Genomic DNA, 225233 nt, shown 5'->3' with positions numbered 1-225233 from the left:
CCAGCCCGGTTGATCGGGGCAAGCCGGGCTCGAAGATCCACGCGATGAGCGAGCGTGGTGGCCTGCCGTTGGCGGTGGTCGTCTCCGCGGCCAACCGCAACGACCACCTGACGTTCGAGGCGGTGGTCGATGCGGTCGCGCCGGTCGCCGGGCCGGTCGGACGGCCGCGGCGCCGGCCCCGCAAGCTGCACGCGGACAAGGGCTACGACTACCCGGCGTGCTGGAAGGTGCTGCGTACGCGGGGCATCGTTGCCCGGATCGCCCGTCGGGGTATCGAGTCGGCCAAGCGGCTGGGACGTTATCGGTACGTCATCGAGCGGACCTTGGAGTGGGTTTCCCGGTTCCGTCGGCTGGCACGTCGCTACGAGCGTAAGGCTGCCCACTTCCTGGGCTTCACCCAGCTGGCCTGCGCAATGATCTGCTACCGCCGGGCGATCAAGCTGGATCTTCTAGCCCACAACAACCCCAAATGAGATGTGGTCTAAGCCGCTCGGCGGGCGGCGCGCTCGGCGGCGAGGCTCGCCCGGCAGGCCGCGGTCAGCCGGGTGGTGGCGGCGCTGCCGCCGTGCCCGCAGCGTGGGCAGGTCATCGCCACGGCCAGGGACAGCTCGTCGACCGCGACGGCCAGCTCCGTGCGGCAGCCGCGGCACCAGCGGTGCCGGGTGACCGGGCTGACGTGCGCCGGCGAGGCAACGCACTGGTGGATCCACCGGCCGTGCACGTGGCAGGTCAGCCGGTCGTCGGGCGCCAGCAGGCCCATGTTCTCGGCGTCGTCCTCGGTGGCGAGCAGGACCGGCAAGCTCCGGACCCGGTGGGGGGTGCTGGTCGTGGCGGTCATCGTGCTCTCCTTCCCGTTGCCCCTGCGTCGAACCGGTGGCCCCGGATTCGACATCCACCCCGCGGATGGCCGGATCCCGGCGGTTCCTGGCAATCCAGCCACTCCCCGGGGCCCGGGAAGATCGCTAGCGTCGGGCGCGTGTCGAAAATCCTGCTCTCGATCCACGTCCTGGCGGCGATCCTCGCCGTGGGCCCGGTCGCCGTCGCGGCCAGCATGTTCCCCGCCGCGGTCCGCCGGGGCGACGTCAAGGCGGCCACCCTGCTGCACCGGATCTGCCGCGTGTACGCCTACGCGGCCATCGCGGTTCCGGTGTTCGGCTTCGGCGTCGCCGGCACGATGCACGTCATGGGCGACCCGTGGCTGCTCGTGTCGATCGGCCTGACGGCGGCCGCGGCCGCGGTGCTCGCGCTGCTGATCCTGCCGCGCCAGCGGCGGCTGCTGGCCGAGGAGTCCACATCGGACACCCTCGGCCGGCTGGCCATGCTGACCGGGGTGTTCAACCTGCTGTGGGCGGTGGTGACGGTCCTGATGATCGTCCGGCCGGGGTCGTCGACCGGTGCCTAAACGGCGACCGCGAGCGGCACGCGCACCGCCACGAAGTCCGGCCGGCGCCGCAGGGCGAAGCCCAGGGAGAGGTAGAGGCGGATGGCGGAGGTGTTGCTTGCGGCCGCGTGCATCATCGGGATCTCGCCGCGCTCGCGGATGCCCGCCGCCACCGCGAGCACCAGCCGCGTCGCGAGGCCCTGGCCACGGTACGCCGGGTCCGTGCAGACCGCGCTGATCTCCGTGTAGCCCGGCGGGTGCAGCCGCTCGCCCGCCATCGCGACGAGCGCGCCGCCGCGCCGGATGCCGAGGTAGGTGCCGAGCTCGACGGTCCGCTTCCGGAACGGCCCCGGCCGCGTCCGCTCGACGAGGTCGAGCATCTCCGGCACGTCCGCGGGGCCGAGCCGCACGGCTTCCGGCTCGGGCGCGGCCGCGACCCCCTCGTCGACCAGCTGCACGCCGGAGATTTCGTCGAGCACCTCCCAGCCGGACGGCGGCCGTGCGGCGGTCGCGGCGAGCACGACGGTCGCCCCCGGCCCGGCGAGCTCGGCGACGTCGAGCCAGTCCTGCTCACCGGGGTCGTCGGGCAGGGCCAGGAAGGGTGCGACGTCCTCCGGGTAGCGCAGGACGCGCCCCTGCCGTTCCGCGAAACGGGCGTGCGGGCCGGCCAGCGACGCCCAGGTCGGGTTGTCCAGCGGAGAAGCCATGGCTCCAGCATGCGGACACCGGCCGCGTGGCCGCCGCCACTCCCACATCCTGGGTAGGGTGCGCTCGTGGGTTCTCAAGTCCCGGTGTGGATTCCGATCGTCGTCGCCCTCCTCGGCCTCGCCGGGGTGATCCTGACCCAGGTCCTTTCGGGACGGCGGGAGGCCAGGCGGATGGCCGAAGAGACCGCGCGCGAGGAGCGCCGGTGGCAGCGCGAACGCGAAGCCCGGACCCACGAGACCCGCGCCGAGGCCTACGCCCAGCTGATGGGTGCCCTCGAAGCGTTCGACGGGGTGCTGTTCCAGGCCCGCGCGATCCGCGAGTCGGACGGCAAGCTTGACGAACACCAGCTCGCCGAGCTGCGGGAGGTGCGCAGCGAGGCCCAGCACGCGCTCGGGCCCGTCGTGCTGCACGCGCCGGAGGCGGTCCGGCAGCTGGTCAGCGGCGCCACGCTGCCCCGGATGCGGCTCGCCGCGATGCTGCTGGACCCGAAGGACGACGACCGCACCAAGCTGCGGCCCGCCTGGGACGCCGGCCAGCGCGGCTACCGCCTCATGCGCGCCCGGATGCGGGCCGACCTCGGGTTCGACGCGGAGCCGGTGGACGAGCTGCCCGACGCTCAGCCGACCGTGGTCAGTTCCTCGTCCGAGAGCACCTCGGACCCGGCCGACACGACCAGCCGGCCGCCGTCGACCTGATAGCGGTACTCGCCGTTCACCGCGACGAAGCCGTCGCCTACGGCCTGGGCCGGCAGCATGATGTGGGTTTCGCCGGAAGCCGCCTGCCCACGGGCCTGGCCGTCGTAGAAGATCCGGCCGTCGGGAATCCGGCAGATGGTGACGAGCGACTTCGCGGTCTGCGCCACGAGCAGCGCCGTCCCCGTGCCGCCGGGCAGGTAGCGCGCCGCGTCCGCCGGGCACGGCTTGTCCGTCGAGGTGGTCGTGGGCGGCGTGACGGGCGGGGTGACGCCGTTCGCGGTGGTGACCACGGTCTTGGTGGTCGGCAGCGCGGGCGTGGTGTACTCCGGGAACGGCCCCGGCGAGGACGGCGAAGGCCGCGGCTGCCCGGCGAACAGCAGGACCCCGCCCACCGCGACACCGGCCACCACCATCAGGGTCAGCAGCACCCACAGCGCCCGCGCGCGAGCCCGGCCCGGCGCCACGCCCGCGCAGGTGCCGCAGCGCCGGGCAGCGGGGTCGTTGACCGCGCCGCACTGTGCACACGTCCAGGGAAAACCCGCCATCGGGCCTCCTTCAGCCCGGCGCCACGCCACGCCGGTGCCCCCATCGTCACCGACGGGGGCATCGGCTGCAACGGCTCGCGGCTAGCCCTGCACGACGTTGACCATCCAGGGAATGCCGAACTTGTCGACGCAGGCACCGAATTCGTCGCCCCACATCTGCTTTTCGAACGGAACCGTCACGGTTCCGCCGTCGCTCAGCTTGTCCCAGTAGCCGCGCAGGTCGTCGGCGTCGTCTCCGCTGAGGCTCACCGAAATGTTCGTGCCCGGGTTGTGCTCCATCCCGGGCGGGGTGTCCGACGCCATCAGCGTGAAGCCGTTTTCGGCCTCCAGCTGCGCGTGCATGACCTTGTCCGCATCCGCTCCTTCGGGTGAACCGAATTCCCCGAACGTGTTCAGGGTGAGCGTGCCGCCGAAGACACCCTTGTAGAACTCCATGGCCTGCCGCGCGTCGTCGCGGAAGCTCAGGTACGGGTTGAGACGAGAAGCCACGGCCATCTCCTTCGATCGGACGAGAGCAGCATCCTCGCAGAATGCCCGGACCGCGCCAATCAGCGGATTTTCAGAGCTGCGCTCAGAGCACGAACCGCCGTTGCACGGCGGGTTCCAGCGGCAGCGCTCCGTGCAACGCCGCCCGGGCGCGCAGCTCCAGTGCCCGGTCCAGTGGCCGGGCCCCCGGCGCCGCGGCGTGGAACGTGCCGCGGTCGAACAGGTACACCAGGGCCAGCTTCCCCTCGCGGCGCCCGGCCGGCTCGGCGAACTCGACGGTCGCGAACCGCAGGGAGCCGCCGTACCCCGCCCTGGCCAGCCGGTCCGCGACGTCCACCAGGTCGCCGGTCAGCACGCGCAGGTCGCGGTTGCGCCGCCAGCACCGGACCGTCGAACGGCCCTGGAGGTCCTGCGTCACCAGCGGGTGCACCGGCAGCCGCGCCGACGTCGCGGCGATCAGCTCCGCCTCGGTACGGGCCAGCGCGTCCCCGTCCACCTTGAAGTCGACCGTGCCGCCGCCGGTGGGCGTCAAGCCGAGTGCGGCGCGCATCCGCGGGGCGGCCGCGGCGAGGGTGTAGAGGGACTGCAGGTGCGGGCGGGAGGTCCAGCACCGGACGAGCTTGCTGTCCAGCAGGGTCACGACGAACGTTCCTATCCTCATTTCGGAGGCCGCCGGACCGGGCGCACTGGCAGTGTCCACTGTGGACGTCAGGCGCGGGGACGCGGGGCCGGAAGGGACAGCATGCGCCCGCGCTGCCCATTCCGGATCGCCATTCCCGCCCCGGCGCGGCGAACGGCACGGGCCCGCCGCCGAACGGTCACTCCGGGTAGGTTCCGCCGATCAGCGGTATCCCTCTCGCCTCACGCGGCGGCGATCACGACCTTGCCGAAGTTCTCCCGGCCCTCGAAGCGCCGGAACGCCGCGCCGGCGTCCTCGAAGGAGTGAACGCGGTCGACGACCGGCTCGATCGGCCACACGTCGAGCCACCGGAGCAGGTCCTCGGGGTCCTCGCGGCTGCCGACCCGGATCTTCCGCACCGTCGCGCCGCTGCGGAACAGGGTCCATGAAGTCGATCGGCGGCCCGCTCCGGCCGACGAACCCGACGACCGCGATCTCGGCGTGGTGCGTCCCGGCCGCGACCAGCGACTGCGCGAACGTGCCGGGCCGCCGACTTCGACGATCCGCGCTCGACGTCGTCGCGACCACCCGCCCCCCGCGCGCCTTCGCCAGTTGCAGGGCGAACAGGGAGACTCCGCCGGTGCCGAGGGTCAGCACGACATCGCCCGGGCGCACACCGTCGAGCGAGGTCCACGCCGTGACGGCGGCACACGCCAACGTCGCGTCCTGCTCGAAGCTGATTCCACCTTTGCTCGCAAACCAGACATTTAGCGTTGCTAATAGATCTGGGGCAGAGCTAGCTTCGGAGGCATGACCGAACTCGCCGACCGGCTGCTGGCCACCGTCCAGGGAATCCGCCGGGTGGTGCGCCGCCGGGCGCGCGCCGACGTACCGGGTACCCCGCTGCCCGGCGCCCAGGTCGAGCTCCTGCGCGTCGTGGCCGACCACCCCGGCATCGGCGTCGCCGCGGCCGCACGCGAACTGCACCTGGCGAACAACTCGGTCAGCACGCTGGTGAACCAGCTCGCCGACACGGGCCTGCTGCGCCGCGAGGCCGACCCCGCCGACCGGCGCGCGGCCCGGCTGGAGATCACGGCCGCGGCCGCCGAGCGGATGGCGGCCTGGCGCCGCGCCCGCACCGGGCTCGTCGCCGACGCCCTCGCGGAACTGTCCGAACAGGACATCACGGCGATCGGGCAGGCACTGCCGGCGCTGGAAAAGCTCATGGGCATCCTGAAGGAGCAACCATGACCGAACCCGCGGCGGTGCGCTGCACCGGCCTGAGCCACTCGTTCGGCGCGACCCGCGCGGTGGACGGCGTCGACCTCGAAATCCACCCGGGCGAGGTGTTCGGCCTGCTCGGCCCGAACGGCGCCGGCAAGACGACCACCCTCCGGATGATCACCACGCTGCTGCCGGCCACCCGGGATCGCATCACCGTCTTCGGCGTCGACGTCGCACGTCACCGGATGGCCGTGCGGCGGCTGATCGGGTACGTCCCGCAGCAGCTGTCCGCCGACAGTGCGCTGACCGGCCGCGAGAACGTCGCGCTGTTCGCACGGCTCTTCGACGTGCCGCGCGCCGGACGGGCCGAACAGGTGCGGCTGGCCCTGGACCTGGTCGGGCTGGCCGGCGACGCCGACCGCACGGCCAAGACGTACTCCGGAGGCATGATCCGCCGGCTCGAGCTCGCCCAGGCCCTGGTCAGCTCGCCACGGCTGCTCATCCTCGACGAGCCGACGATCGGGCTCGACCCGGTCGCGCGGTCGTCGGTGTGGGACCGCATCGGCTCGATCCGCGAGGCGACCGGTATGACCGTGCTCGTCACCACGCACTACATGGACGAAGCCGAGCAGTACTGCGACCGCGTCGCCCTGATGCACGCCGGCCGGATCCGCGCACTGGGCACCCCGGCCGAGCTGGAGACCGGCCTCGGCCCTGAGTCCACTTTGGACGACGTGTTCCGCGCGGTGACCGGGAACCACCTCGAGAACGAAGAAGGAGGGATCCGCGGTGTCCGTGCCACTCGCCGCACCGCCCGCCGCCTCGGCTGACCCGGGCCCGCTGCGCCGGCTGCGCGTGCTCGGCGCCCGCGTCGGCGCGATGTGCCTGGTGGAACTGCAGAAGCTGCGCCGCGACCAGACCGAGCTGCTCACCCGGGCGATCCAGCCGGCGCTGTGGCTGCTGATCTTCGGCGAGACGTTCACCCGGCTGCACGCGATCCCGACCGGTTCGACGCCGTACCTCGACTTCCTGGCGCCGGGCATCCTGGCCCAGTCGGCGTTGTTCATCGCGATCTTCTACGGCATCCAGATCATCTGGGAGCGCGACGCCGGCGTGCTCGCGAAGCTCCTGGTAACCCCGACCCCGCGCGCGGCACTCGTCGCCGGGAAGGCGTTCGCCGCCGGGATCCGCGCGCTCGTCCAGGCCCTGATGGTGCTGGTACTGGCCGCGGTCCTCGGCGTCGGGCTGACCGCGAACCCGCTGAAGCTACTCGCGATGGCCGTCGTCCTCGTGCTCGGTTCGGCGTTCTTCTGCTGCCTGTCGATCGTGATCGCCGGGATCGTGCTGTCGCGGGAACGGCTGATGGGCATCGGGCAGGCGATCACGATGCCGCTGTTCTTCGGCTCGAACGCGCTGTACCCGGTGGACCTGATGCCGTCGTGGCTGAAGGTGCTCAGCCACGTCAACCCGCTGAGCTACCAGGTCGACGCCCTGCGCGGGCTGCTCATCGGGACACCGGCCCACCTCGGGACCGACTTCGCCGTACTGGCCGTGGCGACGGCGGTGGCCGTTTCGGCCGCCTCGGCCCTGCTCGGCAGGTTGGCCCGGTGAGGCACATGTCTCACCGAACGGAAGCTTTATCGCCCGATGCCTAATCTCGAATTCGTGAAACGTCGCCGGGGCGTGGTCCCTTTTGCCGGTTTGTGTCTGCTCGCCGGAATTCTGGTGGCCGGGACGATGGCGCCTGCCGCCATCGGCGCCGGCCTGCTGTCGAATCAGGTCAGTGATTCGGTGGACGCCATTTCCGCCCAGCTCGCCGCCGCCGATCCGCCGCTGACCACCACGGTCACCGACCGAGACGGCACCCCGATCGCGACGCTGTACGCCCAGTACCGCCTGCCTGTCACCGCGACCGGGATCCCGACGACGATGAAGGCCGCGATCATCGCGATCGAGGACCGCCGCTTCTACACCGAAGGTGGCGTCGACGTGCAGGGAATGCTCCGCGCGGCGGTCAACGACAGCGCCGGCGGGGCGCTGCAGGGCGCGTCGACGATCACGCAGCAGTACGTCAAGAACTACCTCATCAACGTCGTCGACCGGACCGACCCGGCGGCCCAGCAGGCCGACCGCGAAGACTCGCTCGCCCGCAAGCTGCGGGAGGCGAAAATGGCCGTCCAGCTCAATGCGACCACGAGCAAGGACGACATTCTGGCAAATTACCTCAATGTGGTCGAATTCAGCGGAACGGTGTACGGTGTCGGCGCGGCGGCCAAGGCCTATTTCGGGACGAGTGCGGACAAACTGACCGTTCCGCAGGCGGCACTGCTCGCCGGAATGGTGAACAACCCGAGCGTCTACAACCCGTACACCCACCCGGACAAGGCACTGCAGCGCCGCAATCTCGTCATCGACGCCATGGTCACCAACGGCTCCATCCCGGCCTCGTACGCGGCGACGGCGAAGGCGGCTCCGCTCGGGCTCCTGCCGAACGGCCCGGTCACGCCGTCCGGCACGTGCCTGGGCGCGGCGCCGGACGCGGGGTTCTTCTGCGCCTACGCGGAAAGCTACCTGGTGCACGCCGGGTTCACCGCCGACCGGCTGGCCACCGGCGGGTACACGATCAAGACCACCCTCGACCCGCGCGTCTCCCAGGTGACCAAGGACGCCGTCGACGCCAACGTGCCGACCACCCAGGACGGCGTGGCCAACACCTTCGCCGTCGTCCAGCCGGGCCAGGACGGGCACCAGGTGCTCGCCATGGTCGCGAACCGCAACTACGGCACCGATCCGGCCCGGGGTGAGACGTCAACCGACATCGTCGCCGACGCGAGCAACGAGTTCGGCGCGGGTTCGTCGTTCAAGATCTTCACCTCGGCCGCGGCGCTCGTGACCGGCAAGGCGGGCCTCGACACCCCGCTGCCCAACCCGGACAGCCAGTGCTTCCCGGTGCCCGACGCGCACGCGTCCTGCTACACCGTCCACAACGACGGCCACTACGCGGACCCGATCACCCTCGCCGACGGGCTGGCGACGTCGCCGAACGTCGCCTTCGTCGGGCTGGAGAGCCAGGTCGGGATGCCCGCCGTGCTCGACATGGCCTACAAGCTCGGGCTGCGCAGCACCCTGGCGACCAACGACGCCGGCCGCACGCCGGACCCGAAGTCGGGCAACCCGCAGTACAGCGAGCCGCAGTCGCAGTACTTCCGGAACCTGCTGTCGTTCACCCTGGGCAACAGCCCGGTCAGCCCGCTGGAGATGGCCAACGTCTCGGCGACGCTGATGAGCGGCGGCGTCTGGTGCCCGCCGAGCCCGATCCTCTCGGTGACCGACCGGAACGGCAACGCCGTGCCGGTCGCCCAGCAGGCGTGCGAGCGGGTCGTCCCCACGGGCGTGGCGGACACCCTGGAAGCGGGGCTGAGCAAGGACACCACGAGCGGCACGTCCGCCGAAGCGGCCCGCGCGGCCGGCTGGACCCGGCCCGACATCGGCAAGACGGGCACGACGCAGCTGAGCGAATCCGTCGCCTTCGTCGGCGGTGTCGACGGCTACGCGGTGTCGTCCATGGTCTTCGCCGACGGGCCGCACCCGCGGGAGATCTGCCCGGGCACCCCGGTGCACCTCGGCGACTGCGGTCACGGCGCGTTCGGCGGGACGGTCGCCGCGCCGCCGTACTTCCACGCCATGAGCCGGCTGCTGGCCGGGGTCCCCGACCAGCCGATCCCCGCCGCCGATCCGGCCTACCTGACGGCGCGGTCGTGACCTACCGCGGTTCGAGGAAGACGAGCGGGATCTCCCGCTCGGTCTTCGTCTGGTACTGCGCGTAGTTCTTGAAGTCGGCGGTGATCTTCGGCCACAGCCGCGCCCGCTCTTCGGCGTCGGCGACCCGGGCACGCATCGGGCGCTTCGGGTCGCCCTTCAGCGAGACCTCGACGTCCGGGTTGTCGCGCAGGTTGAGGAACCACGCGGGGTGCGTGTCGTCGCCGCCCCGCGACGCCACGACGACCACGGTGTCGCCCTCCTGGTGGGGCGAGGTCAGCAGCACCGACCGGGGTTGGCCGCTCTTGCGGCCGACGGTGGTGAGTTCCAAGACGGGCATGGCCACCTGCCAGCCCACCCGCCCACCGGTGAGTTTGATCAGGCCGCGGTGCACGGCATTCATCGTCTTCAGGACGAAGTCGCTTGGCATGATCCCAATCTAGTCCCGGGACTTTCGGTGTCGTGGTACGGGCCGAATGTCCGGTTCGCCGGGTACCCGTCCGGACGGGATCGGCAAAACCGCATCGCCAAGCGGCAACGGTGTGCGAGGCTGCGCGGCGAAGGAAGAACCGAAAGAGAGAAGACCGATGCTGATCTGGGGCTGGCGTACACGCATCTACGTGCTGGCGATGACGACGTTCTTGTGCGGCCGGTGCGGTAACCCGGCTTCGCACGCGGTGCGCAAGGCGGTCACGAAGTTCACGCTGTTCTTCATCCCGCTGTTCCCGATCAGCGTCAAGTACACGGCGCAGTGCACGTTCTGCGGGATCGAGAACCGCCTTCCGAAGGAGGACGCGGTCCGGCTGCAGGCGCAGGAGGAGCAGGGCCAAGCCCAGCAGCAGGCGGCGCCGGGGTACCCGCCGCACCCGTCGCAGGGTGTCCCGCAGCAGGGTGTTCCGCAGCAAGGGTTCCCGCAGCAGCAGGCGTTCCCGCAGCATCCGTCGCAGCCGCAGGGGTTCCCGCAGCACCCGTCGCAGCCGCACGGTTTTCCGCAGCAGGGCCCGCAGCAAGGCCAGTTCCCGCAGCAGGGCCAGTAGGCGCAGGCCGCCGGCGGCGGTCCGGGGCGCGTCCGGACCGCCGCATCGTCCGGCCCGGGCGATTACCGCACCGGGCCCTCGCCTTCGCGCCGGCCCGGCGATCGATCCGCGCCTCCTCCACTCCGGGTCTTCGCAGGAGCAAGGCTGCTCTGTTGAGTTGTCAAACATCCGCCGGCCGCCGGGTCAGGCGGCCGATCTCTGCTCGGGGGCGATGAGGGCCCGGCCCGCCGGTGTCAGGACCGCCGGGACCAGCTCGCCCGGGCGGCCGGGGCGGGCCGCGCGGACCAGGCCCTGGTGGGCCAGTGCGTGGGCCGCGAACTGGTCGCCGCACGACAGGCCGTCGATGAACAGGTCCGGTTCGCTGCTGCAGGACACCCGGGCCCGGCCCGCGCCGACTGCTCGCAGCATCGCCCGCATCCGGTGGTTGACCACGGGGTGCACGGCCGGTGAGCCGTTCTTCTCGTTCCCGTTCATGTCGGTCCCTCCCGCTCGTGGTTCGGCCTCTACCCCCTGCGTCGAATCGGTGGGCGGGATTTCGACAGCAGGTCCGGCCGGAGCGTCCCCCTCATCGTCACCGCAGGCGATCCAGCCCGGGTCGAAGCTCCGTCGACGGGCGTTCGAAGGCCGGCCGCGAACGGATGGGATCAGAAGGGCGGCTCTCCCGCCGCCACCGGTTCCCGGGTCCAGGAACTGCTCCCTTCGCCACCCGCCGCGCGGCTGACCTTGGTCACCTTGGCGGTGGCGTACCGCAGGGACGGCCCGATCTCGTCGACCTCCAGCTCGACAACAGTGCGCTTCTCGCCCTCCTTCGTGTCGTACGACCGCTGTCTCAGGCGGCCGTGGACGACCACACGGGCGCCGCGCACGAGCGATTCGGCGACGTTTTCCGCGTACTCCCGCCACAAACTGCAGCGCAGGAACAGCGCGTCGCCGTCGCGCCAGGCGCCGGACTCGCGGTCGAACGTCCGCGGCGTGCTCGCGACCGTGAAGTTCGCGACCGCGGAGCCGGCCGGGGTGAAGCGCAGTTCGGGGTCGCTCGTCAGGTTGCCGACCACGGTGACCGTCGTTTCGCCTGCCATCGGTCTCTCCTCGTTCTCCGGGGTGCGGGGTGCACCGCTCTTGCCGATGAGGAGAGCACGGGGGTCCGACAATTCCGGGACGGCGACGAGATGCCGACACCCGGGCGGGCTGGTTTCCTGCGGCCATGCCGACCGCGTTTCAGAAGGAGCTGGTCACGCTCGCCCGCCGGCTGGCGGACCTGTGCGACCTCGTCGCGATCGCCCTCGACGAGGCCACGCGCGCGGTGCTGGAAAGTGACCACACGCTGGGCGGACGTGCTCGGGAGCAAGCCGCCGCGGTAGCTGCGCTGGGGGCCGCGTGCGAGGACCAGGCGTGTGCGCTGCTGGCCCTGCACGCGCCGCGGGAGGCGGAGGTGAAGGCGGTCGTCGCCGCCGTCCACACCGCCGCGGATCTCACTCGGATGGGTGGTCTTGCGCGGGAGGTCGCCGAGGCGCGGGGACCGGTGCCGTCGGACGTGCGGCCCGCGCTGGGGCGGCTGGGCGAGCACGCGGTGGCCACCGCGCGGGCGCTGCGGGAGGTGCTGGTGGGCGGGGACGGGGCGCAGGTCGGTGCCGCGGCGGCGCTCGTGGGGGCGGCCGAGCGGGAGGTGCGCGAGTGGGCGGACGGCCGCGCGTGGCCCCGCGGGGCCGGTGCCGCGGTCGATTTCGCGCTGTTCGCCGCGGTTTACGGCCGGTTTGCCGGGACGGCGGTCCGGGTGGGGCGCCGGGCGGCCGGGTTCGTGCCGGTCGGGGCTTAGCCGCTCGGGTTGGGGCGGGACGGCTTGGCCGGGTGGGGATCGGCTACTGACCGGGTTTGCGCCGGTGGGGGGGGTTTGCGGCTTCGGCGCGGGGCGCATTGGGTTGCGCGGGCATGCGGCGGCGCGGATCAGCCGCCGGGCTTGCGCCAGCCGGAGCTCAGCGGCCGAGGCGCATTGGCTTACCCGGAATGGCGATGGTGAGACGCGAGCCGGCCACCGACCGGCCCGAGGTCGCGCCGGTCGGGACTTGGCGGCTCCGGCGCGGGGCGCTTTGGGTTGCACGGGCATGCGGCGCCGGGGCGGATCAGCCGCCGGCCTTGCGCCAGCCGGAGCTCAGCGGCCGAGGCGCATTGGCCTACCCGAAATGGCGATGGTGGAACGCGGATCGGCCGCCGACCGGCCCGAGGTCGCGCCGGTCGCGACTTGGCGGCTCCGGCGCGAGGCGCACTGGCTTGCACGGGCATGCGGCAGTGGCGCAGATCGGCGCCCGAGTTCGCGGCGCTCGACACCCGGCAGCTCGGCCGTGGAGCGCATGGGCGGCTGTGGGCGATCCGGCGACGGTGACACCGCCCACCCGTGCCGTGGCGGTCATCGCGACTACCGTGGCTGGTATGAGCAACACCGAGGCCGCCCCGGCCGAACTCGCCTGTGGTGATCGGCCCGCTGCCGCCGATCCCGTGCGGCCGGCCGTCGAGGTGCTCACTCCGCGTGAGGTGCCCCTCGGTGGCCCGCGGGCGATGCGGGTGCGGCGGACGCTTCCCCAGCGGTCGCGGTCGCTGATCGGCGCGTGGTGCTTCGCCGACCACTACGGTCCGGACGACGTCGCCGGGTCCGGTGCCATGGATGTCGCTCCGCATCCGCACACCGGGCTGCAGACCGTCAGCTGGCTGTTCGCCGGCGAGATCGAACACCGCGACAGCCTCGGCACGCACGCCATGGTCCGCCCCGGCGAGCTGAACCTGATGACCGGCGGGCACGGCATCTGCCACTCCGAAGTCTCGACCGCGGCCACGAAGACCCTCCACGGCGTCCAGCTCTGGGTGGCCCTGCCCGAACGGCACCGGCACACCGCGCGGGCGTTCGACCACTACGTCCCTTCGGTGAACCGGATCGAAGGCGCGGAAATCCGCGTGTTCCTCGGTTCACTGGCCGGCCGGACGTCGCCGATCCCGACGTTCACGCCGCTGCTGGGCGCGGAAGTCGTCCTGGGCCCGGACGCCCACATGTCCCTCGGGGTGGACCCCGGCTTCGAGCACGGCGTCCTCGTCGACACCGGCGACGTCGTCGTGGCCGGCACCCGCGTCCGGGCGGCGGAACTGGGGTACGTCGGCACCGGGGTGCGCTCCCTGACCCTGAGCAACCGCGGCACGGAACCGGCCCGGTTCCTGCTGCTGGGCGGAACGCCTTTCGACGAGGAGATCCTGATGTGGTGGAACTTCGTCGGCCGCACCCACGAGGAAATCGCCGCGTTCCGCGAAGCGTGGCAAGCCGGGTCGGACCAGTTCGGCAGCGTGACCGGCTATGCGGGCGAGCGCCTGCCCGCCCCCGCACTGCCCGCCGTCCGCATCAAACCGCGCCGCAACCCGGGCTCAGGCCAGGAAACCACCCACGGCTGACCCGAACGCGGACGCGTCGTCCAGCCACGGGTAGTGCGCGGCCTCGGGCAGCACGACGGCGTGGCCGTCGGGGAACAGCGAGGCGAAGCGGCCGGCGACGGCCGGGGTGGCGATCCAGTCCAGCTCGCCGGTCAGCACCAGCACCGGAGCGGTGACCGCGCCGAGCGCGGCACGGGTCGTCTCGGGCTCGAAGGCGCCGGCGGAGTTGTAGATCCGCGCGGCCATGCCGTTGCGCTGGGCGGCTTCGCCGGCCTGGTGCTGCCGGGCCGCGGCATCCCAGCGGCCGTAGTACAGCGGCGCGAAGGCGGCCCAGTCGGCGCTGGTCGCGGTCTTCGCGGCGATCGGCCCGTAGGCGGCGGCCGCGGCGGCGTACCAGGGCGCGCCGGCTCGCCGGGCCATGATCCGCCGCCGTTCGCCGGGCGGTACGTCGAAGCCGACGGCCCGCGGGCTCGGCGTGATCAGCGCGAGCCGGGTCAGGCGCCGCGGGTAGCGGGCCGCGTAGCAGACGGCCAGGCTCGCCCCGGCCGAATGCCCGAGCAGGTCGAACCGTTCGAGGCCGAGGTGCTTGCGCAGCGCCTCGACGTCCTCGACCTGGCGGTCGCACCGGTAGGTGGCGGGGTCGGCGGGTTCCTCGGAGCCGCCGGTGCCCCGCAGGTCCAGCACGGCGATGCGGCGCCGGGCGCTCAGGCCGCCGAGATCGCCGAGGTAGGCGCCGGCCCGCATCGGCCCGCCGGGCAGGCACACCACCGGCGGCCCGGCTCCGGAACCGGAAAGGTGGACGGCGAGGGCGGTTCCGTCCGGCGCGGAGAAGATCGGCACGCTCCGAGCGTGGCATCCGGGGACCGGCGGAACAAGCTCCGGCACACGATGCCCGCCTCACCGCTCTCGCGCGAGGTAGGCCTCCAGCGTCGCCATGCGGTGGCCGGTGCCCGGCACGCCGCCGCGCAGGTCCGGGCGCTGGCGGAACGGCTGCAGGCGCCCGTGGTGCCGTTCCGCGGCGGGCGCGGCATCGTGGGCGACGACCACCCGCTCGGCTTCACCTGCGTCTCGGGCTTCGAGCGGTGGCCCGAGACCGACGTCGTGGTCGGCATCGGGTCGCGGCTGGAGCTGTTCGCCGCGCAGGAGCTCGCCACCACAGTCCAATATGGACTCGACGTCGTCGCGGCGATGTTCGACAACGGCTACTACGGCAACGTCCACCTCGACCAGGAACGGCTGTTCGAGGGCCGCGCGCTGGGCGGGTGGCTGGGAACCCGGACTTCGCCCGGCTCGCCGAGACGTTCGGCGCGCTCGGCCTGACCGCCCGCACCCCGGACGACCTGCGTGGCGCGCTGGACAAGGCGTTCGCCGCGGGACGGCCGTCGCTGGTGCACGTGCCGTGCGAACTGGGCGTGGGCGCGTCGCCGTGGAAGTACCTGATGCCGAAGTCGGACCGCAGTTGACCGGCCGCCTGTCGCGGGCCATCCCCCGAAACCGGCCCGCCTGCGTATCGTTCGCGTGTAACAGCGGAGATCGCCGAGCCGATCACCGGACAGGCGGGAGGGGGTGGTGCCGTGCTGGTCGTGGTGCAGCACCCGGTCGTCGACGTCCGGGGGCTGCTGGCCGCTCCGGGCCACCGCATCGACTCGCCGAGGTGGCCGCACCCGTTGCGAGTCCACCCTCGCGGCTCGCGGGACGACTGCCGGACGGACTTCATCCGGGGCCTCGGGCCGGTTCGGCGGCGGATGCGCGGAAACCCGTCACCCTGGCTGAACGAGTCGTACTACGTCGACGGGCGGAAAAGGATCGTCCTGTCGCGGTTGAGCGGAACGGAACCCCGGCTTCCGTTCAAGGTCCGGCTCCGCCCCCTGTTCAGGAGGTTCTACAGCGACGGTGTCGTCGGCAGGTTCGAGATCGGGTTCTTCTGCGATCTCGACTTCCGCGGACTGAATCTGGAGACAGTCGGTGCGGGGGTCCGGGCAGCGCTCGGCGTGCAGGCACGCATCCGAGGCGGCGAGGACGCATTCCAGCCCCTGGCCCACTTCGGCCCGGCTCTCGCCGGTCACCTCCTGAGCGCTACGACCCGCCGCGGCCTCGACGGCTTCACCCCGCCACGGTGGTGGGTTTCGGTCGGGACGCCCGGTGTCTTCCTGGAGGTGCGGCAACGTCCGAAGGGTGAGACACCACCCGTTCGGCTCTGGCACACCGCACCCATCGTCGCGGACACGCCGGTGTCGTGCTGGACCATCGCCGACACGGCGGATTCCGACCGTGAACTCCTGCGGCGGCTGCGCGTCCAGGTTTCGCACCTGCACGCGGACTTGGCGGCGCTGGAAACCGTCCTGGGCTTCTGCCGGTCCGGTCGCCTGGTGCCCGGCCACGGGGTCGAGGACTTCCTCGACGACATGTGCGGCAAGCTGCTGCGGCGCACCCGGCACGGACTCACCCAGCACGAATACCTGACCGAGGTCATCGACGCGGCGCACGGCTACTACGCCGACCGCGTCTGGATGCTGCAGGTTCTGAGCGACCAGGTGTCGAGCAAGGGCCTCGCCCGCAAGCTCACCGACACGGCGGCCATGCTGTCCGAGGCGCTGGAGCGCCCCAGGGGCAACTTCTATTTCATCAATGGAGGAGATCTCGTGCAGGAGAAGAACGAAACCGTCGTCCACGGTTCGGCCGGCATCGTGGCGTCGAAGTCCACGGTCACGGTACGAGACGTGAACATGGGTTCGCAGAGTGCCGACCTCGCCGCGCTCGTGGAGAAGCTCGAAGCGGAAGTCAGCGGGTTGCGCGGCAAGGTGAGCGACGAGGTCGCCGACCAAGCCGAAGACACCATCGCGGGTGTGAGCAAGGAACTGTCGGCCAAGGAGCCGGACAAGCCCGGCATGCTGCGCCGGCTCAACGCCTTGGTCGCTCTTGCTTCGAGCGCCGGTGGCGCGGGAACGGCCGTCGCGGCGGCGGTGACCGCACTCCGGACGGCACTCGGTCTGTGAGCACCGGTAGTCCCCGGCCGATGACGGACGACCGGGGAAGCACCAGACCTGCAAACAGCGGTGTCGCTCCCTCTGCAAGCCCGTCGTAGGCACGCTTTGAGGGACTTTTACCGCTTACCTGTCACCAGTCGGTATCTTACTGCTGATCATTTCCTGGCCGGCTCCTTCGAACCGACCTGCAATGCGATGCCGGCGCCTTCATCGCCGCAATCGGGCACCCGATGTGCTGTCGATCCCGGCAGGCGCTGAAAACGGTAGCACGGATCACCGGCGGAGGCGGCGGACGCGGGTCTCGGCCGGGTCGAACGCGACCCGGCGCAGCGGGCCCGCCAGCAGCAGCACCACCGCCATCGCCGACAGCGCCGCCAGCACCAGCGCCGCCACGAACTGGGCCGCTCCCGACGTTGCCGTCGCCAGGACCGCGTAGCCGGCCAGCACCAGCGCCGGTGGGGCCAGGAAGCCGGTCAGCACCGGCACGAGCGGCACCCGGTCACCGTCGGGGCGGCGGGCGGACACCACCGCCGCCCCGGCGCAGGTGACCGCGGCGACCAGCAAGCAGCCGCCGACGGTGTCGCTCAACCGGTGCCAGCCCAGTGCCACCGCCGCCGCCGAGACCCAGGCGACCCCGAAGCCGCCCGTCACCAGGGCCGTCAGGCGGTGCCGCCGGGGCAGGACGATCGCCAGCGCCACGAGCACGGCCATCGCCGCGCTGACGTGGCCGCTCGGGAAGCTGTTGTGGCTCGCCACGCCGAGCCGGTCGCCGGTGCTCGGGCGCTCCAGGACGTACAGCTTCAGCAGCTGCGCCACCACCAGGGGCGCGGCCAGCAGCACCAGCGCCATCACGCCGAGCGCCAGCCGGCGCCGTACCAGGGAAATCGCCACGATCAGGACCGCCACCCCGCCGAGCACCACCACCAGGTCGGCCTGCCGCAGCGGGTCCGCCCAGTCCACTGTGGTCCCCGCGGACTGGGCACTGCGGACGACGCCGTTCTCGACGCCGCGGCCGGCCTCCGTGCGGACGAAGAGCAGGTAGGCCGCGACGAACGCGAGGGCGAACCCGGCCGCGCTCGCGGCGAGCACCGCCGTGCGGGAAGCCGCTCGCAGCACCGGCGCCGTGCCGGACCGGCGGCTCACCGGGGGTGCCTCGAAGAAGATCACTGCCATGTCCCCGAGTCTGGCGCGCGCATTTCGGGATCCCGTCAGCGCGATGTCATGGTTTCGCTACAAGATCCGCCCGGGTCGCCACGACGTGCGCTTTTCCGAATAATGGCGCCGTGGCCGAGGTACTGGTGGTAGAGGACGACGCGGCGGTGCGGGAAGGGCTGCAGCTGGCCCTGCGCAGGCAGGGGCACGGGGTGCGCACCGCGGAATCGGGCGAGCTCGGCATCGAGGTGCTCGTGCACCACCGGCCCGACATCGTCGTGCTCGACCTGATGCTGCCCGGCATGGACGGCTTCGAGACCTGCCGCCGGATGCGGGCGGCCGGCCCGGTCCCGATCATCATGCTCACCGCGCGCAGCGACGACTTCGACATCGTCGCCGGGCTCGAAGCGGGCGCGGACGACTACGTCGCCAAGCCGGTCGAGCCGCGGGTGCTCGACGCGCGGATCCGGGCGGTCCTGCGCCGGTCGGCCGCCGAACGGCCGGCCGGGCAGCCGGCCGCCGAGGAGCGGCACGGCGACCTCGTCATCGACCGGGCCGCGCTCGAAGTGACCAAGCGCGGCGTGCCGGTGTCGCTGACCCCGACCGAGCTGAAACTGCTGCTGGAGCTCTCGCGCACGCCCGGGCAGGTGTACAGCCGCCAGCAGATCCTCTCCGCCGTGTGGGACCACGACTACCTCGGGGACTCCCGGCTCGTCGACGCCTGCGTGCAGCGGCTGCGCGCGAAGATCGAGGACGTGCCGGCGAAACCGGAGCACGTGCAGACGGTCCGGGGGTTCGGCTACCGGTTCGGCCGGTCGTGACGGCACCGCGGATCCGGTCGTGGCTCGCCGGGCTGCGGCCCCGGCTGGTCGCCGCCTTCGCGGTCATCATGATCCTCGGCGCCACCACCGCGGCCGGCGTGAGCTACGTCTTCGCCCGCCGGGCCATCCTGGAAGGCGTCCAGGACCAGACGATGCTGAAGCTGCGCGACCAGATCGTCGCGTACCTGCCCACCGTGTCGCTGCCGCCGTCCCAGGCCACGGTCGACGCCTTCGCGACGGCCCTCAAGTCCAGCAACGCGCTCGTCGTCTACCGCGACCTGCACTCGTCGTCGAGCCTGTCGATCGACGACGTGCCGGGTGACCTGCGCCAGGCCGTGGCCGCCGGCACCAACATCCAGTTCCAGCGCGTCGACGTCCAAGGCTTCCCGCTGTTCTTCGTCGGCGTCCCGGTGCAGACCGGCAGCGGCAGGCCGAGCGGTCTCGAGGTCTACGCGATGACGCGGCTGACCGACCAGCAGGACGCGATCGACGAGCTGGCCCGCAACGCCTGGCTGTACTCCGCGCTCGCCCTGCCGTTCGCGGTCGGGGTCGCGCTGCTCGCGGCCCGGCAGGTGCTGCGGCCGGTGCGCGCGCTGAACACCGCGGCGAGCCAGCTCGGCCGCGGCCGGCTGGACGTGCGGCTGCGCGCGAAGGGCTCCGACGAGCTCGCGCAGCTGGTCACGACGTTCAACCACACCGCCGCGGAGCTGGAGCGCACGGTCGGCACCCTGCGGGCGATGGAGGCCGACGCGCGGCGGTTCGTCGCCGACGTCTCCCACGAGCTGCGCACCCCGCTGGCGGCGATGAACGCCGTCACCGACGTCCTCGACGAGGACGCCGAGCAGCTCCCGCCGGACACCGCGGTCGCGGCGCGGCTGGTGTCGGCCGAGACACGGCGGCTGACCCGGCTGGTGCAGGACCTGATCGAAATCTCCCGGTTCGACGCCGGCCGGGCGGAGCTGCGCCGGGAGCCGCTGGACGTCGCCGCGGCGATCACCGACAGCCTCGCCGCTCGGGGCTGGGAGCCCGGCCCCGAGCTGACCGCCGACCTGCCGGCCGGGCTCACCGCCCAGCTCGACCGGCGGCGGCTCGACATCGTCGTGGCGAACCTGGTCGGCAACGCGCTGCGGCACGGCGCGCCGCCGGTCGAGGTGGTGCTGCGGCAGGACCGCGGCGACGTCGTGCTGACCGTCACCGACCACGGGCCCGGGATCCCCGCCGACGTGCTGCCGCGGGTCTTCGACCGCTTCACCAAGGCCGACTCCGCGCGCGCCCGGTCCGAGGGCAGCGGCCTCGGGCTGTCCATCGCGCGGGAGAACGCGCGGCTGCACGGCGGCGACATCGTCGCGGCCAACACCGGCACCGGCGCCCGGTTCGAGCTGCGCCTGCCCCGGGAGGAGTGGTGAAGAAATTCGCCGTCTTCGCGGTGCTGCTGCTGGTGAGCGCGTGCGGGATCAAGCCGACGCCGGTGGTCCCGGCCGGCCCGGCACCGACCCTGCGGAGCCCGGCGAGCAACGGCCGCGGCACCGACCTGATCCTCTACTTCGTCCTCGGTGACCGGGTGGCCCCGGTGGCGCGGCTGTCCGACGGGGTGGTGGGCGTCGAGTCCGCGCTGACGAGGCTGCTGGACGGACCGTCCACCGACGAGCGGGCCGACGGGTACACGACCGCCCTCCCCCGTGGCTCCGGGGCGATCACCTCGACCCCCGGCTCGCCGCCGACGATCAACGTCCCGTTCCCGCTGCGGCCGCTCGCCGGCGTCGGGATCAACCAGCTGGTCTGCACCGCGATCGCGACACTGGCCACCCAAGGCGGGTACGCCACCGACGGCACCGTCGGCCTCGCCGGTCCGGACATCCGGCTGCCGTACCAGACGTGCCAGGCGTGAGCGCCGATGTCGACATGGCGGCTTGCCGCCTCAGCCGGGGTAGGGCCGCGCCGCCCGCGCCTCGGTCAGCGACCGCGCCCACCAGCCCAGCTGGTCGAGCATCGCCTTCGCCGCGACTTCCGCTCCGGCGTCGTTCGGCACGCCGTCCTCGCCGAACCGCGCCTGGGCGCCGTGGAAGCTGACCGTCTCGCGGATGGTCACCGCGTGGAGCTCCGCGAAGACCGCGCGCAGGTGCTCGACCGCACGCAGGCCGCCCGAAACCCCGCCGTAGGACACGAAAGCGACCGGCTTGGCCCGCCATTCGGGCCGGTGCCAGTCGATGGCGTTCTTGAGTGAAGCCGGGTAGCTGTGGTTGTACTCCGGGGTGACCACGACGAAGGCGTCGGCGGCTTCGAGCCGCGGAGCCACCTTCGCGACCTCGGCGACGACCGTCGCGGACGGTGTGGCACCGAACGCCGGCATGACCAGCGGGAGATCGGGCTCGGCGAGGTCGACGACGTCGACTTCGAAGCCGCCGTGCGCGTCCGCGACGCTCGCGAGCCAGTCCGCCACCACCGGCCCGAACCGTCCTTCCCGGACACTTCCCACGATCACCGCGACGCGGATCGACGTTTCCGACACACTTCCTCCTTGACACCCCGGCGTTGTTGCTCTCCGCACCAGGATGGAACTTCAAGTTCCCTTGAAGTCAAGGGTGCTGCTGTGGTTGGCTGTGGGCCATGGTGAACGCCCCAGCCCGGCCGCTGGCCGACCTGACGGTCGGCGAACTCTCCCGGCGCAGCGGAGTACCCGCCTCGGCCCTGCGCTTCTACGAGGACGAAGGTCTCATCCACAGCCGCCGCACCGCGGGCAACCAGCGGCGCTACCGCCGGGACACGCTGCGGCGGGTGACGTTCATCCGGATGTCCCAGCGGGTCGGCATGCCGCTTTCGAAGATCCGGGAAGTGCTCGGCCTGCTGTCCGACGACCGCACGCCCACCCGCACCGACTGGGCCCGGATCTCCCGCTGCTGGCAGGACGACCTGAACGCGCGGATCCGGCAGCTGGAGCAGCTGCGCGACCAGCTGGACGACTGCATCGGCTGCGGCTGCATGTCCCTGGCCAAGTGCCGGCTCGCCAACCCGGGTGACCGGCTCGGCACCGACGGCCCGGGGCCGCAGCGCCTCGCCGACCACCGCGAGGACGGCTACGAGGCCTGCTGACCTAGCCTTGCCCGAGCAGGCCGCGGACGTACATCGCCTGCCCGGCGTGCTGGATGTCGTCGTCGAGGACGCTGATCAGGCGCACGCCGAGGGACACCGGCGGGTCCCAGGCCTCGTCGACGATCCGGTCGAGGGCTTCGGCGTCGAGGCCGGTGACGAACCGGACGGTCTGCTCGTGCACGGCGTCGTAGTAGCCGGTGAGCAGCGCCGGTTCGTCGACCCGGACCGCCTCGACGTCGGCCGGGCGGTGGCCGTAGCCGGTGTCGCCCGCCGGGAACGGGAGGCCGAACCGGGACAGCCAGTCCCCGCCGGTCCACACCTGCTCCGTCCCCGCGACGTCGGCGACGTGGTCGTCCTGGACGCGGGTGAGGTGCCACACCAGCCAGGCGATCGAGTTGGCTTCGCCGCCCGGCCGGGTCCCGAGCTGCTTCGCGGTCAGTCCCTCGACCGCCGCGTGCACCGTGCCCTGGACCCGGCCGAACCCTTCGACGAGCAGATCGGCCACGTTCATCCGGCTGCCTCCCGTTTGCCGACACGTTTCCCGGCGTGCTTACCCGATCATGCCCGCCGGGAAACGCGGCCGCTAGCGCGGCAGCAGCTGGTCGAAGAACGAGCGGTAGCGGCGCAGCGCGATCCGCAGCTCCTCGGTGGCCGGTTCGCCCTGCTGCCACTGGGCTTCCAGGTCGCTCTTGTGCTCGGCGAAGGTGGTGGCCAGCGCGCTGATCACGGCGGCGACCAGTTCGTCGGCCTGCCGGACCGCCTGCTTCGGGTCGTCGACGAAGCCGGTCTGGACGTTCTGCCAGCGGTCGCGGAACCCGGTGACCTTCTCCTCGTCGATCAGCGTGGGCGCCTCGACGTCCCCGGCCGACGCGGCGGGCGTCTCCACGTCCCCGCCCGATTCGGCGGGCGACTCGATGTCCCCGCCCGATTCGGCGGGACTGGTGGTGTCGTCGGCGTCCTGCCGCCCGGCGGAGGCCAGGTCGGCGGTGCTCAGGTTCTGGTCGTCGCCGTCCGTGCCCGGTTCGCGGAAGGCGGCCCGGTCCTGGCCGGGGACGTCGGTGGTGCCCTCGTCCCGGTAGCCGGTTTCGTGGACGTCCTCACGCCCGGTCAGGTCCCGGTCGTCCTCGGCGTTGTGCCGCGTCAGGTGATCGGTCATGGTCAACGTCCTCCATTCGACTCGGTCCGCGGGCTCGCGGACGCCTGGCGCTCGGTCTCGTGCCGGTCGGCACGCTTTTCGGCGCGGTCGTGGTCGTGGTCGTGACCACTGTGGTCGTGACCGTTCCGGCGGTCGTGGCGGTCGTGCTGCTCGTCGTCGGCGCCGTCGGTCAGCAGGTCCTCGAACACGTCGCGGTAGCGCACCATCGCGTCGCGCAGGTCCTCAGTGGACGCTCCGTCGCGCTTCTGCTGCGTGGCGTGCGCGGCCCGGTAGTTCTCGAGGGTCTTCGCGTGCCGCACGGAAAGATCGGCCAGCTGCTGCTCGTAGCCCTCGGTCGGGTACCCGCGTTCGGCCATCAGCGAGTTCAGGACCTGGTCGGCCTCGGCGACCGCGACGGAGGGCTGGTCGACGAACTTTTCCTGGATCTGCGCCCATTCCCGGGCGTAGCGCTCCCGCGCCGACGCCGACAGCGGCCGGATGTCGAGCTCCTTGTGCCGGCGTTCCCGCTCGGCGAGTTCGCGCTGCGCGGCACGAGGGCTGTCCTTCTCCGCGACCGTGCGGTCGTACTCCGGACCGAACCGCTGCTGCAGTCGTTTTCGTTGCATCTCTTGCGTCACCAGCCAGATCACGGCGCCGAGCACCGCGACGGCCACGACGACGATCAAGACGATCAGCCATGTGGGCATCGCTCAAACTCCTTCAAGGAATGTCAAGCCCCCGTGCGTCCGGTGTTCCCGGATTACCTCGGCCGAAAACGGGCAGGGGGCGCCTGACCTCGGGATTCGGCCGTCCGGCGGCGGCGATACGGCCGGATGCCCGTCCCCGTCGCGGAGGCGGTGACGACGGTTACGCCGCGTAGCCCCTCCCCCGATCGGCACCGGCCCGCGGTTCCACGGCCGCGCTGTTCCTCGACGGCAAGGACGACGAGACCATCGCCCGGCATCGTCTAGCGGGTGAACCGGCTGACGATGACGTGGTCCTTCGCCGGCCCGCGCACCGCCCACTCCTGCCGCCACCGGGCGGCGCCGAGCACGTGGTACTCCCCGCGGTAGTGGTCGGCGCGGCAGGGGTGGTCCGCCGTCCAGCGGCCGTCGCGCAGGTCGAGGTCGTGGAAGAAGCCGCCGTGGTCGAAGTGGACCGCCGCGCGGCCCGGGCCCGCCGGGCGGTAGTGCAGGGTCCGCGTGACCGGCCCGGTGTGGCCGCCGAGCCGCAGCTCGCCCTCCTCGTGGTAGACGAGGACGCCGTCGACCTCGGTGAAGGTGGCGGTGCCGGTCACCTCGCCCGCGGGGTCGCCGTCCGCGGTGCGGATTTCCCGGTCCAGGTGCCAGGCGCCGCCGAAATACGCGGCGAGATCGGGAACGGGCCAGTACTGCACCCGCCGCATTCTGCCACCAGCGGCGGGGCGGGCCGGAACTGTCGGACCCCCGCTCTATAGTCGGGCGGGTGGCAGAGACCGACCTCGCACCCGTGTCCGACGCGCTGGAGACCCTCCGGCGCGTGTTCGGCTACGACAGCTTCCGCGGCGATCAGGCGGCGATCGTCGAGCACGTGATCGCCGGCGGCGACGCGCTCGTGCTGATGCCGACCGGTGGCGGGAAATCGTTGTGCTACCAGATTCCCGCGCTCGTGCGGCCCGGTGTAGGTGTGGTGGTCTCGCCGCTGATCGCGCTGATGCAGGACCAGGTCGACGCGCTGCGCAACGCCGGCGTCCGCGCCGGTTTCCTCAACTCCACCCAGGACTACGCGGCGCGGCAGGAGGTCGAGACGGCGTTCCTCAACGGCGAGCTCGACCTGCTCTACCTGGCGCCGGAACGGCTTTCGGTCGAATCCACCGTGCGGCTGCTCGACCGCGGCAAGATCTCGCTGTTCGCGATCGACGAAGCGCACTGCGTCGCCCAGTGGGGCCACGACTTCCGGCCCGACTACCTCCAGCTCTCCGCGCTGCACGAGCGGTGGCCGGACGTGCCGCGGATCGCGCTGACCGCCACCGCGACCGAGGCCACGCACAAGGAGATCGCGGCCCGGCTGAACCTCGGCGAGGCCCGGCACTTCGTCGCGAGCTTCGACCGGCCGAACATCCAGTACCGGATCGTCGGCAAGAATTCGCCGCAGCGGCAGTTGCTGGAGCTGCTACGCACCGAGCACCCAGGAGACGCGGGAATCGTCTACTGCCTGTCCCGGAACTCGGTCGAGAAGACCGCGGAGTTCCTGGTGCAGAACGGGATTCCGGCGGTGCCCTACCACGCGGGGCTCGACGCGCGCACCCGCGCGAAGCACCAGTCGCGGTTCCTGCGCGAAGACGGGCTGATCGTCGTCGCGACGATCGCGTTCGGGATGGGCATCGACAAACCGGACGTCCGGTTCGTCGCGCACCTCGACCTGCCGAAATCGGTCGAGGGCTACTACCAGGAGACCGGCCGGGCCGGACGCGACGGCCTGCCCTCGACCGCCTGGCTCGCGTACGGGCTGCAGGACGTCGTCCAGCAGCGCAAGATGATCGACACCTCCGAGGGTGACGAGGCGCACCGGCGGCGGCTGGGCGCGCACCTGAACGCGATGCTCGCGCTGTGCGAAACGGTGGAATGCCGTCGCGTGCAGATCCTCAACTACTTCGGGCAGCAGGCCGGCCCCTGCGGCAACTGCGACACGTGCCTGAACCCGCCGGAGAAGTGGGACGGCACGATCCCGGCGCAGAAGCTGCTGTCGACCGTCGTGCGGCTGCGCAACGAACGGCGCCAGAAGTTCGGCGCCGGCCAGATCATCGACATCCTGCTCGGCAAGTCCACGCCCAAGGTCACGCAGTTCCAGCACGACACGCTCAAGACGTTCGGCATCGGCACCGAGCTGCGCGAGCCGGAGTGGCGGGCCGTGGTGCGCCAGCTGCTCGCCCAGGGCCTGCTCGCCGTCGAAGGCGACTACGGCTCGCTCGTGCTCACCGAAGCCAGCGCGGAGGTGCTGGGCGGCGATCGCCAGGTGCTGCTGCGCCGCGAACCCGAGCGGGCCGCCGCCGCGAAGGTCCGCAGCTCCAAGAAGGCCGCGGTCGCCGTGGACATGCCCGCGGAGGCGGCCCCGCTGTTCGAACGCCTGCGGGCCTGGCGGGCCGGCGTCGCGAAGGAACAGGGCGTGCCCGCCTACGTCGTCTTCCACGACGCGACCCTGCGCCAGATCGCCACGCAACGACCGTCGTCACTGGCGGATCTGGGCACGGTCAGCGGCGTCGGCGAGAACAAGCTCGCCAAGTACGGCGAAGGGCTCCTGGAGGTGCTGACCGCCGGGTGACCTACCGGGCGGTGCCCTGTCCGGGGTGGCCCGGCTGCCCGGTCACCGAGTTGACCTTCCGGACCGCGCCGGCGATCTTGTGGTGGTACTTGCCCTTGGTCTTGTCGTCGACGAACTTCGCGGCCTTCCCGACGGCCTGGTTCACCTTGTCGGGGTTCTTCTTGGCGTAGGCACGAGCCGCACCGGCAGCGCCGGCCAGCATGGTCAGCTTCTTCATCAAAGGCACGGTGGCCCTCCCTCATCGGTTCCGGTCATCCTGACAACGCGGACGAACCACCCGGAGGTTCCCCGTGTGACGAAACCCAAAACCTGGGCCCGCCGAGGCCGGCCCCGAAATGACCGCGCGGATCGCCGCCGCGGCGTCCTAAGCTCGCGATCATGCGCGACCTGGCCGCCCTGCCCAAGGCCCACCTGCACGTTCACCTGGAGAGCACGATCCGCCCGGCCACGCTCCGCGAGCTGGGCGAGGCGAACGGTGTCGACGTCCCGGGCGAGCCCCCGGTGTTCGACGGCTTCCGCGCCTTCGCCGACTACAACGCGCTCATCCGGTCCTGCCTCCGGCGTCCGGAGGACTTCGAACGCATCGCGCGCGAGTACTGTGAGGACGAAGCCGCCCAAGGCACGCGCTACGCCGAAGTCACCTTCACCGCGGCTTCGCACGGGGAACGGCTGGGCGACCTCGAAATGCCGCTGGCCGCCGTCCTCAACGGACTTTCCCAGAGCAGCGGCCCGGAGTGGCGGCTGCTGCTCGACCACTCCCGGCGCCGGTCGGTCGAGCGGGCCGGACGCACCCTCGACCTCGCGCTGAAGTACGACGAAGTCTTCGCGATCGGCATGGCGGGCGAGGAAAACCACTCGCTGCGGCCGTTCGCGGCGCTCTTCGAGAAGGCCCGCGCGGCCGGCCTCCACCTGCTGCACCACACCGGCGAAGACGCCGGGCCCGACAGCATCCGCGAAGCCCTCGAAGTGGGCCGCACCGAACGGCTCGGCCACGGCATCCGCGTCCTCGACGACCCCGCACTGGTCGCCGAAGTCCGCGACCGGGGCCTGGCCCTGGAGGTGTGCCCGTCGTCGAACGTGACGCTGGGGCTGGTGCCGTCGCTGCCCGAGCACCCGCTCCCCCGGCTGCTCGACGCGGGCCTGACGGTCACGCTCAACACCGACGTCCCGTCGGTCACCGGGGCCGGCCTGGCCGGGGAGTACGCCCGCGTGCAACGGGCGTTCGGCTACGACGACACCACGATGGCGGACTTCGCCCGCGCGAGCGTCACGGCGTCCTTCGCGCCCGAAGCGACCAAGGCGAAGATCCTGCGGGACATCGACGCGTGGCTCACACCGGCAGCAGGCGGGTGACCAGCGTGCCGAGCTGGTGCACCGTGCGGCACTCGTGCATCTCGACGACCCCGGCGTACTCCAGGGCCGCCGAGTCCCCCGTGGACCACAGCGACCGCCGCTCCGGGTTGAGCCAGTAGACGTGGCGAGCGCGGGCCTTGATCTCGCGGACCGCGTCGAGGTTCGGGTCGCCGCCGTTGGTGCGGGCGTCGCCGAGGATCAGCACCGACGTCCGCGGGCCGACCGCGTCGAGCCAGTTCGCGGTGAACTGGCGCAGGGACCCGCCGTAGTCGCTGTGGCCGTCCCAGCGCACCAGCGCCGCCTCGGCCAGCATGCGGGCACCGAGGTGCCCGGGGTCGGCCGCGCCGGTGGTGATCAGGTGGGTGACCTCGTCGGTGCTGTCGACGAAGGCGAACACGCGGATCTTGCCGAACTGGTCGCGCAGCGCCTGCACCAGCAGCATGGTGAAGTTCGCGAACCCGGCCACCGAACCGGAAAGATCGCACAGCAGGACGATTTCCGGCCGTCCGAGCCGCCGGTGGCGGTAGGCGGGCCGCAGCGGCACCCCGCCGGTCGACAGCGACCGCCGCAGCGTGCGGCGCAGGTCGATCTGCCCGCGCGTGGTCCGCTTGCGACGGGCGGCCAAGCGCGTCGCCAGCTTGCGGGACAGCGGCTGGATGGTGCGGCGCAGCTCGGCGAGCTGGTTCCGGCTCGCGATGAGGAAGTCGACCCGGTCGGGTGAAGGGGCGATGGCGTGCTTGGCGACGCGCTCGCGACCGCGGACCTCGGCCGCGCGGCGGCGCGCCTCCGTGCGGATCTGCCCGCGGAAGCCTTCGACGCGGCGGCGGATCTCGTCGCGGTCGAGCCGGTCGGTGAACTCGCCGCGCGCGCCCCCACCGCGGACCGCGGCCAGCACCCGCGCGATCAGCGTCTGCGGCTGGAGCCGCTCCAGGGTCTGGTGGGCGGAGAAGCCGCCGCCCGGGCCGGACGCCGACCCGTACTGGCCCAGCATGTCGACGGCGAGCCCGGCCAGCTGGGACAACGCCTGCTGGTCGCCGTCCGCGAGCGCGGCGGCCAGTTCCTCACGCAGCTCTTCCAGCGTCGACGGCCGGTCTTCCCGGGCCCGTTCGGGCGCGCCGATCGCCGCCGGGAAGTAGAGGTCGAACGCGGCGTCGAAGACCGCGCGTTGCCCGCCGCGGCGGACCAGCGCCGCGGCCAGGCCCTCGCGGACCAGTTCACGATCGTCGAGGCCGAGCACTTCCAGGGCCGCGGCGGCGTCGACCGTCTCGGCCGGACCGGCCGGAATGCCCTGGGCCCGGAGCGCCTTGACGAACGCCGCGAGCCGCTCCGGCACGCCGCCGGTCACGACGCGTCCAGTACCTGTTCGAGCTTCAGGCCGGCGCCCGCCTTCGCGATGTCGTCCTGGTGCTTGAGCACGACGCCCAGGCTCTCCCGCACGACCCGCTCGTCCAGCGTGGCCGCCCCGAGCGCGAGCAGGGTCCGCGCCCAGTCGATGGTCTCCGCGACCGACGGCAGCTTGCGCAGGTCCATCGCGCGCAGCGCGGCGATCACCCGGACGACGGAATCGGCGAGAGCGGCGTCGATCCCGGGGACCTTGAGCCGGACGATGTCGCGTTCGAGGTCCTCGTCCGGGAAGTCGATGTGCAGGAACAGGCACCGGCGGCGCAGCGCCTCGGACAGCTCGCGCGTCGCGTTGGACGTCAGCACGGCGAACGGCGCCCGCGTGGCGGTGATGGTGCCGAGCTCCGGGACGGTGACCTGGAAGTCGCCGAGCACTTCCAGCAGGAGGCCCTCGACCTCCATGTCGGCCTTGTCGGTCTCGTCGATCAGCAGCACGGTCGGCTCGTCGGAGGAGATCGCGGTGAGCAGCGGACGGCGCAGCAGGAATTCCTCGCCGAAGATGTCGGTGCGCGCGTCCTCCCACGTCTCGTCGCGGCCGGCGGTGATCCGCAGCAGCTGCTTCGCGTGGTTCCACTCGTAGAGCGCGCGGGCCTCGTCGATGCCCTCGTAGCACTGCAGCCGCACCAGCCGCGAGCCGCTGACCTGGGCGACGGCCTTGGCGAGCTCGGTCTTGCCGACGCCGGCGGGCCCCTCGACCAGCAGCGGCTTGCCGAGCCGGTCGGCGAGGAACACGGTGGTCGCCACCGCCGTGGAGGCCAGGTAGCCCACCTCGGCGAGCTTCGCCGACACGTCGTCGACGGAGGTGAAGAATCCGGTGCCCACCACGTGCCTCCTAAGCGGTCGCTCACCGGAGCGTACCCGAAGAGCGGGCTAACATCGGGCGCGTGACCCACGTTGCCGCTTCCGGCCGATACGACTCGATGCCCTTCCGGCGCTGCGGGCGTTCCGGGCTCAAACTGCCCGCCGTCTCGCTCGGGCTGTGGCACAACTTCGGCCACGACCGGCCACTGGAGACCCAGCGCGCCATCACCCGCCGCGCCTTCGACCTGGGCATCACCCACTTCGACCTGGCCAACAACTACGGCCCGCCCTACGGCTCGGCCGAGGAGAACTTCGGACGGCTGCTGGCGGCCGACTTCCGGCCCTACCGCGACGAGCTGGTGATCTCCACCAAGGCCGGCTACGACATGTGGCCCGGCCCGTACGGCGAGTGGGGTTCCCGCAAGTACCTGCTGTCCTCCCTGGACCGGTCGCTCGGGCGGCTGGGCCTGGACTACGTCGACATCTTCTACTCACACCGCTTCGACCCCGAGACGCCGCTGGAGGAGACGGTCGGCGCGCTCGACGCCGCCGTCCGCGCCGGGAAGGCCCTCTACGTCGGGATCTCGTCCTACAGTTCCGAGCGAACCGCCGAGGCCGCGCGGCTGCTGCGCGAGCTCGGCACGCCGCTGCTGATCCACCAGCCGTCGTACTCGATGCTCAACCGCTGGATCGAGGAGGACGGCCTCCTCGACACCCTCGAAGAAGCGGGCGCCGGGTGCATCGCCTTCTCGCCGCTGGCCCAGGGCTTGCTGACGGACAAGTACCTGAAGGGCGTCCCGGCGGATTCCCGGGCGGCGCAGGGCAAGTCCCTCGACCCGGACACCCTCGACGAGAACCGGCTGGGCCGGGTCCGCGCGCTCGACGCCATCGCCGGCCGCCGCGGCCAGTCGCTGGCGCAGCTCGCGCTGGCCTGGGCCCTGCGCGACAGCCGGGTGACGTCGGTGCTGATCGGCGCGAGCAGCGTCCGGCAGCTGGAGGACAACGTCGGCGCGCTGGGCAACCTGGAGTTCTCCGCCGAGGAGCTGACCGAGATCGACGGCCACGCGACCGACGCGGACATCAACCTCTGGAAGCGCTCGTCCGACGCCTGAGCCGGGCCGCGGGGGCGCCCCCCGTTTTCCACATTACCGGTCGGCACCGACAGTTTCGGCCGGAAGCACGCCCTGGGCCTCCGCCGACAGGTCCTGCCACTCGGCCCAGGTCGCGAGCCGGTCCGCGTAGGCCTGCTGGATCATCGGGTAGAAGCCCCGTCCGAAGAGGACCCGCAGGGGCGGGTGGGCGGCGTCGACGACCTTGAGCAGGGCCTGGGCGGCGGCGACCGGGTCCCCGGCGGGCTGCTTGCCCGCGACCTCGGCGAGCCGGCCGCGGAGCGCGTCGTAGACCGGGCTGGGTTCGGCGACGTGCCCGTTGGCGAGGGGATTCGGGTTCTTGCCTTCGCGGGTGGCGAAGCCGCCCGGCTCGATGATCGTGACCTTGACGCCGAAGCCGGCGACCTCCTTGGCGAGGGTTTCGTTCAGGGCTTCGACCGCCCACCGGGACACCTGGTACGCCCCGCCGAGCGGCATCGCGATGATCCCCGCGGCCGACGACAGCTGGACGAAGTGGCCGGCGCGCTGTTCGCGCAGGATCGGCAGGGCGGCCTGGATGACCCACAGCGGGCCGAACAAGTTGGTCTCCAGCTGGGCACGCAGCTCGGGCTCGGTCAGCTCCTCGATGGCGCCGATCTGCGCGTAGCCGGCGTTGTTCACGACGACGTCCAAGCGGCCGAAGTGCTCGGCGGCCCGCTTCACGGTCTCGAAGACGGCGGCCTTGTCGGTCACGTCCATCGCCAAGGGGAGCACCGCATCGCCGTAGGTGGCGACGAGGTCGTCGAAGCTCGCGGTGGATCGCGCGGTGGCGGCCACCCGGTCGCCGCGCCCGAGGGCGGCCTCGACGAAGCAGCGGCCCAAGCCGCGCGACGAACCCGTGACGAACCAGACCTTGCTCATGCTGTTCCCCGTTCTGTGCGGTGCCGGTGGCATCCGGCTGCCCACAAGACACCGGGTCCCGGACGCCTGTGACAGCACGGGAGGTGACGCCGGTCACTCCAGGCAACCGGTCCAGGCGGCGACCGGGGTGCCCGTCCACCTCGGCCTCGGGCTGAGCCACCGGTTCATCGTCGAAGGCGAGTTCGGGTATTCGTACGACCGCCCGATCCGTCACCTGCGCGAATACCTGGAGACACTGCACCCGTTGCTGCGCGGGGAAAAGCGGACGTCCACGGCGAGACGCTCACGGCCGCGGGCGCGGTGAACGCGCCGGGTGCGCAGCGGCCCGCGGTGCTGATCGGCTCGGTGAGCCCGCAGTCGACGCGGCTGGCGGGCGAACTGGCCGACGGCGTGATCACGACGTGGGCGGGTCCGCGGGCGATCGCCGAGGTCGTGGTGCCGACGCTGGGCCGCCCGTCCCGCGTGGTCTCCGGCCAGCTGATCTGCGTGACGCCCGATGTGGACGAAGCACGAAGGCGGATCGAGGAGCTGTACGGCGCGGCGGCGAGCCGTACGAGGCACTGCGGCCGTCGGGCGCCCACACCGCACCGTCGCGTATGGACAGTCACGAAGCGTCGGCCCCCCACCGCGCCCCGGCCGCGGCGACCAGCCGGGCCCGCGCGGTCGCCGCGGTGGCGCGGACCGGGTCGTAGAGCGAGCGCATCGTGTTGGAGCCACCGGTGAGCTGGTTGAACAGCAGCTCGGTGCGGGCGAGCGGCAGGACGTCGCCGAGGTCGAGGATCTCCGCCGGCTGCGGCAGCGTCGGGATGACGGCTTCGGCGGTGGCCGGGGCGACCGCGTCGGTGGTGAGCTTCGTGGCGACGGTGAGCGTGGGCGCGGCGACGAGGTAGGTGAGGAAGCGGCGGCGGCCGACCTGCCCGGGCTCGGCGGGTTCGGTGGTCGGACGGGCCATCGGGGATCCCTTGCTGGGTGGCGGCGGGGTGCGCGCCACGCTAAGGACCCCCGGCAGGTGCGTCAACGCGGAGTAGTCGAGTTCGCCCATCTCTGTGACGAGACGACAGTGGAAGCCGCCGAATGTGTGCGCCGCCACAGCACCGAACGGCGCAGCGGGCCGGTTCAGCCGGCCCCGCGGGCCCGCCGGGCCTGGATCAGGTCCTCGCGGGCGCGGGCGACGCGGGAGCGGACCGTGCCGACCGGGCAACCGCAGACGTCGGCCGCCTCGGCGTAGGAGAGCCCGAGCACCTGGGTCAGGACGAGCACCTCGCGCCGGTCCGGCTCCAGCCCGTCGAGCAGCAGGCGCAGTTCGACGAGGTCCTCGAAGCCGGCGGCGGGATCGCGGGTGCGCTCAGCGGCGGCTTCCCAGTCGGTGTCGGCGATCCTGGGCCGCGCGCCGGCCGCCCGGATCTGGTCGACGACGACGCGGCGCGCGATGGACAGCAGCCACGTCCGCGAAGACGAACGTCCCGCGAAGCGGCGAAGGCTGCCGAAGGCGCGAAGGTAGGTCTCCTGCGTCAGGTCGTCGGCCGCGGCGACGTCGGTGAGGTGGGCGAGGAAGCGCCAGACGTCGGCCTGGGTGGCGCGGACCCACGCCTCCAGCGCGCGCCGGTCGCCGCGGCCGGCGGACAGGGCCAGTGCCGTGACGCGGTCGTCGTCCTCACGGTGGGTCATGATCCGTAAACATACAGCGGCGCGAAGCGCCTCCGTTGAGGGTGGCGGCGGGGAGGAAGGCGGAGGCAGCGACGGGGAACTTTCCGGACCCGCCGTCCGACTGCTGGACCATGAGGTGCGAGGAATGCCGCGAGGCTCTGTCGGCGCGATTGGACGGCGAGGCGGAGCCGGTTTCGCCCGACGCGCACCTGGCCTCCTGCGCGGAGTGCCGGGAGTGGTCCGCCGGCGCGGAACGGCTGCGGCGCACGATGCTGCTGCGCCCGGCCCCGCCGGTGCCGGACCTCACCGCGGCGATCCTCGAGCGCACACCGGCGCCCTCCGGTGAGCGCTGGGGGTGGCGGATCGCGCTGGCGCTGGTGGCGATCGGCCAGCTCGGCCTGGCGTTCGCACAGCTGCTCGGGACGACCCACGCCCACGACGGCGTCCACCTCGGCCACGAGAGCGGTGCGTGGAACCTGGCGGTGGGCATCGGCCTGCTGACGGCGGCGGCCCGGCCGGGCACGGCGGGCGGCCAGCTCCCGCTGCTGACGGGCTTCGTCGCCGTGCTGCTGGGCCTGTCGGCGGGCGACCTGGCGGCGGGTCAGGTGACGCTGTCCCGGCTGGCCACGCACCTGCTCGTGGTACTCGGGCTGGCATTGTTGTACGCGGTGCACCGGGGTCACCGCGGCCACGGCACCCCGCTCCCGGCGGCCACGGCCGACGACGGCGCCACAACGTCCGGGTCCACTGTGGACGACCCGGCACCGGGGCAGCCGCGTCCCCGCCCCTTCCGGCGGCAGGCCCACGGCCGCCACGCGGCTTGAGTCTCCGTCAGTACTGGCCGCCGTAGCAGACAGAATCGGCGACCTCGCAGTTCGTCCAGCCGAGGATGTAGTGGCTGACGTCATGCGCCTCCGCGATCATGTGGTTGATCCCACCCGGCCGGTCCGTGGTCAAGGAGATCGTCCCGAGGTTGTAGACCGCATCGGACGACGGGCACCGGTACGGCTCGGCCGGGTACCAGGGCGTGCTGTCCATCGGCGTCGTGCCCTGGTAGCCGAAGAACTGCACGTAAGTGCACTCCCCGCCCTTCATGAAGACCTTGACGTTGCTCAGCGTGACCGTCCTCAAGGACGACGACCAGCTGATGTTCCCGGTCGCCGAGACGGCCGTCGCGCCCGTGCCGCCGCCGTGCACCGCCGCGACGGAGAACTTCGTCGGCGCGGCCGAGGCAATCCCGGCCGTCGCCGTCAGCAAGCCGGCCGTGGCCCCCAGTGCCAGGACGATCCGGGCAATCCTTCGCATCACGCGATACTCCCTCGTGTCGTGCCGCCGGCGCGGTCGTCCGAGCCGGGCCACGATTACCACGCACGGTGCGCGCGAGCTGTTTACGTCCGCGAGTGTCTTTCACCCGTTCGGCCGCGCGAAAACCACCGCCGCATAGGGCGTTATACGCGGGTCAGGCGAACTTCGTCTTCGGGCGTTCCTGCCGGACGCCGTCGACGTGGACGTCCACCCTCTCGTCGAGGAACGCCACCAGGCCGGCGGCGCGGATGCTCTCGGGCAGCGGTGCCGGGTAGCTCCAGGCGAGGTCCTCGTGCCCGGCCACGTCGAAGTGCTCCGCGGCGCCCTTGTACGGGCAGTGCGTGACGACGTCGTTCTTCTCGAGCAGGTCCATCCGGACGTCCACGCGGGGCAGGTAGTAGCGGGTCGGCAGGCCGGTCTCGAACAGCAGGTGCGGCCGCACCGAGTCGGCGACGGTCACGCCGCCGACTTCGATCCGGACGTGCCGGGAGCTCGGCAGGACGTCGACGCGGACGCCGGGGTCGCGCGGGTGCGTGAAGATCTGTTCGTCCTCTTCGAACCAGTCGAACGCGGCGAACTCGAACCGGACGTGGCCGCGGAGCTCTTCGATCGGCGAATCCGGGTACTCCAGCGCGCCGTCCACCGCCTCGGCTCCGGCACCCTTTATCGTCGACAGAACAGCTTCTCCGCGGCTCGGCGAGTGCGCCGTCCGGCCGGAGGGGGTGAGAACGCCGCTCACGACGTCCGCGCGCGGGAGGTAGTACGTGGGGTAGTACGGAACTTCCCACACCAGGAGGGGGTGCACCGTGTCCGCGACGACCTGCCCGCCGAGGAACACCCGCACCCGCTTCGCGCCCTGTGCCACGCGGACCCGGCCGCGTCCCGGAGTGCTCATGCTCCGCTCAACCGGCCGCGCGGGGCGGGTATTCCGGCCGGATCCGGGCCGGGACGGCTAGCGTGGGCGGGCAGCACGAGGACGACAGGAGGCGGGCACGGGTGGCCGGCGTAGAAATCCCCACGGTCGGTACCCCCGCCGGGATGCGCAAGATCAACCAGCGGGCGGTGCTGGACCTGCTGCGCCGCGGCGGGCCGGCGACCCGGCCGCAGGTGGCGAAGGACACCGGGCTGTCGAAGCCGACGGTGAGCCAGGCGCTGCTCGCGCTGGAGGCCGCCGGGCTGGCGCGGCCGACCGGGCAGACGTCCACCGGAACCGGGCGTTCGGCCGTGCTGTACGAGGCCGACCCCACCGCGGGGTACGTCCTGGGCGTCGACATCGGCCGCGAGCACCTGCGGGTCGCGGTGTCGGACCTCGGCCGCACGCTCGTGGCGCGCCGCGACGAGCGCAACACGGCGCGCTCCGGCGCCGCGCTGGTGGCGGCGGTCGGGAAGATCGCGGCCGCGGCGATCGCGGAGGCCGGTCTTTCGGCGGGCGACATCGTTGTCCGCGTGGTCGGCTCCCCCGGCGTCGCCGATCCGGAGAAGCGCTGCTTCCGGCACGCGCCGAACCTGCCGGGCTGGGGCCGGGCGGGGCTGATCGACGACCTCGAAGCGGCGGTGGGCCCGGACCTGATGGTCGAGAACGACGCGAACCTCACCGCGGTCGGCGAGTGGGAGAGCGGGGCCGCGCGCGGCGCGTCGGTGTTCGGCTGCATCACGATCGGCACCGGCGTCGGCATGGGCCTGATGGTCGACGGCCGGGTGTTCCGCGGCGCGACCGGCGCGGCGGGCGAGATCGGCTACCTCCCGTACGGCCGCACGCGCGCGGCGGACGAGCCGGCCACCCCGCCGGCCCGTGGTCACCTCGAAGAGGCGACAGCAGCCCAGTCGGTCGTGCGCGGCGCCCGCGAACTCGGCCTGGGGACGGCGAAATCGGCCCGCGAGGTGTTCCGCCTGGCCCGCGAAGGCGACGAGCTGGCCCGGCAGGCACTGGCGGCGGAAGCGGATCGCCTGGCGTACACGGTGGCCTCGGTGGCGGCGGTGATCGACCCGGAGCTGATCGTCCTGGGCGGCGGCATGGGCACGGCGGCCGACCTGCTGCTGGAGCCGATCGACCGCGCCCTGCGCGCGTTCACCCCGCTGGTGCCGAAGGTGGTCCAGGGCGAACTGGGCGAGGACGCGGTGCTGACCGGCGCCATCAGCGTGGGGCTGCGGGCGGCCGAAGGCCTGGTCTTCGACCGCCGGGTGGGTGCCGCCTAAGCCGCCCGCCAGGCCTCGCCGCCGGTCGAGAGGCGCCAGGGGGTCAAGCGCAGCACCGTGATCTTCGGGTCGCGGTGGTCCTCGCCGCCGAGGATCTTCGGGTCGTACCCCAGCGGCTCGGGCGTGGCCGCGAACAGGTCCCACAGGTGCTTGCGCGTCTCCTCGTCGTCCTCGAACTCCGCGTGGCACTCCGCCACCGCGACCTCGTGCTGCGGGTCCCAGTACGAGCACGACACGTACGGCGAGGCCGTCAGGTGGGCGAGCTTCAGCGGAGTCGGCCGGGTGAAGAGACGGCCGGTCAAGCCGTCCGGTGTCCGCTCCCAGATCGGGTGGACGACCCGGGAGCGCGGGCGGCCGCGCCGGTCGACCGTCACCAGCGTGCACCAGACGATCCGGTGCGCCACGCGCACGAACGCTTCCGCCAGCTCCGCGGGCACTCTGCTGGATTCAACCACTCTGCTAGATTCCACAACCATGGTTGTGGATCCTAGCACTCTCGGCTTGCCGCTGACCGCGCTCTTCGCGGGCTGGGCGATGACCGACGAGGTCCAGCGGCGGCTCGACGGGCAGGGTTTCGGCGACCTGCGCTTCAACGACGGCGTCGTCATCCAGCACGTCCTGGCCGCGCCGCTGTCCATCACCGCGCTGGCCGAGCGGATGAGCGTGACGCAGCAGGCGGCGTCGAAGGCGGTCGCGGACCTCGAACGCAGGGGCCTGCTGCGGCGCGAAGCCGACCCGTCGGACGGACGGACGAAGCTGCTGCACCTGACCGGGCACGCGCTCGCCGCCGTCGAAGCGACGCGGGTGCTGCGGCGGGAACTCCAGGAGGAACTCGTCGCGTCGTACGGCGCCGAGCGGGTGGCGGACGCGCGCGCCCTCCTGGCGGCGGTCATCGGCCGTTACGGTGGCGAAGACGCGATCCGCGCCCGCCGCGTCCGGCCGCCGCGCTGATTACCTCCGGCGTAATCGACGACGCCGCCCGGAAGGCCGACGATCGACGGCATGAGCGAATCCGCGAAGAACCGCAAGATCGTCGTCGACTGCCTGGAAAACCTGTTCGCACGCCAGGACTTCGACGCCGCGAAGGCCGCGCTGCACCCCGATTTCGTCACCCACAGCCCCGGGCTGCCCTCCGGGCGCGAGGCGTTCGCCGACGCCGTGAAGAACTCCCCGCTCGCCGGCGCGACCGCGGTGATCCGGCACGTCGTCGCGGAGAACGACCTCGTCGCCGTGCACCTGCACGTGGCCGGGCTCGCCGTCGTCGACATCCTGCGCGTCGAGGACGGCCTGCTCGTCGAGCACTGGGACGTCAAGCAGCAGGCTTAGCGCGTGATGACGCAGGTCCCCGACGCCGTGGCCGGGAGCGTGGTGTGGACCGCGCAGCCGACCACCGAGTCCAGCATCGCGGCCGCCACAGCCGTGAACCATGCCGATCGGGTTGTACAGCGACTCGTCCGGCTCGGCGACCGCGACCACCTCACCCGCCTCGATGCGCTCCCAGCGCAGGCCGAAGTGCGCGGCGATCGGCGCCGGCGGGACGCGGCCCTCGGCGATCGCCCGCAGGTACTCCAGGCCGGACATCGTGGCGCCGAGCCGGGCGGTCTCCAGCGGGAGCGTCAAGCGCGGCGTGACCCGGACCACCGGTGGTCCGCCCGCGACCGGGGTGAAATCATCCGGGGGTGGACACCGACCGCAAGCTGATCGACCCGGAACGCGTCGCGGCGGCGGTCGACGGGCTGGGCGACCGCGCCGTCATCGACGAATGGGCCCGGCGCTTCTCCGTGCTCGCCGATCCCTCACGGCTGGCGCTGCTGGTCTGCATCCACTACGCCCGCGAGATCAGCGTCACCGATCTGGCCGCGGCCACCGGCATGACCGACACGGCGGTGTCGCAGGCGCTGCGGTTGCTGCGGGCACACGGGCTGGTCACGCCGCAACGCACCGGCCGGGTGGTGCGGTACCGGCTGGCGGACGCCATCGTGCACGAGCTCATCCACCACGTACGGCCGCACCCCCAACAGCCCGCGGAAGCCGCCGAAGACCGGTAGCGTGCGGGCATGACGGGATTGCCCGAGACCATCACCGCCTGCCTGTTCGACCTCGACGGAGTGCTGACCGGCACGGCGATCCTCCACCGCGAGGCCTGGAAGCGGACGTTCGACGAATTCCTCCGCGCCCGCGACGGCGCCGGGTTCGCGGAGTTCACCGACCTCGACTACGCAACCTTCGTGGATGGCCGCCCGCGCGCCGACGGCGTGCGGGAGTTCCTGCGGTCACGGGGGATCGTGCTGCCCGAGGGCGAGCCGGACGACCCGGTGGACGCCCCGACCGTCAACGGCGTGGGCAACCGCAAGAACGAGCTGGTCCTCAAGATCATCGACGAGCGCGGCGTCAACCCGTACCCCGGTTCGGTGCGCTACCTCGAAGCCGCCAAGGCCGCCGGGCTGCGGATCGCCGTCGTGACGTCGTCGGCCAACGGCGCGAAGGTCCTCGACGGCGCCGACCTCAGCAAATACGTCGAAGCACGCATCGACGGCATCGTGATCCGCGAACAGCACCTGCGCGGCAAGCCGGCGCCGGACTCGTTCCTGGCCGGCGCCGCGGCGCTCGGCGTCGAGCCCGCGCACGCGGCCGTCTTCGAGGACGCCCAGTCCGGCGTCGCGGCCGGGAAAGCCGGCGGCTTCGGGTACGTCGTGGGCGTGAACCGCGCCGACCAGGCCGCGGAACTGCGGGCCCACGGGGCCGACATCGTCGTCGACGACCTCGCCGACCTCCTGGAGGACCGATGACCGAACCGCACGGCTACGAGAGCGCGCCCTGGGAACTGCGGTGGCGTGGCATGGACGTCGACGCCTTGCAGCGCACCGAATCGGCGTTCGCGGTGTCCAACGGCCACATCGGGCTGCGCGGCACCCTCGAGGAGGCCGAGCCGCGCGGGCTGCCCGGCACGTACCTCAACGGGTTCTACGAGCAGCACGAACTCCCCTACGCCGAGGCCGGCTACGGCTACCCCGAAGAAGGCCAGACCGTCGTCAACGTGACCGACGGCAAGATCATCCGGCTGCTCGTCGAGGACGAACCGCTCGACATGCGCTACGGCGCGGCCACCGCGCACGACCGCGTGCTCGACTTCCGCAAGGGCACGCTGAGCCGGACCACGGAGTGGTCGTCGCCGACCGGACGGCGGGTCCGCGTGCGCACCGAGCGGCTGGTGTCGTTCACCCAGCGCGCGATCGCCGCGATCCGGTACGAGGTCGAGCCGCTCGACGAGGACCTGCAGCTGGTCGTGCAGTCCGACCTGCTGGCCAACGAGCCGATCGAGTCCGACACCAGCGACCCGCGGGTGGCCGCGGCGCTGGAATCGCCGCTGGTGGGCCAGTTCCACCGCGCGTCGGAGTACAACGCCGTGCTGGTGCACCAGACCCGCCGGTCCGGGCTGCGGATGGCCGCGGCGATGGACCACAAGATCGAGGTGGACGACGGGATCCGCGCCCGCATCCACGCCGAGGAGGACCTCGCGCGGCTGACCGTCGCCGTCGACGTGCCGAAAGGCGGGCGGCTGCGGATCACCAAGTTCCTCGCCTACGGCTGGTCGGCGCAGCGCTCGGTGCCGGCGCTGCGTTCGCAGGTCGAGGCGGCGCTGGCCGGCGCCCGCCAGACGGGTTGGAAGGGCCTGCTCACCGAGCAGCGCGAGTTCCTGGACGACTACTGGGCCACCTCGGACATCGAGATCGGCGGGGACCCCGAACTGCAGCAGGCCGTCCGCTTCGCCCTGTTCCACATCCTGCAGGCCGGGGCCCGCGGCGAGAGCCGCGCGATCGCCGGCAAGGGGCTGACCGGACCGGGCTACGACGGACACGCCTTCTGGGACACCGAGTCCTTCGTCCTCCCGGTGCTGACCTACACCATCCCCGACGCGGCGCGCGATGCCCTCCGCTGGCGTCATTCCACCATGGACAAAGCGCGGGAACGCGCCCACCAGCTGGGGTTGCGCGGCGCGGCGTTCCCGTGGCGGTCGATCAACGGCGCCGAGTGCTCGGCGTACTGGCCGGCGGGCACGGCGGCGTTCCACGTCAGCGCGGACATCGCCGACGCCGTCCTGCGCTACCTCACCGCGACCGGCGACGAGCAGTTCGAGCGCGACTACGGCACCGAGCTGCTGCTGGAAACCGCGCGGCTGTGGGCGTCGCTGGGCCACCACGACCGGCACGGCGCGTTCCGCATCGACGGCGTCACCGGGCCGGACGAGTACTCGGCGGTGGCGGACAACAACGTCTACACGAACCTGATGGCGCGGCGGAACCTGCTGGCGGCGGCGGAGTCGTGCGAGCGGCACCCGGACGTGGCGGCGCGGTTCGGCGTCGACACCGTCGAGCTGGACTCCTGGCGCGCGGCCGCGGCGACGATGTACCTGCCCTACGACGAAGAACTCGGCGTGCACCCGCAGTCGGAGGGGTTCCTCGACCACGACGAGTGGGACTACGCGGGCACCGACCCGGCGCACTACCCGTTGCTGCTGCACTACCCGTACTTCGACCTCTACCGCAAGCAGGTCGTCAAACAGGCGGACCTGGTGCTGGCGCTGCACCTGTGCGGCGATTCCTTCAGCCAGGAGGAAAAAGCCCGGAACTTCGCCTACTACGAAGCACGGACCGTGCGCGATTCTTCGCTGTCGGCGGGAACGCAGGCGGTCATCGCCGCCGAGGTGGGGCACCTGGAGCTGGCCTACGACTACCTCGCCGAAGCCGCGCTGACCGACCTGCACGACGTGCACAACAACGTGCGCAACGGCCTGCACATGGCGTCGCTGGCCGGCGCGTGGCAGGGCGCCGTCGCCGGGTTCGGCGGCCTGCGCGACCACGGCGGGACGCTCGCGTTCGCGCCGCGGCTGCCCCCGCAGCTGGAGCGGATCACCTTCCGCCTGATGTTCCGCGGCACCCGGTTCCAGGTCGAGATCGATCCCGACCAGGCCACCTACCACGTGGTTGCCGGGTCGCCCCTGGAAGTGCTGCACCACGGCGAGCGCATCACGATCACCGCGGAGCCGCAGCGGTACGCCGTGCCGAAGCTCGACGCCGGTCCGCCGCCGAAGCAGCCGGCCGGCCGCGCCCCGATGCGGCGTGACTCGGAAGCGGTGCGTCAGTACGCGGAGCCGGCGAACCCGATCACCGTGGAAGGTCGCTAGCGGCGTCACGTCCGGGTGGGGCCGGGATCTCCTCGGTCCCACCCGGGCTCACGTCCGGGTCCGGGGCGGTCGGCACGTCGTGCGTCAGCTTGCCGGGGGTCGGGAGCTTCGGGAGCTCTTCGTCTTCGTCGTCACGGCCGTGGAGGCGCTGCTGCTCGCTCATGCTTTCCGGAATACCCGGTTTTCCCGGTGACGGCCAGCAATCAGGCCGCGTGCGTCCCCGCCGCCGCGCGCGCCTTGTCCTGCAGGGTGAGCAGCAGGCCGTCGCGGGTCGACCAGGGGCAGATCGTCACCTTGCCGCCGGCCACCGTCAGCAGGGCCTCCGCGACGATCGCACCGGCCAGCGCCTGGTGAGCGCGGCTGCGGGAGATGCCCGGCAGTTCCGCGCGCTTCGACGGCGGCAGCGCGGCGAGCCGTGGGATCCACGCACGGAGGTCGTCGAGCCGCAGCTCCTTGCACTTGCCGGGACGGGCGCCGGCCAGCCGCGCGAGCTGCTGCAGCACCTTCGAGCAGCCGACGACCCGCGGATCGTCGACGTCGGCGGCGCCGAGCGTGGTGGTCACGACGTCGAGGGCGTGCGTGCGCAGCGCCTTGACCTGCTTGTTCGACACGCGCTCGGACGGCAGCCAGTCCCGCGTCATCGAGCGGGCGCCCAGCGGCAGCGAGCGGGCGAACGTGGCTTGCTCGCCGGAGCCGGCGGCCAGCTCGACCGTCCCGCCCCCGATGTCGAGCACGAGCATCGGCCCGGGTTCGGCGTCGTACCAGCGGCGGGCGGCCAGGTAGGTCAGTTCGGCCTCGCGGCGGCCGGAGAGGAACCGCAGCTCGACCCCGGTCTCGCCGGCGACGTGCCGGACGACGTCCGCCGCGTTGGCCGCATCCCGGATCGAGGACGTCGCGAGCGGGTAGACGTCGCTGACGCCGTGGCGGTACGCCGTGGTCATGCCCGCCGCGACGGCGGCCGTGACGGCGTCGATGCCCCGGTCGGAGAGGCGGCCACGGACGTCGAGCTCGCGGTCCAGGCGCAGCCGCGTCTGGTGGTTGACCACGGGTTCGCGGGGTGAGCCGTCCACCGGCACCACCACGAGCCGAGCACTGAACGAACCGACGTCCAGCACGCCCACCGCGGGCTCTTTTCCGTTTCGCACTGCTCGGCGCACCTCACTTCCGCCTGGTGAATATCCCCAGTTCGAAGGTTCGAAACCAGCAATGATGTCGGATCTCACCGGTCAGTGCGGGACATTTCCGCAATTGCCGCCCTTCAGGTGGCTGTTCCTGACGCGAAGGTCACAGTGAGATAACCCGAACGAGTGAACCGGGGTGCCACCGGACACGATTCGGTAACGCCAGCCGCCGCGGAGCGATTGTTCGGACATCGGAACCGGCGTGGAGCAGGGAAGCGAGAGACAACGGCCCGAGCGGCGAGCCGAGCTCGTGCGGCCGGCCGCCGTCGTGCTCGCGGTCGTGGCGGGGCTCGGCTGCGTGCTGCTCGGCGTCACGTCGGTGCTCGCGCCGGCCGCGGTCACCCCGGCCGCGGGTGCCGGCACCCCGGCGGCCGGAGCTCCCCCGGCGGCGGTGCTGATCCCCGACCTCGGCTTGACGCTGAACCACGTGGTCGCCCTCGGCCACATCGACGGCCGCCGCGAGCAGCCCGGCACGGCGCGGGGCCTCGGCTGGTTCGCCGACGGGCCGGCGCCGGGCGCGCGAGGGGTGGCGGTGTTGTCGGCGCACGCGAGCTTCGGCTACGCGGCCGGCGCGTTCGCCCGGCTGGCCGCCCTGAAGCCGGACGCGACGATCGTGGTCCGCGACGCGAGGGGCCAGGAGTCCCGGTTCACGGTCCGCCGGACGGTGGTGTTCCCGGCCGGCGAGCCGGACAGCACGTTGGTGGCCCCGGCGGGAACGGGCCCGGAGCTGCGCCTGATCACCAGCAACGGCACGTACGACAGCACGGGGCTGGGCAACACGCGGGTGGCGGTCTACGCGACTCCGGCCTGACACCCGGCTGCCCGGAACGTCATGAACGACTCTTTCCTGACATCGGACGCCACGAAAGAGCCGTTCATGGCACGGCCGGGGTCAGCCGATCAGCTCGCGCAGCTGTGACACCGCCGCCACGCGGGCTTCGCGGCCCGGCTGCAGGGGGTTCACCACCAGCGTCGTCGCGCCGGCCTCGGCGAAGGCCGCCACGCGCTCCTTCACGTAGCCCGCCGGGCCGACCAGGGAAATCGCGCGCAGCAGGTCGACCGGGACCGCCGCGGCCGCTTCTTCCTTCTTGCCGTCCAGGTACAGGTCCTGGATCAGCTTCGCCTCGGCCTCGTAGCCGTAGCGGCGGGCGAGGTCGTTGTAGAAGTTCTTGCCCCGCGCGCCCATTCCGCCGATGTACAGGGCCAGCACCGGCCGCAGGTGGTCGAGCAGCGGCTCGACGTCGTCGCCGATGGCCAGGGCGACCGACACGAACGTGTCCAGCTCGCCCAGCGCCGCGTCGCGCTTGGCCTTGCCCTCGGCCAGGGACGCGCCCCAGACGTCGGCGGCCTTCTCCGGGTGGAAGAAGATCGGCTGCCAGCCCTCGGCGATCTCGGCCGTCAGCGCCACGTTCTTCGGGCCGATCGAGGCCAGCAGCACCGGGATCCGCTCCCGCACGGGGTGGTTGATCAGCTTCAGCGGCTTGCCGAGCCCGGTGCCCTGCTCGGGCGGCAGCGGGATCGTGTAGTGCTTGCCCTCGTGCACCACCCGCTCGCGGCGCCACACCTGGCGGCAGACGTCGACGATCTCGCGGGTGCGGCCCAGCGGCGCGTCGTACTTCACGCCGTGGAAGCCCTCGATGACCTGCGGGCCGGACGCCCCGAGCCCGAGGATGAACCGCCCGTCGGAGACGAAGTCGAGACCGGCCGCGGTCATCGCGGTCAGCGTCGGCGTGCGGGTGTAGATCTGGAAGATGCCGGACGCCAGCTGGACGCGCTCGGTCTTCGCGGCCAGGTAGCCGAGCTGGCTGACCGCGTCGAACGAGTACGCCTCCGGCACGAAGACGACGTCGAGGCCGGCCTTCTCCAGTTCGACGACATCGGCGACGCTTTCGGCGAAGCCTCCGGAGTAGCTGATCCCGGTCCCGATCTTCATGGGCGTCCTCCCGTGGTGAGCAAGCGCTTAGTCGCAGGTCATTATGCGCGCTGTCCGGCGGTTGCCGGTGTGGGCACCGCCACTTCAGCCCGCGACCACCGTCCCCCGCACGTCGCCGAAGCCGATCCGGGTTCCGTCCGGGCCGGGCGCGGTCGCGCTGATCACCACCTCGTCGCCGTCCTCGAGGAACGTCCGGGTCACGCCGCCCGGCAGCGCCAGGGGCTCCTGGCCACCCCAGGACAGCTCGAGGAAGGAGCCTCGCTGGTCACGCTCGGGACCGGTCACCGTGCCCGAGGCGAACAGGTCGCCCGTGCGCAGGCTCGCGCCGTTGACCGTCATGTGCGCCAGCTGCTGCGGGGCCGTCCAGTACTGGGTCGCGAACGGCGGGCTCGACACCAGGTGGCCGTTGAGCCGGATTTCCAGCGCCAGGTCCAGCCCCCATTTTTCGGTGGTCCGGAGGTATTCGAACGGCTCCGGATCCTGCGGCGGGCCGTCGACGCGCGCGTGGTCCAGCGCGGCCAGCGGCACGATCCACGGCGACACCGAGGTGGCGAACGACTTGCCGAGGAACGGGCCCAGCGGCTGGTACTCCCAGGCCTGGATGTCGCGCGCCGACCAGTCGTTGACCAGGCAGACGCCGAACACGTGGCCGGCGAAGTCCGATGTGGACACCCGGGTGCCCGCAGTGGACGGAGTGCCGACGACGAACCCGACCTCCGCCTCGATGTCCAGCCGCTGTGACGGGCCGAAGGACGGGGCGTCGGCGTTGCGGGGCTTGCGCTGCCCGTGCGGCCGGACGACCGGCGTACCCGACGCGACGACGGTGCCGGCCCGGCCGTGGTAGCCGATCGGCAGGTGCTTCCAGTTGGGCGGGAGCTCGGCCGCGTCCGGGCGGAAGATCCGGCCGGCGTTGAGGGCGTGGTGCTCGCTGGAGTAGAAGTCGACGTAGTCGGCGACCTCGAACGCGAGGTGCGTGGTCACCTCGGCCAGTGGCACCAGGTGCGGCCGGAGCTGATCGGCGAAGCGCGGCTCGGTCAGCCACTCGGTGACGCTTTCGCGGACTTCCCGCCAGGTGGCGGGCCCGGCGGCGAGCAGCGGGTTGAGCACACCGCCGGTGAGCAGCGGCGCGAAGGCGGCGGCGGTCCCGGCGGCCGCGGCAGTCAGGTCGAGCACCTGATCGCCGACCAGCACGCCGACCCGCCGTTCGGGCGCCCCGCCGACGGAGAAGACGCCGTAGGGCAGGTTGTGCAGGCCGAACGGGGTGTCGTCGGCAAGCTCGAGCCAGGTCACGTTCACTCCTCGTCCCGGGCGGCCCACGCCGCCGAACAGCCGGCCACGCCGACCCCACTTCGCCACGGGCGGCTCGCGCCGCCCGCCAGGCCCACCGCCGCCATTACGCCCCGCCACGAGCGAGCCGCGCCACCGGCCGGCTGCGCTGCCACCGTCACGTCCCGCGGACCCGCCGCCGCACGACCGGCCACCACCACCGACCGCCCTCCGCAGCCCGCACCACCGCCCGGCTGCGCTGCCGCCATCACCCTTCGCCACGGACGAGCCGCGCCGCCGGCCAGCTGCGCTGCCACCGTCACGTCCCGCGGACCCGCCGCCGCACGATCGGCCACCACCACCGACCGCCCTTCGCGGCTCGCGCCGCCGGCCAGGCCCGCCGCCGCGCAGTCCGGTGCCGCCGCCGTCACTGGGGGGCCTTTGCGGATCGGGTTTGCACCCAGCCGGCCACCACGTCCGCCAGGACCGGCAGGGGGAGGGTTCCGCTGCCCAGGACCGTGTCGTGGAACTCGCGGATGTCGAACGCCTCGCCCAGCTCGCGCTCGGCCTCGGCGCGCAGGCGCTCGATCTCCAGGCGGCCCACCATGTAGCTGAGCGCCTGGCCCGGGTGGCCCGCGTACCGGTCGATCTCCGCCTCGATCTCGATCTGGGCCATCGGCGTGTTCTCGACCAGGTAATCAACCGCCTGCTGACGGCTCCAGCCCAGCGCGTGCAGGCCCGTGTCCACCACCAGCCGGGCCGCGCGCATCGAATCCTGCGTGAGCAGGCCGAGCCGGGCCGTGCTGTCCGAGTACAGCCCCATCTCGTCGGCCAGCCGCTCGGCGTACAGACCCCAGCCCTCGCAGAAGGCGTTGAACATGCCGATCCGGCGCAGCAGCGGAACGTCGGTCAGCTGCTGGGCGAGGGTCAGCTGGAAGTGGTGGCCCGGCACGGCTTCGTGGAACGCCACGGACTCGCTCAGCGTCCGCTGCCGCTGGTCCGCGTCGCGCGTGTTGGCGTAGTACGTGCCCGGCCGCGAACCGTCGAGCGACGACTCGATGTAGTAGGCGATCGAGCCGCTTTCGGCCTCCGCGTCCGGCACCGGGGCGACCTGGCACCGCTGCTCCGGCACGCGCGAGAACCATTGCGGCGCCACGGCTTCCGCCCGCGTGATCGTCGCCCGGGCGGATTCCAGGAGCTCGTCGCCGTCACGCCAGCGCAGGGCCGGGTCCGTGCGGATCCGCTCGAAGATCTCCGCGAGCTCGGTCGTGCCGAACAGCTCGGCACCCAGCTCGCGGTACTCCTCCGCCAGCCGCTCGATGATCGCCAGGCCGGTGTCGTGCAGGTCCTGTGGCGTGCGCTCGGTCGTCGTCTCGGCCCGGATCAGGGCCGCGTACCGCTCCGGCCCGCCCGGCAGGTCGCCGATCCCCGGCGACGTCTCGGGCCGGCCCACCGGGACGACCTCGTCGGCCAGGAAGTCCCGGTACCGCCGGTACGCCGGCCACACCACTTCGGCCAGCAACCGGTCGCGCTCGGCCTCCAGGCCCCGGACCGGCACCTTCAGCGGGTCGTTGTCCGGGGCGGCGAGGTACCGCTCGACGTAGCCGACGCCGATGCGGGCCAGGAACTCCGGCGGCGTCAGCCCCGCGGCGAGCGCGGCCCGCTGCCGCTCGATCAGCTGGTCCAGGTACGTGCCGACGGCGGCGAGCCTGCTCAGGTAGCCGCGCGCCTTGACGTCGTCGTCGAGGATCGTCTGCGGCAGCTCCATCAGCAGTTCGAGGGCCGGCGCGGCCAGCCCGTCGCTCACCGCGATGTCGGCCCGGCCGGAGTCGAGCACGTCGATCTGGGTGCGGGCCTGCCAGATCACGACGTCCCGGGTGACCCGTTCGGCCGGCGCCAGCCCGGCCGGGTCGATGGCCTCCGCCCGCGCGATGAGGCCGGCGAGCCCGGCGCGGAACCGCGCGGCGGCTTCGGCGGTCTGGTCGGCGAGCTTGTCGTGCGTGCCCGGCAGGCCGTACAGCGACGGGAACAACGGCTGCGCCTCGAACATCAGCTCCAGGCACTCGTCGGCGAGCTTCCCGGGGGTGTCACGGCGCTGCGACACCCACTCGGCGACCACGCCGGACAGCACCGGCAGCGGCAGGGTCCCGCTGCCCAGCACGACGTCGTGGAACTCGCGGATGTCGAACGCCGCGCCCAAGGCCTGCTCGGCCTCGGCCCGCAGCCGCTGGATCTCCAGCCGCCCCACCATGTAGCCGAGCGCCTGCCCCGGGTCTGCAGCGTACCGGTCGATCTCCGCCTCGATCTCCAGCCGGGCCATCGGGGTGTGCTCGGCGAGGTAGTCGACGGCCTGCTGCCGGCTCCACCCGAGCGCGTGCAGGCCCGTGTCGACGACCAGCCGGCCCGCCCGCATCGAGTCCTGCGTCAGCATGCCCAGCCGCGACACGTCGTCGGAGTACAGGCCCATCTCGTCGGCCAGCCGCTCGGCGTAGAGCCCCCAGCCTTCGGCGTAGGCGTTGACGTGCGCGATCCGGCGCAGCAACGGCAGGCCGGCGAGGTCCTGCGCGAGGCACAGCTGGAAGTGGTGCCCCGGCACGGCCTCGTGGAACGCGACGGCCTCACTGGTGAACCGCGGCCGCTTCTCCGCTTCGTGGGTGTTCGCGTAATAGACGCCCGGACGCGTGCCGTCGAGCGACGGCCGCAGGTAGTACGCGATCGTGCCGCTGGTGGCCTCGGCCGCCGGCACCGGCGCGACCTGGCACTTCTGGTCCGGTACGCGGGAGAACCACTGCCCGGCCACGGCTTCCGCGCGGGTGATGGCGGCCCGGGCCCCGGCCAGCAGCTCTTCGCCGTCCCGCCAGCGCAGCGCCGGATCGGTCCGGATGCGCTCGAAGATCTCGGCGAGGTCCGTGGTGCCGAACAGTTTCCCGCCCAGCTCGCGGTACTCCTCCCCCAGCCGCTCGATGATCGCCAGCCCGGTCTCGTGCAGCTCCTGCGCCGTGCGCTCGGTGGTCGTTTCGACGCGGATCAGCGCGGCGTACCGCTCCGGCCCGCCCGGCAGGGCACCGATGCCCGGCGACGTCTCGGGCCGCGCCACCGGCAGGACCTCGTCGGCCAGGAACGCGCGATAACGCCCGTACGCGGGCCGGACGACCTCGGCGAGCAGCCGGTCGCGTTCGGCCTCGAAGCCGTCGAACGCCGCCGGCGGTGTCACGCGCAGCGGATCGCTCTCCGGCGCGCCGAGGTAGCGGTCGACGTAGTCGATGCCGATGCGCACCAGGAAGTCCGGCGGCACCAGGCCTTCACGCACCGCCGCCCGCTGCCGTCCGATCAGCGCGTCGAGGTAGCCGCCGATGCCGGCGAGCCTGCTCAGGTAGCCGCGGACCTTCGGCTCGTCGTCCAGCACCGTCTGCGGCAGGTAGAGCAGCAGCTCCAGCGCCGGGGCGCCGAGCCCGTCGCTGACCGAGATGTCGGCGCGGCGGGAGTCGATCTCGTCGATCGCCGCTTTCGCCTGGGACAGCACGACTTCCCGGGTGACGCGCTCCTCGGCGGGCAGCCCGGTGGGGTCGAGCGCTTCGGCGCGCGCGGCGATCGCCGCGTACCCGGCACGGAACCGCGCCCGAGCCTCCGCGCTCGGATCGGGCAGCCGGTCGTGGTCGCCGGGCAGGCCGAACACCGACGGGTACAGCGGCTGCCGCTCGAAGTTCAGCGCGACGAGCTCGTCGGCCAGCCGTCCGGGCGTGGCCGGCCGCTCGGCCACCCAGTCCGTGACCACCTTGGCCAGCGCGGACAGCGGCAGCATGCCGTGGCCGAGCACGACCTCGTGGAACCCGCGGATGTCGAACCGCTCGCCCAGCGCCTGCTCGGCTTCGGCCCGCAGCCGCTGGATCTCCAGCCGCCCCACCATGTAGCCGAGCGCCTGCCCCGGCCAGCCGATGTACCGGTCGATCTCGGCTTCGATCTCCATGCGCGCCATCGGCGTGTTTTCGACCAGGAAATCGATCGCCTGCTGCCGGCTCCAGCCCAGCGCGTGCAGGCCCGTGTCGACGACCAGCCGGCCCGCCCGCATCGAGTCCTGCGTCAGCATGCCCAGCCGCGACACGTCGTCGGAGTACAGGCCCATCTCGTCCGCGAGGCGCTCGGCGTACAGCCCCCAGCCTTCGGCGTAGGCGTTGAACATGCCGATCCGCCGCAGCAGCGGCAGGTCGCGCAGCTCCTGGGCCAGGCTGAGCTGGAAGTGGTGCCCCGGCACGGCTTCGTGGAACGCGATCGCCTCGCTGGTGAACCGCGGCCGCTTCTCCGCATCGTGGGTGTTCGCGTAGTACGTGCCCGGGCGCGTCCCGTCGAGCGACGGCTGGAGGTAGTACGCGATGGTGCCGCTCGCCGCGTCGGCCTCCGGCACCGGCGCGACCTCGCACTTCTCCGCCGGGATGCGCGAGAACCACCGCGGCGCGACGGATTCGGCGCGGGCGATGGCGTCGCGGGCCGCGGACAGCAGCTCCTCGCCGTCCCGCCAGCGCAACGCCGGATCGGTGCGCAGGCGCTCGAAGATTTCGGCGAGGTCCGTGGTGCCGAACACCTTCGCGCCCAGCTCGCGGTACTCCTCCCCCAGCTGCCGGATCAGCGCCAGCCCGGTCTCGTGCAGCTCCTGCGCCGTGCGCTCGGTGGTCGTCTCCGCGCGGATCAGCGCGGCGTACCGCTCGGCCCCGCCCGGCACGTGGGAGATGCCCGGGGCGGTGTCGGGCCGCCCGGCCGGCTCGACCTCCGTGCGCAGGAAGTCCCGGTACCGCGCGTACGCCGGGTGGACGACCTCGGCGAGCAGCCGGTCGCGCTCGGCGTCGAAGCCCTCGACCGCCGCCGTCGTGCCCACCTTCAGCGGATCGCTGTCCGGCGCGCCGAGGTAGCGGTCGATGTACTCGATGCCGACGCGGGCCAGGTACGCCGGCGGCACCAGCCCTTCGGCCAGGCTCTCGCGCTGGCGCTCGGCCAGGTCGGCGAGGAACGGCTCGATCGCGCCGAGCCGGGCCAGGTAGCCGCGCGCCTTCTTTTCGTCGTCCAGCTTGTAGTACGGCAGGTACATCAGCAGCCCGAGGGCGGGCGAGGTGAGCCCGTCGCTGACCGCGAGATCGGCACTCCGCGCGCCGAGCCGGTCGGCCTCGACCTCGGCGGAGGCGATCACGACCTCCCGCGTGACGGCTTCTTCCGGCGTCAGGTCGTCGGTGGCCAGGGCCCGCGCCCGGGCGGCGATGGCCGTGTACGCCGCACGGAAGCGCTCCTGCGCCGCCCGCGTCTGGTCGGCGAGCCGGTCGTGGTCGCCGGGCAGGCCGAGCACCGACGGGTACAGCGGCTCCTGCTCGAACGACAGCTCGACGAGCTCGCTCGCCAGGCCGTCGACGGTGTCGCCGTGCCCGGCCACCCACTCGTCGACGACGGCGGCGAGCACCGACAGCGGCAGCGAGCCGCCGGCCAGCACCAGGTCGTGGAACGCGCGGACGTCGAACCGCGAGCCGAGCCGCTCCTCGGCGCGGGCGCGGGCCCGCTGGATCTCCAGGCGCCCCACCATGTACCCGAGCGCCTGGCCCGGCCACGCGAGGTAACGGTCCACTTCGGACTCGATCTCGGCGCGCGCCTCCGGCGTGTGCTCCAGCAGGTAGTCGACGGCCTGCTGACGGCTCCAGCCCAGCGCGTGCAAACCCGTGTCGACGACCAGCCGGCCCGCCCGCAGTGAGTCGCCGGCCAGCATGCCGAGCCGGGCGACGTCGTCGGAGTAGAGGCCCATTTCGTCGGCGAGGCGCTCGCTGTAGAGCCCCCAGCCCTCGATGTAGGCGTTGAACTTGCCGATGCGGCGCAGCAGCGGCAGCTCGGTGAGCCCCTGCGCGATGCTGAGCTGGAAGTGGTGGCCCGGCACCGCTTCGTGGAACGCGGTCGTCTCGGCCATGTGCCGGAGCCGCTCGGTGGCTTCGTGGGTGTTCGCGAAGTAGATGCCCGGTCGCGAGCCGTCGGCGGCCGGACGCAGGTAGTAGGCCGCAGGTGCGCCGGGCGCGACCTCCGACGGCACGGCTTCGACCGTGCACTGCTGCTCCGGGATCCGGCCGAACCACTTCGGGGCTTCCGCGGCCGCGCGGGCGACGGCCGTGCGTGCGGTCTCCAGCAGCTCGTCCGCACTGCGCCAGCGCAACGCCGGGTCGGAGCGCAGGCGCGCGAAGATCTCGGCGAGGTCGTCGGTGCCGAACACCTTCAGCCCCAGCTCGCGGTACTCGACGGCGAGCGCCTCGATGGTGTCGAGACCGATCCGGTGCAGCTCTTCCGGGGTGAGCCCGGTCGTCGTGTGCATCCGCGCCATGCGGACGTAGGTCCCGGCCCCGCCCGGCAGCCACGACAGGCCGGCCCGGTCCGCGGGCCGCCCGTGCGGCTTGACCTCGGTGACCAGGAATTCGCGGTACTCGGCGAAGGCCGGCCGCACGACGCCGGCCAGCAGCTCCTCCCGCCGCCGCGCGAACTCCTCGTCCGGGGCGGGCTGGCGGCGCAGCGGGTCGGCGTCCGGGTCGGCGAGGTAGCGGTCGAGGTGCGCGACCGCGGCGTCGACCAGGTGGGCCACCGGAAGCAGGCCGCCGTCGATGCCTTCGGCGTGCCGCCGCGCGGCCTGGCGGAGGTACCCGGGGATCGCGGCCAGCCTGCCGAGCTGGGCTTCCGCGGTCTCGCCCGCCGTCACCGTCGTCATCGGCAACGTCATGAGCAGGCCGGCCGCGGGCCCGGCGGACAGGTCGGTGACGGTGAACTCGGTCATCCGGCTGTCGATCGAGGCGATGCGGTTTTCCGCCGTGGTGATCAGCACCTCGCGGGTGACCCGGTCCGCCGCCGGGAGGCCCTCGACGTCCAGCGCGCGGGCACGCTCGAGGAAGGCCACGAACCGGGCCCGGAACGCCTGCTCGGCCTCGGCGGACAGGTCCGCCAGGCCGGGCTCCGCCGGGCGGACGCCCAGCACCGCCGGCGTCAGCGGATCGGCGGCGAACAGCGCTTCGACGAACTCGTCGGCGAGTTCGGTGACCGCGGTCATGGCAGGACCCCCAGCTTCGGCTGATGTGCTCACGGCCGACCCTAACGGAGATCACCGACAGAAAACGTCCGCGCCGGTCGCCCGGGGTGGACGGCCTGCCGCACCGCGGATCGGCCAGGCGGTAGCGTTTCCCGGGTGGCCGTGACCGATCCCGTGGATATCCGTCTGCTCGCCGCGCTCGCCGACCTCGGCAAGGCGGCCGTGCACGAGCTGGCGGCCAAGGTCGGCATGGATCCCCGCGAGGTCGCCTACCGGCTGGTCGCCCTCTCCGGCAGCGGGCTCCCCCTGCTCGTCGGCGTGGAAAGCGACCCCAACGGCCTCCGCGCGGCCATCGCCGGCGCGCCGCCGTCGTGGGCCGGCCGGCCGCAGCCGCAGTTCCCGCCGCCTTCGCAGCCGGTGCCGCAGCAGGTGCCCGCACCGCCCGTGCCGCAGCCGCCCGGCCCGCCGATGCCCCCGCCGGTCCAGGGCACGCCCTCGGGGCCGTACAACGTCCAGGGCGCCCCTTCCGGGCCGTACACCGTGCAAGGCGCGCCCTCGGGGCCCTACCACGTCCAGGGCACGCCGTCCGGGCCCCACCAGGTCCAGGGCACGCCGTCCGGACCCCACCACGTCCAGGGCACGCCGTCCGGGCGATACCCCGGCCCGCCGCCCCGGCCGCAGCTGCCGCGCCCGCCGTTCACGCCGCCACCGGTTCCGCTCGACCCGGCCGTGAGCACGTGGGGCGTGCCGCAGACGGCGTCGTGGGCCCGCGGCGACGAACCCGCCCGGCCGAGCGGGCCCGCCGGCGGCAGGCGGGGCAGGCTCGGCGAGGTCATGGAGACCCAGGGCCTGGAGGGCGAGCAGCTGTCGGTGCAGCTCCTGGAGGTCCAGGACCCGGCCGACTACCTGTTCAGCGCGGCCGGGTACCGCCTGGAGGAGGGCGAACGCGCGGTGGTGGTGCACACCGAGATCACCAACCGCGGCTCGATCCCGTTCGCGTCGCTGCCGGACAACTACCTCGAACTGCTCGCCCCCGACGGCCAGGCCATCGGCAAGGCGCCGGTGTCGCTGACGTCCCGGCCGCCGCACAAGATCGGCGTCAAACCGGGCGAGACGCTGGGCGGCCACACGGTGTACGTCCTGCCGGACGCCACCCGGGTGGTTTCGGTGCGCTGGAGCCCGCGGCCGGAGCCGGACGAGCGCACGCTGACCTGGTCGATCGAAGACTGAGGCTTCGGCGGAACAAGCCCCGCTAGTAGCTTTCGTCGCGCAGGGTTTCCAGTGCCTTCGCCAGGTCTTCCGGGTACTCCGACTCGAACTCGACCCAGCGGCCGTCCGCGGGGTGCGCGAAGCCCAGTGTCTTCGCGTGCAGCCACTGCCGGTTGAGCCCGAGGTGGCGGGCCAGCACCGGGTCGGCACCGTAGGTCAGGTCGCCGACGCAGGGGTGCCGCAGTGCCGAGAAGTGGACGCGGATCTGGTGCGTCCGCCCGGTTTCGAGCTTGATGTGTGCGAGCGACGCCGCCCGGAACGCCTCGACGACTTCGTAGTGCGTCACGCTCGGGCGGCCGCCCTGGACGACGGCGAACTTGTAGTCGTGGCGCGGGTGGCGGTCGATGGGGGCGTCGATCGTGCCGCGCATCGGGTCCGGGTGGCCCTGGACGATCGCGTGGTAGCCCTTGTCGACCGTGCGTTCCTTGAACGCGCGCTTCAGCACGGTGTAGGCGTGCTCGCTCTTGGCCACCACCATCACCCCGGTGGTGCCCGCGTCGAGCCGGTGGACCACGCCCTGGCGCTCGGCCGCGCCGGAGGTCGAGATGCGCAGGCCGGTCGCGGCGAGGCCGCCGACGACGGTCGGGCCGGTCCAGCCCGGGCTCGGGTGCACCGCGACGCCAACCGGCTTCGAGATCACCACGATGTCGTCGTCGTCGTGCAGGATCTGCATGCCGTCGACCGGCTGCGCGACGACCTCGACCGGGTTCGCCGGTTCGGGCAGCGTGATCTCCAGGAGGCCGCCGCCGGAAAGCCGGTCGGACTTGCCCGCGGGACGGCCGTCGAGCAGCACGTCCCCGGACTCGGCGAGCTCGGCGACGACCGTGCGGGACAGCCCGAGCAGCTTGGCGAGGCCGGCGTCGACCCGCATCCCGTCGAGCCCGTCGGGCACCGGGAGCATCCGCGACGTCACGCCTGCTCCTCCTGCTTCTTCTTGTCCTTGGTCGACGTGCCGTCGTAGTCCTTGCCCAGCAGCGACAGCAGGACGATCAGGGCGCCGCCGACGCAGATCGCGGAGTCGGCGATGTTGAAGATCGCGAAGCCCTTGCCGTTGGGGGCGAACGCCGAGATGAAGTCGACGACGTGGCCCTGCAGCCCGCCGGGCGCGCGGAAGATGCGGTCGGTCAGGTTGCCGGTGGCGCCGGCGAGCACGAGGCCGAGGCCGATCGCCCAGCCGACCGAGCGCAGCCGCCGCGACAGCCAGATGATCGCGATGACCACGGCGAGCGCGACCAGGGCGAGCACCCACGTCATGCCGGTGGCCATCGAGAACGCGGCGCCGGGGTTGCGGATCACCTGCAGGTAGATCAGCCCGCCGAGGATCCGGTGCGGCTCCTTGCCTTCCAGGTTGGCGACGACCAGGTTCTTCGTCACCAGGTCGATCGTCCAGAACACGACGGCGACCGCGAAGACCCAGCCGACCCGCCGCTTCGGCAGCAGCGGCTTCGCCGGGACCTCCGGGTTTTCGGGCGCATCGGCGGCGGGATCGGGCGCCGCCTCGGCGGGGTCGGCGGCGTCGGGTTCGGAGTGGCTGGGCTCGGTGCTCACCGGTCCATTGTCCACGGCGCCGGCCAGGCCGCGGCGGGCCCGTCCGGCCGCGGGCGCAGGAGCACGGCGAACGCGGCCGCCAGCAGCACGCCCGCCGTCGGCGAGCGCCCCCGCCGACGGCGGCTGGAACACCGCCGTGACCAGCGCGAACACCCGTACCGCCGTGCGCTCCCCTCGCCTCGGGCGACCGGCTCGGCGCGCGGCTTTTCCCTCAGCGAGGCGGTGAAGGCGGCGAGCAGGATCACCGCCGGCACCCAGCACGCCCGCCATGTCCGCCGAAAGCACCACGGCGACCAGGGCGAACGCGGCCGTCGTCAGCAGGACGAACCGGCCTCGGCTTCCGCCCGGCTCCGGCGTGACGGCAGCTGCGCCGCGGCCAAGCCGATCTCGGCGAACCCCGGCAACGCCGGCGGAAACCAGAAACGCGGCCCTCTCCCCCTCGGCCCAGGCCGGCGCTCAGCAGAACGGCGGCAGCTCCCGCGGGTCGCCCACCGGCGCCCAGCGGCCGTCCACCTTCGCGTACTCCCAGCGGGCGCCGCGGGCGGCGATCTGCCGCAGCGCCAGGACCACGCGGTCGACGTGGTCCGCCGTGCTGCCGAGGCCGAGGCTGACGCGGAGGGCCTGCTGCCCGTCGCCGCCGGTGACGCCGATCAGCCGCTTGGCCGCGATGTGGGCGCAGAAGGCGCCGTCGCGGACGCCGATGCCGTACTCGGCCGACAGCACCGCGGCGAGCCAGCCCGGGTCGAAGCCGTCGACGACGAAGCTGACCGTGCCGACCCGGTCGACCGGCGCGTCGAACAGCCGCAGCTCGGCGCAGCCCGGGATGCCTTCGAGGCCCTTGCGCAGCCGGGCGAGCAGGGCCTGCTCGTGCTCGACGACGGCGTCCCAGTGCGCGCCGAGGGTTTCGCACGCGACGCCGAGCGCGTACACGCCGACGGTGTTGGGCGAGCCGGCTTCGTGGCGCTCCGGCCCGGTGTTCCAGACGACGGCGCCTCCGGTGACGAGCTTGGTCGCGCCGCCGCCGGCGAGGTACGGGCGGGCCGCGCGCAGCCAGTCGGCGCGGCCGATCAGCGCACCCGCGCCGAAGGGCGCGTACAGCTTGTGGCCGGACAGGGCGACGTAGTCGACGTCCAGTTCCTTGATCGAGATCCGGCGGTGCGGGGCCAGCTGGGCGGCGTCGAGCGCGATCCGGGCGCCGTGTTTCCGCGCCACGGCCGCGATTTCCGCCACCGGGAGCAGCTCACCGGTCACATTGGACGCTCCGGTGACGACGACCAGCCGCGGCCCCTGCGGGGCGTCCGCGAGTGCTTCGTCCACAGCGGACACCGCGGCGAGTCGGGTGCGCGGGGTCGGCAGCCGCCGGACGTTCGGGCCCTGCCACGGCAGCAGCGCGGCGTGGTGCTCGGTGTCGAACACGATCACCGTGGTGTGCCGCGGCAGGCTGCGGGCGAGCAGGTTGAAGGAATCGGTGGTGTTGCGGGTGAAGACGACGGTGTCGGTCCGCCGCGCGTCGACGAAGCGGCGCAGGACGTCACGGGTGCGTTCGTAGAGCTTGGTGGACACCTGCGACGCGAAGCCGGCACCGCGGTGGACGCTGGCGTACCAGGGCAGGAACTCGTCGACGGCACTGCGGACGGCGTCGAGACACGGCGCGCTCGCGGCGTGGTCGAGATTGGCGTAGCCGATGTCCCCGCCGGTCACCAGCGGCACCCGCAGCGACGCCCCCGCGACGGCGGGGATGTCCTGGGCGGCAACGGTTTCGAGCTGGGTGCGGTCGATGGCGAGAGTCATCGGGTGCCTCCTCGGCGATCCGGGGGACCCCGGCGAGGGGCCCGCGCTTGCCCGTCGCACGGCGCGACCGGCCCGGTCTTCACCCGGGGCACCCCACCGCGGTAGGAGGGTTGCCGGCCAGCAAGCCGGGGCTTCGCGCTGGCACTCATGACCTGAGCCAGAAGGTAACCGAGAACGCCGCCGGTGGCCAACCCCCGCTTCACATTCTGAGACGGCGGTCACAGCCGGTGAGTACGCGCAACCGCGATGGCACGACGCACAGCGCCCCAATGTGGCCTTGGTTGCGTTGAACGCACCCAAGGTGGCCTTCGGTGCGTTCAACGCACCGAAGGCCACATTGGGGCGCTGGGGACGAGGTGTCGAGAGCGGCCGGGTTTGCGGGCTCGGCTGTGTCAGAGGCTCGCGCGGAAGCGGCCCGGCAGCCGGACCACCGCTCCGTCCGCGAGGTGCGTCGCGGTGCCCGAGTACTGCTCCGCCGCCGCCGTGAACCGCCAGCCGCCGAAGGTTTTGCCGTCGACCGGCTCGCCCGACGCCGCCGCGATCGTGGTCGAAATCCGGGCGAACGACACGCCGTCCCAGTTGCCCGCGGTCGCGTCCGGGAGCGTCCAGAGCGTGAAGTGGACGTGGGCGCCGGTGCTGCTGCCGCCGCACGGGAGCGCGTTGCCGGTCGACCCGAGCACCGTCCCGGCCTCGACGTGCTCACCGTCGGTGACCCGGATGCCCTCCAGGTGGTAGTAGCCGGTCCGCCAGCCGCCGTCGTGGTCGAGCGTCACCCAATCGCCGCCCGGGCAGTGCTGCAGGTGGGCCGTGCCGGCCAGCGGCGCGCGGACCGTGCCGTCCGCGGGGCTGAAGTCGATCGCGTTCTTCACGCCGGTGCTGCCGTCGTCGGAGTGGATGCCCGCCGAGTAGACCTGCTGGCCCGCTTCGAACGGCCACGCGAACATCGGGAAAGCCCCGGCGGACGCCGGGGCGGCGGCGAGGCCCACGGCCACCGTGACCGCGGCGGCCAAACCCGCCGCACGCACGAAGAGGTTCACGGCGCGTACTCCTCTGGCGTCAAGTTCACTCGAACGAGCGCACATTAAGCCAAAAGAGGGACTACTGGGAAGACTGTTCGTGAATTTCCGTTATCGGCCGGACTCGCCCTTCCAGCGAGCCAGGCGCCCGGCCCGGTCGACGGCGCGCAGCCGGCGCTCGACCGCGTCGCGGACCGCGCTCGTCGTGACGACCAGCAGCTGGTCGTGCTCCTGCAGCCGGCTGGTCTTCTGCGGCGTGAAGCCCGCGCCGTCGCGCACGACCAGGCTGATCGTCGCCCCGACGGGCAGCCGGAGCTCGGACAGGTACACGCCGTGCAGCTTCGATCCCGGCTGGATCCGGACCTGGAGCAGTTCCGCGCCCAGCTCGTCCAGCGGCGCGGAGTCGACCTCGACCTCGTGCGCCTCGGACTTCTTGGCCAGCCCGAGCCGGCGCGCGAGCGGGCCGAGCGTCGCCCCCTGCACCAGCGTCAGCACGACGACCAGCACGAACACCGCGTCGACCAGCCGCTGCGCGCCCGGCAGGCCCTGCGACAGCGGGATCATCGCGAGCACGATCGGCACCGCGCCGCGCAGCCCGGCCCACGACAGGAACGCCTGTTCCCGCCACGGCAGCCGGAACGGCAGCATCGACAGCACGACCGAGAGCGGCCGCGCCAGCAGCAGCACGACCGCGCCGGCGACCAGGCCCGGCACGATCGCGTCGAGCAGGCGTCCCGGCGAGGCGAACAGCCCGAGCAGCACGAACAGCCCGATCTGCGCCAGCCAGCCCAGGCCCTCGGCGAACGACAGCGTGTCCGACCGGTGCGGCAGCCGCGAATTGCCGAGCACCAGCGCGGCGACGTAGGTGGCGAGCAGCCCGGACGCGTGCAGCAGCTGCCCGGACGAGTACGCCAGGACGCACACCGCGACCGTCGCGAGCGGGTAGAGGCCGGTCGCCGGCAGCGCGGCCCGGCGCAGCGCGAAGCCGCCGAGCCAGCCGAAGGCCAGGCCGATCACCAGGCCCGCCGTCAGCTCGTAGACCACCAGCAGCGGCAACGTCCAGTCCACAGTGGTGCCTTCGGCCAGCACCACGACGGCGATGTAGGCCGGCGCGTCGTTGATGCCCGACTCGAGTTCGAGCGCGCCGGTGAGCCGTTTGCCGATCCCCGCCGTGCGCAGCACCGAAAACACCGCGGCCGCGTCCGTCGAGGCGAGCACCGCACCCCAGAGCAGCGCCAGCCGCCAGTCGAGGCCCAGCAGCCAGTGCAGGGCCGCCCCGGTGACCGCGACGCTCACCACGACGGCCACTGTGGACAGTGCAATTCCGCGGCCCAGCGCCGGTTTCACCGCCGACCACCGGGTGGTCAGCCCACCTTCGGCGAGGATCATGACGAGTGCGGCGAGGCCGAGCGACTGGGTCAGTTCGGGATTGTCGAACCGGATGCCGAAGCCGGCTTCGCCCAGCAGCACGCCGATCCCGAGGTACAGCAGCAGCGAGGGCAGGCCCAGCCGGATCGAGACGCGCACGGCCAGCACGGAGGCGAGGAGCACGGTCCCGCCGACGCCGAGCAGCACGGGAAGCTGGTCCATGCCGCCTCCTCCCGAGTGCCGTGGGGCCCTCAGAATAGTGCGGCACAGGGGTTAACTCGTTCGTGTACCGCTGCCCGGCGCCGGACACCCGGTGTGTTAAGGCGCCGCAACACCACTGAGCGCGTCGAGATCGACACCGAGGGCAGCGAACGGCTTCCCCGCCGCCGGCAGCACCTTGACCGCGCGGTGGCCGCCGGTGGCCACCCAGCCGGCGTCGACCGCCCGGTCGAGCAGCGCGGCGGGCAGGGCGCCGGCGAGGTGGTCGCGGCGCTCCGTCCAATCCAGACAGTCACGCAGCAGCGGCCGCCGCCCGGCGGCCACCGGCACGCCGAGGTCCGCCAGCACGGCGCGGCCACGCGGGGTCAGGGTCAGCCCGTCGGCGGTGCCGACCAGGCCGGTGGCGAGCATGCCGTCGCGCAGGGCGACGCCGAGCTCGCCGGCGAGGTGGTCGTAGCAGGTGCGGGCGAACCCGAGCCGTCGCGCCCGCAGCGACGACTTCAGGCCGGTCACCGGCCTTTGTTCGGCAGTTTTTCGGGGGCTCCGGCTGGCGGAGCCCCCGGCCCGGGGCGGAGCCCCGAATGTCACTGCGTGCTGGGCCAGGTGCTCGATCAGCTCGGCGACGCGCGGGTCGGCGATCCGGACGTAGCTGGCCCGCCCCTGCTTGACCCGGGCGACGAAACCGGCGCCGGCCAGCCGCGTGACGTGCTCACTGGCGGTCGAGAGCGCGATCCCGGCCGCCTTCGCCAGTTCGCCGACGGTCCAGGCCCGCCCGTCCAGCAGCACGAGGCACATGGTGGCCCGGCTCGGGTCGGCGAGCACCGCGGCCACCTCGGCCAGCGCGATCGTCTCCATACCCCCACGCTACGGCCCCGACCCATCGGCCACGGCCGAACCTTCGTGCCCCGAGGGTCGGCCCGCGCACCTGGACGGTCGGCTCACGTACCTGGAGGGTCGGCCGGCGTACCTGGGCGGTCGGCTCGCCGGCCGACCTCCTGGGTACGCGAGCCGACCGTCCGCGTCAGAGGGACTTGAGGAACTTCGCGGCCAGCTGGACGGCCGGGCCCGAGTCGTTCGAGTCCTCCAGGACCACCGCGAAGGCCACGTTGCCGAGGTAGCCGACGAACCAGCCCGTCGCGTTCGAGCCGTCGCCGAACTGGGCGGTGCCCGTCTTCCCGAAGACGTTGCCCGCCGACGCGGCCGCGCGGCCGGTGCCGCTGGTCACCACCGCGCGCATCATCTTCCGGACCTCGCCGAGCACCGCCGACGGCGGCGGCGAGTAGCCTTTGACCACCGTGGTCTCCAGGTCGTGCCACAGCCGGGGCGTGATCGCCTTGCCGGTGGCGACCGTGGCGGCCATCAGCGTGCCGCCGAGGACGCTGGCCTGGATGCGGCCCTGGCCGAACCCGTCCTCGACCTGCTCGTCCTTGCTCACCGCCGGCTCGACCTTGCCCAGCTCGGTGTTGAGGCCGGGGATCTCGTAGTCGGCGTTGAGGCCCAGCTCGTCGGCCGCCTTCTTCAGGCCGTCCGCGGGCAGGCCGAGCGCGAGCTGCCCGAACGTCGTGTTGCAGGACCGCGCGAACGCCGTCTGCAGGGTGGTCGCGCCCAGCTCGAAGTTCTCGTTCTTGACCGTCCGGGTGCCGATCGTCGCGACGCCGGGGCAGTCGACCGGCGACGCCGCGCTGAGCCCGCTCTGCTGGACCGCCGCCACCGATGTCGCGATCTTGAACGACGAGCCCGGCTCGTACAGGCCGTTGAGCGCCTTGGGCGCGTTCCCGGCGGCGGCGTTCTGCGCGACGGCGAGGATGTCACCCGACCCGGTGTCGAGGGCGACGAGCATCGCCGACCCCCGGTAGCCGTCCACCGCGGCCTGGGCGGCGTTCTGCGCGGCCAGGCTCAGGCTCGTCACGAGCGGTTTCGCCGCGGCGTCCGGCACCTTCCCGTACAGCCGCTCGACGCTCTTGCCGCCGGCATCGACGCGTTCGACGGCGAACCCCGCGCCGGCCGCGGCCGTGACCTGGCCCAGGAGCGCCGAGCGCAGCAGCGGTGCCGGGTTGCCGTCCACCACGCGCAGGCCGCCGGACCCGCTGACGACCACCGGCTTGCCGTCGCGGTCGGCGACCGCGACGGTGTCCTGCGCGGCGGTGCTGATCACCAGCCGCTGGCCCGCTTCCAGCTTCGGGTGCAGCAGTGACGGCGCCCAGTGGACCAGCCACCGCCCGCTGTTCTGCACGAGCTCGAACGGCACGTCGTAGGTCCAGACCTGGCCCGGCTTCAGCGTCCACGACAGGCTGAACGTGCCGCCCGTCTGCTTCGCCCCGGCCGGGGCCGGCTGCAGGACGGTCAGCTTCGCGGCCACCGACGCCGGGTTCAGCGTGTTCCGCGTGGCCCGCAGGGCGACCGCGGCGGCCGCGTTGTCGTCGGTCAGCCGGCCCGCTGCGTCGGGGTTGTTCTCGGAGAGGTCCTGCAGGTACTCGGTGATCGCCGAGTTCGGGTCGAGCGCGCCGGGGCTCTCCACGGTGGTCGCGCCGGTGGCGGCCTCCGGCGTCGAACTCCCGCTGTTGAGCAGGAAGAACGCGGCCACCACGATCACGACGACCAGCAGCGCGCCGCCGATCAGGATGCCGCGTCTCTTGCCAGGGCTCATTCCGGTTCCCCTCCCCCAAGGAGCCACCCGCGGGTGGCCGGTCGAGTCCGCACCCTACCGGCCACCCCGGCGATCAGGCCTTCGCGACCGCCACGGTGACCTTCGTGCCGTCGCCGACCGTGCCGGCGAAGCCGTCGCCGGCCGGGCCGTGGGTCACCGACGTCGCCAGCGTCTCCGACGCGAGGAACTCCTCGTGCGTCCGAGCCGCTTCGACGACCTCGGAAGGCGCGTCGATGGTCAGCGCGATCCGGTCGGCGACGTCGAGCCCGGCGTCCCGGCGGGCCTGCTGCACGACCCGGACCAGGTCGCGGACCAGGCCCTCGGCCGCCAGCTCCGGCGTCACCTCGGTGTCGATCAGGACCAGCCCGGAGCCGCCGGGCAGCTCCGCCGCCGCGCCGCCGCCCTTGGCGACCAGCCGGCGGTCGAATTCACCTTCACGCAGTGTGATATTGGCGGCGACCACGGCCCCGCCCTGGAACGACCAGTCCCCCGCCTTGACCGCCTTGATCACCGTCTGGACGTCCTTGCCCAGCCGCGGACCGGCGGCGCGGGCGTTCACCGCGACCTCGAACCCGCCGTGCGCGGCGACGTCGGTGGTCAGCTCGACCGCCTTGACGTTCACCTCGTCCCGCAGGATGTCGGCGAAGGCGCCCAGCGACTCGGCGTCTTCGGCCGCGACGACCAGCGACGACAGCGGCAGCCGCACGCGCAGCTTGTTCGCCTTCCGCAGCGACAGCGCCGAGGACGCCACCTGCCGCACCCGGTCCATCGCGGTGACCAGCGCCGCGTCCGCGGGCAGGTCGTTCGCGTTCGGCCAGTCGCTCAGGTGCACCGAACGGCCGCCGGTGAGGCCGCGCCAGACGACCTCGGTGGTCAGCGGCAGCAACGGCGCCGCGACCCGCGAAGTCACTTCCAGCACGGTGTGCAGCGTGTCGATCGCGTCCTGGTCGCCCGCCCAGAAGCGGTCGCGCGAGCGGCGGACGTACCAGTTCGTCAGAACCTCGAGGAAGTCCCGCACGGTCTGGCACGCGCCCGCGACGTCGTAGCTGTCCATCGCGTACTCGACGTCGGTGACCAGCTCGTGCGTCTTCGCCAGCACGTACCGGTCGAGCACGTTCGGCGAATCCGTGCGCCACTTCCCGTCCACGCCTTCGGCGTTCGCGTACAGCGCGAGGAAGTAGTACGAGTTCCACAGCGGCAGGACGGCCTGGCGGACGGCGTCGCGGATGCCCTTGTCGGTGACGACGAGGTTGCCGCCGCGCAGGATCGGGCTCGCCATCAGGTACCAGCGCATGGCGTCGGAGCCGTCGCGCTCGAAGACCTCGTTGACGTCCGGGTAGTTGCGCAGCGACTTGGACATCTTGGCGCCGTCGGAGCCCAGGACGATGCCGTGCGAGACGCAGGTGCGGAACGCGGGCCGGTCGAACAACGCCGTCGCGAGCACGTGCAGCAGGTAGAACCAGCCGCGGGTCTGCCCGATGTACTCGACGATGAAGTCGCTCGGGTAGTGGTGCTCGAACCACTCGGCGTTCTCGAACGGGTAGTGCACCTGGGCGTAGGGCATCGAACCCGAGTCGAACCAGACGTCGAGGACGTCCGGGACGCGGCGCATGGTGGACTCGCCCGTGGGGTCGTCCGGGTTCGGCCGGGTCAGCTCGTCGATGTAGGGCCGGTGCAGGTTGTCCAGCCGCACGCCGAAGTCGGCCTCCAGCTCGTCGAGCGAGCCGTAGACGTCGGTGCGCGGGTATTCGGGGTTGTCGGACTGCCACACCGGGATCGGCGTGCCCCAGTAGCGGTTGCGCGAGACCGACCAGTCGCGCGCGTTCTCCAGCCACTTGCCGAACTGGCCGTCCTTGACGTTCTCCGGGTACCAGGTGATCTGCTGGTTCAGCTCGACCATCCGGTCCTTGAACTGCGTCACCGCGACGAACCACGACGAGACCGCGCGGTAGATCAGGGGGTTCCGGCAGCGCCAGCAGTGCGGGTAGGAGTGGTCGTAGGTTTCGTGCCGCAGCAGCACGGAACCCTGCTGCGCGGCCGGACCCGTGCCGTTCTTGAGGTCACGGACGATGTTCGGGTTGGCGTCGAAAACCTGCTGGCCCTCGTAGTCCGGCACGGTCGCGTCGAACTTGCCGTGCGCGTCGACCGGCGTGACCGGGGTGATCCCGGCCGCGTCGGTGACAGCCTTGTCGTCTTCACCGTAGGCGGGGGCGATGTGCACGATGCCGGTGCCGTCGTCGGTGGTGACGTAGTCGGCGGCCAGCACCCGGTGGGCGTTCTCGGTGCCGGTGAAGTACGGGAACGGTGGTGCGTAACGGGTTCCGAGCAGCTGCGTGCCCGTGTAGTGCGCGACGACCGTGGGCTCTTCACCGAGTTCACGCGCGTACGCCGCCACTCGCGCTTCGGCGAGCAGGAACCGCTTGCCGTCGCTCTCCACGACGACGTACTGCACGTCCGGGTGCACGGCCGTGGCGAGGTTCGACGGCAGCGTCCACGGCGTCGTCGTCCAGATCAGCAGGTAGGTGCCGTCGAGATCGTTCCCGTTGCCCTCCAGGCGGAAACCGACCGTGACGGCCGGGTCCTGGCGGTTGCGGTAGACGTCGGCGTCCATGCCCAGCTCGTGGTTGGACAGCGGCGTCGCGTCGCGCCAGCAGTACGGCAGGACGCGGTAGCCCTCGTAGACGAGTCCCTTGTCCCACAGGCGTTTGAACGCCCAGAGCACCGACTCCATGTAGGTGACGTCGAGGGTCTTGTAGTCGTTGTCGAAGTCGACCCAGCGCGCCTGGCGGGTGACGTAGTCGCGCCACTCGTCGGTGTAGCGGAGGACGGACTCCTGCGAAGCCGCGTTGAACTTCGCGATGCCCATCTCTTCGATCTCGGACGTCTCGGTGATGCCGAGCTGGCGCATCGCCTCGAGTTCGGCGGGCAGGCCGTGGGTGTCCCAGCCGAAGCGGCGCTCGACCTTGCGGCCCTTCATCGTCTGGTAGCGCGGCACCAGGTCCTTGACGTACCCGGTGAGCAGGTGGCCGTAGTGCGGCAGGCCGTTGGCGAAGGGCGGGCCGTCGTAGAAGACGTACTCGTTTTCGCCCTTTTCGCCGGCGGGACGCGCGTCGATCGTCGCCTGGAAGGTCCGGTCCGTCTCCCAGTAGGCGAGGACCTGCTTCTCCAGTGCGGGGAACGACGGCTGCGACGGGACTCCTGCGCCGTCGCCGAGCTGGGCCTGCGGGTACATCCGGTGCTCCTCGGTTCGTCACTCGCGTACGGACGACCGGCTTCTGCACCGGTCACCCACACGGGGACGAGACGCCTCGGCGTTCCGCGGTACCACCCCGCTTGCCCGGCAGGTGCTCCCGGGCCGCTCATTCGACGGCTGTCACGGGCCGCACCCGTCCGGTTCTACTGAGAGCGTGACGCTCGGTTCTTCCGGAGGCTCCCCGGTGATGGCCGGATCGACGCCGTGTTGCCTACCAGGTTAACCGGCCCGCGCAACCGGGTTGTCACGAGGGGCACGTACGGTCACGCCGATCGCGACCAGCCACAACCCGCCGGCGATCAGGCCGGGCCGGCTCGGGGTTGGCCGGATCTCGGCTCCGCAGCCTGACGGCCCGCGGAAGCGTGCCCGAACCCGTACCTCGCGTGATCAGAGCCGTAACTCGCGTGATCAGGGGCGGAACTCGCGAGTTCCGGCGGCAATCACGCGAGTTCCGGCTTCGATCACGCGAGTTCCGGCGGGCATCTCGCGTGACTGGAGGGTCGGCTCGCGTGACTGGAGGGTCGGCTCGCGTGATTGGGGGGTCGACACGGTGGTCAGCGGTGGGCGGCGACCAGGGTGGCGTCGGGGCGGCAGCGGTCGCAGGGGGTGAAGCCGAGCTGGCGGGCTTCGCCGACGCCGATCGGGATCGTGTCGCGGGGGCCGAGCCAGGGGCACGTGCGGAGGTGGTAGCGGGGGTGCTCGTCGACCACCACGACCTCGTCCTCGAGGTCGGCCAGGACCGCGACGTCGGCCTCCGGGGTGTCTTCCACGCCCGGGTCGGAATCGGACGTCGTTTCGGTCTCGGCTGAAGCGTCGGCCGGTGCGGGCTCGGGCGTGTCGGCCGGGTCACCCAGGTCGCCGGAGGCCGGGATCAGGGTGGTCTGTTCTTCCGAAACGGGCTCGGCGGGCGCAGCGGGCTCGGCGGGTTCCGGCGGGGAAGAATCGGCCGGAGCCTCGGGAGCGGCCGCGGAGCGGCGACGGCGGCGCAGCCAGTCGGCGAGCAGGAGCAGCCCGGCCAGCACGGACAGCCCGATGGAAACCCACGCCCACAGCGAAGAAGCCGTGATCAGGGCGGTGACGAGCAACCCCAGAGCCGCCAGTACCAGGACCAGCACGATGTAAAGCACGCTGAATTACAGCACGAACCACCCGGGAGCGGACCACGACCCGCCCACGGGTGGTACCGGATCGACTCCGAACCGTGGTCCACCCCGCCGGCGCGTGCCGGCGGGGTGGACCCGGAACTGAAACTCAGCCGGCTTCGGCCCGCGGACCGAAGGAGTAACCCTGCCCGCCGCTCGACGAACCGGACGACTGCCCCGAGTTCGACGAAGCCGACGCGGGGGCCGCGGAACCGCGGTCGTCGAGTTCGCGCAGCTGGGACTCGAGGAACCCGCGCAGCCTCGTGCGGTACTCCCGCTCGATCGTGCGCAGCTCCTCGATCTTCTTGCCCAGCCCGCTCTTCTCGGAGTTCAGGCTGTTCATCGTCTCGGTGTACTTGCGCTGCGACTCGCGTTCCAGCGTGGTCGCCTTGTCGCGCGCCTGACGCTCCAGCGTCTCGGCACGGGTCCGCGCGTCGTTCAGCATCGTGTCGACGCGGGTGCGGGCCTCGTTGACCATCGAGTCGGACTTCGCCCGGGCGTCCGAAAGCAGCTGCTCGGACTTGGTGCGGGCCTCGGCCAGCATCCCGTCGGACTCGGTCTTCGCCTCGGCGGTCAGCCGGTCGGCCATCTCCTGGGCCAGGCCCAGGACCTTGGCCGCCTGCACGTTCGGCTCGGTGCTGTCGCCGACCATCGAGTGGGCTTGGGTCTGCTCCATGGCCGACTGCGGCGGCGGCACCGGCGCCAGGCGCCGCGACGGCTCCTCGCGCATCGGCGGCGCGCCGACGTTGGCCTTGGCGTTCTCCAGCTCGCTACGGGTCGACTCGAGCTCCGCGTCGAGCTGTTCCATCTGCTGGCGCAGCTCGTTGTTGTCCTCGATCAACCGGGCCAGCTCGGTCTCCACCAGGTCGAGGAACGCGTCCACCTCGTCCTCGTTGTAGCCCCTCTTGCCGATGGGCGGCTTGCTGAACGCGACGTTATGCACGTCAGCGGGGGTCAACGACATCAGATCACCTCACGCACTCCATGGCCTGCAGGGTCCACCCAAGTTTCCCCGATCAACTTGGAGTCGCCAGTTGCATCGCGAAGAACACAACCAACAGCAGCACCATAATCGACAAGTCCAGTCCGACGCCGCCGATCCGGACCATCGGAATGATCCGTCTGAACAATCGGACCGGCGGGTCCGTCACTGTGTAGATGGTCTCGAGCGTGACCGCAACCCCTCCGGCCGGATGCCACTCACGCGCGAAGGTCCGGACGAGTTCGACCACGATCCGCGCCGTCAGCAGCAGCCAGAAGGCGAACAGCACGTACCAGACGACCAGCCACACAGCTTCCACGTACCTACTCTAACCGGGCGCCCTCTCCGAAGGCGCAGTTGAGGGGTCCGACCCCGTCTCGGGTCGGCAAAGTCACGTCTGGTTGCGCTCAGCGGTCCGGCCGACTTCAGCCCCGCAAAAACAATCCGCCCTCGGCAATCCGCCGGCGGTCTTCCGCGGTGACGTCCACATCGGGCGGTGAGAGAAGGAACACCTTGTTGGTGACCTTGTCCATCGACCCTCTGAGCGCGAACGCCAGCCCGGCGGCGAAGTCGACGAGCCGCTTCGCGTCCGCGTTCTCCATCTCGGTGAGGTTCATGATCACCGGGATGCCTTCGCGGTAGTGCTCCCCGATCGCCCGCGCCTCCGCGTAACTGGTCGGGTGCAGCGTGGTGATGCGGCTCAACGGGTCACGCACCGGCTGGCGCACGACCGGTTCGGTGACCGGCCGGAGGCGGGCCACGGGTTCCGGCTGGCGGTCCATGGCGAGCGCGCCGTGAACGGCAGGTTCGGCACTGGCCACGGAGCGTGACCGGCCGCGGCTGGCAGGCTCGTCGTACGTGTCGTCGACCTCGCGGTACCGTGAGCGCGACGACCGAGGAGCCGGCTCCTCGTAAGAGTCGTAATCGTCGTCGTAACCGCGCCGGTAATCGTCCTCGACGTCGTAGCCGTCGTCGTCAGCGGGCACCATCCCGAAGTAGGCCTTCAGCTTCTGCAGCGCGCTCATGCCTCTCCCTAGCCCTAGCCGCTCCCGCACTGACTTTCGATCTCCACGCCGTCAGTGCCCCGCGCGAGCGGACACTAAACGTGACGACCGCGCGAGCTCCCTACGGCGAGGCTAAACCGCGTCCACCGAGCAACGCGGTTCCGACACGCACACACGTTGAGCCGTGCGTGATCGCCTCCTCGAGATCATGGCTCATCCCGGCGGAGACTTCTGCGGCATTCGGGTGATCTTTTCGGAGCGCCTCACCCGCGCGAGCCAGCCGTTCGAAGGCGGCGGCCGGGTCCGCACCCAGGGGCGCGACGGCCATCAGGCCGCGAAGCCGCAGCTCTTCCGTCCGCGCGATGCGGTCGGCGAGCGCGCCGAGTTCGGGGAGCGGACAGCCGCCCCGCTCGGGATCGTCGTCGAGGCTGGCCTGGATCAGCACGTCGAGGGGTTCGTCACGTATCTGAACGTCCCGAACCGCACGCACCGCCTTGGCGAGCGCGTCGGCGAGCCGGGCCGAATCGAGGGACTGCACTTCGTGTGCCCACCCGGCCACGGAACGTGCCTTGTTCCGCTGCAGCCGCCCGACCATGTGCCACCGCAGCCCGGTGACTTCGGCGGCTTTCGGGCCCGCCTCCTGGTCGCGGTTCTCGCCGACGTCCGTGACGCCGAGCTCGGCGAGCAAGGCGACGTCGGACGCGGGGAAGGTCTTCGTGATCGCGATCAGCTTGACCTCTTCGCGGGCGCGCCCGGCGGCGCGGCAGGCGGCGTCGATCCGCTCCTCGACCTCGCGCAGGTTCTCGGCCAGCTCGGCCTTGCGGTCGGTGGTGCTCATGCCTCGACCCAGGTGATGCCCGCGATCCGCCCGGTGGTCCCGTCGCGGCGGTAGCTGAACAGCGTCTTGTCCTCGTTCGTGCACCGCGGGTCGACGCCGATCTTGCCGACGCCGAGGTCGGCGAGCTGCCGCCAGAGCCCGGCGCGCAGGTCGATTCCGGGGGTGCCCTTGCGGGTCTTGCACGCGCTGCCGGGGACGTGTTTTTCGACGTCGGCGGCCATTTCGGCGGGCACTTCGTAGCAGTCGCCGCAGATGGCCGGGCCGAGCAGCGCCTCGATCCGGTGCGGCTCGGCGCCCACCTCTCGCATGGCCTTCACCGCCGCCGGGACGACGCCGGCCCGCGTGCCCACCCGGCCCGCGTGCACCGCCGAAACCACCCCGGCCTCGGCGTCGGCCAGCAGGACCGGGACGCAGTCGGCGACCAGCACCACGAGCGCGACGCCCGGGGTTGCCGTCACCAGGGCATCGGTCGCCTCCGCCGCGGCGGTCTCCGAGCCGTCCACGACGGTCGCCGTGCGGCCGTGGACCTGCTCCATCCAGGCCAGCTTGTTCTCGGCCAGGCCCAGCTCGGCGGCCAGGCGCTTGCGGTTGGCGTAGACGTTGCCCTCGTCGTCGCCGACGTGGTCGCCCAGGTTGAAGCTGTCGTACGGCGGTCGTGACGCGCCGCCCGCCCTGGTCGTGACCACTCGCCGAACCCGCACGAATCCTCCTGAACATCAATGAAGGCCACCACCCACGACTCTAGTTCGCGGGCGATGGCCTTCAGAGGGGGTGGCTAGCGCCGCATGAACGGCGGAACGTCGACCTCGTCGTCCGACGGGTCGTCGTGGACCGGCATCGCGCGCCCGGGCAGGCTGCCCTGGGTCGCGTTGGAGCCGAGCGGCGAGTAGCCGCGCGAACCGCCGCCGGGCTGTGGGAGCCCGCCGGACGGCTGGTTGCCGGTGGCCGACGGCAGCGGCGAGTGCGACCGCGGCGGCGCCACCGGGTAGCCGGAGCTGCCCGCCGACGGGACCGGGGTGGCCCCCGACGGCGGCGACGACGGGTTGGAGACCTGGCCGGCCGAGGCCGAGGCCGTGCTGGACGACGCCCGCGAGCCGGACCCGAACGTCGACGGGTCCAGCTTCTTGTGCGTCGGCGCGCCGGCGTCGAACCCGGCGGCGATCACCGTGACGCGGACCTCGTCGCCGAGGGAGTCGTCGATGATCGTGCCGAAGATGATGTTCGCGTCCGGGTGCGCGGACTCCTGGACCAGCGACGCGGCCTCGTTGATCTCGAACAGACCCAGATCCGAACCACCCGCGATCGAAAGCAGCGCGCCGTGCGCACCATCCATGGAGGCTTCGAGGAGCGGCGAGTTGATCGCCTTCTCCGCGGCCTGGATGGCCCTGCCTTCACCGCGTGCGCTCCCTATACCCATGAGGGCGGAGCCCGCGCCGGACATCACGCTCTTGACGTCGGCGAAGTCGAGGTTGATCAGGCCCGGGGTGGTGATCAGGTCGGTGATGCCCTGGACACCGGAGAGCAGCACCTCGTCCGCCGAGCGGAACGCGTCCATCAGCGAGACGCCGATGTCGCCGAGCTGCAGCAGCCGGTCGTTGGGGATCACGATGAGCGTGTCGCACTCGTTGCGCAGCGCCTGGATGCCGTCTTCGGCCTGCTTGCCGCGGCGCTTGCCCTCGAAGGTGAACGGGCGGGTCACGACGCCGATGGTCAGCGCGCCCAGCTTGCGGGCGATCTGTGCCACGACGGGCGCGCCGCCGGTGCCGGTGCCGCCGCCCTCACCCGCGGTCACGAACACCATGTCGGCGCCCTTGATGACCTCTTCGATCTCTTCGCGGTGGTCTTCGGCGGCTCGCTGGCCGACCTCGGGGGCGGCGCCCGCGCCGAGGCCACGGGTCAGCTCGCGGCCGATGTCCAGCTTGACGTCGGCGTCGGACATGAGCAGTGCTTGGGCGTCGGTGTTCACCGCGATGAACTCGACACCCTTGAGGCCGACCTCGATCATGCGGTTCACGGCGTTCACGCCGCCACCGCCGATGCCGACCACCTTGATCACCGCAAGGTAGTTGTGCGGGGGCGTCATCGAAGTCCGCCTTCCTGATCGTTGTGCCCGTACAGCCCGCCGCCGGGTGATCAACCCTCAACCTCAACCCCAGATCGAGAGTTATGTCAACCGCCGACGTTAGGCAGGACGGTAGGCACCAGGCAGGCTCTAATCCAGTAGGCACGCCGTGTGTCGCAAAGGTGTTTTGCCACAACACGTTCGAGCGCGCAAGAGCGACGGGCCGCGAGCACCCCTTCGGCCCGATCTGCTATGGCGGCCGGCTCAGGCGGGCACGGGCATGCTCATGAGGACCTCCGAAGGCGCTCCGGTGGCCGATCCACCGGCCGGCTCGAGGCTCACCGCGAGCTTGTCGGCGCTGCCCACACCGTCCGCCACGACCAGGCCGCCCTCCTCCGCCGCGAGCACCCCGGCCGAGCGCGGCGCGGTCGCGCCGGAGATCAGCCAGGCTTGGTAGACCTTCCCGCCCGGCTGCGACGGCAGGCCCGCGTCCATCACCATCACGCGGTTCAGCGACCGCGAGAGGACGACCGTGACGCCGCCACCGGTGGGTGCCTCGCCGTGCGCGGTCTTCGCGTCCGGGGCCGCGAGCAGCGCCGCCACCGGCGCGAACTGCGCTTTCGCCTGGTCGAGGCGGCTCTGCGCGGCCTGCAGTTCCTGCTGCTGGTTCAGCGCGATGCCGCCGAAGACCCCGCCCGCGGCGAGCCCGGCGACGGCGGCCGCGGCCGACACCAGCACCGCCCAGCGCGGGGCCCGCGCCGAGCGGCGGTGCCGTTCGGGCGCGCCGGGCCGGGTCCGCGGCGGCAGCTGGCGGGTGGCGTGCATGGCGGCCATGACGCGGTCCTTGAACTCCGGCGGCGGGTCCTCGGCCATCGCCGCGCCCAGCCGGGCCGCCGTCGCGCGCAGCTCGGCGACCTCCTGCGCGCACGAATCGCACTGCTCGAGGTGGCGGGCGAACTCCGCGCGCTCGACGTCGTTGACGGCGTCGAGCGCGAAGGCGCCGGCCAGGGTGTGCATCTCCGGCGTGCTCAAGCGGTCACCCCCAGGCAGTCCCGCAGGCGGATCAGCCCGTCCCGCAGCCGCGTCTTGATGGTGCCTTGCGGCGTCGACAGCACTTCGGCCACCTCGCGATACGTATAGCCCTGGTAGTAGGCGAGCAGCACGGACTCGCGCTGCAGTTCGGTCAGGAAGGACAGGCACCGGCGCACCTGGGAACGTTCGAGCCGCGCGGCGACGGATTCGGCGACCTCGTCGAACGGGCGCCCGCGCGCGGCTTCGAAGGTCGCCTTCTGCTCGCGCTCGGTGCTCGCCCGCGCCGAGCGGACGCGGTCGACCGCGCGGCGGTGCGCCAGCGTCATCGCCCAGTTCAGCGCCGAGCCCTTGGCCGGCGCGTACCGCGTGGCCGTGCGCCACAGCTCGACGAGGACTTCTTGGGCGACCTCTTCGGATTGGGCCGCGTCGCGCACGATCCGCCGGACGAGCCCGTAGATCGGCCCGGCGAACTGGTCGTAGAGCAGCTCGAAGGCCCGCTCGTCGCCCTTGGCGACGCGCACCATGAGCTCTTCTGCCGTCGGGCCGGCCGGGATTTCCGAGGGCACGGGCGCCATCCGGCGCGGGCGGGCCGGCTCATCCATGCTGTCCTCCGGCGTTCTGCGGGGTGCGCGGCACGACCGCGGCCTTCCGCAGCCACAGGGCGACGCCGTGGCGGCGGATCAGCACGGACACCCGCTGCGGGAGCAGCGGCCGGGCCAGGACCAGCCGGGCCAGCCACCGCGGGTTCACCGGGCGGCGAACTCCCCGCAGCGTAGCGACCAGCGGCGTGGCCGTCCCGTGCCGCAACGCCACGGTGAGGTCGAGCAGCGCCTCCGGGCGCGGCAGGCGCATCCGGTACTCGCCGTCCAGCTCCTGGAACGGCGAGACGTAGAACTCCTTGGCCGTGCGGGCGCGCCCGGCCCCGTCGGGGTGCAGCAGGTAGGCGTGCCGTCCGCCGTAGGTGTTGTGCACCTCGGCCACCACGCACGCGAGCCGCCCTTCCGGGTCGTGGCACCAGTAGACGCTGATCGGGTTGAACGCGTACCCGAGAACGCGGGCGGCGGCCAGCATCACGACCCGGCCGCCGCGCAGGTCGACCCCGCGCCCGGCGAGCCACGCGTCCAGCTTCTCCCGGATGCCGCGCGGATCCGCGGCCGCGAAGTGGTCCCGGTGGTCGAACCGCGCGAACGGCCGCAGCCACCGCGGCAGCCGCGGGAGGTCGTCCAGGTCCACCCGCCACAGGTAGACGCGGTGGGCGAAGGCGTGCGGCGGGTCGAGCCGGCGCACGTGCGCGACCGTGGCGTCGTAGAGCGCGTTCGTCACCACGTCACCCCCAGGCTTTCCGCGGCCCGGGCGCCCGAGGAACAGCCGTCCTCGTGGAAGCCCCAGCCGTGGTAGGCACCCGCATACGCGAGCACGCCGTCGTTGAGCTCGGGCAGCCGCCGTTGCGCGGCAACGGATTCCGGCGTGTAGACCGGGTGCTCGTACCGCATCCGCGCGACGACCCGCTCCGGGCCGGGGCCGTCGCCGGGGTTGAGCGTGACGACGTAGCCGGTCGGCTCGTCCAGCCGCATCAGGCGGTTCAGGTCGTAGCTGACCTGGACCGCGCCGGTGGGTGCGCCGCAGGCGGGCGCGCGGTAGTTCCACCCGGCCCTGGCGGACGGCGAGGGAAGCACGCTCGTGTCGGTGTGCAGCCAGGCCTCGTTCCCGGAGTACCGGAACGCGCCGAGCACCTCGCGCTCGGCGGCGCCCGGGTTGGCCAGCAGGGCGAGCGCCTGGTCGGCGTGCGTGGCGACGACGACCTTGCCGACGCGGTGCGGGGTGTCGGCGTCGTCGCGGATCTCGACACCACTGCCGGTCCGCAGCACCGACCGCACGGGCGTCGACAAGTGCACCGCCGTCAGCTGCTTCGCCGCCAGCTCGACGTACTCGCGGGAGCCGCCCACGACGGTCCGCCAGACCGGCGAGTCCCGCACCGAGAGCATGCCGTGGTTGTGCAGGAACTCGAACAGGTACCGCGCCGGGTACCGCAGGGTGTCGGTGCGGTCGGCCGACCACACCGTCGACACCAGCGGCAGCATGAAGTGGTCGACGAAGTAGCGGGTGTAGCCGCCGATGGCGAGGAACGCGCCAAGCGTGACGTCACCGGCGTCCTTCGCCGCCAGCAGCCGCTTCGCGTGCCGGTGGAACCGCTTCACCTCGGTCAGCATCCGCAGGTACCGGCCGCGGACGGCGTTGCCGCGCTGGGCGAACAGCCCGCCGACGCCCTTGGCGCCGGCGTACTGCAGGCCGCAGCCGTCGCAGCGGACGCTCATCGACATCTCGGTCTCGCGCGTGGCCACCCCCAGCTCGCCGAACAGCTTCCGCAGGGTCGGGTAGGTGCGCTCGTTGTGGACGATGAAGCCGGAGTCCACGCCGACCGTGCCGCCGTGGGTGCTCGGCACGTCGTGCGTGTGCGCGTGCCCGCCCAGGCGGTCGCCGGCCTCGAACAGCAGCACTTCGTACTTGCGTTGCAGCAGGTATGCCGCGGTCAGCCCGGCCACCCCGCTGCCGATGACGCCGATGCGTTGTCCCGTGATCTCCACACCGGTCCTTCGGGACCGCGGCCCGGCCGGATTGCCGGGCCGGGCGACCAATCCACCGCGGCGGGGTGAGCGAATCCCCGGGCATGCCGCACACCACCACCGCGCAGAGCCTCGCCTCGTTCGCCGCGAAACTCCTCGGCGGGCCCCTCCCCGTGGGCCTGCAGACCTGGGACGGCTCTCGCGCCGGCCCGAAAAACGCACCGACCCTCGTGCTCCGCCACCGCCGTGCCCTGCGCCGCCTCCTCTACGCGCCCGGCGAGCTGGGGCTCGCCCGTGCCTACGTCACCGGCGACCTCGACGTCGAAGGCGATCTGGCGGACGGCTTCCGCCGGATCTGGGCCCTCACTCGCGCGGGCGAGCTCAACCGGGTCGAGCTCGGGCCGCGAGAGTGGGCCGAAGCCGTCCGGCTGGCCGCCCGGCTCGGCGTCGCCGGGCTGCCGCCGAAGCCGCCCGCCGAAGAGGTCCGGCTGTCCGGGAAGCTGCACAGCCTGCTGCGGGACCGCTCCGCCATCGCCCACCACTACGACCTGGGCAACGCCTTCTACCAGCTGCTGCTGGACGGGTCGATGGCGTACTCGTGCGCGTACTTCACCTCCGGTTCGCGGAACCTCGACCAGGCCCAGCACGACAAGCTGGAGCTGATCTGCCGCAAGCTCGGGCTCCGGCCGGGCATGCGGCTGCTGGACGTCGGCTGCGGCTGGGGCTCGCTGCTCGTGCACGCGGCCAAGCACCACGGCGTCGAGGCCGTCGGCATCACGCTCTCGGCCGAGCAGCGGCAGCACGTCCGCGGCCGGCTCGCCCAGCACGACCTCGAAGACCGCGTCGAGGTGCGCCGCCAGGACTACCGGGAGCTGCCGGACGCGCCGTTCGACGCGGTCGCGTCGATCGAGATGGGCGAGCACGTCGGCGAGGCCAACTACCCGGCGTACGCGGCGACGCTGCACCGCATGGTGAAGCCGGGCGGGCGCGTGCTGCTCCAGCAGATGTCACGCGGGAACGCCGCCCCCGGCGGCGGGGCGTTCATCGAGCGGTACATCGCCCCCGACATGACCATGCGCCCGGTCGGCCGGACGATCGGCCACCTGGAGACCGCGGGCCTCGAGGTGCGGGACGTGCACGCGCTGCGCGAGCACTACGTGTGGACGGTCCGGGCCTGGGCCGCCACCCTGGAGCAGAACTGGGCCGACGTCGTCGCGCTCATCGGCGAGCCGGGTGCGCGGGTCTGGCGGCTGTACCTGGTGGGCGGAGCACTGGCGTTCGAGGAGAACCGGATGGGCGTGGACCAGATCCTGGCCGTGCGGCCGCACGCGAACGGCACCAGCGGCCTGCCGGCGACGCGGGAGTGGTGACGGTGCCGCAGCTGCTCGTCACGGCCGCCGTCACGCTCGTGGCGGTGACCGTGACCTTCGGGATCGCGCGGGCGCGCAAGCGGTACGACACGATCGACACGTTCTGGGGGCTCGGTTTCGCGCTCGTCGCGCTCGTGGCGTTCCCGCTCGGGGACGGCCCGGTGGCGCTGCGGCTCGTGGTGGCCGTGCTGACCGTCGTCTGGGGCGTGCGGCTTGCGGTGCACCTGCACCTGCGCAGCCACCGGCTGCCGGAGGACCCGCGGTACGCGCGGATGGGCCACGGCCCGGCGAAGATGTTCGTGCGCGTGTACCTCGTCCAGGCGCTGGTGCTCTGCTTCGTGTCCCTCCCGGTGCAGTTCGCGATGGATGGCACCGGATTCGGCGTGCTCGGCTGGCTCGGTGTCGTGGTGTGGCTGGCCGGGTTCGCGTTCGAGACGATCGGCGACGACCAGCTGCGCCGGTTCAAGGCCGACCCGGCCCACCGCGGCCGCGTCCTGGACACCGGGCTGTGGCGGTACACGCGGCACCCGAACTACTTCGGCGACGCGTGCGTCTGGTGGGGCCTCTACCTGCTGGCCTGTTCGACGTGGCCGGGCGCGGCGACCGTCCTCTCCCCCGTGGCGATGACCTTCACCCTGGTCCGCGGGACCGGGAAACCGTTGCTGGAGAAGGGCATGGCCCGCACCCGCCCGGCGTACGCGCACTACGTCGAGCGAACCAGCGGCTTCTTCCCGCTGCCGCCGCGGCGGGTCACTCCCCGGTGAGGCCGTCGGTCAGTTCGCGCAGCAGGTCGAGGTGGCCGACGTGGCGCGCGGTCTCCTCGACCATGTGCGTGACGACCCAGCGGACGTTGAAGGTCTCCTCCTTGTGGGTCACCTGCTCGTCGAGCCCGCGAGCGGCAATGATTTCGCGGCTGCGCACGCACTGCTTCTCGTAGTCCGCGAGGAGCTGCGCCACCGTCGTCCCCGGCGGGATCCGGAACTCGGCGTCCGGGTCCTGCTCGAGCTTCTGCTCCCAGGTGTCCTCTTCGCCGTCGACGACCACGGCGAACCAGAACCATTCGTTGAGCGTGAGGTGCGCGATCAGCCCGGCGACGGTCGTCAGCTCGCTCGGCAGGTGCACTTGGCGAGCCTGCTCGTCGGTGAGGCCGCCGGCCTTCCACGCGACGGTCGCGCGGTGGTAGTCGAGCAGGCCGGTGAGGATCTCCCGCTCATCGCCGGTGAGCGGGACCTGCGGGCGCGGTGGTCGTTCGGTCATGGAGGGGACTCTGCCAGAGGGGTCCGACAGTTCCGAATACCTTGCGCACGATGTAATCGTGGGCTAGGTTTGCGGACGTGCCGGACGAGTTCCTTCTTGACGAGCAAGCCTGCTTCGCGCTCTACGCGGCGTCGCGTGCGGTGACGGACGCGTACCGTCCCCTGCTCGGCGAGCTGGACCTCACCTACCCGCAGTACCTGGTGCTGCTGGTGCTCTGGGAGTCCGACGCCCGGCCGGTCAAGGAGATCGGCGAGGCGCTGCACCTGGACTACGGCACGCTTTCCCCGCTGCTGAAGCGGCTCGAGGCCAACGGGCTGGTGACGCGGACACGGCTCCCCGCGGACGAACGCACGGTGGTGGTCAGCCTGACCGAGCAGGGCCGGGCGGTGCGCACGCGCGCCGCCGGTGTTCCCTCGGCGATCGGCTGTGCACTGGGCCTCGGCGACGAGGAGCGGCGGGAACTGATCACCACCCTGCGGCGGCTGACGGCGTCGGCCGCCGCGTATTCGACCGAGCACTGACTCATCCGAACACTGACTCATCCGAACACTGAGGAGGCTTTATGCCCAGCCGTGACGCCACCACCCACTGGGTCGGCGGACTGAACAGCGGGAAGGGCGAGGTCACGCTGGACTCGTCCAACGCGGGCTCGTTCGCGGTCTCGTTCCCGACCCGCGCGGGCAACCCGGACGGCCAGACGAGCCCGGAGGAGCTCATCGCGGCAGCGCACTCGTCCTGCCTGGCGATGAACCTGTCGGGCGTGCTGGAGTCCCAGAAGCTCACGGCGGACTCGATCGACGTCAGCGCCGAGGTGACCCTCGGGCCCGCCGAGGGCGGCGGCTTCGAGATCAGCGGCATCGCGATCACCCTGCGCGCCTCGATCCCGGGCGTGACGGCGGAGCAGTTCGCCGAGTACGCCGAGACGGCGGAGAAGACCTGCCCGGTGTCGAAGGCCCTCGCGGGCACGACGATCACCATGGACGCGGCACTCGCCTGAGTCGTCCTGTGCGCGGCCCCTCGCCTTCGCGGCGAGGGGCCGTTCGCCGTGAAAGGGGCACAACCGGGTGGTCGCCGAGCTTCACCTTGCCCGGTGAACCGGCCCCGGAACAGCCCGGATTTGCTTGTGCGTCCCCGAAGAGTGCTCTACTTTTGGGGGTCGTCGATGCGGTTCGACGAGTGACGGGAGCACCGTCTCCGGGGGGCAGTCGAGAACGCCATGCGCAAGCGCGGTCACCACCGGCACGCCGGGGCACGGCTCGCCGCCGGCCTCCGGACGAACGTGCTGGCCCTGGTCGTCCCCCTGCGTACCGGTGCCCACGACTGCGTCGTGCGGGAGTTCGTGGCCGCCGCGATCACCGCGGCCGGTGCCCGTGACCACGCCCTGCTGCTGCTCACCGCCGAAGAAGGCCCCGCCGCGCTGCGCCGGGCGCTGTCCTCGTCCGTCGCCGACGGCGTCGTGGTGATGGACGTCGAAGCCGCCGATGCGCGCGTGCCGGCGCTGCTCGGGCTGGGCCGGCCGGCGGTGCTGATCGGCGTACCGGACCGGCCGCGCGGGCTCGGCTGCCTCGACCTCGACTTCGCCGCGGCGGGCGCGTTGTGCCTCGGCCACCTCGCGGGCCTCGGGCACGAGCACGTCGCCCTGATCGGCTCGCCGCCCGCGGCCTACCGGCGCGGCAGCAGCTCCGCGACCCGGCTCGCCCGGGGCTTCACCGCGGAAGCGACGCGCCGGTGCGTCCGCTCGACGACGCTGGCCTGGGGAGACACCCACCGGCGGACGCTGCGGGGCCTCGACGCGCTCTTCACCCGCCACCCGGACGTCACCGGCCTGGTGGTGCACAACGAAACCGCGCTGCCCGCGGTGCTGGCGGCCCTGCACCAGCGCGGGATGCGGGTGCCCGAGGACATCTCGCTCGTCGCGGTCTGCCCGGACAGCCTGGCCGCGCACAGCCTGCTCGAGCTGACCTGCGTGGCGATCCCGGCGCGGGAGATCGGCGCACTCGCCGTCGAAACGGTCATCGGGCAGCTCGACGACGGAACCGCGCCCGGAATCCGGCTCCTCGCCCCGAAGCTGGCCGCCCGCGCCAGCACCGCGCCGCCACGACTGCCGTGAAACGGCCGTACCGAGGTCAATAATTCCCTCATTCGGGACACTGTCGGTATTGTGGTGATCAATTATCGGTTGTTGGTTCACGGAATCGACGTATTGCCCGATACGGGCGGATCGGTGTTAATGTGACCGCGGCGACCGCGCGGCTATTCCTCATGCTGGCATCTCGACGTTGCCGAGCCGAAATTCCGGGGGAAACGAGCTCAGCCGGAGGGTCCTGACATGCATCGAAGACAGCTGGCACTGGCGGCCGTGGTGGTGGCGGGGTGGACGTTGCCCGTTCCGGCGGCGGCGGAACCGGCCGCAGCACCCGGCGCGCCCGGCGATTCCGGGCAATCCGTCACGCTGATCACCGGCGACCGGGTGCGGGTGCTGCCGAATTCCCGCGGTAAAAACACGGTCGTGGTCGAACCGGGCCCCGGCCGCGACCGGATCGGCTTCTTCCGCGAAACGAACACTCCCGCGACGGCCGGTGGCATCACCGTGGTGCCCTCGGACGCGCTGGCGCTGGTGGCCGCCGGCCAGCTCGATCCCCGGCTGTTCGACGTTTCCGGGCTCCTGCGGCAGCACCTCGCCGACTCCGCGGGGAGCCTGCCCCTGATCGTCACCTATTCCGGCGGCTCCCCCGCGGCCACGCCGCCCGCCGCGCCGCCCGCCACGACGGCTGTCCGCGACCTGCCGAGCGTGCGCGGCGCGGCCCTGCGCCAGGACCGGCGCCGCGGAACCGAGTTCTGGTCCTGGCTCACCGCCGGGTCCGCGCTGCGGGCCGGGGTGGGCAAGGTGTGGCTGGACGGGCTCGCCACCCCGGCCCTCGACGTCAGCGTGCCGCAGATCGGCGGCCCGGCCGCCTGGCAGGCGGGGTACACCGGCCGCGGCGTCACGGTCGGCGTGCTCGACACCGGTGTCCAGGCCGATCACCCGGACCTCGGCGGCAAGGTCGTCGAGGCCGCCGACTTCACCGGGACCCGGCCGGACGCGGGCGACGACATCGGGCACGGCACGCACGTCGCCGGCATCATCGCCGGGACCGGCGCCGCCTCCGGTGGGCGTTACCGCGGGGTCGCGCCGGACGCCCGGCTGATCAGCGGCAAGGTCTGCGTCGCCTACGGCTGCCCGGAATCCGCGGTGATCGCCGGCCTGGAGTGGATCGCGCCGAAGGTGCGCGTGGCGAACCTGAGCCTCGCCGGCGACGCGACCGACGGCACGGATCCGGTGTCCCAGGCGGTGAACGCGCTGACCGCCCGCCACGGCACCCTGTTCGTCGCCCCGGCGGGCAACGACCGCTCGCTCGACCTGCCCGAACCGGGACCGGTCGTCGCGCCCGCCGCGGCGGATGCGGCACTGGCGGTGGGCAGCGCCTCGGCCGGGGACACCACCAGCCCGTTCTCCAACCGGGGCGCGCGGCTCGGCGACCACGCGGTCAAGCCCGACCTCGCCGCGCCGGGCGAGGGCATCGTCTCGGCCAGGGCCGCGGGCACGCGCGACGGCGACACCGCGCCGGTGGACGAGCGCTACGCCCGGCTTTCCGGGACGTCGATGGCGGCACCGCACGTCGCCGGTGCGGCGGCACTGCTGCTCCAGCGGCACCCGGACTGGCTCGCCGGCCGGCTCAAGACGACGTTGACCAGCACCGCCAAGCCCACCGCCGTCGCGGCCGAGCAGGGTGCCGGCCGGGTCGACGCGGCCCGCGCGGTCACCCAGCAGGTCACCGCCACCACCGGCAGTCTCGGCTACGGCTTCGTCGCCTGGCCGCGTACTCGGGCCATCACGAAGACCGTGACCTACCACAACGACGGCGACGCGGCCGTCACCCTGGCCCTCACCACCACGGCGCCGCTGTTCGAGCCTTCGGTGCCGTCCGTGGTGGTTCCCGCGCACGGTGACGCCGACGTCGGCGTCACCCTCCAGGCGGGCGCGGCCGCGGCCGGGCCGTACGGCGGCAGGCTGACCGCGACGGCGCCCGGCATCACCGTGCAGACCGCGCTCGGTGCCTTCCTGGAAGCCGAAAGCTACGACGTGTCCGTGCGGCTGATCGGCCGGGACGGGCGGTTCACCGCGGGCGTCGCCACGCTCGTCGACACCGCGACGGGGGCCGCGTTCGGCGTCCGGCCGTTCCGCTCCGACGGCACGGCCGTGGTGCGGGTGCCCAAGGGACGCTACGACCTCAACGCGTTCGACGTGTCCGGTGATCCGGCGGGACGGACCGGGCCGGCCGCCGTGACCCTGCTGTCCCGGCCCGGCCAGCCGGTGACCGGCGACGTCGCGGTCACGCTCGACGCCCGCGCGGGCAAACCGCTGCGGGCGGTGGTCGATCGCCCGGACGCGCGGCTGCAGGGCGGCGAACTCGGCCTGGTCTCCGGGAATCCGGGCGGCACCCGCACGAACACGCTCGCCTGGATCGTCCAGCCGGGCAACGAGCTGTACGCGGCGGGCTCGGGCAGCGAGGTCACCGACCACACCTACGCGCTGTACTTCCGGGCGACCCTGGCCGCCCGGCCACCCGGGGTGGATCCGAACGGTTACGTCTACCGGCTGGCACTGCTCGAGCGCGGCCGCGTACCGGCCGAACCCGTCTTCCGGGTGCGCGACCGGGACCTCGCGGTGGTCGACGCCCGGTACCACACCCAGGGGAAACCGGCGGAGAGCCTGCGCCTCGACGACGTCACCTTCGGCTTCCCGGGTGCCGACAGCGGGACGTACCAGGTCGGGGCGCAGACGCTGCCGAGCCGGCGCACCGAGTACTACACGACCGGGGTGAGCTGGCAGCACCTCCTGGCCGTGTACCCGGACCCGCTGACCGACGCGGAGAGCAGCTATTCGTACCGGACGTACCGGCCGGGGCCGCAGCGCTCGGGCTGGAACCGCGCCCCGGTCGGGCCCGCTTTCGGCGCACCACAGGACGGCTGGGGCGTGTTCCGCGCCGGCAACCAGCTGGCGTACGCGATCCCGCTGGTGTCGGGCAGCGACCCGGAGCAGTACACCACGCCGCCGGCGGGCCTCACCGGCACGGCGACGCTCTCGCGCGACGGCGTCACACTGGCCACTTCGCCGAGCCCGGCGTTCGGGGCGTTCACCCTCCCCGACGGCGCGGGCACCTACACGCTGCGGTCCGCCGCCACCCGCAGCGTGCCGTGGTCGGTGGTGGGCACGGCGGTGGACGTGGCGTGGACGTTCCGCGAGCCCGGCCCGGCGGCGCCGGCGAAACCGTTGCCGCTGCTGGTGGTCCGGGCCGAGGGCGCGGTCGACGACCAGAGCCGGGCGCCGGCCGGGAAGCCGTTCGTGCTCGCGCTGACCGCACAGCGGCAGCCCGGGTCGGGGGAATTCCGGCTGGCGGACCTGCGCGTCGAAACGTCCCTTGACGACGGTGCGAAGTGGACGTCCGTGCCCACGGCGCGGATCGGCAACGGCGGGCTCGCCGTGGTGCACAACCCGGCGGGCGAAGGGTTCGTGTCGCTGCGGATCACCGCCCGCGACACGGAAGGCAACGCGCTCACCCAGACCGTGATCAGGGCGTACCGGACAACACCGTGACGGCGATCGCGGCGAGCGGGACGACGAAGGCGGCCCCGGTCAGGACTCTCAGTGCCTGGCCGTGGGCCCGCCATTCGCCGTCCCAGCCGCTTTCGCCGTCGTAGCGCAGGTTCGCCGTCGTCATCAGCGCGCGGCCCAGCCCGAACCCGGCCCCCGCGCACACTGCCGCGGGCAGCGAAGCCGTGAGGGCCACGGCGACGGCGGCGACGTACGGCAGGCCGCTGGGCAGGTAGGTGCGGGCACCCGTGCCCATCTCGAAGCCGAACTGCAGCGGGCCCAGGTGCCGGCCGAGGCGGAACACCGTGTCCGGCACCAGCCGGCGGTTTTCCGGCAGCCGGAACGACCACACACCCGTCTCGCGCAGCAGCACCGCGCCCAGCGCCGCGGCCACCACGGCCCAGCACGCGACCGCCGGAAGCGGTGCGCGCAGCAGGGAACCGGCCACGAGCAGGACGAGCGCGGTCAAGGCGCCGCCGCAGACCAAGCCGGTGCAGAACGCCAGTGTCGGAGTGCCTCGCCAGACCGGCGAGCTCAGCACGAAGGCCGAGTTCCGGCTTCAACTGGAGCCGCTGGTGGCGAACCCGGCGGCCGCGCACAGGACGAGCCACGCGCCGGGCAGCGACCGGCCCGGCGCGACCAGGAGCGCGATCGCCGCCGCCGCCGCGGCGAGCACGAGGCCGGCGGCGATCGTCAGCGGGTGCCACCGGCGCCGGGCGGTCCCGCCCGTCACAGGGCGGCGCGGCAGATGGTCAGGTACGTCTGGCCGGTGTACCCGCCGCCCCAGAAGGTGGAGAAGCCGTCCGAGCAGCGGTAGACCTTCAGGTCCGGGGTCGTCCACCGCCACGCGTTCTTGCCGACGAACTGGCCGCAGGTGTTGGCCACGGGCTGGTGGTCGACCTGCATGCCGCCCTCGTTCCACGTGCCGTACTTGTGCCAGCCCGCTTCGCAGTAGGTGCTTCCCCGCCAGAATCCGCCGAAGCAAGCGGCGTGGGTGTTGGCGTACGTGCCACTGGTGTCGGTGAATTCGGTGTAGCCGGCCGGATAGGCGTCCCGGCAGTCGTTGCGGTCGAAGCCCGGCATGCCGTACGGGCTGAGCTCGGCGTTCGCCCGCCGGACGCGGGACAGGCCGGACCAGTCGAGCGCGGTCGCGCCGATGGTCAACGCCCCGAGGGCCACCGCGCGCAGGAACGTCCTGCGCGTACCGCGGGCCGTCAGCTTCCGGCAGGCGCGGGTGCCCACGGCGTCCGGGCCGGGCCGGTCAACGTCGGGAATGCGCGACAGCTCCAGCGTCACCGGTGTCGCCTCCTTCCTTCGGGCCGGCCCAGCCGGCCAGTGCCGTGTCCACTTCGGCCGCACGGACCGGGAGCAGCAGCCGCCGGACGCGGCCGGTCCCGTCGAGCTGCATCAGCACCGGCGGCGCGAGGTGGGAGACCGAACGCCACGCTTCGCCGTCGCTGACCACCGGCAGGCCGCGGGCCAGTTCCGCCCACGTCGTCAGGGGTTCGTGGGTCAGCAGGGTCGCGTCCGCGCCCAGCCCGGCCAGCCGTTCGACCACCGTCAGGCACAGCGGGCAGCCCGAATCGACCGCCGCCACGATCCGCCCGCCCTCCCCGGCGAACCGCGGGCCCAGCACCAGCTCGGGCGGTGCGGCCACGAACCCGTCACCGGCCCGGGTGACCATCCCGCGCAGCAGCCGGACTTCGCGCAGGACGGCCGCCAACCCGAAGAACAGCAGGATGATCGCCGCCCAGGTGATGAGGGTGAAGGCGATCGACGGGCTCATCGGCGGTCCCAGGCGATGTCGATCCCGTCGAGCCAGTCGAGCCGCTCCCGTTCGGTCTTCGCCGCCGTGTCCGCGAGGTGGACCTCGGCCAGGCCCGCCGGGCAGCCGAGGACGAACGAGCGCGCGGAATCCTTGCCGTACCCGGACTTCCAGACCTCGCCGTGTTGCGTGCGGGCGCCCGCGTGCCGGGGCACCAGGGCCGCGGCCTGGCGCGGCGCGGGGATCGACAGCGAACCGTGGTCCCGCACCACGACCACGAAGTGCTCGTTCGCCGGATCCAGCAGCGTCTCCGCGCGGGGGACGACGGTCATGCCGTCGACGTGGTCTTCGATGCGCAGCGAGCCGAACAGGGCCAGCACGCGGTCGCGGCGGGGTGCCGGGCCGGCGTACACCGTCATCAGCTCGTGGTAGGCGCCCAGCAGGGTGGCCACGGACGACTGCCCGTCGCGGGCCTCGGCGACGACCACCTCCCGGCCGTGCACGACCAGGCGCTCGCGGGGTTCGGCCGGTGCGACGTAGGTGCACGCGAAGTCGTGGTAGCCGCGCGGCCCGATCTGGAACCCGGTCCCGTACGAGCCGCCGACGAACCGGACGCCGGCCACGACGTGGGAAACGGGGGCCGCGGCGGGCAGGCCCACGGTCACCCGGTCCCCGCTCGGCGCCACCAACCGCAGCCGTTGTGCCGTCATGAGACCTCCGATTCCCGAAATCGCACTCGGTGAGACTAGCCGACGAATTCGGCGGTGACCACGATCGTTTCGAAACAGTTCTTTGATTGCTCCGAACGGGGAGGGTATTTCTGTCGGCCAATACCGCGTCCGAATACAGTGGGTCCATGCCCACCTTCTGGTCCGCGGCCGTGACGGCCGTGACAGCGCTCGGGGCGATCCTCCTGGCGGTGGCCGGCGTGGCCCACGCGGCGCGGCCCCGGGAGCACCGGGCGGTGCTGCGCGTCCACCGCCTGCTGCCCCCGGCGGCTTCCGTGGCGGCGGCGATCGCCGCGACGGAGGTCCTCGTGGGCGTGGCCACCCTCGCGGCCCTGCTCACCGGCTCGGCGGCCATGGCACTGCCCGCCACCGGGCAAGCCGTCCTGTACTGCGCTTTCGCCGGTTACGCGGCGGTGCTGCGGACGCGCCGGGCCGGCGTGCCGTGCGGGTGTTTCGGCGCGGAGAAGGCGTCGTGGGCGGTGGTGTCGAGAGCGGTCGCGCTCGCCGCGGGCAGCGCCGGGTGCGTGGTCCTCGGCGCACCCGGGCCGGCCCCGGACCGGTGGTCGTGCCTCGCCGCCGGCGTGGTCCTCGCGATGGCACACCACCTGATTCCGGCGTGGCGCGGAGCCGGTGCACGAAAATCCCGCCGCGCTTTTCGATGATTTTCCGAAGGTTTCCCGGTCGGTGAACCGAGAGGTGTTAGCCGGAAAATCACCGCCGGGCAGGCCGTGAAAGAAGAATTAGGTCCGCCGGGTAGGCACCCGGTGAAGAAACGGCGCGCACGGTGTGTCAGCGTGCCCGGTGTGGCTCGGCCGGCAGGCCGGCTCGGCGGGCCCGTCAGGCACGGCTGCCGGGAGGTGTGGTCCGGCCACCCCGGGCCGTGCCGACGAGCCCCTCCCCGCGGCGCGGCTGTCCGATCCGGACAGTGGTGAGCCCTCGGCCCGGGGTGCGCGCTAGCATCCCGGCGGCGGCCGCGCCGATCGGGAGGCGATGATGGCGGACGAACGCGGCGTCGAAGCCGTCGAACAGTGGTTCCGGCGGCGGGGGTTGCCCGCCGTGGTGCGGGGGCGGCCCGCGCAGCTGCTGGTCCGCATCGCGCCGGCGGTCGTGTTCATCGCGGGCTGGCAGGTGCTGACCACGCTGCTGTCCGCAGTGGACGGTGAAACCGATGCGGACTTCGACCGGCTGATGGAGAGCGACCTCTTCGCGCTGGGCTACGGCGGCCTCCTGCTCGGCCTGGTCGTCCTCCCGGGCCTCGGCTCGTGGTTCACCGCGCGCTGGGTGCGGCGCAAGCTGGTCGAGCGCGACGGGACCCGGCCCGCGGCGGTCATGGCGGCCGGGTTCGTGGCCTGCGTACCCGTCGTCGACGCGGTCGTCGACGACGACCCGGTGGTGCTCGGCCTCCTCATCCAGCCGGCGATCCTGGCCGGGCTGTTCGCGGCCGCGTTCGCCGGGGCCGGGTCGATCGTCGGCTGGGCGCTGCGGGCCGCGTACCGCCAGACCCGGCGGCTCGGCGAGCTGACCAGCCGGGCGCTCCCGCTCCTGCTGCTGTTCACCGTCTTCGGGTTCTTCACGGCCGAGATCTGGCAGGTCGGCGCCGCCCTGCCCCGGCAGCGGATGTGGCTGGTCGTCGGGCTCTTGGCCGTGGTCGCCGTGGTCTTCCTGCTCGCGATGCTCAAGGACGAGGTCACCCGGCTGACCCGGTCGCGCACCGCCCCGATCGGCCTCGACAAGCTGCGCGAAACCCCGCTGGCGGGCTTCCTGGCGGACGACGTCGCCGTCGAGCGGCTCCCGCTCACGAAGCTGGAACGGGCGAACATGGTCCTCGTCCTGGTCCTGACCCAGGTGCTGCAGACCTTCGCGCTCGCCACCCTCGTGTTCGTCTTCTTCGTGGTCTTCGGGATCGTCGCGGTGCAGCACGCGGTGATCAAGGCGTGGGTCGGCCACGACCCGGCCGGTGGCACGCTCTTCGGCATCCACCTGCCGGTACCGCAGGAACTGCTGCAGGTCTCCCTGTTCATCGCCGCGTTCTCCGGCCTGTACTTCGCCGCGTCGACGGTGACCGACCCCAAGTACCGCAGCGCCTTCTTCGACCCGCTCGCCGATCACCTGGCGGTCAGCCTCGTGGCGAGGGACCGTTACCTCGCGCACCTCCTCGCCGAGCCCGCGCGGTAAGGATCCGGTCAGCCGGGTGCACAGGGCCGGGCCGCACTGTTCGAGCCGTCCACGACGCCGCTCGAACAACGGAGGAATACGCATGCGCAGATCAACCGGGCCCGGCACCCTCGCCGTGCGGGCCGCGAAGAAGGTGCTCGCGATGGGTGTGCTGCTCGTCGCCTTCGGGGTGGCCGCCCCGGCGGTGGCTTCCGCGGCACCCGCGAGCACCGGCGTGGCGGCCGCGGCCGCCACGCCGATGACCGGGCACTGGAACGTCGCCCCGCGGGCCACCGACGGGCAGCAGACCACGAACGCCGCGGTCTTCACCTGCAACTGGTTCTCCCGGTCGCCCTTCCAGGTCGTCGACTTCACCTGCCAGGTCACCTCGGGCGCGATCCGCGTCTACATCATCTGCGTGAACGGACAGCGGTACAACAGCTCGCCGCTGCCGGCGGTCGGCACCTACAACGTCCGCCTCACCTGCCCGGGCGTGCGGGTGAACCTCCTCGGCTGGGAGTCCCTCACCTAGGCACGAGCCGTCGGGTCCGGAGCACCGGACCCGACGGCCACGGCGTAGCTGCGCAGCAGCTCGTGGCAGCGGTAGCGGCCGGGAACGGGTTCGGCGAAGACGTTCGCGCGCGTCAGCTCGGTCAGCAGCGGCTCGATCCGGTGGACCGGGGTTCCGGCGAGGCTCGCCGCGGCGGCGGGGGTGAGATCCGGCCCGGGCACCGGGCCCAGCAGGCGGAACAGCCGGCGGGCCGGCGGGCTCAACGCGGCGTAGGACCAGGAAAGCACGGTGCCGAGATCGGTGCCGGGGTCGTCGCCGGACAGGACCGCCAGCCGGGACCGCGCATCGAGCAGTTCGCCGGCCAGGACGTCCAGCCGCAGCCGCGGCCGGGTCAGTGCCCGCGCGGCCGCGATCACCAACGCGAGCGGCAGCCCGGCGCAGGCGGTGACGATGCCGGTGACCGCCGCGGGTTCGGCCGCCACGCGCGTCCGGCCCAAGCGGGCGGCCAGCAGCTGCCGGGCTTCGGCGGGCGGAAGCGGGTCGAGGGCGAGCAGGTGCGCGCCGTTCGCGGCGACCAGGCCGGTCAGCGTGGTCCGGCTGGACACCAGGACGAGGCTGCCCGGTGCCCCCGGGAGCAACGGCCGGACCTGTGCGGCGTCGCGGGCGTTGTCGAGCACGACGAGCACCCGGCGTCCGGCGAGCAGGCTCCGGTAGAGCGCGGCCCGGGCGTCCGGGCCGGCGGGGATCCGGCCGGCGGGCACGCCGAGGCCGTCGAGCACCAGCCCGCTCGCCTCGGCGGGCTCCATCGACGGCCCGCCCGGGTCGAACCCGCGCAGGTTGAGGTACAGCTGCCCGTCCGGGAACCGGCCGCGGACGCGGTGGGCCCAGTGCGCCGTCAGCGCGGTCTTGCCCACGCCCGCGGTCCCCGACACCGCGATCACGCCCGCCGCGCCGTCCAGCAGCGCGTCGAGCCGGGCCAGCTCGGGTCGCCGTCCCGCGAATCCCGCGACGTCCGCCGGCAGCTGGGCCGGCACCACCACCGGCCCGGCCGCGGCGGGCGGCACCGGCAGCGGTTCGCCGCCGAGCAGTGCCTGCCGCAGCGAGAGCAGCTCGCGCCCCGGCGGGACGCCCAGGTCCCGGCGCACGCGCTCGCAGGCGGCCCGGCACTCCGCGAGTGCCTCGCCGGTCCGGTGGTCGGCGGCGAGGGCGCGGACCAGCGCCGTCGCGAGCGGTTCCGAATGCGGGTGGTCTTCGAGGAGGTCCCGCGCCACCGGGGCGACGGCGGCGTGCCTGCCGACGCGCACCGCCGCGCGGGCCCAGGCGACGGCCGCGTCCAGCCGTTCCAGCTGCCAGCTGTCCCGCTGCCGGGCCACCCATTCGCCGCCGAGGCCGGCCAGGGGCGTGCCGCGCCACAGGTCCAGTGCCGCGGCCAGCAGCGTCACCCGCTCCGGATCGGGGCACCCGGGCCGCCGGGCGGCGGCGGTGAGCCGGCGGAACCGGTGGAGGTCCACCCGGTCGGGATCGACGCGCAGGACGTACCCGCCCGGCTGCCACGACACCACCGGCACCGGCTCGCCGGCGCCCTCGGCGAGCACTTTGCGGATCCCGGCGACCCGGGTCCACACGGCCTGCCGCACCCCCGCCGGCGGGTGCTCGCCCCACACCCGGTCGATCAGCACCGGCACCGGCACCGGCCGGGGCGCGGCCGCGGCCAGCACCGCCAGCATCACCCGCAGCTGCCGCCGCCCCGCGGGCACCCGCCGCGGCCCGGCGACCACCTCGACCGGCCCCAGCAACCGGATCTCCATCCCCGCTCCCCCGCGCTCGCCCCCGTGGACACCGCGGCAGAGTCTGCGCCGCACCGCTTCGGCCGGGCTTTGGCACCGCATACGTACGCAGCTCAGCCCACGTACGCGGCTTGGCGCCTCCCCGAGCAGGACGGACCGCAGCTTTCACGTGAAAGTGACCCGGAGCAACCACTCCGGATGTCGCCGGACACCACCCGCGACCACCGGGCTACGGGCGGCACTTTCACGTGAAGTGCCCCGCAGGGGCCACTCCGGATGTGGCCGGGCGGGGTCTGCGGCGGCCGGTTTCGGTGCCGCAGACGGGGCGCTGGTCAGCTTGACCGCACCGGCACCCGCTCTTCGAGCTCCGCCAGCTGCTGCCGGACGCGGTCCGCGTCGGCCGTGCGGTGCTGCGCCCGGAACAGCTCCAGCGCACCCAGCCACGACCGGCGCGCCGCCCCGGGTTCGGCCAGTGCCAGGTGGTTCTGGCCGGTGAGGTCCAGGACCGTGCCCTCGTAGTAGGTGTTGCCGGCCTCGCGCAGCAGGGTGGTCGCCGCGCGGTAGTGACCGGCGGCGTGGCGGTGGCGGCCCGTGTGCTGGGCGATGAACCCGAGGATGCCCGTGGCCAGGCCTTCGTCCTCGCGGTACCCGTGCCGGCGGGCCAGTGCCAGCGCCGCCTCGGTGCAGGCGCTGGCGCCCGTGAAGTCACCGAGCCGGGCCCGGTACCAGCCCGACACCGTGAGCTCCCGGGTCTCGCCGGCCGGCATGTCCAGCGCCCGGTAGAGGCGCAGTGCCTCCGCGGCGTGCTCCAGCGCCCGCCGGTCGGCGCCGCGCAGTGACCACGACCAGCCCAGCGCGTGGTGGGTGTACGCCTGGGCGGGAAGGTCGCCGCTTTCCCGGGCCAGTGCGAGGTGGTGCCCGGCCTTGTCGTGCCGTCCCAGCTCGGCGAAGATCGCGCCGAGGAGCTGGTGGGTGCCGGCGTGCACGGCGGGGTCGTCCAGCTGGTTCGCGGCTTCCTGCCCGGCGTCCCACGCGGCGAGTGCGGCGTGGAACCGGCCCTGCCGGTACAGGAACGTCGTCTGCAGCCACGCGAGCTGCCAGCGGACGACCGCCCAGCCGTGGGCGGCGGCCAGCCGCTGGACGGCGAGCAGGTTGGGCTGTTCGGCGTCGAACCAGGCGAGCGCGGACGCCTGATCGGCCAGCTGGAGGGGGCGGCAGCCGTCGCCGGGCCCGTCGAGGCGGATCGGCGGGAGCAACGGCTGCAGCAGCCGGTCGCCGACGTGCGCGGTGTGCAGGTAGAACTCGGCCAGCCGGCGCAGTGCGGCGACGCGGACGGGCTCCGCGAGGTCGAGCCCGGCCCGCCGTGCCGCGTCGAGCCGGATCAGGTCGTGCATCCGGAAGCGCCCCGGAAGGTGGTGCTGGACCAGGGAAGCGTGCTCCAGTTCGCGCAGCAGCGTCAGCGCGCCGGTGGCCGGTTCCGCGAGCAGGCTCGCCACCGCGGGCAGGCTGATGTCCGGCCCGGCGGCGAGCCCGATCAGCCGGAAGGCGCGCGCCGCCTCGGGGGACAAGGCGTGGTAGGACCACGACAGCACGGCCTGCAGGTTGACGCCGGTGTCGGCGGTGTCCAGTGCGCTGAGCCGGCCGGCCCGGTCGCGCAGTTCGGCGGCCAGCACGGTGAGCGGGAACGCGGGGTGCTGGGCGGCGCGGGCGGCCACGATGGCGACGGCCAGCGGGAGACCCGCGCAGTAGCCGGCCAGCTCGGCGACCGCGCCGGGTTCCGCGGCGATCCGGTGCCGCCGGAAGGAGTCTTCCAGCAGCAGCCGGGCCTCGGCGCCGGTCAGGCCGTCGAGGACGAGCGACCGGGCGCCGTGGGAAACGGCCAGGCCGTCGAGCCGGTGCCGGCTGGTCACCAGCACCGCACACGTCGGGCTGCCCGGCAGCAGCGGGACGATCTGCTCGGTGGCGCGGGCGTTGTCGAGCACGATCAGCATCCGCTTGCCCGCCAGCGCACTGCGGTACCGCCCGGCCTGCGTCTCCTCGTCCGCCGGACCGGCCTCGTCCTCGACGCCGAGCGCGCCCAGCGCGTCGAGGAACCCGCGCAGTGCCGTCGACGGCGGCACCGGCTCGCCGCCCGGGTCGAACCCGCGGAGGTTCAGGTACAGCTGTCCGTCGGGGAACGCCTCGACGTGCTCGTGGGCCCAGTGCAGGGCCAGCCACGTCTTGCCGATGCCGCCGGGGCCGGAGACCACGGCCAGCGGCACCGTCCGGCTCCGGTCGGTCAGCGTGGCGGTGACCTCGGCGAGGTCGGCGGCCCGGCCGACGAACGAGCGTGGCGCGGCGGGCAGCTGACGCGGCACGGGCACGGACGTGTCGCCGGGGACGCCGAGCGCCGGGTCCGCCGCGAGGATCCGGTGGTGCAGGCGCCGCAACGACGGGCCGGGATCGGTCCCGAGCTCCTCGGCCAGGCGGTTCCGGAGCTGCTGGTAGTGCTCGAGTGCCCGGGCCGCGCGGCCGTCGCGGTAGAGCGCGAGCATCAGCTGCCCGGCCAGCCGCTCGTCCAGGGGTTCGGCACGGGCCCGCTCGGTCAGGCCGGGCAGCAGTTCGCCGTGCTTGCCCTGGCGGAGCCGGATGTCCGTCAGCTCGAGCTCGGCGGCCTGGCGCTGCTGGACGAGCGACGCCCGGCATTCGGCCAGCCACGGGGTTTCCAAGCCGGCGAAGGGTTCTCCCCGCCACAGCCGCAGTGCCTCGTCGAACAGCGCCGCCGCGCGCGCATCGTCGCCCGCCGTTCGCGCACCGGCGATCAGCCGGTGGAACCGGTGCAGGTCGATGGTGCCGGGATCGGCGGTGAGCCGGTATCCGGTGTCCTGCCAGGTGATCGCGAAGCCCGGTACCGGCGCCAGCGCGGCACGCAGCAGGGCGATGCCGTGCTGGATCGCCCCGCGCGGCCGCTCCGGGAGGCGGCGGCCGGCCCACACCCGGTCCACCAGCCGATCGACCACCACGACCTGGTTCGCTTCGATCAGCAGCAACGCCAGCACCGACTTCAGCTGCGCGTAACCGACGTCGAGCGGCTCCCCGTCGAGCCGGACCTCGACCCGGCCGAGCAGCCGGAACTCCACAGCCATCGGGCCGGCCCCCTCCACCCGTGCGGATCTCCTGTCTTAGCGGATCCGGGTGACGCGGCTCAACCGTTACCCGGGGATACGCCCCAATGGCGACGAACCCGGCTGCGCCGGCTGGATGGAGTTCCAGCGTTCCCAGACGGTGGTGGCCCCCTTGCCGATCTCGTGGCCCACGACGGGTGGTCCTTTTTGGACAGCAGGGTGCAGGCGAGGTCGTCCCGGCCGATGTTCGTCAGGGCCGGCATCAGCCACGGCGTCCCGATGAACCCGGTCTTGAGGTGGTTGTCGCTCCCGAAGATTGAAACGATTCAATCGTGAGACTTTCGCGAGAGCAGGTGACCGCGATCACGGCCGTCAACCGGCCCGAAGGCGCCGGGCCGTCCGAATTGTGCCGTCCGCCACCTTGTAGTTAGGTAAGCCTGACCTTATTGTCCTTCTGTGTCCCTCGTCCCCCGCACCGGCACCGGTGTGCACGCCCGCGAAGTCGACGTCGCCTACGGCAGCGACGTCGTCGTGCGTGCCGCGTCCGTCTCCCTGCGTTCCGGCACCGTCACCGCGCTGATCGGGCCGAACGGCAGCGGGAAGTCGACGCTGCTGCGGGCGCTGGCCCGGCTGCACCCGCCGGTCGCCGGGTCGGTCACCTTCGCCGACGGCGCCGACCTGCGCGCACTGTCCGGAAAGGACATTGCCAAGCGGATCACCCTGCTGTCGCAGCACCGGACCGCGCCGGGCGGGGTGTGCGTGCGGGAACTGGTCGAGTTCGGCAGGCACCCACACCGGTCCCGGTGGGGCGGCCGCGATCCCGAGGGACCCACCGCCGTCGAGCGGGCGATGGCGCTGACCGGGCTGTCCGCCCTCGCCGACCGGCCCGTGCAGGCCCTGTCCGGCGGACAGGCGCAGCGGGTTTGGCTCGCCGCCTGCCTGGCCCAGGACACCGCGCTGCTGCTGCTCGACGAACCCACGACCTTCCTCGACCTGCGGTACCAGATCGAGATCCTCGACGTCGTCCGCGACCTCGCCGACCAGCACGGCGTCGGCGTCGGCGTGGTGCTGCACGACCTCGACCAGGCCGCGGCGGTCGCCGACCGGGTGCTGCTGCTCGAAGGCGGCCGGGTCACCGCCGAGGGCACTCCCGCCGACGTGCTGACCGCCGAGAACCTCAGCCGCGCCTACGGCATCCGCGTGGACGTCGTGGCCGACCCGGCCGACGGGCGGATCCACACCCGCGCGGTGGGCCGCTTCAACGACACCGGAGCACGCACCGCGTCGGTCTGACCGGTACGCCGTCATCGACAGAGTCATCGGCTCTGTCATCAGAAAAGCAGGAGAAAGATGCGCATCACCCGGATGATCTTCGGCCTGACCGCGGCCGCCACGTTGTTCGTGGCCGGCTGCGGCACCACCGAGGCACCCTCGAGCAACGCCGCCGCCGCCGCCACCGCCACCGCCGCCGGCCCGATCACGGTCGTCGACTCGCGCGGCAAGGAGGTGAAGCTGCCCGGCCCGGCCAAGCGGGTCGCCGCGACCGAGTGGAACGCCGTCGAACACCTCGTGTCGCTGGGCGTCATGCCGGTCGGCGTGTCCGACATCAAGGGCTATGGCCAGTGGGTCAGCGGCGAGAAGCTCGACGGCACCCCGAAGGACATCGGCACCCGCGGCGAACCGAGCCTCGACACGCTCGGCTCGCTGGGGCTCGACCTCGTGGTCGTCACCGACAGCGTGACCGAAGGGGCGCTGGAGCAGATCGAGGCGAAGGTGCCGGTGATCGTCATCAACGGCGGCAACGCCAAGGACCCGATCGCCGGGATGTACGCCGGCCTGGACGTGATCGCGAAGGCCACCGGCACCGAAGCCAAGGCCGCGCAGCTGAAGTCCGAGTTCGAGCAGAAGCTCACCGCGGGCCGGGCCGAAGTGGAAAAGCTGGGCGCGCTGGGCCAGCAGGTCGCCTTCTCCGACGCCTACGTCACCTCCGGTTCGGTCAGCATCCGGCCCTACACCAAGGGTGCGCTGGTGTCGGCGGTGTTCGGCAAGCTCGGCCTCGAGACCGCCTGGCCGATGGACGGCGACGCGGTCTACGGCCTCGCGCAGGCCGACGTCGAGGGCCTGACGCGGCTGCCCGACGTGCGGTTCTGGTACATCGCCAACAACGCCGACGGCGACCCGTACCAGCAGCAGCTGGCCGGCAACGCGATCTGGACGAACCTCCCGTTCGTCAAGAGCGGCAAGGTGCACCGCTTCCCGGACTCCCTGTGGATGTTCGGCGGGCCGAAGTCCATGGCGCAGTTCGTCGACGCGGCCGTCGCCGCGCTGAAGAAGTAACGCGGTGGTGCCCCTGACCGGGCGCCGGGCGCCCGTGGTCGCCGTCCGGCGCCGCGGGCGGCTCGCGTTGCTCGGCAGCGGCCTCGCCGTCCTGATCCTGCTGGGTTCGGCCGTGCACCTGACGCAGGGCACCGCGAACCTGGACGCGCTGGACGTGCTGCGGCTGCTGTCCGGTGGCGGGACCGGCAACACGACCGCCGTCGTCGTCGAGTCGCGGTTGCCACGCCTGCTCGCGGCGCTCGTCGTCGGGGGCGCGCTCGGCGTGGCCGGCGCGGTGCTGCAGTCGGTGTCCCGCAACAGCTTGGCGTCGCCGGACACCCTGGCCGTCAACGCCGGTGCGCACCTGGCGGTGGTCGCCGTCGCCGCGTTCGGCGTCTCGCTCCCCCTGCTCGGCGCGACCGGCGTCGCGTTCGCGGGCGGGCTGGCCGCGGCCGTGTTCGTGCTCGCGCTGGCCGGCACCGGCGGCACCGGGATCCTGCGGCTGGTGCTGGCGGGCACGGCGATCGCGCTGGCCCTGATCTCCGTGACCCAGGTCCTGTTGCTGTTGTACGCCCAGGAAACCCGCGGCCTCTTCGCCTGGGGCGAAGGGTCGCTGGACCAGAACGGGCTCGGGGGTGTCCGCACGCTCGGCCCGGTCGCCGGCCTGGCCGTGGCCGTGCTGCTCGGCATGGCCCGGCGGCTCGACCTGGTCCACGTCGGCGACGACCACGCCAGGACCCTGGGTGTCCACATCGGACGGACACGGTTCGCCGCGGTCGGGCTGGCGGTGCTGCTGGCCGCGACGGCGGTGACCCTGGCCGGCCCCATCGGCTTCGTCGGCCTCGCCGCGCCGGCCGTGGCCCGGCTGCTCGCGTCCGTGGTGCCGGGCCTGCACCGGCACACCGCGCTGATCCCGTGCTCCGCGGCGCTGGGCGCGGTGCTCCTGCTGGGCGCCGACGTGCTGCTCCGCGCGATCGCCGGCCCGCAACGGGCGCTGGAAGTGCCGACGGGCGTCGTGACGACGATCCTCGGCGCGCTCTTCCTCGTGGTCCTCGCCCGCACGGCCCGGATCACCGCCGCGACCGCCGAACCGCCCGCGGCCGGCGCGCGGGGCGGGGTCGGCGCGACCCGGTACCGGGTGATCTTGGGCGTGCTGGCGCTCGGGGTGCTCGGCGTGGCCGCCGGCGCGCTCCTGCTCGGCGACGCGAAACTGCTGCTGGGCGACGTCGTCAACTGGGTGACCGGCCAGGCGGGCCCGATCGTCACCGGCGTGCTGGACACCCGCGTGCCCCGCGTGGTGGCCGCGCTGCTGGCGGGCGCGGCATTGGCGCTGGGCGGCGCGCTCACCCAGGCGGTCGCCCGCAACCCCCTGGCCGAGCCGGGGATGATCGGCGTCGTCGGCGGCGCGGGCCTCGGCGCGGTCGCGGTGATCACCCTCGTGTCCGGCGTCGGCTTCTGGACCCTCACCGGTTCCGCGGGCCTGGGTGCCGCACTGGCGATGGCCGTGGTCTTCGCCGTGGCCGCGCGGGGCGGTTTCACCAGCGAACGCCTGGTGCTGATCGGTTTCGGTGTGCACGCGGCGTCGCAGGCGCTGGTGACCCTGCTGATCACCCTGTCGGATCCGTGGAACGAGACGAAGGCGCTGACCTGGCTGGGCGGCTCGACCTACGGCCGGGCCTTCCCCCACCTCGTGCCGATGGCGCTGGCGTTGCTGCTGGTGGCGCCGGTGCTGGTCCGCCTGCGGCGCGAACTCGACCTGCTGTCGCTGGACGACGAAACGCCGCGCGTCCTGGGGGTGCCCGTGGCCCGGACGCGGTTGCTGCTGCTGTCGTGCGCCGTCCTGCTGACCGGCGCGGCGGTCGCGGGCATCGGGGTGCTGACGTTCGTCGGGCTGGTCGCCCCGCACGCGGCGCGCGCGATCGTCGGCAGCAGGCACTCCCGCCTGCTGCCCGCCGCGGCGTTGCTGGGCGCGCTTCTCGTCTGCGTGGCCGACACCGCCGGCCGCACCGTCATCGCCCCCGGCCAGCTCCCGGCCGGCCTGATGACCGCGATCATCGGCGCGCCCTACTTCGTGTGGCTCCTGTACCGGCACCGCTCGAAGGCCGCCCGGGGCCGCTGAGCGGCAGCCGGAAACACCGCGCGGCAGCCGGTTCACCCGCCGGTGTACCGGCTGCCCGCCCGGGGATCACCAGCCCGGACTCGTAGGCGACGACCACCGCCTGGGCGCGGCTGGACACGCCGAGCTTGCTCATGGCCCGGTTGAGCTGGGTCTTCACGGTGCCGGCGCTGACCGGACGACGCCCTCGACCGGCACGCCGAGCGCCCGGACCCGGTCCGCCGGCAGCTCGATCCGGTCCAGGCTGAACGCCGGGGAGATCGTAGACGCGGCCGTGCGAGGCGTAGTCGTACCGGGCGGCCAGCACCACACCGACGACGGCCAGCCACGACAGCACGCCGTCCAGCACCAGCGGATGAGCTTCCCCGCACCGCCGCACCCGCGTCCACGCCGCCCGCACCGGGCCACCGTATCCGCTCGGCCACGCCTCCGGTGGCACCGCGCTCCCCGCCCGGCACCGGCCGGACGTTGCGATTTCCGGGGAAACCACCCCGGACGGCCCGGCCCCGGCCGCCGGGCTCTCAGAGTTCTCTCACGACCTCCCAGGAACCGGCCAGGCGGGCGCGCCACGCTCGCCGCATGAGCATCGAAATCCGGGGCCTGACCAAGCGGTACGGGCCCGACACCGTGGTGGACGACCTGTCGTTCACCGTCGCACCGGGGCAGGTGACCGGCTTCCTCGGGCCCAACGGCGCCGGCAAGTCCACGACCATGCGGATGATCGTGGGCCTCGCCGCGCCGAGCCGGGGCTCGGTCACCATCGGCGGGCGCCGCTACCGGGACCTCCCCGTGCCGCTCACCGAAGTGGGTGCGCTGCTCGACGCCGCAGCCGTCCACAATGGACGAAAGGCCCACGACCACCTGCTGGCCCTGGCGGTGAGCAACGGCCTCCCCCGCCGCCGGGTCGACGAGGTGCTCGCCCGGACCGGGCTGGACCGCGTGGCCGGCAGGCGGGCCGGCGGGTTCTCGCTCGGGATGCGGCAGCGCCTCGGCCTCGCGGCGGCGTTGCTCGGCGACCCCCGGGTGCTGATCTTCGACGAGCCGGTGAACGGCCTCGACCCCGAAGGGATCCGCTGGATCCGGGACTTCATGCGCTCACTCGCCCGCGAGGGCCGGGCGGTGCTGGTGTCGAGTCACCTGATGAGCGAGATGGCGCAGACCGCCGACCACCTCGTCGTCATCGGCCGCGGGAAGCTCGTCGCCGACACCGCGGTGAGCGAACTCGTCCGCGGCGAGGGCACCGTGCTCGTCCGCACGGCCGATCCCGGGTTCGCGCGCCTGCTGGCCACCGCCGGGGCCACCGTGCGGGAAGGGGCCGAGACGTCGCTGGTCGTGTCCGGCATGACGGGTGCGGAGATCGGCAAGCTCGCCGCCTACCACGGCGTCGCCCTCGCCGAGCTCGCCCCGCAGCGCGTCTCGCTGGAGGACGCCTTCATGGAACTGACCAAGGACAGCCTCGACTACCAGGGAGCCGGCGCATGAGCGTGCCCTTCCGCCGGTCCGTGCACGCGGAGTGGATCAAGCTCCGCAGCCTGCGCTCGACCTGGTACACCCTGGCGTGCCTGTTCGTGGCCGGGCTGGGCATCACGGCCCTCGCCATGAACGCCGCCGGCCAGGACTACCCCGGCGAGCAGCCGTGGGACCCGACCGGCCGCAGCCTGACGTCGTACATCGTCGCGCAGCTGATCATCGGGGTGCTGGGCATCCTGGTCGTCACCGGCGAGTACGCGACCGGCCAGATCCGGACGTCCGTGCTCGCCACGCCGCGACGCCACCGGCTCCTGGCGGCCAAGGTGGTCGTGGCGGTGGCGGTCGCCGTGGTGGCGGGCCAGGTCCTGATGTTCGCGGCGTTCCTGCTCGGCCAGGCCGTCCTCGCGGCCCAGAACGTGCCCCACGCGGCCCTCGGCGACCCGGGCGTGCTCTCCGCCGTGACGGGCGGCGGCCTCTACCTCGCGGCGATCGCCCTGCTCGCGGCCGCCCTCGGCACGATCATGCGCGCCACGGCCGGTGCGCTCGCCACCCTGGTCGGGATCGTGTTCCTGGTCCCCGCGCTCGCAGGGCTCTTCCCGTCGTGGCTGCAAAGCCTGTTCTTCTACTGGCCGACGCTCGGCGCCTCCGCGGTCCTGAAGACGGTGCCGGACCCGGACTTCCCGCACCCGTGGCTGAACCTGGCCGGGATGTGCGCCGGCGTCGCGGCAGTGCTGGTCGCCGCGTTCGCGGTCTTCCGGCGGCGGGACCTGTGATGCGGGAAGCGGGCCGGGGCCACGACCCTGCCGGGCGCCGTGTTCCCGGCCTTCCGGCACCGGAACCTGCGACGCGCGACGCGGGCCAAGAGCACCGCCGGGCCGACCACCACGTTCCCGGCCTCCCACCAGCGGCACCGGGCCGCACCGAGGGCCACCTCCACCACCCCTCGCCACCCGGAACCACGATGCGCGAGGCAGCCCGCGGTCTCACGGCGGCCGCCGCTGCGGTGCTCGTCATGGTGGTCGTCGCCGGGAGTGGGCTGGCCCTGCTCGGTGCCGGCCGGATCGGGGACTTCGGTGCGCTGACGGCGGCGGCCGTCGCCATGGCCGTGGGCGGCTCGGCGGAAGCCGGGGTGGTTCCGCCGGGCGGGCTCGCCGTTGCCGTCCGCGGCGGCGTCGAGGTGGTGCCGCTCGGGATCTCCCTCGCCGGGGCGGTGGTGCTGGGCGCCTTGCTGCTGCGCCGCCGCGAAGCCGGGCTGCTCGTCCGCGGTGCCGTGGCGGTGGTCGCCCTGCCTGCCGGGCTCGCCGCGATCGCCGTGGCGGCCCGGGGAACGGTGTCGGTCCCGACGGGCGGCGTGCGGCGGGGTGCGCTCGCCCGGCTCCCCGGCCGGCTGGATGCCGGGTTCGCCGTGGCCGTGGGGCCGGCCGTGGTGGGCGCCTTGGCCGGGTCGCTGGTGGTCGTCGGGATCTGCTTGCTGGTCACGCGATTTCCGGCCGTGGCCACGGGTTTGCGGGCCGTGCGGTGGCCCGTGGCCGGGCTCGCCGTGCTGAGCGTGGCCGCGGCGTGGACGTTCGGCGGCTCCGCGGCGGCCGGGGCCGTCCTGCTCGCCCTCCCCCTGCTGGTGTGCGCGGCCGTGCTGCTGGGTCTCGGCGTGCCGTGGACGCTCAGCGCCCCAGACGTGCTCCCGCTGCCGGCGCCCGGCGGCGCGCTGCTCGGGGTGTCGGCCGTGGTGTTGCTGGGGTGCGGCATCGCCGTCGCCGCGGCGGTCCCCCGGCCCGGCGGGCCGCTGCGCCGGGCGGCGGGACTCGCCGTGCGGCTCGCGCCGGTCGCCGGCGCCGTGCTCGCCGTCGTGACGCTGCTGTCGCGGCTTTCCGTCGACGTCGCCGTCAGCGCGTTCGGCTTGTCGCTGCCCGTCTTCGACGCGCGGCTGACGGCGAACCCGCTGCTCGCGCTGGTGGCCGGGCTCGCGGGCGGCGCCGCGGCGGGGTTCGCGGGCTCCCTGCTCGCCGACGGGTTCTCCGTATTCTCGCGGACATGGAAGCGATGACGTCCCGGCTGCTGGTGGTGGACGACGAAGCCACCGTCCGCGAGCTGCTCTCCGCCGCGCTGCGGTTCGCCGGTTTCCGGGTGACCTCCGCGGCGACGGCGGGGGAAGCCGTCGCCGCGGCCGTCGCGGAGCCGCCCGATCTGGTGCTGCTGGACGTCATGCTGCCGGACATGGACGGCTTCGAGGTGGTCCGGCGGCTGCGCGAGCGGCACTCCGGCCACGGCGCGCCGGTGCCCGTCCTGTTCCTGACTGCGCGGGACCGCCAGTCCGACAAGGTCACCGGCCTCTCCCTCGGTGCCGACGACTACGTGACGAAGCCGTTCGACCTGGCGGAGCTGATCGCGCGGATCCGCGCGATCCTCCGCCGGACCGCGGGTCACCCGGCGGACGTGCTCACGGTGGGCCCGCTCGCGCTCGACGCCGAGGGCCACCAGGTGACGCGCGCGGGGCAGGTCGTCCGCTTGTCCGCCACGGAGTTCCGGTTGCTGCGCTACCTGATGGAGAACGCCGGACGCGTGGTGTCGAAGGCGCAGATCCTCGACCGGGTGTGGCGCGACGACTTCGGCGGCGACGCCGGCATCGTCGACACCTACATCTCCTACCTGCGACGCAAGATCGACACCGGGGAGCCGAAGCTGCTCCACACCGTGCACGGCGTCGGCTACGTGCTGCGGGAGCCCCGGCGGTGAGGCGGCTTTCCCTGCGGGCCCGGCTCCTGCTGCTCACCGCGGGCCTGCTGCTCGCCGGCCTGACCCTCATCGGCGCACTGGTTTCCGGGCAGCTGGAGCGGTTCCAGCTCGACCGGCTCGACGGCCAGCTGCGCTCGATGACCGAGCTCATCTCCCGGGCGGCGGGGCCGCCGCCGTCCGCGAACCCCGCCGTGCGGCTCGATCTCGTCGATCCCGCGCTCGAGCTGTTCGGCACCCCGTACGTCGTGTACCTCGACGCCGATGGCGCGGTGGCGGGCGGCCTGCACTCGTCCCGGGTGGCCGGGGCGACGCTGCCGCCGGTCGACGCGCTGCGGACGGTCCCGGCCGACGGGACGGCCGTCGACCTGGCCGCCGCCGACGGGTCGCAGCGCTGGCGAGCCGTCGCCCGGCCGGCCGTCGGCTGGGGCGGGACGGTCGTTTCGGCCGCGCCGCTCGCCGGAGCCGACGCCACCCTCGCCCAGCTGCGGACGAGCAGCCTGGCCACCGGCGCCGCGCTGCTCGTCGTGCTGACCGCGGCCGGCTGGTTCGCCCTCGGCCGGGGGCTGCGGCCGCTGCGCCGGATCGAGCACACGGCCGCGGCGATCGCCGGCGGCGACCTCACCCGGCGCGTCCCGGACCTCGCCTCGCCCGGCACGGAGCTCGGGCACCTGGCCGCGTCGCTCAACACCATGCTCGGCCAGCTGGAACGGGCCTTCGCCGACCGGGCCGCGTCCGAGGCGCGGATGCGCACGTTCGTCTCCGACGTCAGTCACGAGCTGCGCACGCCGCTGTTCGGCATCAAGGGTTCCACCGAGCTGTACCGGATGGGGGCGCTGACCGGACCGTCCGATGTGGACGACACGATGCGCCGCATCGACCGCGAAGCCACCCGGCTCACCGCGCTGACGGAGGACCTGCTGCTGCTCGCCCAGCTCGACGAGGCACCCGAAGAGCAGCTGGACCGGGCTCCGATGGACCTGCGCACCCTGGCCGGCGACGCCCGGCACGACCTGCGGGCCCTCGACCCGGCCCGCACCGTTTCCCTGACCGGGCCGGGTGGCACCGGCCCGCCGGGGCCGGCACCGGTCGACGCCGACGAGGCCCGGCTGCGGCAGGTCGTCACCAACCTCGTGGGCAACGCCGCCGCCCACACCCCGGCGGGCACCCCCGTCCGCATCGGCGTCGGCACGGTGGACGGCCGCGCCGTGCTCGAGGTGGCCGACGAGGGCCCGGGAATGACGGCCGAGCAGGCGAGCCAGGCCTTCAACCGCTTCTACCGGGCCGACCGCTCCCGGACGCGCACGCCCGGCGCCGACGCCGGCCTGGGCCTCGCCATCACCCGCTCCCTGGCGCGCGCCCACGGTGGGGACGTCGAGCTGGAGACCACGGTCGGGGAAGGCGCCTGCTTCCGGCTCACGCTGCCGTCGGCGGACGACGGTCTCCCGGCCTGACCGGACGAGGGTGGTGGCGCGGACCGCACTTCCCCTGCGGCCGCGCCACCACCGGAACACACTCTACCCCATCTTCGAACTGGTGTTCGACTCGGGTCTCTCCCGGGATCCCCGCACAAAGCGCCCGCTTACAATGGGCGGGACCGGTCTCCGGCACGGCGGCCGGGCGGTGCAAGCTGGGAGGATCACCGGATGTCGATCTCACTGTCGGCCGAACTCTGGCCGGACGTGCAGCCGGAGACCGCCCGGCGGCTGATGCTGGCCGGGGTGGAGGCCTTCGCCCAGCGCGGCTACCACGCCACCACCACGCGGGACATCGCCGGCGCCGCGGGGATGTCGCCCGCCGCGCTCTACGTGCACTTCCCCTCCAAGGCCGCGCTGCTGTTCGCCATCAGCCGGTACGGCCACGAACAGACCCTCGCACTGGTCGAGAACGTCGTCGCGAAGGAGTCCGATCCGGTCGAGCGGATCCGGCTGATCGTCGAGGACTTCGTGGCCTGGCACGCGCGGCGCCACACCGTCGCCCGGGTCGTCCAGTACGAACTGCAGGCACTGCCCGAGCAGGAGTTCGAGGTGGTCGCCGCGCTGCGGCGCCGGATCGAGCGGATCGTGCGCGAAGTCATCGCCGAAGGCGTGGACGGCGGGGTGTTCACGGTGACCGATCCGCACGTCGCCGCCCGGGCCGTGCTTTCGCTGGGGGTCGACGTCGCCCGCTGGTACAGCGAGCGCGCCCGGCAGACGCCGTCCGCGCTGGGCAAGGAGTACGGCGGGCTCGTGCTGCGCATGCTCGGCGTCGGTCTGTCCGCCGAGTAGCGGACACGCTCTGTCCGCTTTCTCCGGCACAGTGGTTTCGTGCACCACGTTCTCGGCTCGCGGGCCCTCAACCGCGCCACCCTCGCCCGGCAGCTGCTGCTCGAGCGCGCCGGGCTCCCCGTCCTCGACGCCGTCGCCCACCTCGGCGGCCTGCAGGCGCAAGAGCCGCAGGAACCGTTCACCGGGCTGTGGTCGCGGCTGCGCGCGTTCGACCCGGCCACGCTGGACACCCTGCTGACCGGACGGCGGGTCGTGCGGACCCACCTGATGCGCCGCACCGTCCACCTGCTCACCGCCGACGACGTCCTGGCGTGGCGGAGCCGGTTCGACCCCATGCTGCGGCAGCGGGTCGTCGGCACCTACCGCCGTGAGCTCCAGGACGTCGATTTCGCCGAACTCGCCGCGGCGGGCCGGGCGGTGCTGGCCGACGGCGAGCCCCGCTCGATGGGCGAGCTCGCCCGTGCGGTCGCCGACCGGTGGCCCGCCGCGGGGCCGCGGCCGCTCGGCGAGCTGCTGATCGCCGCACTGATCCCGTCGGTGCAGCTGCCACCGCGCGGGCTGTGGCGCACCAAGGCGGGTGTGCGGAACCTCCCCCTGTCCGCGTGGCTCGGCCGCGACGCCGACCCGCCCGCCCCGGACGACGGCGTCGGGCGGACCCTGGTCCGCCGCTACCTGGCCGCGTTCGGCCCGGCGGCCACGGCGGACCTGCGCGCGTGGTCGGGTCTCACCGGTCTGCCGGCCGCGGTGAAGGCGGTGCGCGAGGAGCTGGTGGCCTTCCGCGACGAGCGGGGACGCGAGCTGCTCGACCTGCCCGAAGCACCCCGCCCCGACCCGGACACCCCGGCACCGGCCCGGTTCCTGCCGGCGTTCGACAACGCGATCCTCGGCTACGACGACCGTTCCCGCATCATCGACGACGCCCACCGCGGCCTCTCGGTGGCCGGCGAGCGGGTGGTCCTGCTCGACGGCCGGGTCTCGGCGACGTGGACGGCGGCGGAGGGAACGGTCGTGGTGCACCCCCTGCGCCGGTTGACCGGGGCGGAACGCGACGAACTCGAGGCCGAAGGAACCGAGCTGGCCACGTTCTTGAGCGACGGCGAAAGCGCTTGCGTCCGGGTCGAAACGAGCTAGCCCCAGCGCCCCAAGGTGGCCTTGGTTGCGTTCAACGCACCGAAGGCCACCTTGGGTGCGTTGAACGCACCGAAGGCCACATTGGGGCGCTTCAGACCCAGCCGACGGCGCGGGTGAATCGCTCCGCCGCCTCCCGCAGCCGGTCCACCAGCCCCGGCGGTGCCTCCTCGACCACGAAGTCGTACCCCCACTGGGCCAGGTGGTACGGCACCGCGTCCAGGTTGTTCGCCCCGGTCCGCACCCGGCAGCTGTGCTCGTCGATCTCCTCGACCACCCCCGACGTCGGCGGGACGCGCCGGGCCAGCTCGGCGGCCGGGGCGGCCACCCGCAGGACCAGCCGGTGCGGGTAGGCCTCCGTCGAGAGCCGGCGGGAGACGTACTCCGCGAGGTCCGGAGCCGGGGGTTCGCGCGGGGTGAAGCGGAAGCCCGGCACCGGTGTCCCGGCGATCCGGTCCACCCGGAAGGTGCGCCAGTCCGCGCGGTCGAGGTCGTAGGCGACCAGGTACCAGCGCCGCCCCGTGTGGACCAGCCGCAGCGGCTCGACCGACCGCTGCGTCGAGGCGCCGGACCGGTCGCCGTAGCCGAAGCGCAGCCGCTCGTGGTCGCGGCAGGCCGCGGCGATGGCCGTCAGGACCGAGGCGTCCACCGTCGGGCCGGTTCCGGGCAGCGACACCGTCGCCGCCTGCAGCGCGCCGACCCGGGGCCGCAGCCGGGCGGGCAGCACCTGCTCCAGCTTCGCCAGCGCGCGCACCGACGTCTCCTCGACGCCGGTGACCGTCCCGCTCGCCGCCGTGCGCAGGCCGACCGCGACCGCGACGGCCTCGTCGTCGTCCAGCAGCAACGGCGGCAGCGCCGCGCCCGCGCCCAGCCGGTACCCGCCCGCCACCCCCGGCGTCGCGTGCACCGGGTAACCGAGGGAGCGCAGCCGCTCGACGTCGCGGCGGATCGTGCGGACGTCGACCTCCAGGCGGGCCGCGAGGTCGGCGCCCGGCCAGTCGCGGCGCGCCTGCAGCAGGGAGAGCAGCCGGAGCAGGCGTTCCGCAGTGCCGTACATGACACGCAGTGTGCCAGACATCGCGGACAGCACCTGTCCGCGATCCGCCGGAAGGTGCACTCCCGGCGCCGAACACTTGCCAGGCACCACCCCGGGCGGAAAGAGTGACGCATGCCGATCGACCCGCACACCCTGCTCGCCGTCGCCCGCGAAGAAGCCCTGCTGGGCAAGGCCGAAGGGGGCGTGCCGATCGGAGCCGCGCTGTTCGACTCCGCGGGCACGCTGCTGGGCCGCGGGCACAACCGGCGCGTGCAGGACGGCGACCCGTCGATGCACGCCGAGACCTCGGCCTTCCGCAACGCCGGTCGCCGCCCGCACTACCGCGACACGATCATGGTCACGACGCTCTCGCCGTGCTGGTACTGCTCCGGGCTCGTCCGTCAGTTCGGTATCGGACGCGTCGTCATCGGTGAAGCCGAGACGTTCCACGGCGGGCACGACTGGCTCGCCGAGCTGGGCGTGGAAATCACCCTGCTCGACGATCCCGGTTGCACCGCGCTGATGACGGAGTTCATCGCCGCGCGCCCGGACCTGTGGTTCGAGGACATCGGGGTCGAAAAGTCCGAATAGGACAGTAAACGACAAAACAATACCCAACAAGACAATACTTCGCAGGGCAGCGCCTTACAGGAGCCGGTATGCCGTCATCCGTTCCGCTCGTGGACCTTTCGCCGTGGTTCGCGGGCACGTCCGAGGGCCGGGCCGAAGTGGCGGACCGGATCGACCGCGCCCTGCGGGAGTCCGGTTTCCTGCTGGTCACCGGGCACGGCGTCCCGGACGACCTTCGCCACCGGACGCGCGAGCTGGCGCGGGAGTTCTTCGCGCTGCCCGAGGACGTCAAGCAGCGCTACGCCGTCACGGTCGGCGGCCGCGGCTGGCTGCCGCCGGGCGTCGAGGCCAACGGCTACGCCGAGGGCACCGAGACCCCGCCGGACCTCAAAGAGTCCTACTCGGCGGGCGCGGACACCCGGACCGGCGTCGCCGAGGTCGACGGGTTCTGGTTCCAGCCCAACGTCTGGCCGCACGAGGTGCCCGGCCTCGGCGAGGCGGCCACGGAGTACATGCGCCGGATGCGGGCGCTTTCGGACCACCTGCTGGAGATCTTCGCCGCGGCGCTCGGCCTCGCCCAGAGCCACTTCACCCGGCACACCGCGCACCCGACGTACACGTTCAACATCAACTGGTACCCGCCGATGACCCGCGTCGGCCCACCGGCGCCGGACCAGTTCCGGATCGGCCCGCACACCGACTTCGGCACGGTCACGGTGCTGGACCGCCAGGCCGGCGTCGGCGGCCTGCAGGTCTGCACGGCCGACGGCGAATGGACGGACGCGCCGTTCCACCCGGAAGCGTTCACGGTCAACATCGGCGACCTGATGGCCCGCTGGACCGGCGACCGCTGGCGCTCGACCCGCCACCGCGTCCTCCCACCGGCCGCGACGGCGCCGGACGAAGACCTCGTGTCGTTGATCTTCTTCTACGAGACCGATCACGACGCGCGGATCACGTCACTGGCGCCGCCGCTGGGCACGCGAACCTACCCCGAGGTGATCGCGTCGCAGTACCTGAAGGAAAAGCTGGCCGCGATCACGATGGGTTAGCCGCAAATCCGCTCGGCGATCGCGGCCGGGACGGTTTCGCACAATTGCCTTCCCACCATCAAGACGCTCAGCGGTATTGCCGGTTGCCCGGCCGATCCAACGGTGGGGTCACGACGCCGGCTCGGCGCACACCGTCCGGTTCCGGCCTGCCGCCTTGGCCCGCAGCACCGCCCGTTCCGCCGCCAGCAGCGCGTCGCCGAGGAGCCCGTCCGAGCAGCCCGCCACGCCGATCGACACCGTCACCCCGACGAACTGCGGGCCGTCGCCCGAGGCCTTCAGCGCCACCAGCGTCGAGGCGATCCGCAGCCGGATGCGCTCGGCGATCGCCATCGCGTCGAAGGGGCGGGTGCCGGGCAGCAGCACCGAGAACTCCTCGCCGCCGGAGCGGCCCACGAGGTCGGCGGCACGGACCTCGTCGCGCAGGGCGCCGGCGACCGCGCGCAGGACGGCGTCGCCGACGCGGCCGCCGTAGCGCTCGTTGAGCACGCGGAAGTGGTCGAGGTCGAGCACCAGCACGGCCGGGCCGGGAACGTGCGCCCCGAGGCGGTCCAGCCGGGCTTCGGCGGCGCCGCGCCAGGACGCGGCGGTCAGCACGCCGGTGCCCGGATCGAGGGTGACGTGGTCGCGGCGGCCGGCACCCAGCCCGCCGCGGTGCAGCACGACGGCGGCACCGGCCAGCACCGGGACCAGCAGCGGCGCGGCGACGACGGCCCAGGCGAGCGCGAGGCCGAACGCCGTCATCGCGGCGTCGAAGGCGTGCCCCGGCGCGGCTTCCCGCGGGCGGCGGGGCCCGTCGGCGCCGGTCACGAGCGCGGCGTTGACCGCGAGGAACACCAGCCCGGCGGCGGTGAGCAGGAGGACGGTCCGGGCACCGAGGACCTCGCCGAGCGGCCGGACGCCGGTCGCGGTGAGGAAGGCACCGGCGGCGAGACCGGCCAGCGCCGTCGCCGCGGCGCCGAACACCTGCCGGTGGACGGGTTTTCTGCGGACCCGGAACCACTGGTGCAGCGTGGAGAGCACGACCAGCGCGACGGCGAGGCCGGGCCGGAGCACGAGGACGCCGGCGAAGATCCACGGCGTGTCGACGCCGGGCCCGAGCAGGGTGTCCTCGCGGTGGCGTTCGACCGGCCGGGCGAGCTCCGCCGACACCAGCATCCCGGCGGTGAGCAGCGCGAACGGCACCAGCATCGCGGCGAGCGGCGGGAAGCGGAGTGCGGCGAGCACGACGGCGGCGACGGCGAGGGCGTCGACCCCGACGAGGTACCAGACCTGGCCGCGGCGCGGCAGCCGCCACAGTGCCCACCGCCGCAGGGCCCAGCGCTGCAGGACGAGGGCGAGCAGGAACCGGCCCGGGCGGCCTTCCCCGCCGGCGGCGACCGTGGAATCCCCCACCATTTCGGCAAAGTAGCCGGAATGCGGGCCCGTGTCACTCCGCCTTCAGGGGAATTTCACATCGAGGACCCCGGTGTCACCGTGGGTCATTTTCCGACCGACGGAGGGTTGACACGCCATATTGGTCTAGTCCACTGTGGTGGTGGCACACAGCACTCCTCCCGGGTTGATCCCGCCGCCTCAAACCGGAGGTGCTCCACCTGCGCATCACGGAGGACCCCCATGAAATCAGTGCGCCGTCTGCTCACCCTCGCAGCCGCGGCTTCGGCCGCCCTGGCGACAACCGCCGGGCTCGCCCCGCAGGCCATGGCCGCGGTCGACCCCGTGCTCGCGTCCCCGTACCTGTACCAGTGGGGCGGGCAGACCAGCCCGGCCGCCGCAATGTCCGCGACCGGGGTGAAAGCGTTTACGCTCGCGTTCGTCCTGTCCGACGGGACCTGCAACCCGAAGTGGGACGGCAACCGGTCGCTGACCGGCTCCGACAAGACGATGATCCAGAACATCCGCAACGCGGGCGGGGACGTGATCCCCTCCTTCGGCGGCTGGTCCGGCACGAAACTGGGCTCGAAGTGCACGTCGGCGTCCGCGCTGGCGGGCGCCTACCAGAAGGTGATCGACGCCTACGCGCTCAAGGCGATCGACCTCGACGTCGAGAACACCGACGAGTTCCAGAACGCGGTGGTCCAGGACCGCATCCTCAACGCGGTCAAGCTGACCAAGCAGAAGAACCCGGGCCTCAAGGTCGTCATCACCATCGGCACCACCACGACCGGCCCCGACACCTGGGGCAAGCGCCTGATCAACCAGGCCAAGGCGATCGGCGCGGGCGTCGACGTCTGGTCGGTCATGCCGTTCGACTTTTCCAGCGGCGGTGACATGGCCGCCATGACCAAGTCCGCGGTCGACGGGCTGAAGAACCAGCTCAAGACCACCTTCGGCTGGACCGACGACACCGCCTACCGGCACAGCGGCCTGTCCTCGATGAACGGCAAGACCGACAACGCGGGCGAGACGGTCACGGTCGCGAACTTCACCTCGATCCGCAGCTACGCGACCGGCCACCACCTGGCCCGCTTCACGTTCTGGGCCACCAACCGCGACTGCAGCGGCGGCGGCGAGTGCAGCGGCATCACCCAGGACAAGTACGCGTTCACCAAGATCGTCGCCGGCTACACCGGCTGACGCCCGGAACCCGTAGTGGGGCTGTCGGGGGCCCTCTCACCGGCATCGGGGTCGGTGAGGGGGCCTTCGCGGGTCAGCGCCGCCAGCCGCCGCAGTAGTACGGGTTGCACTGGTACGGGTTCCACCGCGGGTCCCAGGTGGACGGCGCAGGCGGCGGGCTCGGCTTCGTCGTCGACGGCAGCTTGACCGTCACCGTCGGCGTCGGCGACCGGCGCGCCTGCATCACCACCGGGGACGGCGTGGTCGTCTCGGTCGGGACGGCCAGTGCGGTCGAGGACGGAACGGCGGTGGCCGGCTGCAGCTGCGGGAACTGCGTGGAGCCCGGCACCGGGCCCGGCTGCGTCGCCAGCACGAGCACCAGCCCGCCCAGCACGACGACCACCGCCGACGCCAGCGCGATCCGCGCCGCCCCGCGGGGCCCGGTCTCGGGCTCGGTGTCCCGGCGCGCTGCCAGCTCGGCCGCCCGCGAGCCCGGTTTGCGCGGCCGCGCCCCGGTCTGCCTGAGCAGTTCGTCGACCGTCACCCGGTCACGTCGTCTGCGCGCGCTGCGCGTCATGCACGGCCTCCACCCGATTCCCCCGCCGCCGCGCTCGCCCGCGGCCGCTTGATCCCCGGGTGGATAGTAGAAACCCTTGCGGCAATTGTAAACGCGCTGATCGCCGCGGTCTCGTTACCGTTTCGAGACAACCGGATCGCGCTCCCGGCCGTAGTCGTCAACGAGCGGCGAACCGCCGCCGCAGCCCGGCCACCCGGCGGGTCACCGGGGCGAACTCCGGCAGCTTCAGCAACGCCAGCAACCCGAACGGCACGGCCATCCCGAGCAGCCCCTGCACCGGCAGCTTCACCCACGCCCCGGGGATCACCCCGAGCGACGCGGGCACGGCGTGGCCGGCGAGCACCGCGGCCACCACGCCCAGCCCGCTCACCGACAGGGTGATCAGGCCGACCCGCAGCGACCGCTTGCTGCGCAGGTGCCCGAGCCGCACCCAGAGCCAGACCTGGCCCAGGACGGCCCCGACCACGAACCCGGCGCCGTTGACGAGCATCACGCCGTAGACGACGTGCTCGCCGTCGAGCAGCCCCCGGCAGAGCAGCAGCAGCGGGATCTTCACCGCGGTCATCACCAGCATGATCAACGTGGGTGTGCGGGCGTCCTTCATCGCGTAGAACACCCGCAGCTGCAACATGACCAGCGCGAAGGGCAGCAGCCCGACGGCGGAGACGGCCAGGGTCTGGCCGAGCCGCTCGGCGTCGTCGAGGGTGCCGCGGCCCCAGGTGAACACGGCGATGCCGATCGGCGTGCCGACCACGGCCAGCACCGCGGAGATGGGCACGAAGAGCACCGTGGACATGCGGGACGCGAGCGAGAGGTCGCCGACGAGCGAGACCGTGTCGCCGTCCGCGGCCGCACGGCTCATCCGCGGCATCAGCGCGGTCAGCAGCGAAACGCCGAGGATGCCGTAGGGCAGCTGGAAGAGCAGGGACGCGTAGCTGTAGGCCGTGACGCCGCCGCTGTTGCCGCCGGTCAGCACGCGGGTGGTGACGACGAACCCGACGTGGCTGACCACGACGTAGCCGAGGATCCACGCGGCCAGCCCGCCGAACTCCTTGATCCGCGGGTCGAACCCCCAGCGCCAGCGGAACCGGAACCCGGTGTGCAGCAGCGCCGGGATGAGCACCACCGCCTGTGCGACGATGCCGAGCGTGGTGCCGAAGCCGAGCACGAGCAGCTTGGGGTCGCTCATCCGGACCGGGTCGAGGGTCAGCTCCCCCGGCACGACGGCGAACACGACGAGCGTGCCCGTGACGACGACGTTGTTCAGCACCGGCGCCCAGGCCGGCGGGCCGAAGACGTTCTGCGCGTTGAGGATGGCCGACAGCAGCGCGAACAGGCCGTAGAAGAGGATCTGCGGCAGCAGCAGGTACGCCAGCGCGGTGGTCAGCGCCGGGTTCGCCGCCGGAGACGATTTGTCGACGTAGAGCGCGGTGAACAGCGGGGCGATCGCCACCGCGACGACCGTGCCGACGACGAGCAGCACCAGCGCCATCGTGATCAGCCGCTGGGCGTAGGCGCGGCCGCCGTCGGGGTCGTCGTGCGAGCGGACCAGCAGCGGCACCACGACACTGGCCAGGACGCCGCCGAAGAGCAGTTCGAAGACGATGTTGGGCAGGGTGTTCGCGACGGTGAAGGAGTCGTTGACGACCCCGGCCCCGACCACGGCGGCGAGCAGCAGTTTCGCGACGAACCCGGTGACCCGGCTGACGGCCGAGGCGACCGCCATCCGGCCGCTGGACCGGGCCAGCGACGAGCCGGCACCCTCCCCGCGCCCGGCACTGACGGGCGAAGCGGGCGGCCGCGCGACGATCTGGCCGGCGAACTCGTCGTAGGGCCGCCGGGACACATCGGGGTCACGGGTCGGCCAGTGCGGGCCCCGCAGCTCGCTCGGGAGGAAGACCGTCGCCTCGTCGTCCGCCGGTGGTGGGTGCTCCGCCATGGGGACAAGCCTGCCAGGTCAGCGGCACAAACGGGATACCGAACACCTGTTCGACCCCGCGACGCTCCGTGACCTTCAGGCGGCGACGGTGACCTCCAGCGCGACCCGCCCGGCCTCGGTCAGCTCGGCGGTCACGCGCCCACGCCCGCCTTCGACGGCGGGCCGCAGGAAGCCACTGTGGGCGAGGGCGTGCGCGGTGATCTGATCACAACAGGCGAATCCGTCGATGAAGAGGTCGGGCTCGCAGCTGCACGACATTTGTGCACGCCCCGCGGCCACCGCCTTCAGCATCGCCTTCGCGCGGTGGGTGAGCTCGACTCCTGAACCGGACACCGGACAGCCTTCCGTTTTTTTTCGCCGCTACAACGGGTTATTCGCCCGTTGGGCCGATGGTGTTACTGACAGCCCTAGGACGTTCGGGGTGCGGGTGAGGTTCCGGGGGCGGAAATGTCTGTCGCAAGGCAGACGCGCGCGGCGTCGGCGGCTGCTCGAATCGAGGGATGAAAGCACTGCTCAAGCAGGTGACGGCGATCGCCGCACTGCTCGTGACCGGAGCCGGGACCGCGACGGCCACCGGAGCTCCGGTGTGGCGGGACTGTTACGACGGCTTGTCCTGCACCGGGATCGAGGTGCCCGCCGACTGGGACCACCCGGACGGCGGGGCCACGGTCACCGTCCCGCTGCTCCGGATCCCCGCGCGCGAACGGAAACTCGGCACGCTCCTGGTGAATCCGGGCGGTCCCGCCCAGTCGATCCCGCTCTTCGCCGTGCCGGGGTTCCGCGACCAGTTCACCGATCTGGCGGCGCGGTTCGACGTGGTGGTCTTCGACCCGCGCGGCCTCGACGTCACGTGCCCGGCACCGGCTCCCGCGCCCCTGCCGGGGCCGTTGACCGAAAGTGCGTACGACGCCTACGCGGCCGCCAACGCGAAGTTCGCGGCGGACTGCACGGCGGCCGCCGGCGCGGCCCGCGGGCACCTCGGCGCGGGCCAGGTCGCCCGCGACCTGGACGCGATCCGGACCCGGCTGGGCGAATCCCGGCTGAACTACTTCGGCAGTTCGTACGGCACGGTGTACGGGCAGGAGTACGCGGCCCGGTTCGGCGCCCGCGTCGGGCGGATGTACCTCGACAGCGTGCTCGACCACACCCGGCCCGATCCGGCGGCGTGGGCCCGCGCCGGTGCCGTGACGGCCGAGCACAACCTGTTCCGGCTGGCGAGCTGGTGCGCGGCGGACGCGGGGTGCGCCCTGCACGGCCGCGACGTGATCGCGGTGTGGGACCGGCTGCTGGCGACGCCGTCGGCCGGGCTGGTCGTCGCGTGGGCGGCGGCCCGGATCGGGAACGACCGGAGCCGGCCGGAGCTGGCGGCGGGCCTGGCCGCGGCCGAAGCGGGCGACACCTCGGCGATGACGCCCCGCCCGGCCCCGCCCGACGCCCGCCTCGCCCGGTCGGCGCTCTGCGCGGATTTCCCCGCACCGGACGGCTTCCCGGCGGCGAAGCGGGTGGAAGCCGAGCTGCGGGCGGCGGCACCCCGGCTGGGCTGGGCGGTCCACCCGTGGCGGGTGTCGGGTCACTGCGCCGGGCTGCCCCGAACCGGGCTGAACCCCCCGGCCGGGCTGCCGCCCATGCCTCGCGTGCTGGTGGCCAACGGCGAGGACGACCCGCTGACGCCCGCGGAGCACGGCCGCCGGGTCGCGGCTCAGCTGCACGGAAGGTACCTGACGGCGGCGGGGGGTCATGCGCTGTACCTGCGGGGGAACGCGTGCGTGCGCGGCCACGTGCACCGGTGGCTGTGGGACGGGGAGCGGCCACCGGCGGGAACTCGGTGCGGCAGCGCGGATTGACCCGCGGTGACGGCTGCAGGCCACCGCCCTCGGCGAAGTGCGGGCCGTGCTGCCCGGTGCCTCACTGTCCGATTTGGACACGCTGGTCGAACGGACGACCGATCCGGACCGTGGCCGGCGAAGCTCGGCGTGCGCACCCGGGTCCACCTGGTGATCCACGCCTGCGAACACGGCTTGGCGGACCGCCGTTGACTCAGGCGGCGCCCCGGCCCGGTCCACGACCGTGCCCTCAGTGCCGGGTGTCGTACACCTCGCGGGCCACGAGCACCTGCTCGATGTGCTCCTCCGCCCAGTGGGCCAGCGCCTGCAGGGGCGCGTGCAGGGTGCGGCCCAGCGCGGTCAGCTCGTACTCGACCCGCGGCGGCACCTCCGCGTAGGCGTGCCGCTCGACGAGCCCGTCGCGTTCGAGGTCGCGCAGGGTTTCGGTGAGGACCTTCCCGCTGATCCCCTCGACCGCGGCGCGCAGGTCCCCGAAGCGCAGCCGGCCGCCGCTGAGGGCGATCACCACCATGGCCGTCCACTTGTTGGCGATCCGGGCGAGCGACGTGCGGGAGGGGCAGGTTGCCGTGAGCACGCTGAGCGGCGGGTGTTCGGACACGGCCACGGCCTTCCGTCGGTCACGTCGGGTGGGTTCTCACCCTAGGCCAGCCGCAGTTCCAGCGTCCGGGCCCACTCGCGCACGATCTGGCGCCGCCTGCGGGTGTCGTCCGTGAGCAGGTTCGCCAGGCCGAGGCCCCGCGCCAGGTCGAGGGTGGCCTGGACCAGCTCCCGCACCCCGGGGCGGGACTCGTCGACGCCGAGGAGCTCCACCGTCACCCGGTGGGCCTCGCGGCCGACCCGGGCTTCCAGGGGCACCAGCACGTCCCGCAGTGCCTCGTCGGTCGCCGCCACCGACCACAGCTGCAGGGCCGCGCGGAACAGCCGTCCCGTGTACAGGTTCAGGACCATCTCCACGACGCGCTCGATGCGGGACGCCCCGCTCGGCAGGTCCGCGGCCTGGGCCCGCAGCTCGTCGATCTGGGCCTCGCCGAGCAGGTCGACCGCCGCCACCACGAGGTCTTCACGAGCCGGGAAGTGGTGCTGGGCCGCGCCGCGGGAGACGCCCGCCCGCTCGGCGATCCCGGCCACCGTCACGCCGTGCCAGCCGCGCTCGCCGAAGCTGTCGAGGGCGGCCTCGACCAGGCGCCGCCGCGTGGTGCGGCTGCGCTCCTGCTGGGGTTCGCGGACGCCGGTCAAGCCGGCTCCACCCAGAAGTCGAGCTGGAGGTCGTCCTCCGAGGCACCGGCGACGCGGTACTGCGAAAAGTCCGTGACGCCGGCCGCGCGCAGCACCTCGTCGTCGAGGAAGAAGTTCCCGGTGGCCTCGCGGCTCGGCCGGGTGAGGATCGCGTGGGCGGCGTCGGCCATGATCTCCGGCGTCCGGCTGCGGTCGGCCAGCTCCGCGCCGACGACGTTGCGGATCGCCGCGGTGTCGATCGTCGTGCGCGGCCACAGCGAGTTGACCGCGACGCCGTCCTTCTTCAGCTCGGCCGCGAGCCCGACCGTCACCAGGCTCATCGAGTACTTGGCGATGCTGTAGGCGAGGTGGCCCGCGGTGAACCACTTCTCGTCGAGGCTGATCGGCGGCGACAGCGTCAGGATGTGCGGGTTCGCCGCGGCACGCAGGTGCGGAATGGCCAGTTTGGACAGCAGGAACGTGCCGCGTGCGTTGATGTCCTGCATCAGGTCGTAGCGCTTCATGCTGACCTGCTCGGTCGGCGTCAGGTCGATCGCGCTCGCGTTGTTCACCACGATGTCGATGCCGCCGAACTGCTCGACGGTCTTCGCCACCGCCTCGGCGACACCGTCGTCGTCGCGGACGTCGCCGAGGATCGGCAGCGCGTGCCCGCCCGCCTTCTCGATCGCCTCCGCCGCCGTGTGGATCGTGCCGGGCAGCTTCGGGTGCGGCTCGGCGGTCTTCGCCAGCAGGGCGACGTTGGCGCCGTCCTTCGCGGCCCGCAGCGCGATCGCCTCACCGATGCCCCGGCTCCCCCCGGACATGATGATGGTCTTGCCGTCCAAACCAGCCATGTGAAACCTCCGTGAGGCGATGCATCTTTCCTAGGGAAAGTGACGCTTCGGGATCGGTAGTCAGTAGGATTTCGGGAGGCCCAGGGAGTGCTGGCCGACGAAGTTGAGCACCATCTCGCGGCTGACCGGGGCGATCCGGCCCAGGCGGACGGCGGTGACCAGCGTGCCGAGACCGTATTCGGTGGCCAGGCCGTTGCCGCCGTGGGTCTGCACGGCCTGGTCGGTGGCGCGGATGGCGGCCTCGGCGGCGGCGTACTTCGCCATGTTGGCCGACTCCCCCGCCCCGAAGTCGTCGCCGGAGTCGTAGAGCGACGCCGCCTTCTGCGTCATCAGCTTCGCGAGTTCGAGCTCGATCTTGATCTCGGCGAGCGGGTGCGCGAGGCCCTGGTGGGTACCGATCGGCGTGCCCCACACCTGCCGCTGGTTGGCGTAGGAGACGGCCTTGGAAAGCGCGTACCGGGCGATGCCCAGGGAGAACGACGCCCCCATGATGCGTTCGGGGTTCAGGCCGGCGAACAGCTGCGCGATCGCCGCGTCCTCCTCGCCGACCAACGCCTCGGCGGGCAGGTGGACGTCGTCGAGGAACAGCGAGAACTGGTTCTCCGGCGCGACGATGTCCATCGGGATCTTCGTGTACTCGAAGCCCGGGGTGGTCGTCGGCAGGATGAACAACGCCGGCTTGAGCTTGCCGGTCCTGGCGTCCTCCATGCGGCCGACGACGAGCACCGCGTCGGCCTCGTCGACGCCCGAGATGTAGACCTTGCGTCCACTGAGGACCCAGCCGTCGCCGTCGCGCTTCGCCGTGGTGGTGATCTTGTGCGAGTTCGACCCGGCGTCCGGCTCGGTGATCGCGAAGACCATCCGCTTGCTGCCGTCGGCGATGCCCGGCAGCCACTGCTTCTTCTGCTCCTCGGTGCCGAAGCGGGAGATCACGGTGCCGCAGATCGCCGGCGAGACGACCATCAGCAGCAACGGCGTGCCCGCGGCGGCCAGCTCTTCGAGCACCGCGGCGAGGTCAGCGATGCCCGCACCCCCGCCGCCGTACTCCTCGGGGATGTTGACGCCGAGGTAGCCCAGCCGGCCGGCCTCGTCCCACAGCTCGTGGGTCTTCTCGTCCGCGCGGGCCTTGCGGGCGTAGTACTCGTGCCCGTACTTGGCCCCGAGGTCGGCGACGGCCTTGCGAAGCGCGATCCGCTCCTCCGGCTCGGTGAAGTTCATCGCGTTCATGCTTCTTCTCCCACCACGGTGTCCGATTGCGCGTCTCCGACGACGGCGAGGATCGTGCCCACTTCGACCTGCTGCCCGACCGTCACCGGCAGCTCCGCCACCACGCCGTCGGCGGGCGCGGCGATCCGGTGTTCCATCTTCATCGCCTCGAGCCACAGCAGCGGATCACCCGCCTTGACGGGGTCCCCGGCCTGGACGGCGAGCCGGACGACGGTGCCCGGCATCGGCGCGACGAGCGAACCGGCAGCCAGCGCGGCGTCCGGGTCGGCGAACCGCGGCTGTGCCTTCAGTGCCACCGAGCCGAGCGGCGAGTCCACATAAGACACATCGGCGTGCCGCGCGACTTCGAAGGTGCGTCGCACCCCGGCGATGTCCAGGACGACCCGCTCCGGCTCGGCGGTGATCAGCTCGGCGTCGAACCCGTCGGCGTCCAGGCCGTCCCGCGTCAGGGAATAGACGACCTCGTAGTCGCGGCCGGCCACGGTGAAGGCCTTGCGCTGCCCGGCCGAGCGGACGTTGCGCCAGCCGCTGGGCAACCGGGCCTGCGTGGTCGCGGCCGCCCGGTTGCCCGCCGCGTCGGCCAGCGCCGCCGCAAGGGCGGAAAGCCGCTCGGTGGCCTCGGTGGCCAGTGGCGCGGCCAGGGTGCCGAGACCGTGGCGGTCGAAGAACGCCGTGTCGGTCTCCCCCGCCAGGAAAGCATCGTGGCGCAGGATGTTCACCAGGAGATCGCGGTTGGTGACGACACCGTGGATCTTCGCCGCGGCCAGTGCTTTCGCGAGTCGCCGGGCGGCTTCGGCGCGGGTCGGGGCCCAGGTGATCACCTTGGCGAGCATCGGGTCGTAGTGGACACCCACCACGGAACCGCTCTCGAAACCGGAGTCCAGCCGCAGGCCCGGGCCGTGGGTGAACGACCGGTCGACGCCGGGTACCTCGAAGGTGTGCAGCGTGCCGCTCTGCGGCTGCCAGTTCGCCGCCCCGTTCTGAATTACTACAGTTTCGGCGTAGAGCCGGACTTCGATCGAGTGACCCACCGCCGGCGGCGGGTCGGCGGGGAGCCGCTCGCCCTCGGCGATGCGCAGCTGCAGGGCGACCAGGTCGAGGCCGGTGACGTTCTCGGTGACCGGGTGCTCGACCTGCAGCCGGGTGTTCATCTCCAGGAAGTAGAACCGCCCGTCGGGCCCGGCGAGGAACTCGACCGTGCCCGCGCCGACGTAGCCGATCGCCTTGGCCGCCTTGCGCGCGGCGTCGAACAGCTCCGCGCGCATCGCGGCGTCGACGAACGGCGACGGCGCCTCCTCGACGACCTTCTGGTGGCGGCGCTGGATCGAGCACTCCCGCTCCCCCACCGCCCACACGGTGCCGTGGCGGTCGGCGAGCACCTGCACCTCGATGTGGCGCCCGGTCTCCAGGTACCGCTCGCAGAAGACGGTCGGGTCGCCGAACGCCGACCCGGCTTCCGCACTGGCGCCTTCCACCGCCTCGGCCAGCTCGTCGAGCGACCGGACCACGCGCATCCCGCGGCCGCCACCCCCGGCGGACGCCTTGACCAGCAACGGCAAGTCGTCGGAAGTGACCGAGGCCGGGTCCAGTCCGGACAGCACCGGGACACCCGCGGCGGCCATCAGCCGCTTGGACTCCACTTTGGAGCCCATGGTCTCGATGGCCGCCGGCGGCGGCCCGACCCACGTCAGCCCGGCGTCGAGCACCGCCCGCGCGAAGGCGGCGTTCTCGGACAGGAAGCCGTACCCGGGGTGGACGGCGTCGGCGCCGGTCTCGGCCGCCGCCTTGACCAGCAGCTCCGCCCGCAGGTACGTCTCCGACGGCGCGTTGCCGGGCAGCCGGACGGCCGCGTCGGCCTCACGGGCGTGCGGCGCGGCGGCATCGGCGTCGGAGAACACCGCGACCGTGCCGATGCCGGCGTCGCGGCAGGTGCGGAAGACGCGGCGGGCGATCTCGCCGCGGTTGGCGACCAGCAGGTTCTGGATCATCGCTCGCTCACATCCGGAAGACGCCGAAGCCCTCGGCGCCCTTCACTGGTCCATTGTGGATCGCGGACAGGCTCAGCCCCAGCACAGTGCGGGTGTCGCGCGGGTCGATGATGCCGTCGTCGTAGAGCATGCCGGAGAGGAACATCGGCATCGACTCGGCTTCGATCTGGCCTTCCACCATGGCGCGCATGGCTTTGTCGTTCTCCTCGTTGTACTCCTGGCCGCGGCTTTCGGCCGCCGCGCGGGCCACGATGGACAGCACGCCGGCCAGCTGCGCCGGCCCCATCACCGCGGACTTCGCGCTCGGCCACGCGAACAGGAACCGGGGATCGTAGGCCCGGCCGCACATCCCGTAGTGCCCGGCGCCGTAGGACGCTCCCATGAGGACGGACAGGTGCGGCACCTTCGAGTTCGACACGGCGTTGATCATCATCGCGCCGTGCTTGATGATGCCGCTCTGCTCGTACTCCTTGCCGACCATGTAGCCGGTCGTGTTGTGCAGGAACACCAACGGTGTGTGGATCTGGTTGGCCAGCTGGATGAACTGCGCGGCCTTCTGCGACTCCTCGCCGAACAGCACGCCCTGTGCGTTGGCCAGCACGCCGACCGGGTAACCGTGGATGCTCGCCCAGCCCGTCACCAGGCTCGGCCCGTACAGGGGCTTGAACTCGTCGAAGTCGGAGCCGTCGACGACGCGGGCGATGACTTCGCGGGGGTCGAAGGGCACCTTGAGGTCGGTCGGCACGATGCCGAGCAGGTCCTCGGCGTCGTACCGCGGCTCGGCGTAGTCCGGCTTCGGCGTCGGCCCCTGCTTGGTCCAGTTCAGCCGCTTGACGATGTTCCGGCCCAGCCGGATCGCGTCGGCCTCGTCGACGGCCAGGTAGTCGGCCAGGCCCGAGGTCCGGGCGTGCATCTCGGCGCCGCCGAGCGACTCGTCGTCGGACTCCTCGCCGGTCGCCATCTTGACCAGCGGTGGCCCGCCCAGGAACACCTTGGCGCGCTCCTTGACCATCACGACGTAGTCGGACATGCCCGGCAGGTACGCGCCGCCCGCGGTGGAGTTGCCGAACACGAGCGCGATCGTCGGGCAGCCCGCGGCCGAAGCCCGCGTGAGGTCGCGGAAGATCCGGCCGCCGGGGATGAAGATCTCCTTCTGCGTCGGCAGGTCCGCGCCGCCGGACTCGACGAGGTTGATCGACGGCAGCCGGTTCTGCGCGGCGATGTCCGCGGCCCGGAAGCTCTTCTTGGTCGTCCACGGGTTGCTCGCGCCGCCCTTGACCGTCGGGTCACTGGCCGAGATCAGGCACTCGACACCCTCGACGACGCCGATGCCGGTCACCAGGCTGGCGCCGACGCGGTAATCGGTACCCCAGGCGGCCAGCGGCGAAAGCTCCAGGAAGGGCGCGTCCTCGTCGAGGAGCAGCTCGATCCGTTCCCGCGCGAGGAGCTTGCCGCGCTTGCGGTGCCGTTCGACGTACTTCTCACCGCCGCCGGCGACGGCTTTGGCGTGCTCGGCGTCGATCTCGGCGAGCTTCTCCAGCATCGCCTCGCGGTTCGCGCCGAACTCGACGGTCCGCGTGTCCACAGTGGACCTCAAAGCAGTCACGAGGTGTATCCCAATCGCTTCGCGGCCAGGCCGGTGAGGATCTCGGTGGTGCCGCCGCCGATGCCGAGGATCCGGACGTCGCGGTAGTGGCGCTCCACTTCGGACTCGCGCATGTAGCCGAGCCCGCCGTGCAGCTGGACGGCCTCGCTGACCACCCATTCGGCGGCCTCGACGGCGGTGTTCTTGGCGAAACAGGCTTCGGCGACGACCTCCTCGCCCGAGACGTGCCGGATCGCGGTCTGCCGGGTGTAGGTCCGCGCCACGTCGATCCGGCGCGCCATCTCGGTCAGTTTGTGCTGGACGACCTGCCGCGAGATGAGCGGACGGCCGAACGTCTCCCGCAACCGGCACCAGTCCAGGGTCAGGTCGAGGGCGCGCTGGGCGTGCGCGTACGCCTGCACGGCCAGGGAAAGCCGTTCGGTGACGAACTGGGTGGCCACCTGCGCGAACCCACTGTTCTCGGCGCCGACGAGGTGCTCCACCGGCACCCGGACGTCCACGTAGGACAGTTCGGCGGTGTCGGAGCAGAGCCAGCCCATCTTTTCGAGCTTGCGGCTCACCGTGAATCCCGGCGTCCTGCGTTCGACGACGATCAGCGAGAGCCCGTGCGCGCCGTCGCCGCCGGTGCGCACCACCGTCGTCACGAAGTCCGCGCGGCAGCCGGAGGTGATGAACGTCTTGGCCCCGTTGACGACGTACTCGTCGCCCTCGCGGACGGCGGTGGTCCGGATCCCGGCGACGTCGGAGCCGCCGTCCGGCTCGGTCACCGCGAGGGCGCCGATCTTGGCCCCGGCCAGTGCCGGGCGCACCCAGCGCTCGAGCTGGACCGGGTCGCCCGCCTCGGCGAGGTGCGGGACGGCGATCCCGCAGGTGAACAGCGACGCGAAGAGCCCGCCGGAGCCACCCGCGTAGTGCATCTCCTCCGCGACGACCAGCGCGTCGAGGTAGTTGCCGTCGCCCCCGCCGATCTCCTCGGGGAAGGCGACCCCCAGCAGGCCGAGCGCACCGGCCTTGCGGTGCAGGTCGCGCGGCAGGTCGCCGGCGCGCTCCCAGCCGTCGAGGTGCGGCAGGACCTCCTGGTCGACGAACTTCCGCACGGTCTGGCGCAGTTCGGCCCGTTCGGGCGTCCGGAAGGGATCGGTCACAGCAGGGCCTCCGGCACGTCGAGCTCCCGCGACCGCAGCCACTCGCCGAGGGCCTTGGCCTGCGGGTCGAACCGCGCCTGCGACGCGACACCCTCGCCGAGGATGCCCTCGACGACGAAGTTCACCGCCCACAGGTTGGGCAGCAGGTACCGGGTCACCGGCAGGCCGGCGGTCTCGGGCAGCAGGCGCTTGAGCTCGGCGACGGTCAGCCGGTGCACCAGCCACCGCCAGGCCGCTTCCGACCGCACCCAGACACCGACGTTGGCGTTGCCGCCCTTGTCGCCGCTCCGGGCCCCGGCGAGCCTGCCCAGCGCCACCCGCCGCACCGGCCCGTGATCGAGCGGCTCCGGCAGCGCCGGTTCGTCCACTTCGGACAAGTCCAGCGTGGACGTCGAAGGTGCGATCTCGACCCGCATCCCGTCCGGCAGCACGGCGACGTGCGGCACCCGGCCCGCGTCCACGTGGGCCGCGGTGTAGACGCCGTACGGCGAGGCGTCCGACGGCGGCGTGGTGACGTGGAAGCCGGGGTAGCTGGCCAGCGCGAGTTCGACGGCCGCGCCGGTGAACGCCCGCCCGGCCACCTTCGGGTCGGCGTCCTTGACGGCCACGTGCAGCAGCGCGCTGGCCGTCTGCTCGGTGTCGGCGTCCCGGTGGTCGGTGCGGGCCAGCGTCCAGCGGACGTCGGCGGGCGGCCGGTCCTTCATGGACGCTTCGAGTTGTTCCCGCACCAGTGCGGCTTTGGCCTCGATGTCGAGTCCGGTGAGGACGAACGTCGTCTCGTTGCGGAACCCGCCGAGGGTGTTGAGGGCCACCTTGAGCGTCGGCGGCGGGGCTTCGCCGCGGACCCCGGAGATGCGGACCCGGTCGGGCCCGTCTTCGGTGAGCGAAAGCGTGTCGAACCGCGTGGTGACGTCCGGCCCGGCGTACCGCGCGCCGGTGATTTCGTACAGCAGCTGGGCGGTGACCGTGCCGGTGTTGACCACGCCCCCGGTGCCCGGGTGCTTGGTGATGACACTGGACCCGTCGGCCTCGAGCTCGGCGATCGGGAATCCGGGCACGCCGAGCGAGTGCTCGGTGAAGAAGGCGTAGTTGCCGCCGGTGGCCTGGGCACCGCATTCGATGACGTGGCCCGCGGCGACCGCGCCGGCCAGCGCGTCGAAGTCGTCGCGAGCCCAGCCGAAGTGCGCGGCGGCCGGGCCGACGACGACGGAGGCGTCGGTGACGCGGCCGGTGACGACGACGTCGGCGCCCGCGTTCAGGCACTCCGCGATGCCCCAGGCGCCGAGGTAGGCGTTGGCGGTCAGTGGTTTCCCGAGGCCCAGCTCGTCGGCGCGGGCCACGAGGTCGTCGCCCTCGACGTGCGCGACCTTGACGTCGAGGCCCAGTTTTTCCGCCAGCTCCCGGAGCGCGCCGGCGAGCCCGGCGGGGTTGAGCCCGCCCGCGTTCGCGACGATCTTGACGCCGTTGTCCCGCGCCAGCCCGAGGTTCTCCTCCAGCTGCCGGAGGAACGTCTTGGCGTAGCCGCGGGTGGCGTCCTTCATCCGGTCGCGGCCCAGGATGAGCATGGTGAGTTCGGCCAGGTAGTCGCCGGTCAGGACGTCCAGGGGCCCGCCGGTGAGCATCTCGCGCACCGCCGAGAAGCGGTCACCGTAGAAGCCGGAGGCGTTGCCGATGCGATAACGCTGTGTCACGGCCGGCTCCGCGGGGAAGAATCCGTCGCCGGGGCGAACTGCCCCGGCTTCCGGCCGCTCCCGGGCGGACCGGCGAAGGCCTGCGCGATGCCGAGCCACTCCTCGACGTCGGCGCCGTGGGCGACGAGATCGGTGTCGGCGGGGTGCCGCCGCTGGGTCACGACGAGACAGAAGTCCAGCGCGGTGCCGGTGAGCTTCTGCTCGGCGTCCTCGGGGCCGAACGCCCAGGTGGAGCCGTCGGGCGCGGTGAGCTCGACGCGGAACTGTTCGACCGGCGGCGCGAGCGAGTGGACCTTGTAGGCGAAGTCGCGGGTGCGGGTGCCGAACCGGGCGATGTGCCAGAGGCGGGCAGCCGGCTCGCGGGTCAGGCCGAGGGCGTCGAAGATGTCCTGGCCGTGCGCCCAGGTTTCCATCATCCGCGCGGTCGCCATCGAGGCGGCACTCATCGGCGGCCCGTACCAGGGCAGCTTCCGGCCGTCCGGCACCGCGGCCAGTGCCCCGGCCAGCAGCCGGCGGCCTTCGCGCCAGTCTTCGAGAATCTCCCGCGGCGGCCGCTGCGCCCCGGCGACGGCCCCGTCGTCGACGTAGGTCTCCCCGGTTTTGAGGAGTGCTTCGACCTCGGCCTGCCAGTCTTCCGGGTGCGCGGCCGCGATCAGGGCCTTGCGGTCGGTCCAGGCCAGGTGCGCGACCTGGTGCGCAATCGTCCACCCCGCGGCCGGCGTCGCCCGCGCCCAGTCGGCCGCGGGCAACGCCGCCACGACGTCGTCGATCGTCCGTGTCTCCGCGTCGAGATCCCCGAGGATCACGCCGAGATCCGCCATCGTCCGCCTCCTTGCGTCCTGAGGCTCAGGGTGGCACCGGGGCCCGGAAAAATCAAGCACGCCTGATTGTTTTATCTATCCAGTTGCACCCTTTCGTGTGATGAACGTGTGTTCGATGATTGGTAGTTTGGAGGTATGACCAGCAGTGCAGTGCTTTCCTCTTCTTCTGATGCGGTGGCTTTGGCCGATCGCATCGGTGAGTTGGTGGCGTGCATGCGGTCTGCCGAAGCCGAACTCGGGGCTGTGCTGGTGGAGGTTGAGCAGCGTGGGGTGATGGAGCTGTTCGGCTACCGTTCTGTCGTCCGGTTGCTGGAGCAGCTGGCCGATATCCCGAAGTCCGCCGCTGAACGGATCGTGAAACGGGCCCGTCTGGTGAGCCCGGGCCGCAATCTCGACGGGAGCCCGATTCCGGCGTTGGCCCCCGCCACCGGCGCGGCTGCCCGGGCTGGGCGGTTGAGCAACCCGATGATCGATGTGATCACCGATGTCCTCGGCCAGGTTCCGCCCGAGCACCACGCCAGCGCCGAGGCCGACCTGCTTGCCTTTGCCGCCGAGGCTGGGCATAAGCAGGTCGCTGCACTGGGGGCCCGCATCCTTGCTCACCTGGCCCCTGACGGTGAGGAACCCGCCGTCGCCGAACCGGTGATCCCGCCGCGGGAGCTGTTCCTGCGGCGCCGACGGTCCGGGATGTGGGAGTTGAACGCCCGGTTCGATGACGAGACCGGCACCCGCGCCAGCGCCCTCCTGGATGCCCTGGCCGAACGCCGCACCAGCGACGACGACCCCGACCACCGCACCCACCCCCAGCGCTACGGCGACGCCTTCTCCGACGCCATCAACCTCGCCCTCAACTCCCCAGAGCTGCCGATGCAGGCCGGGGAACGAGCCCACGTCATGGTCGCCGTATCCCTCGAAGACCTGAAGACGGGTGTTGGCACGGCGACCCTCGACGACACCGGCACCATCTCGGCCGCCGAGGCCCGCGTGCACGCCTGCGACGCCATGGTCATCCCCGCGGTGCTGGGTGAGAAGAGCGAACCTCTCAACCTCGGACGACTCCGCCGGTTGATTTCCGCCGGACTCCGCCGCGCCCTCTTCCTCCGGGACCGTGGATGCGCGTTCCCCGGCTGTCATCGGCCACCCCGGCACTGCCAGGGCCACCACATCCGCCACTGGGCCGACGGCGGTCCCACCGATCTCGGCAACCTGGTGCTGATGTGCGCCCACCACCACCGGCTCCTGCACCGCTCCGGCTGGGAAGTCCGCATCGCCGCCGACGGCCTACCCGAGTTCCTCCCACCGGTGTTCATCGACAGGCGCCGAAAACCCAGACGCAACAACCTCCACCAACCACTCCCCTTCGCAGCCTGAACACGGGAAAGGCCCGCAGCCACACGGCTACGGGCCCACACCCACGTGACCTTGCGTCTCCAGCCGGTCAGCGCCGACCCAGGACCCACTATTGACATCTTGCCAGTAGCGTCGGACTGCAATAGCTTCGTCGGCATGGCCGACTACGCCGAGATCACCTACGCCGTCGCTGACCGGGTTGCCACGGTCACGCTGAACCGGCCGGAAGCGCGCAACGGCTACACGATCCGGATGGCCGATGAGCTCGGTGCCGCCATGGACCGCGCCGATCGCGATGAGAATGTTCGCGTGGTCGTGCTGACCGGGGCCGGCAAGGACTTCTGCGTGGGGGCCGATCTCTCCCAGGGCGGCTTCGACTTCGATCCCGAGAAAGGTCCCGGCCAGGCGTGGCAGGAGCCCGCCGGCCGGTGCTCGAAGCGGATCTTCGCCATGAACAAGCCTGTGATCGCCGCCCTGCACGGGGCCGCCGTCGGGGGTGGGCTGACCATCACGCTGTCGTGCGATTACCGGCTCGCGTCGGAGGACTCGCGGTTCGGCTTCGTGTTCACCCGCCGCGGCATCTATCCCGAAGGGGCGTCGGCGTGGTTCCTCCCGCGGCTCGTCGGCATGGGCACCGCGCTCGACTGGATGATCAGCGGGCGGGTCTTCCCCGCCGCCGAAGCCCTCGAGAAAGGCCTCGTGCACCGGGTCTTCCCCACCGGGACCGTGCTGGACGAGGCCGGGAAACTCGCGAAGGAAATCGTCGAGACGACCGCGCCGGTGTCGGTCGCGGTGACGCGGCAGCTGCTCTACCGGATGGCGAGCGCCGAGTCGCCGTTCCCGGTGCACGAGCTCGACTCGAAGCTGATCGGCGGGCTCGGCGCGAACCCGGACGCCGTCGAAGGGGTCCTGTCGTTCCTGCAGAAACGGCCGCCCTCGTTCGGCATGCGCGTCGAGAAGGACCTGCCCGACTACCTGCCCTGGCTGGAGAAATGACCGCTTACCCGCCGCAGCCCTGGAACCTGGTCGCCGACGCCCACGTGTCGATCTGGCGGGTCCCCGCCCGCGACGTGCACCCGGCCGCGCTGTCCGTCGCCGGGTACACGTCCGTGTTCACCGCCTGGATCGCCTACCGCGAACCCGGGCAGCTCGCCTACCACGAGCTGCTCGCCGCCGTCCCGGTGCCCGGGAAGCGGACCACGTGCACGATCACGCAGATCTGGGTCGACTCCGAAGTCTCCCTCGCCGGCGGCCGGGAGCTGTGGGCCATCCCGAAGGACCTCGCCGCCCTGCAGTTCACCGACCGCACCTACACCGCGGCGACCGGCGACGACTGGATCGCCACCGCGGCCTTCACGCCGAGGCCGGGCCTGCCGCTCGCGCTCCCCAGCCGGTTCGACGTCCTCCAGGACCGCGACGGCACCCCGGTGCGCACCCCCGTCGGCGCGAAGATCCGGCCACGGCTCGCCGCGGCCGACTGGACGGTCAACGACGGCGGTCCGCTCGGCTACCTGGCCGGCCGCCGCCCGTTCCTGAGCCTCGCCCTGCCCGGCACGAGCTTGCGTTTCGGGGCTTGAACTGCACCTCTGGGTGATCACGCAACCCCGCCAGGGTGAACTCACGACACGCCATCTGGGGTCCCGCGCGCACCACGACCCCTACATGTAGTCTCTGGGAACCGGCAGCCCCCAGCGACGGGGAGACCGCTGCAGAGGGTCGCCGGGCAGCTTTCAAGAAACCGCAGCGCACGGCCTCGTGAGGTCGTGTGGCGATCGAACGCGCCCAAAAACTTGGAGACACGCATGTCAGTCGAAACCGGTCAGCGGCCCGCCGCGACCGCCTCACCCACCGCGATCCGGGTCATCCGGCGGGACGGCAGCGTGTCGCCGTTCGACGCCGGGAAGATCTCGGTCGCGCTGACCAAGGCGTTCCTCGCGGTCGAGGGCGGCGACGCCGCCGCGTCCTCCCGCGTGCACCACGTCGTCGCCGAGCTGACCCAGCAGGTGGAGACCACCCTGCTGCGCCACGCCGGGCCCGAGACCGCCCTGCACATCGAGCAGATCCAGGACATCGTCGAGCTCGCCCTGATGCGCGGCGAGCACCACAAGGTCGCCCGCGCCTACGTCCTCTACCGCGAGGAGCGCGCGAAGGCCCGCGAGGCCGCCAAGCCGGCCACAGCCGAGGTCTCGCTGAACGTCAAGGGCACCGACGGCGTCCTGCGCCCGCTCGACTGGGCCCGCGTTTCCCACGTCGTGGGCGAGGCCGTCGCCGGCCTCGACGACGTCACCGCCGAACCCGTGCTGGCCGAGACCAAGCGCAACCTCTACGACGGCATCAGCGCCGACGAGCTCGCGCTGGCCCAGATCATGGCCGCCCGCGTGCTGGTCGAGCAGGAGCCGAACTACTCCTACGTCTCCGCCCGCCTGCTGCTGGACAAGCTGCGCGGCGAGGCGCTGAGCTACCTCGCCGGCACCCCGCGCCTGGCCAGCCAGGACGAGATGGCGGGTGAGTACCCCGCGTACTTCCGCGCCTACCTGCGCCGCGCGATCGAGCTGGAGCTGGTCGACGCCGAGCTGCAGCGCTTCGACCTGGACAAGATCACCGCCGCGATCCGGCCCGAGCGTGACCTCGACTTCGGCTTCCTCGGCCTGCAGACGCTGTACGACCGGTACTTCCAGCACCACGACGGCACCCGCTTCGAGCTGCCGCAGGCGTTCTTCATGCGCGTCGCGATGGGTCTCGCGATCCGCGAGGACAACCGCGAAGCGCGCGCGATCGAGTTTTACGAGCTGCTGTCGAGCTTCCACTTCATGGCTTCGACGCCGACGCTGTTCAACTCGGGCACCACGCGCCCGCAGCTGTCGTCCTGCTTCCTGACCACGGTGGACGACGACCTGGACTCGATCTTCCAGGCGTACAAGAACAACGCGCTGCTGGCCAAGTACTCGGGCGGCCTCGGCAACGACTGGACCCCGGTCCGCGGCCTCGGCGCGCACATCAAGGGCACCAACGGCCAGTCGCAGGGCGTCGTGCCGTTCCTCAAGATCGCCAACGACACCGCCGTCGCGGTCAACCAGGGCGGCAAGCGCAAGGGCGCGGCCTGCGCGTACCTCGAGACGTGGCACGTGGACATCGAGGAGTTCCTCGACCTGCGCAAGAACACCGGTGACGACCGCCGCCGCACCCACGACATGAACACCGCGAACTGGGTGCCGGACGAGTTCCTCCGCCGGGTCGAGGCCGACGCGCAGTGGACGCTGTTCTCGCCGAACGAGACGCCGGACCTGCACGACCTCTACGGCAACGAGTTTTCGGCCCGCTACCGCGAGTACGAGGCGATGGCCGACCGCGGCGAGATCAAGGTGTTCCGGCGCGTCCGCGCGGTCGACCTGTGGCGCCGCATGCTGACCATGCTGTTCGAGACCGGCCACCCGTGGATCACGTTCAAGGACCCGTGCAACCTGCGCTCGCCGCAGCAGCACGTCGGCGTCGTGCATTCGTCCAACCTGTGCACCGAAATCACGCTGAACACCAACAGTGAAGAGGTCGCGGTCTGCAACCTCGGCTCGGTGAACCTGCTCAAGCACGTCACCCCCGAAGGCCTGGACACCCAGCGCCTCGAGAAGACCGTGCGCACCGCCGTCCGCATGCTGGACAACGTGATCGACATCAACTTCTACACGATCCCGGAGGCGCGCCGCTCCAACCTGCGCCACCGCCCGATCGGGCTGGGGCTGATGGGCTTCCAGGACGCGCTGTTCGAGATCGGCGTGCCGCTGTCGTCCGACGCCGCGGTGCAGTTCGCCGACGAGAGCATGGAGCACATCTCCTACTACGCGATCTCGGCGTCGACCGACCTCGCCGAGGAGCGCGGCCAGTACCAGTCGTTCGAGGGTTCGCTGTGGAGCAAGGGCATCCTGCCGATCGACTCGATGCAGCTGCTCATCGACGCCCGCCGGGGTGACAACCTCGACGTCGACGTCTCGTCCACTTTGGACTGGGCGCCGCTGCGCGAGCGGGTCAAGACCGTCGGCATGCGCAACTCCAACGTGATGGCGATCGCGCCGACCGCGACGATCTCCAACATCTGCGGCGTCGGCCAGTCGATCGAGCCGCTGTTCCAGAACCTGTTCGTCAAGTCGAACATGTCCGGCGACTTCACCGTGGTGAACCCGCACCTGGTCCGCTCGCTCAAGGCGCGCGGGCTGTGGGACGAGGTCATGGTCAGCGACCTCAAGTACTTCGACGGCAGCCTCGGCCGGATCGACCGCGTGCCGGACGACCTGAAGGCCCTGTACGCCACGGCGTTCGAGATCGAGTCGAAGTGGCTGGTGGACGCGGGTTCGCGGCGCCAGAAGTGGATCGACCAGGCGCAGTCGCTGAACCTCTACATCGCGGCGCCGAGCGGCCGCAAGCTCGACCAGCTCTACCGCTACGCGTGGCACAAGGGCCTCAAGACCACGTACTACCTGCGGGCGCAGTCCGCGACGCACGTGGAGAAGAGCACCCTGCGCGGCACCGACGGCAAGCTGAACGCCGTCTCGGCCACCCCGGCCCCGGCCACGGCGGCCACCCCGGCGCCGGCTCCCGCGCCGACACCGGTCGCGGCACCCGCGCCTGCTCCCTCGCCCAAGCCGGAACCGGACGTCGACTTCGTCGCCACCGACGGCGCCGCCTGCCGCATCGACGACCCCGACTGCGAAGCCTGCCAGTAAAGGAACCCCTGCACAGATGACCAACGTGGAGACGACGGACGCGACCGGCCTCGGGGAGATCGAGGTCGGCGCCGCCCGGATCAACGTCGACGACAAGCGCATGATCAACGCGCGCGCCGACGTCAACCAGCTGCTGCCCATGAAGTACAAGTGGGCGTGGGAGAAGTACCTGGCCGGCTGCAACAACCACTGGATGCCGACCGAGGTCGCCATGCAGGCCGACATCGCGTTGTGGAAGTCGCCGGACGGCCTCACCGAGGACGAGCGGCAGATGCTCAAGCGCAACCTCGGCTTCTTCGCGACCGCGGAGTCCTTGGTGGCCAACAACATCGTGCTCGCGGTGTACCGGCAGATCACCAACCCCGAGTGCCGCCAGTACCTGCTGCGCCAGGCGTTCGAGGAGGCCGTGCACACGCACACCTTCCAGTACATCTGCGAGAGCCTCGGCCTGGTCGAGGGCGAGCTGTTCAACATGTACCGCGAGGTCCCGTCCATTTCGGACAAGGACGCGTGGGCGCTGAAGTACACGCAGAACCTGGAGAACCCGGACTTCGAGACCGGGACGCCGGAGGCCGACCAGGCGTTCCTGCGTGACCTCGTCGCGTTCTACGTGATCTTCGAGGGCATGTGGTTCTACACCGGCTTCGCGCAGATCCTGTCGCTGGGCCGCCGGAACAAGATGGTCGGCATCGCCGAGCAGTACCAGTACATCCTGCGCGACGAGTCGATCCACCTGAACTTCGGCATCGACTGCATCAACCAGATCAAGATCGAGAACCCGCACCTGTGGACCGAAGAGTTCCAGGCCGAGGTCCGCGGGATGCTGCAGGAGGCGTGCGAGCTGGAGGTCAAGTACGCGCGCGACACCATGCCGCGCGGCATGCTCGGCCTGTCGGCGCAGCTGTGCGAGCAGTACATGCACTTCATCACCGACCGCCGCGCGCAGCAGATCGGCCTCCAGCCGATCTTCGGCGAGACCGAGAACCCGTTCCCGTGGATGTCCGAGGCGATGGACCTGAAGAAGGAGAAGAACTTCTTCGAGACCCGCGTGATCGAGTACCAGTCGGGCGGCGCGCTCGACTGGGACTGACACCTCCCAGGCACCGCCGGCCCCGCCCTGGTTCGCCAGGGCGGGGCCGTTTCACGCCGTCACCCGCGCGGCCGGCTCCGCGTCCAGCCCGCTCGATCGCGGAGAGGGAGCTCGGCCACCTGGGCACTCGGTCAGTACGCGAAGCGGCGCACGGTTTCCGGGTGGATCACCAGCCGCAGGTGGTCGGTCTTCAGCATCGCCTCGAGGTCGGCCGCGCGCACCGGGTCGCCGAGGTCCCAGTACCGGGCCGCCAGGCGCTCGGCCAGCTCGTGCGCGCCATCGGTCTCCAGCGAAACCCGGCCGGTCACCGACACCCAGCGTTCCCGCTCCCCCACCGGGGCCGCGACCACGATCGACGCACGCGGGTCGCGGCGGGCGCGGCGCACCTTGAGCACGTCCGGTTCGGTGAACAGCTGGATCAGGCCGTCGTCGGTGGCCTCGAACCACACCGGGCGGGGCTCGCCGGTGGACACGGTCAGGAAGCCGTGCAGCGGGCGGCGGAGGAACTCGAGATCGTCGGAAGTCAAGGCGTTCATGAGGTCCAGTGAACCGGACGAGGGCGGACGATCCCATGGGTCAGGAGCCGGAATCCCTGTCCATTCGTCTAACCTCGGGATCGTGGACGTCTTCGGTGACCTGTTCCGCGGCGTGCGGGCCCACGGCTCCCTCTTCGGCAGCTCGGCCCTCACCCCGCCGTTCTCCCTGCACTTCGTCGACGGCGCACCGCTGACCCTGTGCACCGTGCTCTCCGGCGGCGGCTGGATCGTGCCCGAGCGGGGCGAGCCCGAGCCGCTGCACCCCTACGACACCGTCGTCGTGCGCGGGCCGGGGACGTTCACCTTCGTCGACGAGATCGGCACCGGCGCCGAACCGGTCGCGTGCGGCGAGTACTGCGCCGCCCCCGAACTGGGCGGGACGCGGCACCGGCGCGGCTGGCGCGACGACGGCGAGGGCCCGACGACGCTGATCGCCGGCGCCTACCCGGCCGGCGGCGAGGTGAGCCGTCCGCTGCTGGAGGCCCTGCCGGTCGTGCTGCGGGTCGACGGCGGGGGAACCGGCGACGCCGTCCTCGACCACCTCGCCGCCGAGGCCACCGCCGACACGCCGGGACAGCAGGTCGTGCTCGACCGGCTGCTCGACTGGATGCTCGTCTGCACGCTGCGCGCGTGGTTCGACCGGCCCGGCGGCGAGCCCCCGGCGTGGTGGACCGCCCAGCGCGACCCGGTGGTCGGCCCCGCGCTGCGCCTGCTGCACGACGAACCCGCGGCACCGTGGACGGTCGCCGCGCTGGCCACGCGCGCCGGGGTGTCGCGCTCGACACTGGCCAAGCGGTTCGCCGAGCTGGCCGGCGAACCGCCGCTGACCTACCTCACCCGCCACCGCATGGCGCTCGCGGCGGACCTGCTGGCCGAGCGCCCCGCCGCCACCGTCTCGGAAGCCGCCCGCCACGTCGGGTACGCCGACGCCTTCGGGTTCAGTGCGGCGTTCAAACGGGTCAGGGGCGTCACCCCCAGCGAGTACCGGCGGGCGGTCACCCGGCAGGGACCACCCGAAAAGACGGCCGACGAGGTGTTGTCAGATGGTCAACAAGCGTGCATCGTGGAGGGATAGCCGATCTCGACGCAGGAGATGGTCACTTTGCCGGGCACCGTGAGCCGAGCCGCCGAAGCACTGCGCGAACGCGTGCCGCCGCTGACCACGCTTCCCCTGCCGCACAAAGTCGACGAACGGTGGCTGCGGTCGCGCTGGCCCGTCAAGGAACTCGCGCCGCCGCCCGCGGGCAGCGGCCTCAAGCCGGTGCTCGGCGACGAGGGCCCACCGCTGGTCGGGCACATGCTCGAGATGATGCGGTTCGGCCCGGCGTTCGGCCTCCGCCGCCACGAGCTCTACGGCCCGGTTTCGTGGACCGGCGGGTTCGGCCGCCGGATCGTCGCGCTGTCCGGCCCCGAAGCCACGCAGATCGCGCTCGTGAACAAGGACAAGGCGTTCTCCCAGGAAGGCTGGAAGTTCTTCATCGAGAAGTTCTTCGAGCGCGGCCTGATGCTGATGGACTTCGGCGAGCACCACCTGCACCGGCGGATCATGCAGGAGGCCTTCACGCGGCCGCGGCTCGCCGGCTACGTCGCCGAAATGGGGCCCGCACTGCGCGAAGGCGTCGCGAGCTGGGGCTCGAGCGAGCGACCGCGGCTGTACTGGGCGCTCAAGCAGCTGACCCTCGACGTCGCGACGCGCGTGTTCATGGGCATGCGCAGCGGCGCCGACGCGGCCCGGATCAACCGCGCGTTCGTCAGCTCCGTGCGGGCGGGCACCTCCTTCGTGCGCTTCCCGGTGCCGGGCGGGCGCTGGTCGGCCGGGCTGCACGGGCGCCGGGTCCTCGAACGCTACTTCGGCGAAACCCTGCCCGGCAAACGACGTTCGGGCGGCGACGACCTGTTCGCCGCGCTCTGCCAGGCCACCACCGAGGACGGCGACCGGTTCTCCGACACCGACATCGTCAACCACATGATCTTCCTGATGATGGCCGCGCACGACACGACGACCATCACCAGCAGCGCCATGGCCTACTACCTGGCGAAGCACCCGGAGTGGCAGGAACGCGCCCGCGCGGAGTCGCTGGCCCTCGGCGACGACCTGCCCGACATCGCGGCGCTGGAGCGGCTGGAAACCCTCGACCTCGTGATGAAGGAAGCGCTGCGGCTGGTGGCGCCGGTGCCGTCGCTGACCCGCCAGACCGTCAAGGACACCGAGGTGCTCGGCCACTACATCCCGGCCGGCACCCTGGTCGGCGTTTCGCCCACCGTCAACCACTTCGCGCCCGAGTGCTGGACGAACCCCTTCGCGTTCGACCCGGAGCGCTTCGCCGAGCCGCGACGCGAGGACAAGTCGCACCGGATGGCGTGGATGCCGTTCGGCGGCGGCGCGCACAAGTGCATCGGCTTGCACTTCGGCAGTCTCGAGGTGAAGTTGCTGATGCACGAACTGCTGCGGGCGTACCGCTGGTCGGTTCCGGAGAGTTACACCGCGCGCTGGGACTACGTCTCGCTGCCGGTGCCCGCGGACGGTCTCCCGGTCCACCTGACCCCGCGCTGACCCGGCACGTGTCCCCAATCGCATACACTAGGTAACGAAAAGTTACCGTTTGTAGAGATTCGTTCACTCGTTCAGCCGGTAGACACCTTGTGACGTACATGATGGCGTGGCATCGAGCGTGGGCGAAGGCTGCCTGGTGTGGCTTCATGATCCCCGACACCGTGTCCGACCTGGCCATACCTGTGCGTGAAGAGGTGGAGTGTGCCTGAACCCGGTGCCGCGTCAGGGCTACTGGACGTGGCGCGGCGGTGGGCGGCGACGTTGGCCGACACCAAAGGAGTAACGCTTCCCCCGGAGGAGCTCGAGGCACTGCTCCTGGAGGTCGCGCACGACGCGGTCGGCCAAGCCGGCTCGCAGCACGACGGCGCCCTGCTGCGGTTCTCCGCGCTGTACGCCGCGTCGCCGATGGGCATCGCACTGGCCGACCCCGGCGGCGACATCGTGGAGGCGAACCTGGCCCTCGGCCAGTTGCTCGGCTGCTCGCCGGATCGGCTGCGGGGCAGGCACATCACCGACCTCGGCTCGACCGCCCACGACGTCTCCCGGCTCGAGGCGGGCCTCGCGCAGGTGCGCGCGGGGCGCGACCGCTACCAGGAGCGGATGCTGCTCGACCACACCGAGGACGGGCAGCTCTGGACCGACGTGACGCTCGCCCGGCTGCCCGGCGACCGGCCCGGCTCGGTCTACCCGGTGCTGATGGTGTCGGACGCGAACGAGCTGCACCTGCTGCGGGAGCGGCTGCTGCACCAGAACGTGCACGACCCGCTGACCGGGCTGCCCAACGCGTCGTCGTTCACCACCAAGCTGGAAGCCGCGCTGGGTGCCGGCGCGCGCGACGACATCGCGCTGGTCTACCTCGACGTCGACGGCTTCAAGGTGATCAACGACGGCCTCGGCGCCGGGGTCGGCGACGAGGTGCTGCGCGGCGTCGCGAACAAGCTGTCGGCGGTGTTCACCGGCCACCACGACGGGTTCGTCGCGCGGCTGTCCGGTGACGGCTTCGCGGTGCTGCTGCGCGGCGAGCTGGCGGCGACCGAGGTCGTCCGGCTGGTCGAGCGGGCCCTGGAAGACCTCAACGAGCCGATCTACCTGGGCGGGCACGGCATCGGCGTCAGCGCGAGCGCGGGCATCGTCGTGCGCGCGGCCGTCGAAGGCGGCGCCGCGGAACTGCTGCGGGCGGCGGAGATCGCGCTGCACCGGGCCAAGGAGGCGGGCAAGGCGCAGTGGATGCTGTTCGACCCGGAGCTGGACGCCCGCGACCGCGGCCGCTACCAGCTGGGCGCGGTGATCGCCGGCGCGCTGGAGAACGGCGAGTTCTCGCTGATCTACCAGCCGACGGTGAAGCTCGCGCGGCCGGACGAGCTCGCCGCGGTCAACGCCGGGCTGCGGTGGAACCACCCGGAAAAGGGCGAGCTCGGGTCCGAGGAGTTCTACCCGCTGGCCCAGACCACCGGCATGACGGTGCCGCTCGGCCGCTGGCTGCTCGCCGAGTCGCTGGCCGCGACGGCCCGCTGGCGCACCCACCTGGGCGACGCGGCCCCGGACGTCTGCGTCCGCCTGCCGGCCCGGCTGGCGATCGACCCGGACCTGGTGCTGCTGGTGAAGGAGCAGCTGGACAAGCACGAGCTGCCGGCGCGGGCCCTGCGCCTGTGCACCGACCGCGATTCGATGCTGGACCCGCGGGGCGAGGTCCTCGACTCCCTGGCGGTGCTGGCCGACCTGGGCGCGCAGCTGGTGCTGACGATTTCGGGTTCGGCGGACCTGGAGCTGATCCCCCAGCACCGGCTGCCGGTGCGGCACGTGGTCCTGTCCGGGCCGGTGGTCGACGCGCTGGACACGGACGAGCCGGCGGAGCCCGACCTGCGGCACTTGACGCAGCTGATCACGCGGGCCCGTGAGCTGCACCTGCGGGTGGGCGCGGAGGGCGTCCGCACGCACGAGCAGGCGGCCCGCCTCCGCCGGCTCGGGGTGGTCGCCGCCCGCGGCCCGTTCGTGGCGGACTCGGCAACGGGTGACGAGGTCGACGAGCTGATCGCCCGCCACCCGCGGACGTAGCGCCCCAGCGCCCCAAGGTGGCCTTGGTTGCGTTCAACGCACCGAAGGCCACCTTGGGGCGCTGGCAGCCCGGCAACAGCGCGCCGGGACCAAGCCGGTGGCGGCCCTGCTCCGAACACCCGGCAGGATGGGTTCTGCCGCCGATGAGAAAGGACGTCCATGGACGCCGGAGACCTCGCCCCCGACTTCACGCTGCCCGACGACCAAGGTCAGGAGCGCACCCTCTCGGACTTCCTGGCCACCGGGCCCGTGGTCCTGTTCTTCTACCCGGCCGCGATGACCAGCGGCTGCACCGCCGAGAGCTGCCACTTCCGCGACCTGGCGGCGGAGTTCGCGGCCGTCGGCGCGCACCGGGTCGGGATCAGCCCGGACGCCATCACCAAGCAGCGCACCTTTGCGGAAGCCAACGGCTTCGACTACCCGCTCTTGTCCGATGTGGAGGGTGCGGTCGCCAGGCAGTTCGGCGTGTGGCGGAAACTCCTGCCGCTGCACACCAAGCGGGCCACCTTCGTGATCGGCGAGGACCGGAAGATCATCGCGAAGATCAAGAGCGAGCTGAACTTCACCGTCCACGCCGACGAGGCGCTCAAGGTGCTGCGGGAGCGGAACAAGGTCGCCTAGCCAGCCGCCACACGTGGTTGGTGCCCGTGCACGACGGCGCCAACGGCTTCTCCGCCGGTTCCGAACGGATCTTCGTGAACCCGAGCCGGGCGGGCACCGCTCCACTTCGGACGTTCAGCTCGTCGTGCTTGATCTCGACGTACCCGGCGCCGAGGCGGAACGCCTCCTCGGTCAGCAGCCCGACGGCCCGGGTCATCAAGCCGCGGCCGACGAACCCCCGGGCGAGCCAGTAGCCGATCTCGACGCCGCCGTCGCGCGTCATCACGCCGACGCCGCCGGCGAGCTCGGTGCCGAGCGTGAGCGCGAATTCGTACGCTTCGTCGTCCTCCCAGCGCTTCGTGGTCAGCCGCAGGAACTCCGCCGAGTCGTCGTCGGTGTACCCGCCGATGGCCCAGATCAGGAACGCACCCAGGTGGTCCAGTGACCCGCTGACGACGGCCGTCAGCACGGGCCGGTCGCCCGGGTGCCAGCGGGTCAGCGTCAGATCACCGTCGCGGTAGGCCTCGGCCGGGGTTTCCATGCAGCTCATGGTGCCCCGGCCGGGACGACGGCCGCGAATCAATTCACGATGACGCTGTCGGGCACTTCGGTGTCGTTCTTCAGCGCGTCGAACAGCTGCTTCGACTTGGCCTTGTCCCAGTTCTCGGCCGATCCGCTGGTCACCGGCACCGTCGTCGTCACCACGCCACCGGAAGAGATCCCGCGCATCGCGAGCGCGAGGCCGGCGAGGTTGTGCACGTGGTCGCCCGAGTCCATGGTCAGCGCTTCCGGCGCCGACGACAGCAGCGGGAAGAAGTCGAACGGGTTCAGCAGCGTGCCGGGGCTGGCGATCTGGCTGACCAGCGCGCCGATGAACTTGCGCTGGTTGGCGACGCGGTCGAGGTCCGAACGCGGGGTCGCCGCGCTGTGGCGCATCCGGACGAAGCCCAGCGCCGACCGGCCGTCGAGGGTCTGGCAGCCCGCCTTGATGTCGATGTTGGTGAAGGTGTCGTGCATGTCCTGGTCGATGCACATGTCGACGCCGCCGATCGCGTCGACGATGTTCGCGAACCCGCCGAAGCCGATCTCCGCGTAGTGGTCGATGTGCAGCCCGGTGGCGCCTTCGACGGTCTGCGCCAGCAGCTTCGGGCCGCCGAGCGAGAACGCCGCGTTGATCTTGTTCTTGCCGTGCCCGGGGATCGCCACCTGCGAGTCGCGCGGCAGCGACAGCAGCGTCGGCTTGGTGCTGTTGTCCGGCAGGTGCGCGACCATGATCGTGTCGGTGCGCTGCCCGCCGCCCGCCGCGGCGACGTCGCCGGTGGCGAGCCGCTCCTCGTCCTCCGCGGTCAGGCCTTCTCGGCTGTCCGAGCCGACGATCAGCCAGTTGGTGCCGGACGCGGCCACCGGGCGGCCGGAGTAGTCGGCCAGCGCGTCGACGCGCTGGATCGAGAACTCCAGGTAGACCCAGATCCCGGCGAGGAACACGACGAAGACCAGCACCAGTGCGCCCAGGACGCGGCCGAAGCTCCAGCGGCGACGCCGGCGCGGGGGCCGGGACGGCGGGTAGCCGTCCTCGGCCGGGCGGCGGGGCGGGTCCTGCCGCGGTGGCGGCGGCGGGGCGTACTCCGGCTCGCGGGTGCCCATCGGGCGGGTGCGCTCGTCGTACGGGCTGCGGCCCCGCCCGGGCAGCGGCATCATCTGCGCGCGCTGGTGGTCCCGGGAGCGGCCGCCAGGCGGCCGGGGCGGTGGCATCCGGCGCCCGCCGTCGTCGCCACGGTACGTCATCACCATCACCCAATCCCGATCCGGACAAACTGTCGCCGTCAGTACACCGCACGTTCCCGAACGGAGGACGTGCGGTACCGGGGTCGGGTTGCCGCGGGACCCTACTTGCCGGTCGCCTCGTAGCCGAACTGGTGGACCTTGAGGTACCCGGACCGGAACCCGGCCTCGGAGTAGGCCAGGTAGAACTCCCACATCCGGCGGAAGACGTCGTCGAACCCGAACCCGGCGATGTCGGCCCAGCGGTGCAGGAACCGCTCGCGCCACCACCGTAGCGTGCGCGCGTAGTCCTGGCCGAACTCGCGCATCCCGGCCAGCTTGAGCCGGGTGTTCGCCTTGACGCCCTCCTCGATCGACCGCACCGACGGGATCAGGCCGCCCGGGAAGATGTACTTGTGGACCCAGCCGTAGGCCCGTGACGCCGCCAGCATCCGGTCGTGGTCCATCGTGATGGCCTGCAGGCCGAACCGGCCGCCCGGCCGCAGCCGCTCGCCGATCACCCGGTAGAACTCCGGCCAGTAGGACGCGCCGACGGCCTCGATCATCTCGACGCTGACCACGGCGTCGTACCGGCCGCTCGACTCGCGGTAGTCGCACAGCTTCACGTCGACGCGGTCGGAGAACCCGGCCGCGTCGATGCGTTCGGTGGCCAGCGCGCGCTGCTCCTCCGAAATGGTCAGTGACGTCACGTGCGCGCCGCGGGCCGCGGCGCGGATGGCGAGTTCACCCCACCCGGTCCCGATTTCGAGGACTTCGCTGCCTTCGCGGACGCCGGCGTAGTCGAGCACGCTGCCGATCTTGCGGTGCTGCGCGGCGGTGAGGTCGTCACCGGGGGCGAACAGCGCCGAGGAGTACGTCATCGACTCGTCGAGGAAGGCGCCGAACAGGGCGTTGGACAGGTCGTAGTGTCGGTGGATGTTGGCCCGCGCGCCTTCGAGGGTGTTCTCCTCGGACGGCGGCTGCGTCCGCTCGGCGAGCCGGCGGAACTTCTGCAGCACCGGCGGGACGAGCGTGGCCATCCGCTCGGCGAACGGCGTGAGCACCTCGGCCAGGTCGGACGCGGTCCAGTCGCCGGCCATGTAGGACTCGCCGAAGCCGATCTTGGCGTCGACGCCGAGGCGGTGGAAGAACGCCTCGGGGCGCCGGATCCGCATCTCGGGGGCGTCCGGGCCGCCGGCGCCGAGCACGGTGCCGTCCGGGAACGTCACCCGGAGCTCCAGCGGGCGGACCGCGTGGCGGAACAGCGCGGCGGCGATCCGCGCGCGCAGCGCGGAATGCGGCGGGCCGGCCAGGCCCGGCCACCGGGTTTCGTCCGGAACGTCCCGGGCCGACGCCCGGTCAGCGCTCGAAGTGGTCACGGGTACTCCCTCCGGCCGGCCGGCTTCGCCGGTGATCGATCCTAGTCGCCGCACCCCCGCGGCGCGCTTCGCCGAATGCCCTGCCCGGGGCACCTTTCACACGGGTATCCGCAGCCGTTCGGGCCCGGTCGTGGCCCACGCCCCGCGGAGGGTCCCGCCGTCGTCGCCGGCGAGCAGATCCAGGGTGAAGGCCACCGTCAGCCGGGTCCAGACCCGGGCGCGGCGCAGCATCGCGTGGCCCTCGTTGCCGATCTCGAACCGGGCGACGCGAGCGGCGACGGCCGCGGCCCGTTCGGCGAAGGCGTGCGACTCCGCCGGGCTCGTCATCCGGTCGCGGGTGCCGTGCACGATGAGCACCGAACGCCCGGCGACGGCTTCGACCGGCTCGCCTCGCGGCGTCCACGGCGCCAGCGCGCAGACGCCGCGCACGGCCGGGTCGTCGGCCACGCGCAGCGCGACTCGTGCCCCCATCGAGTGGCCGACCAGCACGACCGGCAGGCCGGGGTGCTCGGCACGGATGCGCTCGAGGGCCCAGCGCGCGTCCTCGACCGGGTGTTCGGCGGGCGCGTTCCAGCCGTAGCGGCGGTTGCGCAGCAGCCGCACCTCGACGCCGTGACCATCGGAGCGCTTGCGCCCGGCCCGGTGCAGGGCGCGCGCGATCGGGACCATCCGGAGATAGGCCGGTTTCCAAGGCTGCACGCTGCCGGTGCCCCGCTCCGCGCCGCCGTGCAGCACGAGCACGACCGCCCGCGTCCGCCCGCGCGCCGGCCACACGGACACCGCCGGTTCCACTTCGCCCACCCGCGTCCTCCTCTTCCCCAGCATCCGGGTCAACCCCGGTTCCCCACCCGGCTATTCCACCGTGCGAAGTGGTCCGCACGGTAGATTCGGCGCCCGATCCCCGACGGAAGGGTGGGTGTGGTGAGCGCCACGGACATCACAGGCAGCGTCGCGCGGCAGCTGGCGGACGTCGAGCAGGCCAACGCCGAGGCCGTGCGCGCCGCGGCGGACCTGGTGCTGGGGGTGATCCGGGCCGACGCGCTGGTCTACACCGCGGGCGCCGGGCACTCGCTGGCCGCGGTCGCCGAGACGTTCTACCGGGCCGGCGGGCTGGCGTGCGTCTACCCGCTCTACCACCCGGAGCTGCTCCCGCTGCACGGCGCGGTGTCCAGCACGCGGACCGAGCGGCGCAGCGGCCTGGCCGCGGAGGTGCTGGCCGAGCGCGCGCCCGGGCCGGACGACGTGCTGGTGGTGTTTTCGACGTCCGGCGTCAACCCGTACCCCGTCGAGCTGTGCCTCGAGGCGCGCAAACGGGGCGCGGCGGTGATCGCGGTGACGTCGCGGGCGTGCGTCGCGGCGGCCCCGCGGCGGTCGTCGAGCACGCTGGCCGAGCAGGGCACGGTGGTGCTGGACTCGCTGGTCGTGCCCGGCGACGCGAGCTACCCGCCGGACGCCCCGCGCACCGCGCCGCTGTCCACTGTGGTCAACGCGTTCCTGTGGAACCTGGTGCTGGCCCAGGTGTACGACCGCGGGATCGCCGAAGGCCTCGACGTCCCGCTGTGGCGAAGCTCCAATGTGGAGGGTGGCGACGAGGCGAACGCCGCCCTGCTGGCGAAGTACGGCGAGATCGTCCCCCGGCTGCGGTAGTTCGTCGGCAGCAGTTTGTCAAAGAGTACCGGCCGGGCACGTCTTGACGTCACGTGCCCGGCCGCTTCAGCGTCGACATACCGACTGGTCGGTGTGGGCCGCTCCCGCGGCGAGCTGGGGCCGCGTTCACCGCCGTCCGCCACGGCGAAGTCGTGGCAGACCTGTGGGGCGGCTGGTCCGATCCGGACCGCGTCCGGCCGTGGCAGCCGGACACCCTGGCCAACGTCTGGTCGACGACCAAGGGCATGACCGCGCTCTGCGCGCACAAGCTGTTCGCGGCGCAGGAGCCGTTGTCCGAGCCCGGGTCCGCGGGTGGTTACCACGCGCTGGCCTACAGCTGGCTCGTCGGCGAGGTCGTCCGGCGGATCGCCGGGCAGGGCATCCGCGAGTTCTTCGCCGAGCAGATCGCCGGGCCGCTGGGCGCGGACTTCTCGATCGGCCTCGCCTCCGACGCCGACCTGGACCGCTGCGCGACCCTGGTGGACCCGGTGCTGACCGAGGAGATGGCAAACGCGCTGGCCACGGCGTTCGCCGCCGCCGGCCCGATCGCCCAGGCCGCGCTGATGAACCCCCGCCTCCAGGGCCACGACGCCAACGAACCGGCCTGGCGGCGCGCGGTCATGCCGGCGTTGAACGGCCACGGCACCGCCCGCGCGATCGCGACGATCTATGCCGCGCTGGCGACGCTGGCCTCGGCGCGGGAAAGCCAGGGCAAGGAGATCGACGCCGTCCTCAGCCTGCCGAACGAGTGGGGCCTGGGCTTCTACCTCGGCAGCGACGCCCGCGGCTTCGGCCCCAACCCGGCGGCCTTCGGCCACGACGGCCTCGGCGGCTCCACCGGCGGCGCGGACCCGGAGAACGGCATCGCCTTCGGCTACACCCTCAACCAGCTCGGCCCCCTCATCCGCGACGACCCCCGCAAAATGGCCCTCGTCCACGCCCTCTACACGTCCCTCCCCACCACGTAACCCCGTACCTGGAGGGTCGGCCCGCGTACCCAGGGAGTCGGCTTGCGTACCTGGAGGGTCGGCTCGTCAACCGACCGTCCAGGCACGCGGGTCGACCGTCCAGGCACGCGGGTCGACCGTCCAGGCACGCGGGTCGACCGTTCCGGTCAGGCCACGGCGGGTTCCTCGTCGGCGAACTGGGTGGCGTGGAGGGTGGCGTAGCGGCCGTTTGCGGCGAGGAGTTCGTCGTGGGTGCCGCGCTCGACGATTTCGCCGTGCTCGAGGACCAGGATCTGGTCGGCCGCGCGGACCGTCGAGAGGCGGTGGGCGATGACCAAGGCCGTGCGGCCCGCGAGGGCGTGCGTCAATGCCTCGCCGACGGCGGCTTCGGACTCCGAGTCCAGGTGGGCGGTCGCCTCGTCGAGGATCACGACCTTGGGCTGGGCCAGCAGGAGACGCGCGATCGTGAGCCGCTGACGCTCGCCGCCGGAAAGGCGGTAGCCGCGCTCGCCCACCGTCGTGTCGAGGCCGTCGGGCAGCGAATGCGCCAGCTCGCCCAGCCGCGCGCGCTCCAGCGCCTCCCAGATCTCGTCGTCGGTGACGCCCGGGCGCGCGTACGCCAGGTTGGCGCGGATCGTGTCGTGGAAGAGGTGGCCGTCCTGCGTCACGACGCCGACGGTTTCCCGCAGTGAAGCGAAGGTCAGGTCCCGGACGTCCACATCGGACAGCCGCACCGAGCCGGCGTCGACGTCGTAGAGCCGCGGCAGCAGCGACGCGATCGTCGACTTCCCCGCCCCGGACGACCCGACCAGCGCGATCATCTGCCCCGGCTCGGCGCGGAACGAGATGCCGTGCAGCACTTCTTCCCCGCCGCGGTGGTCGAGCGTGGCGACGTCCTCCAGTGACGCCAGCGAGTACCGGTCCGCCGCCGGGTACCCGAAGCGGACGCCCGCGAACTCGACCGAGACGCCGCCCGAGGCGGACAGCGTCCGCGCGCCGGGCTTCTCCTTGATCATCGGCTCCAGGTCGAGCACCTCGAAGACCCGCTCGAACGACACGAGCGCGGTCATGACGTCGACCCGGACGTTGGCCAGCGCGGTCAGCGGCGCGTAGAGCCGGGTCAGCAGCAGCGCCAGCGCGACGACGGTGCCCGGCGCGAGCTTGCCGGTCAGCGCGAGGTACCCGCCGAGGCCGTACACGAGTGCCTGCGCCAGCGCCGAAACCAGGGTCAGGCTGGTCATGAACCAGCGGGTCAGCATCGCCGTCCGGACGCCGATGTCCCGCACGCGCCCGGCCCGCTCCCCGAAGTCTTCGGCCTCCTGCACCGGACGGCCGAACAGCTTCACCAGCGTCGCGCCCGGCGCCGAGAAGCGCTCGGTCATCTGCGTGGTCATCCCGGCGTTGAGGTTCGCGGCTTCCCGCTGCAGCCCGGCCATCCGGCGGCCGAGCCGGCGCGCGGGGATGACGAAGATCGGCAGCAGCACCAGCGCGAGCAGGGTGACCTGCCAGGACAGCGTGAGCATGACGGCGAGCGACAGCGCCAGCTGGATGACGTTGGTGACCAGCCCGGACAGCGTCGCGGTGAACGTCCGCTGCGCGCCGATGACGTCGTTGTTGAGCCGCGAGACAAGCGCGCCGGTGCGGGTGCGGGTGAAGAACGCGATCGGCATGCGCTGCACGTGCTCGAAGACCGCGCGGCGCAGGTCGTAGATGATGCCTTCGCCGATGCGCGCCGACTGCCACCGCTCGACCAGGCCGAGCCCCGCGTCGGCGACCGCCAGCGCGGCGATCACGACGGCGAGCCAGACGACCACCGAGACGTCGTGGCCGCCGACGATCGCGTCGACCACCTTGCCCGCCAGCACGGGCGTCGACACGGCGAGGACGGCCGAGACGACGGTCAGCAGGAGGAAGGCCAGCAGGCGCCGCCAATGCGGCCGGGCGAAGCGCGCGATGCGCTTGAGCGTGCCGCGGGTGAGCGCCTTCGGCTCATCGCCGGCGCGCATCGCCGAGCTCCACAGCCCCCACATGTTGTCCACGGGAAACCCCCAGTGTCAGAAACCTCTACATTAGCCGAGGTTTTTGGCGGATATGACCTGGACAACGCCGTTGCTGTCCGTTTGCTTCCCGATGTCGTTCACTCCGCGAGAACAACCTGGTGCAGGGCGGCGCGCAGCCGCTCGGCGTCCTCGGCGGAAAGCGGTTCCAGCAGTTGCGCCTCGGCCTTCCGCGTGAGTTCCGCGCCCGCATCGCGGACCCGCTTCCCCTCGGGAGTCAGCACGACGAGGCGCTTGCGCCGGTCCCCCGGCGCGACCTCGCGCCGGACCAGGCCCTTGGCCTCCAGCTCGTCGACGAGCGCGACCATCGTCGTCCGGTCGACGCCGAGCCGGGCCGCGCCGTCCTGTTGCGACCGCGCCGGCCCGTCACCGAAGAGCGTCAGCAGCGCGAGCTGCCGCCCGGTGACGCCGAGCGGGGCGTACCGCGGTTCGGCCAGCTCCGCGAGCCGCAGCTGGGCGTGCTTGAGCAGGTAGCCGAGCCGCTGCGTGACGGCGAGAGGCGCGGTGGACATGGACAGACTGTACCCCTGGACTGATCGTCAGTCATACTGATGATTATTGCGACTGACGATCCGGAGCATTGCACGGCTTCACCGAACTGCTGTCCCGCCTGCGAGACGTCGACTGAACCGGACGGCGGCCTCCTCGGTAGCCTGGCGACGTGGGAACGGAGGTGGGCCAGGCGCCCGCATGGCGTCGCACGGCCCGGCTCTTCACGGCGCCGTCGCGCACCGAAGAGGTCGCCCCCCTGCGCTGGGACCTGGGGTTCTCCCTGGCCTGCCTGGCCTTCGCGCTGCCGACGGCGCTCCTGTCCGAGTTCTACGGCTACCGCGTCTGGGGCAACTTCGCGACGGTGGCGTACGGCCTCGCCGCGGCGCACAGCGGGTACCTGCTGCTGTCCGCACGCAAGGGGCGTACGCCGCGCGGCGCAATCGGTTCACGCTGGTGCGGCATCGCCGCGGTCGCGCTGTTGGCGATGATCCTCCCGCTGGCGCTTCTGGTGATTCGGCGACTGACCGGAGTGGACTGGCTGATCACGCCGTTCTCGTGGGCCGCGCAGCCCGAGGTCTGGGTGATCGAGCGGTCCGCGGATCTGCTGCTGCACCACGGAACCCCGTACGTCGACGTCACCGCGCTCGGCCGTCCCCCCGTGGTAAACGATTACACACCCTACGGCCCGGTCATGGCGGTCTTCGGCCTGCCGCGGGCGCTGTTCGGCGGCACCCCGTTGACCGACGCCCTCACCGACGCCCGCTGGATGTTCGCGCTGGCCGCCTGCGCGTGCGTGCTGGGCACGCTGAAGCTGCTGAAGTGGCCCCGCGTGCCGGTCGGTGCCGCGCAGCTCGCGCTCGCCTGCCCGCTCACGGCGCTCACCTGGGCCGTCGCCGGGCCGGATCTGGCCATCGTCGGCCTGCTGGTGCTGAGCTGCGCGCTCGCGGCCACCGCGCGGGTCGCCTGGTCGGGCCTGGTGCTGGCGCTGGTGGTCAGCGCGAAGCTCATCGTCGCGCCCGCGGCCGCGGTGCTGGCCGTGCTCGTGCTGGTACGCCGGGGAGCAAGGCTCGACTGGGCGGCACTCGCCCGGTTCGCGGCAGCGCTGGTGGCGACGACCGCCGCCCTGCACCTGCCGGTGTACCTGGTGGACCCGGCCGCCTTCGTCGAGCACGTCTTCCGGTTCCCGCTCGGGATGGGCGTCGTGCGGTCGCCCGCGGCCAGCCCGCTGCCGGGCCACCTGATCGCCGAGCTCGGTCCGTTCGGTCAGGTCGCGGCGTTCGTGCTCGTCGGCGCCGCGGCCGTGGCCATGGTGGTGTGGCTGGTGCGCCGGCCCCCCGCGAACGGCTCCGGCGCACTGCTGCGCACCGCCGTCGGACTCGGCGCGTTGATCCTGCTCACTCCGGCCACCCGGTACGGCTACCTGGTGTACCCGCTGGTCCTGCTCGGGGCCCACCTGGCGTTCCGCGTGGCCGAAGTGTCCACTGCGCCCCCCGCGCAGCAGTCCTCGACTACTTCTTCTTGACCCTGGTGGCCCCGCCGCGCCCCCGCAGCTGAACGCCGGACTCCGACAGCACCCGGTGGACGAACCCGTAGGAACGCCCTGTCGACTCCGCCAGCGCCCGGATGCTCGAGCCCTTCTCGTATTTCTTCTTCAGGTCAGCGGCCAGCTTGTCACGCGTGTTGCCGGTGATCCGCGCGCCTTTCTTGAGATCAGCCACGTCGATCGCCTTCCCGCCGAGAGTGTTCTGGGCCACATATCGGCCCCTGCCGGGGCAATGATCGAACACTGAGCGCCGGAATGCCAGACGACAGACGTGAAACAGCCGAAATTGCGATCACATTGGGCCATTCCAGTGCTCTACGGCGAGTGATCTTGCACCCGAATGGACGCACGCCTCACGCAAGCTGGACAAGTTCGAGGTAGTCGGCCGACCAGTGGTCCTCGGTTCCGTCGGGCAGCAGGATGACCCGCTCGGGCTCCAGCGCCTCGACCGCGCCCGGGTCGTGCGTCACCAGGACGACGGCACCGGCGAAGGTGCGCAAGGCCTCGAGCACCTGGGCCCGGCTGGCCGGGTCGAGGTTGTTCGTCGGCTCGTCGAGCAGCAAGACGTTGGCAGCACTGGAGACCAGGCCGGCCAGCGCGAGCCGGGTCTTCTCACCGCCGGAAAGCGTGCCCGCCGGCTGGTCGAGTTGTTCGCCGGTGAACAGGAACGAGCCGAGCAGGTTCCGCAACTCCTGCGCTCCGGTGTCCGGAGCGGCATGTCGGATGTTTTCCCACACCGACGCTTCATGATCAAGAGTTTCGTGTTCCTGTGCGTAATAGCCCAAACGCAATCCGTGACCCGGAACGACGGATCCGGTGTCCTGGGTTTCCATTCCGCCGAGCAGCCGGAGCAAAGTCGTCTTTCCCGCACCGTTCAGCCCGAGTACGACAACCTTCGAACCGCGGTCGATGGCGAGATCGACGCCGGTGAAGATTTCCAGTGAGCCGTACGACTTCGAGAGGTTCTCGGCGGTGAGCGGGGTACGGCCGCAGGGCGCGGGCTCGGGGAACTTGATCCGGGCGACCTTGTCGGCGTGCCGGGTGTCCTCGAGGGAGGACAGCATCTGCTCGGCCCGGCGCGCCATGTTCTTGGCCGCCACGGCCTTCGTCGCCTTCGCCCCGAGCTTCGCGGCCTGCTGCTGCAGCGCCGACGCCTTCTTCTCGGCGTTGGCGCGCTCGCGGCGGCGGCGCTTCTCGTCGGTGGCGCGCGCGTCGAGATAGCGCTGCCAGCCCATGTTGTACAGGTCGAGCTCGGCGCGGGTGGCGTCGAGGAACCACACCTTGTTGACCACGTCGGCCAGCAGCTCGACGTCGTGGCTGATCACGACCAGGCCGCCGTCGTGCTGCTTGAGGAAGCCGCGCAGCCAGTTGATGGAGTCGGCGTCGAGGTGGTTGGTCGGCTCGTCGAGCAGCAGGATCGTCTCGGACTTGCCGCCCGCGCCGGCTTCGGCCGCGGCGAACAGGATCCGCGCCAGCTCGACGCGGCGGCGCTGACCACCGGAAAGCGTTCCCAGCGTCTGGGCGAGGACCCGGTCGGCGAGGCCCAGGTTGGAGCAGATCCGCGCGGCTTCGCTCTCCGCGGCGTACCCGCCGAGGGAGGCGAAGCGCTCTTCGAGCCGGGCGTAGCGGTTGATGGCCTTGTCGCGCGCGGCGTCGTCGACGAGCTCGGCCATCGAGGCCTGCGCCTTCTCCATGTCGCGCATCAGCTTGTCCAGACCACGCGCGGAGAGCACGCGGTCCTTCGCCGTGACCGACAGATCGCCTTCGCGCGGGTCCTGCGGCAGGTAGCCGAGCTCGCCGGTGCGGCGGACGTCACCCGCGTGCGCCTCGCCTTCGCCGGCGAGGACCTTCAGCGAGGTGGTCTTGCCGGCACCGTTGCGGCCGACGAGGCCGATGCGGTCGCCGGGCTGGATGCGGAGGGTGACGCCGTTGAGCAGGATGCGCGAGCCGGCGCGCAGCTCAAGGCCCGTGGCCGTGATCAAGGGGAACTCCCGTGGACGGGGGTGAACGGAGGACAGCGTTATCGGAGGACAGCAGCAGGCGGCCCGCTCGGGCCGCGGCGTCACTCCAGCTGGATATCCACGGAGACCAGTGTACGGGCCCGCGTCGAGCGGTTTTCCCCGGACGTGGGCAGGCTCACCCGTCGTGCAGGGTGATCAGCACCGACAGCGCCCGCACGGCGGCTTCCTCGAGCACGGCGCGGCTCGGTTCGCCGACCTCCAGGACGCAGGGCTCGGCGCGGGCGAACAACGGCGCCAGCCGCCGGTCACCGCGCAGCTCGTCGAGGGCCCGCCGGTCGCCGCCGAGCACCACGGCGTCCACTTCGGACAGCCGCGGGACGAGCACCTCGAAGGCGTCCTTCGCCGCGTCCTGGAGCGCGTGGCGCGCCTGGCCCGCGCGACGCCGGGCGAAGCGCTGCTGCGACCAGCCGCCCGCGGCCGAGCGGCCCTGCACGAGGTGCCGGTCGGTGCGCGAGACCTCGATCCGGCCATCCCGCGCGATGCCGACGCTGTGGCCGCCCCGCCGCACCAGCAGGAGCGCGACCGTCCGCGGGCGGAGGGCGTGCGCGACGAGCTTTTCGACGGAAAGTGCCTCGAAGGGCCCGAACGGGACGGTCGCGGTCGCGGTGGCCCCGTCGGCGGCGGTCACCCGGAGCTCGGCTGACGTGGCTTCGGTGGCCACGGCTCCTCCGTGTCCGTCGGCGAAACGGGCGAACCAGCCGGCCAGCCGCTCCGGCGGCACCTCGATCGCGCGCCCGCCGCCCGCGACCTGCCATCCCTTCGCCATGGGGAAACGGTACGGGGCCGCCGCGTCACCGCGACGACCCCGTACTCACCAGGTAGTTACTTCTTCCTGAACCAACCGGTGAGTTACCAGTTGGAACCCACCAGGTAGTTACTTCACTCTGGACCAACCGGTGCGTTACCGGGCGGGACTCACCAGGTAGTTCACGTTATGTACTACCTGGTTCGTTACTGCGGGTGCACCGGGCCGTTGTTCGTGACCCCCCGCACGTTCGACGGCGCTCCGGCCGCCGCGGGCTGGACGAACCCGTTGATGTGCAAAGCCACCGCCCGGATCGAGCCCGCGTCGCCGCCGGCGGCGTCGACCACGGAGAACGTCCACGTGCCGTCCGCCGCCGCGCCGGTCAGGCCGCCGCTGAGGGACTGCGTCGGCCGGTAGGTGCCGGTGAACGGCGCGTTGACCGAGGTCACCGTGCTGAACGCGGCCGCCGCGTTGTCGGCGAAGACGACCTTGCACAGGTTCTTGCCCGAACCGCCGTTGCGCTGGAACACCGTGGCCTTCGCACCCGAAGGTGCGGTCAGCGTGCCGACCAGGTCGCCGACGTACGAGTGGTTCAGACCCACCGCGGTCGACGTCGCGTCGGTGCTGCACGTGGTGCCGTCCACGGAGAACGTCACCTTCGACGCGCGGCCGACCCCGGTGACCGGGATGGTCACCGACGCGCCGACCGGGCTGTCGTCCGGGATCGCCACCGGCGCGCCGGCGTAGGCGAAGTCCTGCGCGACCGGGGACGGGGTGCCGACCGGCAGCGAGAACACCGACGTCGTCGGCGAGTGCGAACCGGCGAACGTGACGCGGGCGTTCAGCACCACCGGCACGCCGAGCTGCTGGCTCGCCGGGACGGTGATGGTGAAGTCGTTGACGCCGGTCTGGCCCGGGCTGATGGTGCCGTAAGACTTGGCCCGCGGCGCCACGGTGACGCCCGGGGTCGGGCTGGTGAGCACGACGCTGGTGGACGCCGCGACGCCGTCGCCGTCGTTGGTCACCGGCAGCGTCACCTTGGCGGTGTCGCCCGGGTCGAGCGCCGAGCCGCCGTCGGCCGGGGTGACCGTCGGCTGCTTGGCCACCGCGAGGGGCTGCGGGCTGGCGCCGGTGTAGGCCAGCACCTTGTCCGCGAGGATGACGCCGGCGCCGGTGAAGTTGTCGCGGCCGGGGGTTTCGATGTCGATCGCGGTGTTGATCAGCGCTTCCCGCACCTCCGCGGGCGGCAGGCCGGGGTTGCCGGACAGCACGAGCGCGGCGATCGCGGCCGCGTGCGGCGCGGCGGCCGAGGTGCCGAAGAACGGGTTGAACCCGGTCACGCTGGTGGTGACGCCGTCGGCCGCGGTGATCTCCGGCTTGTTCCGGATCTCGCCGCCGGTCGACGACACGTTGCCCGGCGTGATCGGCGTGCCGTTGGCCTCGTAGAACATCCGGCGCGGACCGTCGGAGGTGAACCGCTCGGCCTTGGTGGCGCCGCTGAACGAGCCCGGGTACGGGCCCGCCGGGTTGGCCGGGTCGCCCGGCTCGAGTGCCCGGCCGAACGCCTTGGCCGCGGGGGCGGCCGCGACGCTGAAGGCGTCCCGCGCGGCCGAGTGGCCGACCGTGACGCCCGGGGTGGTGTAGGCCTTGAGGCCGTCGGCCGAGTCGGAGAACCGGCCGCGCAGGGCCGAAAGCGACAGGTAGCGGTTCGCGCCCGAGAACTTCACGATGGCCAGGCGCAGCCCGGTGCCGCCCGCCGTCGTCACGCGCTCGTACGGGTCCTGGGTGCCGTCCTGGACGTTCTGGCTGAAGCTGACGACCGCACCCGCGGAGTTGAGCAGGTAGAGGTCGTAGTCGTTCGCGGACGCGCCGAGCGGGTCCGACCAGTGCAGGGTCACCGGGACACCGGACGAGGATGCAGCCGAGAGCGGCTCGTAGATCTGGTTGCCCGCCGCGCCGGCGAAGTTGTGCGCGACGCCGGCGAACTTGCCGACCGGCTTGCCGGAGTCGACGAAGTCGCCTTCCCAGTGCCCGGAGGTGCCGCTGGCGACGTTGCCCTCGTTGCCCGCCGACGAGAAGTACAGGGCGCCGTCCGCGGTCACGTCGTTCACGGCCTGGGCGATGATCCAGTCCTGGAACGGGGATTCCTTGAAGTACAGGACGTCGTCGACGATGACGTCGCAGTGCGACTCGAAGCGGAGCTTGCGGATGTTGTCGGCGAAGCTGGCGTCCGAGTTGAACGCCGACGCGAAGCCGAGCGCGGCGCGGGGCGCGAGGTCGTGGATGATCTCGAGCATCGCGGTGCCCTCGTCGCCGTCGCCCTCCTGGCCGGGGATGACGTCGACGTCCGGCAGTTCGCCCTTGGCCTGCGATGCGGCCAGGGAGTTCACGCCGTCGGACAGCGCGCACGCCTTGACGCCGACGCCGGTGACGCCGAACTGCTGGCGGGCGAGGTCGGCGTTGTGCGCCCGGTCGCCTTCGCTGACCAGCGGCGCGGCCGCGGCGCGCTGGGACTTGGCGCTGACCGCCTTCTGCAGCTCACCGGCGATGCGGTCGGCCTTCTGCTGCTTGGTTTCGGTCTTGCCGCCGGTCTCGCGGTCACCGGCGGGCGTGGCCAGCTGCCGGGCGGTCATCGCCTCGTCGGCCTGCTCGACGCGCTTGACGTCGCCCCGCGCGGCGATCTCGCCGACCTTGTCCAGCGGCACTTCGGCGCGGACGCTGCCGTAGCGGTCGGACACCGCGCGGATGCCCGCCCCGGCCTTGGTGAGCCCGGCGAGGAGGTCCGGCGAGACCTTGCTCGCGCGGATGTCGACCAGGACGGTCCCGGTCGCGGAAACGGTGGTCCCGGACTGCAAACCGTTCAGCTGCTTCCCCACGCCCTTGGCGGCGACGAGCAGCTTGCTGTCCATTTTGGACTCGGCGGCGGTGCGGCCCGCCTTGACCGCCTGCAGGGCGGCGATCTGCTGTTGGGCGATTTCGCTGAACGCGTCCGGTGCGGACGCGGTGGCGGCCCCCGCGGCAGGCGGGGACACCAGGCCGAGCGCGGCGAGCAGGGCCGCGGCTCCGGCGGTGAACACAGTGGATCTCGATCTTGTGGAACGGGTACGACGCACGGGCGCCCTCCGAATCTCCAGGCGCGTGCCCCGACTCACGCTGACCGACGCCGGTGATCACCGGCTGAACCCAGTCAAGTACCGCGAGTTCTCCGTAAACATCAGCCGTTCGAGTGACAAAGGACGGATAATTTCCCGAAGGGGCCGGATGCCGTAGGCCGTTCAGCGCAGCGGTGCACCGCCCACCGGACACGCACCGGACAACCGGTCGTTCCGCCGTCGGCGGCAAGGTGACCCACGGGCTGGGATGTCCACAAGCAACACCCCGGAGCGTGCAACCGGCGGGGCCACCGGGAAAAGCCGTTACCGTGCGCTCAGAGCACGAACGAATCCGACCACGGCTGCGCGGCCCGCCCGGACAGCGCGTCCAGCAGCGTCACCGCCTGCTTGTCCGTCAGCGAAGCCACGAAGTCGACCACCGCGCGCCCGCGGGCCAGGCCGCGCACCGCGTCCGCCCCCGTCACCGGCTCCCCGGTCGCGCCCACCAGCAGTTCCGGCGCCGAGCGCGCCAGCCCGGCGTACTCGGCGCGAGCCAGCTCGACGAGGTCGTGCAGCCGGCGCGGCAGGCGGGAGACCTCGTCGCGGTCGAGCAGCCACGCGTCGAGCGCGTCGACCAGGCTCGTCACCACCCCGGCCTGGCCGCGCTGGTGCAGCGCGAGGTCGGGGCGCAGCAGCACGAACCGGCGGTGCACGAACTTGAGCACCTGGACCTCGTGCCACTGGGCGGGCCGCAGCGAGACGTGCCCGGTGCGGGTGGACGGCGACGGCAGCAGGTACACGCCGTCGACCAGGCGGGCGGTCCAGTTCGCGGAGAACGCCGCCGTCGCCTGCTCGGCCTCGATCGAGCCGTCGAACTCCCCACCCAGCAGGCCGTCGACCAGCTCCGCGCGCACCCGGGCGACGGCCGCGGCGAACGCGTCGTCGTCGACGATCCACGCGTCCTTGGCGTGCATGCGGCGGCGGAGGCGTTCCAGCGACCGGCCCGGGCGGCGCAGGTCCGCGTGCAGCGTCTCGTCGGCCAGCGACGCCAGCTCCCCCGCGTGCTCGAGCCACTCCCCCAGCTCCGCGGCGACCGGCGCGTGCTGCAGCACCCCGATGCGGTGGAAGTCCTGCAGGTCGTGGATGGCGTAGGCGATGTCGTCGGCGGTGTCCATCACGGACGCTTCGACGGTCTGCTGCCAGCCTTCGACGCGGCCCGCGAAGGCCGCGCGCGCCTGCTCGAAGTCGTCGAGTTCGGTCGCGTAGGCGGAGAACTTGGCCGCACCGGTGCCCGGCAGGTCACCCGGCTCCGCCGCCCCGCGGGGCGGCACGGGCAGCTCCGACGGGTGCGGCGCGGGGTGGTGCAGCCGCAGCCACGGGTACTTCAGGACGGCGGCGCGCACCGCCGTGGTCAGGTCCAGCCCGATCGCCGACGGCCCGCGCACGTCGGTCGTGGTGATGATCCGGAACGTCTGCGCGTTGCCCTCGAAGCCGTCGGCGAGGCCGAAGCGGTGGCGGGCGATCCGGTCGAGCGTCTGCTCCCCGAGGTGCCCGAACGGCGGGTGCCCGAGGTCGTGGGCGAGCGCGGCGGCCTCGGCGACGTCGGGGTCGCAGCCGCCCAGCTTGTCGGCCAGGCCGGCGTCGGGCCCGGTGGTGATGCGCTCGGCGATGGCCCGGGCGACCTGCGCGACCTTGAGGCTGTGGGTGAGCCGGTTGTGCAGCAGCCCGGCCCCGCCGGCGCTGACGACCTGCGTCACCCCGCCGAGCCGGGCGAAGAACGGCGACGCGGCGATCCGGTCGCGGTCGATGCGGAACGGGCTGGTCGCCAGGTCGGTGAACCCGCCGACGTTCGCCACGGGGTCGCGCCGGGCCGCCCGCGGGTCGGTGTGCTCGCTGCCCTGATCCATGCGCCCGACCTTATCCGGAGGTTCACCTGAACGGCGGGCAGGCGCGTGGGTACTCCGGAGGCATGTCCCGACGGATGAGCACGACCCTGGCGGCGCTCGCCCTCACCGCGGCCGCGTGCGGCGCCCCGCCCCGCGAGCCCGGCACGACGACGGTGGTCACGACCTCGACGTCCGCCTCCGCGCCGGCGGCTCTGATCAAGGTCCCGGACGTCTCCGGGATGAACCACCAGGACGCCCAGAACGCGATGCAGCGGGCCGGGCTCTACAACCTGCGCGAAGTCGACGGCACCGGACAGGGCCGCGCGCTGGTGGTCGACCGCAACTGGCGCCAGACGGCCCAGGACCCACCGCCCGGCACCGAGGTCCCGGCCGACGCGGTGATCACCCTGACCGCGGTCAAGTACGACGACCGTTAAGCCTCCGGCTGGGCGGTGTAGGCCGCCAGGCAGCGGTCGGCCTGCCCGCGGGCCACGGCCTCGTCCGCGCCGCCGGCGACGTGGGCCTCGTACCAGGCCTCGCCGGCCTTCGTCACGAACTCGACGCCTTCGGGCGACGCCATCCAGGCCATCGCCTCGGCCGGGTCGACGACGTAGCCCGGCTCGGCGGCCAGGTGCCGGACCAGCGCCGTCAGGGCCATGTCCCAGCCGATGCCGACCGCGCCCGGGCCGAACTGCTCCCAGTGGTCGTCGACGTGCGCGACGTGCTCCAGCTCGAACCGCGTGCCGCCGGCTTCGGGGGTCAACCGGACCTCGATCCAGCTGACGCCGCCGGGCATCTCCCAGGTCGCGGCGAAGCTCTTCGGCGGGTCGCAGCGCTCGACCGTGCCGCCCGCGTTGCCCTCCAGCTGGTACTTCCCGCCGACACGCAACTCGCCGGACACCGGCAGGAACCAGCGCGGGATGCGCTCGGCGTTCGTCACCGCGTCCCACATGTCGTCGACGTCGGTGTCGTAGACCTGGCTGATGGTCATGACGCGCGCCTCGCCCGCTTCGAGCACGCGCGTGCCGACCGTCCGGTGGACGGCGCTGATCTGGTGGCTGACGTCGATCACGAACCTTCTCCTTCTGCGCTGAGTTCTTCACTGAGTTCTTCGGTGCGGCGCCGGGCACGTTTGCCGCGGGCGATTTCGGTGGCCAGCGCGTCCAGCGGCGGCGTCCAGTACCGGCGGAACCGGTCGAGCCAGACGTCGACGTCCCGCAGCGGGGCGTGGCCGACCGCGTACAGCCGTCTCGTCCCGTCCTGGCGGACGACGGCGAAGCCGTTGTCCCGCAGCACTTTCAGATGCTGGGACACGGCCGGCTGCGAGATGCCGAACTCGGCCCGGATCACCTCGGCCACCGCCCCGGCGGCCCGCTCGCCGTCGGCCAGCAGCTCGAGGATCCGGCGGCGGACCGGGTCGCCGAGGACGTCGAACGCGTGCACCCGGCCAAGCTACAAGCAGCGACTTATATAAGTCAAGCATGAAACAGTTACCCCGATGCGGGGAATCCGGGTGCCGCCCCGATGAACATCAGCCGACATCGGTTCCGCTCCGCCGCGCGACCCGCGACGATCGGGCCGTGAAGTCGCCACGCGCGGTCCGCTTCGCCTTCCAGCCGCTGTACAGCCTCCACACCGGAGGCGTCGTGGCGCACGAAGCACTGGCCAGGCCCGGCCGCGGCACCGTCCCCGAGCTGCTCGCGCAGGCACGCCGCGACGGCAGGCTCGCCGAGGCCGACCTCGGGCTCGCGGTCGCCGCCGTCCGGCAGGACGCCGAACACCCGACGTCGCTCCCGCTGCACCTGAACCTCTCCGCCCGCACGCTGGCGGCGCCGCAGGCGATGTACGACGACCTCCTGGCGGAACTCGGCGACGCGGGCCGCCGCACCCGCGACATCGTCCTGGAGATCGGCCCGCCGTTCGCGCCGCTGCCACCCGGGCGCGCGCTCGCCGGCATGCGGGCGCTGACCGAGCTCGGCTTCCGGCTCGCGCTCGACGGGCTCGGCCGCGGTGACCTGCCGCTCGGCCTGCTCGTCGAGGCGCCGGTCGACGTGGTGAAGCTCGACCGGACCGTGCTGCGCGGGCTGCCCGACGACCCGGCTTCGGCCGCCGTGGTCGAGGCGCTGCTGCACTACACGAACCGCACCGGCACCCGGCTCGTCGCGACCGGCGTGGAGACCGGCGAGCAGCTCGACGCCGTCCGCGGCCTCGGCGTCCGGATCGCCCAGGGGCACCTCCTCGCGCCGCCGACCGCGGCCGGTCCCGCGCCGGCCCTGCTGACGCGCGGGCGGCCGGCGACCGGGGCACCGGCACCGTGCGTCGGCGACTTCCTCCGCCCGGCCACGACGCTGCCGGAAGCCGCGACCTGCGACGAGGTCCGCGCGGTGCTCGCGGCGGCGGACGCGCCGTCCGGGGTGGTCGGGGTCGACGAGCTGAACCGGCCGCGCTGGTCGGTCGACCGGACGCGGTTCCTGGTGGCGGTCACCGGCCCGTACGGGCACGCGCTGCACGCCAAGCGCCCGGCGGCCCGGCTCGCGGACACGCCGCACACGATCGAGGCCCGGGCCGGCGCGATGGAGTTCCTCGAGCTGGTCACCGACGCCGACTGGGGCCGCACCGGCGACGACGTGGTCGTGGTCGACGAGCTCGGCCGCTGCCTCGGCGTGGTGCTGGTGACCGAGGTGGTCCGCGGCGTGGCCGAGGCGAAGGTCGAGGCGGCCGCGGCGCTGAACCCGCTGACGCGGTTGCCGGGCAGCGACACGATCGCCCGCGACGTGGCCCGCCGCATCACGATCGGCGAGCCGTTCGTGGCGGCCTGGCTGGACATCGACGCGTTCAAGACGGTCAACGACACGGCGGGTTTCGCGGCGGGCGACAACCTGATCCGCGAGCTGGGCGCGGCACTGACGGAGCTGGCCGGCGGCCTGCGCCGGATGCGCGTGAGCCACGTGGGCGGCGACGACTTCCTGGTGGTGTGCGACGTCGACGAGATCGCCACGGTGGCGGGGGCGTTGCTGGACCGTGCTTGGTCGGCCGAGGGACTGCCGGTGACGGTCTCGCTGGCGACGCTGGTCTGCGCGAGCGGGGCGATCGGTTCCTACCAGGAGGTTTCGCGCTTGCTGGCGCCGCTGAAGAAGCGCGCGAAGACGGTGCCGGGATCGAGCTGGGTGCTGAGCCGCCCGGGCGCGGAACGGGTGGAAGTGTTGCGCGGCATCGCAACCCGTGGCCTGCAAGCGGCGGCCGGCTAACGCCCCAAGGTGGCCTTGGTTGCGTCCAACGCACCCAAGGTGGCCTTCGGTGCGTCCAACGCACCGAAGGCCACCTTGGGGCGCTTGAGCCGGGGGTACCGCACTCACTGCCAGTCGAGGGTCAGCTGAGCCTGGACCGCCATCGCCGCCCAGGTCACGTACTCCTCGTGCGGCCAGCCGCACACCGTCGTCAAGTGGTCGTACGCCTCGTGGGACACGATCAACCCGATCGCGTCGGCCAGCCGTCCCGAGGCCCCGCCCCCGGGCGCGAGCCCGGCCGCCTCCAGCCGGCCCGCGATCTCCGCGCGGCGGGCCACCGCCAGCTCCGCGCGGACCGCCGCCACCTCCGCGTCCGCCGCTGCCGCCGTGGTGAACGCGCGCCAGATCGGCAACGACCGGCGCACACCGGAAGCGACCCGCGAAATCACCGCCGTCAGGTCCGCGGGGCCCGCGGGACCGGCCAAGGCGTCCAGGTTCATCGAGTCCGGGTCGCCCGCGAAGCCGTCCCGGAACGCGGCCAGCAGCAGCTGCGGCTTGCGGCCCGCCTGCGTCACCGTCTCCAGGCTCACCCCCGCCTCCGCGGCGATCTGCCGCATGCTCGTGCCCGCGTAGCCGCGGGCGGCGAACAGCTTCCCCGCCGTCGCCACCACGTGGGCCCGGGTGCGCTGGGCGCGGGCCGCGCGCACCGGCGACTCGTAACGGCGCCGCGCGCCTTCGGAATCCGGTATCGTCATCGCTATTCGATAGTACAGCGTATCGGTCAATGAAGGGACGTGCCATGACCCGGGTACTCGTGGGCGTGCAGCCCGCCCGCGGCCACGTCGGGCCGGCCAAGCCGATCGTCGCCGCCCTGCTCGCCGCCGGGCACGAGGTCGCCGTCGTCACCGGCTCGCGCTACCGGGAGGCGTTCGAGGAACTGGGCGCCACCGTTCACGTCCTGCCGGGCGAGGCCGACTTCGACGAGACCGACCTCGACGGCACGATCCCCGGCCGCGCCGGGTTGCGCGGGCTGAAGCTCGCCCGGTTCGAGCTCACCCACTTCGTCCGCGCGATGCCCGTCCAGCTGAGCGTGCTCGACGAGCAGGAAGCCGACGTCGTGCTGTGCGACCCGCTGATGATGGCCGGGCTGGCCCTGGTCCGGCGCGCACGACGGCCACGCCTGCTGGTCCTCGGGTTCCTGCCGTTCATGCCACCGGTCCCGGCCGGCCCACCCGGCCACCCCCTGCGCGGCGCGCTCCTCAAGGCGCTCGCGCCGTGGGTGACCGGGCCGGCGCAGAAACTGGCGGCAGAACTGCTCGGCGGCGACCCCGGCATGCTGTTCGCGGACTGGCCCCTGCACAGCGACGGCGTCCTGCAGATGACCTGTCCCGGCTTCGAGTACCCGCGCGAAGGAGCGCCGCTGCACTTCATCGGGCCGACGACGGTGAGCACGGCGAGCGAGCACCCGCTGCCGTCGTGGTGGGCCGACCTGGACGGTGGCCGGCCGGTGGTGCACGTGACCCAGGGAACGATCGCGAACGACGACCTCGGCCGGCTCGTCGAGCCTGCCATCGACGCGCTGGCCGGCGAGGACGTCCTGGTCGTCGCGACGACGTGCGGCGGGAAGCTCCGGCCCGGCACCCTGCCGGAGAACGTCCGGGTGGCCGATTTCCTGCCCTACGACGAACTGCTCCCCCGCTGCGCCGCGATGGTCAGCAACGGCGGGTACGGCGGCGTCAACCACGCCCTCCGCTACGGCGTGCCGCTGGTCGTGGTCGGGGCCAGCGAGGACAAGCGCGAGGTCGCGGCCCGGGTCACCTGGTCGGGGGCCGGGATCGGCCGCGTCCGCGCCTCGGCCTCACCGCGGACGCTGCGGCGGGCCGTCCGCGCCGTCCTGGACGATCCGCGTTACCGCACCCGCGCGCGGGAGCTGGCCGAAGAAATGGCCGCCGGGCCGACGATGGACGAAGTGGTGAAGCTGATCACCGGCTGAGCACCGCCGTCACGAGCCGTGGGACGAGAGGTAGCTCGCGAACCGCTCGTCGACTTCTTCGGACGTCAGGCCGAAGTCCGCCAAGCTGTAGCGGTGCACCGGTTTCCGCTCGCCCGTCCGGCTCGCTTCGTGCACCGCCGTCATCGCCGCCCGTGCTTCCGGCGTGAACGTCAGTCCGAAGTGGTCGTACACAGTGGACACGGTGCCGATCGGATCCGCGACGAAGTCCTCGTACCGGACGTCGCAGAACTGCGCCGGGTCGTGGCGTGCGCGGGCCCAGCCGAACTCGTCCGCGCCCCGCGCCCACAGATCGAGCTGCCCGTGCCCGATCACCTCGCCGCGGAACTTCGAAGACCAGCCGTCCGCGGCCTTCTCGGCCAGGCTGCACATCGAGGCCATGATCGTGCGCGGCGCCCGGTGCGTCTGGATCACCAGCGCGTCCGGGTAGTTCGCCATCAGCGCGTCCAGCGCGAAGAGGTGGCTGGGGTTCTTGAGCACCCAGCGCTTGCCCGCGTCCGGCAGCCCGATCAGCTGCAGGTTGCGCTTGTGCCGGGCGTAGGCGTCCGTCCAGTCCTGCTTGGCCAGCCAGCGCGAGTAGCGCGGCACGTGCGCGAGGCATTCGAAGGACACCGACCGCATCGACTGGCGCAGCAGCTGCCAGCACTCCTCCACCTGGTCGGCGGACATGTGGTGCACCCCCATGAACTCCGGGTGCTCGACGTGGTGGCGCTCGTAGCCGGCCTGGATGCCCTGGAAGATCGGGTTGCCCGCCCACGACGAGCGCGGTGGCCGCGGCTGCGGGACCTCGGCGAGCCACACTTCCAGCCCCTGGTGCGCGGGGTCCTCGGCGAGCAGCCGGTGCAGTGCCGTCGTGCCGGTGCGGGGCAGGCCGGTGACGAAGATCGGCCGCTCGATGCGGACGTCCGCATACGCCGGGTTCTGCTTCCAGGACGCCTCGCTCAGCAGCCGCGCCACGAGGGCGCCGCGCAGGAACGCCCGGTGCACCTTGTTGCCGAACGGCGTCAGTTCCGCCTCGGCCTCGTAGGACTCCAGCAGTACGCGCAGGCCTTCGACGTACTCGTCGGCGCCGAAGTCGCCGAGCCCGGTGAGCTTCGACGCCGAGGCGTGCAGGTCCTCGACGGTGCCCACGTCTTCGCGGCCGGGGAGCATCTCGTCCTCCTCAGTGGTGGTACTCGCCGCCGTTGACGTCGAGGCATTGCCCGGTGATCGCGCGGGCCATCGGCGAGGCGAGGAACACCACGGCGTCGGCGATCTCGTCGGGCTCCGGAAGCTTGCGGAGGTCTATTGTGGACGCCGTCTCGGCGTAGACTTCCTCCGGTGTGACGCCGCGTTCCTTGGCCAGGTAACCGAAGTACCACTGGAGGTTCGGCCCCCAGATGTACCCGGGCGCCACCGTGTTGACGCGCACGCCGTCCGGCCCCAGCTCGCTGGCGAGGCTCTGGGAGAGCGACAGCAGCGCCGACTTCGCCATCTTGTAGGCACCGAACGTCCGCCGCGAGTGCCGCAGCACGGCCGAGTTGATCATCACCAGCGAGCCCTTGCTCTCCTTGAGCGCGGGCAGGAACAGCCGGGTCAGCCGGAGCACGGAGATGGCCGCGGTCTCGAAGCCCGCGCGGACGGCATCGAACTCCACCTTGGCCAGGTCGGTCAGCGGCGGGACGGCGAAGGCGTTGTGCACCACCGCGTCCACCCGGCCGAACGCCTCGACCGCCTCACGGACCAGGTTCGCGGCGGAGTCCGCGTCGTCGATGTCGGTGCGGACCGCGACCGCCCGGCGGCCGAGGTCGGTCACCTCCTTGGCGACCTCGCTGAGCCGAGACTCGGTGCGCGCGGCGAGCACGACGTCCGCGCCGGCCCGCGCGCTGCGCACGGCGATCGACCGGCCGAGCCCGGGGCCGATCCCCGAGACGACGACCACCTTGCCCTGCAACAGGTTCTCCACGCTCACCCCAGCATCCGGGCGGCGACGGCGTCCTGCCGGGCCGCGATCCGCGCCGCCCACTGCTCCGGCGTCACCCGCGCTTCCTCGTAGCAGGGCAGCCGGTCGGGCAGTTCGCCGGCCTTGACCACCTCGACGACCGGGCCGTCGTCCGGGCCGAGGTCGCGGGCGAGCCGCTGCCAGCGGATCTGGACGTACCCGCGGTCGTGCCCGGTCAGCTCCAGCCAGTTCGCCAGGCCGGGGTCGCGCTGGGCGATCACGAACCGGATCTTGCCGTCCGGATCGACGCGGGCCTGGTCGGCGGTGAGGCTCGTCTGGTGGTTGACGTAGTCGAGCGAGACGTACCAGAGGCTGCCGAGCTGGATGCCCTGGTAGGGGGCGTCCGCGCAGCGCGGCACGGTGACGATCATCGCCTCTTCCTCGCCGAGCTCGTAGTGCCCGGCCGAGGAGAACTGCGTGGTGAGCCCGCCCGGCGTCGAGCGCGGCTCGGTCATCGTGTTCACCGGCAGGTCGTAGTAGAACCACTTCGGGAAGGCCAGGAACGTCTTGAGCCTGCTCAGCAGGATCTTGCCGGTGACGCCGTAGCGCTTGGCCAGCGCGGACCGGTCCGGCACCGGCGGCGCCTGGCCGGCCGTGTCGACGCACTGGATGCGGATCTCGCCCCGCCGTTCGGTGGCCCAGTCGCTGTAGACCTCGCGGACCACGAGCATCGACGAGCCTTCGCCGAGGACGAAGTAGTTCGGCCCCGGGTTCTTGCGAGCCGGGCCGAAGCGCAGCTCGAACCGGCCGTCCGGGCCGGTCTCGATCGCCCGGTCGTCGAACGCGGCGAGGCTGTCGGGCACCTCCACCGGCGAGTAGTCGCCGTTGAGGACCTGGAAGCTCAGGTCGGCGGTGGTCCCGCGGACGCCGGTGACCAGGTACTCGCGGTCGGCCCGGATGTTCGCGTTGAAGTACAGGGTGTCCGGGTTGTCCAGGCCCATCTTCGTGTACGGCCCGGTGGACGCGGTGAAGTACGGGAAGTCGCGCTGGTAGGCCCAGGCCATCTGCAGCGACGCCCGGATGCTGCCGGCGAGGTAGTCGTAGCCCTCGAGGAGGTCCTGCTCGGTCCGCACGTGCGGGGCTTCGGCGATCAGCTTCTCGGCTTCGACGATGGCGTCGGCGAACGGCCGCGTCAACGAGAACTCGTTCTCGATCATGCCGGTACGGCCCAGCGGTTCGCGAGCAACCGGTAGCCGGGCAGGGCGTCCCAGGACATCATCGACTCGTAGGTGCGGACGTACCCGATGTGCGAAATCCGCCAGGCGCCGTCGTTGTCACGGCGGTAGGTGTCTTCGTAGAACGCGGCGCCTTCGATGATCACCTTGTGGTCGGGCACGATGACCTTGTCGGTGAACGACCACCGCCCGGTCGCGGTGTCGCCGTCGACGTCGATCTCCGGCTGAGCGGCGTGGTGCACGGTGATGATGCCGTTGCCGAGGCTCTGGGTGAGGAATTCGACGATCGCGTCGCGGCCTTCGAACTGCTTCCCGTCGCTGCCCACGGCGCGCGTCCCGTAGTCGGCCGTGGCGTCGACGGTGAAGGTGTCGGCCACCTCGTCCCACAGTTTCAGGTCCACGCCGCGCAGGTACCGGTACTTCAGCCGCTTGATCTCTTCGAGTACGACCAGGTCCATGCACACAGCGTCCATGCACACAGCGTCCCGCACGGCTTGACCAAAGACAAGAACATGTTCTACTTTTTTCCGGTGTCCGTGACCTCGTACGAGCTCTCGCACCTGGCCGCGCTCGAAGCGGAGGCCGTGCACGTCTTCCGCGAAGTCGCGGCGACCTTCGAGCGCCCGGTCCTGCTCTTCTCCGGCGGCAAGGACTCGGTGGTGATGCTGCACGCCGCCGCCAAGGCGTTCTGGCCCGCTCCCCTGCCGTTCCCGGTGCTGCACGTCGACACCGGCCACAACTTCGACGAGGTGCTGCGCTTCCGCGACGAAACCGTCGCCGCCCTCGGCCTGCGCTTGGAGGTGGCGAGCGTGCAGGACGACATCGACGCCGGCCGCGTCGTCGAGGAGACCGGCCCGCGGGCCAGCCGCAACCGGCTGCAGACGGTGACGCTGCTGCGGGCGATCCGCGAAGGCGGGTTCGACGCCGTCTTCGGCGGCGCCCGCCGCGACGAGGAAAAGGCCCGCGCGAAGGAGCGCGTGTTCAGCTTCCGCGACGAGCACGGCCAGTGGGACCCGCGGGCGCAGCGCCCGGAGCTGTGGAACCTCTACAACGGGCGGCACCGGCGCGGCGAGCACATCCGCGTGTTCCCGCTGTCGAACTGGACCGAGCTGGACATCTGGCAGTACATCCGGGACGAGCGCATCGCGCTGCCGCCGCTGTACTACGCGCACAAACGGCCCGTGGTGCAGCGGGACGGCATGCTGCTGGCGGCCACCCGGTTCCTGTCCCTTGTGGACGGCGAGACGCCGTACGAGGCGACCGTGCGCTTCCGGACCGTCGGCGACGCCACGTGCACCGGCTGCGTCGAGTCGTCGGCGGCCACCCCGTCCGAAGTGGTCACCGAGGTGGCCGCCACCCGGATCACCGAGCGCGGGGCGACCCGGGCCGACGACCGGATTTCCGAAGCGGGCATGGAAGATCGCAAGCGGGAAGGCTACTTCTGATGCAGCTGCTGCGGATCGCGACCGCCGGGAGCGTGGACGACGGGAAGTCCACGCTGATCGGCCGGCTGCTGTTCGACTCGAAGGCGATCTTCACCGACCAGCTCGCCGCCGTGGAGCGCGCCAGCCGCGACCGCGGCGAGGACTACCCGGACCTCGCGCTGCTCACCGACGGCCTGCGGGCCGAGCGCGAACAGGGCATCACCATCGACGTCGCCCACCGCTACTTCGCCACGCCCAGGCGCAAGTTCATCATCGCGGACACGCCGGGGCACCTGCAGTACACGCGGAACATGGTGACCGGCGCGTCCACCGCCGACCTGGCACTCGTTCTGGTGGACGCGCGCAAGGGCGTCCTCGAGCAGTCGCGGCGGCACGCGTTCCTCGCGTCGCTGCTCGGGATCGGGCACCTCGTGGTGTGCGTGAACAAGATGGACCTCGTCGGGTGGTCGAGCGAGCGGTTCGACGAGATCCGGGAGGACTTCCGCCGGTTCGCGATGAAACTCGACGTCGCCGACCTGACGTTCGTGCCGGTCTCGGCGCTGCACGGCGACAACGTCGTCCACCGCAGCGCGAGCATGCCGTGGTACGAAGGAACCTCGCTGCTGCACCAGCTGGAAGAGGTGCACGTCGCCTCCGACCGCAACCTCATCGACGCCCGGTTCCCGGTGCAGTACGTCATCCGCCGGTCGGACTTCCGCGGCTACGCCGGCACCATCGCGGGCGGGGTGTTCAAGCCCGGCGACGACGTCGTGGCCCTGCCTTCAGGGTTCACGTCGAAGGTGCGTGCGATCTGGGGCCCGGGCGGCAAGCCCCTCGAAGAGGCGTTCACGGGCCAGGCGGTGGCGATCGAGCTGGCCGGCGACCTCGACCTCGGCCGCGGCACCATGCTCTGCCGCCCCGGCAACCGCGCGGAGCCGTCCCGCGAGGTCGACGCCCTGGTCTGCTGGTTCTCCTCGCGGTCTTCCCTGACACCGGGCGCTTCGTTCGCGGTGCGGCACACGACCACCGAGACCCGCGGCACGGTCGACCGGCTGGAGTACCGCCTCGACGTCACCACCCTGCACCGCGACGAAACGGCCGAGTCGTTGCAGCTCAACGACATCGGCCGGATCCGCCTGCGCACCCGGGCGCCACTGCTGTTCGACCCCTACCGCCGCAACCGGGCCACCGGCGGTTTCCTGCTGGTCGACGAGCACACCGGCGACACGGTCGCGGCGGGCATGATCACCGGCGCCCCGGCGTCCCCGGTCGTCTGGCACACCGCGGCGGTGCGGCGCGAGGACCGCCCGACCCGCGGCGCGACCGTGTGGCTCACCGGGCTCTCGGCATCGGGCAAGTCGTCGGTGGCGGTCGAGCTGGAACGCCGGCTGGTCGCGGCGGGCCGCCCGGCCTACCTGCTCGACGGCGACAACCTCCGCCACGGGCTCAACGCCGGATTGGGATTCAGCCCCGAAGACCGCGCGGAGAACGTCCGGCGCGTGGCCGAGGTGGCACGCCTGTTCGCCGACGCCGGCGTGGTGGCGATCGCGTCGCTGATCAGCCCGTACGAAGCCGACCGGACCCGGGCGCGGGCGGTCCACGAAGGCCTGCCGTTCGTCGAGGTCTTCGTCGACACACCCCTGGAGGTGTGCGAGGCCCGCGACCCGAAGGGCATGTACGCGAAGGCGCGAGCCGGCGAGATCACCGGCTTCACCGGCATCGACGCACCCTACGAGCGACCGTCGTCCCCCGACCTGGTCCTGCGCCCGGCCGACGGCGACCCGGCGGCGATGGCGGCGGCGATCCAGGCCCTGCTGGAGGACCTCGGCTGAAATCCTGTTGCCGGCGCCCCTAGGCTGGGCTGCATGACGTCGGTCAGGCAGGTCCAGGTCACCTTCGACTGCGCGGACCCCGAGCGCGTCGCCCGGTTCTGGTGCGAGGTGCTGGGGTACGAGCTGCAGAGCGAGGGCTCCGCCTGCACCGATCCCACCGGGGTGGGCCCGCGGCTGTACTTCCAGCGCGTCCCCGAAGGCAAGGTCGTCAAGAACCGCGTGCACCTCGACGTCCGGGTCGGCACGGGTCTCACCGGCGCCGAGCGGCTCGCCGCGCTCGAGGCCGAGGGCGCGCGGCTGGAGAAGCTCGGCGCGAAACGCCTGTGGCTCCAGGAAGCGGACGAGGACAACGAGTCGTGCCTGACGATGCAGGACATCGAGGGCAACGAGTTCTGCCTCGACTGAGGCCACCGACCGCGACGCCCCTGGAGCCCGGCGCAAGTCAGCGCGTGGGTGTGGGCCCGTAGCCGTGTGGCTGCGGGCCTTTCCCGTGTTCAGGCTGCGAAGGGGAGTGGTTGGTGGAGGTTGTTGCGTCTGGGTTTTCGGCGTCGGTCGATGAACGCTGGTGGGAGGAATTCGGGGAGGCCGTCGGCGGCGATCCGGACTTCCCACCCCGAGTGGTGCAGCAGCCGGTGGTGGTGGGCGCACATCAGCACCAGATTGCCGAGATCGGTCGGACCACCGTCGGCCCAGTGACGGATGTGGTGGCCCTGGCAGTGCCGGGGTGGCCGATGGCAGCCGGGGAACGCACAGCCACGGTCTCGGAGGAACAGGGCGCGGCGGAGCCCAGCGGAAATCAACCGCCGGAGCCGCCCCAGGTTGAGAGGTTCACTCTTCTCACCCAAGACCGCGGGGATGACCATCGCGTCGCAGGCATGCACGCGGGCCTCGGCGGCCGACATGGTGCCGGAGTCGCCCAGGGTCGCCGTACCGACCCCAGACTTCAACTCCTCCAGAGACACCGCGACCATCACATGCGCTCGCTCCCCCGCCTGCATCGGCAACTCCGGAGAGTTGAGAGCCAGGTCGATCGCGTCGGAGAAGGCATCACCGTAACGCTGCGGCAGCGTACGAAGGTCAGGGCCCTCATCGCTGGTCCGGCGTTCGGCCAAGGCATCCAGCAGGGCGCTGGCGCGGGTGCCGGTCTCGTCATCGAACCGGGCGTTCAACTCCCAAGTGCCGGACCGTCGGCGCCGCAGGAACAGCTCCCGCGGCGGGATCACCGGGTCGGCGACGGAAGGTTCCTCACCGTCAGGGACCAGGTGGGCAAGGATGCGAGCCCCCAACGCCGCGACCTGCTTATGCCCAGCCTCGGCAGCGAAGGTGAGCAGGTCGGCCTCGGCGCTGGCGTGGTGCTCGGGCGGAACCTGGCCGAGGACATCGGTGATCACATCGATCATCGGGTTGCTCAACCGCCCCGCCCGGGCAGCAACACCGGTCGCCGGAGCCAACGCCGAAATCGGGCTCCCGTCGAGATTGCGACCCGGATTCACCAGCCGGGCCCGCTTCACGATCCGTTCAGCGGCGGACTTCGGGATATCGGCAAGCTGCTCCAGCAACCGGGCCGCAGAGCGGTAGCCGAACAGCTCCATCACCCCACGCCGCTCAACCTCCACCAACACAGCACCCAGCTCCGCCTCCGCAGACCGCATACACGCCACCAGCTCACCGATGCGATCGGCCAAAGCCACCGCATTAGAAGAGGAGGAGAGCACTGCGTTGCTGGTCATACCTCCAAACTACCAATCATCGAACACACGTTCATCACACGAACGGGTGCAAAAACCGCCCGGCTGTCCGGACAGAAGAACACCGGAAACGGCAGTCAGAGAGCCCAGCCTGCCCCGAATCAGCGCGACGGCGTCACGAAGCCCGAGTCGTACGCGCGGATCACCGCCTGGGTCCGGTCCCGCGCGCCGAGTTTCGCCAGTACGTTGCCCACGTGGGTCTTCACCGTCTGGACGCCCACGTACAGCTCTCCTGCTATCTCCACATTGGACAGTCCGGCGGCCATCAGCCGCAGCACTTCGCGCTCGCGTTCGGTCAGGCCGGCGCCGAGCAGGCCGTCGGCGGCCGGGGCGGGGGCGTGCTGGGCGGCCAGCCGGCGGATCGCCGCCGGGAACAGCAGGGAGTCGCCGGCCAGCACCGTCCGGATCGCCGCGACGATCTCCTCCGGCCGGGCGCGCTTGAGCAGGAAGCCGCTGGCTCCCGCGACGAGCGCGTCGTAGACGTAGTCGTCGTTTTCGAAGGTGGTCACCACGATCACCTTCGGCGGCTCGTCCACAGTGGACATCAGGTGCGTGGTGGCCCGGATCCCGTCGACCGCGGGCATCCGCACGTCCATCAGCACGACGTCGGGGCGCAGCCGGGCGACCAGCCCGGGCACCTCGGCGCCGTCGGCGGCCTCCCCGGCCACCGAAAGGCCGTCCTCGCTGTCGATGATCGCCCGGAGCCCGGCCCGGATCAGCGGCTCGTCGTCCACCAGCAACACGCGCACGCTCATCGCCCGCTCCCCCACGGCACCCGCACCACGACCTCCCACTGCCCGTCCACCGGCCCGGCCGACAACTCCCCGCCGAGCACCGCCACCCGCTCGGCCATCCCCCGCAGGCCACGGCCGCCGCCGGAGCGGCGCGGGCCGCTCCCCAGCGGGTTGGCGACCCGCGCGCGGAGTTCGTGCGCCGCGACGCCGACGACCACCGTCACCGGGACCCTACCGGCGTGGCGCACCGCGTTGGTCAGGCATTCCTGCAGGATCCGGTACACCTCGCGGGACACCACCGGCGGCACGGCGGCCAGGTCGCCGCCGAGGTCGGCGGTGACGTCGGTGCCGGCGAGCCGGGTCGTTTCGAGCAACGCGGGCAGCCCGGCCAGCGTCGGCTGCGGCGTCCGGCCCGCCGCCTCCTCCCGCAGCAGGCCGAGGACGTGGTCGAGGTCGTCGAGCGCGGTGCGGGCGGACTCCTCGATGGCGCCGAGCGCGCGTTCGGTGAAGTCCGGATCGGTGCGCAGCGTCCGCCGGGCGGCACCCGCCTGCAGGGTGACGACGCTCAGTGCGTGCCCGACCGAGTCGTGCAGCTCCCTGGCCAGCCGGTTGCGTTCGGCGAGCTGCTCGGTCCGCCGTTCGAGCCGGGCGATCCGGTCGGCGGCGGTCGTCCCGAGCAGCGCGGCCGCGGCCCGGCGCAGCAGCCCGCCCGCCACGCTGACGACGTGGATCAGCACCACCAGGCCGAGCAGGAAGACCACGGGCAGCCACACCGACGGCCAGCCCGTCGGCACGGTGACGGCCTCGCCTTCGTCGGTCTGGAAGAGCCGGCCGGTGAAGACGGCGCTGATCGACAGCCCGACCGCGACCGGGGCGGCGAGGCTGAAGAAGCTGACGACGAACCCGGCGCCGACGTGCAGCACGAACATCACCGCGGCGCGCCGTCGCCCGGGGCGGGTGTGGGGTTTCGCGGGCGCGTCCGGCACCGGGTCGTCGAGCAGCTCCCGGACCGCGGTGGACTCGAGGACGTGGACGGCGGGCAGGAACGCCGTCCCGCCCAGGACGGCCAGGGTGAACAGCCCGCCGATGACGGTGGCCCGTTCCGGCGTGGTGACGAACGGCAGCAGCGACGGCACGGCGACCGCGGAGAACAGCAGGTACGGCACGCTGATGGCGCCGCCGAGGACGAGGTAGACCCAGCGGCGGTAGGTCGCCTTGCTCGTCAGGGGCCGGAGGATGCGCACCGGCCGATCTTCGCAGCCGCCCGCCCGGGCGCGCCTCCCTCTCGCGGTGGAACCGCGTCAGCCCTCGCCGCCGGGTGGGGTCACCACGGTGCGGCGGAAGTGGTCGAAGATGACGGAGGTCCGCACGTCGACGATCTCCCGGCGCTGGGTCAGCCGGTCGAGGAACCCGCTCAGGTGGTCGTTGTCGGCGACGGCGATGTGCAGCAGGAAGTCGTCGCTGCCGGACATGACGAAGACGGAGAGCACCTCGGGCAGGCCGGTGACGAAGGCCCGGAAGGACTCGATGACGGCCCGGTCCGGCGGCCGCAACCGGATGACGCTGGGCGCGCTGCGGTTCGTGCTGGCGGCGGTCATCCTGGGGGTGGCGGTGCACGCGGGGCCGGATCGCCGCCGCCTGCCCTCGCGCCGGGAGCGGCTGTTCACCGGCTTGGCGGGCCTGCTGGGGATCACGGCGTACTTCGCGCTGGAGAACGTGGGCGTCGACCTGGCGTCGGCTTCGGACGCGACGTTGATCGTGGCCGCGTACCCGATTTTGACGCCGGCCCTGTCCGGGCGCGCCGAGTTCTCCCCCGGCTCGGCTGACCGGGATGCTGGTGGCGGTGGCGGGTGTCTGGCTGGTGGTCCGGGGCGGCGGCTCGCACTCGCTGTGGGGCGACCTGTTCTTGATCGCGGGCGGAGTCGCCTGGGCGGCGTACAACGTCGCCGGAGCGGGCGGGTTCGTGCTGCTGTCGCTGTCCGAGGTGGACCGCTGGAGTGTGCCCAGCGCGGCGAACCTGCTGCGGATCGCGTTCCTGGCGGGGCTTTGTTCCGTGGCGGGTTTCTGCTGGACAACCACGGGCTTCGGCGGCTGGCGGCGAGTGTCGCGGTGAACCTGCTGAACGTCGTGCCGGTGGCGGGCCTGGTCTGGGCCGTCGTGCTGGCCGGCGAGCGGCTCACGGTCGTGCAGGTCCTCGGCGGGGCGGTCGTCATCGCCGGGGTCACCCTCGGCCTGCACCGGGGGAAGCAGGGCCGGCACGGCCGGAAGCCGTTCCCCCACGGGAGGGAGGCCGATCCCACCGCCGCGTGAGCCGCCGGTGGTGGCCGCCGTGGTCAGCTCGGCACCGGCGAAAGGGAACCGATGGACATCTTGCTGGGCCTGCTCACCCTCCCCCTCTACGTGCTCCTGCTGTGGCCGCTCGTCGCCGCGGCGCGACGGGTGCTCGGCGTCCGGATCGGCGCCGTGCGCGCCCTGTGCGCCGCCGCGTTCGGGTGGCTCGTCGCCGGCGGCATCGCGCAGGCGTTCCCCGTTTCGCTGCTGCGCAACGGCGGTGCGGCCCTCGGCTTGCTGATCCCGCTGGCGGGCAGTGCGTTCCTCGCGACGCTGCTCTTCCTGTTCGTCGCGGAGCTGGCGCTGCCGAACGGCGTCGGGCTCGGCCGGCTGCGGGGACGGCTCTCCCGCACCCGCCGGTACGCGCAGATCAGCCGGATCGCGGTCAAGCACGGCCTCGGCCGCTACCTGACCGGCCGCCGCGAACCCGGCCTCGCGCCGGGGCGGCACGCCAAGCTCGCGCGGTCCCTGCGCCGCGCGCTGGAGGAGGGTGGCGTGACGTTCGTGAAGCTCGGCCAGCTGCTCTCCACTCGCGCGGACCTGCTGCCCCCGGTGTTCGCCGACGAGCTCGGCCGGCTGCAGGACCAGGTCGCGCCCGCCCGCGCCGACGCCGTGTGGGCCCTGCTGGCCGACGAGCTCGGCGGCTCCCCCGACGACGTCTTCGCCGAGTTCGACCCCGAACCGCTGGCCGCCGCGTCGGTCGCGCAGGTCTACCGCGCGAAGCTGCGCAGCGGCGAAGACGTCGTGGTCAAGGTCCAGCGGCCGGGCGTGCGGGAGCAGGCCGAACGCGACATCGCCGTCGTCCGGCGGGTGGCCGCGGCGCTGGAGGACCGCGCGGGCTGGGCGCGGTCGCTCGGCGTCGCCGACCTGGCCGAGGGGTTCGCCGCCGCGCTGGCCGAGGAACTCGACTTCACCATCGAAGCCCGCAACATCGCCGCCGTCGCCGCCACCGGGACACCCGACGTCGGCTTGCCGAAGGTCCACAAGGGACTCTCGACCGGCCGCGTGCTGGTCATGTCCCGTATGGACGGCAGGCCGCTCGCCACGGCGAAGGACTCGCTGCCGGCGCCCGAGCGCACGCGGCTGGCGCGGTCGCTCCTGCGCTGCCTGCTCGACCAGGTGCTGATCGGCGGCGTCTTCCACGCCGACCCCCACCCCGGCAACCTCATGCTGCTGGGTGACGGCCGCTTGGGCCTGCTCGACTTCGGCTCGGTCGGCCGCCTCGACACCGGGCTGCGCGGCGGCCTGCAGAACCTGCTGCTCGCCCTGGACCGCGGCGACCCGGCGGCCCTGCGCGACGGGCTCCTCGAGATCGTCGACCGCACCGGCGAGATCGACGAACAGCGCCTCGAACGCGCCCTCGGCGCCCTGGTCGCCCGGCACTTCGGCCCCGGCCGCACCCCGGACCTCGACCTGTTCACCGGCCTGTTCCGCGTGGTCGCGGACTTCCGGCTCAGCGTGCCGCCGCCGGTGGCCGCGGTGTTCCGCGCACTGGCCACGGCCGAGGGCACCCTGGCCGCGCTGGATCCGGGCTTCGACGTCGTCGCCGAGGCCCGCGCGTTCGCCGTCGAGCAGGCCGGCGCCGGTTTGCGGCCGGGCTCGCTGGGCCGCACGGCGGCCGGCGAACTGGCGGCGCTGCTGCCGGTGCTGCGCCGCATCCCCCGCCGCATCGACCGGATCGGCGCGGCGCTGGAGGAGGGCAGGCTGTCGGTGAACGTCCGGCTGTTCTCCGACGAACGCGACCGCGACGTCGTCACCGGCCTGGTCCACGAAGCCCTGCTCGCCTTCGTGGGCGCGGCGACCGGGCTGATGGCGGTGTTCCTGCTGACCGGCTCGGGCGGGCCGCGCGTCGCCGCGGACCTGACGCTGCACCAGGTGTTCGGCTACAACCTGCTGGTGATCAGCGCCCTGGTGGGCCTGCGGCTGCTTTTCGTCGTCTTCCGGAGTGCCGGACGAGCGTCACGATCAGCAGGCCCGCGTCGGTGAACGCGGTGACCGCGGGCAGCGGGGCCGGAGTGAGGACGGTGCCGGTGGCGACGACGAACCCACGTTGCCGCGGTGGCCCCCTCGTCGCCGCCCCGGTCGCGAGCCACGATGCGGCGGTAGCCGTCCGCGACCACGCCCCAGGCCAGCGATCCCGCCACGAACACCCCGCCGTACGCGGCGAGGATGCGGCCGAAGTGGGCGTCCGGCTGGAGGGTCGCGACGAACGTGCCGTGTAGGTCGTTATACACCGAGCGGGCCACCTCGGGAGGTGACCCGCTCGGGGCGAACCGGGAATCAGACGGTGAAGCCGAGGGCGCGCAGCTGCTCGCGGCCGTCCTCGGTGATCTTCTCCGGGCCCCACGGCGGCATCCAGACCCAGTTGATCCGGAAGTCCTGGACGAGGCCGCCGGAGGTCAGGGCCGCCGACGTCTGGTCCTCGATGACGTCGGTCAGCGGGCAGGCCGCCGAGGTGAGCGTCATGTCGATCGTCGCGGTGTTGTCCGGCTCGACGCGGATGTCGTAGACCAGTCCGAGGTCGACGACGTTGATGCCGAGTTCCGGGTCCACGACGTCGCGCATGGCCTCTTCGACGTCCTCGATCTTGGCGAGGTCGAGGTCCTGCTTCGCGGTGGTTTCCGCATCGAGGTCGGCGGCGGTCCGACCTTCCCGAGCGGCAGTGGCGGTTTCTTCGGTCATGCCTTTTCAGCTCCACTGGTCGTGCGGGCGACGGCGTCCTTGAAAGCCATCCAGCCGAGGAGGGCGCACTTGACGCGGGCCGGGTACTTGGCAACGCCCGCGAAGGCGATCCCGTCCTCCAGCACGTCCTCGTCCGGCTCGACCTTTCCCTTGCCTTGCATCAGTTCCACGAAGGCGTCCATGGTGGTGAACGCCTCCTCAAGCGTGTGGCCGACGACGAGATCCGTCAAGACCGACGTCGAGGCCTGGCTGATCGAGCAGCCCTGGCCGTCGTAGGAGACGTCGGCGACCTTCCCGTCGTCGAGCTTGACCCGCAGCGTCACCTCGTCGCCGCAGGTCGGGTTGACCTGGAACGATTCGGCGTCGAAGGGGTCGCGCAGGCCGCGCCCGTGCGGGTTCTTGTAGTGGTCCAGGATGATCTCCTGGTACATGCTCTCCAGGTTCACTGCCCCACCCCGAAGAACTTCTGCGCCTCGCGGACCCCCGCCACCAGGGCGTCCACTTCGGACAGGTCGTTGTACAGGTAGAACGAAGCGCGCACGGTCGCCTGCGCGTTGCACGCCCGGTGCAGCGGCCACGCGCAGTGGTGGCCGACGCGGACGGCGATGCCGAGGCTGTCGAGCACCTGGCCGGCGTCGTGCGGGTGCACGCCGTCGATCACGAACGACACGGTCGCGCCGCGGTCCGCCAGGTCGGTGGGCCCGATGATCCGGACGCCCGGGATCGCGCCGATGCCTTCGAGGGCCGCCGCGGCGAGTTCGTGCTCGTGCGCCGCGACGCGGTCCATGCCGATGGCGGTGAGGTAGTCGACGGCCGCACCGAGGCCGATGGCCTGCGACGTCATCGGCACGCCGGCCTCGAACCGCTGCGGCGGCGGCGCGAAGGTCGAACCCTCCATGCGCACCATCTCGATCATCGATCCGCCGGTCAGGAACGGCGGCATCGTTTCGAGCAGCTCGGAACGGCCGTAGAGGACGCCGATGCCGGACGGGCCGAGCATCTTGTGCCCGGAGAACACCGCGAAGTCGACACCCAGCGCGTGGAAGTCCACGGGGAAATGGGGCACCGACTGACACGCGTCGAGCACGGTGAGCGCGCCGACGGCCTTGGCCTTCCCGACGAGCAGCGAGACCGGGTTGACCGTGCCGAGGACGTTGGACTGGTGCGCGAACGCGACGACCTTCGTCTTCGGCGTGATCAGTTCGTCCACATCGGACAGATCGAGGCGGCCTTCCGGGGTCACCTTGAACCACTTCAGCGTCGCCCCGGTGCGCTGGCACAGCTGCTGCCACGGCACGAGGTTCGCGTGGTGCTCCATCTCGGTGACGACGATCTCGTCGCCAGGGCCGACGCGGAAGCGCCCGGCTTCCGGACCGGCCGTGGCGGCGTTGCTCATCGAGTACGCGACGAGGTTGATGCCCTCGGTCGCGTTCTTGGTGAACACCAGTTCCTCGGGCTCGGCGCCGACGAACTCCGCGATCTTCGCGCGCGCGGACTCGTAGGCGTCGGTGGCCTCTTCGGACAGCTGGTGCGCACCGCGGTGCACGGCGGCGTTCGAGGTGAACACGTAGTCGCGTTCGGCGTCGAACACCGACGTCGGGCGTTGCGAGGTCGCCCCGGAGTCCAGGTACACCAAGGGTTTCCCGTCGCGGACAGTGCGCGACAGGATGGGGAAGTCGGCCTTCAGGGCCGCCACGTCGAGTGGCACAGAGCTGGCCGAGGTGGTGGTCATCGGGCCGACTCCTCTCTTCTCGGTGTTGTGGTGCGTATCAGAGCGCGGCGGGCTCGGGCTTGCCCGCGTACTTGACGTAGCCGTGCTCCTCCAGCTCGTCGGCCAGCTCCTTGCCGCCCGACTCGACGATCTTGCCGCCGGCGAAGACGTGCACGAAGTCCGGCGTGATGTGCCGCAGGATCCGGGTGTAGTGCGTGATCAGCATGACGCCGACCTCGCTGTTGGCCTTGTACGCGTTCACGCCGTCGGAGACGACGCGCAGGGCGTCGACGTCGAGGCCGGAGTCGGTCTCGTCGAGGATGGCGAACTTCGGCTTGAGCAGCGCCAGCTGCAGGATCTCGTGGCGCTTCTTCTCACCGCCGGAGAAGCCTTCGTTGACCGAGCGCTCGGCGAACTCCTGCGAGATCTCCAGCTTGCCCATCTCCTCCTTGACCTCCTTGACCCAGTGGCGCAGCTTGGGGGCCTCGCCACGGACCGCGGTGGCCGCGGTGCGGAGGAAGTTGGACATGGACACGCCGGGCACCTCGACCGGGTACTGCATGGCCAGGAAGAGGCCGGCCCGGGCGCGCTCGTCGACGCTCATCTCGAGCACGTTCTCGCCGTCGAGCAGCACCTCGCCGGAGGTCACCTGGTACTTCGGGTGCCCGGCGATCGCGTAGGACAGGGTGGACTTGCCGGAGCCGTTGGGGCCCATGATCGCGTGCGTCTCGCCCGACTTGATCGTCAGGTTCACGCCCTTGAGGATCTCCTTGGCGCCCTCGTCGGTCGTGACCGAGGCGTGGAGGTCCTTGATTTCCAGGGTAGCCATTCTTCGTTTCCTAAATCTGCGAGGGCCTAAAGTCTGCGGTGGACGGCGTCAGGCGCCAACGGCTTCGAGCTCGGCCTCGATCGCGGCTTCGAGGCGCTCGCGCACCTCGGGGACGTCGATCTTCACCAGGATCTCGTGGAAGAACCCGCGCACGACCAGCCGGCGGGCGGCTTCTTCGGCGATCCCGCGCGACTGGAGGTAGAACAACTGCTCGTCGTCGAACCTTCCCGTCGCGCTCGCGTGGCCGGCGCCTTCGATCTCGCCGGTCTCGATCTCCAGGTTCGGCACCGAGTCCGCGCGGGCCCCGGGCGTGAGCACCAGGTTGCGGTTGAACTCGTAGGTGTCGGTGGCCTCGGCCGCGGCGCGGATCAGCACGTCGCCGATCCAGACCGTGTGCGCGCCTTCGCCCTGCAGCGCACCCTTGTACCCGACGCGCGAGCGGCAGTTCGGCACCGCGTGGTCGACGAAGAGGCGGTGCTCCTGGTGCTGGCCGCCGTCGGCGAAGTAGACGCCGAGCATCTCGACGTCGCCGCCCTTGTCGGCGAAGGTCGCCGTCGGGGAGACGCGGACCAGGTCGCCGCCCAAGGTGATCACGGTGTGCTTGAGCGCGGCGTCGCGGCCGAGCTTCAGGTGCTGCTCGGAGACGTGCACCGCGTCGTCGGCCCAGTCCTGGACGCTGACCACGGTGACCTTGGCGCCGTCACCGATGACGAACTCGACGTTGTCGGCGTAGGTGCCGGAGCCGACGTGGTCGAGCACGATGAGGGCTTCGGCGAACGCCTCGGCGCGGACCTGCAGGTGCCCGTAGGCGACCTGGCCCTCGCCCGGGCCGTGGATGCGCAGCACGGACGGCTTCGAGGCCTTGGTCTCCTTGGGCACCGTCACGATGGTGGCCTTGGTGAACGAGGAGTACGCCTGCGCGGCGATCCGGTCGCTCGGGACGCCGGCCTGGCCCAGCCGCGGGTCGTCGCGGCCGACGGTCACGATGCCCAGCTCGGGCGCGGCGTCGGCGTCGAGGGTGATCTCGCCGGTGGCGGGCGCGCTGCCGTCGTGCAGGCCGCGCAGCCGCTTCATCGGCGTGAAGCGCCAGTTCTCCTCGCGGCCGCTCGGGACCTCGAAGGCCTCGACGTCGTAGGAGGTGAAACGCTCCGCGCGGGAGGCGGCCGGGATGACCGCCCCCTCGCGCAGGGCGCCGGAAACGTTGTTCTCGGTAACCGACATGACTAGCCGACGGACCCTTCCATCTGGAGCTCGATCAGGCGGTTCAGCTCGAGCGCGTACTCCATCGGCAGCTCACGGGCGATGGGCTCGACGAACCCGCGCACGATCATCGCCATCGCCTCGGCCTCGTCGAGGCCGCGCGACATCAGGTAGAACAGCTGCTCTTCGCTGACCTTCGACACCGTGGCCTCGTGGCCCATGGACACCTCGTCGTTGCGGATGTCCACGTACGGGTACGTGTCCGACCGCGAGATGGTGTCCACCAGCAGCGCGTCGCAGACCACGCTGGAACGCGAGTGGTGCGCGCGCTTCGCGACGCGGACCAGGCCGCGGTAGGAAGTGCGGCCGCCGCCGCGCGCCACCGACTTCGACACGATGGTCGAGGAGGTGTACGGCGCGAGGTGCTCCATCTTGGCGCCCGCGTCCTGGTGCTGGCCCTCGCCCGCGAACGCGACCGACAGGACCTCGCCCTTGGCGTGCTCGCCCATGAGGAACACCGACGGGTACTTCATCGTCACCTTGGAACCGATGTTGCCGTCGATCCATTCCATGGTCGCGCCCGCTTCGCACTTGGCGCGCTTGGTGACCAGGTTGTAGACGTTGTTCGACCAGTTCTGGATGGTCGTGTAGCGGCAGCGGGCGCCCTTCTTGACGATGATCTCCACGACCGCCGAGTGCAGCGAGTCGGACTGGTAGATCGGCGCCGTGCAGCCCTCGACGTAGTGCACGTACGCACCTTCGTCGACGATGATCAGGGTGCGCTCGAACTGGCCCATGTTCTCGGTGTTGATCCGGAAGTAGGCCTGCAGCGGGATGTCCACGTGCACGCCCTTCGGCACGTAGATGAACGAGCCGCCGGACCAGACCGCCGTGTTCAGCGCGGAGAACTTGTTGTCACCGGCCGGGATGACCGAACCGAAGTACTCCTGGAACAGCTCCGGCTGCTCGCGCAGCGCGGTGTCGGTGTCCAGGAACAGGACGCCCTGCTTCTCGAGGTCCTCGCGGATCGAGTGGTAGACGACCTCGGACTCGTACTGCGCGGCGACACCGGCGACGAGGCGCTGCTTCTCCGCCTCGGGGATGCCGAGCCTGTCGTACGTGTTCTTGATGTCCTCGGGCAGGTCTTCCCAGCTCGCAGCCTGCTTCTCGCTGGAGCGGACGAAGTACTTGATGTTGTCGAAGTCGATCCCGGAGAGGTCGGCCCCCCAGTTGGGCATGGGCTTCTTCTCGAAGAGCTTGAGCGCCTTCAGTCGCGCTTCGCGCATCCACTCCGGCTCGGACTTCTTGTCGGAGATGTCGGTGACGACATCCTCGTTCAGCCCGCGACGGGCGATCGAGCCCGCCTCGTCGGAGTCGGCCCAGCCGAACGCGTACTTGCCAAGGGACTCGATGGTCTCTTCCTGGCTCAGTGGCGCGGTGGTGGGAGTGCGCTGCTCGGCAGCGGCAGTCATGCGGGTTTCCCTCCATTCGGGATCCGTGCTGTGCCCTCCGAAGGCCGCGGCTTCGCCGCCACCTTCGAAGGCTTTGTGCTTGCCGGCTCGGGATGGGCCGGCTGACCCGCCGTGACGGGTACGTGGGTCGTGCACGCGGAATCACCGCGCGCGATGGTCGCCAGCCGCTGGACGTGGGTGCCCAGCAGCTGCGCGAACGCCTCCGTCTCGGCCTCGCACAGCTGCGGGAACTCCGCGGCGACGTGGGCGACCGGACAGTGGTGCTGGCAAAGCTGCGCTCCGACATTCTGACCGGGCGCCCCTTTTTCAAAGGCACCAGCGCCGACCTGACGGGTCGACGCAGCGTAGCCTTCCCTGCTCAGGGCGGTCGCGAGGGCCTCCGCGCGGGCCGCCGGATCACCCGGTGCGGTGATCGCGGAGCGGTGCGGGCCGACCAGCTTCTCGATGCGCTGCTCGGCGAAGGCGCGGACCGCGTCTTCGCCGGCGTGCTCGGCCAGGAAGCGGATCGCGGAGACGGCCAGGTCGTCGTAGGCGTGCCCGAAGCGGGCGCGGCCGGGCTCGGTCAGCAGGAAGAGCTTCGCCGGACGGCCCCGCCCGCGCGGCCCGCGGCGCGGCGCGTCCCGCGTCTCGGCTTCGCCATCGGAGAGAAGTGCGTCGAGGTGCCGCCGGACGGCGGTGGGGCTGATGCCGAGCTGCTCGGCGACCACGACCGCGGTCATGGGACCCTGTTCCAGCAGCAGCCTGGCGACTTCCTGACGGGTCTTGCCCTCGGCGCTGACCTGCGACGGGACGTGCGGATGGGTGACTCGCGGCATGTCGCCGCCCGCCTGGTCACCCGCCTCCGTCTTTTTCACAACACAAGTGTGTCTTATTTCCCGGCGGTCGGCAAAGGCGGGGTGTCCGGCAGTGACCCGACTCACTCGGGGGCGGCCCGATACCCTGCACGCGTGGCAGTGGGTGAACAGGAGCAGCAAGTGGCACGGCTCGAAGCCGGGAGTACCCACCCGGTGACGCTCTCCCCGGTCCGCCCGGTCGAACCGCTCCCCCTCGAGGCCGGCGAGCAACGCGGGTTGAACGTCGTCCGCCGCTTCGGCACGGTCGGGTCCCTCTTCCTCGCGCTCGGCTCCCTCGGCGCCGGCGCCGCCCCGGTGATCAACCCGGTGCAGGAGATCCCGGTGCTGCGGCTGTTCACCCGGATCCCGACGGTGTCGCTGGCCATCGCCATCTCCGGCATGGGCATCCTGGTGCTGAGCTGGCTGATGCTCGGCAAGTTCGCCCTGCCGGACCGCGCACGGCTGGCGTCGCAGGGCCAGCTCGCGCGCACCATCGCGCTGTGGGTGCTGCCGCTGCTGGTCATCCCGCCGCTGTTCTCCCGCGACGTCTACAGCTACCTCGCGCAGAGCGAGATCGTGCACCGCGGGATGGATCCGTACGTCCTCGGCCCGGCGCAGGCCCTCGGCGTCGCCGACCCGTTCACCGCGGGCGTGTCGAACATGTGGCGCGAGACGCCGGCCCCGTACGGGCCGGTGGTGCTGCGCCTCGGCGGCTGGCTGGCGCCGATCGCGGGCAACAGCATCGCCGTCGGCGTGCTGCTGCAGCGCGCGCTGGCCCTGGTCGGCGTGATCCTCATCGTCTGGGCGCTGCCCCGGCTGGCCCGCCGCTTCGGCGTCCAGCCCGCGACCGCGCTGTGGCTCGGCGCCCTGAACCCGCTGCTGATCTTCCACTTCGTCGCCGGTGCCCACAACGACGCGCTCGCCGTCGGCCTGATGCTCGCCGGGCTGGAGATCGGCATCCGGCGGCTGCCGATCCGGGTGAAGGGCGACACCCCACCCCCGCTCGCGCGCGGGGAACTGCTGTACATCGGGCTCGGGGTCGCGATCATCACCCTCGGCGTCGCGGTGAAGCTGCCCGCGGTCTTCGCGTTGCCGTTCTTCGCCGTGATGGTGGCGCGGCGCTGGCACGGCAGGCTCAAGGACCTGTTCGTGGCCGGGGCACCGATGGCGCTGTGGTTCGGCGTGGTCCTGGTCGTCGTCTGCTTCGGCACCGGGCTGGGCTTCGGCTGGTTCGGGGCGACGTTCAACACCCCCGGCCTCGTCCGGTCCTGGATCTCCCCCACCGCCGAGCTGGCCAACCTCTCCGGCGTCCTCGGCATCGCGCTCGGGCTGGGCAACCACACGAACGCGCTGGTGCCGATCCTCGGCGCGCTCGGCTACCTCGTCGCCGTCGGGATCACCTTCAAGTTCCTGTGGGACAGCTTCAAGTGGCGCTACCGGCCGATCATCGGGCTCGGCGTCTCGCTGGGCGCGGCCATGGTCCTGCAGATCAACCTGCAGCCGTGGTACCTGCTGTGGGCGGTGATCCCGCTGGCCGCCGCGGCCGGGACGTCCCGGTTCCGCGTCGCCGCGACGGTGATCAGCGCGGCCATGCCGTTCCTGCTGCCGCCGACCGGCAGCACCTTCGACGGCCGCCCGTACGTGCTGCCGTTCGCCTACGGCGCGGCGGTCGTCGTCTGCGGCGGCGGGATGCTCGTCGTGCGGCGGCTCGCTCCCGTGTTGCTCTCCCGGCCGTCCCCGCGGGGGCCCGCGGGGGCCGACGCCGTATCGTGACCCGATGTGAGTGTCCCTGCCGTCGAGATCAGCGGGCTGGTCAAGAACTACGGCTCCACCCGCGCGGTCGACGGCATCGACCTGCGGATGGAGCGCGGCAGCCTGCTCGCCCTGCTCGGCCCGAACGGGGCCGGCAAGACCACCACCGTCGAGGTCTGCGAAGGCTTCCTCCGCGCTGACGCGGGCACGGTCCGCGTGCTCGGCCTCGACCCGGTGCGCGAGTCGGCGGCGCTGCGCCCCCGCGTCGGCATCATGCCCCAGGGCGGCGGCGCGTACCCGGGCGTGCGGGCCGACGAGATGCTGCGGCTGGTGGCGTCCTGCGCCGCGACCCCGCTGGACCCGGTGTGGCTGCTGGACGTGCTCGGGCTGGCCTCGGTGCGGCGGACGCCGTTCAAGCGCCTCTCCGGCGGGCAGCAGCAGCGGCTTTCGCTGGCGTGCGCCCTGGTCGGGCGGCCGGAGCTGGTGTTCCTCGACGAGCCGACGGCGGGCATGGACCCGCAGGCCCGGCGCCTGGTGTGGGACCTGCTGGGCGCGTTGCGCGCCGACGGCGTCTCGGTGCTGCTGACCACGCACCTGATGGAGGAGGCCGAGGCGCTGGCCGACACGGTGGTGATCGTGGACCACGGCAAGGTCGTCGTGTCCGGTGCACCGCAGTCGCTGACGATGGACGAGACGGGCAACGCGGGACTGCGGTTCAAGGCCCGCACGCGGCTCGACACGGCCCTGCTGACCGCGGCCCTGCCGGAGGGCTACGCGGTGCGCGAGTCGGCGCCGGGAACGTACGTGGTGGTGGGCTCGGTCGACCCGCAGGTGGTCTCGACGGTCACGGCGTGGTGCGCGCAGCAGGGTGTGCTGCCGGAGGAACTGCAGGTGGGCAAGCGGACTCTGGAAGAGGTCTTCCTGGAGCTGACCGGACGGGAGCTGCGGGCATGAGCGTCTTCGAGCCGGGGGTCTTCACCCCCGCGCCCGGCCGCGGGTCCCTGGGCCGCATGCTGCGCACGCACGCCAGGGTCGAGGCGAGCCTGACCTTGCGCCACGGCGAGCAGGTCCTGCTGACGCTGCTGATTCCGCTGGCCCTGCTCATCGGGCTGTCCTCGCTGGACATCCTGCCGGCGGCGTCGATCGGGTCGACGTCCAAAGTGGACTGGATCACGCCGCGGATCCTGGCGCTGGCGGTGATGTCGTCGGCGTTCACCGGGCAGGCGATCGCCCTCGGCTTCGACCGGCGGTACGGGGTGCTGAAGCGCCTCTCGGCCACGGCGTTGCCGCGGTGGCTGCTGGTGGCGGGCCGCCTCGCGGCGGCGCTGGTGGTGGTGGCCCTGCAGTCGGTGATCATCGGCGTGGTGGCGGCCTTCCTCGGCTGGTCGCCTTCGCCGTCCGGGCTCGCTTCGGCGGTGTTGCTGCTGGTGCTGGGGACGCTGGCGTTCGGGGCGCTGGGTGTGCTCCTGGGTGGCGCTCTGCGCGCGGAAGCCGTGCTGGCCCTGGCCAACGTCGTGTGGTTCGTGCTGCTGCTGGCGGGCGGGATCCTGCTGGCGCCGTCTTCGCTGCCGCCGGGCCTGGCTCGCGTGGTGGAGCTGCTGCCGTCGGGCGCGCTGGCGGAGGGCATGCGCGCGGCGCTGGTGGACGGCTCGTTCGCCCCGGGCCCCCTTGCGGTGCTGGCGGTCTGGGCGGTGGTCGCCGCAGCGGTGGCTTCGCGCACGACCAAGCTCACCTGATCCTCGTTCCCGGCAAAACTGACCTCACGGGTCCGCGACGCTCCTGGGAAGGTCATCCGGACCGGATCCGGACAGAGGGGGCAGTCCCGTGGTTTCGAAAACGCGCGTCGCTTTGATCATGCTTCTCCTGCTCGTCGTGGCCATCGGGGTGATCGTGCTCCTCGTTTCCCTCGATGCGGGCGCGTTCTGGATCAGGACCGCGCCCCTCGCCGTGCTGGGCTTCGGCGCCGTCTTCGCGCAGTCGATGGGCTTGTTCCAGAAGAAAACCAAGAAGACCGAGTGACCTTGGTCCTTGCGCCGGCTGAGCCGTTCTGGGTGTCCGGACCTGCCGAAAGCGCGTTTTCCGCGCGCTCTACCATCGATGCCGTGCCGTTCACCAGCCTCGTCGCCCGCCTGCCGTTTCCCTCCGCCGCCGTGCAGCGGGCCGTCGGGATCGCCGCGGTCCTCGCGCAGGCGCTGATCGGCGTCACCGGGTCCATCGTGCGCGTCACCGGATCCGGGCTCGGCTGCCCGACCTGGCCCGAATGCGTGGCCGGGAGCCTGGTGCCGAAGCACGACTCCGGGATCGACGCGCTCAACCAGTGGATCGAGTTCGGCAACCGGCTGCTCACCGGCGTCGTCATCCTGGTCGCCGCCGTCGCGGTCGTGACGGCGTGGCGGGTGCAGATCGACCACCCGGGCCGCAAGCGCCTGGTCAAGCTGGCCTGGACGATGCCCGGCGGCGTCCTGCTGCAGGCCGTCGTCGGCGGGCTGACCGTGCTCGCGAAGCTGGAGTGGTGGACCGTCGCGATCCACTTCCTCGCGACGACACCGCTCGTCTGGCTGGCCGTCCTGCTGCTGCGCGCGTTCCGCGAAGGCGACGAACCCCCGCGGCCGCTGATCCCCGCCGCCGGCCGCACGGTCCTGGTCCTGCTCGCCGTCGTGCTGTGGCTCGTGCTGGCGGCGGGCACCACGGTGACCGGCGCGGGCCCGCACAGCGGCGACATCAACACCCACCGCCTCGACGCCCCGGTCGAGGCGCTCGCCCAGGTGCACGGCGGGCTGCTGGTGCTCTACCTGCTGCTGCTCGCGGTGTTCGGCCTCCAGCTGCTGCGCGGCGGCGTCCCGAAGAGCCTTTGGCGGCGCTACACGGTGGTCTGGGTGGTGGCCGTCGCGCAGGGCGGGCTCGGCTCGCTGCAGTACGCGCTGGGCGTGCCGGAGGCGATGGTGTCGTTCCACGTCCTGGGCGCGATGGCGGTCATCATCGCGACGGCGGCCCTGTGGACCGGCAGCCGCGACCGCGGCCCGGTGACCTCGCTGACGGCGGCGCCCCGTGAGCTCACCGCCGCCTGACGGCAAACCTCCCTTCACTCCGCGTCGGCGTGGGCGTGCGGCGCGTGGGCTAATGTTCGCGCCATGACGTCGCGCACCGCGCCCAAGCCGCTCATCTCCCACCGCCGGGGCACCGGCGAGATGATCGTGCTCAAGACCTTCTTGCTGGTGCCGTTCGCGGCACTGCTCATCGCCGTCCCGTTGGTGTGGGGCTGGGGCATGAGCTGGATCGACCTGATCCTCGCGGCGGCGTTCTACACGTTCGCGACCCTCGGGGTGACGGTCGGCTTCCACCGCTACTTCACCCACGGCGCGTTCAAGGCGTCGCGGCCGCTGAAGGTGGTGCTGGCCATCGCGGGCAGCATGGCCGTGCAGGGCTCGGTGATCTTCTGGGTCGCCAGCCATCGCCGCCACCACGCCTTCGCCGACCGCGAGGGCGACCCGCACTCGCCGTGGCTGTTCGGCACCTCGCCGTCGGCCCTCCTGCGGGGTTTCTGGCACGCGCACATGGGCTGGATGTTCGGCCGCGAAGTGACCAACGCGGACCGCTTCGCCCCGGACCTGGTGGCGGACCCGGACCTGCGCTGGGTGAACCGGTACTTCTGGCTGTGGATCACCCTGAGCCTGGCCCTGCCGGCGGTGCTGGGCGGCCTGCTGACGTGGTCGTGGTGGGGCGTGGTGACGGCGTTCTTCTGGGCGGGCCTGGTCCGGATCGCGTTCCTGCACCACGTGACGTGGTCGGTGAACTCGGTGTGCCACCTGATCGGCGAGCGCCCCTTTGCTTCCCGCGACAAGGCGGCGAACTTCTGGCCGCTGGCGATCCTGTCGATGGGCGAGTCGTGGCACAACTCGCACCACGCGGACCCGACGTGCGCCCGGCACGGGGTCCTGCGGGGCCAGGTGGACGTTTCGGCGCGGGTGATCTGGGCGTTCGAGCGGTTCGGCTGGGCGACGGACGTGCGATGGCCGCGAATGGAACGGCTGGCCGCGAAGCGGGTCTGACCGCAACCCGGTCATGCACACACGGTAACCTGTGCGTGCAGACAGTGACCTGCGGACCCGAACAAGTACATAGAGGAGAGAGCGCGTGGAGCAACACCACCACGCTGGCGGAGGCGGCGGCGAAGGCGGCGGCAACACCGGCAACTGACCTGGCCCCGGCGCCAGCTCTCTCCAGGGAAGGGAATGAAGCCACGTCGACGCGGTGATGTGGCTTCATTTTTTCCGTGATCAAGGCCACCTGAAGGCGATCCCGTACTCCTCCCGCGGGTGGCACCGGGCTTCGAAGGTGTGCTGCACGAACCCGTTGCCGACGGCGAGCAGCCGTGGATCACCCGCCGGCGGCTGACGCAGTCTTTCGACTTCGAGCTGCTCCGCGTACCACCAGCAAGCTTCGGGCAGGCACTCCTCGTCGAAGGTCACCCGGATCGTCAGGCCCGCCTCCGCCACACCGTGGTGGTCGACTTTGACGTTGATCCACCTCCGTTCTTCGTCGAGGTGCCCGTCGACCGCTTCGGAAAGGAAGCTGTACGGCTGTTCCGACCGCAGTTTCCGCCCGAAGCACAGCCTGGCCGTCGGAGGCTCCCCCGGGTACTTGCCCGGCGCCACGGCAAGGCGGCAGTTCCACAAGGCCGCGACGGGGATGTCGGCGAGGTTTCCCGACCAGCCGGTCAGGGCGTGGACGTCGTACCCGTCGACACCGTCCTCGCGGGCCATGATGTCCCGCTCGGTCAGCCGGCGCATGACCGTTCTCCGGTGCATGACGGCGGTGATGGTCATCCGCTCCACGAACACCGGCTGCGCGCCTTCGGACGGCGCGCGAAACCCGTCGGGACTTCTCTTGCCTGCCGGGGTTTCCGCCGCGACCGATCGCCCGATGCCGACGTAGGGCAGCCAGCCCGCTCCTTCCAGGCATTCGAGCTTCCGCGCCACGGCGACGCCCAGCATTTCGAGCGCGCCCGCCCAGGCTCTGTTCATCGGCGTGTTCGACAGCGGTTCCCTGCTCCCGAACAGCCCGCGGACCTTGGCCAGCTGCCGAAACCGCTCTTGGAGGGTCGCCGCCCAGCTCGCACTGCCGTCCGGCACCGGCGGGAGCCGGAACGCGGCCAGCAGGACGTACTGCTCACGCGGTTCCACGACCGCCCCCAGCTTGTCGATCTCGTCGGCGATGAGCCCCCAGATCGCCCACGCCCGCAATTCCGGCGTGGCCGACGGAAGCGACGCGGTGGGATCGACGAGACAGCCGAGCGAAGTGCCGGAGCCACTCGACGACGATTCGGCCGCCCGGCGCAACGCGCCGAGCAGGTCCCCGTCCCGGCGTTTTGCCAGCAAGCCCAACGCGGCCTTCACGGGCGACTCCGCGAGAACCCCCGGCAGAGATCGAAAATCCGCGGAAAAGTCCGGCAAGAAGAAACACCTCCGCACCACCAAAGATCTGTCCTGTTCCTGACCGACGCCGGGCACACTGAAACGACGGCGTACTAGTACACCACAGGGAGGGGTAGTACGGTGGGCGGAGAAAAGGACAATTCCCAAGGTTCGAGAAGAATGATCAGGGCAGGCTTCACCGGGGTCGGTGGGCTCTATTTGATCACCGGCTCGATCGCCGTGACCTTGATCGGCGCGGTCGTCGCTCTCGTGTTGGCCGTGCTGGCGACTCGGTGACTACGCCAGCTGCTGCCGCACCGCCGAGGCGAACCGCATCGCCGCCGCCGGGTCCGCCTGGCGGAAGCCCAGCGATGGCTCCGTCAGCTCCAGCTCCAGCAGCAACGGCTTCCCGTCCGCCCCGCGCACCAGGTCCACGCGGGCGTACAGCAGCTCCGCCCGCAGGATCCCCAGCAACGCCGAAGCCGCGTCCAGGACGTCCTCCGCGAGCGCCACGGCGTCCGCGGGCGGGGAAGCCGGAGCCAGCTCCTCCGCCAGGTACAACCCCGAAGAATCCATTGTGGATCCCAGCATCGCGCCCTTCGTGAACGCGTGTGAGTAGACCCCGCCCAGGTAAACCAACGCCAGCTCACCGTCTGTATCCACAGTGGACTGGTACGGCTGGATCAGCGCCGTGTGCCCCTCCGCGTGCAACCCGGCCACGTGGGCGGACGCATCCGCACCTCCGGTGAACCGGGCCGCGCCGCGGGAACCCGCTCCCACCGACGGCTTCACCACGAAGTTCGACGACGGGAAGGAGGCCGGGGAGCCGGGCGGCACCAGCGAGGTGGGGACCACCGCCAGACCCGCGTCCAGCAGCTCCACCAGGTACGACTTGTCCGTGTTCCACCGCACCACGGCCGCCGGGTTGCACAGCGACGGCACCGACTCGCACCACGCGAGGAACTCCGCGCGCCGGGAAGCGTAGTCCCAGGTCGCGCGCAGGATCACCGCGTCCGCCGCGGAGAAGTCGAACGAAGAGTCCCAGGGCGCCCACGAGACCGAAAAGCCCAGCGAGGACAACGCGGGCACGACGGCGTCGTCGTCGCCGTCACCCGAGGGGAGTTCCGCGCAGCCGACCAGGACCGCGGTGGGGCTCACCGGCCCGCCATCTTGCGGCGGTGCTCCGGGCCGATCTTCGCCTGGTTGACCGTCTCCGCGTCCCACGTGGCCGGGGAAAGGTCCTCGACCGCCTCGATCAGCGCTTCGCCGGTGGCCACCGAGGGCACCACGACGTCGCCGAGTGCGCCGTCGGCTCCGACGAGCACGACACGGGCACCCGCCCGGCCGATGTTCTCCACCACCGCGCGGGACGGCTTGCCGTGCGCCTTCACGAACTTGCGGGCCGCGGCCAGCTGCGCGCCGGTCGGCGCGACGACAGTCTCAGATGATTCGGACACGTACAGCACGATAACCAACAACCCGGCGGAACGCGGAACAGCGTGGCCTCGGCCATAGTTGCACCGGGAGAACCGACCCGAGGAGGACCCATGCCCACCGCAGTCCAGGTGACGAAGACCGGCGGCCCGGAAGTGCTCGAACCGGCCGAAGTGGACGTCCGCGCGCCGCAGGACGGCGAGCTCCTGGTCGACGTCGCCGCGGCCGGGGTCAACTACATCGACACCTACCAGCGCCAGGGCATCTACCCGGTGGAGCTGCCGTTCGTGCCCGGCCTCGAAGGGGCAGGCACGGTCGTGGCGGCGGGCGAGGGCACCGGCTTCGCGCCCGGCGACCGCGTCGCCTGGCAGGGGTCGATCGGCAGCTACGCGGCCCGCAAGCTCGTCCCGGCGCCGGTGGCCGTGCGGGTTCCCGAAGGTGTCTCCCTGGAGACCGCCGCCGCGGTCATGCTGCAGGGCATCACCGCGCACTACCTGGTCGCCTCGACCTTCGAGGTCGAGCCGGGGCACGACGTGCTGGTGCACGCGGCCGCGGGTGGGGTCGGCCTGCTCCTGGTGCAGCTGGCGAAGGCGCGCGGCGCCCGGGTCATCGGCACGGTGTCGACCGAAGAGAAGGCGAAGCTCGCCCGCGAAGCCGGCGCCGACGAGGTGATCCGCTACGACCGCGACGACTTCGCGAAGCGCACCCGCGAGCTGACGAACGGCGAGGGTGTCGACGTCGTGTACGACGGCGTCGGCAAGGACACCGTCGACGGCAGCCTGGCCAGCCTGAAGGTACGCGGCCTGCTCGCGCTGTTCGGCGCCGCCAGCGGCCCGGTGCCGCCCCTGGACCCCCAGCGCCTCAACTCCGGCGGCTCGCTGTACCTGACCCGCCCGACGTCCGTGCACTACACGCGCACGCGCGAGGAGATCGACTGGCGTTCGAAGGAGCTGTTCGACGCCATCCTCGCGGGTGAGCTGAACGTCCGGATCGGCGGCAAGTACCCCCTCGCCGACGCCGGCCAGGCCCACGAGGACCTGCAGGGCCGCCGCACCACCGGCAAGCTCCTGCTCATCCCCTGACGCGCCGAAGGCCGCCCGGGGGCACCCCCGCGGCGGCCTTCGGGCACGTCAGGCGGCAGCGACCGACACGGCGTCGGTGACGAACACGAGCGTCTCGTTCGGCTTCATGCCGTTGCCGCCCTGGCCGTACGCCAGGTCCGGCGGGATGATCAGCAGCCGGCGGCCGCCCTGCTTGATGCCCGTCAGGCCCTGGTCCCAGCCCGGGATGACCTCGCCCGCGCCCAGGTTCAGATCGAACGTCTTGCCGCGGTCGAAGGAGCTGTCCAGCTTCTGCTTGTCCGACCACGTCACCAGCAGGTAGTTCATCTTCAGCGTCTGCCCGGCCTTGGCGGGCTCGCCGGTGCCCTCGGACAGGTCCTTCGTGATCAGCTTCTTCGGCGGGTCGCAGTCGTCCGGGATGGTGATCGCCGGCACCTCGCCGAACTTGCCCGTCGTCTTGACGTCGTCCGCCGTGCACTCGCGGCCCTTGCTCTGGGGCGCCTGCGCGGCACTCGACGACGGCACGGCCGGCCCCGCCGGAGCGGCCGTCTGGGGCTTGGCCTCCTGGCCGCACGCGGCCAGGGACAGCGTCGCCACGGCGACGACCACGATCTTCCCGATGTTCTGCATGCCGGGCACCCTAGCCAAGCACGGAGAGTGCCGGAACCTCGTCACCCGTGGCGACCACGCCGAGCCGCCGGGTCGCCCGCGTCAGTGCCACGTACAGGTCGTTGAGCCCCCGCGGCGAGCCCGCGACGACCTCGTCCGGCGCGACCAGCACCACCGAGTCGAACTCCAGGCCCTTCGACCGCTCGACCGTCAGGACGCTCAGCCGTTCGTCGTGCGAGCCGAGCAGCGCCGAAACCTCGTCGAAGCGGCTCGCGGGCACCAGGACCGCCACCGTGCCGCCGTCCACTTCGGACAGCTCGCGCGCCGCCAGCGCGGGCAGCTCCGCCGCGAGCGAGGCCGGCCGCACCGACCACGGCGCCACCCCGGTCTCCCGCACCGACGACGGCGCGGCCAGCGACGGGTCGACCTCGGCGAGCACCCGGGCCGCGACGGCCATGATCTCGGCGGGCGTGCGGTAGTTCACGGTCAGCTGCTCCAGCCGCCAGCGGTCCTCGACGTACGGCGAGAGCACCTCGCCCCACGACCGCGCCCCACCCGCCGCGCCGGTCTGGGCCACGTCCCCGACCAGGGTCATCGACCGGTTCGGCGTGCGCCGCATGAGCAGCCGCCAGTCCATCGCCGAGAGCTCCTGCGCCTCGTCGACGATCACGTGCCCGAACGTCCAGGTCCGGTCCTGCGCGGCCCGCTGGGCGGCGGTCAGCTCGCTGCGGGCCTGCTGGCGTTCGGCGAACAGCTCGGCGTCGAGGACGTCGGAGACGCGCAGCAGTTCCTCGTCGATGAGCTCTTCGTCCTGCTCGAGGATGTCGAGCACACCCTCGGCGTACGCGCGGTCCTCGCGCTCACGGCGTTTGCGCTCGACGCGTGCCTCGGTGTCGTCGACGCCGATCAGCTCGGCGAGCTCGTCGAGCAGCGGCACGTCGGCCGGCGTCCAGCGGGCGTCGCGGCCGCTCTCCAGGAGGGCCTGGTCCGCCGCGGGCAGCAGCTTGCCTGCCGCCTTCGCGAGCCGTTCGCGTTCGGCGAACAGGTCGTCGAGCACGCCTTCGGGGCTCAGCACCGGCCAGAGTTCGTGCAGCGCGGCAGCCACGTTGTCGTCGGCGGCGAGCTCGGCGCGGATGTCGGCCAGGTCCTGGCCGTCGAGGAGGTCCTCCCCCAGCCTGCGGGCGGCCTGGCGGGTCAGCGCGTCGAGGACGTCGGAGACGAACAGGCGCCGCGCCGGGTTGTGCGGCCGCCGCGACCGGCGGGCCCGGGTGCGGGCGTCGGTGCACGTCTTGCGGTCGAGCTTGAGGACGTCGTGTTCGTACTCGATCTCACACACCGGCTCGGGCACGCGCTGGCGGTCGCGGACGGCGTTGGCCAGCACCTCCGCCATCACCAGCCGGCCCTTGACCTCGGTCGTCTCGCGCGGTTCGACGCCGTCGGCGGTCAGGCCGGGGTAGAGCTGCCCGACGGTGGCGAGCAGCACGCCGGTCTCGCCGAGCGACGGCAGCACCTGGCCGATGTAGCGCAGGAACGTGCTGTTCGGGCCGACGACGAGCACGCCGCGGGTGGTGAGCTGCTGGCGGTGCGTGTAGAGCAGGTAGGCCGCGCGGTGCAGCGCGACGGCGGTCTTGCCGGTGCCGGGGCCGCCCTGCACGACCATGACGCCGCCGAGCGGAGCCCGGATGATGCGGTCCTGCTCGGCCTGGATGGTCGCGACGATGTCGCTCATCTCGCCGGTGCGCCGCTGCTCCAGCGCGGCCAGCAGCGCGGCCTCGCCGGCCAGCCCGAGGTCCTGGCCCTGGTCGGCGGCCGTGAGGTCGAGGACCTCGTCGTCGAAACCGGTGACCTTGCGGCTCAGCGACCGCAGGTGCCGACGGCGGCGCACCCCTTCCGGGGACGCGGCGGTGGCCAGGTAGAACGGCCGCGCGACCGGCGCCCGCCAGTCGACCAGCAACGGCCGGTAGTCGTCGTCTTCGTCGAACAGCCCGAGCCGGCCGACGTAGGTGGTTTCCTCGGCGCTCTCGGGGACGAAGTCGAGCCGCCCGAACGCGAGGCCCTGCTCGACCGAGCCGAGCTGGGCGAGCCGGTCGGTGTAGAGCGTGGTGGCGACGTCGCGCTCGGTGCGGGCCTGCGGGGTGCCGCCGGTCTGCCGCAGCGTCTCGTCGAGGCGGCGCTGGGCTTCGAGGCGCTCGGCGTCGAGCTTCGAGTAGAGGGTGGTGACGTACGCCTGCTCGCGGGCGAGCTCGGCGGAAAAGTCGTCCGAAGACAAGGATCCTGCTTTCGCCTCAAGGAAAAGAGCCAACGAAGTGTAACGGCGGTCGCCGCGCGATCATTCCGTCCGCAGGTCGCAGTAGGGAAAGACCTCACCACCGGGCGGCACGGCGGCCGGCAGCACCTTCTCCCCCGGCGCACACCACACGTTCGCCGGGGGCAGCTGTTCGCCACCGGTGATTCGACCGTCCGGAGCACGGAACAACACCGCGGCGCCCCGGCTGGTCAGCGCCCGGCAGTTCCCGGAGCGGTAGCGAACGCCGCCGGGAACGACATCGGCGGTCACCGGCGTGAAGCCGCCGAGGGACTCCGGCGGCAGCCAGGCGACCGGGCCGGCCACGGGCTGGTCGAGGACCACCCCGATCCGCCGTCCGGGCAGCAGCACCGGGACCTCGACGGTCCGGGAGCCGGACGTCACCGGGATCCGGTAGGCGGCGAGGGCGCTGGTGTTTTCCAGCACAGCGGCACCGGGTCCTGGCTCCGCGACGCGGATGGCGCCGCCGTCGGGGGCGGGTCCGGCGACGGCGGTGATCCGTTGGGGGATGGTGCAGCCGCCGGTGAGCAGGCTCTCGTCCAGCGCCGGGAGCTTCCCGCGGCCGAGCAGGACCAGCAGGCCCAGAGCGACGACCGCGGTGGCCGCGGTCCCGATCCGTCTCAGGGCCGGATTCAGAACGGCAGGCCGAGGGTCGGCAGGCCGATCGCCGAGTCGACGGCCAGGGCCACGAACACGATCATCAGGTACGTGTTCGACCGGTGGAACAGCGCCATCGGCTTGGTCTCCTCACCCCGCCGCACCGCCGCCTGCAGGCTGTGCGCGTAGAAGAGGAACCAGCCGCCCGCCAGGATCGCGAACGTGCCGTACAGCCAGGACGTCACCGGGAGCAGCAGCAGCGTCCACGCCACCATCACCCACGAGTAGATGACGATCTGGCGGGCGACGTGCTGGGCGGTGGCGACCACCGGCAGCATCGGCACGCCCGCGCGCTCGTAGTCGTCGCGGTACTTCATGCCCAGCGCCCAGGTGTGGGGCGGGGTCCAGAAGAAGATCACCCCGAACATCACGAACGCCGGCCACTGCACGGTGCCGGTGACGGCGGCCCAGCCGATCACCACCGGCATGCAGCCCGCCGCGCCGCCCCAGACCACGTTCTGCGACGTGCGCCGCTTCAGGCCGAGCGTGTACACGAAGATGTAGAAGAGGATCGTCGCGATCGCCAGGATCGCCGAGAGCAGGTTCACCGTGAGGTACAGCACGACGGCCGAGGCGACCCCCATCACCAGGCCGAAGACCAGCGCGCCGCGGCGGGGGACCGAGTCCTTGACCAGCGGACGGCGCTTCGTGCGGTTCATCACCTTGTCGATGTCCGCGTCGATCACGCAGTTGAGCGCGTTCGCGCTGCCCGCGGCCATCGTCCCGCCGACCAGCGTGGCCAGTACCAGCCACGGCGACGGGATCTGACGGCCGGCGAGGAACATCGCCGGGATGGTGGTCACCAGCAGGAGCTCGATCACCCGGGGCTTGGCCAGCGCGGCGTAGGCGCCGACCACCCGGCGGATGCTTCGCCGGCCACCGTGCGGTCGCTCACCGGTCGGGTGCACGGCGCTGGTGTCTTCACTGCGTCCGTGCGCAGCGTTCACCAACGACATTTCACTCCCTGCGTCAGGTTCGGGTTGGGCCCCAGCTCGGTTAGGCGCGTGGAGCCGTGGAACCCGCCGGACTGAACCCTGAACCGATGTTAGACGTGGTGAATCCCGTGGGTGATCGCGGGTCCTCGGCCAGCCTAAGCACTAGGCTGGCCGCGACGGGCCGCGATTGCCCCTGCGCATGGCCGCGAGCAGGAATATCGTCCCTTCGGGATCGATTGAGATAAGTAGCCGCGCGCACGGGTAACCGGAACCCAGCTAGACCAGCCGCAACCATCATGACCGGGAGTTGGAGCTCAGTGTCCGAAACCGCCACTACCAGCGAGAACAACCCACTCCTCCGGCGCAACACGCCCGCCGACTGGACCGACACCGACACCCGCGCCGTGGACACCGCCCGGGTGCTCGCCGCCGACGCGGTGGAGAACTGTGGCAGCGGCCACCCCGGCACCGCGATGAGCCTGGCGCCGCTGGCCTACACGCTGTTCCAGCGCGCCATGCGGCACGACCCGAACGACCAGCACTGGCCGGCCCGCGACCGGTTCGTGCTCTCCGCGGGCCACTCGAGCCTCACCCTCTACATCCAGCTCTTCCTCGCCGGCTACGGCCTCGAGCTCGAGGACCTCAAGCAGCTGCGCAAGTGGGGCTCCAAGACCCCGGGTCACCCCGAGTACCGCCACACCGACGGCGTCGAGACCACCACCGGCCCGCTCGGCCAGGGCCTGGCCAACGCCGTGGGCATGGCGATGGCCGCCCGCCGCGAGCGCGGCCTGCTCGACCCGGACGCCGCGCCCGGCGAGAGCATCTTCGACCACCACGTCTACGTGATCGCCTCCGACGGCGACATCGAAGAGGGCGTCACCTCGGAGGCCTCGTCCATCGCGGGCCGCCAGGAGCTGGGCAACCTGATCGTCTTCTACGACGACAACAAGATCTCGATCGAGGACGACACCAACATCGCGCTGTCCGAGGACACCGTCGCGCGCTACGAGGCCTACGGGTGGCACACCCAGGTCGTCGACGGCGGCGAGGACGTCGTCGCGATCGAGGAGGCCATCAAGGCCGCCAAGGCCGAGACGCAGCGCCCCTCGTTCATCGCGCTGCGGACGGTCATCGGCTACCCGGCGCCCAAGAAGATGGGCACCGGCAAGGCGCACGGCGCCGCGCTGGGCGGCGAAGAGGTCGCCGCGGTCAAGCAGATCCTCGGCTTCGACCCGGAGCAGTCGTTCCAGGTCGAGGACGACGTGCTCAAGCACACCCGCCAGGCGGCCGAACGCGGCCGGCAGGCCCACGCCGAGTGGCAGGAGAAGTACGAGGCCTGGGCCGCCGCCAACCCGGAGCGCAAGAAGCTGGGCGACCGGCTGGCCACCCGCACGCTGCCGGAGGGCTTCGCCGACAACCTGCCGCATTGGGACCCGGACCCCAAGGGCGTCGCCACCCGCAAGGCCTCCGGTGAGGTGCTGAACGCCCTCGCCGAGCCGCTGCCGGAGCTGTGGGGCGGCTCGGCCGACCTGGCCGAGAGCAACAACACGACGATGAAGGGCGCCGACTCGTTCGGTCCGGAGAAGGCCGCCACCGACATGTGGCAGGCCACCCCGTACGGCCGGACGCTGCACTTCGGCGTCCGCGAGCACGCCATGGGCTCGATCCTCAACGGGATCGCGCTGCACGGCGGCACCCGCCCGTACGGTGCGACGTTCCTCATCTTCTCCGACTACATGCGCCCGCCGGTCCGGCTGGCCGCGCTGATGAAGGCGCCGGTCACCTACGTCTGGACGCACGACTCGATCGGCCTCGGCGAGGACGGCCCGACGCACCAGCCGATCGAGCAGCTGTCCGCCCTGCGGGCGATCCCCGGCCTCAACGTCGTCCGCCCGGCGGACGCCAACGAGACCGCGTACGCCTGGAAGGCCGTGCTGGAGGACACCGACCACCCGTCCGGGCTGGCGCTGACCCGCCAGAACGTGCCGGTGCTCGAGGGCACCAGCGCCGAGGGCGTGAAGAAGGGCGGCTACGTCCTGGCCGACAGCGACGGCACGCCCGACGTGGTGCTGCTCGCCACCGGCTCCGAGGTCCAGCTCGCCGTCGAGGCGAAGAAGACCCTCGAGGCCGACGGCGTCAAGGCGCGGGTCGTGTCCATGCCGTGCGTCGAATGGTTCGACGCGCAGGACGCGGCCTACCGCGAATCCGTCATCCCGGCCGGTGTGAAGGCCCGTGTGTCCGTCGAGGCGGGCATCGCCCAGTCGTGGCACCGCTTCACCGGTGACGCCGGGGTGAACGTTTCGATCGAGCACTTCGGCGCCTCCGCCGATGCCGCCACACTGTTCCGTGAGTTCGGGTTCACCGCGGAAGCAGTCGTCGAGGCCGCGCGCCGCTCGATCGCCAACACCAAGAACTGAAGAGGAAGTGACGCAGCAATGAGCAACGACAAGCTCGCGCAGCTGTCCGCAGCCGGTGTTTCGATCTGGCTGGACGACCTTTCGCGGGAACGCCTGAACACCGGCAACCTCGCCGGCCTGATCCGCGACAAGCACGTCGTGGGCGTGACGACCAACCCGACGATCTTCGCCAACGCGATGTCGAAGGGCGAGGCCTACGACGAGCAGACCAAGGAGCTCGCCGCCCGCGGCGCCGACGTCGAGGCGACCATCCGCGAGCTGACCACGACCGACGTGCGCAACGCCGCGGACCTGTTCCGCGACCTCTACACCGCCACGAACGGCGTCGACGGCCGGGTGTCCATCGAGGTGGACCCGCGGCTGGCCAAGGACTCCGACAAGACGGTGGCCGAGGCGCAGGACCTGTGGAAGACCGTCGACCGGCCGAACGTGCTGATCAAGATCCCGGCCACCGAAGAGGGCCTGCCGGCGATCACCAAGACACTGGCCGAGGGAATCAGCGTCAACGTCACGCTGATCTTCTCCGTCGAGCGGTACAAGAAGGTCATCGAGGCCTACTTCGCGGGCCTGGAGCAGGCGAAGGCCAACGGCCACGACCTGCGCGGCATCCACTCGGTGGCGTCCTTCTTCGTATCCCGGGTGGACACCGAGATCGACAAGCGCCTGGACGCGATCGGCACCGACGAGGCCAAGGCCCTGCGCGGCAAGGCGGCCGTCGCCAACGCCCGCCTCGCCTACGCGGCCTTCGAGGAGCTGTTCGCCTCGGACCGCTGGAAGGCCCTCGCGGCCGACGGCGCCAACGCGCAGCGCCCGCTGTGGGCGTCCACCGGCGTGAAGGACCCGAACTACTCCCCCACCCTCTACGTCGACGACCTCGTGGTGAAGGACACCGTCAACACGATGCCGGAGAAGACCCTCGACGCGGTCGCCGAAAGCTCCGAGCTCAAGGGTGACCAGGTCACCGGGCGCGGCGCCGAGGCGCAGGAGGTCTTCGACAAGCTTTCCGCGGTGGGCATCGACATCACCGACGTCTTCCTCACGCTGGAGAACGAGGGCGTCGAGAAGTTCGAGAAGTCCTGGACCGAACTGCTCGAAACCGTCAAGGGCCAGCTCGAGAACGTGAAGGGCTGAAGCACGACATGACGACAGGGGAAAAGACCGGCGTCGAGATCGTGGACGCCGCACTGGCGGATCGTGCTGCGCCCCTGGTCGACCGGTTGGTCGCCGACCAGGCCGCCTCGAAGCTGGCAGCGCAGGACGCGACGCTCTGGGGGCCGGACGCCGAATCCGAGGCGTCGATCCGGCTGTCGTGGACGACGCTGCACAAGTCGTCGCGGCCGCTGATCGGCGAAATCGAAACGCTGCGGACCGAGCTGCGGTCGGAGGGCGTCGACCGGGTCGTGCTGGCCGGCATGGGCGGCTCGTCGCTGGCGCCGGAGGTGATCACCGCGACCGAAGGCGTCGCCTTGACCGTCCTCGACACCACCGACCCCGGCCAGGTCGCCGACGCACTCGCCGGCGACCTCGAGCGCACGGTCATCGTGGTGTCGTCGAAGTCGGGCGGCACCGTCGAGACCGACAGCCACCGGCGGATCTTCGCGAAAGCGTTCGCCGACGCGGGGATCGACGCAGGCCGGCGGATCGTGGTCGTCACCGACCCGGGCTCGCCGTTCCAGGAACTGTCCGAAAAGGAGGGGTACCGCAAGGTCTTCCTCGCCGACCCGCACGTCGGCGGCCGCTACTCGGCGCTGACCGCGTTCGGGCTCGTCCCGGCCGGCCTCGCCGGGGCGGACGTCGCCCGGCTGCTCGACCAGGCCGCTTCGGTGGCCGAGGACCTCGCCGCGGACTCGGCGGACAACCCGGCGGTCAAGCTGGCCGCCGCGTGGGCCGCCGCGCACGAGGCCGGCGCCGAGAAGGTCGTACTAGCAGCAACGGACTCCGGCAGCTCGAGCCCCTTGACTGGCTTTCCGGACTGGGCCGAGCAGCTGATCGCGGAGTCCACCGGCAAGCAGGGCACCGGCCTGCTGCCGGTGGCGGTCGAGAGCCCGGAGGCGGCCGGCTTCGCCGACGCCGGCTCCGACGCCACGGCCACCGCGGTCGGCAGCCCGCAGGGGGCGGCGAAGATCGCCGTCACCGGCTCGCTCGGCGCGCAGTTCCTGCTCTGGGAGTTCGCCACCGCGCTGGCCGGCCGGCTGCTCGGGATCAACCCGTTCGACCAGCCCGACGTCGAGACGGCGAAGAAGGCGGCCCGCGCGCTGCTGGACGACCCGGAGAAGCTGAAGGGCGGCGAGACGGCGTCCAATGTGGACGGACCGGTCGAGATCTTCGGCTCCGACGGGGTGGCCACGGACGGCAGCCTGACCGACGTGCTCCGGGCGTTCTTCGCCTCGGCGCCGGACGCGGGCTACGTCGCCGTGCAGGCCTACCTCGACCGGCTCGACGACGCCTCGACGGCGGTGCTGCGCGGCGAGATCGCCAAGCGCACGCAGCTGCAGACGACGTTCGGCTGGGGCCCGCGGTTCCTGCACTCCACCGGCCAGTACCACAAGGGCGGGCACCAGAACGGCGTCTTCCTGCAGCTGACCGGCGCCGTCGAGCAGGACCTCGACGTGCCGGACCGGCCGTACACGCTGGGCCAGCTGCAGCACGCGCAGGCCCTCGGCGACGGGCAGGTGCTCGCCGAGCACGGCCGCCCGGTGCTGCGCCTGCACCTGACCGACCGGGCCGCGGGCCTCGCGGCCGTCGTCCGCGCGGTACAGGAGGCCGGCGCATGACCTGGACCAATCCCCTGCGCGACCCGCGGGACAAGCGGCTCCCGCGGATCGCCGGGCCGTCCAGCCTGGTGATCTTCGGCGTCACCGGCGACCTGGCCCGCAAGAAGCTGATGCCCGCCATCTACGACCTGGCCAACCGCGGGCTGCTGCCCGCCGGCTTCTCGCTCGTCGGGTTCGCCCGCCGCGACTGGGAGCACCAGGACTTCGGCGAGCTCGTGCACGACTCGGTCAAGGAGCACGCGCGGACGCCGTTCAAGGAGTCGGTGTGGAACCGGCTCGCCGAAGGCATCCGGTTCGTCCAGGGCACCTTCGACGACGACGACGCCTTCGACCGGCTCGCGCAGACGGTCCGCGACCTCGACGCCGAACGCGGCACCGGCGGCAACACCGCGTTCTACCTGTCGATCCCGCCCGGCGCGTTCCCGGTGGTGACCAAGCAGCTGGCCCGCTCCGGGCTGGCGAACGCCGACGAGAACACCTGGCGGCGCGTCGTCATCGAGAAGCCCTTCGGGCACGACCTGAAGAGCGCCGAAGAGCTCAACGCGATCGTCAACGACGTCTTCCCCGAGGAGTCGGTGTTCCGCATCGACCACTACCTCGGCAAGGAGACGGTGCAGAACATCCTGGCGCTGCGCTTCGCGAACCAACTGTTCGAGCCGATCTGGAACGCCAACTACGTCGACCACGTGCAGATCACCATGGCCGAGGACATCGGCCTCGGCGGCCGCGCTGGGTACTACGACGGCATCGGCGCCGCCCGGGACGTCATCCAGAACCACCTGCTGCAGCTGCTGGCCTTCACCGCGATGGAGGAGCCGCTGTCGTTCGACCCGCGGGCCCTCCGCGCGGAGAAGATCAAGGTGCTCTCCGGCACCAAGCCGCTCGGGCCGCTGGACAAGACCACCGCGCGCGGCCAGTACGCGGGCGGCTGGCAGGGCGGCACGAAGGTGCCCGGCCTGCTGCAGGAAGAGGGCTTCGCGAAGGACTCGAAGACCGAGACCTACGCCGCGGTGACCCTCGAGGTGCAGAGCCGCCGCTGGGCCGGGGTGCCGTTCTACCTGCGCACCGGCAAGCGGCTCGGCCGGCGCGTCACCGAGATCGCCATCGTGTTCAAGCGGGCGCCGCACCTGCCGTTCGACTCGACCTCGACCGAGGAGCTGGGGCAGAACGCCCTGGTCATCCGGGTCCAGCCGGACGAGGGCATCACGCTGCGGTTCGGTTCGAAGGTGCCGGGGACCACGATGGAGGTCCGCGACGTCACGATGGACTTCGGGTACGGGCACGCGTTCACCGAATCCTCCCCCGAGGCCTACGAACGCCTGATCCTCGACGTCCTGCTCGGCGAGCCGTCGCTGTTCCCGGTGAACGAAGAGGTCGAGCTCTCCTGGAAGATCCTCGACCCGATCCTCGAGCACTGGGCGAAGGAAGGCGCGCCGGAGCAGTACGCGCCGGGCACCTGGGGCCCGCCGTCCGCCGACGAAATGCTGGAGCGCACCGGCCGGAAATGGAGGCGCCCGTGATCATCGACCTGCCGTCCACCACGACTTCGGCACTCAACAAGAAGCTGGTCGAGATCCGCGAACAGGGCGGTCAGGTCGCGCTCGGGCGCGTCCTGACGCTGGTGATCGTGGCCGACGACGACGCCAAGCTCGAAGAGGCCATCGAAGCGGCCAACGGCGCGAGCCGCGAACACCCCTCACGGGTGATCGTGGTGGCCAAGGGCGTCCGCACCGCGGCACCGCGCATAGACGGCCAGATCCGGGTCGGCGGCGACGCCGGCGCGAGCGAGGTCATCGTGCTGCGCCTGTACGGCCCGCTGGCCGCGCAGGGCCAGAGCGCGGTCGTGCCGCTGCTGCTGCCGGACGCACCGATCGTGTGCTGGTGGCCCGGGGCCGGTCCGAAGGACCCCGACAAGGACCCGCTCGGCGAGCTGGCCCAGCGCCGGATCACCGACTCGGCCGCGGAGAAGAACCCGGTCAAGGCGCTGACCACGCGGGCGAAGACGTACGCCGAGGGCGACACCGACCTGGCCTGGACACGCCTGACGCACTGGCGGGCCCAGCTCGTCTCGGCGCTGGACCTGCCGCCCTACGAGAAGATCACCTCCGCGACGGTGACCGGCGAGGCCGACTCGCCGTCGACCGAGCTGCTGGCCGCGTGGCTGGCCGAGTACCTGAAGGTGCCGGTCAAGCGGGTCAAGAGCTCGGGCGCGGCCGGGATCATCTCGGTTAAGCTCGACCGCCGGTCGGGCGCGGTGGAGCTGCACCGCCCGGACGGCCGCGTGGGCACGCTGACCCAGCCGGGCCAGCCGACCCGCCGGATCGCGTTGCAGCGGCGCAGCACGCAGGACTGCCTGATCGAGGAGCTGCGCCGGCTCGACCCGGACGAGGTCTACGAAGCGGCCCTGCACGGCCTCGGCAAGATCTCGTCGGGCACGAACGTCAAGCCGGGCGCGCCGCCCAAGGCCGACGTGACGTCGCCGGCCGTGGCGGCCGGTTCGGCTGCTGCCTCGGGTTCCAAGAAATGAGCAAAACGGAAGTCGTCGTCTACGCGAACCAGGACCTCTTGGCGGCCGCGGCGGCCGCTCGCCTGGTCACGCGGCTGGTGGACGTCCAGGCGGCCAAGGGATCGGCGTCCCTGGTGCTGACCGGCGGCGGCACCGGCATCGCGGTCCTTTCGGAGCTGCGTGCCCTGTCGGCCCGCGACGCGATCGACTGGTCCCGGCTGGACATCTACTGGGGCGACGAGCGGTTCGTCCCGGCGGATTCGGACGAGCGGAACGAGAAGCAGGCGCGCGAGGCGCTCCTGGACCACGTCCCCCTGGACCCGAAGCGCATCCACGCCATGGCCCCCTCGGACGGCGAGTTCGGCTCCGACGTCGACGCGGCGGCCGAGGCCTACGCATCGGTGCTGGCGTCCAACGCGGGCCCGGAGGACCACGGCGACGTGCCGTCGTTCGACATCATGCTGCTGGGCCTCGGCGGCGAGGGGCACACGGCATCGGTGTTCCCGGAGTCCCCGGCGGTGTACGAGACCGAGCGTTCGGTGGTGGCGGTGCGCAACTGCCCCAAGCCACCCCCGACCCGGGTGTCGCTGACCCTGCCGGCCATCCGCCGCGCGCGCGACGTGTGGCTGATGACCGCTGGTGAAGCGAAGGCCGACGCCGTGGCGTTGGCCTTGGCGGGAGCGGGTGAGGTGCAGCTGCCGGTGGCCGGGGCTCGCGGGCACCGGCGGACGTTGTGGCTGCTGGATCGCGCCGCGGCGGGCAAGCTGACGAAGGTGTACCAGCCGCCGACGGCTTGAGTGTCGGTTGGTGAAGGCCCTTTGCCGCGGCAGGGGGCCTTCATTCGTTCAGGCTGGCGGACAGAGCATCGGCTCACTCCGTCCGCCAGCCGCGCTGCAGGCGGGCGAAGATCTCCTCCGCCGCCCGGCGGGGGTGCTCGTGGGCGAGGATCAGCTCTCGCGAGGCCAGGGCGAACCGGGCCAGGGCCGCGCAGGCCACGTCGCCTTCGGGGGCGCCCATTTCCTTCGCGATCGCGCGGGCCAGCTTTGTCTCGTGGCGCATCCACATCCGCCTGGCGTAGTCGCGCAGGGCCGGCTCGCTCTCGATCAGCGAGAGGAACTCGTCGCTCGGGGAGCTTTCGGCGAGGCGCAGGAGGTGCTCGCGCAGCGCGTCCACCACCGTGAAGCCCGGCGGCCGCCCGTGGACCGCGCCGACCAGGGCCTCCTCGATGTCCTCGTCCTGGTCGAACACCAGGGCTTCCTTGCTGGGGAAGTACTTGAACAACGTGGTCACCGAGACGTCCGCGGCATCCGCGATCTCCTTCACCCCGACCTTCTCGTAGCCGCGGTCGAGGAACAGCTCGAGCGCGGCGTCGGCGAGGGCTTTGCGGGTCTGCGCCTTCTTGCGCTCGCGGCGCCCGGTCACTTCGGTCATGCACCAAAGTCTAACTCACTACAAAAGTTAAGTCGTTGCACTTTTTGAGTGACTCTGCTTTCTTAGTGACATGACCTTTTCTCGTATCGCGATCGCCGGCGCCGGCCTCGGCGGGCTCGCCTGCGCCCGTGTCCTGCAGCTCCACGGCCTCGACGTCACCGTCTTCGAACAGGAACCCGCCGCCGACGCGCGGCCACAGGGCGGCACCCTCGATCTGCACGGCGACACCGGCCAGGTCGCCCTCCGCACCGCCGGCCTGCACGAACAGTTCCGCGCCCTGGCCCGGCCGGAGGGCCAGCAGATGCGCGCCCTGGACCCGCACACCGCCGAAGCCGTCCTCGACGAGCTCCCCGCCGAAGGCGACGACTCCCGGCCCGAAATCGACCGCGGCCAGCTCCGCGGCATCCTGCTGGACTCCCTCTCCCCCGGCACCGTCCACTGGGGACGTCCGGTCGCCGGCGTCACCTCGACCGGCAGCGGCGCGCGGCTGACGTTCGCCGACGGCGCCGTCGGGGACTTCGACCTGGTCGTCGGCGCGGACGGCGCGTGGTCCCGCGTCCGGCGGGCCCTCACCGGCGTCCGGCCGCACTACAGCGGCGTCACGTTCGTCGAGTTCGGGCTCGACGACGCCGACCGCCGCCACCCGGCCCTCGCCGCGCGGACCGGCCAGGGGACGATGATGACGAAGGCCGGTGGAAAGGCGCTCGTCGCCCAGCGCACCAGCACCGGCCACGTCCGCTGCTACGCCACCTTCTACGCCCCCGAAGACTGGGCCGACGGCCTCGACTTCGCCGACCCGGACGCGGTGCGGGACCACCTGCTCGAGCACTACGCGGGCTGGCACCCGGACCTGCTGGCGTACCTGCGGGAGCACGACGGCGGGTTCGCGCACCGGCCGCTCCAGGTCCTGCCGGTCCCGCACGCCTGGACGACGACACCCGGGCTCACCCTGCTCGGCGACGCCGCGCACCTGATGCCGCCGCTCGGCGTCGGCGCGAACCTCGCCCTCCTCGACGGCACCGAGCTGGCGACCGCACTGGCCACCGCGCCGAGCGTCGGACAAGCAGTCCGGACGTACGAGGCCGGCATGCTGCCGCGGTCGATCGAGACGGCGAAGGCCTGCGCGTCCGGCCTGCACGACCTGCTGAGCGACGACCTCCGGTCCATGGCGGCTTGACAGCCATCGCCGGGCGACCACACGTGGGTAACGTGATTCCCACGATGTGGTCGTCTTGGCGCACGGTGGGAGACAGACCTCCCACTACCGGTAGCCCTCCTCGCCGACGTACCCCCGGACGGCCCAGCCGGTTACGGAATCCGGACGCCGGAGCACCGGCTGCGGGTGAAACTAACCGTCTCCGTACGCGACCTCGTTAGCATCCGCACATTTGTCTGCCGCTGCGCGTCCCGATCGGACCCCGAGCGCCTCTCATCACCAAGTCCACAAGACGAATGGGGTCGCCAGCGATGAGTACAGAGGGACTCTCGATTCCAGGCATCTCGATCGCCGGCTCGGGGCCATCGGCCGCCGAGCGGGTGCGCAACCGTGGCCTGAGCCTGTTCGGCTCGATGCCCCGCCCCGCTGTGGTCACGTTCGCCATCGAGGCGGCCGCGGTCATCCTGGCCGTGCTCGACGTCTGGCTGGTCATTCCGGAGAAGGCCCAGCCGTACTCGATCTACCTGTCCGGCGCGGCCTGCCTCGCGGTGGTGTTCCGCCGGCAGTTCCCGTTCCTCGCCGTGCTCGTCGCGGTCCCCGGCTTCCTGGCCGGCTGGGCCCAGCTCGCGTCGATGATCACGCTCGGCATGCTCGCCACCCGCCGTCAGCTGCACTGGCAGACCTGGGTCGGCGCGGCGCTGGTGTGGACGTGCCGGTTCGTGCAGTGGCCCCTGGAAGACTTCGCCGAGCTGAGCTGGCGCGAGCACATCCTCGACGGCATCTACGGCGTCCTGGTCGCCGGCATGCCGATCGCGATCGGCCTGCTGATCGGCGCGCGCACCGAGGTCTCGAACAAGCTCGCCGAGCTGGCCACGAGCCGCGACCGCGAGCGCCGCTTCCACGCCGACGCCGTCCGCGCCGAGGAGCGCGCGCGGCTGGCCCGCGAGATGCACGACGTCGTTTCGCACCAGATCACGCTGATCGCCATGCAGGCCGGCGCGCTCCAGGCCCAGACCACCGACGCCCGGGCGCTGGAGACGGCGCAGGTCATCCGCATGCTGTCCAAGCGGACCCTGGAAGAGCTGCGGTCCCTGGTCAGCGTGCTGCGCGCCGGCTCGGACGACGACGGCCCGCGGCCGGGCATCAACGAGCTCGACCGGCTGATCCGCACGGCCGACGTCCCGGTGCACCTGACGGTGGAGCACCTCCCGGAGGCCCTCCCCAACCAGGTGTCCGCGGCGGCCTACCGGACGGTGCAGGAGTGCTTGACGAACGTCCACAAACACGCCCCGGGCGCGACGGCGACGATCCGCATCCAGGGTGAGCACGGAGCGCTCAAGATCGAGGTCCGCAACGAGCGGGCAAGCCGCCCGACGGAGGGCTTGCCCTCGGGCGGCCACGGCCTGACGGGCTTGGCCGAGCGCGCCCGCCTCCTCGGCGGCAGCTTCGAGACATCCGGAACGGAGGACGGCGGCTTCCGCGTGCGGGCGCGGTATCCGCTGGACCGCTGACCTCCGGCCCCCGGTTTCCAGCTTAGCGGCGGGCACCGACGAATCCGGATCGCGCCAAGGCGCGAGTGGCGGATTCCGGACGGAAACGACCGGAATCCGCCACTCGCGGCGGTTCCGGCTCAAAAACCGTCGGTGCCCGCCGGTAGCGTGGAAATCGGGGGCTGCTCAGCACCGGAACACGCGAATCCTCCGCCAGTCGCGGTATGTGGCGGGCGCCCGGGACGGTCGGTTCACGTGCCTGGACGGTCGGCTCGCGTATCCAGACCGTCGGCTCGCGTGCCCGGACCGTCGGCTTGCGTGCCCGGACCGTCGGCTTGCGTGCCTAGGGAGTCGGCTGGTGTCTGGCGGTTGCTGGTGGCCCGCTCGCAGATCGCGGGGGGACAGGCGAGGACTAGTGGGCGCGCGAAAAGCCACCTCGAGGGGTCCGCTTCCCTCGGGGTGGCTTCCAGCTGAACCGGCTAGATGATTTCCCGGCGCTTGCGCAGGCGGTCGAGCGCCTCCGCCAGGATGGCCTCGCCGTCGGCGTCGCTGCGCCGCTCCTTCACGTAGGCCAGGTGTGTCTTGTACGGCTCGGTCCGTGGCGCAGCCGGTGGGTTCTTTTCGTCCTGCCCGCCCGGGAGCCCGCAGCGGGGACAGTCCCACTCGTCGGGGATTTCCGCGTCGAGCGCGAACGATGGCCGAGCCTCGTGGCCGTTGGCGCACCAGTAGCCGACCCGGCGCCGCGGCGCCGATTCACCTCGTTCCGATTCGCCCGTAGGACCGGCACCCACCCGGGTGCCCCGAATCGCGTTACCGCCAACCATGAATCCTCACACCTAGGAATCGGCGGCGCGCCCCCCAATAGGCACGCCGAATCGCTGCGCACCGCCGTCTGGACCCGGTCGCGGCCGACGACGGAACGCCGGACGCCTCACACCTTGAGCAGCAGACCCAGGCCCACGATGCTGATCAGCCACACCGCGCCCAGCCCCAGGGTGATGCGGTCGAGGTTCTTCTCGGCCACGCTCGACCCGGCCAGGCTCGACTGCATCCCGCCGCCGAACAGCGACGACAGGCCCCCGCCCCGGCCCCGGTGCAGCAGCACCGCGACCACCAGGAAAACGCTGGTGACGATCAACAGGATTTGCAGGAACAGCTTCATGTCATCCTCTGGGGCTCTAGGAGAATGCAGGGGTACGGCATGGTTGTTTCCGACCACCACCGTACCCCTGGACTCGTCCACTGCTGTGTGACGGACCGGATACACAGGTTACCCGGTCGTGGCCTCGATCAGGGCAGCGGCCCGCCTGCAGCGAGTGCGCAGAGTTTCGTGAACTCCTCGCCGTCGAGGCTCGCTCCGCCGACCAGGGCACCGTCGATGTTCTCGCAGCCCACCAGCTCGCTGATGTTGCCCGACTTCACCGATCCCCCGTAGAGCACCCGGACGGACGAAGCGACCTCGTCGCCGTACTTCTCCTGGAGGGTCGCCCGGATGGCCTTGCAGACCTCTTCGGCGTCCGACGACGACGCGACCTTGCCGGTGCCGATCGCCCAGACCGGCTCGTACGCGACCACCACGTCGTTGACCTGCTCGGCCTTGAGGCCCTTCAGGCCCTCGATCAGCTGCGTCGTGGTGTGGTGGATGTGCTCGCCGGCCTCGCGGACCTCGAGCTTCTCCCCGATGCAGAGGATCGGCGTGATGCCGTGCTTGAGCGCGGCCTTGACCTTCTTGTTGACCAGTTCGTCGGTCTCGGCGTGGTATTCGCGCCGCTCCGAGTGCCCGACCGTGACGAACTTGCAGCCCAGCTTGGCCAGCATCAGGCCCGAGATGTCACCCGTGTAGGCGCCGGAGTCGTACGGCGAGATGTCCTGCGCGCCGTAGGTGAGCGACAGCTTGTCGCCGTCGACCAGGGTCTGCACGCTGCGGATGTCGGTGAACGGCGGCAGCACCGCCACGTCGACCTTCGCGTAGTACTTCTCCGGCAGTGCGAAGGCGATCTTCTGCACCAGCGCGATCGCCTCGAGGTGGTTCTGGTTCATCTTCCAGTTGCCGGCGATGAACGGCTTGCGTGCCACTAGTTCTTCTCCTCCAGGGCGCTCACGCCCGGCAGTTCCTTGCCTTCGAGGTACTCCAGCGAGGCACCGCCGCCGGTGGAGATGTGCGAGAAGCCGTCCTCGGGCAGGCCCAGCTGCCGCACCGCGGCCGCCGAGTCACCGCCGCCGACCACGGTGAACGCGTCGCTCTTCACGAGCGCCTCGGCCACGGCACGCGTGCCGCCCGAGAACGCCTCGAACTCGAACACGCCCATCGGGCCGTTCCAGAAGACCGTGGCCGCGTCGGCCAGCTTGCTCGCGAACAGCTCGCGGCTGCGCGGGCCGATGTCGAGGCCCTGGCGGTCGGCCGGGATGGCGGTGGCGTCGACCGCTTCGTGCTCGGCGTCGGCCGAGAACTCCGTCGCGGCCAGGACGTCCACCGGCAGCACCAGTTCGACGCCGCGCTTCTCGGCCTCGGCGAGGAAGCCCTTGACCTGGTCGAGCTGGTCGGCCTGCAGCAGCGACTGGCCGACCTCGTGGCCCTGGGCCTTGAGGAAGGTGTACGCCATGCCGCCGCCGACGAGCAGCCGGTCGACCTTGGTCAGCAGGTTCGCGATGACGCCGAGCTTGTCCGACACCTTCGCGCCGCCGAGCACGACCACATACGGCCGCTGCACGTCGTCGGTCAGCTTCTTGAGCACGTCCAGCTCGGCCAGCACCAGGCCGCCCGCGTACGCCGGAAGCACCGACGCGACCTCGTAGACCGAGGCCTGCTTGCGGTGGACGACGCCGAAGCCGTCGGAGACGAACGCGCCGCCCGGGACGAGCGCGCCCAGCTCGGCGGCCAGCTCGGAGCGGTCCACGGCGTCCTTGCTGGTCTCGCGCGCGTCGAAGCGCACGTTCTCCAGAAGCACGACGCCGCCGTCGGCGAGGCCGGCCGTCAGCGCCTTCGCGGACTCGCCGACCAGGTCGCCGGCCAGCGTGACCTCGGCGCCGAGCAGCTCCGAAAGCCGCTTCGCGACGGGCGCGAGGGTGTACTTCGCGTCCGGCTCGCCCTTCGGACGGCCGAGGTGCGCGGTGACGACGACCTTCGCGCCCGCCTCGGCGAGCTTCTCGATCGTCGGCAGCGCGGCGCGGACCCGGCCGTCGTCGGTGATCCGATCCCCGTCGAGCGGGACGTTCAGGTCGCTGCGCACGAGTACGTAGCGGCCCTGAACGCCCTCGCCCAGCAGGTCGTCGAGGTTCTTGACGGTCATCGGGTCAGGACAGCTTCGAACCGACGAGCGTGACCAGGTCGGCGAGGCGGTTGGAGTAGCCCCACTCGTTGTCGTACCAGCCGACGACCTTGACCTGGTTGCCGATGACCTTGGTCAGCGGCGCGTCGTAGATGCAGGACGCCGGGTCGGTGACGATGTCGGCCGACACGATCGGGTCGTCCGAGTAGCGCAGGATGCCCGCGAGGGGACCCTCGGCGGCGGCCTTGTAGGCGGCGTTGATCTCCTCGACCGTGGCGGCCTTGGTCAGGGTGACGGTGAGGTCGGTGGCCGAGCCGGTCGGGATCGGGACACGCAGCGCGTAGCCGTCCAGCTTGCCCTGCAGCTCCGGCAGGACGAGGCCGATGGCCTTGGCGGCACCGGTCGAGGTCGGGACGACGTTCAGGGCGGCGGCGCGGGCGCGGCGCAGGTCCTTGTGCGGGGCGTCCTGCAGGTTCTGGTCCTGCGTGTAGGCGTGGACCGTGGTCATCAGGCCCTGCTCGATGCCGAAGGCGTCGTTGAGGACCTTGGCCAGCGGGCCGAGGCAGTTGGTGGTGCAGGACGCGTTCGAGATGATGACCTGCGAGCCGTCGTACTTGTCGTCGTTGACGCCGAGGACGACGGTCAGGTCCTCGCCCTTGGCGGGCGCGGAGATGATGACCTTCTTGGCGCCGCCGGCGATGTGCGCCTTGGCGGCGTCGGCGTTGGTGAAGAAGCCGGTGGACTCGAGGACGACGTCCACACCCAGCTCGCCCCAGGGCAGGTTGGCCGGGTCGCGCTCGGCGAGGGCCTTGATGGTCTTGCCGTCGACGACGATGCCCTCGTCGCTGACGCTGACCTCACCCGGGAACCGGCCCAGGATGGAGTCGTACTTCAGCAGGTGGGCCATGGTGGCGACGTCGCCGAGATCGTTGAAGGCCACGACCTCGATGTCCTGGCCGCTGGCCTGCACGGCGCGGAAGAAGTTGCGGCCGATGCGGCCGAAGCCGTTGACACCTACGCGAACGGTCACTGCTGCCACTCCTCTGAGGATCGGCCGGGACCCCGGCCGTGACTTGCGGGCTCGCGGCCACCCTAGCGTGCGGGCATACGCGTCCCTGACTGCCCTGACGAGACTTCCACCACTTGGCGAACGGGTCAAGAATCGATTAAGAAGACGGGTCGTTCCACTAGGGTTTCGAGGGCCGGTCGCGAGGGACCGCCGCGCGCGGGAAGTCCGGGTGCCGGGACCGGTTCCGGCTGGAAGCGGCGGGGACGGGAGCCCTCGGGCGCGGACCGGCCGCGGGACGGAAATCCGGGCTTGACCGATTCAGGCACCGGACGGCGCCAGCGGGGCCGCGGCGGTGGCTCGGCGGCCGGCAGGGCAGCGCGGCGTGAGGTCGATGACTCGACCGATCCAGCGCGGTGGAGACGGCGCGTTCACCCGGCCGGACCGGCGCGGACGAACCCACGGATTCCCGCCCTTCGAGCGCCGGCAAGCCCGGCGCCGCCGAACCGGCGAACCCCGGCAACGCCTCTCCGGTCGCCATCAGCCCGCCAGCTCGCGTTCCAGCGGCGTCCGGAACCGCGGTGTCACCCGCACCTCGCCGAACCACTTCGCGCACCGCTCCGCCTCCGCTTCCACCCTCGCGCGGGTCTCCGCGCCCACGTCCTCCAGCAGCCTGAACACCACTTCTCCCGAGGCGCGCTGGGCCCAGCCGCCGACCACCCGCCCGAACGCCCACACCGTCGGGCCGACGTTGCCGCTGCGGTCGAACAGGGGCGCGCGGTGAGGGCCCAGGAACCAGTCGCGGTCCTGCCAGCCCATCGGGGTCGGGTCCAGCGACGGCAGGAACGCCACCCACGGCGGCGGCTCGGGCACCGGGGCCACGTCGTCCGCCAGCACCACTCCCGCCACGCCCTCGAGGTCGACTTCCACGAGAGGAAGGGCCGCCAAAGCCTTCTTCGCCTGCCCCGCCGTCCAGCCCGTCCACCACCTCAGGTCGGACGCCGGCGCCGGGCCGTACGCGCGCAGCCACCTCCGGGCCAGCTCCACCCGGGCCTCGTCCGCATCCCACTTCGCGAGCCCGCCCGGGATCCACTCGTCCAGCGGGTGCCACACGTACTGGCTGCTGAGCCAGCTGCCGCGGGGACGGCCGCGCGCGATCCGGCCAGCCGCCGCCAGCAGGAACAGCACCCGGCTCGTCACGTTGCCGATCGCCTCGTACGGCTTGCCCGCCGCCATCAGCAGCTGCTGGCGCAGGCGGGGCTCGGCTTCGCTCAGCTGCTGCGCCGTCGCCGAACCGCGGGCGCGCAGGGCCGCCTCGACCGACGCCTCGACGTCGGCCAGCCACTTCCCCGGCTCCGGCACGTTCTCCGGGTGCCCCTGCCGCCCGAGGTGCTGTTCCAGCAGTTTCCGCTGCTTGACCTCGATGTCCGCCGAGCAGCCCGCCTGCACCAGCGCCGCCGTGTCCAGGTCCGTGACGAACACCGTGCGCCGCATGCCCAGCAAGCGCAGCAGCGAACGCTCGTCGTAGAGCGTGCGCTCGACGTCGGAAACGGCCGGGCCGGCGAGCCGGGCGGACGCGGACAGGTGGACGGTGGCCGGGTCGGTGGCGTGCAGCGCGACGACCCCGGCGACGGCGTCCGCCACCGAGGCCGCGGGCGCGGCGAGGTGGTGGCGGACGGCGAGGCGGGCCCGGCGCTGCTCGGTGCTGATGGTCGGAGACACCCGCTTTTCCTACCACCGGGCACCGACAAAAACGCCTGGTCATGTCCGGTGACCAGGCGATAGCCTCCGGCCATGGTCTCCGGTACGCACTTGGCGGCCTTCGCCGCACTGACGTTCCTCATGGTCGTGGTCCCCGGGCCGAGCGTGCTGTTCACGATCAGCCGTGCGCTCACCGTCGGGCGGCGCGACGCGCTGCTCACCGTCGTCGGCAACTCCGTGGGCGTGTACACGCAGGTCGTCGCGGTCGCGTTCGGCCTCGGTGCGCTGGTGACGACGTCCGCGGCGGTGTTCACCGCGATCAAGGTCGCCGGCGCGAGCTACCTGGTGTACCTGGGGATCCAGGCGGTGCGGCACCGCCGGAAGCTGACCGACGCGATGGCCGCGCAGGTGCGCGCCACGCCCGGACGCGTGCCGGCCGTGCTGCGCGACGGCTTCGTCGTCGGCTTCGCGAACCCGAAGTCGATCGTGTTCCTGGCGGCGCTGCTGCCCCAGTTCGTCGACCCGGCTGCCGGGTCGGTGCCGGCCCAGATGTTGGTCCTCGGACTTTGCCTGCCCGCCATCGCCTTGGCCACCGACAGCGCGTGGGCGCTGGTCGCCGGCACCGCCCGCACGTGGTTCGCCCGCTCACCGAAGCGCCTGGAAATGGTCGGCGGCACCGGCGGACTCGTGATGATCGGCCTGGGCACCTCCCTGGCCTTCACGGGCCGGGGTGACTGAGCACCAGGTCGAGCAAGCCCGGGAAGGCGGCGTCGAATTCGGGGCGCCGCAAGCGGTTCAGCCGCCGCGGACCTTCGTCGCGCTGTTCGATCAGGCCCGCCGCGCGCAGCACGGCGAAGTGGTGGCTGCGGGTCGCCTTCGCCACCGTCAGGTCGAACGTGCCGCACGCCTTCGTCCACTCCGGCACGGCGGCCAGCTCGCGCAAGATGCTGCGGCGCACCGGATCGGCGACCGCGGCCAGTGCGTCCTGCAGCGAAACCGCCGCCGGGACCGCGTGCGTGAGCCCGCGCGCCCGCGCGGTGTTCGACGATTGTCGTACAGTCATCAGGTCGACCTCCATCGAACACTCTAGGAGCCACCGTGCCCGGCACCTCGACGCCACCTTCGGCCCGGCCGCGCGCCACCGGCTCGACGAAGCGGGCAAGCCCGCCCGCGAGGGTGCGCTGGCCGCCCTCGAATCGTTCTCCTACGCCTTCAACCAGCGCGATCTCGAGTACTCCGGTGCAGGTCCACCACCGCGGCAGCATCGACGACGCCGACGCGCTCGCCGCCTACCAGCAGGCGATCCGCGGCTAGGCCAGCGCCTTGACCAGTTCCGGCCACCACTCCCGCGGCAGGCCCTCGAGCGGGACGACCACCTGGTCGGCGCCGGCGGCCCGGTACTCCCGCAGCCGCGCGACGACGCCGTCGAAGTCGCCCCAGACGGTCAGGCCGTCGACCAGCCGGTCCGACAGGTCCGCGATGTCCGCGTCGCCGAACCCCATCCGGCGGAAGTTCGCCGCGTAGCCCGGTATCCCGGCCAGGAACCGCAGCGAGCCACCTCGCACGACCTCGCGCACCTTGGCCACGTCGGTCTCCGCCACCACGCTGAGCAGCACCGCGAGCTGCCGGTCCGCACCCAGGATCTCGCGCGCCGACGCGACGTAGTCCGTCGTCACCAGGTACGGGTACGCGCCGGACGCGCGGTCGCGCGCCAGCTCCAGCATCCGCGGCCCGAGCGCCGACAGGATCCGCGCGGACGGCGGCACGGCGTCGTCGATCTCGTCGAGGTAGTCGCCGAGCGTGGCCAGCGGACGCGCGCCGTGCGCCCCGCCGAGGCCGACCACGAACCGCCCGGTGGGCAGCTCGGCGTACGCCGAAGCCACGGCGGCCGAGGGCACCCGGTCCACCGACAGGATCCCGCTCGCCACCTGGATCCGCGAAGTCCCCCGGACGACCTCGGTGATCCGCGGCAGGTTGTCGCCCCGCCCGCCGGCCAGCCACAGCGTGGCGTAGCCCAGCTCTTCGAGCTCGACCGCCACGGCCGTCTCGGTGTCCAGTGCGGTGTGAGTGGCCCCCAGCGGCCCCAGTTTCGTCATGCGCCCGGCAACCCCGGAACCGGCCGGGTTGTTCCCGTCAGGCGGTTTGTTCGTCCTCGGCGGAATCAGCGAAGTCCGCGGAATCAGCGGGCTCGGCGGCACCGAGGGCATCGGCCGCCCGCGTGAACATCCGGGTCGCCGACAGGCGCGCGACGCCGTCCGGCTCGCCGAGGTCCTCCAGGGAGTTCCGGATCGTCGAGTCCACCGACAGGTACTTCCGGCCCGCCCGCAGGTCGGCGTCGTTGCGCAGCCGCACGATCAGCGGGAACTCCGACAGCGCGCCCGCGTCGAACAGGCCCGTCGTGTAGATCAGCTGCACGCCCAGTGCCTCGGCCACCGCCCGCTGCAGTTCCAGCAGGTAGCCCGCCGACGCGCGGCCGATCGGGTTGTCCAGGAACAGCACCCCCGAGTGCCGGTTGCGGGCCTTGCCGCGGTTGTTCGCCCGCAGCGCGGCCAACGTGCAGTACAGGATGATCGCCGCGGTCAGCTGCTGGCCGCCGGAGAAGACGTCGCGGATCTCCGAGACGCGCTGGCGTTCGGTCCGCAGCACCGAGTCCGGCTTGAGCATGTCGACGCGGAACCCCTTGGGTGCCGCCGCCCGGACGCCCCGCAGCACCAGGGAGAGCCCGTCGCGCTTGACGTCCCGGCCGTCCGCCGTCTTGCCCACGGCGGCCTCGTCGACGACTTCGCCGAGCTTCTCGGTGAGCGCGTTGTCCTCCAGCTCGGTGAAGCGGATGCGCAGGAACTCCTGCCCGGACCAGTCGCCGAGGCCGTCCGGCAGCCGGGAGACGCGCTGCGCGGACCGCAACGTCCGGAGCGCGCCGTCGACCATGCCCTGGAGGCGGGTGATGATGCCGCCGCGGTGCCGGTCGATCTGCGCGAGGTCGTCGGTGAGCGACCGCAGCCGCGGCCGCAGCGCTTCGGCCCACTCGGCGGCGTGGGCCGGGAGCTGGTCGCGCTTGACCGAGATGACCTGCTGGCGCACCGGCGTGCTCAGCTTCTCGAACCGCTTCTCCGTCGCGTACTGCGCGAGCTGGTCCGCGGCCGCGCGCACCCGCCGGTCGCCGGCGTCGGCGGCGTCCTGCGCCTGGTTGAAGGTCGCGTTCAGCCGCGCGTGCTGGGCGCGTGCGGTGTCGACGTCGCCGTCGTAGGCGGCCGCTGTGTCCTTCTCGGTGCCGGTCACCAGGTGGGCCATCGACTCCGCGAGCAGCGCGAACCCGGACGCCGAAGTACGCGCCGACTCCAGCGTCGCTTCGGCCGCGGCCCGGCGTTCCTGCAGCTCTTCCCACTTGCGCGCGGCCGCCGACGCCTCCAGGCCTGCCGCGTCGATCAGCTCCAGGCCGTGCTCGATGTCGCGCGGCTTCTCCCCGGTGACGCCGTTCTGCAGCGGCAGCGCGTCCAGCTCGGCCCGCCGCGTCGAGACGAGCCCGATGGCTTCGGTGCGCTCGTCCTCCAGGCCGTCGACGACGCGGCGGGCACGCGCCAATGCGGCCGCGCGGGCGGAAGCGTCGGAGCCGTCCGGTGTTTCCAGCAGTTCGGCCGCGCGCGAGCGGACCGCCTCGTCCAGGGACTCGACGGCCGATCCCGCGGCCGCTTCGGCGGACTCGGCCTGCTCCAGCTCGGCACGCAGGTCGCTGCCGACCTCGACCTTCGCGTACGACTCGGACGCCGACAGGTAGGTCCGGCGCAGCGCGTCGACCGGCTCGGCCGGCACCGGGCCGTCCGCCGCCTCGGCCGCGCCGGGCACCTCGGCGAGTTCGGCGCGCGCGGTCGTCGCGGTGCGGCGGTGGCCGTCGGCGGTGCGCTGCTCCTCCCCCGCCTGCTCGCGCAGCCGCGCGGCCTTGCCCGCCGCGTCGGACGCCTGGAGGTCGGCGCGCTCGGCGATCTCGGTTGCCCGCTCGGCCTCTTCGGTCCACTCCGCGATCCGGGCGCTGCGGACGCCCAGCTCGCCGAGCCGCCGGGCCTTCTCCTCGGCCTCCGCGGCGGCCGCCCGCAGCTCCGGGACGCGCTCGCGCAACGACGCCGCTTTTTCGCTCAGCCGCGCGAACTCCGCGTCGGCCTGCGCCAGCGCCGTGCGCGCGGTCTCGCGCACGGTGCGGGCGGCCTGGGCCTGCTCGGCCAGGGTCGCGATCGCGCCCGGCGGATAGTCCTCGCGCCAGGTGGTGAGCTTCCACGTCAACGCGCCGTCCGCGGACAGCTTGGCGGACAACGCTTCGAGCCGCCGCTGCCGCTCGGTGTGCCGCCGGGCGACGGCTTCCCGCTCGGCGTCGGCGGCTTCCTCGTCGTACATCGCGGGGTTCGGCGGCACGAGGAACTCGACGCCCGGGGCCGGCGGGACCTCGGCCTGCAGGGCCACCGTGGTGCCGACGGCGATGGTCGCGGACGGCAGCAGCCGCCGCTTCGTGAGCACTTCGCGAGCGCGGTCCACGTGCGCGGCATCGTTGAGCAGAACGCCGGAGACCAGCTGCGGCAGGGTTTCCAGCACTTCGACGCGCCGCGATGCATCCAATTTGGACAGATAGCGCCAGCCGGACCACGCGGTGATCCCGGCCTCTTCCAAGGCGTCGAGCGCCGCCTGGACGTCTTCCGGCGGCGGCAGCAGCCCGCCGGACCCCAGCGCGGCCAGCGCCCGCTCGTCGGCGGACTCCTCCATCCGCAGCGCGGTCTGCTCCTTTTCGACGGCCGCGCTCGCCTCGCGCAGCCGTTCCAGCAGCACCGGCAGATCGCTTTCGAGCGCGACGTCGTCCGCGCCGAGCAGCTCGACCAGGCGGCCCTCCGCGGCCAGCGCGTCGGTGCGGCGGTGGGCCCGGTCGAGGTCTTCGGTGGCACGCTCCAGGCGGTCCTGCGTGGTGCCCGCGAGCTGGTGCGCCTCGTTCACGGCCCGTTGCGCCGCTTGGAGGTCCGCGCCGACGCGGTCGAGTTCCTGTTCGCGGCGGGCCAGCTCGGCGGTCGCCGACTCGGCGGCCGACCGCGCGGCCCGCGCAGCTTCGGCGACGTCGACGCCCGACGGCAGCAACCCCGCACGGACGGCCGCCTGGACCTCTTCGCGCAGCTCGGTGATCCGCGCGGTCAGCCCGCGGGCTTCGGCCCGGCGGGCAGCCGCGAGGTTCGCGGCTTCGTCGCGCTCGGTCTGCGCCTTCTCGGCCTCGGCACGCAACGCGCCCGCGTGTGCTTCGGCCTTGTCGGCCTGCCGCTGGGCGTCCTGGGCGAGGGCGTGCAACCCGCGGGCGAGCGCCGAAGCAGCGTCGTTGCGCGCCGTCAAGGCGGGCCGCGCCTTCTCCTCCCGGCTGCCGACGAGTTCGCGCAGGTCCTTCGCCTTGCGGGCGGCATTCAACGAGTTGAGGACCGTCGCCGTCTCGCGCCAGGCCTCCGCCTCGGTCTTCGCCGACGCCAGCTCGGCGTCGACGCGCTTGCGGGCCTCCTGAGCCTCGTCCAGCCGCAGCACCGCGACCAGGCGGCGCAGCTCGGTGACGGCCGCGGCGAGCCGCCGGTGATCGCCCTCGGCGAGCTTCTCCGCGGACTTGACCTCGGTGACGTGGTCTTCGAGCCCGGACAGCCGCGCGTTCTCGAGTTCGTTGCGGGCGACGACCCGCCCGGCCAGCTCGGTCATGTCGGCTTTCGCCGATTCAGCGATCTTCCGCGACTCCGCGGCGACGCCTTCTTCGGCGGCCAGCGGCCCCAGCAGCTCCAGGGCACCGGCCACGAAGTCGCGTTCGGCCAGGAGATCCCCGCGCTGCGCCAGGTTGTGCGCGTAGGTCGCGACGACCTCCGCGAGGTCCTTCGGCTCCTCCTCGGAGATGACCGCGCGCAGCAGGAAGTCGACGAAGGCGTCGTCGGTGCCGAAGGCGAACGCGTCCGCCGCTTCGCCTTCGCCGGCGTTCATCGCGCGCTGGTAGCGGAACAGCTCGGTGTCGAGGCCGAGGCCGTCGAGGCGGCCGGTCCACTCGTGGTGGCGGCGGGTCCAGGACAGCTCCAGCTCGGGCTCGGCCAGCTGGGCGGCGGTGAGCTTGTCGTGGAAGCCGGACATGGTGAGCAGCCGGCCGTCCTGGGTCATCGGCAGCGAATCCAGGCCGAGCGCGGCGGTCGGGCGGAAGCAGTACCAGGAGTCGGCGAGGTTCTCGGAGTCGGCGGACACGACGTGCCCGCGCCACTCCGACACCTTCCCGGTGATGATCCGGTGGCCGCTTTCGACGTGCAGCCACTCCAGTACCACGTGCGAGACGTCCTTGGCGGCGACGAACTTCTCCAGGACCTTGGTGCTGGTGGTGCCGACGACCTGGCGGCGGCCGGGCAGCATCACCGAGAAGATCAGCTTGATCAGCACGGACTTGCCGCCGCCGTTCTCGAGGAACAGCACGCTCGCCGGGGACGGGCGGCGCAGCTCGGCCGGGCCGGTCGCGTGGATGCCCGCGCTGAACAACGCGTCCTGCTTCGGGGCGGTGATCTTGGCGCCGACGCCGCTGAAGTCGAGCACGACGTCCTGGTAGCGGGCACCCGCCGGGCCCACCGAGTGCAGGCGGACCCGCGAAAGCTCGTACATCGATTCCCCTCGTTAAAGCGTGTCCGAAGCGGCCGCGCGCAGCGTGCCCCCGGCGGTCGCGACGGTCACGACGTCGAGCGCGAGCAAGTCGTCGAAGGCGGCGTCGGCGGCGAGTTCGCGGACCTGGATCTGGTAGCGCGGGGTGGTCCGGTAGGTGCCGCCCTGCTCGTCGCTCACCGGGACCAGGAAACCCTGGTCGGCGAGGAACCGCAGGGCGCGGCTGACCATGCCGCGGGTCGTGTCGGCGGCGAGGCGGCCGTCCTTGGTGGCGGCCGCGGCGGGACGGCGGGTGTAGGCCCGCCACGCCTGTTCCAGCTCCGGCGCGTCGGCCAGGGGGTCGTTGTTGGCCTCGGCCTGCGCGGCGCGTTCGTCCAGCATCCGCGCGGCTTCGCGGACCATCGCGTCGACCTGCTCGACGCTGACGCGGCCGATGTAGGTGTCGTTGGCCAGGTCGTCGGGACGCGGGTAGCCCAGCGCCGCGGTGGCGAGGTGGATCAGCCCGTGCAGCACCTTCTCGGTCTCGCGGCGCTCGCGGATCTTGGCCTGGCGGGCGTAGGAGTCCATCTTGATCTCGAAGACGGACTCGTCGGTGGCCGCGAGGACCGCCCCCGCCTGCTGGTTGACCTCGAGGACCATGAGCCCGAGCCCGGCGGCGACGGCGTGGGTGAGGGCCTTGAACGCGTTGTCCTCGCCGTAGCGGCGCACGAGGTCGCCGTACACGACGTCACGCGCGGGCAGCTGCTTCGGCCGCATGCCGAAGGCGACCAGCCGGGCCGCGGCCTCGGCGTCCACGCTGCTGTGGGACAGCGCCATTACGCGACTTCCTCTTCTTCGTCGGCACGCTCTACGGCGGCGGTGGACAGGAGCAGGTCGGCGCCGCCGAAGTCCGGGTCGTCGAGCAGCGTGCCGTCGTCGACGGCGAGCAGCACCGAGCGGTCGCCTTGACGGCGGGCCGCGCCGATCCCGGGACTGTAGGCGTGGACCGCGCGCAGCGCGACCAGGGCGGCGAGCCCCGGCTGACGGCTGCGACGGGCTTCTTCGAGCAGCCCCGACAGCCTCCGCGGCACTTCGGGCAGGTCGAGGAGTTCGTCGGCGCGCCGCCAGACGTCGTCGCCGAACTTGTCGCTGACCTCGGCGGGCATGAGTTCCGGCTCGGGGATCTCGCCGACGAGCTGGTCTCGCTCGGGCGCGGGCCGCAGCAGCAGCGAGACCAGCGACGACAGCGACGGCACCACCGGCGGGGCGATCCCGGCGGCGGCGTGGAAGAAGTGTTCGACGGGGGCGACGGCGTCGGCCAGCGGGAGCCCGAGCGTGGGGACGAGGAGCTGGCCGAAGAGGTCCAGGGTCGCGCGCTGGGGCGGGCCGGAGAACTGCTGGCGGTCCTGCTCGGCGCGGAACACCGCACCCGCGTCGGCCAGGCGGGACTGCAGGCGGGTGTGCCGCCGGATGCAGTCGCCGACGATGTCGACGAGCTCGGCGGCCCGGCGCTTGCGGTCGAGGTCCTCGGTCTCGTCGCGGGCGGTGGTGATGTTCTTGAGGATGGCGTTCTCGGCGCGGAACCGGGCCTCGATGTGGCTCAGCGCGCTGTCCAGCAGTTCCGGGACCTCGCGTTCCCAGTCGACCGAGCGGACGTCGCGGCGGGTCGAGTCGAGCTTCGCGCGCAGCGTCTCGCCGTACTGGACGGTCCGGTAGCGGGCCTGCTCGGCGGCCAGCTTCGCGTCGGCCAGCCGGCCACGCGCAATCAGGTTTTCCAGCTTGACCTCGGCGGCGATGTGCGCCGACTCGACGTCGGTGTCGAGCGCACCGACCAGGACGTTGATGGCCTCGTCGGTGGCGCGCAGGTAGACCTCGCCGTCCGGGGCGGCCAGCTCGACCAGCAGCTTGAAGTCGAACTGGCGCCGCTGGTAGCCGCCCGGCCCGATCGAGCCGTAGACGCGCCGGAAGCCGCGGTCGGTGGTGCCGACGTTGATCAGGTTGTCCAGGACCCACTTGGCCACCCGGACGTGTTCCTCGGGCATCCGCGACGGCGCCTGCTGGGCGATGAACGGCAGCAGCCGGTCGATGACCTCGTCGTGGCCGGCGCCGGTGTCGAAGTCCATCGCGATGGTGACCTGATCGATCGTGTGCAGCGCGATCTCGGCCATCTGGTAGATCGTCGCGTCCGCCCAGTCGAGCTTCGCCTTCCGCGCGTCCAGGTCGTGCAGCGGCGCGGTGCAGGCCAGCGCCTTGAGGCGGCGCGTCAGCCCCTCGTCGGCCAGGCCCGGTGTCCCGGTCTCGTCGTCTCGCACAGCAGGCCAGGCTAGTCGGCCACCCTCTGCGCACGCCCGGGTGACGGGCTAACGTCCCTCCCATGCATGAGATGAGCCGTGACGAGTGGTGGAAATTCGCGTCCGAAGGCACCCGGACCGGCATGCTCGGCCTGGTCAGGGCCAACGGCGCCCCGATCGTGACGCCGATCTGGTTCCTGCTGAACGAAGGCCCGGACGGCGACGAGCTGATCTTCACCACCGGCACCGAGACGCTCAAGGGCAAGGCCATCGCCCGCGACGGGCGCATCAGCCTGGCCGTCGACGACCAGAAGCCGCCGTTCTCCTACGTCCAGTTCACCGCCGAGGCGCGGCTGACCCACGACTACGACGACATGCTCGAGTGGGCGACGAAGCTGGGCGGCCGGTACATGGGTGCCGAGCAGGCCGAGGCGTACGGCAAGCGCAACGCCGTCCCCGAGGAATCCCTCGTCCGGGCGAAGATCACCAAGGTGATCGCGCGGGCCGACATCGCCGGCTGACCCCGTTTCGCTGGTAATCTGCCCCCGGGGGTGGGGGTATGCCTTCAGGGGACAGACGCGACGCCGTCAAGGCGATCGTCAGCGCGGGCCAGCGGGAACTGGTGGCCGAGCTGGAACGCCTCGACGGCGGTGGCCGCTTCGGCCGGTCCGGCCGCACGCGGCGGCTCGAGCAGGGTGACGTCTTCGAACGCGCCGTGGTCAGCGCGGCCTTCTCGGACGAGTGCTTCGCGGCCGGGCTGTCGGTCGTGCTGCACCCGCGCAACCCGTACGTCCCGGCGTTCCAGGCGCACTTCCGCTACCGCGAAACCGCGGACGCGTGGTGGTTCGGCGGCAGTGCCGACCTCCTGCCCTGCTACGGCTTCGCCTCGGACGCGACGCACTTCCACCGCGTCCTGAAGAACCACTGCGACACGCTCGACCCGGCGTTCCACGCGCAGGCGAAACGCGCGTGCGACGACCGCTTCCGGCTTCCGCACCGCGACGAGGCCCGCGGCATCGGCGGCATCCTCTTCGACCACCTGAGCCTGCCCGGCCCGGACGGCTGGCGGCGTTCGGCGGCGTTCACGGCGGCGGGGATGGCCGCGATCGCGCCGGCGTACTTCCCGATCGTGCGGCGGCGGAAGGACGTGCCGTACGGCGAGCGCGAGCGGCAGTGGCAGCTGTACCGCCGCGGCCGGTACGTCGAGTTCACGCTCGTCCACGACGCGGCGACCGCGGTGCAGGCCGACGCCGAAGCGATCCTGACGGCGCTGCCGCCGCTGGCCCGGTGGGAGGCGGAGTTCACGCCCGAGCCGGGGAGCGCGGAGGCGGAGCTGGCGGCGTTCCTCGTCCCGCGTGACTGGGCGGCCGAAACCCCGGTGACAGCGGGCTGACTACCCAGCGCCCCAAGGTGGCCTTGGTTGCGTTCAACGCACCGAAGGCCACCTTGGGTGCGTTGAACGCACCGAAGGCCACATTGGGGCGCTTGAAGCGTGACTGTCGGCCGTCCGGGGGCAGGTGGCCCGGTGAGCGGGAAACCGTTGGCACACTGAGTGAGCCGTCGTGTCGACTATTGACAGGGCCCGCTCGGAGGGTGTGTGATCTGTCCCATAAATAGGAAACTTTCCTAACTATTGCCGCCGGTGGTTCGCCGCCCCTTCCGCCCCCGGTCACCGCCTGTCCCCCGACCCACGCAGGAGGCTCCCCGTGGCACCCCGTCCACCGTGGCGCGCGGTACTGGCCGGTACCGCCGTCGCAGCGCTCGGCCTCACCGCGATCACCCCGGTCACCGCGTGGGCCGCGTCCGCCGCGGACACCGATTACGAAGCCGAGAACGCCACCATCTCGCAGGGCGCGGTCGAATCGAACCACGCCGGCTACAGCGGCACCGGGTTCGTCG

The 225233-nt window shown here is 72.1% G+C and carries 216 protein-coding genes, 4 pseudogenes and 1 riboswitch (1 of these 221 only partly in view); of the genes and pseudogenes, 96 read left to right on the top strand and 124 right to left on the bottom strand.

The annotated features are described in order from the left end of the window. Positions 1–473: IS5 family transposase (locus ACLJQE_RS17635; RefSeq protein ID WP_410640303.1), on the top strand; the 473-nt coding region annotated here is incomplete at its 5' end. Positions 474–481: 8 nt separating this feature from the next. Here ACLJQE_RS17635 and ACLJQE_RS17630 read toward each other — a convergent pair. Beyond that, complete coding sequence (locus ACLJQE_RS17630; RefSeq protein ID WP_410640302.1) at positions 482–838, bottom strand: hypothetical protein; 357 nt, start codon at positions 836–838, stop codon at positions 482–484. 138 nt (positions 839–976) lie between these two features. Between ACLJQE_RS17630 and ACLJQE_RS17625 the strand changes: the two genes are divergently transcribed. Further along, entirely contained in the window at positions 977–1402 is a 426-nt protein-coding gene (locus ACLJQE_RS17625) for a hypothetical protein (RefSeq protein ID WP_410640301.1), read from the top strand. Here ACLJQE_RS17625 and ACLJQE_RS17620 read toward each other — a convergent pair. After that, positions 1399–2088, bottom strand: coding sequence for a GNAT family N-acetyltransferase (locus tag ACLJQE_RS17620; protein ID WP_410640300.1), 690 nt, complete (start codon positions 2086–2088; stop codon positions 1399–1401). The two genes, ACLJQE_RS17625 and ACLJQE_RS17620, sit on opposite strands and share 4 nt — an antisense overlap. Positions 2089–2154: 66 nt before the next feature. Between ACLJQE_RS17620 and ACLJQE_RS17615 the strand changes: the two genes are divergently transcribed. After that, entirely contained in the window at positions 2155–2784 is a 630-nt protein-coding gene (locus ACLJQE_RS17615) for a hypothetical protein (RefSeq protein ID WP_410640299.1), read from the top strand. Here the strand turns inward: ACLJQE_RS17615 and ACLJQE_RS17610 are convergent. The 4 genes from ACLJQE_RS17610 to ACLJQE_RS17595 all read right to left on the bottom strand — a co-directional run bounded on the left by ACLJQE_RS17610 (position 2706) and on the right by ACLJQE_RS17595 (position 4997). Then, the gene (locus ACLJQE_RS17610) at positions 2706–3329 is read right to left on the bottom strand and encodes a hypothetical protein (protein WP_410640298.1); all 624 of its coding nucleotides are present in this window, start codon (positions 3327–3329) and stop codon (positions 2706–2708) included. The genes ACLJQE_RS17615 and ACLJQE_RS17610 overlap by 79 nt on opposite strands. Positions 3330–3410: 81 nt before the next feature. Next, positions 3411–3818 carry a VOC family protein gene (locus tag ACLJQE_RS17605; RefSeq protein ID WP_410640297.1) on the bottom strand — a complete coding sequence of 136 codons (408 nt, stop codon included), beginning with the start codon at positions 3816–3818 and terminating at the stop codon, positions 3411–3413. 82 nt (positions 3819–3900) lie between these two features. Continuing rightward, positions 3901–4455, bottom strand: coding sequence for a PspA-associated protein PspAB (pspAB, locus tag ACLJQE_RS17600; protein ID WP_410640296.1), 555 nt, complete (start codon positions 4453–4455; stop codon positions 3901–3903). A gap of 221 nt (positions 4456–4676) precedes the next feature. After that, positions 4677–4997, bottom strand: a complete 321-nt coding sequence (locus ACLJQE_RS17595; protein WP_410640330.1) for a zinc-binding dehydrogenase — start codon at positions 4995–4997, stop codon at positions 4677–4679. A gap of 247 nt (positions 4998–5244) precedes the next feature. Between ACLJQE_RS17595 and ACLJQE_RS17590 the strand changes: the two genes are divergently transcribed. Genes ACLJQE_RS17590 through ACLJQE_RS17575 form a run of 4 tightly spaced genes read left to right on the top strand, consistent with a single transcriptional unit; the run spans position 5245 to position 9420 of the window. Next, a complete protein-coding gene (locus ACLJQE_RS17590) occupies positions 5245–5685 on the top strand; it encodes a MarR family winged helix-turn-helix transcriptional regulator (RefSeq protein ID WP_410640295.1) in 441 nt (146 codons plus the stop codon). Beyond that, positions 5682–6488 (top strand): ABC transporter ATP-binding protein, encoded by an 807-nt coding sequence (locus ACLJQE_RS17585; RefSeq protein ID WP_410640294.1) that lies wholly within the window; start codon positions 5682–5684, stop codon positions 6486–6488. The genes ACLJQE_RS17590 and ACLJQE_RS17585 overlap by 4 nt, the downstream gene beginning before the upstream one ends. Then, positions 6448–7269: an ABC transporter permease gene (locus ACLJQE_RS17580; RefSeq protein WP_410640293.1), complete on the top strand. Its 822-nt coding sequence runs from the start codon at positions 6448–6450 to the stop codon at positions 7267–7269. The genes ACLJQE_RS17585 and ACLJQE_RS17580 overlap by 41 nt, the downstream gene beginning before the upstream one ends. A gap of 36 nt (positions 7270–7305) precedes the next feature. After that, on the top strand, positions 7306–9420 hold the full coding sequence (locus ACLJQE_RS17575; RefSeq protein ID WP_410640292.1) for a transglycosylase domain-containing protein: 2115 nt from the start codon (positions 7306–7308) through the stop codon (positions 9418–9420). Between the two features lies 1 nt (position 9421). Here the strand turns inward: ACLJQE_RS17575 and ACLJQE_RS17570 are convergent, their stop codons facing one another. Next, positions 9422–9847: a nitroreductase/quinone reductase family protein gene (locus tag ACLJQE_RS17570; RefSeq protein WP_410640291.1), complete on the bottom strand. Its 426-nt coding sequence runs from the start codon at positions 9845–9847 to the stop codon at positions 9422–9424. A 157-nt stretch (positions 9848–10004) separates the two neighbouring features. Here ACLJQE_RS17570 and ACLJQE_RS17565 point away from each other — a divergent pair, with 157 nt between their 5' ends. Further along, positions 10005–10454, top strand: a complete 450-nt coding sequence (locus tag ACLJQE_RS17565; protein WP_410640290.1) for a zinc-ribbon domain-containing protein — start codon at positions 10005–10007, stop codon at positions 10452–10454. 183 nt (positions 10455–10637) lie between these two features. Here ACLJQE_RS17565 and ACLJQE_RS17560 read toward each other — a convergent pair whose 3' ends face one another. Both ACLJQE_RS17560 and ACLJQE_RS17555 read right to left on the bottom strand, forming a co-directional pair. Then, positions 10638–10928: a hypothetical protein gene (locus tag ACLJQE_RS17560; protein WP_410640289.1), complete on the bottom strand. Its 291-nt coding sequence runs from the start codon at positions 10926–10928 to the stop codon at positions 10638–10640. 170 nt (positions 10929–11098) lie between these two features. Further along, the gene (locus ACLJQE_RS17555) at positions 11099–11533 is read right to left on the bottom strand and encodes a single-stranded DNA-binding protein (protein ID WP_410640288.1); all 435 of its coding nucleotides are present in this window, start codon (positions 11531–11533) and stop codon (positions 11099–11101) included. Between the two features lie 125 nt (positions 11534–11658). On the opposite strand from ACLJQE_RS17555, the gene ACLJQE_RS17550 reads away from it, so the two are divergent. Together ACLJQE_RS17550 and ACLJQE_RS17545 are read left to right on the top strand one after the other, a co-directional pair. After that, positions 11659–12270, top strand: a complete 612-nt coding sequence (locus tag ACLJQE_RS17550) for a PhoU domain-containing protein (protein ID WP_410640287.1) — start codon at positions 11659–11661, stop codon at positions 12268–12270. A gap of 611 nt (positions 12271–12881) precedes the next feature. Beyond that, positions 12882–13886: a pirin family protein gene (locus ACLJQE_RS17545; RefSeq protein ID WP_410640286.1), complete on the top strand. Its 1005-nt coding sequence runs from the start codon at positions 12882–12884 to the stop codon at positions 13884–13886. Here ACLJQE_RS17545 and ACLJQE_RS17540 read toward each other — a convergent pair. Further along, positions 13860–14705, bottom strand: a complete 846-nt coding sequence (locus ACLJQE_RS17540; RefSeq protein WP_410640285.1) for an alpha/beta fold hydrolase — start codon at positions 14703–14705, stop codon at positions 13860–13862. The two genes, ACLJQE_RS17545 and ACLJQE_RS17540, sit on opposite strands and share 27 nt — an antisense overlap. A 9-nt stretch (positions 14706–14714) precedes the next feature. Between ACLJQE_RS17540 and ACLJQE_RS17535 the strand changes: the two genes are divergently transcribed. The 3 genes from ACLJQE_RS17535 (at position 14715) to ACLJQE_RS17525 (ending at position 16861) form a co-directional block, all read left to right on the top strand. Next, positions 14715–15185, top strand: a complete 471-nt coding sequence (locus tag ACLJQE_RS17535) for a thiamine pyrophosphate-dependent enzyme (RefSeq protein ID WP_410640284.1) — start codon at positions 14715–14717, stop codon at positions 15183–15185. Continuing rightward, the gene (locus ACLJQE_RS17530; protein WP_410640283.1) at positions 15128–15328 is read left to right on the top strand and encodes a thiamine pyrophosphate-dependent enzyme; all 201 of its coding nucleotides are present in this window, start codon (positions 15128–15130) and stop codon (positions 15326–15328) included. Before ACLJQE_RS17535 ends, ACLJQE_RS17530 begins: the two co-directional genes overlap by 58 nt. A 111-nt stretch (positions 15329–15439) precedes the next feature. Beyond that, positions 15440–16861: a hypothetical protein gene (locus tag ACLJQE_RS17525; RefSeq protein ID WP_410640282.1), complete on the top strand. Its 1422-nt coding sequence runs from the start codon at positions 15440–15442 to the stop codon at positions 16859–16861. Between the two features lie 264 nt (positions 16862–17125). On the opposite strand, the gene ACLJQE_RS17520 is transcribed toward ACLJQE_RS17525, so the two are convergent. Beyond that, positions 17126–18025, bottom strand: coding sequence for a phosphatase PAP2 family protein (locus tag ACLJQE_RS17520; RefSeq protein WP_410640281.1), 900 nt, complete (start codon positions 18023–18025; stop codon positions 17126–17128). Between the two features lie 110 nt (positions 18026–18135). Here ACLJQE_RS17520 and ACLJQE_RS17515 point away from each other — a divergent pair, with 110 nt between their 5' ends. The 3 genes from ACLJQE_RS17515 to ACLJQE_RS17505 are packed head-to-tail and all read left to right on the top strand — an operon-like array spanning position 18136 to position 20713. Continuing rightward, the gene (locus ACLJQE_RS17515) at positions 18136–18825 is read left to right on the top strand and encodes a response regulator (protein WP_410640280.1); all 690 of its coding nucleotides are present in this window, start codon (positions 18136–18138) and stop codon (positions 18823–18825) included. Further along, the gene (locus ACLJQE_RS17510) at positions 18822–20231 is read left to right on the top strand and encodes an ATP-binding protein (RefSeq protein ID WP_410640279.1); all 1410 of its coding nucleotides are present in this window, start codon (positions 18822–18824) and stop codon (positions 20229–20231) included. The genes ACLJQE_RS17515 and ACLJQE_RS17510 overlap by 4 nt, the downstream gene beginning before the upstream one ends. Further along, complete coding sequence (locus ACLJQE_RS17505; protein ID WP_410640278.1) at positions 20228–20713, top strand: hypothetical protein; 486 nt, start codon at positions 20228–20230, stop codon at positions 20711–20713. The genes ACLJQE_RS17510 and ACLJQE_RS17505 overlap by 4 nt, the downstream gene beginning before the upstream one ends. Positions 20714–20743: 30 nt before the next feature. Here ACLJQE_RS17505 and ACLJQE_RS17500 read toward each other — a convergent pair whose 3' ends face one another. After that, a complete protein-coding gene (locus ACLJQE_RS17500; RefSeq protein ID WP_410640277.1) occupies positions 20744–21334 on the bottom strand; it encodes an NADPH-dependent FMN reductase in 591 nt (196 codons plus the stop codon). Positions 21335–21432: 98 nt separating this feature from the next. Between ACLJQE_RS17500 and soxR the strand changes: the two genes are divergently transcribed. Further along, on the top strand, positions 21433–21915 hold the full coding sequence (gene soxR / locus ACLJQE_RS17495; RefSeq protein ID WP_410640276.1) for a redox-sensitive transcriptional activator SoxR: 483 nt from the start codon (positions 21433–21435) through the stop codon (positions 21913–21915). Position 21916: 1 nt separating this feature from the next. On the opposite strand, the gene ACLJQE_RS17490 is transcribed toward soxR, so the two are convergent. The 4 genes from ACLJQE_RS17490 to ACLJQE_RS17475 form a co-directional block, all read right to left on the bottom strand. Next, entirely contained in the window at positions 21917–22426 is a 510-nt protein-coding gene (locus ACLJQE_RS17490; RefSeq protein WP_410640275.1) for a mycothiol transferase, read from the bottom strand. Between the two features lie 72 nt (positions 22427–22498). Beyond that, a complete protein-coding gene (locus tag ACLJQE_RS17485; RefSeq protein WP_410640274.1) occupies positions 22499–23071 on the bottom strand; it encodes a hypothetical protein in 573 nt (190 codons plus the stop codon). A 2-nt stretch (positions 23072–23073) separates the two neighbouring features. After that, entirely contained in the window at positions 23074–23757 is a 684-nt protein-coding gene (locus tag ACLJQE_RS17480) for a hypothetical protein (protein ID WP_410640273.1), read from the bottom strand. A gap of 260 nt (positions 23758–24017) precedes the next feature. After that, complete coding sequence (locus ACLJQE_RS17475; protein WP_410640271.1) at positions 24018–24455, bottom strand: DUF6314 family protein; 438 nt, start codon at positions 24453–24455, stop codon at positions 24018–24020. A 59-nt stretch (positions 24456–24514) separates the two neighbouring features. On the opposite strand from ACLJQE_RS17475, the gene recQ reads away from it, so the two are divergent. Next, positions 24515–26350 (top strand): DNA helicase RecQ, encoded by a 1836-nt coding sequence (gene recQ / locus ACLJQE_RS17470; protein WP_410640270.1) that lies wholly within the window; start codon positions 24515–24517, stop codon positions 26348–26350. A 1-nt stretch (position 26351) separates the two neighbouring features. Here the strand turns inward: recQ and ACLJQE_RS17465 are convergent, their stop codons facing one another. Continuing rightward, positions 26352–26576, bottom strand: a complete 225-nt coding sequence (locus ACLJQE_RS17465) for an antitoxin (RefSeq protein ID WP_410640269.1) — start codon at positions 26574–26576, stop codon at positions 26352–26354. 152 nt (positions 26577–26728) lie between these two features. On the opposite strand from ACLJQE_RS17465, the gene add reads away from it, so the two are divergent. Then, a complete protein-coding gene (gene add, locus ACLJQE_RS17460) occupies positions 26729–27703 on the top strand; it encodes an adenosine deaminase (protein ID WP_410640268.1) in 975 nt (324 codons plus the stop codon). On the opposite strand, the gene ACLJQE_RS17455 is transcribed toward add, so the two are convergent. Together ACLJQE_RS17455 and ACLJQE_RS17450 are read right to left on the bottom strand one after the other, a co-directional pair. Beyond that, positions 27681–29048 (bottom strand): vWA domain-containing protein, encoded by a 1368-nt coding sequence (locus ACLJQE_RS17455; protein WP_410640267.1) that lies wholly within the window; start codon positions 29046–29048, stop codon positions 27681–27683. The genes add and ACLJQE_RS17455 overlap by 23 nt on opposite strands. Next, positions 29045–29926, bottom strand: coding sequence for an AAA family ATPase (locus tag ACLJQE_RS17450; RefSeq protein WP_410640266.1), 882 nt, complete (start codon positions 29924–29926; stop codon positions 29045–29047). The genes ACLJQE_RS17455 and ACLJQE_RS17450 overlap by 4 nt, the downstream gene beginning before the upstream one ends. Positions 29927–29988: 62 nt before the next feature. Here ACLJQE_RS17450 and mgrA point away from each other — a divergent pair, with 62 nt between their 5' ends. Further along, positions 29989–31017 (top strand): L-glyceraldehyde 3-phosphate reductase, encoded by a 1029-nt coding sequence (gene mgrA / locus ACLJQE_RS17445; RefSeq protein WP_410640265.1) that lies wholly within the window; start codon positions 29989–29991, stop codon positions 31015–31017. A gap of 33 nt (positions 31018–31050) precedes the next feature. Here mgrA and ACLJQE_RS17440 read toward each other — a convergent pair whose 3' ends face one another. Next, entirely contained in the window at positions 31051–31914 is an 864-nt protein-coding gene (locus ACLJQE_RS17440) for an SDR family NAD(P)-dependent oxidoreductase (protein WP_410640264.1), read from the bottom strand. Between ACLJQE_RS17440 and ACLJQE_RS17435 the strand changes: the two genes are divergently transcribed. Together ACLJQE_RS17435 and ACLJQE_RS17430 are read left to right on the top strand one after the other, a co-directional pair. Further along, positions 31913–32218, top strand: coding sequence for a hypothetical protein (locus tag ACLJQE_RS17435; RefSeq protein WP_410640263.1), 306 nt, complete (start codon positions 31913–31915; stop codon positions 32216–32218). The genes ACLJQE_RS17440 and ACLJQE_RS17435 overlap by 2 nt on opposite strands. Beyond that, on the top strand, positions 32215–32637 hold the full coding sequence (locus tag ACLJQE_RS17430) for an LLM class flavin-dependent oxidoreductase (protein WP_410640262.1): 423 nt from the start codon (positions 32215–32217) through the stop codon (positions 32635–32637). The genes ACLJQE_RS17435 and ACLJQE_RS17430 overlap by 4 nt, the downstream gene beginning before the upstream one ends. Here the strand turns inward: ACLJQE_RS17430 and ACLJQE_RS17425 are convergent. Both ACLJQE_RS17425 and sigC read right to left on the bottom strand, forming a co-directional pair. Further along, positions 32522–32866: pseudogene (locus tag ACLJQE_RS17425) on the bottom strand (xanthine dehydrogenase family protein molybdopterin-binding subunit); the annotation flags it as partial. The gene ACLJQE_RS17430 and the pseudogene ACLJQE_RS17425 sit on opposite strands and share 116 nt — an antisense overlap. 164 nt (positions 32867–33030) lie before the next feature. Continuing rightward, positions 33031–33582 (bottom strand): RNA polymerase sigma factor SigC, encoded by a 552-nt coding sequence (gene sigC / locus ACLJQE_RS17420; RefSeq protein WP_410640261.1) that lies wholly within the window; start codon positions 33580–33582, stop codon positions 33031–33033. A 110-nt stretch (positions 33583–33692) separates the two neighbouring features. Between sigC and ACLJQE_RS17415 the strand changes: the two genes are divergently transcribed. Next, positions 33693–34385 carry a zf-HC2 domain-containing protein gene (locus ACLJQE_RS17415; protein ID WP_410640260.1) on the top strand — a complete coding sequence of 231 codons (693 nt, stop codon included), beginning with the start codon at positions 33693–33695 and terminating at the stop codon, positions 34383–34385. Positions 34386–34392: 7 nt separating this feature from the next. Here ACLJQE_RS17415 and ACLJQE_RS17410 read toward each other — a convergent pair whose 3' ends face one another. Both ACLJQE_RS17410 and ACLJQE_RS17405 read right to left on the bottom strand, forming a co-directional pair. Continuing rightward, entirely contained in the window at positions 34393–34869 is a 477-nt protein-coding gene (locus tag ACLJQE_RS17410; RefSeq protein WP_410640259.1) for a hypothetical protein, read from the bottom strand. Positions 34870–35020: 151 nt separating this feature from the next. After that, the gene (locus tag ACLJQE_RS17405) at positions 35021–35761 is read right to left on the bottom strand and encodes a DUF427 domain-containing protein (protein WP_410640258.1); all 741 of its coding nucleotides are present in this window, start codon (positions 35759–35761) and stop codon (positions 35021–35023) included. Positions 35762–35862: 101 nt separating this feature from the next. Here ACLJQE_RS17405 and ACLJQE_RS17400 point away from each other — a divergent pair, with 101 nt between their 5' ends. Then, a complete protein-coding gene (locus ACLJQE_RS17400; protein WP_410640257.1) occupies positions 35863–37062 on the top strand; it encodes an ROK family protein in 1200 nt (399 codons plus the stop codon). Here the strand turns inward: ACLJQE_RS17400 and ACLJQE_RS17395 are convergent. Beyond that, positions 37059–37538, bottom strand: coding sequence for a pyridoxamine 5'-phosphate oxidase family protein (locus tag ACLJQE_RS17395; protein WP_410640256.1), 480 nt, complete (start codon positions 37536–37538; stop codon positions 37059–37061). The two genes, ACLJQE_RS17400 and ACLJQE_RS17395, sit on opposite strands and share 4 nt — an antisense overlap. Between ACLJQE_RS17395 and ACLJQE_RS17390 the strand changes: the two genes are divergently transcribed. The 5 genes from ACLJQE_RS17390 (at position 37537) to ACLJQE_RS17370 (ending at position 42247) form a co-directional block, all read left to right on the top strand. Then, positions 37537–38013: a MarR family winged helix-turn-helix transcriptional regulator gene (locus ACLJQE_RS17390; protein WP_410640254.1), complete on the top strand. Its 477-nt coding sequence runs from the start codon at positions 37537–37539 to the stop codon at positions 38011–38013. The genes ACLJQE_RS17395 and ACLJQE_RS17390 overlap by 2 nt on opposite strands. A 51-nt stretch (positions 38014–38064) precedes the next feature. Beyond that, on the top strand, positions 38065–38388 hold the full coding sequence (locus ACLJQE_RS17385) for a nuclear transport factor 2 family protein (RefSeq protein WP_410640253.1): 324 nt from the start codon (positions 38065–38067) through the stop codon (positions 38386–38388). A 353-nt stretch (positions 38389–38741) separates the two neighbouring features. Next, entirely contained in the window at positions 38742–39110 is a 369-nt protein-coding gene (locus ACLJQE_RS17380; protein WP_410640252.1) for an ArsR/SmtB family transcription factor, read from the top strand. A gap of 9 nt (positions 39111–39119) precedes the next feature. Continuing rightward, positions 39120–39851, top strand: a complete 732-nt coding sequence (locus ACLJQE_RS17375; RefSeq protein WP_410640251.1) for an HAD family hydrolase — start codon at positions 39120–39122, stop codon at positions 39849–39851. Further along, positions 39848–42247 (top strand): glycoside hydrolase family 65 protein, encoded by a 2400-nt coding sequence (locus tag ACLJQE_RS17370; protein ID WP_410640250.1) that lies wholly within the window; start codon positions 39848–39850, stop codon positions 42245–42247. Before ACLJQE_RS17375 ends, ACLJQE_RS17370 begins: the two co-directional genes overlap by 4 nt. Here ACLJQE_RS17370 and ACLJQE_RS17365 read toward each other — a convergent pair. Next, positions 42228–42410 (bottom strand): hypothetical protein, encoded by a 183-nt coding sequence (locus ACLJQE_RS17365; protein WP_206793522.1) that lies wholly within the window; start codon positions 42408–42410, stop codon positions 42228–42230. The genes ACLJQE_RS17370 and ACLJQE_RS17365 overlap by 20 nt on opposite strands. A gap of 40 nt (positions 42411–42450) precedes the next feature. Then, complete coding sequence (locus ACLJQE_RS17360; protein WP_410640249.1) at positions 42451–43392, bottom strand: Ppx/GppA phosphatase family protein; 942 nt, start codon at positions 43390–43392, stop codon at positions 42451–42453. Between the two features lie 238 nt (positions 43393–43630). Between ACLJQE_RS17360 and ACLJQE_RS17355 the strand changes: the two genes are divergently transcribed. After that, positions 43631–44239: a class F sortase gene (locus ACLJQE_RS17355; protein WP_410640248.1), complete on the top strand. Its 609-nt coding sequence runs from the start codon at positions 43631–43633 to the stop codon at positions 44237–44239. An 81-nt stretch (positions 44240–44320) separates the two neighbouring features. Here ACLJQE_RS17355 and ACLJQE_RS17350 read toward each other — a convergent pair whose 3' ends face one another. The 4 genes from ACLJQE_RS17350 to ACLJQE_RS17335 form a co-directional block, all read right to left on the bottom strand. Next, on the bottom strand, positions 44321–45361 hold the full coding sequence (locus tag ACLJQE_RS17350) for an LLM class F420-dependent oxidoreductase (protein WP_410640247.1): 1041 nt from the start codon (positions 45359–45361) through the stop codon (positions 44321–44323). Between the two features lie 84 nt (positions 45362–45445). Further along, entirely contained in the window at positions 45446–46657 is a 1212-nt protein-coding gene (gene fahA, locus ACLJQE_RS17345; RefSeq protein WP_410640246.1) for a fumarylacetoacetase, read from the bottom strand. Next, positions 46654–47058, bottom strand: a complete 405-nt coding sequence (locus ACLJQE_RS17340) for a hypothetical protein (RefSeq protein ID WP_410640245.1) — start codon at positions 47056–47058, stop codon at positions 46654–46656. The genes fahA and ACLJQE_RS17340 overlap by 4 nt, the downstream gene beginning before the upstream one ends. Next, positions 47055–53684, bottom strand: a complete 6630-nt coding sequence (locus tag ACLJQE_RS17335; RefSeq protein ID WP_410640244.1) for a DUF885 domain-containing protein — start codon at positions 53682–53684, stop codon at positions 47055–47057. The genes ACLJQE_RS17340 and ACLJQE_RS17335 overlap by 4 nt, the downstream gene beginning before the upstream one ends. 135 nt (positions 53685–53819) lie before the next feature. Between ACLJQE_RS17335 and ACLJQE_RS17330 the strand changes: the two genes are divergently transcribed. Beyond that, positions 53820–54893, top strand: a complete 1074-nt coding sequence (locus tag ACLJQE_RS17330; RefSeq protein WP_410640243.1) for an AsnC family protein — start codon at positions 53820–53822, stop codon at positions 54891–54893. A 22-nt stretch (positions 54894–54915) separates the two neighbouring features. On the opposite strand, the gene ACLJQE_RS17325 is transcribed toward ACLJQE_RS17330, so the two are convergent. From ACLJQE_RS17325 to ACLJQE_RS17230, 20 genes are all read right to left on the bottom strand, one after another. Next, the gene (locus tag ACLJQE_RS17325) at positions 54916–55845 is read right to left on the bottom strand and encodes an RluA family pseudouridine synthase (RefSeq protein WP_410640242.1); all 930 of its coding nucleotides are present in this window, start codon (positions 55843–55845) and stop codon (positions 54916–54918) included. Further along, on the bottom strand, positions 55842–56480 hold the full coding sequence (gene lspA / locus ACLJQE_RS17320; protein ID WP_410640241.1) for a signal peptidase II: 639 nt from the start codon (positions 56478–56480) through the stop codon (positions 55842–55844). Before lspA ends, ACLJQE_RS17325 begins: the two co-directional genes overlap by 4 nt. Continuing rightward, positions 56477–56725, bottom strand: a complete 249-nt coding sequence (locus tag ACLJQE_RS17315) for a hypothetical protein (RefSeq protein ID WP_410640240.1) — start codon at positions 56723–56725, stop codon at positions 56477–56479. The genes lspA and ACLJQE_RS17315 overlap by 4 nt, the downstream gene beginning before the upstream one ends. 211 nt (positions 56726–56936) lie before the next feature. Beyond that, complete coding sequence (locus ACLJQE_RS17310) at positions 56937–58271, bottom strand: aminotransferase class V-fold PLP-dependent enzyme (RefSeq protein ID WP_410640239.1); 1335 nt, start codon at positions 58269–58271, stop codon at positions 56937–56939. A gap of 38 nt (positions 58272–58309) precedes the next feature. Then, positions 58310–58424, bottom strand: a riboswitch (SAM riboswitch). Between the two features lie 239 nt (positions 58425–58663). Further along, positions 58664–59308, bottom strand: a complete 645-nt coding sequence (locus ACLJQE_RS17305) for a M23 family metallopeptidase (protein WP_410640238.1) — start codon at positions 59306–59308, stop codon at positions 58664–58666. Between the two features lie 90 nt (positions 59309–59398). Then, positions 59399–60877: a potassium/proton antiporter gene (locus ACLJQE_RS17300; protein WP_410640237.1), complete on the bottom strand. Its 1479-nt coding sequence runs from the start codon at positions 60875–60877 to the stop codon at positions 59399–59401. A 96-nt stretch (positions 60878–60973) separates the two neighbouring features. Next, positions 60974–61729, bottom strand: coding sequence for an ArsR/SmtB family transcription factor (locus ACLJQE_RS17295; protein WP_410640236.1), 756 nt, complete (start codon positions 61727–61729; stop codon positions 60974–60976). Positions 61730–61895: 166 nt separating this feature from the next. Further along, complete coding sequence (locus ACLJQE_RS17290; protein ID WP_410640235.1) at positions 61896–63521, bottom strand: penicillin-binding transpeptidase domain-containing protein; 1626 nt, start codon at positions 63519–63521, stop codon at positions 61896–61898. 73 nt (positions 63522–63594) lie between these two features. Beyond that, entirely contained in the window at positions 63595–66753 is a 3159-nt protein-coding gene (ileS, locus tag ACLJQE_RS17285) for an isoleucine--tRNA ligase (RefSeq protein WP_410640234.1), read from the bottom strand. Between the two features lie 575 nt (positions 66754–67328). Further along, complete coding sequence (locus ACLJQE_RS17280) at positions 67329–67901, bottom strand: hypothetical protein (RefSeq protein WP_410640233.1); 573 nt, start codon at positions 67899–67901, stop codon at positions 67329–67331. 124 nt (positions 67902–68025) lie between these two features. Next, complete coding sequence (locus ACLJQE_RS17275) at positions 68026–68880, bottom strand: DivIVA domain-containing protein (protein WP_091308822.1); 855 nt, start codon at positions 68878–68880, stop codon at positions 68026–68028. Positions 68881–68932: 52 nt separating this feature from the next. After that, on the bottom strand, positions 68933–69208 hold the full coding sequence (locus tag ACLJQE_RS17270) for a YggT family protein (protein WP_013224824.1): 276 nt from the start codon (positions 69206–69208) through the stop codon (positions 68933–68935). A gap of 115 nt (positions 69209–69323) precedes the next feature. After that, a complete protein-coding gene (locus ACLJQE_RS17265) occupies positions 69324–69923 on the bottom strand; it encodes a cell division protein SepF (protein WP_410640232.1) in 600 nt (199 codons plus the stop codon). Between the two features lie 100 nt (positions 69924–70023). Further along, a complete protein-coding gene (locus ACLJQE_RS17260; RefSeq protein WP_410640231.1) occupies positions 70024–70740 on the bottom strand; it encodes a YggS family pyridoxal phosphate-dependent enzyme in 717 nt (238 codons plus the stop codon). After that, positions 70737–71441 carry a peptidoglycan editing factor PgeF gene (gene pgeF / locus ACLJQE_RS17255; RefSeq protein ID WP_410640230.1) on the bottom strand — a complete coding sequence of 235 codons (705 nt, stop codon included), beginning with the start codon at positions 71439–71441 and terminating at the stop codon, positions 70737–70739. Before pgeF ends, ACLJQE_RS17260 begins: the two co-directional genes overlap by 4 nt. A 74-nt stretch (positions 71442–71515) precedes the next feature. Further along, entirely contained in the window at positions 71516–72823 is a 1308-nt protein-coding gene (ftsZ, locus tag ACLJQE_RS17250; protein WP_410640229.1) for a cell division protein FtsZ, read from the bottom strand. Positions 72824–73066: 243 nt separating this feature from the next. Beyond that, the gene (locus tag ACLJQE_RS17245) at positions 73067–73819 is read right to left on the bottom strand and encodes an anti-sigma factor domain-containing protein (protein ID WP_410640329.1); all 753 of its coding nucleotides are present in this window, start codon (positions 73817–73819) and stop codon (positions 73067–73069) included. 11 nt (positions 73820–73830) lie between these two features. Then, the gene (gene sigK / locus ACLJQE_RS17240; RefSeq protein ID WP_410640228.1) at positions 73831–74436 is read right to left on the bottom strand and encodes an ECF RNA polymerase sigma factor SigK; all 606 of its coding nucleotides are present in this window, start codon (positions 74434–74436) and stop codon (positions 73831–73833) included. Beyond that, on the bottom strand, positions 74429–75160 hold the full coding sequence (locus tag ACLJQE_RS17235; protein ID WP_410640227.1) for a DUF1365 domain-containing protein: 732 nt from the start codon (positions 75158–75160) through the stop codon (positions 74429–74431). Before ACLJQE_RS17235 ends, sigK begins: the two co-directional genes overlap by 8 nt. After that, positions 75154–76419: an NAD(P)/FAD-dependent oxidoreductase gene (locus ACLJQE_RS17230; RefSeq protein ID WP_410640226.1), complete on the bottom strand. Its 1266-nt coding sequence runs from the start codon at positions 76417–76419 to the stop codon at positions 75154–75156. Before ACLJQE_RS17230 ends, ACLJQE_RS17235 begins: the two co-directional genes overlap by 7 nt. Before the next feature lie 83 nt (positions 76420–76502). Between ACLJQE_RS17230 and ACLJQE_RS17225 the strand changes: the two genes are divergently transcribed. Continuing rightward, positions 76503–77768 carry a class I SAM-dependent methyltransferase gene (locus ACLJQE_RS17225; protein ID WP_410640328.1) on the top strand — a complete coding sequence of 422 codons (1266 nt, stop codon included), beginning with the start codon at positions 76503–76505 and terminating at the stop codon, positions 77766–77768. Further along, positions 77762–78532: a DUF1295 domain-containing protein gene (locus ACLJQE_RS17220; protein ID WP_410640225.1), complete on the top strand. Its 771-nt coding sequence runs from the start codon at positions 77762–77764 to the stop codon at positions 78530–78532. The genes ACLJQE_RS17225 and ACLJQE_RS17220 overlap by 7 nt, the downstream gene beginning before the upstream one ends. On the opposite strand, the gene ACLJQE_RS17215 is transcribed toward ACLJQE_RS17220, so the two are convergent. Next, positions 78519–79025, bottom strand: a complete 507-nt coding sequence (locus ACLJQE_RS17215) for a DinB family protein (protein WP_410640224.1) — start codon at positions 79023–79025, stop codon at positions 78519–78521. The genes ACLJQE_RS17220 and ACLJQE_RS17215 overlap by 14 nt on opposite strands. Before the next feature lie 77 nt (positions 79026–79102). Here ACLJQE_RS17215 and ACLJQE_RS17210 point away from each other — a divergent pair, with 77 nt between their 5' ends. From ACLJQE_RS17210 to ACLJQE_RS17195, 4 genes are all read left to right on the top strand, one after another. Beyond that, a complete protein-coding gene (locus ACLJQE_RS17210) occupies positions 79103–79546 on the top strand; it encodes a MarR family winged helix-turn-helix transcriptional regulator (RefSeq protein WP_410640222.1) in 444 nt (147 codons plus the stop codon). Positions 79547–79587: 41 nt separating this feature from the next. Continuing rightward, positions 79588–80022: an OsmC family peroxiredoxin gene (locus tag ACLJQE_RS17205; protein WP_410640221.1), complete on the top strand. Its 435-nt coding sequence runs from the start codon at positions 79588–79590 to the stop codon at positions 80020–80022. Positions 80023–80241: 219 nt separating this feature from the next. After that, complete coding sequence (locus ACLJQE_RS17200) at positions 80242–81135, top strand: LacI family DNA-binding transcriptional regulator (RefSeq protein WP_410640220.1); 894 nt, start codon at positions 80242–80244, stop codon at positions 81133–81135. A gap of 219 nt (positions 81136–81354) precedes the next feature. Beyond that, entirely contained in the window at positions 81355–84663 is a 3309-nt protein-coding gene (locus ACLJQE_RS17195) for a S8 family serine peptidase (RefSeq protein ID WP_410640219.1), read from the top strand. On the opposite strand, the gene ACLJQE_RS17190 is transcribed toward ACLJQE_RS17195, so the two are convergent. Genes ACLJQE_RS17190 through ACLJQE_RS17170 form a run of 5 tightly spaced genes read right to left on the bottom strand, consistent with a single transcriptional unit; the run spans position 84638 to position 87135 of the window. Next, complete coding sequence (locus ACLJQE_RS17190) at positions 84638–85201, bottom strand: hypothetical protein (RefSeq protein ID WP_410640218.1); 564 nt, start codon at positions 85199–85201, stop codon at positions 84638–84640. The two genes, ACLJQE_RS17195 and ACLJQE_RS17190, sit on opposite strands and share 26 nt — an antisense overlap. An 18-nt stretch (positions 85202–85219) precedes the next feature. Continuing rightward, a complete protein-coding gene (locus ACLJQE_RS17185; RefSeq protein ID WP_410640217.1) occupies positions 85220–85393 on the bottom strand; it encodes a hypothetical protein in 174 nt (57 codons plus the stop codon). After that, entirely contained in the window at positions 85390–85956 is a 567-nt protein-coding gene (locus tag ACLJQE_RS17180) for a hypothetical protein (protein ID WP_410640216.1), read from the bottom strand. Before ACLJQE_RS17180 ends, ACLJQE_RS17185 begins: the two co-directional genes overlap by 4 nt. Next, positions 85922–86446: a hypothetical protein gene (locus ACLJQE_RS17175; protein WP_410640215.1), complete on the bottom strand. Its 525-nt coding sequence runs from the start codon at positions 86444–86446 to the stop codon at positions 85922–85924. The genes ACLJQE_RS17180 and ACLJQE_RS17175 overlap by 35 nt, the downstream gene beginning before the upstream one ends. Further along, positions 86443–87135 carry a hypothetical protein gene (locus ACLJQE_RS17170; protein ID WP_410640214.1) on the bottom strand — a complete coding sequence of 231 codons (693 nt, stop codon included), beginning with the start codon at positions 87133–87135 and terminating at the stop codon, positions 86443–86445. The genes ACLJQE_RS17175 and ACLJQE_RS17170 overlap by 4 nt, the downstream gene beginning before the upstream one ends. Before the next feature lie 146 nt (positions 87136–87281). On the opposite strand from ACLJQE_RS17170, the gene ACLJQE_RS17165 reads away from it, so the two are divergent. From ACLJQE_RS17165 to ACLJQE_RS17155, 3 genes are all read left to right on the top strand, one after another. Further along, a complete protein-coding gene (locus ACLJQE_RS17165) occupies positions 87282–87815 on the top strand; it encodes a MauE/DoxX family redox-associated membrane protein (RefSeq protein ID WP_410640213.1) in 534 nt (177 codons plus the stop codon). A 331-nt stretch (positions 87816–88146) separates the two neighbouring features. Next, positions 88147–89328, top strand: coding sequence for a hypothetical protein (locus ACLJQE_RS17160; RefSeq protein WP_410640212.1), 1182 nt, complete (start codon positions 88147–88149; stop codon positions 89326–89328). A gap of 82 nt (positions 89329–89410) precedes the next feature. Further along, entirely contained in the window at positions 89411–89839 is a 429-nt protein-coding gene (locus tag ACLJQE_RS17155) for a hypothetical protein (RefSeq protein ID WP_410640211.1), read from the top strand. On the opposite strand, the gene ACLJQE_RS17150 is transcribed toward ACLJQE_RS17155, so the two are convergent. The 3 genes from ACLJQE_RS17150 to ACLJQE_RS17140 form a co-directional block, all read right to left on the bottom strand. After that, on the bottom strand, positions 89836–91626 hold the full coding sequence (locus ACLJQE_RS17150; protein ID WP_410640210.1) for a BTAD domain-containing putative transcriptional regulator: 1791 nt from the start codon (positions 91624–91626) through the stop codon (positions 89836–89838). The genes ACLJQE_RS17155 and ACLJQE_RS17150 overlap by 4 nt on opposite strands. Positions 91627–91937: 311 nt before the next feature. Continuing rightward, positions 91938–94730 (bottom strand): BTAD domain-containing putative transcriptional regulator, encoded by a 2793-nt coding sequence (locus ACLJQE_RS17145; RefSeq protein ID WP_410640209.1) that lies wholly within the window; start codon positions 94728–94730, stop codon positions 91938–91940. Positions 94731–94789: 59 nt separating this feature from the next. Further along, on the bottom strand, positions 94790–94972 hold the full coding sequence (locus tag ACLJQE_RS17140; RefSeq protein WP_410640208.1) for a hypothetical protein: 183 nt from the start codon (positions 94970–94972) through the stop codon (positions 94790–94792). 193 nt (positions 94973–95165) lie between these two features. Here ACLJQE_RS17140 and ACLJQE_RS17135 point away from each other — a divergent pair, with 193 nt between their 5' ends. From ACLJQE_RS17135 to ACLJQE_RS17090, 10 genes are all read left to right on the top strand, one after another. Beyond that, on the top strand, positions 95166–96002 hold the full coding sequence (locus ACLJQE_RS17135) for an ABC transporter ATP-binding protein (RefSeq protein WP_410640207.1): 837 nt from the start codon (positions 95166–95168) through the stop codon (positions 96000–96002). 57 nt (positions 96003–96059) lie between these two features. Continuing rightward, positions 96060–97046 carry an ABC transporter substrate-binding protein gene (locus tag ACLJQE_RS17130; RefSeq protein ID WP_410640206.1) on the top strand — a complete coding sequence of 329 codons (987 nt, stop codon included), beginning with the start codon at positions 96060–96062 and terminating at the stop codon, positions 97044–97046. A 4-nt stretch (positions 97047–97050) separates the two neighbouring features. Further along, positions 97051–99144 (top strand): iron ABC transporter permease, encoded by a 2094-nt coding sequence (locus ACLJQE_RS17125; RefSeq protein WP_410640205.1) that lies wholly within the window; start codon positions 97051–97053, stop codon positions 99142–99144. Positions 99145–99720: 576 nt separating this feature from the next. Further along, positions 99721–100623, top strand: a complete 903-nt coding sequence (locus ACLJQE_RS17120; protein ID WP_410640204.1) for an ABC transporter ATP-binding protein — start codon at positions 99721–99723, stop codon at positions 100621–100623. Continuing rightward, positions 100620–101384 carry an ABC transporter permease gene (locus tag ACLJQE_RS17115; RefSeq protein ID WP_410640203.1) on the top strand — a complete coding sequence of 255 codons (765 nt, stop codon included), beginning with the start codon at positions 100620–100622 and terminating at the stop codon, positions 101382–101384. Before ACLJQE_RS17120 ends, ACLJQE_RS17115 begins: the two co-directional genes overlap by 4 nt. Before the next feature lie 188 nt (positions 101385–101572). After that, positions 101573–102655: a streptophobe family protein gene (locus ACLJQE_RS17110; RefSeq protein WP_410640202.1), complete on the top strand. Its 1083-nt coding sequence runs from the start codon at positions 101573–101575 to the stop codon at positions 102653–102655. After that, entirely contained in the window at positions 102652–103344 is a 693-nt protein-coding gene (locus ACLJQE_RS17105; protein ID WP_410640327.1) for a response regulator transcription factor, read from the top strand. The genes ACLJQE_RS17110 and ACLJQE_RS17105 overlap by 4 nt, the downstream gene beginning before the upstream one ends. Continuing rightward, complete coding sequence (locus ACLJQE_RS17100; RefSeq protein WP_410640201.1) at positions 103341–104795, top strand: ATP-binding protein; 1455 nt, start codon at positions 103341–103343, stop codon at positions 104793–104795. Before ACLJQE_RS17105 ends, ACLJQE_RS17100 begins: the two co-directional genes overlap by 4 nt. A 192-nt stretch (positions 104796–104987) precedes the next feature. Beyond that, a complete protein-coding gene (locus ACLJQE_RS17095) occupies positions 104988–105608 on the top strand; it encodes a TetR/AcrR family transcriptional regulator (protein ID WP_410640200.1) in 621 nt (206 codons plus the stop codon). A gap of 39 nt (positions 105609–105647) precedes the next feature. Continuing rightward, positions 105648–106739, top strand: a complete 1092-nt coding sequence (locus tag ACLJQE_RS17090) for a winged helix DNA-binding domain-containing protein (RefSeq protein ID WP_410640199.1) — start codon at positions 105648–105650, stop codon at positions 106737–106739. Between the two features lie 91 nt (positions 106740–106830). On the opposite strand, the gene ACLJQE_RS17085 is transcribed toward ACLJQE_RS17090, so the two are convergent. Next, positions 106831–107793 carry a helix-turn-helix transcriptional regulator gene (locus tag ACLJQE_RS17085; protein ID WP_410640198.1) on the bottom strand — a complete coding sequence of 321 codons (963 nt, stop codon included), beginning with the start codon at positions 107791–107793 and terminating at the stop codon, positions 106831–106833. 111 nt (positions 107794–107904) lie between these two features. Between ACLJQE_RS17085 and ACLJQE_RS17080 the strand changes: the two genes are divergently transcribed. Both ACLJQE_RS17080 and ACLJQE_RS17075 read left to right on the top strand, forming a co-directional pair. Next, the gene (locus tag ACLJQE_RS17080) at positions 107905–108363 is read left to right on the top strand and encodes a nucleoside deaminase (protein ID WP_410640197.1); all 459 of its coding nucleotides are present in this window, start codon (positions 107905–107907) and stop codon (positions 108361–108363) included. Positions 108364–108431: 68 nt separating this feature from the next. Next, positions 108432–109394 carry an isopenicillin N synthase family dioxygenase gene (locus ACLJQE_RS17075; protein WP_410640196.1) on the top strand — a complete coding sequence of 321 codons (963 nt, stop codon included), beginning with the start codon at positions 108432–108434 and terminating at the stop codon, positions 109392–109394. Positions 109395–109502: 108 nt separating this feature from the next. Here ACLJQE_RS17075 and ACLJQE_RS17070 read toward each other — a convergent pair whose 3' ends face one another. Then, positions 109503–110789, bottom strand: a complete 1287-nt coding sequence (locus tag ACLJQE_RS17070; protein WP_410640195.1) for a diguanylate cyclase — start codon at positions 110787–110789, stop codon at positions 109503–109505. Between the two features lie 219 nt (positions 110790–111008). On the opposite strand from ACLJQE_RS17070, the gene ACLJQE_RS17065 reads away from it, so the two are divergent. Next, positions 111009–111968 (top strand): chitinase, encoded by a 960-nt coding sequence (locus ACLJQE_RS17065; RefSeq protein WP_410640194.1) that lies wholly within the window; start codon positions 111009–111011, stop codon positions 111966–111968. A gap of 73 nt (positions 111969–112041) precedes the next feature. Here the strand turns inward: ACLJQE_RS17065 and ACLJQE_RS17060 are convergent, their stop codons facing one another. From ACLJQE_RS17060 to ACLJQE_RS17050, 3 genes are all read right to left on the bottom strand, one after another. After that, entirely contained in the window at positions 112042–112524 is a 483-nt protein-coding gene (locus ACLJQE_RS17060) for a hypothetical protein (protein ID WP_410640193.1), read from the bottom strand. A gap of 157 nt (positions 112525–112681) precedes the next feature. Then, positions 112682–114463 carry a murein biosynthesis integral membrane protein MurJ gene (gene murJ, locus ACLJQE_RS17055; RefSeq protein WP_410640192.1) on the bottom strand — a complete coding sequence of 594 codons (1782 nt, stop codon included), beginning with the start codon at positions 114461–114463 and terminating at the stop codon, positions 112682–112684. Between the two features lie 75 nt (positions 114464–114538). Continuing rightward, positions 114539–114796, bottom strand: coding sequence for a hypothetical protein (locus ACLJQE_RS17050; RefSeq protein ID WP_410640190.1), 258 nt, complete (start codon positions 114794–114796; stop codon positions 114539–114541). A gap of 167 nt (positions 114797–114963) precedes the next feature. On the opposite strand from ACLJQE_RS17050, the gene ACLJQE_RS17045 reads away from it, so the two are divergent. Further along, complete coding sequence (locus tag ACLJQE_RS17045; protein WP_410640189.1) at positions 114964–116307, top strand: alpha/beta fold hydrolase; 1344 nt, start codon at positions 114964–114966, stop codon at positions 116305–116307. A gap of 229 nt (positions 116308–116536) precedes the next feature. Here ACLJQE_RS17045 and ACLJQE_RS17040 read toward each other — a convergent pair whose 3' ends face one another. From ACLJQE_RS17040 to ACLJQE_RS17000, 9 genes are read right to left on the bottom strand one after another with little or no spacing between them, the layout of a single operon-like run. Next, positions 116537–116911 (bottom strand): winged helix-turn-helix transcriptional regulator, encoded by a 375-nt coding sequence (locus tag ACLJQE_RS17040; RefSeq protein ID WP_410640188.1) that lies wholly within the window; start codon positions 116909–116911, stop codon positions 116537–116539. Positions 116912–116946: 35 nt separating this feature from the next. Continuing rightward, positions 116947–117543, bottom strand: a complete 597-nt coding sequence (locus ACLJQE_RS17035; RefSeq protein WP_410640187.1) for a TetR/AcrR family transcriptional regulator — start codon at positions 117541–117543, stop codon at positions 116947–116949. Then, positions 117540–118376 carry an SDR family oxidoreductase gene (locus ACLJQE_RS17030; RefSeq protein ID WP_410640186.1) on the bottom strand — a complete coding sequence of 279 codons (837 nt, stop codon included), beginning with the start codon at positions 118374–118376 and terminating at the stop codon, positions 117540–117542. The genes ACLJQE_RS17035 and ACLJQE_RS17030 overlap by 4 nt, the downstream gene beginning before the upstream one ends. A gap of 60 nt (positions 118377–118436) precedes the next feature. Continuing rightward, entirely contained in the window at positions 118437–119603 is a 1167-nt protein-coding gene (locus ACLJQE_RS17025; RefSeq protein ID WP_410640185.1) for an acyl-CoA dehydrogenase family protein, read from the bottom strand. Further along, positions 119600–121591, bottom strand: coding sequence for an acetyl/propionyl/methylcrotonyl-CoA carboxylase subunit alpha (locus ACLJQE_RS17020; RefSeq protein ID WP_410640184.1), 1992 nt, complete (start codon positions 121589–121591; stop codon positions 119600–119602). Before ACLJQE_RS17020 ends, ACLJQE_RS17025 begins: the two co-directional genes overlap by 4 nt. 7 nt (positions 121592–121598) lie before the next feature. Then, positions 121599–123197: an acyl-CoA carboxylase subunit beta gene (locus ACLJQE_RS17015; RefSeq protein ID WP_410640183.1), complete on the bottom strand. Its 1599-nt coding sequence runs from the start codon at positions 123195–123197 to the stop codon at positions 121599–121601. Then, a complete protein-coding gene (locus ACLJQE_RS17010) occupies positions 123194–124342 on the bottom strand; it encodes an acyl-CoA dehydrogenase family protein (protein ID WP_410640182.1) in 1149 nt (382 codons plus the stop codon). Before ACLJQE_RS17010 ends, ACLJQE_RS17015 begins: the two co-directional genes overlap by 4 nt. Then, complete coding sequence (locus tag ACLJQE_RS17005; RefSeq protein WP_410640181.1) at positions 124339–126033, bottom strand: acyclic terpene utilization AtuA family protein; 1695 nt, start codon at positions 126031–126033, stop codon at positions 124339–124341. Before ACLJQE_RS17005 ends, ACLJQE_RS17010 begins: the two co-directional genes overlap by 4 nt. Beyond that, positions 126030–126854 (bottom strand): TIGR03084 family metal-binding protein, encoded by an 825-nt coding sequence (locus ACLJQE_RS17000; protein ID WP_410640180.1) that lies wholly within the window; start codon positions 126852–126854, stop codon positions 126030–126032. The genes ACLJQE_RS17005 and ACLJQE_RS17000 overlap by 4 nt, the downstream gene beginning before the upstream one ends. 135 nt (positions 126855–126989) lie before the next feature. Here ACLJQE_RS17000 and ACLJQE_RS16995 point away from each other — a divergent pair, with 135 nt between their 5' ends. From ACLJQE_RS16995 to ACLJQE_RS16975, 5 genes are all read left to right on the top strand, one after another. Beyond that, the gene (locus tag ACLJQE_RS16995) at positions 126990–128225 is read left to right on the top strand and encodes a DUF222 domain-containing protein (protein ID WP_410640179.1); all 1236 of its coding nucleotides are present in this window, start codon (positions 126990–126992) and stop codon (positions 128223–128225) included. Positions 128226–128360: 135 nt separating this feature from the next. Next, on the top strand, positions 128361–129200 hold the full coding sequence (locus tag ACLJQE_RS16990) for an enoyl-CoA hydratase-related protein (RefSeq protein WP_410640326.1): 840 nt from the start codon (positions 128361–128363) through the stop codon (positions 129198–129200). Then, positions 129197–129781, top strand: coding sequence for an acetoacetate decarboxylase family protein (locus ACLJQE_RS16985; RefSeq protein WP_410640178.1), 585 nt, complete (start codon positions 129197–129199; stop codon positions 129779–129781). Before ACLJQE_RS16990 ends, ACLJQE_RS16985 begins: the two co-directional genes overlap by 4 nt. A 225-nt stretch (positions 129782–130006) precedes the next feature. Further along, complete coding sequence (locus ACLJQE_RS16980; protein WP_410640177.1) at positions 130007–132919, top strand: ribonucleoside-diphosphate reductase subunit alpha; 2913 nt, start codon at positions 130007–130009, stop codon at positions 132917–132919. Continuing rightward, positions 132822–134009 (top strand): ribonucleotide-diphosphate reductase subunit beta, encoded by a 1188-nt coding sequence (locus ACLJQE_RS16975; RefSeq protein ID WP_410640325.1) that lies wholly within the window; start codon positions 132822–132824, stop codon positions 134007–134009. The genes ACLJQE_RS16980 and ACLJQE_RS16975 overlap by 98 nt, the downstream gene beginning before the upstream one ends. Before the next feature lie 131 nt (positions 134010–134140). Here the strand turns inward: ACLJQE_RS16975 and ACLJQE_RS16970 are convergent, their stop codons facing one another. Next, the gene (locus ACLJQE_RS16970) at positions 134141–134545 is read right to left on the bottom strand and encodes a pyridoxamine 5'-phosphate oxidase family protein (protein ID WP_410640176.1); all 405 of its coding nucleotides are present in this window, start codon (positions 134543–134545) and stop codon (positions 134141–134143) included. Between the two features lie 82 nt (positions 134546–134627). On the opposite strand from ACLJQE_RS16970, the gene ACLJQE_RS16965 reads away from it, so the two are divergent. The 4 genes from ACLJQE_RS16965 (at position 134628) to ACLJQE_RS16950 (ending at position 139775) form a co-directional block, all read left to right on the top strand. Further along, the gene (locus ACLJQE_RS16965) at positions 134628–135620 is read left to right on the top strand and encodes an AraC family transcriptional regulator (RefSeq protein ID WP_410640175.1); all 993 of its coding nucleotides are present in this window, start codon (positions 134628–134630) and stop codon (positions 135618–135620) included. Positions 135621–135638: 18 nt separating this feature from the next. Then, the gene (locus tag ACLJQE_RS16960) at positions 135639–137099 is read left to right on the top strand and encodes a cytochrome P450 (protein WP_410640174.1); all 1461 of its coding nucleotides are present in this window, start codon (positions 135639–135641) and stop codon (positions 137097–137099) included. A 237-nt stretch (positions 137100–137336) separates the two neighbouring features. Then, a complete protein-coding gene (locus tag ACLJQE_RS16955; protein WP_410640324.1) occupies positions 137337–139154 on the top strand; it encodes a diguanylate cyclase domain-containing protein in 1818 nt (605 codons plus the stop codon). Positions 139155–139313: 159 nt separating this feature from the next. Continuing rightward, positions 139314–139775, top strand: a complete 462-nt coding sequence (locus tag ACLJQE_RS16950) for a peroxiredoxin (protein WP_410640173.1) — start codon at positions 139314–139316, stop codon at positions 139773–139775. Here the strand turns inward: ACLJQE_RS16950 and ACLJQE_RS16945 are convergent. The 4 genes from ACLJQE_RS16945 to ACLJQE_RS16930 all read right to left on the bottom strand — a co-directional run bounded on the left by ACLJQE_RS16945 (position 139741) and on the right by ACLJQE_RS16930 (position 143695). After that, positions 139741–140295 (bottom strand): GNAT family N-acetyltransferase, encoded by a 555-nt coding sequence (locus ACLJQE_RS16945; protein WP_410640172.1) that lies wholly within the window; start codon positions 140293–140295, stop codon positions 139741–139743. The two genes, ACLJQE_RS16950 and ACLJQE_RS16945, sit on opposite strands and share 35 nt — an antisense overlap. Positions 140296–140333: 38 nt before the next feature. Then, positions 140334–141545 carry an LCP family protein gene (locus ACLJQE_RS16940; protein ID WP_410640171.1) on the bottom strand — a complete coding sequence of 404 codons (1212 nt, stop codon included), beginning with the start codon at positions 141543–141545 and terminating at the stop codon, positions 140334–140336. 95 nt (positions 141546–141640) lie between these two features. Beyond that, complete coding sequence (locus ACLJQE_RS16935) at positions 141641–142894, bottom strand: class I SAM-dependent methyltransferase (RefSeq protein ID WP_410640170.1); 1254 nt, start codon at positions 142892–142894, stop codon at positions 141641–141643. Positions 142895–142990: 96 nt separating this feature from the next. After that, entirely contained in the window at positions 142991–143695 is a 705-nt protein-coding gene (locus tag ACLJQE_RS16930) for an alpha/beta hydrolase (RefSeq protein ID WP_410640168.1), read from the bottom strand. Between the two features lie 117 nt (positions 143696–143812). Between ACLJQE_RS16930 and ACLJQE_RS16925 the strand changes: the two genes are divergently transcribed. Further along, positions 143813–144541: an SIS domain-containing protein gene (locus ACLJQE_RS16925; RefSeq protein ID WP_410640167.1), complete on the top strand. Its 729-nt coding sequence runs from the start codon at positions 143813–143815 to the stop codon at positions 144539–144541. Between the two features lie 152 nt (positions 144542–144693). Then, on the top strand, positions 144694–145509 hold the full coding sequence (locus ACLJQE_RS16920; protein ID WP_410640166.1) for a serine hydrolase domain-containing protein: 816 nt from the start codon (positions 144694–144696) through the stop codon (positions 145507–145509). 146 nt (positions 145510–145655) lie between these two features. Here ACLJQE_RS16920 and ACLJQE_RS16915 read toward each other — a convergent pair whose 3' ends face one another. Then, positions 145656–147527 carry an ABC transporter ATP-binding protein gene (locus tag ACLJQE_RS16915; protein ID WP_410640165.1) on the bottom strand — a complete coding sequence of 624 codons (1872 nt, stop codon included), beginning with the start codon at positions 147525–147527 and terminating at the stop codon, positions 145656–145658. A gap of 98 nt (positions 147528–147625) precedes the next feature. Then, complete coding sequence (locus ACLJQE_RS16910) at positions 147626–148057, bottom strand: MarR family winged helix-turn-helix transcriptional regulator (protein WP_410640164.1); 432 nt, start codon at positions 148055–148057, stop codon at positions 147626–147628. Between the two features lie 149 nt (positions 148058–148206). Between ACLJQE_RS16910 and ACLJQE_RS16905 the strand changes: the two genes are divergently transcribed. Next, entirely contained in the window at positions 148207–149559 is a 1353-nt protein-coding gene (locus ACLJQE_RS16905; protein WP_410640163.1) for a glycosyltransferase 87 family protein, read from the top strand. Here ACLJQE_RS16905 and ACLJQE_RS16900 read toward each other — a convergent pair. The 5 genes from ACLJQE_RS16900 to ACLJQE_RS16880 form a co-directional block, all read right to left on the bottom strand. Further along, positions 149546–149755, bottom strand: a complete 210-nt coding sequence (locus ACLJQE_RS16900; protein WP_003071237.1) for a helix-turn-helix domain-containing protein — start codon at positions 149753–149755, stop codon at positions 149546–149548. The genes ACLJQE_RS16905 and ACLJQE_RS16900 overlap by 14 nt on opposite strands. Positions 149756–149933: 178 nt before the next feature. Then, a complete protein-coding gene (locus ACLJQE_RS16895) occupies positions 149934–151562 on the bottom strand; it encodes an ABC-F family ATP-binding cassette domain-containing protein (protein ID WP_410640162.1) in 1629 nt (542 codons plus the stop codon). Positions 151563–151716: 154 nt separating this feature from the next. Continuing rightward, entirely contained in the window at positions 151717–152367 is a 651-nt protein-coding gene (locus tag ACLJQE_RS16890; RefSeq protein ID WP_410640161.1) for an acVLRF1 family peptidyl-tRNA hydrolase, read from the bottom strand. A gap of 185 nt (positions 152368–152552) precedes the next feature. Next, on the bottom strand, positions 152553–155423 hold the full coding sequence (locus ACLJQE_RS16885) for a S8 family serine peptidase (RefSeq protein ID WP_410640160.1): 2871 nt from the start codon (positions 155421–155423) through the stop codon (positions 152553–152555). Between the two features lie 350 nt (positions 155424–155773). Continuing rightward, positions 155774–157345 carry a deoxyguanosinetriphosphate triphosphohydrolase family protein gene (locus ACLJQE_RS16880; protein ID WP_410640159.1) on the bottom strand — a complete coding sequence of 524 codons (1572 nt, stop codon included), beginning with the start codon at positions 157343–157345 and terminating at the stop codon, positions 155774–155776. Positions 157346–157419: 74 nt separating this feature from the next. Here ACLJQE_RS16880 and ACLJQE_RS16875 point away from each other — a divergent pair, with 74 nt between their 5' ends. Then, the gene (locus tag ACLJQE_RS16875) at positions 157420–157761 is read left to right on the top strand and encodes a PASTA domain-containing protein (protein WP_410640157.1); all 342 of its coding nucleotides are present in this window, start codon (positions 157420–157422) and stop codon (positions 157759–157761) included. Here ACLJQE_RS16875 and ACLJQE_RS16870 read toward each other — a convergent pair. After that, entirely contained in the window at positions 157758–158396 is a 639-nt protein-coding gene (locus ACLJQE_RS16870) for an SRPBCC family protein (RefSeq protein ID WP_410640156.1), read from the bottom strand. The genes ACLJQE_RS16875 and ACLJQE_RS16870 overlap by 4 nt on opposite strands. Next, a complete protein-coding gene (locus ACLJQE_RS16865; protein ID WP_410640155.1) occupies positions 158393–158767 on the bottom strand; it encodes an ArsR/SmtB family transcription factor in 375 nt (124 codons plus the stop codon). The genes ACLJQE_RS16870 and ACLJQE_RS16865 overlap by 4 nt, the downstream gene beginning before the upstream one ends. Positions 158768–158904: 137 nt before the next feature. On the opposite strand from ACLJQE_RS16865, the gene ACLJQE_RS16860 reads away from it, so the two are divergent. Then, complete coding sequence (locus ACLJQE_RS16860; RefSeq protein ID WP_410640154.1) at positions 158905–160572, top strand: GGDEF domain-containing protein; 1668 nt, start codon at positions 158905–158907, stop codon at positions 160570–160572. 104 nt (positions 160573–160676) lie between these two features. Here ACLJQE_RS16860 and ACLJQE_RS16855 read toward each other — a convergent pair whose 3' ends face one another. Then, positions 160677–161306 carry a TetR/AcrR family transcriptional regulator gene (locus tag ACLJQE_RS16855; RefSeq protein ID WP_410640153.1) on the bottom strand — a complete coding sequence of 210 codons (630 nt, stop codon included), beginning with the start codon at positions 161304–161306 and terminating at the stop codon, positions 160677–160679. Positions 161307–161350: 44 nt separating this feature from the next. Between ACLJQE_RS16855 and ACLJQE_RS16850 the strand changes: the two genes are divergently transcribed. After that, positions 161351–162544 (top strand): glycosyltransferase, encoded by a 1194-nt coding sequence (locus tag ACLJQE_RS16850; RefSeq protein ID WP_410640152.1) that lies wholly within the window; start codon positions 161351–161353, stop codon positions 162542–162544. A gap of 9 nt (positions 162545–162553) precedes the next feature. Here ACLJQE_RS16850 and ACLJQE_RS16845 read toward each other — a convergent pair whose 3' ends face one another. Genes ACLJQE_RS16845 through ACLJQE_RS16830 form a run of 4 tightly spaced genes read right to left on the bottom strand, consistent with a single transcriptional unit; the run spans position 162554 to position 166176 of the window. Continuing rightward, entirely contained in the window at positions 162554–163714 is a 1161-nt protein-coding gene (locus ACLJQE_RS16845; protein ID WP_410640151.1) for a sulfotransferase family protein, read from the bottom strand. 10 nt (positions 163715–163724) lie between these two features. Continuing rightward, entirely contained in the window at positions 163725–164513 is a 789-nt protein-coding gene (locus ACLJQE_RS16840) for an SDR family oxidoreductase (protein ID WP_410640150.1), read from the bottom strand. Next, positions 164510–165700, bottom strand: a complete 1191-nt coding sequence (locus tag ACLJQE_RS16835) for a hypothetical protein (RefSeq protein ID WP_410640149.1) — start codon at positions 165698–165700, stop codon at positions 164510–164512. Before ACLJQE_RS16835 ends, ACLJQE_RS16840 begins: the two co-directional genes overlap by 4 nt. Then, positions 165697–166176: a nuclear transport factor 2 family protein gene (locus ACLJQE_RS16830; protein WP_410640148.1), complete on the bottom strand. Its 480-nt coding sequence runs from the start codon at positions 166174–166176 to the stop codon at positions 165697–165699. The genes ACLJQE_RS16835 and ACLJQE_RS16830 overlap by 4 nt, the downstream gene beginning before the upstream one ends. 54 nt (positions 166177–166230) lie before the next feature. Here ACLJQE_RS16830 and cysD point away from each other — a divergent pair, with 54 nt between their 5' ends. The 3 genes from cysD to ACLJQE_RS16815 are packed head-to-tail and all read left to right on the top strand — an operon-like array spanning position 166231 to position 169379. Then, complete coding sequence (gene cysD / locus ACLJQE_RS16825) at positions 166231–167163, top strand: sulfate adenylyltransferase subunit CysD (RefSeq protein WP_410640147.1); 933 nt, start codon at positions 166231–166233, stop codon at positions 167161–167163. Next, entirely contained in the window at positions 167163–168974 is a 1812-nt protein-coding gene (gene cysC, locus ACLJQE_RS16820; protein ID WP_410640146.1) for an adenylyl-sulfate kinase, read from the top strand. Before cysD ends, cysC begins: the two co-directional genes overlap by 1 nt. 33 nt (positions 168975–169007) lie before the next feature. Continuing rightward, entirely contained in the window at positions 169008–169379 is a 372-nt protein-coding gene (locus tag ACLJQE_RS16815; protein ID WP_410640144.1) for a VOC family protein, read from the top strand. Positions 169380–169468: 89 nt separating this feature from the next. On the opposite strand, the gene ACLJQE_RS16810 is transcribed toward ACLJQE_RS16815, so the two are convergent. The 4 genes from ACLJQE_RS16810 to ACLJQE_RS16795 form a co-directional block, all read right to left on the bottom strand. Further along, positions 169469–170704, bottom strand: a complete 1236-nt coding sequence (locus tag ACLJQE_RS16810) for a DUF222 domain-containing protein (RefSeq protein WP_410640143.1) — start codon at positions 170702–170704, stop codon at positions 169469–169471. A 119-nt stretch (positions 170705–170823) separates the two neighbouring features. After that, entirely contained in the window at positions 170824–171477 is a 654-nt protein-coding gene (locus ACLJQE_RS16805) for a response regulator (RefSeq protein WP_410640142.1), read from the bottom strand. Beyond that, entirely contained in the window at positions 171474–172700 is a 1227-nt protein-coding gene (locus tag ACLJQE_RS16800) for a sensor histidine kinase (RefSeq protein WP_410640141.1), read from the bottom strand. The genes ACLJQE_RS16805 and ACLJQE_RS16800 overlap by 4 nt, the downstream gene beginning before the upstream one ends. Positions 172701–172757: 57 nt before the next feature. After that, a complete protein-coding gene (locus ACLJQE_RS16795) occupies positions 172758–173054 on the bottom strand; it encodes an Lrp/AsnC ligand binding domain-containing protein (protein WP_410640140.1) in 297 nt (98 codons plus the stop codon). On the opposite strand from ACLJQE_RS16795, the pseudogene ACLJQE_RS16790 reads away from it, so the two are divergent. The 4 genes and pseudogenes from ACLJQE_RS16790 to ACLJQE_RS16775 form a co-directional block, all read left to right on the top strand. Further along, positions 172984–173190, top strand: a pseudogene (locus ACLJQE_RS16790) (hypothetical protein); the annotation flags it as partial. The gene ACLJQE_RS16795 and the pseudogene ACLJQE_RS16790 sit on opposite strands and share 71 nt — an antisense overlap. 97 nt (positions 173191–173287) lie before the next feature. Next, on the top strand, positions 173288–173569 hold the full coding sequence (locus ACLJQE_RS16785) for a hypothetical protein (RefSeq protein ID WP_410640331.1): 282 nt from the start codon (positions 173288–173290) through the stop codon (positions 173567–173569). Then, positions 173566–173766: a hypothetical protein gene (locus ACLJQE_RS16780; protein ID WP_410640323.1), complete on the top strand. Its 201-nt coding sequence runs from the start codon at positions 173566–173568 to the stop codon at positions 173764–173766. The genes ACLJQE_RS16785 and ACLJQE_RS16780 overlap by 4 nt, the downstream gene beginning before the upstream one ends. Before the next feature lie 51 nt (positions 173767–173817). Further along, entirely contained in the window at positions 173818–175773 is a 1956-nt protein-coding gene (locus tag ACLJQE_RS16775) for an ABC1 kinase family protein (RefSeq protein ID WP_410640139.1), read from the top strand. 113 nt (positions 175774–175886) lie between these two features. Here ACLJQE_RS16775 and ACLJQE_RS16770 read toward each other — a convergent pair. The 8 genes and pseudogenes from ACLJQE_RS16770 to ACLJQE_RS16735 all read right to left on the bottom strand — a co-directional run. Beyond that, positions 175887–175997 (bottom strand): annotated as a pseudogene (locus tag ACLJQE_RS16770) (hypothetical protein); the annotation flags it as partial. Positions 175998–176067: 70 nt separating this feature from the next. Further along, on the bottom strand, positions 176068–176469 hold the full coding sequence (locus ACLJQE_RS16765; protein ID WP_410640138.1) for a metal-sulfur cluster assembly factor: 402 nt from the start codon (positions 176467–176469) through the stop codon (positions 176068–176070). Further along, the gene (sufU, locus tag ACLJQE_RS16760) at positions 176466–176915 is read right to left on the bottom strand and encodes a Fe-S cluster assembly sulfur transfer protein SufU (protein WP_410640137.1); all 450 of its coding nucleotides are present in this window, start codon (positions 176913–176915) and stop codon (positions 176466–176468) included. Before sufU ends, ACLJQE_RS16765 begins: the two co-directional genes overlap by 4 nt. Then, entirely contained in the window at positions 176912–178201 is a 1290-nt protein-coding gene (locus ACLJQE_RS16755; protein ID WP_410640136.1) for a cysteine desulfurase, read from the bottom strand. Before ACLJQE_RS16755 ends, sufU begins: the two co-directional genes overlap by 4 nt. A 37-nt stretch (positions 178202–178238) precedes the next feature. Then, positions 178239–179009: a Fe-S cluster assembly ATPase SufC gene (gene sufC / locus ACLJQE_RS16750; RefSeq protein ID WP_410640135.1), complete on the bottom strand. Its 771-nt coding sequence runs from the start codon at positions 179007–179009 to the stop codon at positions 178239–178241. Positions 179010–179057: 48 nt separating this feature from the next. Beyond that, complete coding sequence (gene sufD / locus ACLJQE_RS16745; protein ID WP_410640134.1) at positions 179058–180230, bottom strand: Fe-S cluster assembly protein SufD; 1173 nt, start codon at positions 180228–180230, stop codon at positions 179058–179060. Positions 180231–180232: 2 nt separating this feature from the next. Continuing rightward, complete coding sequence (sufB, locus tag ACLJQE_RS16740; RefSeq protein ID WP_410640133.1) at positions 180233–181681, bottom strand: Fe-S cluster assembly protein SufB; 1449 nt, start codon at positions 181679–181681, stop codon at positions 180233–180235. Then, positions 181678–182496 (bottom strand): helix-turn-helix transcriptional regulator, encoded by an 819-nt coding sequence (locus ACLJQE_RS16735; RefSeq protein WP_410640322.1) that lies wholly within the window; start codon positions 182494–182496, stop codon positions 181678–181680. The genes sufB and ACLJQE_RS16735 overlap by 4 nt, the downstream gene beginning before the upstream one ends. Positions 182497–182655: 159 nt before the next feature. On the opposite strand from ACLJQE_RS16735, the gene mptB reads away from it, so the two are divergent. The 6 genes from mptB to ACLJQE_RS16705 all read left to right on the top strand — a co-directional run bounded on the left by mptB (position 182656) and on the right by ACLJQE_RS16705 (position 188315). Then, a complete protein-coding gene (mptB, locus tag ACLJQE_RS16730) occupies positions 182656–184287 on the top strand; it encodes a polyprenol phosphomannose-dependent alpha 1,6 mannosyltransferase MptB (RefSeq protein ID WP_410640321.1) in 1632 nt (543 codons plus the stop codon). A gap of 6 nt (positions 184288–184293) precedes the next feature. Then, the gene (locus tag ACLJQE_RS16725; RefSeq protein ID WP_410640132.1) at positions 184294–185220 is read left to right on the top strand and encodes an ABC transporter ATP-binding protein; all 927 of its coding nucleotides are present in this window, start codon (positions 184294–184296) and stop codon (positions 185218–185220) included. Next, positions 185217–186002 carry an ABC transporter permease gene (locus ACLJQE_RS16720; RefSeq protein ID WP_410640131.1) on the top strand — a complete coding sequence of 262 codons (786 nt, stop codon included), beginning with the start codon at positions 185217–185219 and terminating at the stop codon, positions 186000–186002. The genes ACLJQE_RS16725 and ACLJQE_RS16720 overlap by 4 nt, the downstream gene beginning before the upstream one ends. Positions 186003–186120: 118 nt before the next feature. Continuing rightward, a complete protein-coding gene (locus tag ACLJQE_RS16715) occupies positions 186121–186285 on the top strand; it encodes a hypothetical protein (protein WP_410640130.1) in 165 nt (54 codons plus the stop codon). 83 nt (positions 186286–186368) lie between these two features. Continuing rightward, a complete protein-coding gene (locus ACLJQE_RS16710) occupies positions 186369–187334 on the top strand; it encodes a COX15/CtaA family protein (RefSeq protein WP_410640129.1) in 966 nt (321 codons plus the stop codon). A 63-nt stretch (positions 187335–187397) separates the two neighbouring features. After that, on the top strand, positions 187398–188315 hold the full coding sequence (locus ACLJQE_RS16705; protein ID WP_410640128.1) for an acyl-CoA desaturase: 918 nt from the start codon (positions 187398–187400) through the stop codon (positions 188313–188315). 228 nt (positions 188316–188543) lie between these two features. On the opposite strand, the gene ACLJQE_RS16700 is transcribed toward ACLJQE_RS16705, so the two are convergent. The 3 genes from ACLJQE_RS16700 to ACLJQE_RS16690 form a co-directional block, all read right to left on the bottom strand. Next, positions 188544–189662, bottom strand: a complete 1119-nt coding sequence (locus ACLJQE_RS16700; RefSeq protein ID WP_410640127.1) for a hypothetical protein — start codon at positions 189660–189662, stop codon at positions 188544–188546. A gap of 315 nt (positions 189663–189977) precedes the next feature. Continuing rightward, complete coding sequence (locus ACLJQE_RS16695; protein ID WP_410640126.1) at positions 189978–190838, bottom strand: RimK family alpha-L-glutamate ligase; 861 nt, start codon at positions 190836–190838, stop codon at positions 189978–189980. Next, on the bottom strand, positions 190835–191137 hold the full coding sequence (locus tag ACLJQE_RS16690) for a hypothetical protein (protein WP_410640125.1): 303 nt from the start codon (positions 191135–191137) through the stop codon (positions 190835–190837). The genes ACLJQE_RS16695 and ACLJQE_RS16690 overlap by 4 nt, the downstream gene beginning before the upstream one ends. Positions 191138–191227: 90 nt before the next feature. On the opposite strand from ACLJQE_RS16690, the gene ACLJQE_RS16685 reads away from it, so the two are divergent. Then, on the top strand, positions 191228–192196 hold the full coding sequence (locus ACLJQE_RS16685) for a quinone oxidoreductase family protein (protein WP_410640124.1): 969 nt from the start codon (positions 191228–191230) through the stop codon (positions 192194–192196). A 48-nt stretch (positions 192197–192244) separates the two neighbouring features. Here the strand turns inward: ACLJQE_RS16685 and ACLJQE_RS16680 are convergent, their stop codons facing one another. The 4 genes from ACLJQE_RS16680 to ACLJQE_RS16665 all read right to left on the bottom strand — a co-directional run bounded on the left by ACLJQE_RS16680 (position 192245) and on the right by ACLJQE_RS16665 (position 196702). After that, entirely contained in the window at positions 192245–192805 is a 561-nt protein-coding gene (locus ACLJQE_RS16680) for an FKBP-type peptidyl-prolyl cis-trans isomerase (protein ID WP_410640123.1), read from the bottom strand. A gap of 10 nt (positions 192806–192815) precedes the next feature. Beyond that, positions 192816–195053, bottom strand: coding sequence for a HelD family protein (locus ACLJQE_RS16675; RefSeq protein ID WP_410640122.1), 2238 nt, complete (start codon positions 195051–195053; stop codon positions 192816–192818). Between the two features lie 60 nt (positions 195054–195113). Further along, positions 195114–195515: a hypothetical protein gene (locus ACLJQE_RS16670; protein WP_410640121.1), complete on the bottom strand. Its 402-nt coding sequence runs from the start codon at positions 195513–195515 to the stop codon at positions 195114–195116. 206 nt (positions 195516–195721) lie between these two features. Further along, the gene (locus ACLJQE_RS16665; RefSeq protein ID WP_410640120.1) at positions 195722–196702 is read right to left on the bottom strand and encodes a heme o synthase; all 981 of its coding nucleotides are present in this window, start codon (positions 196700–196702) and stop codon (positions 195722–195724) included. 296 nt (positions 196703–196998) lie between these two features. Between ACLJQE_RS16665 and tkt the strand changes: the two genes are divergently transcribed. Genes tkt through pgl form a run of 6 tightly spaced genes read left to right on the top strand, consistent with a single transcriptional unit; the run spans position 196999 to position 205175 of the window. Continuing rightward, a complete protein-coding gene (gene tkt, locus ACLJQE_RS16660) occupies positions 196999–199098 on the top strand; it encodes a transketolase (RefSeq protein ID WP_410640119.1) in 2100 nt (699 codons plus the stop codon). An 18-nt stretch (positions 199099–199116) separates the two neighbouring features. Beyond that, positions 199117–200229: a transaldolase gene (gene tal / locus ACLJQE_RS16655; RefSeq protein WP_410640118.1), complete on the top strand. Its 1113-nt coding sequence runs from the start codon at positions 199117–199119 to the stop codon at positions 200227–200229. Positions 200230–200237: 8 nt separating this feature from the next. Further along, the gene (locus ACLJQE_RS16650) at positions 200238–201872 is read left to right on the top strand and encodes a glucose-6-phosphate isomerase (protein ID WP_410640117.1); all 1635 of its coding nucleotides are present in this window, start codon (positions 200238–200240) and stop codon (positions 201870–201872) included. Further along, a complete protein-coding gene (zwf, locus tag ACLJQE_RS16645; RefSeq protein ID WP_410640116.1) occupies positions 201869–203392 on the top strand; it encodes a glucose-6-phosphate dehydrogenase in 1524 nt (507 codons plus the stop codon). Before ACLJQE_RS16650 ends, zwf begins: the two co-directional genes overlap by 4 nt. Further along, entirely contained in the window at positions 203389–204399 is a 1011-nt protein-coding gene (gene opcA / locus ACLJQE_RS16640; protein WP_410640115.1) for a glucose-6-phosphate dehydrogenase assembly protein OpcA, read from the top strand. The genes zwf and opcA overlap by 4 nt, the downstream gene beginning before the upstream one ends. After that, positions 204396–205175: a 6-phosphogluconolactonase gene (gene pgl, locus ACLJQE_RS16635; protein WP_410640114.1), complete on the top strand. Its 780-nt coding sequence runs from the start codon at positions 204396–204398 to the stop codon at positions 205173–205175. Before opcA ends, pgl begins: the two co-directional genes overlap by 4 nt. Before the next feature lie 73 nt (positions 205176–205248). On the opposite strand, the gene ACLJQE_RS16630 is transcribed toward pgl, so the two are convergent. Continuing rightward, positions 205249–205809: a TetR family transcriptional regulator gene (locus ACLJQE_RS16630; RefSeq protein WP_410640113.1), complete on the bottom strand. Its 561-nt coding sequence runs from the start codon at positions 205807–205809 to the stop codon at positions 205249–205251. 70 nt (positions 205810–205879) lie between these two features. Here ACLJQE_RS16630 and ACLJQE_RS16625 point away from each other — a divergent pair, with 70 nt between their 5' ends. Together ACLJQE_RS16625 and ACLJQE_RS16620 are read left to right on the top strand one after the other, a co-directional pair. Next, positions 205880–206986 (top strand): FAD-dependent oxidoreductase, encoded by a 1107-nt coding sequence (locus ACLJQE_RS16625; protein ID WP_410640112.1) that lies wholly within the window; start codon positions 205880–205882, stop codon positions 206984–206986. 290 nt (positions 206987–207276) lie between these two features. Beyond that, positions 207277–208476, top strand: coding sequence for a sensor histidine kinase (locus ACLJQE_RS16620; protein WP_410640111.1), 1200 nt, complete (start codon positions 207277–207279; stop codon positions 208474–208476). Between the two features lie 458 nt (positions 208477–208934). Here ACLJQE_RS16620 and ACLJQE_RS16615 read toward each other — a convergent pair whose 3' ends face one another. The 6 genes from ACLJQE_RS16615 to ACLJQE_RS16590 all read right to left on the bottom strand — a co-directional run bounded on the left by ACLJQE_RS16615 (position 208935) and on the right by ACLJQE_RS16590 (position 214452). After that, on the bottom strand, positions 208935–209279 hold the full coding sequence (locus ACLJQE_RS16615; RefSeq protein WP_410640110.1) for an RNA polymerase-binding protein RbpA: 345 nt from the start codon (positions 209277–209279) through the stop codon (positions 208935–208937). 107 nt (positions 209280–209386) lie between these two features. Then, positions 209387–209617: a preprotein translocase subunit SecG gene (gene secG, locus ACLJQE_RS16610; protein WP_013224669.1), complete on the bottom strand. Its 231-nt coding sequence runs from the start codon at positions 209615–209617 to the stop codon at positions 209387–209389. A 128-nt stretch (positions 209618–209745) separates the two neighbouring features. Beyond that, complete coding sequence (gene tpiA, locus ACLJQE_RS16605) at positions 209746–210531, bottom strand: triose-phosphate isomerase (RefSeq protein WP_410640109.1); 786 nt, start codon at positions 210529–210531, stop codon at positions 209746–209748. Continuing rightward, the gene (locus ACLJQE_RS16600; RefSeq protein WP_410640108.1) at positions 210531–211745 is read right to left on the bottom strand and encodes a phosphoglycerate kinase; all 1215 of its coding nucleotides are present in this window, start codon (positions 211743–211745) and stop codon (positions 210531–210533) included. Before ACLJQE_RS16600 ends, tpiA begins: the two co-directional genes overlap by 1 nt. Before the next feature lie 4 nt (positions 211746–211749). Next, positions 211750–212754: a type I glyceraldehyde-3-phosphate dehydrogenase gene (gap, locus tag ACLJQE_RS16595; RefSeq protein ID WP_410640107.1), complete on the bottom strand. Its 1005-nt coding sequence runs from the start codon at positions 212752–212754 to the stop codon at positions 211750–211752. Between the two features lie 516 nt (positions 212755–213270). Further along, complete coding sequence (locus ACLJQE_RS16590; protein ID WP_410640106.1) at positions 213271–214452, bottom strand: winged helix DNA-binding domain-containing protein; 1182 nt, start codon at positions 214450–214452, stop codon at positions 213271–213273. Positions 214453–214524: 72 nt separating this feature from the next. Between ACLJQE_RS16590 and ACLJQE_RS16585 the strand changes: the two genes are divergently transcribed. Next, entirely contained in the window at positions 214525–215169 is a 645-nt protein-coding gene (locus ACLJQE_RS16585) for a LysE family translocator (protein ID WP_410640105.1), read from the top strand. On the opposite strand, the gene ACLJQE_RS16580 is transcribed toward ACLJQE_RS16585, so the two are convergent. Beyond that, positions 215150–215494, bottom strand: a complete 345-nt coding sequence (locus tag ACLJQE_RS16580) for an ArsR/SmtB family transcription factor (RefSeq protein WP_410640104.1) — start codon at positions 215492–215494, stop codon at positions 215150–215152. The two genes, ACLJQE_RS16585 and ACLJQE_RS16580, sit on opposite strands and share 20 nt — an antisense overlap. Before the next feature lie 35 nt (positions 215495–215529). Here ACLJQE_RS16580 and ACLJQE_RS16575 point away from each other — a divergent pair, with 35 nt between their 5' ends. After that, positions 215530–215745: a hypothetical protein gene (locus ACLJQE_RS16575; RefSeq protein WP_410640103.1), complete on the top strand. Its 216-nt coding sequence runs from the start codon at positions 215530–215532 to the stop codon at positions 215743–215745. Here the strand turns inward: ACLJQE_RS16575 and ACLJQE_RS16570 are convergent. Genes ACLJQE_RS16570 through ACLJQE_RS16555 form a run of 4 tightly spaced genes read right to left on the bottom strand, consistent with a single transcriptional unit; the run spans position 215742 to position 223355 of the window. Next, positions 215742–216527, bottom strand: coding sequence for a TIGR03620 family F420-dependent LLM class oxidoreductase (locus ACLJQE_RS16570; protein ID WP_410640102.1), 786 nt, complete (start codon positions 216525–216527; stop codon positions 215742–215744). The genes ACLJQE_RS16575 and ACLJQE_RS16570 overlap by 4 nt on opposite strands. 37 nt (positions 216528–216564) lie before the next feature. Beyond that, positions 216565–221067 carry a hypothetical protein gene (locus ACLJQE_RS16565; protein WP_410640101.1) on the bottom strand — a complete coding sequence of 1501 codons (4503 nt, stop codon included), beginning with the start codon at positions 221065–221067 and terminating at the stop codon, positions 216565–216567. A 12-nt stretch (positions 221068–221079) separates the two neighbouring features. Continuing rightward, entirely contained in the window at positions 221080–221880 is an 801-nt protein-coding gene (locus ACLJQE_RS16560) for a hypothetical protein (RefSeq protein WP_410640100.1), read from the bottom strand. After that, positions 221880–223355, bottom strand: coding sequence for a hypothetical protein (locus ACLJQE_RS16555; RefSeq protein WP_410640099.1), 1476 nt, complete (start codon positions 223353–223355; stop codon positions 221880–221882). Before ACLJQE_RS16555 ends, ACLJQE_RS16560 begins: the two co-directional genes overlap by 1 nt. A 62-nt stretch (positions 223356–223417) precedes the next feature. Here ACLJQE_RS16555 and ACLJQE_RS16550 point away from each other — a divergent pair, with 62 nt between their 5' ends. From ACLJQE_RS16550 to ACLJQE_RS16540, 3 genes and pseudogenes are all read left to right on the top strand, one after another. After that, the gene (locus tag ACLJQE_RS16550) at positions 223418–223855 is read left to right on the top strand and encodes a PPOX class F420-dependent oxidoreductase (protein WP_410640098.1); all 438 of its coding nucleotides are present in this window, start codon (positions 223418–223420) and stop codon (positions 223853–223855) included. Between the two features lie 38 nt (positions 223856–223893). Beyond that, positions 223894–224727 (top strand): coproporphyrinogen III oxidase, encoded by an 834-nt coding sequence (locus ACLJQE_RS16545; protein ID WP_410640097.1) that lies wholly within the window; start codon positions 223894–223896, stop codon positions 224725–224727. 313 nt (positions 224728–225040) lie between these two features. Beyond that, positions 225041–225233 (top strand): annotated as a pseudogene (locus ACLJQE_RS16540) (PQQ-dependent sugar dehydrogenase) (its annotated part continues 1907 nt past the right edge of the window); the annotation flags it as partial.

This window comes from Amycolatopsis sp. lyj-346, assembly GCF_046548975.1.
Lineage (GTDB): Bacteria > Actinomycetota > Actinomycetes > Mycobacteriales > Pseudonocardiaceae > Amycolatopsis.
Note: the sequence above shows the minus strand (reverse complement) of the source record. Positions and strands in the feature narration are given on the sequence as shown.

What these genes read in the sequence shown, in the direction of transcription:
- ACLJQE_RS17630 (WP_410640302.1), bottom strand. Translation starts at nt 838, where the DNA reads ATGACCGCCACGACCAGCACCCCCCACCGGGTCCGGAGCTTGCCGGTC.
- ACLJQE_RS17620 (WP_410640300.1), bottom strand. Translation starts at nt 2,088, where the DNA reads ATGGCTTCTCCGCTGGACAACCCGACCTGGGCGTCGCTGGCCGGCCCG.
- ACLJQE_RS17610 (WP_410640298.1), bottom strand. Translation starts at nt 3,329, where the DNA reads ATGGCGGGTTTTCCCTGGACGTGTGCACAGTGCGGCGCGGTCAACGAC.
- ACLJQE_RS17590 (WP_410640295.1), top strand. Translation starts at nt 5,245, where the DNA reads ATGACCGAACTCGCCGACCGGCTGCTGGCCACCGTCCAGGGAATCCGC.
- ACLJQE_RS17585 (WP_410640294.1), top strand. Translation starts at nt 5,682, where the DNA reads ATGACCGAACCCGCGGCGGTGCGCTGCACCGGCCTGAGCCACTCGTTC.
- ACLJQE_RS17575 (WP_410640292.1), top strand. Translation starts at nt 7,306, where the DNA reads ATGCCTAATCTCGAATTCGTGAAACGTCGCCGGGGCGTGGTCCCTTTT.
- ACLJQE_RS17570 (WP_410640291.1), bottom strand. Translation starts at nt 9,847, where the DNA reads ATGCCAAGCGACTTCGTCCTGAAGACGATGAATGCCGTGCACCGCGGC.
- ACLJQE_RS17565 (WP_410640290.1), top strand. Translation starts at nt 10,005, where the DNA reads ATGCTGATCTGGGGCTGGCGTACACGCATCTACGTGCTGGCGATGACG.
- ACLJQE_RS17560 (WP_410640289.1), bottom strand. Translation starts at nt 10,928, where the DNA reads ATGAACGGGAACGAGAAGAACGGCTCACCGGCCGTGCACCCCGTGGTC.
- ACLJQE_RS17555 (WP_410640288.1), bottom strand. Translation starts at nt 11,533, where the DNA reads ATGGCAGGCGAAACGACGGTCACCGTGGTCGGCAACCTGACGAGCGAC.
- ACLJQE_RS17550 (WP_410640287.1), top strand. Translation starts at nt 11,659, where the DNA reads ATGCCGACCGCGTTTCAGAAGGAGCTGGTCACGCTCGCCCGCCGGCTG.
- ACLJQE_RS17545 (WP_410640286.1), top strand. Translation starts at nt 12,882, where the DNA reads ATGAGCAACACCGAGGCCGCCCCGGCCGAACTCGCCTGTGGTGATCGG.
- ACLJQE_RS17520 (WP_410640281.1), bottom strand. Translation starts at nt 18,025, where the DNA reads ATGGCAGTGATCTTCTTCGAGGCACCCCCGGTGAGCCGCCGGTCCGGC.
- soxR (WP_410640276.1), top strand. Translation starts at nt 21,433, where the DNA reads ATGGTGAACGCCCCAGCCCGGCCGCTGGCCGACCTGACGGTCGGCGAA.
- ACLJQE_RS17490 (WP_410640275.1), bottom strand. Translation starts at nt 22,426, where the DNA reads ATGAACGTGGCCGATCTGCTCGTCGAAGGGTTCGGCCGGGTCCAGGGC.
- ACLJQE_RS17485 (WP_410640274.1), bottom strand. Translation starts at nt 23,071, where the DNA reads ATGACCGATCACCTGACGCGGCACAACGCCGAGGACGACCGGGACCTG.
- ACLJQE_RS17480 (WP_410640273.1), bottom strand. Translation starts at nt 23,757, where the DNA reads ATGCCCACATGGCTGATCGTCTTGATCGTCGTCGTGGCCGTCGCGGTG.
- ACLJQE_RS17475 (WP_410640271.1), bottom strand. Translation starts at nt 24,455, where the DNA reads ATGCGGCGGGTGCAGTACTGGCCCGTTCCCGATCTCGCCGCGTATTTC.
- add (WP_410640268.1), top strand. Translation starts at nt 26,729, where the DNA reads ATGCGCGACCTGGCCGCCCTGCCCAAGGCCCACCTGCACGTTCACCTG.
- ACLJQE_RS17435 (WP_410640263.1), top strand. Translation starts at nt 31,913, where the DNA reads ATGCTGTTCCCCGTTCTGTGCGGTGCCGGTGGCATCCGGCTGCCCACA.
- ACLJQE_RS17440 (WP_410640264.1), bottom strand. Translation starts at nt 31,914, where the DNA reads ATGAGCAAGGTCTGGTTCGTCACGGGTTCGTCGCGCGGCTTGGGCCGC.
- sigC (WP_410640261.1), bottom strand. Translation starts at nt 33,582, where the DNA reads ATGACCCACCGTGAGGACGACGACCGCGTCACGGCACTGGCCCTGTCC.
- ACLJQE_RS17415 (WP_410640260.1), top strand. Translation starts at nt 33,693, where the DNA reads ATGAGGTGCGAGGAATGCCGCGAGGCTCTGTCGGCGCGATTGGACGGC.
- ACLJQE_RS17405 (WP_410640258.1), bottom strand. Translation starts at nt 35,761, where the DNA reads ATGAGCACTCCGGGACGCGGCCGGGTCCGCGTGGCACAGGGCGCGAAG.
- ACLJQE_RS17390 (WP_410640254.1), top strand. Translation starts at nt 37,537, where the DNA reads ATGGTTGTGGATCCTAGCACTCTCGGCTTGCCGCTGACCGCGCTCTTC.
- ACLJQE_RS17395 (WP_410640256.1), bottom strand. Translation starts at nt 37,538, where the DNA reads ATGGTTGTGGAATCTAGCAGAGTGGTTGAATCCAGCAGAGTGCCCGCG.
- ACLJQE_RS17385 (WP_410640253.1), top strand. Translation starts at nt 38,065, where the DNA reads ATGAGCGAATCCGCGAAGAACCGCAAGATCGTCGTCGACTGCCTGGAA.
- ACLJQE_RS17375 (WP_410640251.1), top strand. Translation starts at nt 39,120, where the DNA reads ATGACGGGATTGCCCGAGACCATCACCGCCTGCCTGTTCGACCTCGAC.
- ACLJQE_RS17370 (WP_410640250.1), top strand. Translation starts at nt 39,848, where the DNA reads ATGACCGAACCGCACGGCTACGAGAGCGCGCCCTGGGAACTGCGGTGG.
- ACLJQE_RS17365 (WP_206793522.1), bottom strand. Translation starts at nt 42,410, where the DNA reads ATGAGCGAGCAGCAGCGCCTCCACGGCCGTGACGACGAAGACGAAGAG.
- ACLJQE_RS17350 (WP_410640247.1), bottom strand. Translation starts at nt 45,361, where the DNA reads ATGAAGATCGGGACCGGGATCAGCTACTCCGGAGGCTTCGCCGAAAGC.
- ACLJQE_RS17335 (WP_410640244.1), bottom strand. Translation starts at nt 53,684, where the DNA reads ATGACCGCGGTCACCGAACTCGCCGACGAGTTCGTCGAAGCGCTGTTC.
- ACLJQE_RS17310 (WP_410640239.1), bottom strand. Translation starts at nt 58,271, where the DNA reads ATGACTCTCGCCATCGACCGCACCCAGCTCGAAACCGTTGCCGCCCAG.
- ACLJQE_RS17300 (WP_410640237.1), bottom strand. Translation starts at nt 60,877, where the DNA reads ATGGACCAGCTTCCCGTGCTGCTCGGCGTCGGCGGGACCGTGCTCCTC.
- ACLJQE_RS17295 (WP_410640236.1), bottom strand. Translation starts at nt 61,729, where the DNA reads ATGGAGACGATCGCGCTGGCCGAGGTGGCCGCGGTGCTCGCCGACCCG.
- ACLJQE_RS17290 (WP_410640235.1), bottom strand. Translation starts at nt 63,521, where the DNA reads ATGAGCCCTGGCAAGAGACGCGGCATCCTGATCGGCGGCGCGCTGCTG.
- ileS (WP_410640234.1), bottom strand. Translation starts at nt 66,753, where the DNA reads ATGTACCCGCAGGCCCAGCTCGGCGACGGCGCAGGAGTCCCGTCGCAG.
- ACLJQE_RS17275 (WP_091308822.1), bottom strand. Translation starts at nt 68,880, where the DNA reads ATGTCGTTGACCCCCGCTGACGTGCATAACGTCGCGTTCAGCAAGCCG.
- ACLJQE_RS17265 (WP_410640232.1), bottom strand. Translation starts at nt 69,923, where the DNA reads ATGAGCGCGCTGCAGAAGCTGAAGGCCTACTTCGGGATGGTGCCCGCT.
- ACLJQE_RS17260 (WP_410640231.1), bottom strand. Translation starts at nt 70,740, where the DNA reads ATGAGCACCACCGACCGCAAGGCCGAGCTGGCCGAGAACCTGCGCGAG.
- ftsZ (WP_410640229.1), bottom strand. Translation starts at nt 72,823, where the DNA reads ATGACGCCCCCGCACAACTACCTTGCGGTGATCAAGGTGGTCGGCATC.
- ACLJQE_RS17245 (WP_410640329.1), bottom strand. Translation starts at nt 73,819, where the DNA reads ATGCACACCCTGGCCGGCGCCTTCGCGCTCGACGCCGTCAACGACGTC.
- sigK (WP_410640228.1), bottom strand. Translation starts at nt 74,436, where the DNA reads ATGGATGAGCCGGCCCGCCCGCGCCGGATGGCGCCCGTGCCCTCGGAA.
- ACLJQE_RS17225 (WP_410640328.1), top strand. Translation starts at nt 76,503, where the DNA reads ATGCCGCACACCACCACCGCGCAGAGCCTCGCCTCGTTCGCCGCGAAA.
- ACLJQE_RS17215 (WP_410640224.1), bottom strand. Translation starts at nt 79,025, where the DNA reads ATGACCGAACGACCACCGCGCCCGCAGGTCCCGCTCACCGGCGATGAG.
- ACLJQE_RS17205 (WP_410640221.1), top strand. Translation starts at nt 79,588, where the DNA reads ATGCCCAGCCGTGACGCCACCACCCACTGGGTCGGCGGACTGAACAGC.
- ACLJQE_RS17200 (WP_410640220.1), top strand. Translation starts at nt 80,242, where the DNA reads ATGCGCAAGCGCGGTCACCACCGGCACGCCGGGGCACGGCTCGCCGCC.
- ACLJQE_RS17195 (WP_410640219.1), top strand. Translation starts at nt 81,355, where the DNA reads ATGCATCGAAGACAGCTGGCACTGGCGGCCGTGGTGGTGGCGGGGTGG.
- ACLJQE_RS17175 (WP_410640215.1), bottom strand. Translation starts at nt 86,446, where the DNA reads ATGAGCCCGTCGATCGCCTTCACCCTCATCACCTGGGCGGCGATCATC.
- ACLJQE_RS17170 (WP_410640214.1), bottom strand. Translation starts at nt 87,135, where the DNA reads ATGACGGCACAACGGCTGCGGTTGGTGGCGCCGAGCGGGGACCGGGTG.
- ACLJQE_RS17165 (WP_410640213.1), top strand. Translation starts at nt 87,282, where the DNA reads ATGCCCACCTTCTGGTCCGCGGCCGTGACGGCCGTGACAGCGCTCGGG.
- ACLJQE_RS17160 (WP_410640212.1), top strand. Translation starts at nt 88,147, where the DNA reads ATGGCGGACGAACGCGGCGTCGAAGCCGTCGAACAGTGGTTCCGGCGG.
- ACLJQE_RS17155 (WP_410640211.1), top strand. Translation starts at nt 89,411, where the DNA reads ATGCGCAGATCAACCGGGCCCGGCACCCTCGCCGTGCGGGCCGCGAAG.
- ACLJQE_RS17150 (WP_410640210.1), bottom strand. Translation starts at nt 91,626, where the DNA reads ATGGAGATCCGGTTGCTGGGGCCGGTCGAGGTGGTCGCCGGGCCGCGG.
- ACLJQE_RS17145 (WP_410640209.1), bottom strand. Translation starts at nt 94,730, where the DNA reads ATGGCTGTGGAGTTCCGGCTGCTCGGCCGGGTCGAGGTCCGGCTCGAC.
- ACLJQE_RS17140 (WP_410640208.1), bottom strand. Translation starts at nt 94,972, where the DNA reads ATGCCGGCCCTGACGAACATCGGCCGGGACGACCTCGCCTGCACCCTG.
- ACLJQE_RS17130 (WP_410640206.1), top strand. Translation starts at nt 96,060, where the DNA reads ATGCGCATCACCCGGATGATCTTCGGCCTGACCGCGGCCGCCACGTTG.
- ACLJQE_RS17120 (WP_410640204.1), top strand. Translation starts at nt 99,721, where the DNA reads ATGAGCATCGAAATCCGGGGCCTGACCAAGCGGTACGGGCCCGACACC.
- ACLJQE_RS17115 (WP_410640203.1), top strand. Translation starts at nt 100,620, where the DNA reads ATGAGCGTGCCCTTCCGCCGGTCCGTGCACGCGGAGTGGATCAAGCTC.
- ACLJQE_RS17110 (WP_410640202.1), top strand. Translation starts at nt 101,573, where the DNA reads ATGCGCGAGGCAGCCCGCGGTCTCACGGCGGCCGCCGCTGCGGTGCTC.
- ACLJQE_RS17105 (WP_410640327.1), top strand. Translation starts at nt 102,652, where the DNA reads ATGACGTCCCGGCTGCTGGTGGTGGACGACGAAGCCACCGTCCGCGAG.
- ACLJQE_RS17095 (WP_410640200.1), top strand. Translation starts at nt 104,988, where the DNA reads ATGTCGATCTCACTGTCGGCCGAACTCTGGCCGGACGTGCAGCCGGAG.
- ACLJQE_RS17085 (WP_410640198.1), bottom strand. Translation starts at nt 107,793, where the DNA reads ATGTACGGCACTGCGGAACGCCTGCTCCGGCTGCTCTCCCTGCTGCAG.
- ACLJQE_RS17080 (WP_410640197.1), top strand. Translation starts at nt 107,905, where the DNA reads ATGCCGATCGACCCGCACACCCTGCTCGCCGTCGCCCGCGAAGAAGCC.
- ACLJQE_RS17075 (WP_410640196.1), top strand. Translation starts at nt 108,432, where the DNA reads ATGCCGTCATCCGTTCCGCTCGTGGACCTTTCGCCGTGGTTCGCGGGC.
- ACLJQE_RS17070 (WP_410640195.1), bottom strand. Translation starts at nt 110,789, where the DNA reads ATGGTGGGGGATTCCACGGTCGCCGCCGGCGGGGAAGGCCGCCCGGGC.
- ACLJQE_RS17065 (WP_410640194.1), top strand. Translation starts at nt 111,009, where the DNA reads ATGAAATCAGTGCGCCGTCTGCTCACCCTCGCAGCCGCGGCTTCGGCC.
- ACLJQE_RS17060 (WP_410640193.1), bottom strand. Translation starts at nt 112,524, where the DNA reads ATGACGCGCAGCGCGCGCAGACGACGTGACCGGGTGACGGTCGACGAA.
- murJ (WP_410640192.1), bottom strand. Translation starts at nt 114,463, where the DNA reads ATGGCGGAGCACCCACCACCGGCGGACGACGAGGCGACGGTCTTCCTC.
- ACLJQE_RS17045 (WP_410640189.1), top strand. Translation starts at nt 114,964, where the DNA reads ATGAAAGCACTGCTCAAGCAGGTGACGGCGATCGCCGCACTGCTCGTG.
- ACLJQE_RS17030 (WP_410640186.1), bottom strand. Translation starts at nt 118,376, where the DNA reads ATGGCTGGTTTGGACGGCAAGACCATCATCATGTCCGGGGGGAGCCGG.
- ACLJQE_RS17025 (WP_410640185.1), bottom strand. Translation starts at nt 119,603, where the DNA reads ATGAACGCGATGAACTTCACCGAGCCGGAGGAGCGGATCGCGCTTCGC.
- ACLJQE_RS17020 (WP_410640184.1), bottom strand. Translation starts at nt 121,591, where the DNA reads ATGATCCAGAACCTGCTGGTCGCCAACCGCGGCGAGATCGCCCGCCGC.
- ACLJQE_RS17000 (WP_410640180.1), bottom strand. Translation starts at nt 126,854, where the DNA reads ATGGCGGATCTCGGCGTGATCCTCGGGGATCTCGACGCGGAGACACGG.
- ACLJQE_RS16995 (WP_410640179.1), top strand. Translation starts at nt 126,990, where the DNA reads ATGACCAGCAGTGCAGTGCTTTCCTCTTCTTCTGATGCGGTGGCTTTG.
- ACLJQE_RS16990 (WP_410640326.1), top strand. Translation starts at nt 128,361, where the DNA reads ATGGCCGACTACGCCGAGATCACCTACGCCGTCGCTGACCGGGTTGCC.
- ACLJQE_RS16985 (WP_410640178.1), top strand. Translation starts at nt 129,197, where the DNA reads ATGACCGCTTACCCGCCGCAGCCCTGGAACCTGGTCGCCGACGCCCAC.
- ACLJQE_RS16980 (WP_410640177.1), top strand. Translation starts at nt 130,007, where the DNA reads ATGTCAGTCGAAACCGGTCAGCGGCCCGCCGCGACCGCCTCACCCACC.
- ACLJQE_RS16970 (WP_410640176.1), bottom strand. Translation starts at nt 134,545, where the DNA reads ATGAACGCCTTGACTTCCGACGATCTCGAGTTCCTCCGCCGCCCGCTG.
- ACLJQE_RS16960 (WP_410640174.1), top strand. Translation starts at nt 135,639, where the DNA reads ATGGTCACTTTGCCGGGCACCGTGAGCCGAGCCGCCGAAGCACTGCGC.
- ACLJQE_RS16950 (WP_410640173.1), top strand. Translation starts at nt 139,314, where the DNA reads ATGGACGCCGGAGACCTCGCCCCCGACTTCACGCTGCCCGACGACCAA.
- ACLJQE_RS16945 (WP_410640172.1), bottom strand. Translation starts at nt 140,295, where the DNA reads ATGGAAACCCCGGCCGAGGCCTACCGCGACGGTGATCTGACGCTGACC.
- ACLJQE_RS16940 (WP_410640171.1), bottom strand. Translation starts at nt 141,545, where the DNA reads ATGGTGATGACGTACCGTGGCGACGACGGCGGGCGCCGGATGCCACCG.
- ACLJQE_RS16910 (WP_410640164.1), bottom strand. Translation starts at nt 148,057, where the DNA reads ATGTCCACCGCGCCTCTCGCCGTCACGCAGCGGCTCGGCTACCTGCTC.
- ACLJQE_RS16890 (WP_410640161.1), bottom strand. Translation starts at nt 152,367, where the DNA reads ATGGCGAAGGGATGGCAGGTCGCGGGCGGCGGGCGCGCGATCGAGGTG.
- ACLJQE_RS16880 (WP_410640159.1), bottom strand. Translation starts at nt 157,345, where the DNA reads ATGGATCAGGGCAGCGAGCACACCGACCCGCGGGCGGCCCGGCGCGAC.
- ACLJQE_RS16875 (WP_410640157.1), top strand. Translation starts at nt 157,420, where the DNA reads ATGAGCACGACCCTGGCGGCGCTCGCCCTCACCGCGGCCGCGTGCGGC.
- ACLJQE_RS16855 (WP_410640153.1), bottom strand. Translation starts at nt 161,306, where the DNA reads ATGACGATACCGGATTCCGAAGGCGCGCGGCGCCGTTACGAGTCGCCG.
- ACLJQE_RS16850 (WP_410640152.1), top strand. Translation starts at nt 161,351, where the DNA reads ATGACCCGGGTACTCGTGGGCGTGCAGCCCGCCCGCGGCCACGTCGGG.
- ACLJQE_RS16845 (WP_410640151.1), bottom strand. Translation starts at nt 163,714, where the DNA reads ATGCTCCCCGGCCGCGAAGACGTGGGCACCGTCGAGGACCTGCACGCC.
- ACLJQE_RS16835 (WP_410640149.1), bottom strand. Translation starts at nt 165,700, where the DNA reads ATGATCGAGAACGAGTTCTCGTTGACGCGGCCGTTCGCCGACGCCATC.
- ACLJQE_RS16830 (WP_410640148.1), bottom strand. Translation starts at nt 166,176, where the DNA reads ATGGACCTGGTCGTACTCGAAGAGATCAAGCGGCTGAAGTACCGGTAC.
- cysD (WP_410640147.1), top strand. Translation starts at nt 166,231, where the DNA reads ATGTTCTACTTTTTTCCGGTGTCCGTGACCTCGTACGAGCTCTCGCAC.
- cysC (WP_410640146.1), top strand. Translation starts at nt 167,163, where the DNA reads ATGCAGCTGCTGCGGATCGCGACCGCCGGGAGCGTGGACGACGGGAAG.
- ACLJQE_RS16815 (WP_410640144.1), top strand. Translation starts at nt 169,008, where the DNA reads ATGACGTCGGTCAGGCAGGTCCAGGTCACCTTCGACTGCGCGGACCCC.
- ACLJQE_RS16810 (WP_410640143.1), bottom strand. Translation starts at nt 170,704, where the DNA reads ATGACCAGCAACGCAGTGCTCTCCTCCTCTTCTAATGCGGTGGCTTTG.
- ACLJQE_RS16805 (WP_410640142.1), bottom strand. Translation starts at nt 171,477, where the DNA reads ATGAGCGTGCGCGTGTTGCTGGTGGACGACGAGCCGCTGATCCGGGCC.
- ACLJQE_RS16795 (WP_410640140.1), bottom strand. Translation starts at nt 173,054, where the DNA reads ATGACCGCCGCCAGCACGAACCGCAGCGCGCCCAGCGTCATCCGGTTG.
- ACLJQE_RS16785 (WP_410640331.1), top strand. Translation starts at nt 173,288, where the DNA reads ATGCTGGTGGCGGTGGCGGGTGTCTGGCTGGTGGTCCGGGGCGGCGGC.
- ACLJQE_RS16775 (WP_410640139.1), top strand. Translation starts at nt 173,818, where the DNA reads ATGGACATCTTGCTGGGCCTGCTCACCCTCCCCCTCTACGTGCTCCTG.
- ACLJQE_RS16765 (WP_410640138.1), bottom strand. Translation starts at nt 176,469, where the DNA reads ATGACCGAAGAAACCGCCACTGCCGCTCGGGAAGGTCGGACCGCCGCC.
- ACLJQE_RS16755 (WP_410640136.1), bottom strand. Translation starts at nt 178,201, where the DNA reads ATGACCACCACCTCGGCCAGCTCTGTGCCACTCGACGTGGCGGCCCTG.
- sufC (WP_410640135.1), bottom strand. Translation starts at nt 179,009, where the DNA reads ATGGCTACCCTGGAAATCAAGGACCTCCACGCCTCGGTCACGACCGAC.
- sufD (WP_410640134.1), bottom strand. Translation starts at nt 180,230, where the DNA reads ATGTCGGTTACCGAGAACAACGTTTCCGGCGCCCTGCGCGAGGGGGCG.
- sufB (WP_410640133.1), bottom strand. Translation starts at nt 181,681, where the DNA reads ATGACTGCCGCTGCCGAGCAGCGCACTCCCACCACCGCGCCACTGAGC.
- ACLJQE_RS16735 (WP_410640322.1), bottom strand. Translation starts at nt 182,496, where the DNA reads ATGCCGCGAGTCACCCATCCGCACGTCCCGTCGCAGGTCAGCGCCGAG.
- ACLJQE_RS16720 (WP_410640131.1), top strand. Translation starts at nt 185,217, where the DNA reads ATGAGCGTCTTCGAGCCGGGGGTCTTCACCCCCGCGCCCGGCCGCGGG.
- ACLJQE_RS16715 (WP_410640130.1), top strand. Translation starts at nt 186,121, where the DNA reads ATGCTTCTCCTGCTCGTCGTGGCCATCGGGGTGATCGTGCTCCTCGTT.
- ACLJQE_RS16705 (WP_410640128.1), top strand. Translation starts at nt 187,398, where the DNA reads ATGACGTCGCGCACCGCGCCCAAGCCGCTCATCTCCCACCGCCGGGGC.
- ACLJQE_RS16685 (WP_410640124.1), top strand. Translation starts at nt 191,228, where the DNA reads ATGCCCACCGCAGTCCAGGTGACGAAGACCGGCGGCCCGGAAGTGCTC.
- ACLJQE_RS16680 (WP_410640123.1), bottom strand. Translation starts at nt 192,805, where the DNA reads ATGCAGAACATCGGGAAGATCGTGGTCGTCGCCGTGGCGACGCTGTCC.
- ACLJQE_RS16665 (WP_410640120.1), bottom strand. Translation starts at nt 196,702, where the DNA reads ATGTCGTTGGTGAACGCTGCGCACGGACGCAGTGAAGACACCAGCGCC.
- tal (WP_410640118.1), top strand. Translation starts at nt 199,117, where the DNA reads ATGAGCAACGACAAGCTCGCGCAGCTGTCCGCAGCCGGTGTTTCGATC.
- ACLJQE_RS16650 (WP_410640117.1), top strand. Translation starts at nt 200,238, where the DNA reads ATGACGACAGGGGAAAAGACCGGCGTCGAGATCGTGGACGCCGCACTG.
- zwf (WP_410640116.1), top strand. Translation starts at nt 201,869, where the DNA reads ATGACCTGGACCAATCCCCTGCGCGACCCGCGGGACAAGCGGCTCCCG.
- pgl (WP_410640114.1), top strand. Translation starts at nt 204,396, where the DNA reads ATGAGCAAAACGGAAGTCGTCGTCTACGCGAACCAGGACCTCTTGGCG.
- ACLJQE_RS16630 (WP_410640113.1), bottom strand. Translation starts at nt 205,809, where the DNA reads ATGACCGAAGTGACCGGGCGCCGCGAGCGCAAGAAGGCGCAGACCCGC.
- ACLJQE_RS16625 (WP_410640112.1), top strand. Translation starts at nt 205,880, where the DNA reads ATGACCTTTTCTCGTATCGCGATCGCCGGCGCCGGCCTCGGCGGGCTC.
- ACLJQE_RS16620 (WP_410640111.1), top strand. Translation starts at nt 207,277, where the DNA reads ATGAGTACAGAGGGACTCTCGATTCCAGGCATCTCGATCGCCGGCTCG.
- ACLJQE_RS16615 (WP_410640110.1), bottom strand. Translation starts at nt 209,279, where the DNA reads ATGGTTGGCGGTAACGCGATTCGGGGCACCCGGGTGGGTGCCGGTCCT.
- secG (WP_013224669.1), bottom strand. Translation starts at nt 209,617, where the DNA reads ATGAAGCTGTTCCTGCAAATCCTGTTGATCGTCACCAGCGTTTTCCTG.
- ACLJQE_RS16600 (WP_410640108.1), bottom strand. Translation starts at nt 211,745, where the DNA reads ATGACCGTCAAGAACCTCGACGACCTGCTGGGCGAGGGCGTTCAGGGC.
- ACLJQE_RS16585 (WP_410640105.1), top strand. Translation starts at nt 214,525, where the DNA reads ATGGTCTCCGGTACGCACTTGGCGGCCTTCGCCGCACTGACGTTCCTC.
- ACLJQE_RS16580 (WP_410640104.1), bottom strand. Translation starts at nt 215,494, where the DNA reads ATGACTGTACGACAATCGTCGAACACCGCGCGGGCGCGCGGGCTCACG.
- ACLJQE_RS16570 (WP_410640102.1), bottom strand. Translation starts at nt 216,527, where the DNA reads ATGACGAAACTGGGGCCGCTGGGGGCCACTCACACCGCACTGGACACC.
- ACLJQE_RS16565 (WP_410640101.1), bottom strand. Translation starts at nt 221,067, where the DNA reads ATGTACGAGCTTTCGCGGGTCCGCCTGCACTCGGTGGGCCCGGCGGGT.
- ACLJQE_RS16560 (WP_410640100.1), bottom strand. Translation starts at nt 221,880, where the DNA reads ATGGCGCTGTCCCACAGCAGCGTGGACGCCGAGGCCGCGGCCCGGCTG.
- ACLJQE_RS16550 (WP_410640098.1), top strand. Translation starts at nt 223,418, where the DNA reads ATGCATGAGATGAGCCGTGACGAGTGGTGGAAATTCGCGTCCGAAGGC.
- ACLJQE_RS16545 (WP_410640097.1), top strand. Translation starts at nt 223,894, where the DNA reads ATGCCTTCAGGGGACAGACGCGACGCCGTCAAGGCGATCGTCAGCGCG.